205 protein-coding genes, 2 pseudogenes and 1 riboswitch (2 of these 208 cut by a window edge) are annotated in these 230,686 nt (G+C 46.1%); of the genes and pseudogenes, 104 read left to right on the forward strand and 103 right to left on the reverse strand.

Going from position 1 to position 230,686, the window contains the following annotated elements; genetic code table 11:
- The 3 genes from AC51G0_RS19060 to AC51G0_RS19070 form a co-directional block, all read left to right on the forward strand.
- Nucleotides 1-1,678 carry the 3' portion of a hypothetical protein gene (locus AC51G0_RS19060; RefSeq protein ID WP_496303227.1) on the forward strand. Its footprint begins 407 nt before the window's first position, so the window shows 1,678 of its 2,085 coding nt (coding positions 408-2,085); its start codon lies beyond the left edge, outside the window; the stop codon is at nucleotides 1,676-1,678.
- 293 nt (nucleotides 1,679-1,971) lie between these two features.
- Nucleotides 1,972-2,748 carry an SGNH/GDSL hydrolase family protein gene (locus AC51G0_RS19065; RefSeq protein WP_496303228.1) on the forward strand — a complete coding sequence of 259 codons (777 nt, stop codon included), beginning with the start codon at nucleotides 1,972-1,974 and terminating at the stop codon, nucleotides 2,746-2,748.
- A gap of 357 nt (nucleotides 2,749-3,105) precedes the next feature.
- Nucleotides 3,106-3,468 carry a hypothetical protein gene (locus tag AC51G0_RS19070; protein ID WP_496303229.1) on the forward strand — a complete coding sequence of 121 codons (363 nt, stop codon included), beginning with the start codon at nucleotides 3,106-3,108 and terminating at the stop codon, nucleotides 3,466-3,468.
- Between the two features lie 675 nt (nucleotides 3,469-4,143).
- Here the strand turns inward: AC51G0_RS19070 and AC51G0_RS19075 are convergent.
- The 9 genes from AC51G0_RS19075 to AC51G0_RS19115 form a co-directional block, all read right to left on the reverse strand.
- Nucleotides 4,144-4,950 carry an alpha/beta hydrolase gene (locus AC51G0_RS19075; RefSeq protein WP_496303230.1) on the reverse strand — a complete coding sequence of 269 codons (807 nt, stop codon included), beginning with the start codon at nucleotides 4,948-4,950 and terminating at the stop codon, nucleotides 4,144-4,146.
- 243 nt (nucleotides 4,951-5,193) lie between these two features.
- The gene (locus AC51G0_RS19080) at nucleotides 5,194-6,195 is read right to left on the reverse strand and encodes an adenosine deaminase (protein WP_496303231.1); all 1,002 of its coding nucleotides are present in this window, start codon (nucleotides 6,193-6,195) and stop codon (nucleotides 5,194-5,196) included.
- Between the two features lie 80 nt (nucleotides 6,196-6,275).
- A riboswitch (purine riboswitch) is annotated at nucleotides 6,276-6,375 on the reverse strand.
- Nucleotides 6,376-6,557: 182 nt separating this feature from the next.
- A complete protein-coding gene (locus AC51G0_RS19085; protein WP_496303232.1) occupies nucleotides 6,558-7,721 on the reverse strand; it encodes a tetratricopeptide repeat protein in 1,164 nt (387 codons plus the stop codon).
- Nucleotides 7,718-8,332, reverse strand: a complete 615-nt coding sequence (locus AC51G0_RS19090; protein WP_496303233.1) for an energy transducer TonB — start codon at nucleotides 8,330-8,332, stop codon at nucleotides 7,718-7,720. Before AC51G0_RS19090 ends, AC51G0_RS19085 begins: the two co-directional genes overlap by 4 nt.
- Nucleotides 8,332-8,736: an ExbD/TolR family protein gene (locus AC51G0_RS19095; RefSeq protein ID WP_496303234.1), complete on the reverse strand. Its 405-nt coding sequence runs from the start codon at nucleotides 8,734-8,736 to the stop codon at nucleotides 8,332-8,334. Before AC51G0_RS19095 ends, AC51G0_RS19090 begins: the two co-directional genes overlap by 1 nt.
- Entirely contained in the window at nucleotides 8,736-9,218 is a 483-nt protein-coding gene (locus AC51G0_RS19100) for a MotA/TolQ/ExbB proton channel family protein (protein WP_496304149.1), read from the reverse strand. Before AC51G0_RS19100 ends, AC51G0_RS19095 begins: the two co-directional genes overlap by 1 nt.
- Nucleotides 9,219-9,295: 77 nt before the next feature.
- Nucleotides 9,296-10,630, reverse strand: a complete 1,335-nt coding sequence (locus AC51G0_RS19105) for a MotA/TolQ/ExbB proton channel family protein (protein ID WP_496303235.1) — start codon at nucleotides 10,628-10,630, stop codon at nucleotides 9,296-9,298.
- Between the two features lies 1 nt (nucleotide 10,631).
- Nucleotides 10,632-11,396, reverse strand: coding sequence for a DUF3450 domain-containing protein (locus AC51G0_RS19110; protein WP_496303236.1), 765 nt, complete (start codon nucleotides 11,394-11,396; stop codon nucleotides 10,632-10,634).
- A gap of 197 nt (nucleotides 11,397-11,593) precedes the next feature.
- Entirely contained in the window at nucleotides 11,594-13,723 is a 2,130-nt protein-coding gene (locus AC51G0_RS19115; protein WP_496303237.1) for a TonB-dependent siderophore receptor, read from the reverse strand.
- A 307-nt stretch (nucleotides 13,724-14,030) separates the two neighbouring features.
- On the opposite strand from AC51G0_RS19115, the gene AC51G0_RS19120 reads away from it, so the two are divergent.
- Nucleotides 14,031-14,471, forward strand: a complete 441-nt coding sequence (locus AC51G0_RS19120) for a hypothetical protein (RefSeq protein WP_496303238.1) — start codon at nucleotides 14,031-14,033, stop codon at nucleotides 14,469-14,471.
- Nucleotides 14,472-14,538: 67 nt separating this feature from the next.
- Here AC51G0_RS19120 and AC51G0_RS19125 read toward each other — a convergent pair whose 3' ends face one another.
- Nucleotides 14,539-15,918, reverse strand: coding sequence for a histidine kinase sensor domain-containing protein (locus tag AC51G0_RS19125; protein WP_496303239.1), 1,380 nt, complete (start codon nucleotides 15,916-15,918; stop codon nucleotides 14,539-14,541).
- Between the two features lie 293 nt (nucleotides 15,919-16,211).
- Here AC51G0_RS19125 and AC51G0_RS19130 point away from each other — a divergent pair, with 293 nt between their 5' ends.
- The 17 genes from AC51G0_RS19130 to AC51G0_RS19210 all read left to right on the forward strand — a co-directional run bounded on the left by AC51G0_RS19130 (nucleotide 16,212) and on the right by AC51G0_RS19210 (nucleotide 33,116).
- On the forward strand, nucleotides 16,212-16,835 hold the full coding sequence (locus AC51G0_RS19130) for an RNA-binding protein (protein WP_496303240.1): 624 nt from the start codon (nucleotides 16,212-16,214) through the stop codon (nucleotides 16,833-16,835).
- A gap of 272 nt (nucleotides 16,836-17,107) precedes the next feature.
- A complete protein-coding gene (locus AC51G0_RS19135; RefSeq protein ID WP_496303241.1) occupies nucleotides 17,108-17,473 on the forward strand; it encodes an NADH-quinone oxidoreductase subunit A in 366 nt (121 codons plus the stop codon).
- Nucleotides 17,461-17,991 carry an NADH-quinone oxidoreductase subunit B gene (locus AC51G0_RS19140; RefSeq protein ID WP_496303242.1) on the forward strand — a complete coding sequence of 177 codons (531 nt, stop codon included), beginning with the start codon at nucleotides 17,461-17,463 and terminating at the stop codon, nucleotides 17,989-17,991. Before AC51G0_RS19135 ends, AC51G0_RS19140 begins: the two co-directional genes overlap by 13 nt.
- On the forward strand, nucleotides 17,988-18,482 hold the full coding sequence (locus AC51G0_RS19145; RefSeq protein ID WP_496303243.1) for an NADH-quinone oxidoreductase subunit C: 495 nt from the start codon (nucleotides 17,988-17,990) through the stop codon (nucleotides 18,480-18,482). The genes AC51G0_RS19140 and AC51G0_RS19145 overlap by 4 nt, the downstream gene beginning before the upstream one ends.
- Nucleotides 18,483-19,691 carry an NADH dehydrogenase (quinone) subunit D gene (gene nuoD / locus AC51G0_RS19150; RefSeq protein WP_496303244.1) on the forward strand — a complete coding sequence of 403 codons (1,209 nt, stop codon included), beginning with the start codon at nucleotides 18,483-18,485 and terminating at the stop codon, nucleotides 19,689-19,691.
- A 39-nt stretch (nucleotides 19,692-19,730) separates the two neighbouring features.
- A complete protein-coding gene (gene nuoE / locus AC51G0_RS19155) occupies nucleotides 19,731-20,267 on the forward strand; it encodes an NADH-quinone oxidoreductase subunit NuoE (RefSeq protein ID WP_496303245.1) in 537 nt (178 codons plus the stop codon).
- Nucleotides 20,260-21,555, forward strand: coding sequence for an NADH-quinone oxidoreductase subunit NuoF (gene nuoF, locus AC51G0_RS19160; RefSeq protein ID WP_496303246.1), 1,296 nt, complete (start codon nucleotides 20,260-20,262; stop codon nucleotides 21,553-21,555). Before nuoE ends, nuoF begins: the two co-directional genes overlap by 8 nt.
- Nucleotides 21,548-24,067, forward strand: coding sequence for an NADH-quinone oxidoreductase subunit NuoG (gene nuoG, locus AC51G0_RS19165; protein WP_496303247.1), 2,520 nt, complete (start codon nucleotides 21,548-21,550; stop codon nucleotides 24,065-24,067). The genes nuoF and nuoG overlap by 8 nt, the downstream gene beginning before the upstream one ends.
- Before the next feature lie 3 nt (nucleotides 24,068-24,070).
- The gene (gene nuoH / locus AC51G0_RS19170; RefSeq protein WP_496303248.1) at nucleotides 24,071-25,057 is read left to right on the forward strand and encodes an NADH-quinone oxidoreductase subunit NuoH; all 987 of its coding nucleotides are present in this window, start codon (nucleotides 24,071-24,073) and stop codon (nucleotides 25,055-25,057) included.
- A 58-nt stretch (nucleotides 25,058-25,115) separates the two neighbouring features.
- Entirely contained in the window at nucleotides 25,116-25,673 is a 558-nt protein-coding gene (locus tag AC51G0_RS19175) for a 4Fe-4S dicluster domain-containing protein (RefSeq protein WP_496303249.1), read from the forward strand.
- A 66-nt stretch (nucleotides 25,674-25,739) separates the two neighbouring features.
- A complete protein-coding gene (locus AC51G0_RS19180) occupies nucleotides 25,740-26,252 on the forward strand; it encodes an NADH-quinone oxidoreductase subunit J family protein (RefSeq protein WP_496303250.1) in 513 nt (170 codons plus the stop codon).
- Nucleotides 26,253-26,555, forward strand: a complete 303-nt coding sequence (gene nuoK, locus AC51G0_RS19185) for an NADH-quinone oxidoreductase subunit NuoK (RefSeq protein WP_496303251.1) — start codon at nucleotides 26,253-26,255, stop codon at nucleotides 26,553-26,555.
- A 14-nt stretch (nucleotides 26,556-26,569) separates the two neighbouring features.
- On the forward strand, nucleotides 26,570-28,051 hold the full coding sequence (locus AC51G0_RS19190) for a monovalent cation/H+ antiporter subunit D family protein (RefSeq protein ID WP_496303252.1): 1,482 nt from the start codon (nucleotides 26,570-26,572) through the stop codon (nucleotides 28,049-28,051).
- Nucleotides 28,048-28,347 (forward strand): hypothetical protein, encoded by a 300-nt coding sequence (locus AC51G0_RS19195; protein WP_496303253.1) that lies wholly within the window; start codon nucleotides 28,048-28,050, stop codon nucleotides 28,345-28,347. Before AC51G0_RS19190 ends, AC51G0_RS19195 begins: the two co-directional genes overlap by 4 nt.
- Nucleotides 28,340-30,172, forward strand: coding sequence for a Na(+)/H(+) antiporter subunit D (locus tag AC51G0_RS19200; RefSeq protein WP_496303254.1), 1,833 nt, complete (start codon nucleotides 28,340-28,342; stop codon nucleotides 30,170-30,172). Before AC51G0_RS19195 ends, AC51G0_RS19200 begins: the two co-directional genes overlap by 8 nt.
- 12 nt (nucleotides 30,173-30,184) lie before the next feature.
- Nucleotides 30,185-31,678: an NADH-quinone oxidoreductase subunit M gene (locus AC51G0_RS19205; RefSeq protein WP_496303255.1), complete on the forward strand. Its 1,494-nt coding sequence runs from the start codon at nucleotides 30,185-30,187 to the stop codon at nucleotides 31,676-31,678.
- Between the two features lies 1 nt (nucleotide 31,679).
- Complete coding sequence (locus AC51G0_RS19210) at nucleotides 31,680-33,116, forward strand: NADH-quinone oxidoreductase subunit N (RefSeq protein ID WP_496303256.1); 1,437 nt, start codon at nucleotides 31,680-31,682, stop codon at nucleotides 33,114-33,116.
- Between the two features lie 95 nt (nucleotides 33,117-33,211).
- Here AC51G0_RS19210 and AC51G0_RS19215 read toward each other — a convergent pair whose 3' ends face one another.
- Both AC51G0_RS19215 and AC51G0_RS19220 read right to left on the reverse strand, forming a co-directional pair.
- Complete coding sequence (locus tag AC51G0_RS19215; protein WP_496303257.1) at nucleotides 33,212-34,126, reverse strand: L,D-transpeptidase family protein; 915 nt, start codon at nucleotides 34,124-34,126, stop codon at nucleotides 33,212-33,214.
- 245 nt (nucleotides 34,127-34,371) lie between these two features.
- On the reverse strand, nucleotides 34,372-35,496 hold the full coding sequence (locus tag AC51G0_RS19220; protein WP_496303258.1) for an acyl-CoA desaturase: 1,125 nt from the start codon (nucleotides 35,494-35,496) through the stop codon (nucleotides 34,372-34,374).
- A gap of 210 nt (nucleotides 35,497-35,706) precedes the next feature.
- Here AC51G0_RS19220 and AC51G0_RS19225 point away from each other — a divergent pair, with 210 nt between their 5' ends.
- Entirely contained in the window at nucleotides 35,707-36,375 is a 669-nt protein-coding gene (locus AC51G0_RS19225; RefSeq protein WP_496303259.1) for a cupin domain-containing protein, read from the forward strand.
- Here the strand turns inward: AC51G0_RS19225 and AC51G0_RS19230 are convergent.
- Together AC51G0_RS19230 and AC51G0_RS19235 are read right to left on the reverse strand one after the other, a co-directional pair.
- Nucleotides 36,372-36,854, reverse strand: coding sequence for a hypothetical protein (locus AC51G0_RS19230; RefSeq protein WP_496303260.1), 483 nt, complete (start codon nucleotides 36,852-36,854; stop codon nucleotides 36,372-36,374). The genes AC51G0_RS19225 and AC51G0_RS19230 overlap by 4 nt on opposite strands.
- Nucleotides 36,855-36,918: 64 nt before the next feature.
- The gene (locus AC51G0_RS19235) at nucleotides 36,919-37,335 is read right to left on the reverse strand and encodes a hypothetical protein (RefSeq protein ID WP_496303261.1); all 417 of its coding nucleotides are present in this window, start codon (nucleotides 37,333-37,335) and stop codon (nucleotides 36,919-36,921) included.
- 162 nt (nucleotides 37,336-37,497) lie between these two features.
- Between AC51G0_RS19235 and msrP the strand changes: the two genes are divergently transcribed.
- The 9 genes from msrP (at nucleotide 37,498) to AC51G0_RS19280 (ending at nucleotide 48,184) form a co-directional block, all read left to right on the forward strand.
- A complete protein-coding gene (gene msrP / locus AC51G0_RS19240; protein WP_496303262.1) occupies nucleotides 37,498-38,514 on the forward strand; it encodes a protein-methionine-sulfoxide reductase catalytic subunit MsrP in 1,017 nt (338 codons plus the stop codon).
- A gap of 43 nt (nucleotides 38,515-38,557) precedes the next feature.
- Nucleotides 38,558-39,193 (forward strand): protein-methionine-sulfoxide reductase heme-binding subunit MsrQ, encoded by a 636-nt coding sequence (msrQ, locus tag AC51G0_RS19245; protein ID WP_496303263.1) that lies wholly within the window; start codon nucleotides 38,558-38,560, stop codon nucleotides 39,191-39,193.
- A gap of 295 nt (nucleotides 39,194-39,488) precedes the next feature.
- On the forward strand, nucleotides 39,489-40,019 hold the full coding sequence (locus AC51G0_RS19250) for a hypothetical protein (protein ID WP_496303264.1): 531 nt from the start codon (nucleotides 39,489-39,491) through the stop codon (nucleotides 40,017-40,019).
- A 106-nt stretch (nucleotides 40,020-40,125) separates the two neighbouring features.
- Nucleotides 40,126-41,457: an MATE family efflux transporter gene (locus AC51G0_RS19255; protein WP_496303265.1), complete on the forward strand. Its 1,332-nt coding sequence runs from the start codon at nucleotides 40,126-40,128 to the stop codon at nucleotides 41,455-41,457.
- Nucleotides 41,458-41,663: 206 nt separating this feature from the next.
- Entirely contained in the window at nucleotides 41,664-43,070 is a 1,407-nt protein-coding gene (locus tag AC51G0_RS19260) for an amidohydrolase (RefSeq protein ID WP_496303266.1), read from the forward strand.
- A 545-nt stretch (nucleotides 43,071-43,615) separates the two neighbouring features.
- Complete coding sequence (locus AC51G0_RS19265) at nucleotides 43,616-45,616, forward strand: PAS domain-containing sensor histidine kinase (RefSeq protein WP_496303267.1); 2,001 nt, start codon at nucleotides 43,616-43,618, stop codon at nucleotides 45,614-45,616.
- 347 nt (nucleotides 45,617-45,963) lie between these two features.
- The gene (locus AC51G0_RS19270) at nucleotides 45,964-47,100 is read left to right on the forward strand and encodes a hypothetical protein (RefSeq protein ID WP_496303268.1); all 1,137 of its coding nucleotides are present in this window, start codon (nucleotides 45,964-45,966) and stop codon (nucleotides 47,098-47,100) included.
- Between the two features lie 269 nt (nucleotides 47,101-47,369).
- Nucleotides 47,370-47,711, forward strand: a complete 342-nt coding sequence (locus AC51G0_RS19275) for a hypothetical protein (protein ID WP_496303269.1) — start codon at nucleotides 47,370-47,372, stop codon at nucleotides 47,709-47,711.
- A gap of 5 nt (nucleotides 47,712-47,716) precedes the next feature.
- Nucleotides 47,717-48,184, forward strand: a complete 468-nt coding sequence (locus AC51G0_RS19280) for a hypothetical protein (protein WP_496303270.1) — start codon at nucleotides 47,717-47,719, stop codon at nucleotides 48,182-48,184.
- 201 nt (nucleotides 48,185-48,385) lie between these two features.
- On the opposite strand, the gene AC51G0_RS19285 is transcribed toward AC51G0_RS19280, so the two are convergent.
- The 4 genes from AC51G0_RS19285 to AC51G0_RS19300 all read right to left on the reverse strand — a co-directional run bounded on the left by AC51G0_RS19285 (nucleotide 48,386) and on the right by AC51G0_RS19300 (nucleotide 52,394).
- The gene (locus tag AC51G0_RS19285; RefSeq protein ID WP_496303271.1) at nucleotides 48,386-49,078 is read right to left on the reverse strand and encodes a response regulator; all 693 of its coding nucleotides are present in this window, start codon (nucleotides 49,076-49,078) and stop codon (nucleotides 48,386-48,388) included.
- Nucleotides 49,079-49,085: 7 nt separating this feature from the next.
- Nucleotides 49,086-50,618 (reverse strand): ATP-binding protein, encoded by a 1,533-nt coding sequence (locus AC51G0_RS19290; RefSeq protein WP_496303272.1) that lies wholly within the window; start codon nucleotides 50,616-50,618, stop codon nucleotides 49,086-49,088.
- 418 nt (nucleotides 50,619-51,036) lie between these two features.
- Nucleotides 51,037-51,255 carry a hypothetical protein gene (locus AC51G0_RS19295; RefSeq protein WP_496303273.1) on the reverse strand — a complete coding sequence of 73 codons (219 nt, stop codon included), beginning with the start codon at nucleotides 51,253-51,255 and terminating at the stop codon, nucleotides 51,037-51,039.
- Between the two features lie 299 nt (nucleotides 51,256-51,554).
- On the reverse strand, nucleotides 51,555-52,394 hold the full coding sequence (locus AC51G0_RS19300; protein ID WP_496303274.1) for a 2OG-Fe(II) oxygenase family protein: 840 nt from the start codon (nucleotides 52,392-52,394) through the stop codon (nucleotides 51,555-51,557).
- Nucleotides 52,395-53,250: 856 nt separating this feature from the next.
- Between AC51G0_RS19300 and AC51G0_RS19305 the strand changes: the two genes are divergently transcribed.
- Together AC51G0_RS19305 and AC51G0_RS19310 are read left to right on the forward strand one after the other, a co-directional pair.
- Nucleotides 53,251-54,765, forward strand: a complete 1,515-nt coding sequence (locus tag AC51G0_RS19305; protein WP_496303275.1) for a catalase — start codon at nucleotides 53,251-53,253, stop codon at nucleotides 54,763-54,765.
- Between the two features lie 71 nt (nucleotides 54,766-54,836).
- Nucleotides 54,837-55,397: an ankyrin repeat domain-containing protein gene (locus tag AC51G0_RS19310; protein ID WP_496303276.1), complete on the forward strand. Its 561-nt coding sequence runs from the start codon at nucleotides 54,837-54,839 to the stop codon at nucleotides 55,395-55,397.
- Nucleotides 55,398-55,518: 121 nt separating this feature from the next.
- Here the strand turns inward: AC51G0_RS19310 and AC51G0_RS19315 are convergent, their stop codons facing one another.
- The 3 genes from AC51G0_RS19315 to AC51G0_RS19325 all read right to left on the reverse strand — a co-directional run bounded on the left by AC51G0_RS19315 (nucleotide 55,519) and on the right by AC51G0_RS19325 (nucleotide 58,773).
- Nucleotides 55,519-55,971 (reverse strand): NfeD family protein, encoded by a 453-nt coding sequence (locus tag AC51G0_RS19315; RefSeq protein ID WP_496303277.1) that lies wholly within the window; start codon nucleotides 55,969-55,971, stop codon nucleotides 55,519-55,521.
- Entirely contained in the window at nucleotides 55,968-56,912 is a 945-nt protein-coding gene (locus AC51G0_RS19320) for an SPFH domain-containing protein (protein WP_496303278.1), read from the reverse strand. Before AC51G0_RS19320 ends, AC51G0_RS19315 begins: the two co-directional genes overlap by 4 nt.
- Before the next feature lie 397 nt (nucleotides 56,913-57,309).
- A complete protein-coding gene (locus tag AC51G0_RS19325; RefSeq protein ID WP_496303279.1) occupies nucleotides 57,310-58,773 on the reverse strand; it encodes a methyl-accepting chemotaxis protein in 1,464 nt (487 codons plus the stop codon).
- A 614-nt stretch (nucleotides 58,774-59,387) separates the two neighbouring features.
- Between AC51G0_RS19325 and AC51G0_RS19330 the strand changes: the two genes are divergently transcribed.
- From AC51G0_RS19330 to AC51G0_RS19360, 7 genes are all read left to right on the forward strand, one after another.
- Nucleotides 59,388-60,953: a methyl-accepting chemotaxis protein gene (locus AC51G0_RS19330; RefSeq protein ID WP_496303280.1), complete on the forward strand. Its 1,566-nt coding sequence runs from the start codon at nucleotides 59,388-59,390 to the stop codon at nucleotides 60,951-60,953.
- Between the two features lie 165 nt (nucleotides 60,954-61,118).
- On the forward strand, nucleotides 61,119-63,044 hold the full coding sequence (locus AC51G0_RS19335) for a RecQ family ATP-dependent DNA helicase (protein WP_496303281.1): 1,926 nt from the start codon (nucleotides 61,119-61,121) through the stop codon (nucleotides 63,042-63,044).
- Nucleotides 63,045-63,603: 559 nt separating this feature from the next.
- Complete coding sequence (locus AC51G0_RS19340; RefSeq protein WP_496303282.1) at nucleotides 63,604-64,467, forward strand: MIP/aquaporin family protein; 864 nt, start codon at nucleotides 63,604-63,606, stop codon at nucleotides 64,465-64,467.
- A 20-nt stretch (nucleotides 64,468-64,487) separates the two neighbouring features.
- Nucleotides 64,488-65,993 (forward strand): glycerol kinase GlpK, encoded by a 1,506-nt coding sequence (gene glpK, locus AC51G0_RS19345; RefSeq protein ID WP_496303283.1) that lies wholly within the window; start codon nucleotides 64,488-64,490, stop codon nucleotides 65,991-65,993.
- Nucleotides 65,994-66,310: 317 nt separating this feature from the next.
- A complete protein-coding gene (locus AC51G0_RS19350; RefSeq protein ID WP_496303284.1) occupies nucleotides 66,311-66,772 on the forward strand; it encodes a hypothetical protein in 462 nt (153 codons plus the stop codon).
- 61 nt (nucleotides 66,773-66,833) lie between these two features.
- A complete protein-coding gene (locus AC51G0_RS19355; RefSeq protein WP_496303285.1) occupies nucleotides 66,834-67,133 on the forward strand; it encodes a DUF406 family protein in 300 nt (99 codons plus the stop codon).
- Between the two features lie 364 nt (nucleotides 67,134-67,497).
- Nucleotides 67,498-67,662: a hypothetical protein gene (locus tag AC51G0_RS19360; RefSeq protein ID WP_496303286.1), complete on the forward strand. Its 165-nt coding sequence runs from the start codon at nucleotides 67,498-67,500 to the stop codon at nucleotides 67,660-67,662.
- Between the two features lie 130 nt (nucleotides 67,663-67,792).
- Here the strand turns inward: AC51G0_RS19360 and AC51G0_RS19365 are convergent, their stop codons facing one another.
- The 3 genes from AC51G0_RS19365 to AC51G0_RS19375 form a co-directional block, all read right to left on the reverse strand.
- Entirely contained in the window at nucleotides 67,793-68,044 is a 252-nt protein-coding gene (locus AC51G0_RS19365; protein ID WP_496304150.1) for a DUF1496 domain-containing protein, read from the reverse strand.
- Between the two features lie 204 nt (nucleotides 68,045-68,248).
- Nucleotides 68,249-69,304: a DUF2955 domain-containing protein gene (locus tag AC51G0_RS19370; RefSeq protein WP_496303287.1), complete on the reverse strand. Its 1,056-nt coding sequence runs from the start codon at nucleotides 69,302-69,304 to the stop codon at nucleotides 68,249-68,251.
- Nucleotides 69,294-70,352, reverse strand: coding sequence for an HlyD family secretion protein (locus tag AC51G0_RS19375; protein ID WP_496304151.1), 1,059 nt, complete (start codon nucleotides 70,350-70,352; stop codon nucleotides 69,294-69,296). Before AC51G0_RS19375 ends, AC51G0_RS19370 begins: the two co-directional genes overlap by 11 nt.
- A 391-nt stretch (nucleotides 70,353-70,743) precedes the next feature.
- On the opposite strand from AC51G0_RS19375, the gene AC51G0_RS19380 reads away from it, so the two are divergent.
- Entirely contained in the window at nucleotides 70,744-71,262 is a 519-nt protein-coding gene (locus AC51G0_RS19380; protein WP_496303288.1) for a type II secretion system protein, read from the forward strand.
- Nucleotides 71,263-71,447: 185 nt separating this feature from the next.
- On the opposite strand, the gene AC51G0_RS19385 is transcribed toward AC51G0_RS19380, so the two are convergent.
- Entirely contained in the window at nucleotides 71,448-72,662 is a 1,215-nt protein-coding gene (locus AC51G0_RS19385) for a multidrug effflux MFS transporter (RefSeq protein ID WP_496303289.1), read from the reverse strand.
- A gap of 89 nt (nucleotides 72,663-72,751) precedes the next feature.
- On the opposite strand from AC51G0_RS19385, the gene AC51G0_RS19390 reads away from it, so the two are divergent.
- Entirely contained in the window at nucleotides 72,752-73,246 is a 495-nt protein-coding gene (locus AC51G0_RS19390; RefSeq protein WP_496303290.1) for a MarR family winged helix-turn-helix transcriptional regulator, read from the forward strand.
- Between the two features lie 193 nt (nucleotides 73,247-73,439).
- On the opposite strand, the gene AC51G0_RS19395 is transcribed toward AC51G0_RS19390, so the two are convergent.
- A complete protein-coding gene (locus AC51G0_RS19395; RefSeq protein WP_075767195.1) occupies nucleotides 73,440-73,787 on the reverse strand; it encodes a RidA family protein in 348 nt (115 codons plus the stop codon).
- A 290-nt stretch (nucleotides 73,788-74,077) separates the two neighbouring features.
- Between AC51G0_RS19395 and AC51G0_RS19400 the strand changes: the two genes are divergently transcribed.
- From AC51G0_RS19400 to AC51G0_RS19420, 5 genes are all read left to right on the forward strand, one after another.
- Nucleotides 74,078-74,383: a panthothenate synthetase gene (locus tag AC51G0_RS19400; RefSeq protein WP_496303291.1), complete on the forward strand. Its 306-nt coding sequence runs from the start codon at nucleotides 74,078-74,080 to the stop codon at nucleotides 74,381-74,383.
- 275 nt (nucleotides 74,384-74,658) lie between these two features.
- Nucleotides 74,659-75,531: an AraC family transcriptional regulator gene (locus AC51G0_RS19405; protein ID WP_496303292.1), complete on the forward strand. Its 873-nt coding sequence runs from the start codon at nucleotides 74,659-74,661 to the stop codon at nucleotides 75,529-75,531.
- A 182-nt stretch (nucleotides 75,532-75,713) separates the two neighbouring features.
- Entirely contained in the window at nucleotides 75,714-76,490 is a 777-nt protein-coding gene (locus AC51G0_RS19410; protein ID WP_496304152.1) for an AzlC family ABC transporter permease, read from the forward strand.
- Nucleotides 76,487-76,795, forward strand: coding sequence for an AzlD domain-containing protein (locus AC51G0_RS19415; RefSeq protein ID WP_496303293.1), 309 nt, complete (start codon nucleotides 76,487-76,489; stop codon nucleotides 76,793-76,795). Before AC51G0_RS19410 ends, AC51G0_RS19415 begins: the two co-directional genes overlap by 4 nt.
- Nucleotides 76,796-76,876: 81 nt before the next feature.
- Nucleotides 76,877-77,263, forward strand: coding sequence for a carboxymuconolactone decarboxylase family protein (locus AC51G0_RS19420; protein ID WP_496303294.1), 387 nt, complete (start codon nucleotides 76,877-76,879; stop codon nucleotides 77,261-77,263).
- Between the two features lie 87 nt (nucleotides 77,264-77,350).
- On the opposite strand, the pseudogene AC51G0_RS19425 reads toward AC51G0_RS19420, so the two are convergent.
- A pseudogene (locus tag AC51G0_RS19425) lies at nucleotides 77,351-78,422 on the reverse strand (MFS transporter).
- A gap of 136 nt (nucleotides 78,423-78,558) precedes the next feature.
- Between AC51G0_RS19425 and AC51G0_RS19430 the strand changes: the two are divergent.
- Nucleotides 78,559-79,323, forward strand: coding sequence for an AraC family transcriptional regulator (locus AC51G0_RS19430; RefSeq protein WP_496304153.1), 765 nt, complete (start codon nucleotides 78,559-78,561; stop codon nucleotides 79,321-79,323).
- A gap of 151 nt (nucleotides 79,324-79,474) precedes the next feature.
- On the opposite strand, the gene AC51G0_RS19435 is transcribed toward AC51G0_RS19430, so the two are convergent.
- The gene (locus AC51G0_RS19435; RefSeq protein WP_496303295.1) at nucleotides 79,475-80,161 is read right to left on the reverse strand and encodes a GntR family transcriptional regulator; all 687 of its coding nucleotides are present in this window, start codon (nucleotides 80,159-80,161) and stop codon (nucleotides 79,475-79,477) included.
- A 221-nt stretch (nucleotides 80,162-80,382) separates the two neighbouring features.
- Between AC51G0_RS19435 and AC51G0_RS19440 the strand changes: the two genes are divergently transcribed.
- The 6 genes from AC51G0_RS19440 to AC51G0_RS19465 all read left to right on the forward strand — a co-directional run bounded on the left by AC51G0_RS19440 (nucleotide 80,383) and on the right by AC51G0_RS19465 (nucleotide 85,907).
- Nucleotides 80,383-80,727 (forward strand): UxaA family hydrolase, encoded by a 345-nt coding sequence (locus tag AC51G0_RS19440; protein ID WP_496303296.1) that lies wholly within the window; start codon nucleotides 80,383-80,385, stop codon nucleotides 80,725-80,727.
- Nucleotides 80,728-80,730: 3 nt separating this feature from the next.
- Entirely contained in the window at nucleotides 80,731-81,906 is a 1,176-nt protein-coding gene (locus tag AC51G0_RS19445) for a UxaA family hydrolase (RefSeq protein WP_496303297.1), read from the forward strand.
- 14 nt (nucleotides 81,907-81,920) lie between these two features.
- Nucleotides 81,921-83,036: a mandelate racemase/muconate lactonizing enzyme family protein gene (locus AC51G0_RS19450; RefSeq protein WP_496303298.1), complete on the forward strand. Its 1,116-nt coding sequence runs from the start codon at nucleotides 81,921-81,923 to the stop codon at nucleotides 83,034-83,036.
- Between the two features lie 25 nt (nucleotides 83,037-83,061).
- A complete protein-coding gene (locus AC51G0_RS19455; RefSeq protein ID WP_496303299.1) occupies nucleotides 83,062-84,669 on the forward strand; it encodes a BCCT family transporter in 1,608 nt (535 codons plus the stop codon).
- A 234-nt stretch (nucleotides 84,670-84,903) separates the two neighbouring features.
- Complete coding sequence (locus AC51G0_RS19460) at nucleotides 84,904-85,476, forward strand: CDP-alcohol phosphatidyltransferase family protein (RefSeq protein ID WP_496303300.1); 573 nt, start codon at nucleotides 84,904-84,906, stop codon at nucleotides 85,474-85,476.
- Nucleotides 85,477-85,535: 59 nt separating this feature from the next.
- Nucleotides 85,536-85,907, forward strand: a complete 372-nt coding sequence (locus AC51G0_RS19465; RefSeq protein ID WP_496303301.1) for a hypothetical protein — start codon at nucleotides 85,536-85,538, stop codon at nucleotides 85,905-85,907.
- Nucleotides 85,908-85,998: 91 nt separating this feature from the next.
- Here the strand turns inward: AC51G0_RS19465 and AC51G0_RS19470 are convergent, their stop codons facing one another.
- Nucleotides 85,999-86,895, reverse strand: coding sequence for a LysR family transcriptional regulator (locus AC51G0_RS19470; protein ID WP_496303302.1), 897 nt, complete (start codon nucleotides 86,893-86,895; stop codon nucleotides 85,999-86,001).
- Between the two features lie 102 nt (nucleotides 86,896-86,997).
- Here AC51G0_RS19470 and AC51G0_RS19475 point away from each other — a divergent pair, with 102 nt between their 5' ends.
- From AC51G0_RS19475 to AC51G0_RS19485, 3 genes are read left to right on the forward strand one after another with little or no spacing between them, the layout of a single operon-like run.
- Complete coding sequence (locus AC51G0_RS19475) at nucleotides 86,998-87,606, forward strand: short chain dehydrogenase (protein WP_496303303.1); 609 nt, start codon at nucleotides 86,998-87,000, stop codon at nucleotides 87,604-87,606.
- 33 nt (nucleotides 87,607-87,639) lie between these two features.
- Nucleotides 87,640-88,167: a cytochrome b gene (locus AC51G0_RS19480; RefSeq protein WP_496303304.1), complete on the forward strand. Its 528-nt coding sequence runs from the start codon at nucleotides 87,640-87,642 to the stop codon at nucleotides 88,165-88,167.
- 37 nt (nucleotides 88,168-88,204) lie between these two features.
- Nucleotides 88,205-88,777 carry an ester cyclase gene (locus tag AC51G0_RS19485; protein WP_496303305.1) on the forward strand — a complete coding sequence of 191 codons (573 nt, stop codon included), beginning with the start codon at nucleotides 88,205-88,207 and terminating at the stop codon, nucleotides 88,775-88,777.
- 202 nt (nucleotides 88,778-88,979) lie between these two features.
- On the opposite strand, the gene AC51G0_RS19490 is transcribed toward AC51G0_RS19485, so the two are convergent.
- From AC51G0_RS19490 to urtA, 19 genes are all read right to left on the reverse strand, one after another.
- The gene (locus AC51G0_RS19490; RefSeq protein ID WP_496303306.1) at nucleotides 88,980-89,396 is read right to left on the reverse strand and encodes a universal stress protein; all 417 of its coding nucleotides are present in this window, start codon (nucleotides 89,394-89,396) and stop codon (nucleotides 88,980-88,982) included.
- A 448-nt stretch (nucleotides 89,397-89,844) separates the two neighbouring features.
- Nucleotides 89,845-90,723: a DMT family transporter gene (locus AC51G0_RS19495; RefSeq protein WP_496303307.1), complete on the reverse strand. Its 879-nt coding sequence runs from the start codon at nucleotides 90,721-90,723 to the stop codon at nucleotides 89,845-89,847.
- Between the two features lie 298 nt (nucleotides 90,724-91,021).
- On the reverse strand, nucleotides 91,022-92,845 hold the full coding sequence (locus AC51G0_RS19500; protein WP_496303308.1) for a class I poly(R)-hydroxyalkanoic acid synthase: 1,824 nt from the start codon (nucleotides 92,843-92,845) through the stop codon (nucleotides 91,022-91,024).
- A 68-nt stretch (nucleotides 92,846-92,913) separates the two neighbouring features.
- The gene (locus AC51G0_RS19505; protein WP_496303309.1) at nucleotides 92,914-93,264 is read right to left on the reverse strand and encodes a phasin family protein; all 351 of its coding nucleotides are present in this window, start codon (nucleotides 93,262-93,264) and stop codon (nucleotides 92,914-92,916) included.
- Between the two features lie 83 nt (nucleotides 93,265-93,347).
- Complete coding sequence (locus tag AC51G0_RS19510) at nucleotides 93,348-94,556, reverse strand: acetyl-CoA C-acetyltransferase (RefSeq protein ID WP_496303310.1); 1,209 nt, start codon at nucleotides 94,554-94,556, stop codon at nucleotides 93,348-93,350.
- 36 nt (nucleotides 94,557-94,592) lie between these two features.
- Nucleotides 94,593-95,333 carry an SDR family oxidoreductase gene (locus tag AC51G0_RS19515; protein WP_496303311.1) on the reverse strand — a complete coding sequence of 247 codons (741 nt, stop codon included), beginning with the start codon at nucleotides 95,331-95,333 and terminating at the stop codon, nucleotides 94,593-94,595.
- 614 nt (nucleotides 95,334-95,947) lie between these two features.
- On the reverse strand, nucleotides 95,948-96,565 hold the full coding sequence (gene ureG, locus AC51G0_RS19520) for an urease accessory protein UreG (RefSeq protein WP_496303312.1): 618 nt from the start codon (nucleotides 96,563-96,565) through the stop codon (nucleotides 95,948-95,950).
- 10 nt (nucleotides 96,566-96,575) lie between these two features.
- Nucleotides 96,576-97,259 (reverse strand): urease accessory protein UreF, encoded by a 684-nt coding sequence (locus tag AC51G0_RS19525; protein WP_496303313.1) that lies wholly within the window; start codon nucleotides 97,257-97,259, stop codon nucleotides 96,576-96,578.
- An 18-nt stretch (nucleotides 97,260-97,277) separates the two neighbouring features.
- Nucleotides 97,278-97,898 (reverse strand): HupE/UreJ family protein, encoded by a 621-nt coding sequence (locus tag AC51G0_RS19530; protein WP_496303314.1) that lies wholly within the window; start codon nucleotides 97,896-97,898, stop codon nucleotides 97,278-97,280.
- A gap of 68 nt (nucleotides 97,899-97,966) precedes the next feature.
- A complete protein-coding gene (ureE, locus tag AC51G0_RS19535) occupies nucleotides 97,967-98,473 on the reverse strand; it encodes an urease accessory protein UreE (protein ID WP_496303315.1) in 507 nt (168 codons plus the stop codon).
- 9 nt (nucleotides 98,474-98,482) lie between these two features.
- Nucleotides 98,483-100,186, reverse strand: coding sequence for an urease subunit alpha (ureC, locus tag AC51G0_RS19540; RefSeq protein ID WP_496303316.1), 1,704 nt, complete (start codon nucleotides 100,184-100,186; stop codon nucleotides 98,483-98,485).
- Complete coding sequence (locus tag AC51G0_RS19545) at nucleotides 100,187-100,573, reverse strand: urease subunit beta (protein WP_496303317.1); 387 nt, start codon at nucleotides 100,571-100,573, stop codon at nucleotides 100,187-100,189.
- Between the two features lie 8 nt (nucleotides 100,574-100,581).
- The gene (gene ureA / locus AC51G0_RS19550; RefSeq protein ID WP_496303318.1) at nucleotides 100,582-100,884 is read right to left on the reverse strand and encodes an urease subunit gamma; all 303 of its coding nucleotides are present in this window, start codon (nucleotides 100,882-100,884) and stop codon (nucleotides 100,582-100,584) included.
- Nucleotides 100,885-100,916: 32 nt separating this feature from the next.
- Nucleotides 100,917-101,870 carry an urease accessory protein UreD gene (locus AC51G0_RS19555; protein ID WP_496303319.1) on the reverse strand — a complete coding sequence of 318 codons (954 nt, stop codon included), beginning with the start codon at nucleotides 101,868-101,870 and terminating at the stop codon, nucleotides 100,917-100,919.
- Nucleotides 101,867-102,562: an urea ABC transporter ATP-binding subunit UrtE gene (gene urtE / locus AC51G0_RS19560; protein ID WP_496304154.1), complete on the reverse strand. Its 696-nt coding sequence runs from the start codon at nucleotides 102,560-102,562 to the stop codon at nucleotides 101,867-101,869. Before urtE ends, AC51G0_RS19555 begins: the two co-directional genes overlap by 4 nt.
- Nucleotides 102,562-103,464, reverse strand: a complete 903-nt coding sequence (urtD, locus tag AC51G0_RS19565) for an urea ABC transporter ATP-binding protein UrtD (RefSeq protein WP_496303320.1) — start codon at nucleotides 103,462-103,464, stop codon at nucleotides 102,562-102,564. The genes urtE and urtD overlap by 1 nt, the downstream gene beginning before the upstream one ends.
- Nucleotides 103,461-104,570 carry an urea ABC transporter permease subunit UrtC gene (urtC, locus tag AC51G0_RS19570; RefSeq protein WP_496303321.1) on the reverse strand — a complete coding sequence of 370 codons (1,110 nt, stop codon included), beginning with the start codon at nucleotides 104,568-104,570 and terminating at the stop codon, nucleotides 103,461-103,463. Before urtC ends, urtD begins: the two co-directional genes overlap by 4 nt.
- A gap of 3 nt (nucleotides 104,571-104,573) precedes the next feature.
- Nucleotides 104,574-106,268, reverse strand: coding sequence for an urea ABC transporter permease subunit UrtB (urtB, locus tag AC51G0_RS19575; protein ID WP_496303322.1), 1,695 nt, complete (start codon nucleotides 106,266-106,268; stop codon nucleotides 104,574-104,576).
- 99 nt (nucleotides 106,269-106,367) lie between these two features.
- Complete coding sequence (urtA, locus tag AC51G0_RS19580) at nucleotides 106,368-107,654, reverse strand: urea ABC transporter substrate-binding protein (protein WP_496303323.1); 1,287 nt, start codon at nucleotides 107,652-107,654, stop codon at nucleotides 106,368-106,370.
- Nucleotides 107,655-108,089: 435 nt separating this feature from the next.
- Here urtA and AC51G0_RS19585 point away from each other — a divergent pair, with 435 nt between their 5' ends.
- The 7 genes from AC51G0_RS19585 (at nucleotide 108,090) to sstT (ending at nucleotide 116,578) form a co-directional block, all read left to right on the forward strand.
- Nucleotides 108,090-109,046: an AAA family ATPase gene (locus AC51G0_RS19585; RefSeq protein WP_496303324.1), complete on the forward strand. Its 957-nt coding sequence runs from the start codon at nucleotides 108,090-108,092 to the stop codon at nucleotides 109,044-109,046.
- On the forward strand, nucleotides 109,043-109,984 hold the full coding sequence (locus AC51G0_RS19590) for a DUF58 domain-containing protein (RefSeq protein WP_496303325.1): 942 nt from the start codon (nucleotides 109,043-109,045) through the stop codon (nucleotides 109,982-109,984). Before AC51G0_RS19585 ends, AC51G0_RS19590 begins: the two co-directional genes overlap by 4 nt.
- Complete coding sequence (locus AC51G0_RS19595) at nucleotides 109,977-110,504, forward strand: DUF4381 domain-containing protein (RefSeq protein ID WP_496303326.1); 528 nt, start codon at nucleotides 109,977-109,979, stop codon at nucleotides 110,502-110,504. Before AC51G0_RS19590 ends, AC51G0_RS19595 begins: the two co-directional genes overlap by 8 nt.
- Nucleotides 110,497-111,462: a vWA domain-containing protein gene (locus tag AC51G0_RS19600; protein ID WP_496303327.1), complete on the forward strand. Its 966-nt coding sequence runs from the start codon at nucleotides 110,497-110,499 to the stop codon at nucleotides 111,460-111,462. Before AC51G0_RS19595 ends, AC51G0_RS19600 begins: the two co-directional genes overlap by 8 nt.
- Complete coding sequence (locus tag AC51G0_RS19605; RefSeq protein WP_496303328.1) at nucleotides 111,455-113,347, forward strand: vWA domain-containing protein; 1,893 nt, start codon at nucleotides 111,455-111,457, stop codon at nucleotides 113,345-113,347. Before AC51G0_RS19600 ends, AC51G0_RS19605 begins: the two co-directional genes overlap by 8 nt.
- Nucleotides 113,341-115,053, forward strand: coding sequence for a BatD family protein (locus AC51G0_RS19610; RefSeq protein ID WP_496303329.1), 1,713 nt, complete (start codon nucleotides 113,341-113,343; stop codon nucleotides 115,051-115,053). Before AC51G0_RS19605 ends, AC51G0_RS19610 begins: the two co-directional genes overlap by 7 nt.
- 289 nt (nucleotides 115,054-115,342) lie before the next feature.
- Nucleotides 115,343-116,578 carry a serine/threonine transporter SstT gene (gene sstT, locus AC51G0_RS19615; RefSeq protein WP_496303330.1) on the forward strand — a complete coding sequence of 412 codons (1,236 nt, stop codon included), beginning with the start codon at nucleotides 115,343-115,345 and terminating at the stop codon, nucleotides 116,576-116,578.
- A gap of 172 nt (nucleotides 116,579-116,750) precedes the next feature.
- Here sstT and AC51G0_RS19620 read toward each other — a convergent pair whose 3' ends face one another.
- The 5 genes from AC51G0_RS19620 to AC51G0_RS19640 all read right to left on the reverse strand — a co-directional run bounded on the left by AC51G0_RS19620 (nucleotide 116,751) and on the right by AC51G0_RS19640 (nucleotide 119,902).
- The gene (locus AC51G0_RS19620) at nucleotides 116,751-116,942 is read right to left on the reverse strand and encodes a YtxH domain-containing protein (RefSeq protein ID WP_496303331.1); all 192 of its coding nucleotides are present in this window, start codon (nucleotides 116,940-116,942) and stop codon (nucleotides 116,751-116,753) included.
- 324 nt (nucleotides 116,943-117,266) lie between these two features.
- Nucleotides 117,267-117,896, reverse strand: coding sequence for a putative ATP-dependent zinc protease (locus AC51G0_RS19625; protein ID WP_496303332.1), 630 nt, complete (start codon nucleotides 117,894-117,896; stop codon nucleotides 117,267-117,269).
- 65 nt (nucleotides 117,897-117,961) lie between these two features.
- On the reverse strand, nucleotides 117,962-118,855 hold the full coding sequence (locus AC51G0_RS19630; protein ID WP_496303333.1) for a phosphotransferase: 894 nt from the start codon (nucleotides 118,853-118,855) through the stop codon (nucleotides 117,962-117,964).
- A 375-nt stretch (nucleotides 118,856-119,230) separates the two neighbouring features.
- Nucleotides 119,231-119,464, reverse strand: a complete 234-nt coding sequence (locus AC51G0_RS19635) for a DUF3389 domain-containing protein (protein ID WP_496303334.1) — start codon at nucleotides 119,462-119,464, stop codon at nucleotides 119,231-119,233.
- Between the two features lie 9 nt (nucleotides 119,465-119,473).
- Complete coding sequence (locus tag AC51G0_RS19640) at nucleotides 119,474-119,902, reverse strand: hotdog fold thioesterase (protein ID WP_496303335.1); 429 nt, start codon at nucleotides 119,900-119,902, stop codon at nucleotides 119,474-119,476.
- Between the two features lie 129 nt (nucleotides 119,903-120,031).
- Between AC51G0_RS19640 and AC51G0_RS19645 the strand changes: the two genes are divergently transcribed.
- Complete coding sequence (locus AC51G0_RS19645) at nucleotides 120,032-120,823, forward strand: M48 family metallopeptidase (RefSeq protein WP_496303336.1); 792 nt, start codon at nucleotides 120,032-120,034, stop codon at nucleotides 120,821-120,823.
- Between the two features lie 53 nt (nucleotides 120,824-120,876).
- On the opposite strand, the gene AC51G0_RS19650 is transcribed toward AC51G0_RS19645, so the two are convergent.
- From AC51G0_RS19650 to AC51G0_RS19660, 3 genes are all read right to left on the reverse strand, one after another.
- Nucleotides 120,877-121,869, reverse strand: coding sequence for an OmpA family protein (locus AC51G0_RS19650; protein WP_496303337.1), 993 nt, complete (start codon nucleotides 121,867-121,869; stop codon nucleotides 120,877-120,879).
- 248 nt (nucleotides 121,870-122,117) lie between these two features.
- Nucleotides 122,118-122,564 carry a PAS domain-containing protein gene (locus AC51G0_RS19655; RefSeq protein WP_496303338.1) on the reverse strand — a complete coding sequence of 149 codons (447 nt, stop codon included), beginning with the start codon at nucleotides 122,562-122,564 and terminating at the stop codon, nucleotides 122,118-122,120.
- A gap of 2 nt (nucleotides 122,565-122,566) precedes the next feature.
- Nucleotides 122,567-123,571 (reverse strand): response regulator, encoded by a 1,005-nt coding sequence (locus tag AC51G0_RS19660; RefSeq protein WP_496303339.1) that lies wholly within the window; start codon nucleotides 123,569-123,571, stop codon nucleotides 122,567-122,569.
- Between the two features lie 377 nt (nucleotides 123,572-123,948).
- Between AC51G0_RS19660 and AC51G0_RS19665 the strand changes: the two genes are divergently transcribed.
- Nucleotides 123,949-125,448, forward strand: a complete 1,500-nt coding sequence (locus AC51G0_RS19665) for an NAD(P)-binding protein (protein ID WP_496303340.1) — start codon at nucleotides 123,949-123,951, stop codon at nucleotides 125,446-125,448.
- Between the two features lie 45 nt (nucleotides 125,449-125,493).
- Here the strand turns inward: AC51G0_RS19665 and AC51G0_RS19670 are convergent, their stop codons facing one another.
- The 3 genes from AC51G0_RS19670 to AC51G0_RS19680 all read right to left on the reverse strand — a co-directional run bounded on the left by AC51G0_RS19670 (nucleotide 125,494) and on the right by AC51G0_RS19680 (nucleotide 127,751).
- Nucleotides 125,494-125,808: a cupin domain-containing protein gene (locus AC51G0_RS19670; RefSeq protein ID WP_496303341.1), complete on the reverse strand. Its 315-nt coding sequence runs from the start codon at nucleotides 125,806-125,808 to the stop codon at nucleotides 125,494-125,496.
- Nucleotides 125,809-125,880: 72 nt separating this feature from the next.
- Nucleotides 125,881-126,543: a chromosome segregation ATPase gene (locus AC51G0_RS19675; protein WP_496303342.1), complete on the reverse strand. Its 663-nt coding sequence runs from the start codon at nucleotides 126,541-126,543 to the stop codon at nucleotides 125,881-125,883.
- Nucleotides 126,544-126,791: 248 nt separating this feature from the next.
- Nucleotides 126,792-127,751 (reverse strand): PTS sugar transporter subunit IIC, encoded by a 960-nt coding sequence (locus tag AC51G0_RS19680; RefSeq protein WP_496303343.1) that lies wholly within the window; start codon nucleotides 127,749-127,751, stop codon nucleotides 126,792-126,794.
- 412 nt (nucleotides 127,752-128,163) lie between these two features.
- Here AC51G0_RS19680 and AC51G0_RS19685 point away from each other — a divergent pair, with 412 nt between their 5' ends.
- The 4 genes from AC51G0_RS19685 to AC51G0_RS19700 all read left to right on the forward strand — a co-directional run bounded on the left by AC51G0_RS19685 (nucleotide 128,164) and on the right by AC51G0_RS19700 (nucleotide 131,525).
- A complete protein-coding gene (locus AC51G0_RS19685; protein ID WP_496303344.1) occupies nucleotides 128,164-129,069 on the forward strand; it encodes a DNA ligase in 906 nt (301 codons plus the stop codon).
- 122 nt (nucleotides 129,070-129,191) lie between these two features.
- Nucleotides 129,192-129,542: a PepSY domain-containing protein gene (locus AC51G0_RS19690; protein WP_496303345.1), complete on the forward strand. Its 351-nt coding sequence runs from the start codon at nucleotides 129,192-129,194 to the stop codon at nucleotides 129,540-129,542.
- Nucleotides 129,539-130,198 carry a response regulator transcription factor gene (locus AC51G0_RS19695; protein WP_496303346.1) on the forward strand — a complete coding sequence of 220 codons (660 nt, stop codon included), beginning with the start codon at nucleotides 129,539-129,541 and terminating at the stop codon, nucleotides 130,196-130,198. The genes AC51G0_RS19690 and AC51G0_RS19695 overlap by 4 nt, the downstream gene beginning before the upstream one ends.
- Complete coding sequence (locus tag AC51G0_RS19700) at nucleotides 130,188-131,525, forward strand: ATP-binding protein (protein WP_496303347.1); 1,338 nt, start codon at nucleotides 130,188-130,190, stop codon at nucleotides 131,523-131,525. Before AC51G0_RS19695 ends, AC51G0_RS19700 begins: the two co-directional genes overlap by 11 nt.
- 236 nt (nucleotides 131,526-131,761) lie before the next feature.
- Here the strand turns inward: AC51G0_RS19700 and AC51G0_RS19705 are convergent, their stop codons facing one another.
- Nucleotides 131,762-131,998 (reverse strand): hypothetical protein, encoded by a 237-nt coding sequence (locus tag AC51G0_RS19705; protein ID WP_496304155.1) that lies wholly within the window; start codon nucleotides 131,996-131,998, stop codon nucleotides 131,762-131,764.
- 330 nt (nucleotides 131,999-132,328) lie between these two features.
- Between AC51G0_RS19705 and AC51G0_RS19710 the strand changes: the two genes are divergently transcribed.
- The 3 genes from AC51G0_RS19710 to AC51G0_RS19720 all read left to right on the forward strand — a co-directional run bounded on the left by AC51G0_RS19710 (nucleotide 132,329) and on the right by AC51G0_RS19720 (nucleotide 136,085).
- Nucleotides 132,329-133,975, forward strand: a complete 1,647-nt coding sequence (locus tag AC51G0_RS19710) for a P-loop domain-containing protein (protein WP_496303348.1) — start codon at nucleotides 132,329-132,331, stop codon at nucleotides 133,973-133,975.
- Between the two features lie 320 nt (nucleotides 133,976-134,295).
- The gene (locus AC51G0_RS19715; protein ID WP_496304156.1) at nucleotides 134,296-135,210 is read left to right on the forward strand and encodes a lipase family alpha/beta hydrolase; all 915 of its coding nucleotides are present in this window, start codon (nucleotides 134,296-134,298) and stop codon (nucleotides 135,208-135,210) included.
- Between the two features lie 2 nt (nucleotides 135,211-135,212).
- A complete protein-coding gene (locus AC51G0_RS19720; protein WP_496303349.1) occupies nucleotides 135,213-136,085 on the forward strand; it encodes a lipase secretion chaperone in 873 nt (290 codons plus the stop codon).
- 122 nt (nucleotides 136,086-136,207) lie between these two features.
- On the opposite strand, the gene AC51G0_RS19725 is transcribed toward AC51G0_RS19720, so the two are convergent.
- The 4 genes from AC51G0_RS19725 to AC51G0_RS19740 all read right to left on the reverse strand — a co-directional run bounded on the left by AC51G0_RS19725 (nucleotide 136,208) and on the right by AC51G0_RS19740 (nucleotide 144,975).
- The gene (locus tag AC51G0_RS19725) at nucleotides 136,208-137,788 is read right to left on the reverse strand and encodes a methyl-accepting chemotaxis protein (protein ID WP_496303350.1); all 1,581 of its coding nucleotides are present in this window, start codon (nucleotides 137,786-137,788) and stop codon (nucleotides 136,208-136,210) included.
- 255 nt (nucleotides 137,789-138,043) lie between these two features.
- The gene (gene glgB, locus AC51G0_RS19730) at nucleotides 138,044-140,230 is read right to left on the reverse strand and encodes a 1,4-alpha-glucan branching protein GlgB (protein WP_496303351.1); all 2,187 of its coding nucleotides are present in this window, start codon (nucleotides 140,228-140,230) and stop codon (nucleotides 138,044-138,046) included.
- Nucleotides 140,231-140,234: 4 nt separating this feature from the next.
- A complete protein-coding gene (malQ, locus tag AC51G0_RS19735; protein WP_496303352.1) occupies nucleotides 140,235-142,427 on the reverse strand; it encodes a 4-alpha-glucanotransferase in 2,193 nt (730 codons plus the stop codon).
- Nucleotides 142,428-142,515: 88 nt separating this feature from the next.
- A complete protein-coding gene (locus AC51G0_RS19740; protein WP_496303353.1) occupies nucleotides 142,516-144,975 on the reverse strand; it encodes a glycogen/starch/alpha-glucan phosphorylase in 2,460 nt (819 codons plus the stop codon).
- A gap of 485 nt (nucleotides 144,976-145,460) precedes the next feature.
- Between AC51G0_RS19740 and malT the strand changes: the two genes are divergently transcribed.
- From malT to AC51G0_RS19775, 7 genes are all read left to right on the forward strand, one after another.
- Complete coding sequence (gene malT, locus AC51G0_RS19745) at nucleotides 145,461-148,169, forward strand: HTH-type transcriptional regulator MalT (protein WP_496303354.1); 2,709 nt, start codon at nucleotides 145,461-145,463, stop codon at nucleotides 148,167-148,169.
- Between the two features lie 35 nt (nucleotides 148,170-148,204).
- A complete protein-coding gene (locus AC51G0_RS19750; RefSeq protein ID WP_496303355.1) occupies nucleotides 148,205-148,882 on the forward strand; it encodes a DUF4336 domain-containing protein in 678 nt (225 codons plus the stop codon).
- Between the two features lie 181 nt (nucleotides 148,883-149,063).
- Nucleotides 149,064-149,726: an outer membrane beta-barrel protein gene (locus AC51G0_RS19755; protein WP_496303356.1), complete on the forward strand. Its 663-nt coding sequence runs from the start codon at nucleotides 149,064-149,066 to the stop codon at nucleotides 149,724-149,726.
- Nucleotides 149,727-149,902: 176 nt separating this feature from the next.
- The gene (locus AC51G0_RS19760) at nucleotides 149,903-150,175 is read left to right on the forward strand and encodes a D-fructose-6-phosphate amidotransferase (RefSeq protein ID WP_496303357.1); all 273 of its coding nucleotides are present in this window, start codon (nucleotides 149,903-149,905) and stop codon (nucleotides 150,173-150,175) included.
- A 263-nt stretch (nucleotides 150,176-150,438) separates the two neighbouring features.
- Nucleotides 150,439-151,227: an alpha/beta fold hydrolase gene (locus AC51G0_RS19765; protein WP_496303358.1), complete on the forward strand. Its 789-nt coding sequence runs from the start codon at nucleotides 150,439-150,441 to the stop codon at nucleotides 151,225-151,227.
- 127 nt (nucleotides 151,228-151,354) lie between these two features.
- Nucleotides 151,355-152,095: a glycosyltransferase family 2 protein gene (locus tag AC51G0_RS19770; protein WP_496303359.1), complete on the forward strand. Its 741-nt coding sequence runs from the start codon at nucleotides 151,355-151,357 to the stop codon at nucleotides 152,093-152,095.
- Nucleotides 152,089-153,357, forward strand: coding sequence for an LssY C-terminal domain-containing protein (locus AC51G0_RS19775; protein ID WP_496303360.1), 1,269 nt, complete (start codon nucleotides 152,089-152,091; stop codon nucleotides 153,355-153,357). The genes AC51G0_RS19770 and AC51G0_RS19775 overlap by 7 nt, the downstream gene beginning before the upstream one ends.
- 47 nt (nucleotides 153,358-153,404) lie before the next feature.
- Here the strand turns inward: AC51G0_RS19775 and AC51G0_RS19780 are convergent, their stop codons facing one another.
- From AC51G0_RS19780 to AC51G0_RS19800, 5 genes are all read right to left on the reverse strand, one after another.
- Nucleotides 153,405-154,025, reverse strand: coding sequence for a CAP domain-containing protein (locus tag AC51G0_RS19780; protein ID WP_496303361.1), 621 nt, complete (start codon nucleotides 154,023-154,025; stop codon nucleotides 153,405-153,407).
- 507 nt (nucleotides 154,026-154,532) lie between these two features.
- Nucleotides 154,533-155,612 carry a molybdenum ABC transporter ATP-binding protein ModC gene (modC, locus tag AC51G0_RS19785; RefSeq protein ID WP_496303362.1) on the reverse strand — a complete coding sequence of 360 codons (1,080 nt, stop codon included), beginning with the start codon at nucleotides 155,610-155,612 and terminating at the stop codon, nucleotides 154,533-154,535.
- Nucleotides 155,606-156,298 carry a molybdate ABC transporter permease subunit gene (gene modB / locus AC51G0_RS19790; protein WP_496303363.1) on the reverse strand — a complete coding sequence of 231 codons (693 nt, stop codon included), beginning with the start codon at nucleotides 156,296-156,298 and terminating at the stop codon, nucleotides 155,606-155,608. The genes modC and modB overlap by 7 nt, the downstream gene beginning before the upstream one ends.
- Before the next feature lie 2 nt (nucleotides 156,299-156,300).
- Complete coding sequence (modA, locus tag AC51G0_RS19795; RefSeq protein WP_496304157.1) at nucleotides 156,301-157,047, reverse strand: molybdate ABC transporter substrate-binding protein; 747 nt, start codon at nucleotides 157,045-157,047, stop codon at nucleotides 156,301-156,303.
- Nucleotides 157,048-157,571: 524 nt separating this feature from the next.
- On the reverse strand, nucleotides 157,572-159,092 hold the full coding sequence (locus AC51G0_RS19800; protein ID WP_496303364.1) for an ISNCY family transposase: 1,521 nt from the start codon (nucleotides 159,090-159,092) through the stop codon (nucleotides 157,572-157,574).
- A 365-nt stretch (nucleotides 159,093-159,457) separates the two neighbouring features.
- Between AC51G0_RS19800 and AC51G0_RS19805 the strand changes: the two genes are divergently transcribed.
- Nucleotides 159,458-159,829, forward strand: coding sequence for a hypothetical protein (locus tag AC51G0_RS19805; protein WP_496303365.1), 372 nt, complete (start codon nucleotides 159,458-159,460; stop codon nucleotides 159,827-159,829).
- A gap of 77 nt (nucleotides 159,830-159,906) precedes the next feature.
- Here AC51G0_RS19805 and AC51G0_RS19810 read toward each other — a convergent pair whose 3' ends face one another.
- Complete coding sequence (locus tag AC51G0_RS19810) at nucleotides 159,907-160,479, reverse strand: TetR/AcrR family transcriptional regulator (RefSeq protein ID WP_496303366.1); 573 nt, start codon at nucleotides 160,477-160,479, stop codon at nucleotides 159,907-159,909.
- 109 nt (nucleotides 160,480-160,588) lie between these two features.
- Here AC51G0_RS19810 and AC51G0_RS19815 point away from each other — a divergent pair, with 109 nt between their 5' ends.
- From AC51G0_RS19815 to AC51G0_RS19840, 6 genes are all read left to right on the forward strand, one after another.
- Nucleotides 160,589-161,122, forward strand: coding sequence for a dihydrofolate reductase family protein (locus tag AC51G0_RS19815; protein WP_496303367.1), 534 nt, complete (start codon nucleotides 160,589-160,591; stop codon nucleotides 161,120-161,122).
- Between the two features lie 113 nt (nucleotides 161,123-161,235).
- Nucleotides 161,236-162,282: an agmatine deiminase family protein gene (locus AC51G0_RS19820; protein WP_496303368.1), complete on the forward strand. Its 1,047-nt coding sequence runs from the start codon at nucleotides 161,236-161,238 to the stop codon at nucleotides 162,280-162,282.
- A gap of 17 nt (nucleotides 162,283-162,299) precedes the next feature.
- Nucleotides 162,300-162,977 carry a response regulator transcription factor gene (locus AC51G0_RS19825; RefSeq protein WP_496303369.1) on the forward strand — a complete coding sequence of 226 codons (678 nt, stop codon included), beginning with the start codon at nucleotides 162,300-162,302 and terminating at the stop codon, nucleotides 162,975-162,977.
- A complete protein-coding gene (locus tag AC51G0_RS19830; protein WP_496303370.1) occupies nucleotides 162,977-164,230 on the forward strand; it encodes a sensor histidine kinase in 1,254 nt (417 codons plus the stop codon). Before AC51G0_RS19825 ends, AC51G0_RS19830 begins: the two co-directional genes overlap by 1 nt.
- A 238-nt stretch (nucleotides 164,231-164,468) precedes the next feature.
- Nucleotides 164,469-165,926, forward strand: coding sequence for an ISNCY family transposase (locus AC51G0_RS19835; protein WP_496303371.1), 1,458 nt, complete (start codon nucleotides 164,469-164,471; stop codon nucleotides 165,924-165,926).
- 286 nt (nucleotides 165,927-166,212) lie between these two features.
- Nucleotides 166,213-167,067 (forward strand): dienelactone hydrolase family protein, encoded by an 855-nt coding sequence (locus AC51G0_RS19840; RefSeq protein ID WP_496303372.1) that lies wholly within the window; start codon nucleotides 166,213-166,215, stop codon nucleotides 167,065-167,067.
- A gap of 397 nt (nucleotides 167,068-167,464) precedes the next feature.
- Here AC51G0_RS19840 and AC51G0_RS19845 read toward each other — a convergent pair whose 3' ends face one another.
- Nucleotides 167,465-168,622: a cyclic di-GMP phosphodiesterase gene (locus AC51G0_RS19845; RefSeq protein WP_496303373.1), complete on the reverse strand. Its 1,158-nt coding sequence runs from the start codon at nucleotides 168,620-168,622 to the stop codon at nucleotides 167,465-167,467.
- Nucleotides 168,623-169,026: 404 nt separating this feature from the next.
- Here AC51G0_RS19845 and AC51G0_RS19850 point away from each other — a divergent pair, with 404 nt between their 5' ends.
- Complete coding sequence (locus AC51G0_RS19850; protein ID WP_496303374.1) at nucleotides 169,027-170,709, forward strand: RluA family pseudouridine synthase; 1,683 nt, start codon at nucleotides 169,027-169,029, stop codon at nucleotides 170,707-170,709.
- Between the two features lie 87 nt (nucleotides 170,710-170,796).
- Here AC51G0_RS19850 and AC51G0_RS19855 read toward each other — a convergent pair whose 3' ends face one another.
- Entirely contained in the window at nucleotides 170,797-172,200 is a 1,404-nt protein-coding gene (locus AC51G0_RS19855; RefSeq protein WP_496303376.1) for a hypothetical protein, read from the reverse strand.
- A 478-nt stretch (nucleotides 172,201-172,678) separates the two neighbouring features.
- Here AC51G0_RS19855 and AC51G0_RS19860 point away from each other — a divergent pair, with 478 nt between their 5' ends.
- Nucleotides 172,679-173,338, forward strand: coding sequence for a peroxiredoxin (locus AC51G0_RS19860; protein ID WP_496303378.1), 660 nt, complete (start codon nucleotides 172,679-172,681; stop codon nucleotides 173,336-173,338).
- Between the two features lie 58 nt (nucleotides 173,339-173,396).
- Here AC51G0_RS19860 and AC51G0_RS19865 read toward each other — a convergent pair whose 3' ends face one another.
- Complete coding sequence (locus tag AC51G0_RS19865; RefSeq protein ID WP_496303379.1) at nucleotides 173,397-174,692, reverse strand: lipopolysaccharide biosynthesis protein; 1,296 nt, start codon at nucleotides 174,690-174,692, stop codon at nucleotides 173,397-173,399.
- A gap of 257 nt (nucleotides 174,693-174,949) precedes the next feature.
- On the opposite strand from AC51G0_RS19865, the gene AC51G0_RS19870 reads away from it, so the two are divergent.
- Complete coding sequence (locus tag AC51G0_RS19870) at nucleotides 174,950-176,398, forward strand: cytochrome P450 (protein WP_496303380.1); 1,449 nt, start codon at nucleotides 174,950-174,952, stop codon at nucleotides 176,396-176,398.
- Between the two features lie 401 nt (nucleotides 176,399-176,799).
- Here the strand turns inward: AC51G0_RS19870 and AC51G0_RS19875 are convergent, their stop codons facing one another.
- The 4 genes from AC51G0_RS19875 to AC51G0_RS19890 all read right to left on the reverse strand — a co-directional run bounded on the left by AC51G0_RS19875 (nucleotide 176,800) and on the right by AC51G0_RS19890 (nucleotide 180,914).
- Nucleotides 176,800-177,588, reverse strand: coding sequence for a metallophosphoesterase (locus AC51G0_RS19875; protein WP_496303381.1), 789 nt, complete (start codon nucleotides 177,586-177,588; stop codon nucleotides 176,800-176,802).
- 55 nt (nucleotides 177,589-177,643) lie between these two features.
- The gene (locus AC51G0_RS19880; protein WP_496303382.1) at nucleotides 177,644-179,458 is read right to left on the reverse strand and encodes an ABC transporter transmembrane domain-containing protein; all 1,815 of its coding nucleotides are present in this window, start codon (nucleotides 179,456-179,458) and stop codon (nucleotides 177,644-177,646) included.
- Nucleotides 179,459-179,573: 115 nt separating this feature from the next.
- Nucleotides 179,574-180,032 (reverse strand): ferritin-like domain-containing protein, encoded by a 459-nt coding sequence (locus AC51G0_RS19885; protein WP_496303383.1) that lies wholly within the window; start codon nucleotides 180,030-180,032, stop codon nucleotides 179,574-179,576.
- A gap of 132 nt (nucleotides 180,033-180,164) precedes the next feature.
- Complete coding sequence (locus tag AC51G0_RS19890) at nucleotides 180,165-180,914, reverse strand: PHP domain-containing protein (RefSeq protein WP_496303384.1); 750 nt, start codon at nucleotides 180,912-180,914, stop codon at nucleotides 180,165-180,167.
- A 175-nt stretch (nucleotides 180,915-181,089) separates the two neighbouring features.
- On the opposite strand from AC51G0_RS19890, the gene AC51G0_RS19895 reads away from it, so the two are divergent.
- Nucleotides 181,090-183,579 (forward strand): Lon protease family protein, encoded by a 2,490-nt coding sequence (locus AC51G0_RS19895; protein WP_496303385.1) that lies wholly within the window; start codon nucleotides 181,090-181,092, stop codon nucleotides 183,577-183,579.
- 31 nt (nucleotides 183,580-183,610) lie between these two features.
- On the opposite strand, the gene AC51G0_RS19900 is transcribed toward AC51G0_RS19895, so the two are convergent.
- Entirely contained in the window at nucleotides 183,611-186,334 is a 2,724-nt protein-coding gene (locus AC51G0_RS19900; protein ID WP_496303386.1) for a cation-translocating P-type ATPase, read from the reverse strand.
- A gap of 411 nt (nucleotides 186,335-186,745) precedes the next feature.
- Here AC51G0_RS19900 and AC51G0_RS19905 point away from each other — a divergent pair, with 411 nt between their 5' ends.
- Nucleotides 186,746-188,839: a methyl-accepting chemotaxis protein gene (locus AC51G0_RS19905; RefSeq protein ID WP_496303387.1), complete on the forward strand. Its 2,094-nt coding sequence runs from the start codon at nucleotides 186,746-186,748 to the stop codon at nucleotides 188,837-188,839.
- A 308-nt stretch (nucleotides 188,840-189,147) separates the two neighbouring features.
- Complete coding sequence (locus AC51G0_RS19910) at nucleotides 189,148-190,503, forward strand: alpha-amylase family protein (RefSeq protein ID WP_496304158.1); 1,356 nt, start codon at nucleotides 189,148-189,150, stop codon at nucleotides 190,501-190,503.
- Nucleotides 190,504-190,650: 147 nt separating this feature from the next.
- Here AC51G0_RS19910 and AC51G0_RS19915 read toward each other — a convergent pair whose 3' ends face one another.
- The 6 genes and pseudogenes from AC51G0_RS19915 to AC51G0_RS19940 all read right to left on the reverse strand — a co-directional run bounded on the left by AC51G0_RS19915 (nucleotide 190,651) and on the right by AC51G0_RS19940 (nucleotide 199,774).
- On the reverse strand, nucleotides 190,651-192,726 hold the full coding sequence (locus tag AC51G0_RS19915) for a methyl-accepting chemotaxis protein (protein WP_496303388.1): 2,076 nt from the start codon (nucleotides 192,724-192,726) through the stop codon (nucleotides 190,651-190,653).
- Nucleotides 192,727-192,979: 253 nt separating this feature from the next.
- Nucleotides 192,980-193,561, reverse strand: a complete 582-nt coding sequence (locus AC51G0_RS19920) for a PadR family transcriptional regulator (RefSeq protein ID WP_496303389.1) — start codon at nucleotides 193,559-193,561, stop codon at nucleotides 192,980-192,982.
- A 230-nt stretch (nucleotides 193,562-193,791) separates the two neighbouring features.
- A complete protein-coding gene (locus AC51G0_RS19925) occupies nucleotides 193,792-196,974 on the reverse strand; it encodes a cache domain-containing protein (protein WP_496303390.1) in 3,183 nt (1,060 codons plus the stop codon).
- Between the two features lie 101 nt (nucleotides 196,975-197,075).
- Nucleotides 197,076-197,807: a two-component system response regulator TorR gene (gene torR, locus AC51G0_RS19930; RefSeq protein WP_496303391.1), complete on the reverse strand. Its 732-nt coding sequence runs from the start codon at nucleotides 197,805-197,807 to the stop codon at nucleotides 197,076-197,078.
- 479 nt (nucleotides 197,808-198,286) lie between these two features.
- A pseudogene (locus AC51G0_RS19935) lies at nucleotides 198,287-198,448 on the reverse strand (alternative ribosome-rescue factor A); the annotation flags it as partial.
- A gap of 201 nt (nucleotides 198,449-198,649) precedes the next feature.
- The gene (locus AC51G0_RS19940; protein ID WP_496303392.1) at nucleotides 198,650-199,774 is read right to left on the reverse strand and encodes a serine hydrolase domain-containing protein; all 1,125 of its coding nucleotides are present in this window, start codon (nucleotides 199,772-199,774) and stop codon (nucleotides 198,650-198,652) included.
- Nucleotides 199,775-200,303: 529 nt separating this feature from the next.
- Between AC51G0_RS19940 and AC51G0_RS19945 the strand changes: the two genes are divergently transcribed.
- Nucleotides 200,304-200,999, forward strand: coding sequence for a MaoC family dehydratase (locus AC51G0_RS19945; protein WP_496303393.1), 696 nt, complete (start codon nucleotides 200,304-200,306; stop codon nucleotides 200,997-200,999).
- Between the two features lie 78 nt (nucleotides 201,000-201,077).
- Here the strand turns inward: AC51G0_RS19945 and AC51G0_RS19950 are convergent, their stop codons facing one another.
- From AC51G0_RS19950 to AC51G0_RS19960, 3 genes are all read right to left on the reverse strand, one after another.
- Nucleotides 201,078-201,764, reverse strand: coding sequence for a DNA alkylation repair protein (locus AC51G0_RS19950; protein WP_496303394.1), 687 nt, complete (start codon nucleotides 201,762-201,764; stop codon nucleotides 201,078-201,080).
- Nucleotides 201,765-201,883: 119 nt separating this feature from the next.
- Entirely contained in the window at nucleotides 201,884-202,576 is a 693-nt protein-coding gene (locus AC51G0_RS19955) for a cytochrome c (protein ID WP_496303395.1), read from the reverse strand.
- A 306-nt stretch (nucleotides 202,577-202,882) separates the two neighbouring features.
- The gene (locus AC51G0_RS19960; RefSeq protein WP_496304159.1) at nucleotides 202,883-204,289 is read right to left on the reverse strand and encodes a tryptophanase; all 1,407 of its coding nucleotides are present in this window, start codon (nucleotides 204,287-204,289) and stop codon (nucleotides 202,883-202,885) included.
- Nucleotides 204,290-204,658: 369 nt separating this feature from the next.
- On the opposite strand from AC51G0_RS19960, the gene AC51G0_RS19965 reads away from it, so the two are divergent.
- The 5 genes from AC51G0_RS19965 to AC51G0_RS19985 all read left to right on the forward strand — a co-directional run bounded on the left by AC51G0_RS19965 (nucleotide 204,659) and on the right by AC51G0_RS19985 (nucleotide 209,793).
- Nucleotides 204,659-206,026 (forward strand): glutamine synthetase family protein, encoded by a 1,368-nt coding sequence (locus tag AC51G0_RS19965; RefSeq protein WP_496303396.1) that lies wholly within the window; start codon nucleotides 204,659-204,661, stop codon nucleotides 206,024-206,026.
- An 11-nt stretch (nucleotides 206,027-206,037) separates the two neighbouring features.
- On the forward strand, nucleotides 206,038-207,444 hold the full coding sequence (locus AC51G0_RS19970) for an aldehyde dehydrogenase family protein (RefSeq protein WP_496303398.1): 1,407 nt from the start codon (nucleotides 206,038-206,040) through the stop codon (nucleotides 207,442-207,444).
- An 11-nt stretch (nucleotides 207,445-207,455) separates the two neighbouring features.
- Entirely contained in the window at nucleotides 207,456-208,619 is a 1,164-nt protein-coding gene (locus AC51G0_RS19975) for an iron-containing alcohol dehydrogenase (protein WP_496303399.1), read from the forward strand.
- A gap of 11 nt (nucleotides 208,620-208,630) precedes the next feature.
- Nucleotides 208,631-209,359 carry a glutamine amidotransferase-related protein gene (locus AC51G0_RS19980; RefSeq protein ID WP_496303400.1) on the forward strand — a complete coding sequence of 243 codons (729 nt, stop codon included), beginning with the start codon at nucleotides 208,631-208,633 and terminating at the stop codon, nucleotides 209,357-209,359.
- Nucleotides 209,360-209,472: 113 nt separating this feature from the next.
- Nucleotides 209,473-209,793: a DOPA 4,5-dioxygenase family protein gene (locus AC51G0_RS19985; RefSeq protein ID WP_496303401.1), complete on the forward strand. Its 321-nt coding sequence runs from the start codon at nucleotides 209,473-209,475 to the stop codon at nucleotides 209,791-209,793.
- Nucleotides 209,794-209,858: 65 nt separating this feature from the next.
- Here AC51G0_RS19985 and AC51G0_RS19990 read toward each other — a convergent pair whose 3' ends face one another.
- Complete coding sequence (locus AC51G0_RS19990; protein WP_496303402.1) at nucleotides 209,859-210,311, reverse strand: Lrp/AsnC family transcriptional regulator; 453 nt, start codon at nucleotides 210,309-210,311, stop codon at nucleotides 209,859-209,861.
- Nucleotides 210,312-210,468: 157 nt separating this feature from the next.
- Here AC51G0_RS19990 and AC51G0_RS19995 point away from each other — a divergent pair, with 157 nt between their 5' ends.
- Nucleotides 210,469-211,401, forward strand: coding sequence for a DMT family transporter (locus tag AC51G0_RS19995; protein WP_496303403.1), 933 nt, complete (start codon nucleotides 210,469-210,471; stop codon nucleotides 211,399-211,401).
- Between the two features lie 64 nt (nucleotides 211,402-211,465).
- Here the strand turns inward: AC51G0_RS19995 and AC51G0_RS20000 are convergent, their stop codons facing one another.
- Nucleotides 211,466-212,299, reverse strand: coding sequence for a MipA/OmpV family protein (locus AC51G0_RS20000; RefSeq protein WP_496303404.1), 834 nt, complete (start codon nucleotides 212,297-212,299; stop codon nucleotides 211,466-211,468).
- A 359-nt stretch (nucleotides 212,300-212,658) separates the two neighbouring features.
- Between AC51G0_RS20000 and yidA the strand changes: the two genes are divergently transcribed.
- Nucleotides 212,659-213,468 (forward strand): sugar-phosphatase, encoded by an 810-nt coding sequence (gene yidA / locus AC51G0_RS20005; RefSeq protein WP_496303405.1) that lies wholly within the window; start codon nucleotides 212,659-212,661, stop codon nucleotides 213,466-213,468.
- Nucleotides 213,469-213,521: 53 nt separating this feature from the next.
- Here yidA and AC51G0_RS20010 read toward each other — a convergent pair whose 3' ends face one another.
- The 12 genes from AC51G0_RS20010 to AC51G0_RS20065 all read right to left on the reverse strand — a co-directional run bounded on the left by AC51G0_RS20010 (nucleotide 213,522) and on the right by AC51G0_RS20065 (nucleotide 223,905).
- The gene (locus AC51G0_RS20010) at nucleotides 213,522-213,938 is read right to left on the reverse strand and encodes a hypothetical protein (RefSeq protein WP_496303406.1); all 417 of its coding nucleotides are present in this window, start codon (nucleotides 213,936-213,938) and stop codon (nucleotides 213,522-213,524) included.
- A gap of 185 nt (nucleotides 213,939-214,123) precedes the next feature.
- The gene (locus AC51G0_RS20015) at nucleotides 214,124-214,315 is read right to left on the reverse strand and encodes a hypothetical protein (RefSeq protein WP_496303407.1); all 192 of its coding nucleotides are present in this window, start codon (nucleotides 214,313-214,315) and stop codon (nucleotides 214,124-214,126) included.
- Between the two features lie 524 nt (nucleotides 214,316-214,839).
- The gene (locus tag AC51G0_RS20020; RefSeq protein WP_496303408.1) at nucleotides 214,840-215,571 is read right to left on the reverse strand and encodes a hypothetical protein; all 732 of its coding nucleotides are present in this window, start codon (nucleotides 215,569-215,571) and stop codon (nucleotides 214,840-214,842) included.
- A gap of 310 nt (nucleotides 215,572-215,881) precedes the next feature.
- Nucleotides 215,882-216,853: a SphA family protein gene (locus AC51G0_RS20025; RefSeq protein WP_496303409.1), complete on the reverse strand. Its 972-nt coding sequence runs from the start codon at nucleotides 216,851-216,853 to the stop codon at nucleotides 215,882-215,884.
- 221 nt (nucleotides 216,854-217,074) lie between these two features.
- Nucleotides 217,075-217,392, reverse strand: a complete 318-nt coding sequence (locus tag AC51G0_RS20030; RefSeq protein ID WP_496303410.1) for a Rieske (2Fe-2S) protein — start codon at nucleotides 217,390-217,392, stop codon at nucleotides 217,075-217,077.
- Nucleotides 217,393-217,394: 2 nt separating this feature from the next.
- Entirely contained in the window at nucleotides 217,395-217,952 is a 558-nt protein-coding gene (gene sufT / locus AC51G0_RS20035) for a putative Fe-S cluster assembly protein SufT (protein WP_496303411.1), read from the reverse strand.
- A gap of 20 nt (nucleotides 217,953-217,972) precedes the next feature.
- On the reverse strand, nucleotides 217,973-218,434 hold the full coding sequence (gene sufU / locus AC51G0_RS20040; RefSeq protein ID WP_496303412.1) for a Fe-S cluster assembly sulfur transfer protein SufU: 462 nt from the start codon (nucleotides 218,432-218,434) through the stop codon (nucleotides 217,973-217,975).
- Nucleotides 218,435-218,456: 22 nt separating this feature from the next.
- A complete protein-coding gene (locus AC51G0_RS20045; protein ID WP_496303413.1) occupies nucleotides 218,457-219,740 on the reverse strand; it encodes a SufS family cysteine desulfurase in 1,284 nt (427 codons plus the stop codon).
- Nucleotides 219,737-221,131: a Fe-S cluster assembly protein SufD gene (gene sufD / locus AC51G0_RS20050; protein WP_496303414.1), complete on the reverse strand. Its 1,395-nt coding sequence runs from the start codon at nucleotides 221,129-221,131 to the stop codon at nucleotides 219,737-219,739. Before sufD ends, AC51G0_RS20045 begins: the two co-directional genes overlap by 4 nt.
- Before the next feature lie 71 nt (nucleotides 221,132-221,202).
- Nucleotides 221,203-221,943 carry a Fe-S cluster assembly ATPase SufC gene (gene sufC / locus AC51G0_RS20055; protein ID WP_496303415.1) on the reverse strand — a complete coding sequence of 247 codons (741 nt, stop codon included), beginning with the start codon at nucleotides 221,941-221,943 and terminating at the stop codon, nucleotides 221,203-221,205.
- 28 nt (nucleotides 221,944-221,971) lie between these two features.
- Nucleotides 221,972-223,426: a Fe-S cluster assembly protein SufB gene (gene sufB, locus AC51G0_RS20060; RefSeq protein WP_496303416.1), complete on the reverse strand. Its 1,455-nt coding sequence runs from the start codon at nucleotides 223,424-223,426 to the stop codon at nucleotides 221,972-221,974.
- 41 nt (nucleotides 223,427-223,467) lie between these two features.
- A complete protein-coding gene (locus tag AC51G0_RS20065; RefSeq protein WP_496303417.1) occupies nucleotides 223,468-223,905 on the reverse strand; it encodes an SUF system Fe-S cluster assembly regulator in 438 nt (145 codons plus the stop codon).
- A gap of 305 nt (nucleotides 223,906-224,210) precedes the next feature.
- Between AC51G0_RS20065 and AC51G0_RS20070 the strand changes: the two genes are divergently transcribed.
- The 3 genes from AC51G0_RS20070 (at nucleotide 224,211) to dhaL (ending at nucleotide 227,455) form a co-directional block, all read left to right on the forward strand.
- Nucleotides 224,211-225,659 carry a catalase gene (locus tag AC51G0_RS20070; RefSeq protein WP_496303418.1) on the forward strand — a complete coding sequence of 483 codons (1,449 nt, stop codon included), beginning with the start codon at nucleotides 224,211-224,213 and terminating at the stop codon, nucleotides 225,657-225,659.
- Between the two features lie 69 nt (nucleotides 225,660-225,728).
- Complete coding sequence (dhaK, locus tag AC51G0_RS20075; protein WP_496303420.1) at nucleotides 225,729-226,796, forward strand: dihydroxyacetone kinase subunit DhaK; 1,068 nt, start codon at nucleotides 225,729-225,731, stop codon at nucleotides 226,794-226,796.
- 29 nt (nucleotides 226,797-226,825) lie between these two features.
- Entirely contained in the window at nucleotides 226,826-227,455 is a 630-nt protein-coding gene (gene dhaL, locus AC51G0_RS20080) for a dihydroxyacetone kinase subunit DhaL (RefSeq protein ID WP_496303421.1), read from the forward strand.
- Nucleotides 227,456-227,511: 56 nt separating this feature from the next.
- Here dhaL and AC51G0_RS20085 read toward each other — a convergent pair whose 3' ends face one another.
- Nucleotides 227,512-230,088 (reverse strand): LuxQ periplasmic sensor domain-containing protein, encoded by a 2,577-nt coding sequence (locus AC51G0_RS20085; RefSeq protein ID WP_496303422.1) that lies wholly within the window; start codon nucleotides 230,086-230,088, stop codon nucleotides 227,512-227,514.
- Between the two features lie 18 nt (nucleotides 230,089-230,106).
- On the reverse strand, nucleotides 230,107-230,686 hold the 3' portion of the coding sequence (locus AC51G0_RS20090; RefSeq protein ID WP_496303423.1) for an autoinducer 2-binding periplasmic protein LuxP. The gene runs 527 nt beyond the window's last position; the window shows 580 of its 1,107 coding nt (coding positions 528-1,107); the start codon falls outside the window, past its right edge; it ends in the stop codon at nucleotides 230,107-230,109.

Genomic DNA, 230,686 nt, shown 5'->3' on the forward strand with positions numbered 1-230,686 from the left:
AGCCCCAGGGCCGAATAGCCCTTTCGGTGAACTGCAATTTACGTTTAAGCATGCCAGTGGCAGCGATAAAGGTGATTTGAATATTACCGTTCAGGATGGTCAAAATATAATCAGCCTGATCAATACCTTCCAGGAAGGCGGAAATACTATTGAACAGGCTGCAATCGTCCAGATCGACGATGCCCAGGGAACTAGTGGCCGAGGTAAAACACAAGGTATTGACTGGAGCCAGAGCCCCCCAGTACCCATTGAGTACAAACTGGCCTACAACGAAAATTACTATTACAAGCAAGCAGGTAGTAACCCTGAAGTCTGTTTGAGCCGAAATAACCCACGTGAAAATGTCCACAGTTATTCACTATTTAACCTGGCAACTGGTGCGTTAGTCGATATAAAAGCCGGTTTCAACTTTGACTACATTTCCTCACTAAATGGTCAGCCCCAACATGGATTCATTGGAGAATGGGGTTTATGGACTGAAGAAGAGCATCAACCTGGTTATGTTCCACCAACGACCATTACTGACGAAGATGGTATTAACTACTCGGTCATCACTGCCCCTGGCAAGCTTGTTCGTCAGACAAAAGGGCAACGCAGCCTGCAAGATGGCGAGTCCTTTGAGTATTGGAATGGCAGCAGTTCAACGACTATCTACTGGGTTGAAAGTGCCGGTCAGTTCCAGGGCGATAATGGCTCAGGTAGCCCTGATGGTATTGACGCCGGAATTACTCAAAATACGTATTTCTGGTCGCCTTTCCTGCGTCAGAATATCAACTACCTGGGCAACGATGGCGGCGTACACAAGGTCGCTTATACTACCAGTGAAACCGTTCGCGCCAATGATGCAATCTTTAACAGCGGGGCAATTAGCCTGACCTGCTACGGCAGCTGCCCGCAGAGCAACATCAGCCTTAATGATGCAATTAACTGGACCTTTACCCAGCCTTATGAAGACCCGTCTTCGGCAGGTATCACCTATAGCCTAGACCCAACTGACATGACGCTGAAATTGTCAGCTCAGCCTGTAAAGCTAAACTTTACTCGTGACGATATCAGCGATGATCAGGATTTTTGGGGAGCATCAAGCGGCGAGTTTGTCCTCAGTTCAGATGCGGGCTCTGTTACTAGCTGGGATGATCTGAATGGACAGAGCCTGGTTACCTATCGCTGGGAAATGGGTGTTGATAGCTGGAGCCAGCTGACAATGCTGCAAAACCAAGCTGACCAGAGCTTCTATGAGTTCGACAAAGCCGTGAACTTTATTTACACCCACCAAACTGCTAATGATAGAAACGGTGAATCCAATAACGATGGCACTCAAGTAATGCTAGAGTACCATGGCCCAGGCAATATGCATGGTATCCCATGGAATCAAACTGATGGTCAGTGGGACGCTCAGTTCAGCATTGCAGATGGTACTGAAGTCTATACGGACAGTAACGGCAGCCGTTATGTTGTAAAAGCGACAGGTATCGATAAACGCTTTATACCAGCAGCTGGCGGCGCAAGTGACTGCACTAATTCTGGATTAAACTTGAGCGATGCTACTCTGCTGACATTACCAACGGCAACTGATATTCCAACTATCAGCACAACCTGGCAGGACAAAGAGAGTTTAAGCCTTGCAGAAGAACCTTGGGTGATCCACGGAGAAGTACAATCAGCAGCTAGTGAGTAATATAACATTACAAACCTGCAATTAACGCAATAGTCATCAGCCAAAATTCGTGTTGGTTACCAAAGTGGATTTCACGCCACTATGAATAACTAGCACGGGTTTTGGCTCCTGTTCAATCGACACTCTCTCCTCACTTCCTGTGCGAATAACTTGGAAGCCGCTTATGACAATCGTCATTCTCAAGACCGATATAAGGTCCTAAGTAAGCATGCAGGATGTAAGGCTACAACAATAATTTGATCCTATGCTTAATCCAGACATGTCATTGCCTTGGATTTTTATAGGAGAAAAACATGCTCCACCACTTGGTTTTGCTACTGATGGCTCCCGTATTTATAGCTCAAGGGCACTATGTTCGCAGAGTAACCCCCAAGCTCGATGAAGCTTCAGGACCACGCAGTGGTAGCATAGGTCAAGGAAGAGCTCTTCGTATATTGCTGATCGGTGATTCAGCGGCTGCAGGCGTCGGTGCAGAGAGCCAGTCCCAGGCCCTATCTGGCCATCTAGTCAGCGCGCTATGCCATCATTTTCAGTTGGAATGGCAGCTTCTGGCCCAATCGGGCTCGACCACTAAAGATACCCGATACAGGCTAACGCAACAGCCGAAACAAACCTATGACATTGTTATTGTCTCACTCGGTGTTAATGATGTTACCAAGCCCCTAAGCTCATTAAGGTGGATACAGCAACAAAAGGCACTCATCGACCAACTACGCCAACATTTTTCCTGCCAGCAAATCATATTGACTAAAATTCCGCCTATGGAAAAATTCCCAGCCTTACCCCATCCCCTACGCTGGTACTTGGGAAGCAAAGCAAAAGTTTTTAACCGCCAGCTAGCCCGTTGGGCTGCCACTCAAAACGACTGTGAACTCATTGATCTTAACCACCGCTTAAGTCCGGACCAAATGGCAACCGACGGTTTCCATCCTGGCCCAGCTATCTACCAATTTTGGGGGCAAGCCATTGCACAAGTAATTAAAGACCGCTGGAACATAGAGACTAGCAATGACGAAAATACAAAAACAGAACAGCTTGAATATTGCTTGAGAAAATATTTCAGCGACTGACGGCAGTTAAAAGCTACTCTAAATTGACGCAATGCACTCCCGACCTTATACCCAAGCTACCTCAAGATGCTTATTTCAGCGAGAATGACTGGGTTTGTAGGCAAGGCGCTGCTTTGAAAACATAGTCGTTCTACGTTAAAAAGCAGCAACACAGCATACAGGCCCAGTCAACTCGCCCTACGGGAGTGATTTAGCAAGCCCATTTCTGTGTCAAATGATGTTGAAATGGGAAGCCATTCCTGCCGTCATTTTCCTTGAACTGGGAATGCTGTTATCACTCTGAATCCTGCATCTTGAGGTAGTTTGGGTATATAGTTAATAAGTAACTTAACGCAAAGGCCATAGGGGGAAAGAAGTATGTCCTCTCACATTTCATTTTCCAAGCTGGAAAAATCTTATACTCCTGATTTTCGTAATAAAATCAGCACTGCAAGAAGTACCAATGATGTTTACGATGCATTCTGCTATACCGTAGCTTCAATGTTCAACGAAATCACAGAAACCAAAAAATTCAGAGAAAGTGATATTGATTTCTACCCAGAAAGAGAGTGTCACTATGAGCTAGGAGTCAACTTGAAGCGTGAGCCTAGTGTTGTTGAGTGCTTGCATACCTCTGACTTAGGTCGAATCTTGGATGATATGGCGCAAACTGCAACTAACCGGCATACTCACCTTATGAAACACCCAGAAAAGACCAATTCAAAAATTATGCGTCATTAATGTAGCTCCGAGTCGCCGCCAGTAATGGCGACGATTCGACAAATTATCAATGACACTGTATGTCAACAATGCCCTGTAATACGCAATAATGACTCAACCGAAAATGGTTGATTGCTCTTTAGCAATTCATGTATCTAGCGGCTATTCATACTTTTTAGAGTATTCTCTCAGTTTTTAGTCTGTTGCTCCTTTACGATATGCGCAAAGTATCACTTGAAGTTTGGAGTATTTGACTATGTATCAGGGTGATTTCGTTAATGCTATTCAAGACAAAAAGAAAATCCGGTTAACCTATATATCTAAAGAAGACGGCAATAAACTAACCAGAATCTGCGCACCGATGGACTTTGGCCCAAGGCGGTTAGCGCATAATCAGTCAGATCGCTACCATCTATGGGATTTTGAAAGTGACCACAGGCACCATATTCTATCTTTGCTTCCTGAACGCGTTGTAGATATGGAGTTCTTAACCGATGAGTTCACACCAGACGAATTTATATCGTGGCCCACTAACTGGTTCGTCAAGAGAGACTGGGGAAGATATAGCTAGGTGTCTCTTTCTACTTGCCCTATTTGATGCACATTGTGAAAGGTGAGTTCTCCACCTCACCTTTCTATTTCACTCAAACTAATCAATTATCGAGACCTTATCGGCCATCTTTGTGCTTGATAAATTCAAACTAGTGCGACCTCACTTGCGCTAGCCACTGACGACTGGTTATTAGCAATAAATTGATAAATTTCTGTGCGTTGCTTGTAAGAACCATGACCGATTGGATCTTGCTGGTTTGAGCAATTGATCGTCACCACTTTATTTGCCACTTGAGGAATAGGCCCTGTATAACCAAGCGCACGGCTGCATCCAGAGCCATAATAAAATGCATGCTTTAACACTAAATCATTGGTTGATTTGAAAACATAGGTACCATTAGTGTGCTTAACAACATTATAGAAATTATTACCATTTGACAGCTTGTGGTTTTCCACAGCTGGAGCCATTAAGTAAATATTGCGAATACGTTGTTTCTTACTTTTTTTCAACGTAGCCAGAGATAAGAAACAACCCATACTATGCGCAACAATGTCAATAGACTCTACTTTGTCAGATAATGCATTAAGTAATCCGGAAATACGACCGGATAGTTGTCTGGCTCGTTTCCTCGCACCCCAATAACTCAGTGCTTTATTCCCTCCGGGCCAAATATATCCTATGACCTCATCATGGGGTATGTTGTGGTCAATAAACTGGTTGTGAATACGTAGATATGCATCACAAACTTCATGGAAGTTGTTATTGTAACCATGTACCAAAATGACAACATGCTTACCTTTTACCCGGTTCATAAGCATATCAGAGCTAATGCTTAGATTATTAGTAGGCCGTGGATCTGAAAGATTCACAAGTCGAATCTTATCTTGTTTTGATATCACACCTGCTTTGTAAAAATTCTTTCTCGAACTAACAATCGGAATAATACTCATCGTTACCTCCATGTAGGAAAAGTTTTATTTAAACGAATGAATGTAGATACGAAATATACTGTAATGTCGCAAAACACCTTATTTAAACCTAGCTTTAACCTACCAGTATAGATTTGGTAATTTATGGGCTTCAGGATAAACGTATTTTTTGCGATCTAACGCACTGGATATCAATAAAAAAACGAGCCTATGGCCCGTTTGTTTATATTGTTGAATCTCGCTTTTACAGCGAAATTCAAAGCCCTATCGATCCAGATATGCCATCGTCATCTGACTGAGACGGAATTTTTCATCATCCGGGATAAAACTCGCCTCGATAGCATTAAACGTAAACTGAGCCACTTCTTCTTTACTCATAGGGTGTGCCTGGGCTACCGCAAGGAAGTTCGCATTCATATAACCACCAAAATAAGCTGGATCATCTGAGTTCAGTGTTACACAGACCCCTCGACGCAACAGGTCGACAACATTGTGTTGATCCATCTCATCAAAGACTTTGAGTTTGGTATTCGATAACGGACAAACTGTCAGCGGCACTTTATCTTCAATCAACCGCACTACCAGCTCTTCATCTTCAACACAACGTACACCATGATCTATCCGCGCTGTTCCCAACAATTCTAATGCATCATCGATATTCTGAGCAGGGCCTTCTTCACCCGCGTGTGCGACAGTCAAGAAACCTTCTTCTAGTGCTCTTTGGAAAACATTTTCAAATTTCTGTGGTGGATGACCGAGTTCCGATGAATCGAGTCCTACACCAACAATCTTGTCTTTATACGGTAGCGCCTGTTCCAATGTTTCAAAAGCCGATTCTTCATCGAGGTGGCGCAAGAAACACATAATCAGTTGGCTTGATATATCAAGCTCCTGCTTAGCCAACACCAATGCACGATGAATCCCGCTAATAACAGTTTCAAAGCTGATACCACGGCTGGTATGGGTTTGAGGATCGAAGAAAATTTCAGTATGTACAACATTATCTTCTTTGCAACGCTGAAGATATGCCCAGGTTAAATCAAAAAAGTCTTGTTCGTGAATAAGTACGTTCGCACCTTGATAATAAATATCAAGAAAAGACTGCAGGTTATGGAACTGGTACGCATCGCGTACTTCCTGAGGGGAGTTAAAAGGGATTTTTACCTGATTACGTTTAGCAAGCTCAAACATAAGCTCAGGCTCAAGCGAACCTTCAATATGAAGGTGAAGTTCGACTTTGGGTAAACCGCAAATAAATTCTTTCATATCATGCTCTTAATCTGATTGGTTTTCTGATTAATAGCGGTTCTGCTAAGAAGATTGGTTACCTTACAAAGAGAAAAGCTATTAACCACTTAACTCTTCGTAATCAGAATTTTACGGATTCTGGTAGAGACCCCCATACCCTATTAATGGGGTTATACGAAGTTGTGTTGATTAAACTTAGACAGTAAATTCAACAAAAACAACAATGTTAGTCTTTCACAGCTTTGTAAGACTTGCAACTGACGAAGGGCACAATTTCACAAATGCACACCATCACTAACAAAACCTTCTCGAATATGAAAAGGCCTCTTTCGATAAAAAGAGGCCCTTGAGATAAAATTGCAGCTGACACAATAAATTCGCTAACTGCCCATCTTGCGCATTTGGCTCAGATACTTGATCCAGCTTTTCGACGCTGATGTCGACTTGATGTTATTGGCCAGTTTGGCATGAATAATAGCTTGGGCATAGTTTTCGAGCTTGTAATAAGCACGCACTTTTGCCAGCTCTACATCGGCCTTGCGGCCTTTTAACGCCACCTTGTCCAGCTCAGTTAATGCCTGTTGATAATGGCCTTCCTGAAGCAGTAACTGCGCCAAAGGCCAACGGTGCCTGTTATCCAACTTGGCAGCCTGCGACCAAACAGAAATGGCTTTCTCCCATTCCTTAGCCATTTGCCAATACATCGCTTGCGCTGACACCAGCTCGGCATCCGTTTGTGCTTCATCTAGCTGGGCATAAATGATTGCAGCGCGTTCCGGAATACCACGCTGGGCATAGAGCTGTGCTAACGTTTTCAGATCTTGCTGGCTTAATTTGACACCTTGTCGCTTAGCCAGGGCCAGGGTATCCAGAGCACCTTTCGATCGTCCCAGACGCAGCTGGATCCCGGCCATCTGCTGCCACCAAGCCGTTTTATTGGGTTCAAGACCAATCAAGCGCTTAAGCGTAGGTAATGCTCCACTCCACTGCTTAAGCTGAAGCTGGGCACCTAACTTAATCGTAAGCGGCTGCACATCATCGACACGCGATAGCGATTCATAGGTTTTGATAGCTGACAACACCTGATACCACTCACTCACCTGGTAATGAGATTGTGCAATACGAAGCCATAGCTCATCTGCTTTTTGCGTCTCGGGGATTTTCTTAGACAACTGATAATAATGCGGCAGTGCACGTTTAAACTGTTCGTCCGACAGCAAAATATCAGCCAGCATGCGTTGGGTAACCCAAGCCTGTTCGTCTTGCAGCAAGCCGCTATCAACAGCATCCGACAAATTAGCTATCGCTTGCTTGAGATCGCCTTTTTGCCAGTAAAACACGCCCAGCATACGCTTAACAAAGGCCCTGTCATACGCTTTCGACGGTGTCAGCTCAGCCAGTAGCCGAATAGCCTCATCTAGTTTTTCTTCTTGCTGCAGGTTATGGGCCCGTTGCACTTTGCCAGCGGTATACTGGGAAAGTTTGGCATTTACGGGCCCGGCTAGCAATACCAGAGCAAGTGCGAGTACGAATTTCTTCATCATTTATTTAACTTAAACTCGATTAGATAAGTTTGGCCAACTTGCGCAACTGTTTTGCCATCAACTACCTTGGCTTGATATTTAAACTTACGCAACGCACGAATCGCTTCTCTTTCAAATAAACGGCGAGGCTTTGCATCAACCACAGAAATATCTTTCGGGCGACCTTGTTTATCAATCGTAAAAGATAGGAGCACGTAACCTTCAGCACCCTGTTTCTTCGCGCGTGCCGGATAGCGCGGTTGAACACTATACAGAGGCATTGCCTTCTGGTTTACCCCGAAATCTGAAAACTGAGGCACATTGATAGCGAGCCCTGAAACCGCAGTATCCAATGCCAGGTTAGGCATTGTCGGTGCTGCTGTGGTTGCCGTCGTTTGAGATGCCGTTGGCACCGCCTCTGGTGGAGGCTCTGGCGTATCCGGTTTTTCGGGAGCAACTCGCTGGCGACGCTGGGCTTCACGTTCTTGCTCTACCATTACCATGTCAAAGGCAAGCAATTGCTTTTCTTCCGGCACGCGCTGATGACCAGCGTCAACCATCCAGGCCATAAAGGTAAAGAGCCCTAATGCCATTGCCAACGCCACAGGCAAAGCAATGAGTAATCGCAACATCAGCGTTTCTCCGCAGCCAATGCTATATTCTGAACACCTGCCCCTTTCGCGGCATCCATGACTTTAACGACAGTACCATTGTAGGCATGCTCATCAGCCTGGATCACCAGAGACGCTTCCGGTTGCTCCAATAACAAATGCTCAAGCGTTGCCTGAACACGCTCAACATCCACGACACGCTTATCGATATAGATATCATTGGCTGATGTTATGGCTATGAAAATACCTGCATCTTTCTGGCTCACTACATTGCTTGCCTGAGGACGGTTAACTTCAACCCCTGACTCCCGTACAAACGAGCTGGTCACAATGAAGAAGATCAACATGATAAAAACAATATCCAGCATCGATGTCAGATCAACCTGGGCCTCTTCCCGAGCAGAGGACAGACGACTTAGCCTCATCACTGACTCCTTAATAATTTTTCTAATTTTAGTTCACGCAGGTAGCAGGCCTTAGAAAGACGAGCATGAACGAACATACCGGCCAGTGCCGCCACCATACCGGCCATAGTTGGCAAGGTTGCCAGAGAGATCCCTGATGCCATCAGACGGGGCTGGCTGCTACCCTGTGTCGCCATTACATCGAAAACCGAAATCATCCCGGTGACGGTACCAAGCAAGCCCAACATCGGACAAATAGCAACCAACACTTTGATGAGGTTCAGGTTCTGATTCAGGGCAATACGGGCTTCACTCAACCAACCATCACGCAATGCATGGGCATACCAGGACGTCTGATCTTGCCTTGCATGCCACTGTGATAACCAATGGTTCTTTTGCTTTGGGTAAGTGATGAGCAGGTAAAGAACCCGCTCAACCACCAGCAACCAGCTCACTACAACCACAGCAGCCAACCACCATAAGATCTGGCCACCCTGGTTCATAAAGTGCTGTAGTGAATACCACCAGCCCTCGAAGCCCGCAACTTGCAACAGGGGTACTTCAAAAAGACTTGTTCCCATTAGGCTGCGTTTCCTGCTTTCTCTGCTTGTTCCGCCACTAGGCTAATACCCTGTTTTTCAAGAATATTACGAATGTTATCAGCCTGAGTACTCAAAATATTATGTGCCAGCAGTAGTGGCATCGCAGCAATCAGGCCTAGTACCGTGGTCACCAATGCCATTGAAATACCACCAGCCATGACGGTTGGATCGCCGTTGCCAAATTGGGTGATCACCTGGAAAGTTTCGATCATTCCCGTCACCGTACCCAACAGACCGAGCATTGGCGCCAATGCCGCCAGCAACTTCAGCATCGACAGGCCTTTTTCAAGTCCTTGCTGCTCGTCTACAATGGCCTCCAGCAGACGAAGCTCCAGTGCTTCCACCGAGCGATTCTGCTCTTTGCTATAAACGCCAAGCACTCGGCCAAGCGGATTATTGCCAGGCTGAGACGGATTCTTTAGCTGCGACTTAATTTGCTGGCGGATCACGAGCAATTTTGCCCCGCGGAACAGCGCAATAATGGCACCAACCGCCAACAGGCCAAGAATGATCTTGCCGACGACACCACCATGCTCGATACGATCTTTTAGCTCGGGTGAATTCGCCAGCTGCTCAAGCATAATGCCGCGGGACGGATCGACTACGGCTGCTTGCAGGCCAGATTGCACCAATGCATCTAGGGATGAGTAGACAGGGCCATTTTCAGGCTGTTTCAGATAAGACTTGGCGACCTGGCGCTTGCCATCCCATGCCAGGTAACCTTGCTCGCCAATCAAACCAATACTGCCCAACCGGTAGGCATGAACAACAGACTGGTAGCCTTCACCGTTAATATACGGCACCGACACATCGCGAAGTTCAGCACTCGCCACGATCTGATCCGTCATCCCTTTCCACAAGCCATGCAGTTGCGTCATTGACGGCAAGGCCTTGGCATCAACAATTTGCTCGACAACAGTTTTATATTCTTTGCGATCGGCACCAGTGACCGAGAAGGCCATCTCTGCATCGAGATCTTTGGCTGTTTGGCGTACAACCCCAAACAGCTCACCCAAGCTGCCTGTTTCTAGACGTAATTGCTCTTCCAGTTTTGCCAGCTTGTTTTCATTGCTACTAAACGTCGAACTAAGCTGCTCGGTTTCTCGCTGCAATTGGCCACGCTGGGCAATCAATGCGTCTAGCTGCGCTTTGGCTTGCTTTTCTGTTAACTTAAACCCGGCTTCTCGCTGAGCATTATGGGCTTTTTGAACCTGCTGCTCTTGTTGTGTTTTCTCAACCAATGAGGTGTTTGCAGATACTGCAAATGGAAGGCTGAACAAGCATAGCGCTGTTGCTAACGTTTTGATTTTCATGTTACTTACTCTCCACGTTAACAGATACAGGCAATGTAATTAAACTCGGTGCCGCTTGTTTAGACGCAATGGCAAATGCCTTGTCAATGTCAGTTGAAAACTGAGAATCAAGGTTCTGCCAGTTGTCCTGGTTATCATTCCAGGCCCAATAGCGCTTACCGTCCAGGCTACGAGCAACCAATGAAATTCGGCCTAGGTATAGCAAATCCGCTTCGATAGTTTCCTGTTCAGAAAGTGCCACCTGACCTTGGAAAATACCTAGCTTGGTGCCGTAATCCATTTCTATCTGGTAGGCCTCAAGAATGCGACGGTATTTTTCGGCATCGCTAATATCCGCCTGAGCCATCATCGATTCAAGCTTAGCTATACGGGCCAAGCGCTGTTCATAACGGATTGGCTTGTCGTTGGAAACCATTGTTTTCAAGCCATCAATCATGTTGTACATCAAAGGTACTACACCCTGCCTAGTATCTTTGATGCCATCAATCTGCTCGTTAAGACTGTTAGCTTCCGCATTTTGACTATCGACCAAACGAGCCAGGTGATCGCGATACACCGCCAGGTTTTTCACTTCTTCCTGCAGCTGTTCAATTTCAGCAGCCATCGACAAGGTAGCTTCGGCACTTTTGTCAATTTTCTTCTGGCTTTGTGCCGATGCTGTATTGATCTTGCTCTCAATCGCACGAGCATTATCGAGATTATCGGCATTTACACCTGCGCTAAGGCCGATCATTATCAGCGCGAGGCTAGTTTTTTTTACGTTCATCTGGTAGTTAATTTCTTCTGAGAATGCACTAAAATAAAAAATTCATTCCATGAATTTTACAGATATTAAAAACAAATAAGCCCGGCACTGCCGGGGAAGAAATTCAATTTTAATTGAAAATGAATCTCATTTAAACATCTTGCATTTCAAATACAACGAAAGGGAGAAGCTTTCACTTCCCCCTAAGGCTCATATCATTAGTAGCGGAACTGTAGTGTTGCCATGTAGTTACGGCCTTCGCCGATAACAACGCTAGTCTCGTCACCACCCTCTAGGTAGTCAGTATCAAACACATTCTCCACATTGAAGCGTGCAATAATATCTAGGTTTTGATCATACTTCACCGTGTGCGAAATACCCATATCTACGCGAGTATAAGCATCTTTCTTGAAGCTGTTTGAATCGTCACCATAACGCTCACCGATATACGTCATACCCAGGTTCGCATTAGTATTATTGGCAAATGTGTATCGAGACCATACTGTTGCACCAAGCTCTGGCACATCAGCAGGACGGTTGCCCGCATACTTTTCATGGTTTGCATACTCTGCGTCCAGGTACGTCGCATTACCATGTAGAGAGAAATTCTCTGTTACATAACCTTGCATAGCAAGCTCTGCACCGCGGTGAACCTGCTCGCCGCCTTGTGTTTTTGTGTACTCATCACCTGATTTTACATCCAAAGCAACATCTTCAAGCGTAATATCGAAAATCGCACCAGTCACAAACAATTGGTTATCAAATAGTTCCCACTTCGTACCGACTTCATACTGCTTACCACGTCGAGGCTTAAGGTGCTCCCCCTCATTGGTGTACTGTCTGCTGCTCGAATTAATGACCTCGCCCTGAGGCTCAAAGCTCTCGGAGTAAGAGGCATAAATAGAACCGTTAGACTCAGGGTGGTAGATCACAGCAAACTTCGGTGTTACCGCGTCTTCGACCAAGTCTTTACCTTTGGTCGTTTCACGATCGTATCGTACGCCAGCAAGTGCCTGCCACTGGTCGTTGAATGTCACCATGTCCTGCAGGTAAATACCGTAAGAGTCACGCTCAGTCGGTGTTTTGTTGGTGCTATTTGAGTAATCTAAACCTTCCGGTTTAGCCAACGGCTGGCCAACGGTACCTGTGTAGTAATCACAAACAGTCTTGCCGTTTACTTTGTTACACTCACCTTTGTCAGAGTCTGTCTTGCCTAGATAGTAGTAACCTAGCCAGTTGGCACCAACCAATAACTGGTGATCAACACCGACAGCAGTAAATTCACCGACAAAATCTAGATACGCGGTATCAAACTGCCAATCATCCAGGCGATCATAGCCTTGGTACAGGAATTCACCGGTTTCCGGATTATATGAATCTGGCTGGGAAAAACTTTCCGTATCGTGACGCAAAAAGTTCTGGTGGTTATAGCTTGCCGCTAAACGCCATATATCAGTTAGCTGGGCGTTTACATCGATACCGTAGTTTTCAACGTTATTCTCAATCTGTGACCACTGCGCATCCCAAATGTGCTTATCGCCAAGAACAACTTCGCCGTCCTTTACATAGGCACCGGAATCAACACTACCCTTATCACGGGTCTTATCGTAATGAACAGAGACCGTTACATCCTCTGTTACATCGTAATCAACAAATAGGCCACCGACAAAACGCTCGGTTGAAGGTGTACTACCGTCGGTATATTCACGCCACGAGTCATAACTATGCTTTGAGACAATCGCACGCGCACGAAGCGTTTGCGCTTCATTCAATGAACCGCTGACATCGACAACAGTTCGGGATTCATTATCAGAGCCAATATCCTGGCTAACATTGACCTGCGTATCGTAAGTTGGCTTCTTGGAAACCATGTTAATCAAACCGCCAGGGCCTGACTTACCATAAAGAAGGCCGGCTGGGCCTTTCAGCACTTCAACACGCTCAAGCAATTCAACCGGTTGACGGTAGTGGGACCAGTGCTGCTTGCCATCACGTAGGAAAGCACTACCACTACCTAGCGAAAAACCACGCAGGGAGTAAGAAACACGGTTACGTGTTTTGTCACCAACGGCAACGCTTGAATCGTTTCGTAATACTTCGTCCAGCGAGCTCGCACGCTGCTCGTCGATCAGCTGCTCATCGATAATAGATACCTGGCCTGCCGTCTCAAGCTGAGTCGCTTCAATACGCATTGCGGTGGTATTGGTATCCGCCTTGTAACCATAGTCGCGGCCGGTGACAACCATATGCTCATCAACATCGGTTGCCTGAGTATGAGTTTGGGCTTGTACAACAGGCGCCGCAAGAATGGCACCAATCAATAAAGTCAGCTGACTTTTAGAAAACATATTCCGTTACTCCAAATAAAATGAGTTACCCTGCCTTTTTCATTTGTTTTGATTATCCAAAGGCTTAACAAGTACCCACACACGCCCTAACGGCGCTACTGCTTAATTCGGAGGAGAATATAAGTGATAACTATTACCATTTGCAGTTAATTTACATTCTTTGCATTCGTAAAGTAATGTCAATTGTTGTCATCAAACACCTTGGCCATTTCGCTGCATGCCGTAAGGGAATATCGCACCCGGAGTGATATTTACCCAATACATGGGTATAATGCCTCTGTTTTTATTGATTTACGCGGTATAAGAAGTGACTGAAGTAAACCTAGACGCAGTACGTCGCCAACTGACAGAACTAAACTACAAAGCAGATAACATTCGAATTGTTACCGTATCAGCGATGGATGACGAGCTACTGGAAAGCTGCACCACCACTGAAGGCGAGTGTTTCTATAACAGCTATATGAATGTCATCTATGGCAAAGGTGAGCGTTATGTTTTAGGTTACCGCTGTGCTGACCCTATTGTTGATCACGCGATTATTCGCAAAGGTGATAAATATTTTGACCCTACGCTTCAGGCTGAAGGTGACTTTACATCATATCAATACGCCATTCTGACAGAATTTACCGTATTCGATATGATGAAGCATGCTAAATCCAACAAGGATTTTCCGCCTGATGTCGACTACCTTCTGAGCAAGGCAAACAAGTTCAAGAACATTATTGACGTCGAAAAAGCACGCAAGTAACTTTTTGGTCAGAGGTATCATCAGCCTACCTATCTAATGCGATAAGTAGGCTGGTATTTCTCACCATTCAAGCGGCACGAAACAACAAACCAATTCGTAACCCGCCTTCCGGCCGATTTTCAGCCCTGACATGACCTTTCATTACTGCCATCGACTCTTTAACAATTGCAAGGCCCAGACCATAGCCACCAGACTGCTTATCTCTTGCCGCTTCCAAGCGTGTGAAGGGGGCAAAGATATACTTTAGGTGCTGTTCAGGGATCCCTATCCCATCATCTTCTACCACCAGCTGTACCCAGCCATTAGCATTACTCACCGATAAGGAAATAACGGCTTGCTCTCCGGCATACTTGATTGCATTTCCCAATAGATTCTTGATCACCCGAAGCAGTAACCGATTATCGGCCATAGCCATCATCGTCGAGCTATCCGACTCGCATTTCAGTGCCTGTTCAGGCCTTAGGCTGTCCTGTAGCTCCAACACGAGGTGTTGGCACACAGTTTCCAGCTGGACTGGCACCAGGTTAACTGAATAGTTGGCATTTTCTAACTGGCTGAACTCCAATATTTCAGTCACCAACCCATTCATTTCATCTGATTCCCGCTCTAGGCGATCTAGCAGGTGCTGACTATCTTCAGGAATTCTTCTGCGTAATAAGTGCAATGCCAGGCTGTGTCGCGCCAGTGGTGTTTTTAGCTCATGAGAGACATCTCGGATCAGCTGTTTCTGTCGTTGGGCTAAACCGTGAATACGGTGGGTCATATGATCAAAAGAATTCGCCAACTGCTCAAACTCCGTCACACTGTCACCTACCTCCTGACTAACACGGACACTAAAATCCCCTTCTGCAAGTCGGTAGCTGGCATTTTGAAGCTTATCCAAAGGCCGTTGTAAATAACGGGCAAGTAGTAGAGAAAACACACTCAAAATTAAAATAGCGATGGCAATCTGGATCAGGGTGAAATAATACGGGAAATGGCGTGCCGGATGATATTCATGGGGAAACTGGATGACTAGCTCATGCCCGGTACTCAGCGGGATTGAGATAACAGGCTGATTGACCCGGTTCTCGAACGTAGTATCCAGCTTACGAATAAAATTGAGTTTAAATTCAAAGTGGGGGTGCATATCTCGCCCACTGATCGTGTGGTGTTCTTGATCCAATACAAACAGGTAGTAATGCTGCCCTCTCTCCCAATCAGCCAATTCATCCATATCCCCCTCTTCAATCATCACTTCAGCCTGATCCGCAAGCTCAAGCATTTCATTTTGAATTTTCTCCGGCACATGGAGCAATGCCCTGACTAACGCAACCTCAGCTATATTTTGCAAAACCAGGATCAAGGTCAAAATCACGGCAAAGTAAGAAAACAGGCGAAATGCCAGACCGTCACGATCTCCCAGAAAGAACAGTGACCGGATTTTAGAAAGGCGAATAGATATCATTCGATTTAGCAGGCAAGAAAAAAAGACGCATACTCTACCACACCTTCGAGAAGCATGGTCAATTTATCGTCATTCTAAGTGTCAGTTACGCATCAACTTTTTTCGCATTACACGTTGAATTCGTGTACCAGTTCATAAATTTGACGATTAGTAGCACCCTTTTGCAATTATTAAGTGGTAGACAATGCCAAGTGTGGCATATATTGCAATAGGATCGTCATTACTGTGCGTTACCATACAAGAATAATAACCATATGCTTATCTCTTATAGGGATAGCAAGGATAAGTAGCTAATGAGAATCATCTTTTTCTTTTTTACCAGCATGCTATTACTTGGCTGCAGTTCAGGGGTTTCTGTTTCAATCCCAGACAAGTATGGCAATGCAACCGAGTACAATACTGGCTATTTGGCTGGCAGTCTAAGTGCTACCACCGTCTGGCCTTCTTCTGGTGAAGGGCTAGCAACTACCCTATACATGCGTCAAAAAGGCCATGACGAAGTGATTACCCTGGTAAATAACAATGTTGATTCTGATTTCATAACAGAAACATTGAAGGGACAGCTTTTTTCTTTGCCATTACCTGCTGGCGAGTATGAGCTCTATTGCGTTGGCTTCAAAGGGAGCAATGGCAGGAAAACAATCACATCAAAGTCTAGAGATAACCTTGGCTTAACGTTTGAAATTGTGCCTGGAGAAGTCACTTACATCGGACAATTTATCACATCGAGCCTGGTGGCAAAAAGTAAGCTATGGAACATAGAATATCCAAGCGGTTACGGCTTCATCACTTATAGTAATGCCAATGAGCGTGATAAAGCCTTGCTCTATGAACGTCACCCGGATCTGACTGATCTTGCTTTTACACCACAGCAACTGACCGAAATGAACACCCGTCTAATTTCGACTAAACCGTAACTTTGACTACAAGAAGGTGAGGTGTTTCGGCCTCACCTCCTATCCAAGCGCCCCATCTCAATAGTCTGCATACACAACTTCAATGACGTCCCTTTTCTTTCCCATCAGCAATCACTGTTAATAACAATTCCCTGATAACCTGAATCAATCGAAGGGGGAGTCTCAATATAGCGTCAGCTTTTGAGCGAAAGATAATGACTATACTCAAAACATAAGGAGGTTGCGCGTTCAGGGCGGCGAGCATGTTGTGAAACAGGTTTAGCGAGGGAGAAATGATGTTGTTAGATTACCTTCCGGTGTTGCTAATGACGGGGGTTGTCTCCCTATTGGCACTGCTGATACTCACACTTTCGTCATTGATCCGGCCGCATAATCCCTACCCGACCAAAAATCAGCCCTACGAATGTGGCGTAGCACCAATAGGCGATGCATCTATCGGTCAGTTCAAGGTGCACTACTTTGTTATCGGCATCCTCTTCATCATTTTTGATGTCGAGACGCTCTTTCTGTTTCCATGGGCCGTTGTGCTCAAGAGCATCGGTCTATTTGGGTACATCGAGATGCTGATTTTCCTCTTCGTACTGCTGGTCGGTTTTATCTACGCTTGGGCTAAAGGGGCATTAGAATGGGAGTCTTAGACAATCGCTTTCCTAACAACCTGCTGTTTACCTCGGTTGATAATATCATTAACTGGAGCCGCAGCTCTGCGCTATGGCCGGAGATGTTCGGTATCGCCTGCTGCGCCATCGAAATGATTGCAACAGGCTGCTCCCGCTATGATTTAGATCGCTTCGGCGTGGTGTTCAGGCCGTCACCACGCCAGTCAGATGTGATGATCGTTGCAGGCACCGTCAATAAGAAATTCGCCCCGATCATCAAACTTCTGTATGACCAGATGCCCGAGCCTCGCTGGGTTATTGCCATGGGCTCCTGCGCAATCTCAGGCGGTGTCTACAACAACTATGCGGTGGTACAAGGCGTTGAGCGACTCATCCCCGTGGACGTTTATGTCCCTGGCTGCCCGCCCCGGCCAGAAGCCCTGATGCAGGGTATTGTGATGTTGCAGGAAAAAATCAAGCAAGGCCGGGTATTGCGCCGGTTTGATCCGGAAACGGGTAAAGATATTACGGATCAACCAGGGTTAAAGCCATCATGAACCGCCCCCTCGACCTGACTGAACTTGCCGTTGACGGGATAGAACTCGATACCAGCTGCCGTGATATGCCGACGCTGGTGGTCCCTGCCGAAAAGCTAATTAGCTTATGTCAGCAACTTAAACAGAAGCCCAAATATAAGTTCAACTTTCTTTCGGACATCGGAGGCGTTGACTATCTAACCCGAATTCCACGGTTCGAAATGGTCTATCACCTGTTCTCAATTGAACTAAACCATCGCCTTCGGCTCAAGTGCCCGTTAGCAGAAGGAACAAGTATCCCTTCGGTATGCAAAATCTGGAGCTGTGCCGACTGGCATGAGCGTGAAGCCTTCGACATGTTCGGCATTGAGTTTTCCGACCACCCAGATCTGAAGCGAATTTACATGGCTGATGACTTTAAGGGGTATCCACTGCGAAAAGATTTTCCCGTCCGAGGCTACCGGGATGATTTGAACCCCTTTGGCGATCCGCCGCCGGAAGGAGATAGCTAATTGACCGCAGTCACCCAACTTAATACCGATGATGACGGACTCACTAAAGATCTGTTACTAAACCTCGGGCCACAGCATCCGAGCACCCACGGCGTACTCCGGATCCTACTGGAGATGGAGGGTGAGCGGATTGTGAAAGCGGATCCCATCATCGGCTATCTTCACCGTGCCTTTGAGAAAATGGCAGAAGTATCCACCTACACCCAAACCATCCCCCTCACCGACAGACTCGATTACTTATGCCAAGCCTCAAATAACCTTGGATTTGTCAGGGCGGTTGAGAGTTTGCTAGACATTGAAGCCCCCGAGCGCGCCCAGTACATTCGGGTATTAATGGCTGAACTGTCACGCATTTCCGGCCACCTTCTGATCACCGGGGCACTGCCGATGGACTTAGGGGCAATGACAGCCCTGCTCTATACCATGCGCGAGCGGGAAATGGTCATGGATCTTATGGAGATGGTCTCTGGTAGCCGGATGATGAGCAGCTACTGCCGTATTGGCGGCGTGCGGGAAGACCTACCTGAAGGCTTTACCGAAAGAACCGCAGAATTTTGCAAGATCTTCAGCAAGCGGATCACTGACTACGAGCAACTACTGAGCAACAATCGGATGTTCGGTAAACGAACCAAGGGGATCGGGGTCATTAGTGGTGAAGACGCTATTGACTGGGGCTTGAGTGGCCCTTGTTTACGCGCCTCCGGGGTTGACTGGGACATCCGCAGGGACAAACCCTACGAAATCTACGACAGGCTGAACTTTGACGTCATTGTCAGCCAAAACGGCGACTGCTATGACCGCTGGTGGTGCCGAATGGAGGAAATGAAACAGAGCCTGAGTATGGTTGCGCAATGCCTGGAGCAGATGCCCGAAGGCCCGTTTCAGGTTGACGCACCGGAGATCGCCTTTCCGAGCGACAAAGTCGAAGTCAAAAAATCCATGGAAGCCTTGATCCATCAATTTAAGCTGGCAGCCCACGGTATCGAAGTGCCCAAGGGAGAATGGTATGAAGCAATAGAAGCCCCCAAAGGTGAACTGGGGTACTACATTATCAGTGACGGCAGCGCATTACCCGTTCGGGTCAAGGTCAGGGCCCCTTCTTTTGTCAATCTTCAGGCGATGCAGCCTATGTGCAAAAACTGCTATCTGGCCGATCTGATAGCGATTGTCGGCAGCCTTGATCCTGTGATGGCCGAGGTAGACAAATAGCACCAAGCCAAGTGATACAGATATTTAGGGGTGGTTAGTATGAGCAATGAACAACTTAAACGCGACATTGAGCAAATATGTCGCATCTACCCCATGCGCCGTTCGGCCCTGATGCCGGCCCTGCATCTGGCACAACAACAGTACGGTTATTTGAGTGTCCAGGCGATGCAAGAAGTGGCAGATATTCTTGAGTTACCTCCGGTTCAGGTCTATGAGGTTGCCAGCTTTTACAGCCTCTATTACACCCGGCCAATCGGCAGTTGCCATTTGCAACTCTGTACCAATGTCTCTTGCATGCTTGCCAATGCCGAAAAACTACTGGCTCTAATAAAGCAACAGCTTGCCATTGAGGAAAATCAAACGACTCATGACGGCCGCTTTACCCTTTCAGCCGTCGAGTGCCTAGGTGCCTGTGATAAGGCCCCCGTTCTACAAATTAACAATGAGCCCTATATTGAACACCTAACAGAATCCCAACTTAGCCAGTTGCTCGATAAGCTTGTACAACAAGTCAGTCCACCAGCAGATTGGAACCAACCTGCAACTGATATGATCATTAAGGTGCGTAATGTTTGAACCGGTACTATTAAAAAATGCCGCTCTCGGCAATGCATGGCAGCTTGATGTGTATCAGGCCAATGGCGGTTACGATGCCTGGCGCCAAGTACTAACCAGTTACAAACCTGCTGATGTCATCGGCCAGGTCAAAGCTTCCAACTTACGCGGACGCGGTGGGGCTGGCTTTCCGACGGGATTAAAGTGGTCATTCATACCCGTCGATAGTCCCAGCAAGCGTTATCTGTGCTGCAATGCCGACGAAGGCGAACCCGGTACCTTCAAAGATAAGCTATTGATGGAGCAGGATCCGCATCAGCTGCTTGAAGGCATGGCTATCGCGGCCTACGCCATCGGTGCTCACCGTGCCTACATCTACCTCAGGTACGAATTCCGCCTCGCCCTCGAGCGGCTCCAGCAAGCGATAGACTCAGCCAGAGCACATGGGCTACTGGGGCAGAACATTCTTGGTTCTGGCTTCGATCTTGAGATCTATATCCACCGTAATGCAGGAGCCTATATTTGTGGCGAAGAGACAGCGTTATTACAATCGCTTGAAGGCTATCGTGGTGAGCCCAGGCTCAAACCACCGTTTCCGGCGATAAGAGGCTATTGTGCCAGCCCGACTGTGGTCAACAATGTCGAAACCCTCGCCTGTGTCCCCCATATCATTACCAAAGGTGCCGACTGGTTTGCTGCCATCGGCCCTGAGAAAAGCCCCGGCCCCAAACTGTACTGCTTAAGCGGCCAAATCAACAAGCCAGGCCTGTATGAGCTACCAATGGGGATTTCCCTTCGGGAGCTGGTTGAAAGCCACGGCGGTGGCTGTCATAGCGGACGCACGCTAAAGGCCGTGATCCCGGGAGGGGTTTCAGCACCCATGCTGCCAGCCGACCAGCTTGATATCGACATGGATTTTGAAAGCCTCGCCGCGGCTGGCTCTATGCTGGGATCGGCAGGAGTGATTGTCATGGATGACACCGCTTCTATTGTGGAAGTGGTTAAGCGGACAATGGAATTTTTTAGCCATGAATCATGCGGCAAGTGCTCCCCCTGCCGTGAAGGCACATTGTGGGTGGTAAAGATCTTACGCCGCTTCACGGCTGGCACTGCCACTTATGACGATCTGACCCAGCTCCATACCCTTTGCACAGACATAGCAGGCAATTCATTCTGTGCCCTGGCTGACGGGGCTGTAATGGCTTTAAGAGCCGGATTAACACACTTTGAACCGGAGTTTACCCAGCTGATCAAAGAAGCCAATCCCCGTGCTACCCTTAATCAGGAGGGCAGCTCTGATCATGATTAAAGTTACCATCAACGGTGTCTGTCACGAGTTTGCACCAGGGATAACTATTCTGGAGGCAGCACGGCAACTTAACCTCAACATTCCGACCTTTTGCAACCACCAGCTGCTCAAGCCTGTTGCTTCATGCCGCGTCTGTTTAGTAGAAATCAAGGGGATCCCTCGACTGCAACCTTCCTGCGCAACCCTAATCAGCGAAGGCATGGTGGTAAACACCGACGGCAACCGAGCAACACAGGCGCGGCAATCGACAATCAAGCTATTGCTGTCCAACCATCCGCTTGATTGCCCTATTTGCGACAAAGGGGGTGAGTGCGAGCTGCAAGACACTGTGTTAGACCATGGTCCGAGAGTCAGTTATTTTGAGGAGGACAAACGCGTTTTCAGCGATAAAGATCCGATCCTCAACAAAGTTATCGTTGCCAACTCAAATCGCTGTATCCAATGCCAGCGCTGCGTACGTGTGTGTGATGAAGTTGTCGGTGCCAGTGCCATCGGGGTGATCGGGCGTGGGGCCAACTGCCTCGAAACCGGTTTTAACAACAACCTAAACAGCTGCGATCACTGCGGAAACTGCATTGAAGTCTGCCCCGTAGGGGCACTGATGAGGGTGGAATACCGCTACAAAGCCAGACCTTGGGATCTGAAAACAACTGATACACTTTGCCCACACTGCGGCACCGGCTGCCAAATCAGTGCCGAAACCAGAAACAATCAGCTGGTCAGGGTAAAGGCGAAGCCAACCAGTGCGGTTAACCAAGAGCTACTGTGTGTCAAAGGCCGGTTCGGGATCGACTTTGTTGACCAAACAGAGCGTATCAAACACCCCATGGTACGAAAAAACAACCAGTTGCAACCTGTCTCCTGGAACGAGGCGCAGGACTACCTCAAACAGAAACTACAATTGCTGGTGTCGCAAGGTGCCAGTACGACTGGCATTATCTCAGCCCGCATGACCAATGAAGTACTGTTTCAGTTTCACCAGCTATTCAGGACCGTTTTTACCAGCGGCCAAGTATACTGTGGCAATGATATGTACCAACCAGACTTTCACCTCGGCCAACAACAAGCAATAAAAAGGCTTATCAGCCAAGAATACACAAACCAACCTGTCTCCGAGCTCTTTAACAGCGATTGCGTCTTTGTTTTAGGTTGTAACATCGGCGAGCAAAACCCGGTGTCTGAATACCTGCTAAGAGGCGCGTTTAATCAACAACCATTTACTCTGCTGCTTGCTTCTGTTCGCCAAAGCCGGCTAGATTTACAGGCCAGTACTTTCTTGCGCTATCAACCGGGCCAAGAGTTACCATTACTGCAGAGTTTAATTAAGCAGCTAGTCACAGAGCATGCTGGTAGCAAAGAGGTGGAGAGCCCGGAGGAAGCAGAACCGCAGTTACTGGCTGATACTGATCACAAGCTGCAGCAAATGGCAGTTAAACTAGCGTCGGCCAAGACAATCAGCCTACTTATCGGCTCCGATCTACTTACAGGGGAAAATGCCTCGGCTGTCCCTAGCACTCTCATACAGCTGCTTGAGACTTTTAAACAGACTAAACAACAAGTGCAACTGCAGTTCCTGTTCCAGCATTGCAACCAGCTAGGTGCGCTTGATATCGCCTCAACTTGGCCAATGCCAAAACAGCCAATGATGCAGTCACTGGCTTCTCCCGGCATTTTGTATATTGTCGATCAGGACGTACCGCTACTTGCCGAAGATACGACGAACATTCAAGAAGATACAAGCTCTCGATGTCCGCAGCCTGAGTTGATGATTTACCAAGGTGCGTTCGTCAAACAAGCCATGCAACGTGCCGATGTAGTGTTGCCGGGGCTGAGCTTTGCAGAAACCGACGGTTCCTTTACCAATAACGAAGGCCGGGTACAAAGAGTAAGGGCCTTCTATCCGCCAAACGCTGATGCCAAATATGACAGCGATATCTTCTCCCTAATAGCCCAATGCCTGGAAAGGAAACTGGAACCCTCTACCCCACAAACAATCTTTGACAGCCTGAGTGCCCAGCTCCCGACGTATCATGGCCTGAGCTGGCAAGCACTGGAAAATAACCTCGCGTTTCGTAATACAGCATCTGTTGATCGGGCACAGAAAGAGCAGCTAGCACAAGAAACGGCAATGCGCGAAACCATAGCTGGATCTGGAGATAAACTGCAGTTTTCACTACTGGCCGCCACCAGCCTGTACCATAGCAAAGATCCCATTGCCAGCTCTCCCCAGCTTGATGACATTGAACCTAATACCTGGATCGAAATAAGCCAGCAAGATGCCGATATGCTGGATGTGGGCAGCAATGACCAACTGTTAGTTCGCTACCAAGCCAACAACATTAGCCAGAGTGCAGCATCACAACAAAACCAGCAGCTCATACTGCCAATCCATATTTCCCGCCGGGCGATAAATAATATTCTGATAGTGAGCGGCGATCTGAGCAAAATGCCAAAGATCCTGAGCCAACAGCCAACTCCAATTCCCTGCCAAGTCAGCACCTATAAGGAATAATGCATGGAGATGGTCATCGTTTTTCTGATACTGCTGGCCAAAGTTATTTTCCTGACCTTAATCTTGTTTATCTTGCCTATTCCTCTCACCTGGATGGAGCGCAAGGTGGCCGGGCATATTCAGCAGCGGCTCGGCCCAATGCGTACTGGTTGGCACGGCTTATTGCAACCGGTCGCCGATGGTATCAAACTGCTTACCAAGGAAGACATTATTCCGGACCAGGCAGATCGCCTGCTCTTTAAGCTCGCCCCGTTTCTCTCTCTGGCACCACCGTTTGCCGTATTTGTCGCTATTCCTTTTGGTGAGCCGATTGAAATTTTCGGCACCCAGGTCAACCTCTACTTATCTGATATGAATGTCGGTCTGCTCTATATTCTCGGGGTCGGCGGCCTGGAAATATATGGCGTTATTTTTGGTGGCTGGGCATCGAACAACAAATATGCCCTCTTGGGCAGTTTCAGAACCTGTGCCCAGCTGATCAGTTATGCCGTCCCTATGGGGTTTGCGGTGATCGGGGTGATCATGCTGGCCGAATCAATGAACCTCAGTCAAATCGTGGTGGCCCAGGCAGATCTCTGGAACGTTGTTATGCAGCCGATCGGGTTTATCGTGTTCTTCATTGCCGGATTGGCCGAGGCTCAGCGTATTCCCTTCGACTTGGCTGAGGCCGAAGGCGATCTGGTGGCGGGTTACCATACCGAATACAGCGGGATGCGTTTTGCGCTCTTTATGACCAGCGAATATGTAGTAATGCTCACCATCTCGGTCTTGTGCGTGATCCTTTTCTTCGGCGGCTGGAACGGGATCTGGCTGCCACTTCCCCCCATTGTATGGTTCCTGCTAAAAGTTTTCTTCTTCGTCTACCTGTTTATGTGGATCCGGTTTACCTTTCCCCGTTATCGCTACGATCAGCTGATGAGCATCGGCTGGAAGTTTCTTCTACCGCTCTCACTTCTGAATATCATGATTACTGGGCTGTTTTTCACCTAAGTGACAAACATATCAACTAGACTAAGGGTAACAAGCACTGGATCCCGGAGCTGTCAGCGTGAACATTAAGCACTTGTTGGGTTGGACTCTGTTTACCGACATTAGGGACGGACTGCGCCTGACCCTACGCTATATGTTCTCCAAAGGGGTAACGATGCAATACCCGGATAAGGAGAAATGGGTCCCCTATCCAAGACACAGGGGCCACCCTTATTTGCGCAAAGATAACCAAGGCACTATCAAGTGCGTCGGTTGTGAACTGTGTGCCAACATCTGCCCTAGCGAATGCATCACGGTGATCCCTTACGAAGACAGTGAAGGAAAACGCCGACCGAAAGTATTCGAGCTCGATAGCCGCCGTTGCATGTATTGCGGCCTTTGTGAAGATGTGTGCCCGGAAGAAGCCATTGCCCTTGGCAGCCATCTCGAATACTCCACCTATGACAGCCAAGATATGGTGCTCAATAAAGAACAACTACTTAATCTGCCGGGTAAAAATGAACAGGGAGGCGTTGTTGTACCAGCCGAATTAAAACCCGGCGCCCAAGTGATAACTAAACCACAAGAAGGTAAGCAACAAGGTAAAGACTGGTGGCAAAATATTCGCCATCACTAGTAATGAAAATGTAAACCGACTCCCCTGACAACAGCTTCATTTGAAGCGAAGAATAAGAGAGAACAAATGCCGGGAATAGAGACGTTTTTCTTTTTACTGTTTGCTACATTGGCTGTCATCTTCGCAGTCATGGTTGTTATGGCCAAGAACCCTGTCCATGCAGCCCTTTCGCTGATGGCGTGCTTTGTTCAGATTGCCGCCCTATACATTCTACTGCGCTCCCCTTTTATTGCTGCCATCCAAATCTTTGTCTACGTCGGTACCATCATGGTGTTATTCGTTTTTGTGATGATGATGCTCGATATCCGCAAGGCCAGCAGCGAGCCCTACCTTCCGGCCAACCTGTTGCTCATGATCCTCGTTCCCCTGCTGCTTGGCGTTTTATTACTTATCGGCCTTAATCTTAGCGACAGTTTCGAATCAATCACCCAGGCAAGCCAAATTGAGCTTGAGAGCACAACATCGGAACTTGGCCAAACGCTGTTTAATGAGTATTTACTGCCGTTTGAAGTCGTCTCAGTGATCCTTTTGGTGGCACTCATCGGTGCCATTTTAATGGCCCAAAAAGGAAAACGATAAATGGTGCCGCTATCTTGGTACCTCACCCTCAGCGCGCTGATATTTATCATTGGTCTTTGCGGCGTATTGTTACGTCGTAACATACTTATTATTCTGATGAGCCTGGAATTGATGCTCAACGCGGTGATCCTCAACTTCGTTGCTTTCTCATTTTATTTACAAGATTTGAGAGGGCAGATCATGGCTATATTTATAATCGCTATCACTGCTGCTGAAGTGGCTGTTGCCCTGGCGATAGTGATCGCAATGACTCGCAACCGGGCGACCTTGCGGGTTGACGATATAAATTCGATGAAAGGCTGACCAAGGTTCAAACTATGGCTCCAGGTGTATCAATCATACCCTTAATCACTGTCTTGGTGCCCCTAGCAGCGGCACTGGTCATCGTTGCCTGCCATAAGTACCCCAAAATCAAAAATTACGTTTCTATCCTGGCCGCCTGCAGCAACTTCATTTTAGTGATCTCACTGGCCCCTACTATATTGCAGGGAGGTACTGTTCAATTACAGCTTTTCACCGTACTGCCCGGCATTGATTTTGCCTTTCATGTCGACTCACTAGGTATGATCTTCGCGACAGTCTCCTCCCTGTTGTGGATCGCTGCTGCCATCTATTCTGTCGGCTATATGAACAGCCTCAATGAAAAATCTCAGAGCCGGTTCTTCGCCTGTTTCGCCACCAGCCTTGCTGCTGCCGTCGGTGGGGCTTTTTCCGCCAACCTATTTACCCTAGTGGTATTTTACGAAGTGCTAAGCCTCGTTACCTATCCGCTTGTCTATCACAAAGAAAATACAGACTCCTGGCAAGGCAGCAAAAAGTACCTGGTCTACTTGGTGGGTGCTTCGAAAACATTCCTGCTCGCCGCACTGGCATTAACCTTCGCCACCACAGGAGGACTGAGTTTTTCGGCCGGAGGCATTTTTGATGGTATTAATACCAGCCCCTTGCTGCTGACTATCATCTACTGCTGTTTTCTCGCCGGATTTGCCAAGGCCGCGATTATGCCGCTTCATATCTGGTTACCGTCAGCCATGGTCGCTCCAACCCCAGTCAGTGCTCTACTCCATGCGGTCGCTGTGGTGAAAATGGGGGTATTTTGTATATTGCGGGTGGTGTTTGATGTCTTTGGTCAGGAGACGATGCATCGGCTTGACTTAGGGATTGCTACCGCGTACCTGGTCTCCTTTACCATCATCATGGCTTCTGTCTACGCCTTGACCCAAGATGATCTCAAGGCACGACTAGCTTACTCAACCGTCAGCCAGCTCTCCTACATTATTCTGGGTGCTGTGCTGCTGACACCGGGAGCAACCATAGGTGGATTGCTTCACATCGCCAGCCACGGGGTATCCAAAATTACCCTGTTTTTCTGTGCCGGGTCGATTTATTGCGCAGCAAGAAAGACTAAAATCAGCGAGTTGACTGGTATTGGCAGGCAGCTCCCCTGGACCATGGCGGCATTTTTTATTGCCTCTTTGGGTATGATCGGTATCCCGCCCGCTTCCGGGTTTATCAGCAAATGGTATTTACTGACAGGGGCGATAGAAGCCGATCAACTTTTTTTTCTCTGGATCTTGCTGATCAGTTCAATACTGAACGCCGCCTACTTTCTACCGATCAGCTATAAGGCTTTTTTTGAGCCGCCCCCAAGCCAAACGTCCGGTATCAACGGCGGGGCATCAAGCATAAAAGAAATCCCCTTGGTAACCGTCCCTCTGGTTGCTACCGCCCTATTGTCACTCCTGCTTGGGGTTTATCCGCAGTACTTTCTAACACTGGCTCAGGGAGTAGTAAGATGATTAAACGATCGCTTTGCATCAAGCTACTCTTGCTCGCAGGCGTGTTAGTCGTTATCGCCGATCTTATTGCTCCCCGCCCTCATCTCTACTTTATTTGGGATAACATTCCCGCCTGGTCAGCCCTGTACGGTTTTATCTCCTGTGTGGTCATTATCTTTGCCTCTAAGTTTCTAGGGCATCGTGGCGGCCTGATGCGAAAGACAAACTACTATCAGCAAAACCCAAAGAGCCCAAAAGGTAAGGAAATACAACAGCCACCTACGCCAGAAAAGCAGCAAAGGGGGCACAATGACTAGCTGGTTTCACCCCGGCGTTATTTTCCTTCTAGCTGCCGCCCTGCTTCCGCTTGTCGGGCTACTAACCCCGGACAGCATTCAGTTGCAGGAAAAACCATCAAGGGTTCAAAGGGTCAAACAGCTGATCCTGATAGCAGCCCCGATACTGGCAATTATTAGTACCTTAACCATGACCAGCGGCCAATATTGGCAATTTGATTTTATTGGCATTCCGGTGATTATGGGCGAGGTTGACAAGCTCAGCCTTGTCTTTAGTTACGTATTCACCCTAATGGCGCTAATCGGTGCGGTCTATTCCCTACATGTAACCAACACCGCAGAACACAGCGCTGCCTTTGTCTACGTAGGCAGCGCCCTTGGGGTCGTATTTGCCGGGGATTACCTGTCACTGTTCGTCTTCTGGGAACTGATGGCGTTTGCCTCAGCCTATCTGGTGTTTGCTTCGGGCAATGCACAATCCACCGCGGCAGGCCATCGCTATCTACTGGTGCATATTAGCGGTGGAGTCTGCCTGCTCGGTGGGATTTTGCTCCATTACCTTGAAACTGGCTCGATGTTATTTGGTGTCATTGAGCAAAACGACACTCTGGCGTTTTACCTTATCATGACAGGCTTTATCCTTAATGCCGCCGTACCGCCGCTCAATGCCTGGCTAACCGACGCCTACCCTGAGGCAACAATCACTGGTGCTGTGTATATGTGCGCCTTTACAACCAAGACCGCTATCTATGTATTATTAAGGGGCTTTCCTGGCACTGATATCCTGATCTGGCTGGGTGCTATAATGGCCATTTACGGTGTGGTCTATGCGGTATTGGAAAATGACTGCCGACGTTTGCTGGCCTACCACATTGTAAGCCAGGTGGGATATATGGTTGCTGCTGTCGGTATGGGCAGCCAGTTAGCTATTAACGGTGCCGCCGCCCATGCCTTTGCCCATATTCTGTATAAGGGGCTGCTGTTTATGGGAGCCGGAGCCGTTATCTATATGACGGGAAGGCGCAAACTCACCGAGCTGGGTGGGCTGTACAAAACCATGCCCATTACGCTATGCCTGTATATGATCGGCGCACTGTCAATTTCCGCCTTCCCCCTATTTAGCGGCTTTGTCAGTAAATCTCTGGTCATCGCTGCCGCCGAGCAGGATCATAGAGCCATTGTTACTCTGATGCTTATATTGGCCTCATCTGGCACCTTCCTGCATACCGGCCTGAAGCTGCCTTATTATATGTTTTATGGTAAAGACAGTGGCATCAAAGCAAATGTTCTTAAAGATAGTGCTCTAAAAAGCGGGGAACCACCACTCAATATGCTCATTGCAATGGCAATCGCCGCCATTGCCTGTATTGCGATCGGTATCTTCCCTGGCATGCTCTACCAGCTACTGCCTTACCCGGTTGACTTTGAGCCCTACTCGGCAGCTCACATCACTTCCACCTTGAGTATTTTGATCTTTACCGCTCTCGGTTTCGCGCTCTTTCTTAAACACCTGGATCCGGAAGATACTATTAGCCTCGATACTGACTGGTTTTATCGAAAAGGAGCAGCCGCTTTTATGTGGGTTGCTCATCATCCGGTAAGTCGCTATGAACAGTGGATGAGTGGATTAAGCCTGAGTTTACTAACAAAAGCCCGGCAAATGGCAACGCTTGGGTTACAGCTGGATAAAAGGGTTATTGATGCCGCCGTCAATGGAATCGCCAATAAAACCCGCAGCTGTGGTCAGAAACTGCGGCAATTGCAATCCGGTATTATCAGTCACTACGCACTGGCAATGATTGCCGGCCTGGTGGCAAGCCTGCTTCTCTTCAGTTGGGCGGGGTAATTGATGGAGATAGTGAACTTACCTATTTTAAGCCTGTTAATTGCACTTCCACTGGTGGGGGGCTTGTCACTCGCCTTCACTTCTAGCCCTGTTACCGTGCGTTGGCTCACCCTCTGTTTTGTTACGCTAGATCTACTGCTGGCGGCACTGCTTTTCTGGCTATTTGATAGTGACAACCCCCAGTTTCAATTTAGAGAAGCCGTTACTTGGGTCCCCGCTCTTAATATTTATTACAAACTGGGGGTCGATGGTTTTAGTATTTTGTTTGTGTTCCTGACAGCCTTGGTCGGCTGGGTCTGCGTTATAGCGTCCTGGCGGGCGATCCAGCAACGAGTGAAACAGTTTATGGCCTGCTTGTTGGTGATGCAGGCACTAATGCTTGGTGTATTCTGCGCTCTGGATCTTTTTCTGTTTTATATCTTCTGGGAAGCCATGCTGATCCCGATGTATCTGATCATCGGGATCTGGGGCGGGGACAACCGCTTCTATGCCACAGTAAAATTCTTCCTCTACACCTTAGCAGGCAGTGTCTTTTTCCTCGTTGGCGTTATTGTGATCTACTTTGCCGGGGGCAATAGCTTTGATATTCAGAGCCTGTCTCAGCAAAGTTATAGTTTCGATCTCCAACGCTGGCTGTTTATCGCCTTCTTTGTCGGGTTTGCCGTAAAAGTGCCGATGTTCCCGTTTCATACCTGGCTACCCGACGCCCACGTTGAAGCACCAACTGCCGGGAGTATTATTCTTGCCGGTGTATTGCTAAAAATGGGGGCTTACGGCTTCATCCGTTTTTCCCTGCCCATGTTGCCCGACGCCAGCCACTTTTTTGCCCCAATGATGGCGTTGTTATCGGTAATTGCCATCATCTACGGCGGTCTGCTCGCACTGGCCCAGGATGATCTGAAAAAACTGGTCGCCTATTCCAGTATCAGTCATATGGGATTTGTCACCCTGGGGTTGTTTATGCTTAACGCTCAAGGGATAAAGGGCGCAGTGTTACAGATGTTCAATCACGGTATTGTCACCAGCGCCCTGTTCTTGATGGTTGGCCTGATCTACGAAAGGACCCATTCACGATCAATCGCCTTTTACGGTGGCCTGATGAAGCTAATACCGATGTATACCGTTTGTTTCGCTATTTTTGTCCTGGCATCAATGGCCTTGCCCGGGACCAATTCCTTTATCGGGGAACTTTTTGTCCTGGCGGGCGCATTCAGCACAATGCCTGCATATGGAGCTCTGGCAATTATCGGCGCTGCCCTGAGCGCTATCTACCTTCTGAGCATGTACAAGCGCATTGCACTGGGGCCGGCCGACAACCCCAAGCTCCAGCCTATCAATGATATCAACCTAAGAGAATTCAGCGCTATTGCCTCGTTATTAGTCTTTGTATTCTGGATAGGTTTGCATCCCCTTCCCTTTGTAGGGCTGATGGATGCCAGTGTCGAAGAACTATTAAGGCAGATAGCACCAATGACCCCCTCCTCTTTAACAAGCCAAAGAGGTTAACATGGACGTCAATGCGATATTTCAATCCGTCTATGCCAGCAGTGCCGAAATCATCCTGCTGCTGGCAATCTGCGGCTTGTTGCTGGCACCTCTTGTCAGCCCGAAAGTCAGCTGTGAGCTTGTCGCCTATCTCTCTATCTTGGCTATTATTCTGGCCGCGGTAGCCAATATTTATGCACCACAAAATACCGCCACCTACAATGATATGTTCATTCTCGACCCGAGTGCGCTTTTCTTTAAATTCTTGTTCTACCTGACCACAGTTCTGGTGATCCTGCTCTCCATCGATTACCTCAGGCAAAAACAACTCTGGCAGAGTGAATATTATATATTCCTACTATTTACCTTATGCGGCATGATGTTAATGGTGTCTGGCACTGATCTGCTCTCAGTTTATGTTGGTATCGAGCTGGTCGCACTGGCTACTTATATTCTGAGCGGATTTTTACGGCAAGAGACAAACTCAACAGAAGCGGCACTCAAGTATGTCATCCTTGGAGCACTGTCCTCAGCCATTCTCCTCTATGGGATCTCCCTATTTTATGGCCTTTCGGGCACCACCCAGCTGCAACAGATCTCCACGGCTTTATCAACGACAGATACCAGGGATCCGGCAGTGTTGCTGGCGATAACCTTTGTACTAGCTGGTTTTGGTTTCAAAATTGCCGCAGTACCATTTCATATGTGGCAGCCGGACGTCTATCAGGGTGCACCAACGCCGATCACCGCATTTTTATCTGTCGGCCCCAAAATTGCCGGATTTGCAGTCCTGCTTAGGGTATTTATGGGCAGTTTTGCCGAGCAGCAAGTAGTTTGGGGCCAGCTGCTTACAGTGATCGCGGTTGCGACGATGGCAACTGGCAGCCTAGTCGCTCTAGTTCAAACCAATATAAAAAGGCTGCTGGCTTACTCAAGCATCGGTCACGTCGGCTTTATTTTACTTGGCTTTTTAACCTCACCTTCAAATGGCTTCAGTGTCGTCATGTTCTACCTTGTGGTTTATGCCTTTATGAACCTAGGTGCTTTCGCTGTCATTATCGCCCTATACTCTCGTAACAAAGCAAACGAAGAACTCAATGACTACAGCGGCCTGGCCAAAAGCCACCCCTGGCTGGCTACGGCTATGGCACTGTTTTTGTTTTCTCTGGCGGGGATCCCTCCCACCGCTGGTTTTTTTGCCAAGTTCAATATCATTATGGCTTTGCTCAGCCAGCAACAAACAGTACTGGCTATATTGGCCGTCATATTCAGCGTGATTTCTGCCTACTACTATATTCGGGTTGTATTACTCATATTTATGAAGCCAGCTCAGTACCCGTTCGCTCCCGTACTGTCCATTCCGGTGCTGCTAGTACTCACCACAACTGCCACCGTTACCCTCGGATTTGGACTATTTCCCTCGCTTCTTATTGATATCATCCAGCTCTCGACTCCCTAACCCATTTCAACTTCAGACAGGCGAGTCTGCACAAAAAAAGCGAGAGCCAAGGCTCTCGCTTTTTCCCAACACTCAGAGGATAGTGTGGATTGGTATTAAATATCCCGCTTCAGCTCTTGAGGAATACCCGTTTGCAAAACTAGCGCAGAACTCAAACGGTTTTCAGCATCAGAGTCATCTTCCACAGCAGCCTTTAATGATTTAGTGGCTTTCACTGGTTTATGCGTACCGACTTGCTTTTCAGAGCGAGACAAAGGTTGGTGAACTTCAACATATACCGAACCATCTGGCTCTACCGTTTGTTTAAGCGGCTGGTTGATCACGCGAACTGTGGTGCCAGTTGGAACTTGCGAAAACAGCCACTCAATATCCCATGGGTTCATTCGAATACAGCCTGAGCTCACCCGCATTCCAATTCCAAAGTCTTTATTGGTACCATGGATAAGGTACTGTCCTTTGCCATAGGCAAGACGCATTGCATACTCACCCAGCGGGTTTTCTGGTCCTGCAGGGACTACCGCAGGTAACTCGACATCATGCTTCTCGCGGTACTCTTTACGAATATTAGCCGTTGGGGTCCAGGTTGGATCTTCAATCTTCTGGCTGACTGAGGTGGTCATTTTGGGTGTTTCACGTCCAACCCGACCGATACCTATAGGGAAAACATGCATCCGATCGGCATCATCTGCAGGGAAATAATACAAACGTAGCTCCGCCAAGTTAATGACTATCCCCTCACGCTTTACATCCGGTAAAATTAGCTGAGTAGGGATCGTCAACAATGAACCCGGCGTCGGTAAAAAAGGGTCAACACCCTTGTTCGCTTCCATCATAGCCAGGAAGCCAACATCGTATCGATTAGCAATATCAGCCAGGCTTTCACCTTTGTTAACCTGATAATACTCCATTGTCCCTACCAGCTTGCTCTCGACATCTGGCTTCTGATATTCAATGGCGTTGACCGCCACTGACACCAGACAAGTTAGTGATAAAAGTAATGAGCGAAACACAAAAACGCCTCCATTTAAAGTACTACTAAGTATGGCAAACATGGGAATTTCATTATTTTTCTACTGTTCTATTCTCATGAATAAGACAATAAATCTTCTCTCAGCAACAGAGGTCCCAATACATAGGGACTGATTTTACCAGCCAAACCTGAACGCTTCGTCATCATTACGTCAAAAAAAGGGCGAGGTAGTAAGCTACCTCGCCCTTTATCACCATCAATTGTCAGCTATATCACTTCTAGCTGTCAGGCGTACTGCGCTGTCACCATTTTCCATGACTTGCGTTGCTCATCCAGCAAACGCTTCATATCGGCATACTGCTGAACAAACTCAAAACTTTCATAATGCTTCACCAAGCGTTTCTTCTTAAGATCTATCATTCGCTTCTGTGCTGAGTAGTAATCCGAGATCTTCACCATCAGGGCTTCATACTCTTCTTCAAGCCGCTCTAGGCACACGGTACTGTTTGGTGTCGCAGCCAGCTTAGCCTGTAGACGTTTGAGCACCATTGTTGCTCGGGCTTTCTCAATTCGATCTTCTGGGCAGGTGCGCAAGTTCTTGGCAAATCCCAACCACGAACAAGATTTGATCAGCCATTTAGTTGGATCGAACTGCCACCAGCGAATACCATTTCGGTAGTCATTTTCGAAAATATGGTGATAGTTGTGATAACCCTCACCAAACGTCAAAAACGCTAGAAAGCCGTTATCGCGGGCAGTGTTTTTATCCGTATAAGGCTGGCTGCCCCAGATATGGGCAAGAGAGTTAATAAAGAACGTTGTATGGTGGCTTAATACCAAACGGACAACACCCACGAGCAACAATGCTCCCCAGATATCACCGTGGATCATGCCAAAAATCAGTGGAAAACCAAAGTTAGTGGCGAGCGCCAACGACACATAATGCTTATGTTGCCACATGACGATTTTATCTTTCTGAAGATCACGACAGTTTGAATAATCGCTATAACGGCTCGCCTGATGCTCTCTTAACATCCAGCCGATATGGCTATAGAAAAAGCCCATTTTGGCGGAATAAGGGTCTTTATCGTTGTTATCAACATGACGATGGTGGACGCGGTGGTCAGATGACCAGTGCAAAATACTATTCTGTAATGCAAAAGCACCGCCAATGGCAAAAATAAAGCGCATAACAGCATTGGCTTCATAAGCTTTGTGTGACCACAAGCGGTGGTAGCCTGCAGTGATCGACATTCCGCAATAGCTGAACGCCACTAGCAGCATTGCTATCTGGGCCCAGTCAAAACCTACGTAATAGGCATAAATGGGGGTACCTAATGCCGCAATTGCAAATGTCACTGTAAAAATAACAACATTTAGCCAAATGATGGGTGGTCTATTGGTCGTCATCCTATAACCTTAATAACTATTCAGCGTACAAGTGTTCGCTAGAATAATCAGCCACTCCCACAAGGTCAACGATAAATTGCGAGTTTTGTAAACAAACGTTACAAGTGTAATACTTCGACATAACCAGTTGTTACAACATCACATCATATTCACTCCGGTAAGCTGCGGTTGATATACACTAACAGTGAGCTGCTCTTAGAGATAAAAAGTATGAACCCATTATCTTCATTCAATATGGATCGACACCAACGAGTGGTGATTAATACCGCTAGCGAACCTTGGTTGGCTTCACCATCTACCGGTGTATGGCGTATTCCATTAGAGCGTGAAGCTGCAGAAAGCGGCCAGGTTACAAGCCTTGTTCGCTACGATCCAAACACTCATTTCTCTGCCCACTTCCACCCCAATGGCGAAGAAATTTTTGTCATTGACGGTATCTTCCAAGACGAACATGGGAGCTACCCTGCAGGCACCTACATCCGTAACCCGCCAGGATCGTTTCACTCCCCCGGGAGTGACAGTGGCTGCCTGCTATATGTCAAACTCAATATGTTCCCGGAAAACGATGATGAGGTGTTTCGCCTTGATACCCATAATGCGGCTTGGCAGCCCGGTATCGATAGCAGGCTATCGACTCTGCCTTTGCATGGCTGTGGCAGAGAACAAACGGTGATGTTGAAATGGCAACCCGACGCTGTATTCCCCCTTCACCAGCATGATGGCGGTGAGGAAGTCTTTATACTGTCAGGTGATTTTCATGATGAAATGGGCCGGTATGAGCAAGGTGCCTGGATCCGTAATCCTGCAGGAAGTACACACCAACCTGCAACCACGAATGGCTGCCTGATGTTAATGAAAACCGGGCACTTACCTGCTTAAACTGAAAACTCGATACCGACTGCTATGAACCTTGAATCGGTATTCTGATACCCAATGCTACTCTGCTGATAGTAATCTGCAGGCATGCGGTCGTGCAAACCGGCCGCTTTGAGCCGTTGGAATTCTTCCCGCGTAAGAATGGCGTAATCAAGGTAGGTATCGAGCAAATGTTTAATGGCGTCGAGGCTTAGTTCATCATCCCTCACCAGGGCTTTGAGCTTGCCAGTCAGTACTGATAACGGAAGTCGAAGCTCTCGCACCAGTTGTTTACGGTTTTTAACCTGGCAGGCAGCCGTAGTTCGGATACTATAGTTGAAAATTTGTTCCCAATCGGCCTTTCCCTGTCGGGTAACCAATTGGTGTCGGTAGCAATAGTAACCTTCAAAATACTGCCTGAGATAGTGAAACCGCTCTGCGTACACTTCCAGATAGATATGCTGAAGCTCGAGGTTGGCGTGAAATTCGTGTAAACCACTCATAATCGATACACTATTGGAAAAAACGTGCAGGGTTATAACACAGACAAACCAACAAGCCCATCATCTATAAATTAAACCTAACACCGACAGCCCCTTCCAGCTCTGTACTGGATTCATTCTGCAAGTACATCGTCATCCCACCCTCGGCATAGAAGTGAAAAGTCTTAAAAGGGATGACCAAGCCGGCACCTGCTCTTGGTCCCCACACATGCTCGCTATCATCCACCCACTGGATCCCGGTAAAGGTATAAAACGGTGAATACAGTGTGCCCCTGCTCAGATCGCTGACATTCCATATCGCATCTGCTGTTAAGCTGAATGTGTTTAATCCTACGGAAAATTGAAAGTCATCGCGGTATTGAACAGTTAAGCCGGAGGTTGGGCTACCCAGATATACCCCTGCAGTTAATGGTGTGCCTGCGGCTGATACCTTCATTGATAACGCCAATATTGAAGAGGCCAAGATCGCTCTTTTGTACATTCCTAATCCCTGAATGAAGCTATTTTACTTACTAACGCGCGAAACATACCTGCTTTATCACTAAAATCAAAGAATAATGTGATGAAATTTATTGTTAGATCACCAGGTCTAGTTATGCATCAGTCAGTTATTACTCAAACCGAACCCGGTTAAAGGAAGACTATGCTTATTAAAAAAACGCCCAGTTGGGCACTCAAGGAAAGCGATGCAACACCGGAATCGGTTTACCATCAGCGCCGTGATATTTTAAAAAAACTCGGCATTACCTTAGTCGGTCTGCCTATCGCGTCGCAGGCTAATGCTGGTCTGTTTGATGCCTTTACTGGCAAGGATAAACAAACAGTAAAAGATAACCGCCGCCAGCTTGTAACTAAACCGTCCCCGTATTCAGACAGCACGCTTTCCCTTACTCCAGAAACCAAGATACTCCAGTACAATAATTTCTATGAGTTTGGTACTGACAAATCTGATCCTGCCGCTCGAGCAGCCAATTTCCAGACCAACCCGTGGACAGTACAGATTGATGGGTTAGTACACCGCCCTATCACCTTCGGCTACGAGGATATTTTCAGTAAATTCACCCTTGAGGAAAGGATCTACCGGTTGCGCTGTGTCGAAGCCTGGTCAATGAACATTCCATGGATTGGATTTCCGCTGGCTGAGCTCATCAAAAAAGCCAATCCGATGAGCAAAGCAAAATATGTCGCATTTGAAACTTTGTATGATCCTAAACGCATGCCGGGGCAAGCATCCCGACGACTCGGCGGTGGTATTGACTACCCCTATGTTGAAGGACTTCGCATAGATGAGGCCATGAACCCGCTCGCACTCATTTCAGTGGGGCTCTATGGCAAAACATTGGCTCCCCAGAATGGTGCGCCACTGCGCCTGGTCGTACCATGGAAATATGGCTTTAAGAGTATCAAATCAATTGTTCGAATCACCCTTACGGACAAAGAGCCGCCAACAACCTGGAACCGCCTTGCGCCCCATGAGTACGGTTTCTATGCCAATGTAAACCCACAAGTCGACCATCCTCGCTGGAGCCAGGCCAGTGAACGATTTATAGGTGAAGGTAGCCTGTTTAGCAGCCGCCGTCAGCCAACAAAAATGTTCAACGGCTACGCCAATGAGGTTGCCAGCTTGTACAAAGGGATGAACCTGAGGAAACAGTTTTGAGGAAGCAGTTATTAAGAAAGCCGTTTTTGAGGGAGCGTAGCTAATGAAGATCACGTCTCAGCATATCACGGGGCTTAAAGTCATCATTCACCTGGTCACTTTAAGCTTCCTGGCTTTTATGATTTATCAGACCCTGACTGGCGGGCTCGGTGCCGATCCTGTCGAGGGGCTTAGCCACTTCACGGGCAAGGCGGCACTCAATACCCTGATGATCACCTTGCTGATCTCTCCGATCGCCCGTCGTTTTAAACTAGGGGCACTGATCAAAGTCCGCCGTCTGATTGGTCTGTACAGCTTTTTCTGGGCAGCCATACACCTGTTGGTGTATCTGGCTCTGGATCTCAACTTCGACGGCTCTTTGCTGGCGAGCGAAATTGCCTCACGTCCCTATCTAACCTTGGGTGCTATCAGCTGGTTGATCCTGTTTGCCTTGGCGATAACCTCAACGCAAAGTATGCAGCGACGACTCGGGCCACGTTGGCAAAAGCTACATAATTGGGTGTATCTCGCGTTGTTACTGGCACCTATCCATTACTACTGGTCGGTAAAATCAGGTATTGCCGAGCCTGTACTGTATATTCTGGCTGCGCTGATATTACTGGCTTGTCGCCACAAGACATTTAAGCGTTGGCTACCAGTATTCCAACTCTTCAACCGCTCCCCAACAACACGCTCTTAGTGTCAATCATGTCATTACGATCAAAGAAGTTGCTTGTAAGCACCTTCTTTGATCACTAAATGCTTGAAAAATCATAAGGCAAAGCACTTTTTTCTGATACGATGGGTTTCTGTAGTAATAAAATATCGTCAGCCTGAATTCATTAACTATCACCGTATCAGGTCGAGTCGATTGTATTGTGTTATGGGGCTTAGCGTTCTTGGTCAGTGATCTTCTTTCAGTCAGTATCCACAAATTCAAAGCTGACTGCCTGCAACTTTGTGAACAGCATTATCCGACGGTGCACAACCGGGGAATGAGTGGAACCCACTTGGGCAAGGCCTTATGCCGCCGAGTATTATCGACACTAAAACAAGCTGACATCCCCGCGACACTGCATCAATGCCATCACGATGATACGCTTGAGCAGCCAATTTTCCGTATTGATACGCCAGATTTTACCTTGTGGATCATTGCACATCGCCTGGTCAGCGCCAACCTCGCCCGACGTGATGCCCTCGTGCAATCCGTAAACACCACTTGTCAGCAAGTCGAGCAAGGAAAGCAGCATCATTTGCTGATTGTTTCCGATCATTGGTTTGACCGTAGTAAAGCAAGCAAAGAAATTCCTGCTTGGTGGCTAGGACAACTACCGAAAAATACAAACGATTACCTCTCAGATGGTATCCGCTTGCAGGAATGCACCAATACCTTGCCAAAGTGTCTACAGCACAAGTACAACTTATCCGATGGACAACATCAGATCCACCACCCGCTCAAGCGCCATGGCAATGATAAGACCGTACACAAATATGTACTTCTCACGGCTTACTATCAAATGCAATAACAGGCAATAACAGACAATAAAGTGATCACTTCGATAACCCTTGCAGTACATCATCCTTTACTATAGCGGCACGCTCATTGGCCCGTTTTATAGAATAAGAAGTTACATGACAGCATCCAGTACGGCTTCACACCTATCACTACGGAATGATTCAATCTTCCGCCTGTTCATTCGCTATACCATGCCTACCATTGCTGCCATGTTGGTCACTGGGATCTATGTGGCCATTGACGGCATGTTTGTCGGCCATTTCATCGGCGAAAATGGCCTAGCCGGTATCATGCTAGGTTACCCTCTAGGTTCGATTCTCTATGCTGTTGGTGCATTGATTGGCATGGGGGCATCGGCGTTAGTCTCCATTCGACTTGGCGAAGGCCGTACCAACAAGGCGCGAACGATCGTCGGCAACGCCCTGTCCCTCAGCCTGGTTACTGCGCTGGTGGTCTGTAGCTTAGGGATTGCCTATAGCGAGGCAATATTAATCTGGCTGGGGGCGGAAGGAGAAATCCTGCAGATGGCCTCTGACTATCTGTTTTGGTACTTCGCCTTAGGCGTTTTCCCCGTTATTTCAATGGCCTTCTCATCGCTGTTGCGTAATGACGGCCAGCCAAACCGGGTAACGCTGATCATGATTTTCGGCGGCGTACTCAATGTCGTGCTCGACTGGCTGTTTATTGTGGTCTTCCCGTTTGAGCTCACAGGTGCAGCTATTGCGACCATGCTCTCCCAGGCTGCAACCTGTCTGCTATGTTTGCAGCACTTCTTCGGCCCTAAAACCGATCTACGTATTCACTGGGATACGCTCAAGCTAAAGTGGGATACGGTAACTCAAATCTTCCGCCTGGGGTTTTCCAGCTTATTGATGTACCTCTACCTGTCCGTTGTACTAACCCTGCATAACAAAGCCTTTCTTTGGGTAGGTGATGCCCTTCATGTTGCCGCATATGGTATCGTCAGCTACACCGAAGCTTTTTTCTACCTGACTTTTGAAGGCATCGCATTAGGCATCCAGCCTATTACCAGCTATAACACTGGCGCAGGACAAACCGAGCGCGTCATACGCGCCCGAAACCTGGCTTTTATGGTGACGTTGCTAGTCGCACTCAGCGGTGTTGTTATGTTATACAGCTTCCCGGAGTATGTGGTGTATCTGTTTGCCGGAGACAACCCCACTCTACAGCCAGAGGCCATTAACGGGATGCGACTTTATTTCTGGGGGCTTCCAATGGAAGGGCTATTGCTTGTCGGCGCAACCTACTTTCAGTCCATCAATCGGGCCAAAGAAGCATCAATACTGACTGGTGGCAAACTAATACTCATCACGCTGTTCATCTTTACCCTTGCTGAAGTTGCCGGGGTTAATGGTGTATGGATTGCCTTACCTTTATGCAGCTCAGTCCTCACAACCTGGATGCTTTTTGCATTGCGCCGGGCATAGACAAATACGCACATTCGCGGACAAAACACGCAGTGCAAACGTTTAACAGCGCCTATTGGCGCTGTTTTATTATACAAAACAAAATTGGAACAAGAGCAAAAGAGTGACACTGATCACATTTGTATCGCATATTATGCAATACTGATTTTCAAGGCATGATCAGAGGGTATCATCTGCCTATCGTTATCGTTTTTTGGTAGTCATCGATGTTTAAAAAAACACTTCTTGCCGTTTCCTTGGCAGCAACTTCAATTGCCAGCACTTCTGCTTTCGCTTTGGAAAAAGTAGACCTTCTCATCAAAAATGCAACTGTCCTGACTATGGATCAGGAAAAAACTGTCTTCGACAACGGTCTGGTTGCAGTTAAAGAGAATAAGATCTTCGCCGTCACTGATGGTTCTGACGTGAAAGATTACCTAGCCGCAAAAACGATTGATGCCAATGGCGATATTGTCATGCCGGGACTTATCAATACCCACACCCATGTTTCGATGACGGTTTTCCGCTCAATGGCGGACGATGTACCCGATCGTCTGCACCGCTACATCTTCCCGCTAGAGAAAAAGCTGGTTTCTCGTGACATGGTTCGCATCGGCGCCCAGCTAGGTAACGTTGAAATGCTCAAAGGCGGGGTCACAACCTACGCCGATATGTATTACTTCGAAGATGAAGTTGCCAAGACAGTCGATGAAATTGGTATGCGTGCCGTACTGGGCGAAACGGTTATCAAGTTCCCAGTTGCCGATGCTGCCAATGCCGACGAGGGTATAAAATACGCGGTGAACTTTATTGAACAATATAAAGACCACCCGCGCATTACTCCGGCTTTTGCTCCTCATGCACCATACACCAACACCACAGAAACCCTGCAAAAAATCACTAAGTTATCACTAGAACACGATGTACCTGTGATGATCCACTTGGCTGAATCAGAGCGTGAGAACCAGGTTATTGCTGAACGTAGCGGTGGCAAAACGCCTGTTGGTTACATGGCCGATATCGGCGCACTGACCCCAAATCTTGTTGGTGCCCATGTGATCAACGTTGACGACAATGATATCGCCCTGCTGAAAAAGCACAATGTCGGTATTGCGCACAATATGAGCGCCAACATCAAGTCAGCCAAAGGCGTCTCGCCAGCTCTGAAAATGTTCGATGACGGCCTTCGTATCGGCCTGGGTACAGACGGCCCAATGTCTGGTAATACAATCAGCACCATCGATGAATTTAACCAAGTGGCTAAAGTGCATAAGCTAGTTAACAAAGACCGTGCAGCTATGCCGCCAATGAAAGTGATTGAAATGGCCACCATCGGTGCGGCCCGTGCCCTGCATATGGAAGACACTATCGGCTCGCTAGAAACGGGGAAACTGGCAGACATCATTGTTGTCGATACCACAGCACCAAACATGGTACCGGTTTATAACCCATATTCTGCCTTGGTTTACTCGGCATACGCGACCAACGTCAAACACACTATCGTTGATGGCAAAGTACTGATGAAAGATCGCAACATGCTAACTGTCGACGAAGATGCTATTCGTGAAGAAGCATTGAAATTTGCCGACAAAGTGCGCAAAACTGTTGTTGAAAGTGGTGAAGTCGTTCAATAAGGCTCTACGTTGGACTCAAATTAAAAAAAGGCGAACCTAATGGTTCGCCTTTTTTATTATCAAATATCGCAAAATTTCAGATTAATTTGATATATACGGACTTTTACACGGACTGTCAGCTTGCGAAAAAATACGATGCAATCATCGGTTCAATCGCCACTGTCAATAACAAGTTGCGGGACAAAACCCTGTTAGAATATTTAATTAATTCGATAGAAATGAAATTAACTGAAGTCTCGTACTCTGATTTAATTGAAGTGCTTTTTCAACAAAATGACAAGGAGCATATCCCACTGAGGCTGAGCTAGAAATCATGCGATTAAGAGAGGTTACCGAAAAATAACTCTCAATTTATACTATTACTTGGTTAGTCAATAATGGTAAAAGTAAAAATAGTGCTTGAGTTGATTTATAACGCCATGCAGTGAATATAGAGTCGTTATCTGTATTGCAATAATATTGCGACAAAATTCTAATGTCGTCTACACTTGCGTTAAAGGGCCGCAGTTCTTCCCCCCTCCCTAATCGCTGGAAAGGAAGCCAGTATGCACCAAGCTCTCGACAAGGAAAACAACCGACAAGGATTACCGTCTGCCGGAACGACTCCTAAATACATATCAAATCGGGAAACTAGGACAATAACTAGCTTTCCGATCAAGTGGCTAGCTACTGGATTAACATTCTCAGCCGTTGTATTGTTAGCCATGCTTTGGTCCGCGTACGATTCGTTTCGAAATATCACAACGGAACAACTGCGCAATTTGCGACTTCAGGAGCTAAGTGGGCAAATCATTCACCTGGATGAAGTACTAACTATGTCCGCCCACATGGCGGTCGCTACAGGAGACTTAAAGTGGGAACAGCGTTACCGTCAGGCAGAGCCGCAACTTGAAACGGCTATCAAAACCTCGGTGCAACTTGCGAGCCTGTCCGAAAGTGCTGAGGCGCCCAAACAAACGGACGCTGCCAATCTCAAATTAGTTGACATGGAAAATCAGGCCTTCACGCTGGTCCGAGCCGGACAGGCCGACTTGGCAAATTCGATATTATTTGGCGAAGCATATACAACACAAAAAGAAATCTATGCTGAGGGGATACACTCGCTTGTAAATAATATTCAGGAAGATCTCTCTAAGAACCTGCGCGCCAAACGTAATCAAGCTTTTTTTATTATCAGTGCTACATTATTGTCAATCGTTTTGTTATTTATCACCTGGCTCTTGGTTTGGGGTAAGCTTCACCGTTGGCGTACCGATCAAGCCACCAACGTCGCTGCGCTTGAAAAAGCAGAAAATACGCTCCAAATCTACAATGACGAATTAGAAAAACGCGTAAAGGAACGAACCAAGGAGCTGTCCGACGCGAACATAATCGTTCAGAATAGCCCGACGATCCTTTATCGTCTTCGTGGAGAACCTTCGTTTCCGTTGATGTATATTTCGTCCAATATCGCAAAATACGGTCACGATGCTGCCCAACTTATAGCCTCAAATAACTGGGCGAACGAGATCATCCACCCCGATGATCAGGACAAAGTCGGTACTACAATGGCGCGAACATTGGCGAAGGACGCCCAAGACGACTCAATCGCGTTCCGCCTGTGTACGGGTGATGGTACTTTCCGGTGGGTCGAGACTAGATATATACTTATTCGCAACAAAAAGGGAAGACTAATAGAGATCGAAGGGATCATCTTTGACATCACTGAACGCACGTTAGCTGAAAGAAAATTACGAGACTATAACAGTAAGCTCGTATCAAGTAACAGAGCGTTGAAAATTGCTCAAGAGCAGTTGATCCATTCAGCCAAAATGGCTTCAATCGGTCAAATCACTGCAGGCTTAGCGCATGAAATAAATCAGCCTCTTGGTGCTATTCATCTTAACACTGAATTAATTCATACAATTGCCAATGAAGAAAACTATATACAAAAGGATGAATTGACACCGATTTATAACAAAATACACCATCAAATAACCAGAATTAATAAACTCATTCAGCACATGAGAATCTTTTGTCGAGACGGTAAACTCTTAGAATTAGAAGAAACAGATATTAGAAGTTTAATTGATGATTCTCTGGTTTTGTTTTTACAACGCTTTCAGTTGAATAATATACAACTAGTGAAAGAGTTCACATCAGATATACCTGAGATTGAATGTAACAAAATTAATATAGAGCAAGTATTGACAAACTTATTAATGAATGCAGAGCATGCTCTGGCCTATTCTGTTAGAAAAGCAATCATATTACGAGTTTATGTCAAAGAGAACTGTGTTGTTGTCGAGGTTGAAGATAATGGGAGCGGAATTTCCAAAGAAAACCTGAATAAAATATTTGATCCTTTCTTTACGACGAAAAAGACAGGAGAGGGAACCGGACTTGGCATGTCTATCAGTTATGGCATTATCCAGTCCCATAATGGCAATTTAACAGTAAAAAGTGAAGTCGGCAAAGGAACCACCTTTACGCTTTCGCTGCCAATTAAACAGGGCCAGATAGTCAAATTAGACGAACCAGCAAGCCTGCAAGGAATAAGCAGGTGAAAGTGATATGGGTAGATGATGATCAAGATTTCAATGATGCGATATACCAAGACCTTACCAGAAAAGGATTTGAAGTCCACGCCGCCTTCGACGGGATACAAGGCTTACAAAAATTGGCACCACTTCCTGTAATCCCGGATGTGTGCATAAGCCGGTACGGATAAATCCAGCTGATAGTAGTGATAGTGCAACATCGCTATCACCACCAGACGCCAATAACGCTCTACCATCTTCTTTTTGAGCTGGCAGCCTGATGGAAACTAATCCAGAATAAATAGTCTGGATACCCCTTAGGAATAGATGTGAGGACTTGATACAGAAAGATTCTCTCTAGGTCTTGTAGTTGTATGAATAGAAAACTATCCATAACCTCATTCTTCTTATTGGCTCTTTTTATCTTAGGGGCCTGTAGTTCCATTCCAAAGCCACTTGTGGATAGTCCGCTTTTCGGTGAGCATGTGTTCACTACAGTTGATTCAGAGATTGCTCGTTACTATCTTGAGAGTTACCTGCAAGGAAGGATCAGTAACCGGGAAGTGGATGAAAGAATTTCCAGCCTTTACAAACAATACAGGAACGCCATACCATCGCGCGAAGAGCTGAAAGAAATCTCTCAAGAGTATTCCGTCGACTTCGCCTCTCTATTCTTTGCTGATCTTCTTTTAAAGAATGAATGTAACGATAATCTAAATAAATCATTTATGTTCCATCTAGAAAGCCCAACTACTGCTGGTTTAAATATTTCTGCATATCAGTTGCTTTTTGTACCAGGCTGGGACTACGCAGAGAGTGGACATTTAACCGGTGCGGATTTCGAAAAACCACGAGCACTGGCCACTAAGCTAGGAATTGAAAATTATTTAGTTGAGCTGCCACCGACAGGTTCTGTAGAACAAAATGCAGAGTTCCTAGCAAGAGAAATTATAAATCACAATCGCGCAGGGAAAGGAATAATTCTTGCCGGTGCGAGTTCGGCTGGCCCCGCCATTCATCTCGCTCTTGGTGAGTTGCTTGGCGAAAAAGAGAGAGAATCCGTGAAGGCTTGGCTTAATCTCGGTGGAATACTACAAGGTAGCCCTCTTATTGACTACTTCCAAAGGTGGCCTCAACGCTGGATTTTTAATATTGCAGTTAGGGACAAAGGTTGGGATAAAGAGGCCATTTTAAGTATGGGGACGAACCTTAGCAGAAGCCGTTTCTCTCGCCTAAAAATAGAACCCGACCTTTTAATCATTAACTACTTGGGTATTCCTCTGTCAGGGCAACTTAGCAAATACTCTAAAGAGAAATACCCATTGTTGAAGCCAGAGGGGCCCAATGATGGGCTTACTTTGCTTACCGATGCGATTGCACCAAATAGCATGACGATTGTTGCTCTAGGTAGCGATCACTATTTCGCTGAAGACCCTGAAATAGATAATAAAACAGTCGCTCTAATGGCACTAATAATTACATACTTAGATAAAGGCATAACAAGCTGCTAGGTGTAGACGATCTCTACATTAAACAATCAATTCATGAAGGAAAATCTCTCCCGCACCAGGCCTTTTCGTTCAGATTGGTTTAATGTCGATGGGATGTTTTTTGAACAACATCACAGAACGCACGCTCGAGATCGAGCATTATATCACCATCAAATGCTCGAACGAACACAAAACAGAAGAAAGGTCATTTTTACCATTACTATGATGAAGCACAGAAGTTGTAAATGTTTAATCTCTTCAAGCCAATTTTAAATCATTGGACTACACATATGAATGTTATAAAAGTTGTAAACAATATAGCAAGGATAATGCTTCTTGGTGGAATATTAATCTCAATACATTTCTACCATAACCCTAAAATGGTGATGATAAGCTCTCTAACATCGTTAATTGGAATATTGGTATTGAAAGTAATGAGTATCACGCTTAATCGTGACTTATTGGTTCTAGAGATTGCTGAGTCAACTGAGCGCTCATTTCTAATGGAAATTAAGAAGCGCGTTGAAAATGGAAAACCATTCGATGATGAACTCATCAACCTATGTGGAAATGCCACCAATGAGGCAGAAACCAAATATAAAGCTATTCATAAATTAAATAGATCTGTTTAAACCGCTTGTCGCAAGAATCTGGTCTAAATTTAGGCTCTCTCTTTACTTTTGGTCACCACTTGGCGCTGTTTAATACAATTTTAGGTAGTTATGAGGTTGAAATGGATTATCAAAAGTTCCAAGATTTAATTAAAAATGCATTATCTGATGGTGATACATTTCATTATCCAGGTGGTGGCACGTCGAAAGTGAAGAAAGTATTAACCTATAAAGTTGGTTATAAAAGATCTACGTCGACAATATACCTTTCTATACCAGATATGTTTTCTACCTTTACTGAATTTTCAGGCTCGAGTATCACAACCAATGACTTAAAACGATTTATGCCGGAAGTTTATGATTCAAAAGCTCTACCTGCGGGGCATTCATGTAATTGCACTTTTTTCTTTATGGTTATGAATAGTGTTGGTTTGGCGGAAAAAATTATGGGTAAAGGTGTAAGAGGGAATCCTTTTGGTATAATGCTTAAGTAATGAGTTTCATCGAAGAATTAAACAGGAGAGGCATACTTAAGAAACCATCGATCCTGTTAATTACACCACAGAGCAACCCCAAGCCAAATTCAGCGCCTATAAAATCATCATTGACGATTGGGTCAGTTCGACAACCTTTTAGGGCTATCGAACTGGGAACAACTTTTCGCGCTTGCTGCCTTTTTTGTATTTACCTCAAGCCTAATACTCAAGCTTATACCCGGCGCCATACACAGAATGAATCAGCTCGTGATCGGGCTGAACCTCGGTAAACTTCTTTCGCAATTTCTTGATATGGCTATCGATAGTACGCTCGCTGACAATCCTGTTGTCCCGGTAGATGGCTTCCATCAGCTGCGCTCTGGAATACACCCGCCCCGGCGAGGCGGCTAGAATATCTAGCATGGCAAATTCAACGGCCGTTAAGTCAAGATCGCACCCTTTTAGCTGTGCTTTAAAACGCGACTTATCCAGCTGTAACACAGCATCCTGCTGGGAAGAAGCTGAGTCTGGCTGAAAGTTATCTGGAATAACGGCATGTCGCCGCAAAACAGCCTTCACCCGGGCGACAACCTCACGCAAACTACAAGGCTTACAGATATAGTCATCGGCACCAATCTCGAGCCCAATTAGCCTATCTATTTCATCCACTTTCGCGGTTACCATGATTATCGGCACATTAGAGAATGTTCTAATTTCCCGACATATCGCAACACCATCTTTACCCGGCAGCATGCAATCTAGCAAAACTAGTGCTGGTTCATTTGCCCTTACCCAGTCAACAACCTGCAAGCCTTCATGCAATGCACTTGTCTGATATCCAGATGCCTTTAGGTAATCTTCTGTCAATGCGGCCAGCTGCACTTCATCTTCGACAACTAAAATATGTTCCATCACACTTTTACTCCCAAGTGATCACGACTTTCATACTCACCCCACCCAGCGTTGAATGCGATGCTGACAGTGTCATGCCGTGCGCCTCAGCGATGCTATGACAAATAGACAAACCCAACCCTGCCCCTCCGGTTGTATTTCGATGTCGAGACGGGTCAACACGATAGAGCCGCTCAAATACCTGCTCCAGATCGCTGTCAGACAAGCCAGGGGATGAATCATTAAACTCTATAACTAACTTATTATCTTTCGTAGCAGCACATACGACTTCAAGTTCGCCGCCAATGTCTGTGTATTTCAATGAATTCTTCAGTAAATTCGAAAATAGCTGTTGGATCCGGATCTGATCCAGGTTCAGTGTCAGCGCTTTCATCTTCCGGCAATCACCATCGAAAATCAGTGCTAAGTTCAACTCTTTCTCATCAAAGGCATCACGATACAAGTCGACACATTGCTCAAGCAGGGCAACTGGCGACGCTTTGTATTTGCTATAGCTCAGCGCACCGATATCACTCATTGACAACTCATAGAGATCATTGACCAAGTGTGATAAATGAGTCACGTTATGATGTAGCGACTTAATCGTAGAATCGCTGTTTTCTCGCACACCATCCTGCACCGCTTCAACTTCAGCCTGCATAATAGCAAGTGGGTTACGCAGCTCATGTGATATATCCGCAATCCACTGCTGGCGCGCTTGTTGATTACGCTCCAACACGCTAGCCAAATGGTTAATATCACTCGCAAGTTGCCCCAGCTCATCTTTGCGCTCGATCGTCACCCGGGTACCGTAAGTGCCCTGAGCCAACTGCCTCACTCCATTATTGAACACTTCGATGGTCTTTATCAGTGAACTGGCCCAAGGGTAGGCAACAGCCAATGTAATACCGCAGGAAATAGCCCATATCCAGAGCAAGCTGTAGTTGAACTCTTCGACAAATTGGACTTCTGTCGCCTCCACTAAACTTTTCTGTGGAATATGACCCAAATAGGCAATGAGCTTGTCTTGGTGATAAATAGGATACAACACTTCATCGGGATGATGAGGGGGACCGATTATCCGGTTTTTATCTGCATCCAATAGCATTACACGATGCTCAAACTCCATCTGGCTACCACCAGCGCGCCCGGGAGGCCCAGGAGGTCTTGGCGGTGGAAAGTCCTGGCCAGAAAGATCACCAGGAGGACCAGGCCTAAACTCTCCATCTTGAAAACGGGGAGGCGGCGGACGGCGTTCACCAAATCCTGGTGGCCCAGGCCGACCAGGCCTTTCATTCTGCTCAAAACTATACTCAGACACCGGGCGGTCCCACTGTTCGGAGCCTTCAGGGTAAGTCGAGTTAACCAGGCTTGGCCACCAGCGATGAGGGTTGCTTCCGTTTTCTAAATAACCCGGTAAGTTCTGCTCTAGCAACACTGTGAGCTGCTCTACCCTAGCCTGCTCTTCGCTGTTTACATAGCGAAGAAAGCCCTTGTCCATGGTGACCTTGGTCAATAGTATTAGCGTGACAGAGCCAATTAAAGTAGTGGCCACTATCATGACGATCGCCTTAAACCGTATATGGCTTTGCGCACCGCTTGCCAATTTTCGTAATATCGCTTCCATTCTATTGATGATAAACCCCATCCTAACCAACAAACCACCGGCTCCAGCAAGGAGACTAGTATAAAGCCAAATCACCGCAAAGAAGACATATAATAAAGAGGTTCAGCTGGCAGCTACCTCGCTAATAGTAAATAAAATATGTTCGCTTTTTCCTCTTTTGGGACTTGATCCCATCTTGGATAGCGACATAAAGCAATGCCATAAAGCTAACAGCAAAAGTTACCGTCAGGATAATTTCGTCTAAAAACCAAGAGGATAGCAGGCAAACCAAAGATAATAGCAAGGCAAAGTACTTAGGCATCATCTCATCCTTACGAAAGTTTGAGTTCAAGCAATCAGGCCAAATTGCAACCTAGCGCATACTGTTATTCTGTTGGGAAAAGAAATTTTCATAAAGCGTTCTTTTTCTATTTGGCTTCTCATAGTAATTCTTTGATGTAGCATCTAGAATAAATGCAACTATCACTAAAAAAAAACCAAATACGGCATAAATAATCATCCATATGTCTTCTAGCCTTACCGCCAGATAGATGTTGAAAAAAGCTACTGCAATTGCAATATACTTAGTCATTGTGCTTCCTTACCAACAGGCTTCGCCTGCTCTTATTTAGTTAGTTGAAAATATCCAAGTAACTTACAGCAGATCATATTTCTAGGTTGCTACCTTAAAAGCCGCTAGAAATCGATTCTATTACTCATATGAACAACACTGTCATTGTGTTATCGATTGGCTGTTATATTAAGAAGAAAGTGAGGATGAATTAGGGATGAAATGTGCAATAAAAATGGAAATAGAGTAAAAATTTACGGTTATGGCCACAAAAAAACGCCAGCCCTAATGGCTGGCGTTTTCTCAACAACAGGAATAACTTAAATCACGCCCAGCTCACGCAGGCGCTCCATCAGGTAGCTGTTTGCCGTATGGCGCTCTGACAGAACCACTTCCGGTTTCGGGTGCAGAAACAGCGGCAGCGAGATACGAGCCTTTGTCTTATCAGCACCTTCAGGGTTAATCACACGGTGGGTTGTAGAAGGGAAATAACCCCCTGACGCTTCCTGCAGCATGTCTCCGATATTGATGATCAGGTTGCCGAAGTCACAAGGCACATCCAGCCAGTCACCTTCTTTGCTCTTCACCTGTAGTCCAGGCTCATTTGCCGCCGGCAAAACAGTTAGCAGGTTGATATCTTCATGTGCGCCGGCACGGATAGCCCCCAGCTCTTCATCACCTTTTAGCGGCGGGTAATGCAGTACACGTAACAGAGTTTGGGAGCTGCCATCAATCATGCTTGAAAGCGACTGTGAATAGAGTTTGGAAACATCTGCCGGTGAGTGCTTTTCTACCCATGAAAGCAACTCTGATGCTAACTTGTTCGCTTCTTCGTAGTAATTCTGAAGCTCGGCTTTCAGTGCTTCAGGGCACTGGCCCCACGGGTAATAGTGGAAATATTCCTTGATGTCTTTTTTGGTATGACCCTTAGCGACTTCAGATACTTCTGATGGGAAGAAACCATCTTGGGTCTCAACGTTAAAGCGGAAGTTACCCTTCTCATCGCTGTTGAAAAACTCGCTCCAGTTTTCATAAATTGAGCTAACCAATTTCTGCTGGATCGGGTGGTTTTTCAGGACACCAAAACCGGTATTGCGCAGTGACTCGACAAATAATTCTTCGGCGTTTTCTGCGGTATAATCGACTGCTTCCAATTTCATAGTACTTCTTCTTTGACTGACTGGTTGTTATTGACTGAAACTTTCTTCTGATCGATTTTCATGGGCATGACATGAACACTTCGTGGACATATCATGAACAATGAAATCGTTATTATTAGAGCGGATTTTATGGGTTACGGGGGCCTGTAACAAGATCGAAACATAACATATGTGGAAACACTCAGTTTACAACAGGAAACAATGAATCGATTGCCCAACCGTTTGCGCGCCATTTCATACAGGTGTAGTTTTGAGCTTTAGTAGACTGAAGCATTTTCCGATCTCTTGATACTGGATAGCCTATAGAGTAGATGCATATTAATTCTTGCAACGATAAAAGCCTTATTGGACAAATTACCAATATGATGTCATGTTCAGAAATTTCGGTTTTGACTAATTTCATTATCTAGATAATGGAAATCTAGCTTTCTTATTTATCAATCACACAAATTTTATTTTTAGGCACTGCTTACACTCCTGACTCTTTATCAATAAATAATCTAAACTGAATGCATAACAAATCAAACCAATTCTTTTGGAATATAAAACTTCTGCTAACAGGTTGATTAAACACAGTACAAAACATTGTTCAGTTATAAAAAACATATCGATAGACGAGCTATAAGTTGACTAAATAAAATCATTAACAGGAGATGAAAAGTCAACCGTTACGATTAAAACAGACACTAACTGCAACTATTTCCAGCGCTCCAGTTATTAATATTACCCGATATTATGCTTAACCGACCTTAATAGCTTATGACTATTGAATCTATAGATATCACCTATTTTATTAATTACCCTTCAGAATATAGAGTGCCCCCGAAACACGTTAATTCTAACAGGTAATAATAGAATGAAATTTAAACAAAAATTCTTGGTAGTCGCTCTTAGCATGGCAACGGCTTTTAACATCAATGCCGAAACTCTAACTCGCGATAATGGTGCAGCTGTCGGGGATAACCAAAACTCTATCACCGCGGGCAGTCAAGGCAGTGTTTTATTAGAAGATGTACAACTTATTCAAAAACTACAGCGCTTTGCCCGCGAACGTATTCCTGAGCGGGTTGTACATGCACGAGGCACTGGCGCACATGGTACCTTTGTTGCCACTACGGATTTCAGCAACATCACAAGTGCTGATCCTTTTGTGAGCAAAGGAAAAGAAACACCTGTTTTTGTTCGTTTTTCATCTGTTGTCCATGGTAAAGGCAGCCCTGAAACGCTGCGTGATCCACGAGGTTTTGCAACTAAATTCTATACCGCTGAAGGTAACTGGGATCTAGTGGGTAATAATTTACCGGTATTCTTTATTCGTGATGCAATTAAGTTCCCGGATATGGTGCACTCATTGAAACCATCACCTGTAAGAAACATTCAAGATCCGAACCGTTTCTTTGACTTTTTCTCTCATGAACCTGGCGCTACTCACATGCTGACTTGGGTGTACAGTGACCATGGTACACCTGCCAGCTACCGCGAGATGGATGGTTTTGGTGTTCATGCTTATAAAATGATCAACGACAAAGGTGAAGTGAACTACGTTAAGTTCCACTGGAAGAGCCGTCAAGGTATTGAGAACCTCGACAGCAATCAGCTTGCTGAGGTTCAATCTAAAGACTTCCAGCACATGACAAGAGATCTGTATGACAACATTGCTATGGGTAACTTCCCTCAGTGGGATCTATACATTAAAGTCATGAAACCAAGTGACTTAAATAACCACGACTACAACCCGCTTGATGCAACTAAAATATGGTCTGATATCAGCGAAACCAAAGTGGGGACGATGACACTAAACCGCATGCCTGATAACTTCTTCCAGGAAAGCGAACAAGTTGCAATGGCCCCTGCTAACTTGATCCCTGGCATCGAACCATCTGAAGATAGATTGCTACAGGGACGGGTATTCTCTTATGCCGATACTCAAATGTACCGTCTAGGTGCCAACCACCAGCAATTACCAATTAACCAACCAAAAATCAAAGTGGTTAATTACAACCAAGACGGTACTGCTAACTATGGTAATACTCGCTCTGATATAAACTATCAACCAAGTCACGATCTTGTGTCAGAAGATAGCAAAGCACGACATAGTAATACGAAATTAACAGGTACAGTCCAGCAGGCAAGTATTGATAAACAGTTGAACTTCGCCCAGGCAGGTGAACTATACCGTAGCTTTACCAAGAGTGAGCAGAACAACTTAATTTCTAATTTAGCTGGAGATCTAGGTGCAGTAAAAGATGTAAAAACTAAACATAAGATCCTCAGCTTTACTTATAAAGCAGATAAGGATTATGGCACCCGCCTTACTAAAGCGGTTAACGGTGATATTGATGAAGTAAAGCGTATTGCAGCCACTCACTAAACTTACCTGATAATAAATAAAACTAATGCGATAGTTCTTCTATCGCATTAGTTCATATTAAGGTTCTTCAGATGTCAATTGTTATTAAGAAATTTATCCAACCTCTAGCTATTGTATCCATGGCCTTGGCTTTACTATTACCTAAAGCCAATGCTAGTACTCATACAATTGAAACAGCTGAGCATAATTCACAAAATGAGATAAGGGCTTATTTCCATGCTGCTGCTCGCACTAGCGAAATTGAAGTATTAGAAGCCTTTTTGACGGCAGGAATGCCAATAGAAGCAAAAAATCAGAAAGGTTATACCGCATTAATGATTGCCAGTTACAACGGCAGATTAAATGCCGTTAATAAGCTCTTAGAATATGGCGCAAATGCCTGTGCACAGGACAACAAAGGTAATACCGCTTTAATGGCCGCAATTTTTAAGGGCGAATTAAAAATTGCCCACCTGTTGCTAAATACCGATTGCGATACTAATCAGCAAAATAATGCTGGCCAAACTGCCTTAATGTACTCAACCTTATTTGGCCGTACTGAGCTAACACAATTGCTGATTTCACGAGGTGCAGAGCTTACTCTTGAAGATAAAAGCGGTAACTCGGCACAAAGAATTAAATCTCAGCAATAATCTATCTGACAAAGTAGCTTTTGCTTTGTTATGGTCCCTAGTCAAGTAGTGCTATTACATACCTTCCATTACAGAAAAAAAAGAGCCATGCTACGCACGGCTCTTCTCTCAATAGACACTGCTATTTTTTCGCCCGGATCACCAAGGTTATTCCTTCCACCGCCACGACTTCTACTAGCGTGCCAGCTTCAATAGGCTGCTCTGTTTTTGCCAACCACGAGGTATCTCCCAGCTTAATACGTCCCTGTGCGACAGGTAGGGCCTGATCCAATATGCATGTTTGTCCTATCATTTGCTCTGTTCGCTGATTGAGCGTTCTATCTTGATCATCAACACGATCTCTCTTGTGCTGATACCGCCACCAAAGCCAGGTAGCAAAAAGCGAGAACACCGCGAAGGTCAGCCATTGCAAAGACCAGCTCATCGGTATAACCGACAATATCGCCCCAACGAGTAACGCCGATACGCCCAGCCAGAGCAGATACCCGGCAGTACCCAATAGTTCAAGTAGCAATAGCGCAAGACCTAACGCTATCCAATTCCAGAAATTCATTTGCTCTAGCAGTGTTATCATACCTTTGTTCCTTTACTTACCGATTCACCCTGCTTGGACTGGCTAAGTAGCTCTGCAATACCTGCAACCGATCCCATCAGGCCCGTCGCTTCAAGTGGTAACATTATAATTTTACCATTTTCGGCCTGACCTATCGATTTGAGCGCGTCGGTATAGCCTTGTGCAATAAAATAATTGACAGCCTGTACGTCACCTTGGGCAATTGCATCCGATACCATAGTGGTTGCACGCGCCTCAGCTTCAGCTGCACGTTCACGGGCTTCTGCCTGAAGAATTGCAGCCTGCTTATCCCCTTCTGCACGTAAGATCTCCGACTGTTTATGGCCTTCGGCACGTAGGATCTCAGCCTGTCGTACACCTTCGGCCTCTAAAACCTCGGCTCGTTTGTTACGCTCGGCTTTCATTTGTGCGTTCATTGCCGCTGTCAAATCTGCTGGCGGCTGAACATCACGAATCTCTATACGGGTAACTTTCACTCCCCATGGATTGGTCGCCTGATCGACAATCGTCAGTAACTGACTATTAATCCTGTCACGCTGTGACAGCATTTCATCAAGCTCCATCGAACCTAGCACGGTACGGATATTGGTCAGGGTAAGGTTGCGGATCGCATGCTCAAGGTCATTAACCTCGTAGGCTGCTTTCGCAGCATCAACAACCTGAACGAAACAGACCGCATCAATCATGACATTGGCATTATCACGTGAAATAACTTCCTGCGCCGGAACATCAAGCACCCTCTCCATCATATTAATTTTATTACCAATACGATCAATAAAAGGCACGATAAGATTTAATCCGGGCCGGAGTGTCTTGGTATAGCGACCAAACCGCTCTACGGTCCACTCATTGCCCTGAGCAACTGTTTTTACCCCGGAGGCAATAAACACAATTGCAACAACAATAAAGACTCCAACTGTTACTAACGTATCGTATGGCATTACTTGCTCCTTAACAAACACCGTTCATTAACTAGGAGAATACCTTAACCTATTGAATATTCATACTGTCTAATATTGACTTAGCTCGAGATAAGGTGACATTTAACATACAACAAGACCTAGTTTCAGTTCCTACTATGAAACAAACAAAGAACCTTAAATACCCTAATAAAAAAACATCCGCTATTGCGGATGCTTTAGCTTACTTCTTAAAAGCTTAGGTTCTGAACTGGCCAATCAATCGCTCCAACGCTTTACATTGCTTGGCCAAGGATTCAAAGGCTTGTTCAGCCGTTTGAACCTTGCAGACCATTTCCTGACTTTGACCTGCAATTTTCTGAACATTGCTATTGATATCTTCACTAACCTGGCTTTGCTGTGCCGCAGCCGCCGCTATCTATAAGTTCATTTCACTAATGATGTTAATTGAATGGCTAATGGTATCTATCGACTCGTTGGCAGTATTAGCATGCTCAACAGTACTTGTGCCGCTTTCACGGCTACTATCCATTGCTTGTACCGCTTCACGGGCACCTTGCTGGAGCCGCTCAATCATAACTTGGATCTCGCCAGTGCTATCTTGAGTTTTACTCGCCAGCGTGCGGACTTCATCAGCTACAACCGCAAAGCCTCTTCCTTGTTCACCAGCACGTGCGGCTTCAATCGCAGCATTCAATGCAAGCAAATTAGTTTGATCCGCAATACCTCGAATTACATCTAGTATGGAAACGATATTGCCAACATCACGCTCAAGGTGACTAATCACAACACTTGATGATTCAATCTCGTCTGCCAGCTGATGGATAGACAACACAGCACTCGCCAATATCCCCTTGGCTGTTTCTGATTCCGAGCTAGCATTTTTGCTTGCCTGGGCAGCTTCATTGGCATGTTGGCTAACATTATCACTAGTGGCACTCATTTCATGAACAGCCGTTGCAACGTGCGAGCTCTCCTCTTGCTGGCTCGTTGCATTAACCAACACTCCCTCTGTCTCTTTCTGTATTTGCTGTGTTTCAACTTGCACGGCTTCCATTGTCAACGCAACTTCTGCTACCGTTCGGTGAATCTTAGAGACAAACTCATTAAATGATCTAGCTAGCTGACCAATTTCATCATTGCTTTCAACCACTATTCGCTGGGTAAGATCGCCTTCTCCTGTTGCTATATCATCCATTGCTCTCGACAAGCGTTTTAACGGAGCTATAAGTAATCCCGACATCAACCAGGCAATCAACAGAGAAGCAATAATCGCAACAACAATGCCCACTTCAAGAATAACAGTTGCCTGTTGCACCTCTTCATCAACTTGAGCCTTCAACGTGTTCTGTGCCAGTTGTATTTCTCTTCTAAGATCAAGGAACAAACTTCGTAATTTTTCAAAGTCCCGATCCATCTGCACACGATTATTCTGATAATAAATGGTGGCATAATCCGGGTGTTCGACGATCGTTTGATAATGGCTAACCCAATTTAGGTATGCAGCCTCCAAATTTTGTAATCTCTGCTTGTTGCCTTTATCAATAAAACCAATATCAATTAAGCGCTTTGCTGAAAGCAATCGAGGTAATACCTTCGTTGCATTATCTTGGAATTCATCCTGATGATAACGAAGCTGATCCGGTTTACCGTCTGCAAGAATGACTCCCTGACCAGCCGTAATAACTTGGTAAATATCACGGTACCCATCTTCTAGTTGTTCCAAAACAGGTTGCATTTCATCAGTAAGGATCGCCCCTACCCTAGCCTGATCTTTTGAAACGATGGCAATAAGAGCAAACAGCGCCGTGAACAAACAAATCACGAATACAATAGGAACGACAAATTTCAACCGAAACGATATATTTTTTAACCACAACATTTTATTTTCCCTGAGCATATTAATGCTGTAAAAATAAGAGACACAATAACGATTATAACCATCACCGCTAGCCACATAACACGCAACACCATGATTAATATACTTAAATTGAATTACGGCGACTTATTTTAGATGATAAATTAAATATTGAGCCAATAATGACTCATAGTAAAAACTCATATTTAACGAAGTGAAACCTTATTTATCTCATCGCAACACATCAATAAGCTAGACACTAATAACGACCAATCTAACCTGATCAGTACTATCGCAAAAAAGATCGAAGTGGATATAACCTAGAGCATAAAAAGAGCGCTCTAATTATTGAGCGTAAAACAAGCAAATCTCCATTAACAGCAAATAATCGTCACCAAGACGTCAAATCACTGACACATTCAATAAAATTCATTATTTATCAAAAGATTAAGTTGGTGACTAATTCTTTTAACCAAACAACTTTGCGGGCCATTAATTGCTCAAAAGCTGTCATAATTAACACTATCAATCAAAAAGCCATTAATATATTGATATGCAATATCATAATGTGCTTTCATTAGCCGATTTTATAACAAGGTACCTCTAAATAAGTACCGACCATTTCAGGCTCAATTAGAATGTCAGCAAGCAACATTTTTTCAAATCCCAATGAAATTACCTTTCCTGAAGGCGAACAACTTGTCTCTACTACCAACTTAAAAGGTGTGATCACCTACTGTAACCCCTCTTTTTGCCGGGTTGCAGGCTACAGTGAACATGAGCTAATCGGCCAGAACCACAATATTATCCGTCACCCTGATATGCCTAAAGCAGCGTTCGCCGATTTATGGGCCTGTTTACGTGATGGCAAAGCGTGGCGTGGTATTGTTAAAAACCAAGCTAAGAGTGGTGGCTATTACTGGGTCGATGCCTATGTCACGCCAATTTATGAAAATGGGCAAATCACTGGCTATCAATCAGTTCGCGTTAAACCTAAATCACAATGGGTTCAAGTTGCTACCAAAGCCTATCAGCAGCTGTTGAAAGCTGAGCAACGTGGGCGAAAAGCGGCTTTTTCTCTTCCTGGCAGCCTTAAATATTGTGCATTGGCAGCTGCATGCGCATTACCAGCCGCGACAAGCTTGCTTAATGATGGTATCAACCTACAAAACGCACTTATGCTTGCGCCATTGGCTGTTATCGGGCTCCTGTTCCGACAGGAGCTATTTGATACCCCGCTACGCCTTAAAGAATTACAGCAACGCTATGACAGTATCAGCCGACTCATTTTTTCTGGCAGTGATAAGTTCTCTGTTGCTGATTACCGACTAAAAATGGCCTCAGCGCGTATTCGTACCGTATTAGGAAGAATGACTGATTCAGCAGCACCTCTTCATGATCTTGCGGATCAGCTTAGTGATTCAGCCAACCGGGTTAACCAAGCCATTTCAACCCAGAACAGCAATATTCACCGCGTCGCTAACGCGATGAACGATATCGCTGATTCAGCGCGCTCTGTCGCCTCGCACGCCGGTGACAGCGACACACTATTAGGTGAAACCCGTACTCATTGCGATCAAACCCGAGTACAGCTGGACTCAACTCAAAGCAGCCTACAGACCTTATCGGCACAAGCTGAACAAGCTACAGCTGCAACCCACCAGCTAAGTAGTGAAGCCAGCAATGTCAGTACCGTGATGTCGGAAATCAGTGGCATTGCCGATCAAACAAACCTACTGGCACTCAACGCAGCCATCGAGGCCGCCCGCGCAGGTGAGCACGGACGCGGTTTTGCGGTTGTCGCTGACGAGGTACGTGCCCTGTCATCACGAACCCAAACGGCAACAGAACAAATCCAATCTAGCATCGAGCAAATGATGGCAACGATTAACGACTGGCAGTCGCTGATTGAAAACAACCGAGATAAAACCAACGAGTGCGTCGACATTGCAGCCAAAGGAGCTGAATGCCTAGAGCTGGTTGAAGAAAAAATGCAGGCAATCAATCAACTTGTCGGCCAGGTATCATCATCGGCCTCAGAACAAGAGCGCTTATCTGAGCAAACGAGCCAACATATCCATGCGATTGCTGAAGCCTCCCAGCAAAACCTCAATGAAGTCGAACAAGTAGAACAAAGCAGTACCGTACTTAAAAACAAAGTCGATGACTTTCACCACCTTGCAGCACGTTTCGAAGAGAAGTAGCTAACTCTGCTGCCATAACGCAATTCAACACGTTGTGGCAGCAACGCTTTTCAAGTCAGTTAGATCCCCCGCCACTAATTCAAATTTTTTGTATCGCTCAGCTACAGTCCCGCTCTCAGGTACGCTATTATCGCTGTTCAATTATGCTAAGAGTTATCTTTATTCATGTACCAGCAAACACTGAAAAACTACTTTGGCTTCGACAGCCTTCGTCCGGGACAAGAAGAAGTCATCACCCAAATATTACAGGGTGAATCGGCTTGTGCTATTTTCCCGACAGGGTCTGGAAAATCATTATGTTATCAGTTACCTGCTATCCAGCTACCTCATCTGACACTGGTTATTTCACCATTGCTGGCACTGATGAAAGATCAGCTCGATTTTCTTCATAGCAAAAACATTCCCGCCGCTTCAATTGACTCAAGCCAGAGCTGGGACGAAAGCCAGCAAGTCATGCAGGGTGTGAGAAACAGTGAAATCAAAGTTCTGATGATTTCGGTTGAAAGGCTCAACAACGAACGTTTCCGCCAATTTATCTCACAGGTGCCGATTTCATTACTGGTTGTCGATGAGGCTCACTGTATCTCGGAATGGGGACATAACTTCCGCCCGGACTACCTCAAGCTGCCCAATCACCGTCAATGGTTGAATATCCCTCAGGTACTGTTGCTCACCGCTACCGCAACTCCGGCTGTTATTGAAGATATGAGCCAGAAATTTGCCATTGATGAGAGCAATATTGTTGTTACCGGTTTCTATCGTCACAACCTCGATCTTACCATCGCCCCAACAGCAGAAGACGATAAACAGCACACCTTGTTGAACCAACTAGAACAAGCTCCTGAGCAACCAACTATTGTTTATGTCACCTTGCAGAAAACCGCCGAACACTTAGCCAACTGGCTAAACCAGCAGGGATACCGTACTCAGGCCTATCACGCTGGTATGGATTCAGAACAAAGACAGCAAATCCAGCAGGCTTTCATGTCTGGCAAGCATCACTGCATCATTGCGACAATCGCCTTTGGAATGGGGATCGACAAAGCCAATATTCGCCGGGTCGTTCACTATGATTTACCGAAATCGATTGAAAACTATAGCCAGGAGATTGGCCGAGCCGGACGTGACGGACAAGCTTCGCAGTGCACCGTTCTCGCCAACAAATCAGGGCTGAATGTCCTTGAGAACTTTGTCTACGGTGATACGCCTGATCAGGCCGCAATTGAATCGGTTCTGACTCAAATCCAAGCCAGCCCAGGCCAATGGGAAGTGATGTTATCTCGCCTGTCCAAAGACAGTAACATTCGCCTTTTGCCACTAAAAACCCTGCTCGTCTATCTGGAAATGCACCAGATCATCGAGCCTCAGTACACTTATTTTGCCGATTACCGTTTCAAGCTGCTCATGGATCAACAATCGATCATTGGGCAGTTTCAAGGCGAGCGCCAACAGTTTGTCAATCAGATATTTGCCTGCTCCCCCAAAGCGCGGACCTGGCACACCGTTGATTTTGATGCGCTATGGCAAAGCAGCCAGACAGAGCGCAAACGGGTAGTTGCTGCTATCGATTACTTCAGTGAAAAAGGCTGGATCGAGCTTGAAAGCAAGCAGATGACAGATGTGTACCGAGTGCAGAACCCGCACTTCAATATTCAAGAGCAGGCTGCAAGCCTCTATGAGCTGTTCCAGAAGAAAGAGAACAGCGAGATTGAACGTATTACCCGTATGCTGAGTTTCTTCGAGAGCAGCCAGTGCCTAAGCCATATCCTGGCAAGCTACTTTGCGGATACTAAAGCACCGGAACAATGCGGGCACTGCTCTGTCTGCCGCGGCCATATTGCTGCTCTACCGGGCAATACACAGTTGCCTGACATTTCTGATAATGCGCTTAAAGCCTGGTGTGATCCATTCATCTCGGCATGCCCTGCACAACCCTCCGCGGCAGCAGTGACCCGTTTCTTATGCGGAATGACCTCACCTTTGAATACTAAGGTAAAAGCCCGCCAGATGACTGGGTTTGCCAAGCTTGAGTCCTACCCTTTCCAGCAGACCCAAACTCTGGTAGCAGGCATTTACCCCTATTTGGCGTGAGCCTTTCTTGTTAGTTGTTAACTATTTGGCCGAGCCTGAAAATCAGGTTCGGCCAGAAGCTCGCCACTAACATCAATACCAACCCCTATCGAAAGCTGAAAAGAACACTTAGCATCTATGGATGTAACCTCAACGCCACGATTTCCTTCCCCCTCATCCCAACGCACTAATGTTCGTTATCGAGCGCAATTCTAAAACAGATATAAATGTTCGTTATGAGCGAAACCTACAGTTTCTCTGCGGCACACATATCTTACAGACTAATGGCGATGTTTACGCCTATTTTTCAAAACTATACGCTAAATAATGAGAGAGCATAAAGCAAACATCTGCCGAGCTATTTTTTTGTTAAAATTGATAACCCTTTAGTGGTGACGAGCCACCATTAAAATGCTCGAGTGAGCGATCTCCATCACATATTTTGCTCCAATTCGAAAATAACCATGTCGACTTATGTACATTTCATCTTGTTCTGGCTTATATTCCGTTACACAGATGTTACACAGAAACATCTGAACAACAAGCAAGGACGAATATACGTCAATGAAGAGGAACTCTTATGAGTAATCAAGATAGAAAAACACTTACCGGAGAATGCATCGCAGAATTTATTGGTACGGGATTACTGATATTTTTTGGTGTTGGATGCGTCGCAGCCCTGGTACTGGCAGGCGCCAACTTCGGACAATGGGAAATCAGCATTACGTGGGGCTTAGGTGTCACTATAGCTATCTACTGTACAGCAGGTGTATCAGGTGCACACATTAACCCGGCCGTGACGATTGCCCTGGCTTTATTCCATGGTTTCGACAAACGCAAGGTTGCCCCTTACATTGCTGCACAGTTGTTAGGCGCATTTAGCTCGGCAGCTTTAGTTTACTTCCTATATAGCAACCTATTTACTGAATACGAAGCAACTAACCAAATTATTCGTGGTACCGAAGCCAGCCTGGCTACCGCTGGGATCTTCTCAACCTACCCCCATTCTGCTTTGTCATTCAGTGGTGCTTTTGCCGTCGAAGTTGTTATCACAGCTGTGCTGATGTTCGCCATTCTTGGTATTACTGATGAGAAAAATGGCACACCCCGTGGCGCCATGGGGCCTTTGCTAATCGGCATCCTAATTGCTGTTATTGGCGGCTCGCTTGGTCCACTAACCGGTTTTGCCATGAACCCGGCACGTGACTTCGGTCCTAAATTCTTTGCCTTCCTAGCGGGTTGGGGAGATGTCGCCCTGACAGGTGGTAAAGACATTCCATACTTTATTGTTCCTATCTTTGCTCCAATCATTGGTGCTTCATTCGGTGCCTGGCTATATCCAAAAGCAATCGCACTTTATCTGCCGCAAGCAGACAACACTGACACAGAGCAAGCTCAATACAACGCTGAAACAAATAACGCAGAAATTGCTGACAAAGCATAATTGTAGAAAAGGAAATCACTATGACCACCGAGAAAAAATACATTGTCGCTCTTGACCAGGGAACAACTAGCTCACGTGCCGTTATCCTCGATCACGATGCCAACATCGTCAGCTCTGCACAACGTGAATTTACCCAGATTTATCCTCATGCTGGCTGGGTTGAGCATGATCCGCTAGAAATTTATGCGACACAAAGCTCAACGCTTGTTGAAGCGTTGGCCAAAGCCGAGATCAGCACTGATGAAGTTGCAGCAATCGGCATTACCAATCAGCGTGAGACAACCGTTGTCTGGGAGAAGGCAACCGGAAAACCCGTTTACAACGCTATTGTATGGCAGTGCCGTCGAACAGCCGAGATTTGTGAAGAATTGAAATCTCGCGGCCTTGAAGACTACGTTAAAGAAAATACTGGCTTAGTGTTGGACCCTTATTTCTCGGGTACAAAAGTAAAATGGATCTTAGACAATGTAGAAGGCGCTAGAGAAAAAGCGGAAGCTGGCGAGCTACTATTCGGAACAGTGGATACCTGGCTGACCTGGAAGATGACCCAAGGTAAAGTGCATGTTACTGACTATACCAATGCATCTCGCACAATGCTGTTCAATATCAATACGCTGGAGTGGGACGAAAAACTACTATCAGAATTTGATATCCCACTGAGCATGATGCCTTCAGTGAAGAAATCATCTGAAGTTTATGGCATGGCAAACCTTGGTGGTAAAGGCGGAACCCGTATCCCTATTGCTGGTATTGCCGGGGATCAGCAGGCTGCACTGTTTGGCCAGATGTGTGTGAACGAAGGTGAAGCCAAAAACACCTATGGCACTGGCTGTTTCTTGCTGATGAATACTGGCAATTCTAAAGTAACATCTTCCAACGGCCTTCTGACAACCCTGGCTTGTGGCCCAGACGGTGATGTCAGCTATGCACTAGAAGGTGCTGTATTTATGGCAGGTGCTTCTATCCAGTGGCTACGTGATGAGCTAAAGCTGATCACCGATGCCAGCGATACTGAATACTTTGCTGAAAAAGTCGCCACATCTAACGGTGCTTATGTGGTTCCAGCCTTCACCGGCCTTGGTGCTCCTTATTGGGATGCCTATGCTCGCGGAACCATTGTTGGCCTTACTCGTGGTGTAAATGCCAACCACATCATCCGAGCAACCCTTGAGAGTATTGCTTATCAGACGCGTGATGTACTTGATGCAATGCAGGCTGACTCTGGTATTCATCTAGATAGCCTGAAGGTTGACGGTGGTGCTGTTGCCAACAACTTCTTGATGCAATTCCAAGCTGATTTGCTTGATACCGAAGTTCATCGCCCGGTAGTGACAGAAGTTACTGCATTAGGTGCAGCATACCTGGCAGGCCTCGCAGTTGGATTCTGGGATGATTTGAACGAGGTAAAAGAAAAAGCACAATTAGACCGACTATTCATTCCAGATGGTGACCAAGAGAAAAGAGAGCGCCGATATTCTGGTTGGAAGCGCGCAGTAGCAAGCTCTAGAGGTTGGATCGAACACTAATTCAGGCTTCACACACTAATAGCCCATCACGTTTGTGATGGGCTATTTTGATCTTAGTAAAAGTGACGTTTAGCATAAAAAATCGTAATTTTTTCATGTACTAACATAGGTACAGAAAGAGTTGTAATAATTCTTACCTCTTCTCGAGGCAGATTATAAATAATAGTAATACGCCACATACGCTTTCAGGTGAAATAACAACATGGTCGCACTATCAGCACAGCTCTATTGCCCTTCTCCGATACCAGAACCAAAATGGCTTTGATACTGGAGTAACTTCCAATGTTACCCTCGCCTGCCCTCATAAAGGAGCCAATATGAACAAGGGAATGGTATTGATAGTTGTAGCTGTGCTTGCTCTGATCATCTTCCAGCTCGGTGGCGTAAAAAACCAAACAACAAACACAAAGGACACTTTCCCTAAACTACCGGCAGAACCCGGCTTTGTCGTTTCTCAGGCTTTCGACGGCCAATGGGTGGGAGAACGATTTGATACAAGTGGCGACAAAATTTGTAGCCCAACGGCAATTACTGGTGTGGTAAAGGCTGGCAAGGCTTCATTGAAGTTAAAATACAACTCAACACTCCTTGAAGGATGGATTGCCGAAAACGGTGATTTGGTGCTGTATGCCAACAATTACCGCTGGGACTACCGTTTTGTCGGCAAGGCAAATCAACACACAATCGAAGGTAAGTGGCATCTACCCAATGGCCCCTGTTATGGTACCTGGTATGTAAAACGTCATGCTACAAACAAACTTTTTACTATTAATAAATAGCGATCTTGGTCACGAAGTTTTAAAATACCCTCATAATATCAATGGGGATAAAGAGAAAGTCATGTCAAACGAAGATCTAGAGTACCAAGCATGTGAAGCCTGTGGTGTATCTGCGGAGATGGGTTTTATCATCAAAGAAGGTGATGATGTCGCTGAAGTACAAATCTATGCCAACGGTAAAGACGCGCTTGAAACCGAATTGGAGAACTACCTGGCTCTAGCAAACGAAGTCAATGCCAACTACAAGCATGAAGTGACGCCACTGACTGAAGACAGCCAGGAATTAGTTGCACGTATCCAGTTTGAATGCAGTGCTGAAAAACTGATTTTTGAACTGAAAAGCCGCTCAATTGCAAAATAGTGGTTGATGGAACACCGCGCTTAAGCAGTCGCTTTGTTTGCCTAAGTTGATGTAATTTCCATACAAAATACTAAATTTCAGACAAAAGCCAATTCCCCTATGGAATTGGCTTTTTTTATTGCCATAACAAACTATATTTACATCTGGCATAGTGAATTGCCGTCAATCAAGGATGATTAACCAGTTAACTGGTCTGACATGCAAAGTAATTCTTTTGTAACTAGTATTAATTATGCGCACATGGATGCTTAATGCGCATTAATTACTGGTAATACTGTTCATTTTGTATGAAAATAACAGCATATTATGAATCACAAGGCACATGTCATTGCTTTCAATGTCATGAAAGAAAAGGAATCGTTCGATGAATAGTAATAAAGCAAAAGTGATTGCAAACTGGAAGCCAAGCAACTCTCGTGAGTCAGCAGCAATGAAAGAGTTGCTGATGCAGGAGATGGGAGCGACTACAGAGCATCATAAAGGCGGTACAGGTAAGCTAGCGCCAAATTCAGGCCGTATGGTTCGTTAATATAAATAGTCCCTTAATATAACAGCTATCCCCCTGCTGTTATTAAAGCGCAGTGTTAGCAATGACACTGCGCTTTTTGTATTCAATTCATCCAGAACGTTATGAAATAATACCAATCGGGGTAAGTATTTTATTGCTCCTGCTTACCGACTTTGTGCCATTTTAGGCGGCCATTGGATTCAAAGTCATTTTCTGGTTTGCACTCCAGCACGATACTATCAACGACTAGCACAGCACCAAGTGAATAGTCTCTTCCGTCATATAAGCACATTCGTTGGTTCAATGTCCGGGGTTGTATCGTGATTTCGGGGTTATGCTTGATCGTTGCTTCTTTGGTCGAAGCACCTACCGAAAATGCAACAACCATCAATAATGGTATCATCACACATGTTTGGCACCTTGTGTTTAAGATTCTCATCAGCACCTCCTATGCCAATTGCAATAGTCGACCTTGTTCAAAGATACTTAATATATTGCTACAAGGCGACATGGGTAGATATTAAGTTAATTACACATTTTGAAAATAATCGTCTTTCTGGGGCTAGATAGAAAGAGAGCACTCGCCGCTATTTACTTTGTTTTCTTTTTACTTTGTTGCCTTGGAAGTTTGCAGAGGCTGGTAATACTTATGCCATAGATCAACTAAAACTGAAGCCAGTATCATGTAAGCCGAGGCTAAAACAATTTGTCCGATCCGACCATAGAAGCTGACCTCGATTAATTTACTATCTGACGATATCGTCCCCCCCAACACCACCAGCATCGCCGACATCACACCAGCCCAAATCGGTGCTTTTTCTGGTTGCTGGTAAATTTTTGCGCCGATCACAAGGCTAACTAATGTCACCAAGGCCAGCAGGAAGAGAAATTCAGGTGTAGTGACCAACAGCTCATACATAATCAAAGCAAGTAATCCCCCTAGCCCATTAGTCAAAAGTAAAAAGACACTGATCTTAATGCTTTTGACCGCTGTTATTTGCAACGACAAGATACCAATAAAAACCATCGTCAGAATGGCGCCGTTTATCTGGAAATAATAAAAATAAACGATAATAGGATACGCAACAATAAGGGCTTTAAAAGCATCTATAGCCCTGTGCTGCCTAGTTAGTTGCGGTGGCGGATCAACTGATACAGCCTGCTGCTTATCCTCCGGTAGTAACCAATGAAGAATAACAAAACCAATAACAGCCAAGACCCCCGAAACAATCAAACCAACGCCAACATAAATTGCCAATCCTGAGTGCGTGATCCCCAGATAGGGCAATAACATCACGGCAATCATCAGGATTGTGGCAAAGAAGTTCCAATAGGGATCAAGAAACAAATAATAAGCATAAAACATCAATAAGCCGACCAGCAGCAATAAAATCAGAGGATAGTTCGTTACCCCCATACTCACACTCAACCCTACTAACACGGTCAGCACCATCGCAAGGAGCAATTGCTGAAATCTCTCACGGCTTGATACCGGATAATCAACAAGAAACTTAGCTAAAAACACTGGGAAAACAAACGAAAGCCCCCAGCCAATACCAAATGCCAGCCCGCACGCAATCACTATACCCAATACATAGCGGCTAACCCGGCGATAATAATGTCGCTGATCTATCTCGCTAATTGCTGTCCCGTTATCTAACATAGGACAGCCAGCTCATCAAACGGATCCAGACCCGGCCAAATATATTCAATACCGAGCTGTCCTGGGTATACACGATTACATCGGCCTGACCACCAACCCGGCGAAAGCCACGGGCAGTATCATCATCGAACTGTATCGCAACCGGAAAACGCTGAGTCTGCCGCAACCAACCTGTCTGAGGTGTCACTAATGCTAACTGGCCTGCCTGTTCACTCTGCCCCCAACTGATCCCCCAATCAATACTGGCAACTTTCCCTTTAAACACCCGGCCTGGCGCAAAATCGAGTACGATCTCAACTTCATCGCCGACAATCATGTTGCCTAGGCTATTTTCACGAAAATAGGCATCAATCCAGACGTCTTCGCCAGAAACAAAGGTCAATAACGGCTGGCCCGAGCGAGCGTAAAAGCCTTCATCCAGCCTGAAGTTGGATACCCCACCGATTGCCGGTGCCCGTAATACCGTTCGCTCAAGATCTATCTGTGCTTTTTGCAACTTAAGCAACGCAGACTTCACGGCACTGTTTTCTTTTCCCGTTGAACCTAGCTGCTTTTTGGCCTGTTCAAGATTTGCCTGTGCCGTTTCAACCTGGGCTTTGGCACTTGCAAGGGCGGCTCGCGTTTTATCAGCCTCGGCCTTTGGCACAATACCTTTTTTCGCCATTGCCAATATACGCGATGCCTGGGTACGAATATGCGCCTGGTTCGCCAATGCATCCGATAACTTGGCCTGAGCAGAGGCGACAGATGCCGTTTGTACCCCGACGCTCTGTCCGGCTTTCACCAAGCCTTGTTCTGCCTCCTGCACAGCTAGCTGATAATCTGCCGGATCAATCCGGACCAAAGGAGCACCTAGCTGTACGATATCATTAGGCTCCACCATCACATCCACAACACGCCCGGAAACCAATGGAGTAATAGGGATCACATACCCCCTGACCCTGGCCATGTCTGTTGACGGAATAAAGCGATCAGCCAACACGTAGAACACAAACAAGCCAATACAGACTAACAGCACCATGAAAGTGAATTTCTTTACCTTATCCATAGGTGGCTTATCTTTTTTCGGCTTCTCTACACGTTCCTTTTTTACTCGTTTTGGTTTTCCCGCTTTGGGGGCAATTCGCTCGCCGGGTTCAGCCTGAACATTCGGCATGTTCTCTTCTGACATACTATGGCTCCGCTACTCGGTTATCGCCTCATACTCAGTTGAGGTTCAATTCGCTCGCTATTAAGAATAGCCATATCAGCCGTTCAACATGCTTTAACAAAGAGAAACGCACCAAATGTTACAGCGTTACGTCACAACGTTCGTTATTACAGGCACCAAGTCACACAGCAGTAACGCAATCATAAATTTCAAATTTGATTGTTAACTTCATTTCATATCGCAATTAGACTTCACCGACACAATAAAACAGCATTCAAAATGAGAGTTTATGGAACATATAACTAAAACTAAGGGGTTCACCCTATTGGAAATGATCATCGTTATTGTTGTTCTAGGAATTTTGTCCGTTACAGCCGCACCACGATTAATGAGCACCTCAAGTGATGCAAAAATTGCAAGCCTCGAAGGGTTTATCGGTGCTTTCAGAACTGCAGAAAGTATTGTTGAAGGCAAGCTTGCAATGGAAGGCAAGAGTATGAAGTCTCAACAAGTCGTATCAACCGAGGATGGGATTGAAGCGCAGTTCGGCTCTATTGTGCTGAGTTATGAAAACCTAACACGGGCTATGGACGTCGATGGCTACCGTATTGCTACCTGTAAGAACCATCAGCAAATGTTTATTGTGCCTAGCACTTATAAACAGGTACCAACCGGAGGAGACTCCATCTCCGATTGCGTGAAAGCTCTTTATACTCAATGTTATGTTTCCCTGTATGACACCCAACAACCTGGTGGACAGGATGATGAAAGAGAATTCGCATTAAGTACCAAATTTGCTGGTTGTTAATGGCTATTGCCTGTTGAAACCAAAATATCAGGCCCGATCTATTGAGCCTGATAAATAATGAGTAATTATCTACGCAACAATTACTTTTCTACTGCAATCACTGAGGTTTCAACCTGCACAGGTACCTGAACAGCTTCCTGAACAGCTTCCTGAACAGCTTCTACCTCTTTTCGTACCATGGTGCCTTACTTGGGCTGGTGTTCAACCGTAGAGGAAGCCCCATCAGTGCTGTTATCCGGTTCAGACCGTGAACTCAGAAATGCCCCTGTCAGTGCAATCAGTGTCGAGAGCAGCATCGCTAAGACCATTGGCCAAATCGTATCTGTACTTAACATAGCGGCTAACGCACTTACTGCCGCACCAATCCCATACTGAACGGCCCCAAGCAGTGCTGATGCAACCCCAGCATTGTTACCAAAATAGCGCATAAAGCAGGCGCTAGAGTTAGACATAATACCGCCATTGGCTGCAATAGAGATCACAAACCCAACGACAGCAAACCAAAGGTTCTCAGGGGCAATGATCATTGAGCTTACCAGTATCAGCCCGCCAATCACCTGCATACCAAGAAAAGCTTTTAGCAAGCTAGATGGCTCATAGGCACGCAATAATAGGCTATTTACACGGTTAACAATCACAATACCAATGACATTGGCAATGAATAGCCCGGAAAAGAGCTCCACGGTTACTCCGAAATGTTCGATATAGGCAAATGGCGCGTTGGTAATAAAGGTCATCAATACGGCATACCCAAAGGCCTGAGCAAACAAATAGCCAAGCGCACGGTGCTCTTTGATTACCGAAATATATCCACCTGCCGCTTTCGGCTTGCTAGCTTTTTCTTCTTTAGGCATAACAACAGCAGCACCGAGGGCAACAATGACAGCTACGACACTTAGCATGATAAAGATCCAGTGCCAGCTAAGTGTTTTCAATATCACCGTCCCGACAGTTGGCGCTATGGAGGGAGCCAACATCATAATCAATGCAACCAGAGAAAATAACCGGGCCGCTTCTTTTCCTTCTGCATTATCACGAATGGTCGCAGGCACGCCAACAACTGCTATCCCGCCGCCAATAGACTGAATAACACGCCAAGCCCATAACATTTCCATAGACTCAGCAGTGGCCAGCAGCAAGCTACCTATCGAAAAAATCAGCAAGCCAACAACCATTATCGGCCTACGACCAAACCGATCAGATAGTGGCCCTCCAAATAGCTGGCCAACCGCCAAACCCAGCACATAGATACTGACTGTCACAGCCACCATCGACGTTTCTATATTTAAGTCAGCCGCCATCACAGGTATAGCCGGCAAGTAGCTATCGATCGCAAAGGGAGACATCGCAAAAACGGCAGCGAGCAAAATGATCAACGATGTTGACATTTTTTTGTTCATAAACACCTCTTATTTATCTTTCTAGAAAGATACTAGCTGGCATTTATCTTTCCAGCAAGATATATTTAGGTGGTCATTTGGAGGAAAAGATGATGATAAAACAAGAAACTGTCGCTAACATTTTGAAAAAAGTCGAACAAAACTGGCCGCAATCCGCTGAAAAATGTTCTCCAGCAATCCTCCGGATACACCGTATCCACGATTATCATCAACATGATCTAATCAAGATACTCGATGAATATGATCTCCAACGAGCAGATTTCAGCGTGCTGGCAGCACTTCGTCGGCAAGGAGAACCCTGCTGTTTGTCCCCTACCGAGCTCTATCGTTCTATGCTATTTAGCTCCGGGGGATTAACGAAAGTTCTCTGTCGTGTCACAACGTTAGGGCTCATAGAACGTATTGATAACCCAGAGGACAAGCGCAGTAAATTAGTCAGACTAACAGAACCAGGCAAAGTACTGATTGATGAAATTATTCAAAAGTTACATAACCATGAACAAGAAATCATAGCTGTGCTATCTGAACAAGAACAACGACAGCTCAATGCGCTGTTAGAAAAGCTTCTTACCGCCAGAGAGTAACGTTTATTGGGAGAATATCGTAGCGCAGGGGACTGATAGCCCTCTTCAGGAAAGGTCTAAATAGCTTTAATTTGAATATCATCAAACTGGTAGCCGTTGCTGGCTGCGAAACCTTTTCGAGGCTAACCAGTATAATAAATCAGGCCCGAAAAAATCAGGCCTGATAACCTGTAAACATCATCTTAAATGACGCTTACTTTTCTGCCGCAACCACAGAAATTTCAACTAGCAAAGCATCACGTGCCATGCTTGCTTCAACACATGCACGAGCCGGCGCATGGCCTTCAGGAACCCAGTTGTCCCATACTTCATTCATTTCAGCGAAGTCTTTCATATCTTTGATGTAGATAGTGGCTGAAAGCATATGCTCTTTGTCACTACCAGCCTGTTCAAGCAAGGCTTCTACTTTATCCAGCATGGTTGCCGTTTGTTCTTTGATGCCTTGTGTTGCATCAGCACACACTTGACCGCAAAGGTAAATTGTACCGTTGTGCTTAACAATACGGCTCATGCGTTGCTTGGTTTCCAGACGTTCGATCATACTATCGCCTTTTTCATTATAAGGAATACAGCCCAAGGTATGGGCGAAAAGAAGGTCCATTTTAGCCCTAAACCCACCGAGTTGAAACTATCAGAACCAGGCTCATGCCCAATAAATTGAAGTGGTTAGCGTTTATGCAAAATCTATCAACCCAGCAGTATTAATCAATATCAATTCATACCGCGGACATGCGAATCCAGGTGGGGAAATTAAGGCTCTCCAACGCAAATTAAAGGCTAAAATCAACTAAGACCAACAAAGCTGTTCACTTTCGTTGCGAGCATAAGACCATGAAAATGTTATTAGATGTAAACTTCCCTCACGAACCTTTCAACACGCTGGTAAAAGAGGGAAAAATTGAAGAGGTTATGAACCGGATCCTCGAGGAGGTAAAGCCTGAAAACTGCTATTTCATCGAGCAACACGGAAAACGGAATGCAGTGCTGGTTCTCGACATCGATCACTCTTCGCAAATCCCCAGCTACGCCGAGCCATTCTTTCTGATCTTTAATGCCGATTGCCGTTTTCGAATTGCCATGACACCTGATGATCTGGGCGCTTCTGGTTTAAACGAATTGGGCAAGAAGTGGCTCTAATTACAAAAAACCAACGCAATCATTGGTGATTATATCCATGAAGAATGGACCCTCTCTCCTTTCGTGACTTCAAATAAGCCATATTGAAGTTTGTCGCATCAGTGAAAAGAGAAGAGGGTCGCGTAAAAACATTAACAGTTGATATTCGAACATCAACTCAACAGTTCTTCATGCATGTTCTGGCATAGCAATATAGCAATTTTGTACAAACACATCATGCACCTCTTCGTTATACTCACTGACTGTACGACGCAGACGTTGAAGAGAAGCAAGCGATGGAGAAAGCAAGCAAAGTGGATTCGCAAAAGAAAAAGTCATCTTCGACAGAGCGAGCAACATACAGCATTGCCGATGAACTTGGTGGTATTGATTTGCTTGATGCCGACTACCACCGCCAGAACTTCTCGCGCCACAGTCACGAAGGCTACACAATAGGAGTCATAGAAAATGGTGCCCAGCAGTTTTATCGCACTGGCGGTAACCATGTTGCACCGCAAGGCAGTATCATCCTAGTAAATGCCGATGAGGTACACAGCGGCCATTCCGCCACTGAAGGTGGCTGGTCCTATAAGGCGATGTATCCCCTACCCGATCAATTTGAAACGATTAGCCATGAGTTGGCTTACGGCTTATCCGGCAACGGGGCGCCATACTTTCCATCTCCCGTCGTTTATGATCCCGAGCTTGCCTGCCAACTGCGATTGGTATTTGAAACGCTGGACAAATCGACCAACCGCCTGCTTAGGGAAACCCTGCTTTACGGGGTGCTCACCAAGCTTATGTGCAAACATGGAAAGAGGCCCACCTCACCTCAAGACGTTTCAAAGGCACAGCGTCAGCTAAAACTGGTCAAAGAGTTTCTGGATGATTTTCCGAGCGCTGATATTTCACTACAAGAGCTAGCTAATCTGGCCTCATTCAGCCCTTACCATTTAGTGAGAGCTTTTCAGAAAGAATACGGATTTCCGCCACACGCCTATCAAATTCAGGCACGTTTGCGCCTCGCTAAAAGGCTTATCAGGCAAGGGCATACCGTCTCTGACGCTGCACAAGAGGCAGGGTTCCACGACCAAAGCCATCTCCACCGTCACTTCAAAAAAGCCATGGGCATCACCCCCGGGCAATTTGCCAAGCAAGTTACACGCTGAGGATACTGGTCATACTAACGGCTCCAACTATTGAGCAATATCGTACAAGTTTGTATCGTGGTTAGTTCTTAAAGTGAAAAGTATCACTGATAATAATGAAAAAACACACTATGCAAACATCCATCACAACCGATACCAATGACGGGGTTTCTCCTAATGGGACAGACACCTCGACACATAACATGACAGATACAAGTAGCCAGCAGCAGACATCACAGGAAAAGCGTTCTTTATTCAAACAAGGAGCGCTAGCGGTCACCCCGCTCTGTGTTGCAGTGATCCCTTGGGGATTGTTGGCTGGATCTTTCGCCATTGATATCGGCCTTGACCCTTTTCAGAGCCAGGCGCTCTCTGCCATTGTATTTGCCGGCTCAGCCCAGCTTGTTGCGACGGGATTACTGAAAGTCGGCGCAGGCTTGGCGACAATCTTGATGACTACCCTGTTCATTACCTCGCGCCATTTGCTATACAGCATCACCATGCGCGATAAGATCAGTCCGCTACCGTTAAAATGGCGGATCGGCTTGGGCTTTTTGCTCACCGATGAACTCTTCGCGCTATGTGGCCATCAGTCACCAAAAAAGTTCAACCGCTGGTATGCACTGGGGGCAGGTTTGTGGTTCTACATCTGCTGGAATCTAGCCACCTTCGCAGGCATTGTCGCGGGCAAGTTCATTCCCAACCTAGACAGCCTTGGGTTAGATTTCGCCATTGCAGCCACCTTCATTGCCCTTGTCGTACCTACGGTCAAAAATGCATCGGTATTGGTCTCAGTTGTCGTCGCCATGCTCCTTTCTGTTGTACTGCAGGCCTATAACGTAGAAGGCGGCTTAATGCTGGCAAGCCTTGCTGCGATGGTCGCTGGATACAGTTATGACAAATACTGCGTCAGCAACACTTATCAAAAAGGCACACATCACAAAGCTACACACCCGAACAATAAAGGAGAAGACGCATGATATGGCTTACTATTCTGGCAATGACCTTGCTCGTTTTCTCCAGCCGCTACTTGTTCCTGGAGCCAAAGCTTCCCCTGCGACTCAATGCCCAGGCACAAAAGCTACTTAGCTATTCTAGCCCCGCGGTACTCACGGCTATTTGGGCACCTATCGTGTTTTTGCCAGAAGGCAGGCTTGCACTCTCCTGGCATAACCCCTACCTGGTTGCAGCCCTTGTGGCCGTTTTATTGGCCTGGAAACTGAAAAATGTCTTGCTCACAGCCGTTATTAGCATGACCGTGTTTTTCCTGCTTTCGGCATTTTAATGAAGCGCAACTTTTCATTGGCTCCTTAAATGAATGATGATATTTTTCAAGGAAATACAACTGTACCAACATGGTTTTGAAATGAGTGATAGATACGAAAAAGGCTTAAACAAGCTTAATGAACTCGATGCCAATGCAGCGGAAGGTTTGATTGAAAGTTTCAGTGAAATCTGTCCGGATCTGGCAAAGTACACGATTGAGTATCCGTTTGGCGATGTCTTACAGCGAGATGGGCTCGATTTTAAGACCCGTGAACTAGCGACAATTGCCGCACTAACCGCCTTGGGAAATTGCCAGCCACAGCTAAAAGGGCACATTAGCGGCGCCTTAAACTTAGGCTGTACTCCTAAGGAAATCACTGAAGTGATTCTCCAAATGTCTGTCTATGCTGGCTTCCCTGCCGCTATCAACGGAATGACAGCCGCAAAAGAAGTCTTTGAGTCTCGCGATATCATTGCAAAGAAATAAGCTCGGTTCACAATACAATCAGCCTGTTGAAATATAGTGAGTTATTTACTGATTTCAACAGGCTGAAAGGAATAGGTTCACATAGAGTTAACGAGCAATGCTGGCTCTCACTGTCAACAATGCAACCGCTGCACAAGTTACTAATACAGCCCCTAGGTTTTGTACAGATCCTGCCACCGCAAGCCCCCCACCTATCATCAAGTAGTACAGCAGTCCAAAAATCGCACCCGCACTACCAGCCTGAGAGCGATAGTTAACCAGCGCCTGACTCAGAATATTAGGGATGCCGATACCAAAGCTCACCACAACAAGCACCATCGGAAGTAAGAAACAAAGTGAATCCTGTAACAGCAGAACACCAATGGCGCCCAACAAACCAAGGATACTCGCGATGAGCAATAATTTTTGCGTTGTGAAACCATGCTGCACAAGTCGTTTGTTTAACAAACTGCCAGCAAATGTACCAACGGCAAGAATAATACCGCTTCGACCAAACTGAATAGAGCTATAGCCTAGCTGCTCAAACAAAAATGGGCCTTGTAAATAATAGGAAAACAGCAAGATATTAAAAGCCGCGACCAACAGTGCGTTGCTCCATATCTCTCGATCCCTAATCATCTGTATAAACAAGTCGAATAATGCTGAAGGCTGGGTACTCTCCGGCATTGTTTCAGGGAGTGTTACTGTGCTGATACTCAGCAATACCAATGCCAACCCACTAAGCGTGACAAATACGTAAGAGTGCCCGCCCCACTCCCATATACGAGAACACCTTACTTAACCCTGCGCCGTCATAACTGTCGCGTAACATGGTTTGTGTAATGACAGAGCCAACAGCAACGCCAAAGGCACTCAGCCCTCTTGCAATCATCAGCGCCTCAAAACTTGTGGCGACTACTGCAGCTGCTGCACTGGCCGCATATACCGACAGCCCAAGTAACATCGTCTTTCGCCGTCCAAGCCTGTCAGCAACCACGCCCCAAACAATGACGCCTAGTGCAAAGGCCAAGAAGTAGATCGACAAGGTTTGGCTCGCGGCTTTAACACTCACGTCAAATTGTGCGGCAATGTGCGGCAACACAGGGCTGTAGATGGTCTCAACGATCTGCGGGAACATCATCAACACCACCATTAAACCAATCGATGGTTTTGTTTTCATTTCGTAAACCTCTTATTTCTCTAGCAAAGCTCTTATCTTTCGAGCAAATCTTTTATCTTCGAAAAGACGGCTAGTTTACGGAATCATGATGTGGTCAAATAACATAACTAGAACAATAAATATCAAGATTAGAACAATGGCCGTCATCAACGAGCACACCGTATTCAATGTCGATGAAATGGAAAACTCCGTCATCGGTATTGCCGCGCAGATCGGAAAACACGATTCAGGCCTGCATCAGCATAATAAAGGGCAGCTGTTGTATGCACCAAAAGGCTGTATGAGTATTTCGCTCAATGGCGTGAGATGTGTTTTGCCCCCTACACGTGCAGCCTGGATCCCAGCCAATACCCCTCATTACGCCCGGATGACAAATGTTGTCGAATATCGATCACTCTATTTTGATCAAACCCTAAGCAAATATTTGCCTTCATCATTAAAAGTCATAGAAGTGAACCCACTGCTTAAGGCGCTTATTGAACGAATGGCTTTTTGGGAATGGGATAAGCCGCAAGCCGAACAGAAAAACACCTACGCCTTATTCTTGGAAGAGCTAGCCATAGCGAAGGAAGAATTGCTGCAACTCCCCATACCAACAGACCGACGTTTAGAAAAATGGCTAATACAGCTCAATTCCCCTGATTATATTGCTCCGCCACTCAATCAATTAAGCCTGTCGGTAGGCGCAAGCAGTAAAACCATCAGCCGCATATTTAGCAAAGAAACAGGAATGGCTTATCAAGCATGGCGGCAGCAATGGCGACTATTGAAATCGATTGAGTTATTGTCTGAAGGATTACAGGTGAATGATGTTGCCTATCGGTTAGCATTTTCAAGTGATAGTGCATTTGTCAGCTTCTTCAAGCAGCAAACAGGAACTACACCATTTCAATACCTTTAATTTGAACAATTTTCACGAAGTTAGAATAATAGAAGTATGGATTCCGCCCCTATAATGGGGCGATAGTTTTCATAGGAAAATACGAATATTGATTGCAATCATCTCACCCGATAACTCTAGTGCCTTAAGTTATCGGGATAATATTGCTACTTCAAGACTCGTCTTGCTGCTCAGAATATCTTTTTAAATGCTGCTCTCTATACTTATGTCCGATCACCGAGTAAACAGTAATATTCTCCTCGGCAAGTTTTAAGGCTTTGGCACTGTCTCCCTCACAAATAGCATCAACCAAAGGAACATGGCTAAGTGCGCTCTCTTCAGGATCGTAGCTCGCGTGATCGATGTTAAAGTAAATCAGCATTTGGTTAGCGACATTACGGTAGATCTGATGCAGACGCATATTGCCACTTAGCTCGATAATTAACGTATGCAACTCCAGTTCAAGCTTACTGATTTGCAAACATGTCACGCCTTCACTGCGGCCAACTTGCAGATAATAATCCATCAAATCACGAAGTCGAATTTTACCTTCTTCGGAAATATGCTCAGCCGCCAGCCAAGCAGACCGCGTTTCCAGAGCGAGACGCAAGTGGTACAGCTCCCATAGGTCATTTTCAGTAATATTAATGACCTGCCAGCCGACATAGGGCTTCTGGACCACCAAACCTTCGTGAGCCAAAGTATTGAGCGCCATCCGCACTGTACTGCGTGATAGCTCCAAATCTTTCGCCAGCGAACTCTCCACCAGCTTTTCACCCATTCCGTATTTTCCACTGAGGATCAATTCACGCAAATAGCCTGCGGCTTGTTCCTCTAAGCTCTGTTTTACGATTTTCATTATCTTTCCATACATCTACAGATAGCGGAATACCGCAGTTGCCTTAATTCTACCGGATTAGTCAACAATTCGCATAATCAATAAAACGTGACGATTGTCAGATAATCATACAAAAAATGAATAAATAAAACAAAAGGTGATTTGCATCTCATTTATTTTGAAATTACTCATTAATATTGCCAACTGTCGATTGTCCGACAATCAACAATCTATGAGGATTTATGGACGTACCTTTGAACAAGGCAATTTTGCTTTCCCCAAGTGACAACGTGGCGACCTTGCTCGCTGATGTCGAAAAGGGGCAGCAAATTGAAATTATTGATGATGCCAACCAGGCACAGGGCACCGTCGTCTGCAAACAAGCCATCACATTCGGCAATAAAGTCGCGATAGACGTAATTTCGGCGCAAGAAGCGATTCACAAAGCGGGCTATGCCATTGGCGTCGCCATCAAAGCAATACCAGTCGGTGAACTGGTACACGTACAGAACGTACGCAGTACCCGGGTCGATATACCAGAGCCCATCATCAAGCAAATCATTAAACAAATGCAGATCGAGGAGTAGCGAATGCAGTTTTTCTCAGGCTTTCGTCGTCCCGACGGCCGCGCGGGGATTCGAAATCATGTTCTTATCCTGGCAATTGATGAGTGTGCAGAGGGCATTGCCCGTGCAATTAGCCAGAAAGTACCCGGCACCGTCGTCGTTACCAACTACAACACCTGCATGTACGGCGGCAATGAAGAGCTTGTCGGTACTATGGTTGGCGCCGCCCTGAACCCCAATGTGGCCGGTGCCCTGCTACTGAACATGGGATGCGGAAGTATCGACCCGGCCATTTTGGCCGACCCGATCCGCAGCGCAGGTAAACCGGTACAGACATTGTCGATCATCAAGTCTCGCGGAACGCGCAGTACCATCAAAATGGGCACCGAGCTGGCAAAAGAGCTGACAGCGTATGCAAACCAAATCCAGCCCGAGCCTATTCCGCTCAGCGAGCTGGTTGTTGGCATTAAGTGCGGTGGATCCGATACCAGTTCAGGTATCGCCTCCAACCCTTCAGTAGGCCGCACCGCTGATCTGCTGGTAGATAAAGGCGCCACCTGCATTGCCGGTGAGCTTATCGAACTTGTGGGCTGTGAAGATATCCTGCGCGAACGTGCTGTCACCCCAGAAGTCGCGAACAAAATAGATCGCCTCATCAATGAAGAAGAAAAACGCTGGCACATCGAAGGCACCAATGTCGAGACCATGAGTATCGGAAACAGTGTCGGCGGCCTTACCACGCTTGAAGAAAAAGCACTTGGCGCACTGCACAAAACAGGAACCCGCCCGATCCAGGATGTACTTAGGATCAACGCAAAAATGACCGAACGTCCGAGTGAACCGGGCATGTATCTGTCCGAGACTACGCACCTTTGTGGCGGCTCAGGTATGCATTTCGCCTCGCTTGGCGCCCAGGTGATCCTGTGGACCACAGGCGGTGCCGGATTCAACAACCCTATAGTGCCAGTGATCAGAATCAGCGGTAATGCTGCACAAATTACCGAGGACATTGATGTCGATGTCAGCGGGATCATGAGCGGTACCGACAGCATCCATTCCAGTGCCGGCCGGATCCTGAGCACATTGGAGAAGGTCGTTCAGGGTGAATCAACCGCCATTGAAGATATCGGCTTCGCCTACTGCACGCTGTACCAAAAAGATCAGCGTTTAGAAAAGCTTATTTGTATCGAACCACAATAATTAAGGACTGGGCAGTGCGTATTACAGATATAGAAGTTATTTGCTTAAGAGTACCTGAGCCTGATCAGCCCTGCGAGTGGGGTGAAGATGCCGTCATCGTCAAAGTCCATACCGATGCAGGCGTTACCGGGATCGGAGAAGCGGACAGCTCTCCTGCTGTCGTCAAGGCATGCATTGAAACACCACACTCAAACCTATATTGCTACGGTTTGCGTGAATTGCTAATTGGCGAGAACCCACTAGAAATCGAACGCTTGTGGAACAAAATGTACTGGGCATCCAACTACATGGGCCGCCGCGGTGCAGGGATCCATGCCATCAGTGCAATCGATATTGCCCTGTGGGACATTGCAGGCCAGTTTTATGGCGTTCCGGTTCATACGCTGCTGGGCGGAAAATATCGCGATCAGATCCGCGCCTACGGTACCTTTATTCCTGACAGCCAGCCGGAGAAAAACCGCGACATCGCCCTGAGCCTTGTTCGACAAGGCTTCACCAGTATTAAATTCGGTGGCGGTGTATTCGGCGATGATCCTGAAACTGATTACCAAATTGTCCGCCACGTGCGCGAAGCCGTTGGCGACGAGATAGAAGTACAGATAGATCTGGCTTCCAAGTGGCGCACTACCGGCCATGCCGCCCAGATGTGCAAACGCCTGGAGCCATTTAACTTGAACTGGGTCGAAGAGCCCGTTCTGGCAGATGACATGATCGGCTACTCAAGGCTGTCTCGCCAGATCCAACCCAAGCTAGCTGGCGGAGAATCACTCACGACCCGCTATGAATTTAAGACCTTCCTAGAACAATCTGAAGTCGACATCATCCAGCCTGATATCACCCGCTGCGGAGGTATCACCGAGATGAAAAAGATTTACGATCTTGCCCAGTTACACGGTACCCAACTCGTCCCCCATGGGTTCAGTACCGGCATCTTGCTCGCGGCTTCAGTCCACTTTTTAGCCGCCTGCGAGCACGGCACGCTTATGGAATATTCCCAAAGCAGCAGTCCTTTATTTACCGATCTCGTCAGCAACCGACTGCCATTTTCACAGGGCTATGTACCTGTACCGGATTCACCGGGACTTGGTATCGAGCTGAGTGAAGACGTGATCAATAAATATCGAATATAAGAAACGTGTAGAAGGATTTTTAGTTATGAACATTGAACGTAAAATAGACAAACCGTTAATGGCAATAAGCCTGTCGGTTATTCTCTTTGTTGTTGTTGGCCTGACACTATTTCCAGAACAAGGAAATGCGATAGCCAGCCAATTATTTAGTACCCTGACAAATCAGTTTGGTGAGGTTTTCCTTTTCTTTGGCTTTTTTAGTGTCATTTTTCTCGCCAAAATTGCTTTCGGAAAATATGGTGAGATCCAGCTCGGCGACAACAAGCCAGAATATTCCCAGTTTACCTATCTGGCAATGATGGTTTGTGCCGGACTGGGCTCGGCAACCGTATATTGGGCATTTGTCGAATGGGGTTACTACTACATGACACCTCCATTTGACGTAGAACCTTATTCACCAATGGCCGCAGAATGGGCGACTAGCTACAACATGTTCCACTGGGGAATTTCCGCCTGGTCGTTGTATTGTATTGCCTCGCTACCGGTCGCCTACTCTTTCCATGTGAAGAAAAACCCGCAGCTTAAGCTCAGTGCGGTGTGCGAAAGCATTATGGGCCGCTTTTACAACCCGGTTATCGGCAAGGTTATTGATACCATTTTCATCTTCAGCTGCGTTGGTGCCATGGGGATCACTCTGGGTCTGAGTGTACCGATGGTTACAGAAGGCATTGCCTATTTGCTCGGTGTTGAAAACAGCTTTGCGATGAACGTCGGACTCATGCTGTTCATCACCGCCCTATTCTCTGTCAGCTCTTACGTCGGCATTGAAAAAGGGATGGCAAAACTGAGCGATATGAACACCAAGCTCGCAGTTATCTTCGTTCTGCTCATTCTGATCGTGGGTCCAACCTCTTTCATCATCAACCAGATGACCAATGGTTACGGCCTGATGCTGCAAAACTTCATCCGCATGAGTCTGTGGACTGATCCAGTTGAAGGCGGCTCGTTCCCGACATCATGGACTGTCTTCTACTGGGCATACTGGATGACTTATGTGCCGTTCATGGCTCTGTTTGTAACCAAGGTTTCAAAAGGCCGTAAATTAAAAGAAGTGATCGGCAGCATGGTAGTTGGCGGCAGTGCCGGTTGCTTCATCTTCTTTGGTGTTCTGGGCAGCTTCAGCATGAACGTACACCTGACTGAAATTATTGACGTTACCCGCTCTATCACCGAAAACGGGGGTTCTGCTACAGTAATAGCTGTGCTAAACACCTTACCGGCAAGTTCACTGTTCATCATTATCTTTGCTGTGATGTCTACATTATTCCTGGCAACCACACTTGATTCAGCATCGTTTACGCTGGCCGCAACTGCTGCGAACCAGCTTGATGAGAACGCCAATCCACCGACATCACTTCGCTTGTTCTGGTGTTTGATCCTTGCCGCAGTGCCTCTGACAATGATGTTCATTGATGCGCCGCTTAATACAGTACAAACACTGGCGATTGTGACCTCGTTGCCCCTGATGGTGGTGATTTTCATCATGCTTTACGGTTTCAATAAATGGCTTAAAGAAGACTTCGGTGGTGAAGTTGTTGTCGAAAAAAATAAGGAACCAACCAGTAACACAGCAACAAGCCCAGATTACAACGAAACAGCTGCTTATCTGTCTCCATCTGCTAACGAGAGTTAATTAGCCTCTTAAGTAAGCGAATACAGCCATAAAGAAGAAACGTAGCAACATCGCTACAATCAAAAAATCCTCCGTCAGCAGCGGAGGATTTTTATTTAAATCTCAAAATGTTGCTTGCTGTTTCACGTCCTGAAGCCATACCTCAAGGCCAGTTCTATTTCTCAATTACAAAAGTAGAATATCCCAATTAGGTTTACACTGGTGTAAGAGGCAACAGCAGCGGAAAAACCTATTATGGCTAGTAGTGTAATCAAGCAAGTCCCTAATATCTTGACGACATTACGCCTGATTTTAGCGGTGCCTATCTGTATGCTGATCCTAGAAAAAAGCTACGCAACCGTCTTGTGGATTGCCTTGATTGCCGGGCTCAGTGATGCTGTCGACGGGTGGTTGGCACGTAAACTGGATGCCGTAAGTCGCTATGGAGCCATCGCCGATCCACTTTCCGATAAGGCGCTGCTACTTAGCGCTTATATCGCTTTTGTGGTAGTGGGATTACTCCCCTGGTGGGTGGCTGTGATAATCGTAACGAGGGACGTGGTTATTATGACTGGTGCTCTCGCCTATCACTGGCGGTTCGGACGTTATGAGGTAGCACCGAGTTTCTGGGGTAAAGCCAGCACCTGTGTACAAATTGTCTATGCGTTACTGCTGTTAACCCATCAAGTTTACCCAATACTCCCCCAGTATATTTTCCAAGTCGGTTTATGGTTACTGATTGTAATGGTCTGTGTCAGTGGCGGGCACTATATCTACATCTGGGGTAAAAAAGCGCTGGCCATAGAAAAGAAACAAGCCAACAGCTAACGGGCAATGCATGCGATGGGCGTATGGTTGCGACGTCATATTGAAATAGGCAATTAATTATGACCGAATTAATCATACTATTTGGAACTCTGATTCTCTTAGTCGGAATCATCATTGCGATTCAACCGAAAGTTATCATCGGCTTCCTGAGGAAACGTCTCGGAAACCTTAAGCTTCACATATTTGCGGTTGTTATCAGGCTTATTCTTGGCTTTATGCTAATCGCCCAATCTGACGAATCGAAGTATCCGCTTATCATTGAGATCATTGGCTGGTTGTCTCTTATCGCCGCTTTCACTCTAGCCGCTATAGGACGTCGAAGTTTCCATCGGCTAATGACATGGGCTTTGTCTCTAGCCAAACCTTATGGTCGTATTGGCGGCGCTTTCGCAGGGGCATTTGGCGCTTTTCTTATTTACGCTTTCATTTAGTCATCCATTGCACGCATTGGCTCAAAGGGCTGCGAGTTGTTCCCCCTATCCCATACTATTATGCATCTCCCGGAAACTTCGATCCTTATAATCAGTACTTATTATCTGATAACTGGGAAACAAAATAATCAACAACAGCTTTAATGGCAGGGTTACTGGTACCTTTTTGATGATAAAGCAAATGCAGGCAAAAGTTACTCAACGCGTATTCAGGTAATAGCTCGATCAGCTTGCCGTTAGAAATGCTGTCATCAACAAAAAATGCCGGAAGCTGCGCAACCCCCACCCCGTCTTCGCATAGCTGCTTAATACTCATACCTGAGTTTGTGTAGATTGAACCATCAACCGCTACGGATATTTGTTCATTGCTGGTATTTTTAAACCGCCAACGCCTTGGCGTATCCAGCCCACCTTCGACAAGACAATGATGTTTTGCCAACGCCTTAGGAGAAGACGGCACGCCGCATCTCGCCACATAGTTTGGGCTTGCCACCACAACCAGCGATGTATCTGACAATCGGCGAGAGATAAAACTGGAATCGAACATTTGCGATGCCCGCATAGCAACATCAAAACCCTCATCGATCATATTTTCGAAGTCATCGCTAAGCACAAGGTGTAATTTGATCAGGGGAAATAGCCGATGAAAGTCGGCAATGTGGGGTACCAGCAATTTCTGGCCAAGATAGATGGGGGCCGTTATTTTCACAACACCCTGAACCGCTTCCTCACCTTCATCCGTATGAACTTCCAGCTCATTCACTCTACTTAGGATCTCTCTAAACTGCCCTAACTGCCCATACCCATCTTGCGTTAAGCGCATATTTCGAGTTGAACGATAGACTAGCTTGCGCCCTAACCAAGCCTCCAGTTCAGTCAGATTCTTGCTGACCACTGAGTTCACTACACCTAATTTTCGTGCCGCCGCAGACATCGATCCCTGGTCGGCGATTTCCACAAAGATCGCCATTGCTTTGAGCTTATCCATAATTCGCAATTTAGAAAAAATTATTTCACATTTAACTGTATTCTGGAAAATAAGTAAACCACATACACTCTCCTTATCGAAGACAACGACAAGGTGAAAATCATGAAAATTGCAGTATTTGGCGCATCCGGGAAAATCGGCGGTAAAGTCGTCGAGCAGTTAGCAACTCGCCATGAAGTGATAAGAATTGGCTCCCGCGCAGGTGACATTGTTGCCGACTATACCGACGCACAAAAAGTCCAATCAGTATTTGAACAGCTTGGTGAACTTGATGCTGCTGTGGTTGCCGTAGGAGGTGACAGCGTTTTCAAGCCCTATCATCAACTGACTGATGAAGACTTTCTGTATGGTGCAGAGCGCAAGCTGGTAGCCCAGTTCCGAATTGTTCGTTTTGCAGAAAAACACCTAAAGCCAAACGGCTCAGTCACCTTGACCAGTGGTTTCCTTAGCCACTACCCCAACGCTTACAGTATCGCCACCGGCCCATTCAATGCTGCTATCGACTCGTTTGTTCAGCACACCGCACCGTTATTAGAGCGCGGCTTGCGAATAAATGTGGTTAGCCCAGCCCCAGTAGTGGAGCCTGAGCGAACAGGCAAAGGCCTCGTCAGTGCCGAGCAGGTTGCTAATTACTATGTAGAGTCCGTAGAAGGCAGCGCTTCGGGAAACGTCTTCCGAGCCTGGGGTGGACTACCGGCCCCTGTTAAATAGCCCTTTTTTAATTAACTTCAGCAGGATCAGCTAATGAAATATCCCATTTCGATCAGAGCCATTCACTGGTTAAGTGCCGCATTAATTATCGGCCTCCTTATATTGGGCATCTATATGACCCCCTTCGATATGAGCAATATCGAGCTTTCAGAGTCATTATATTTTTGGCATAAATCATTTGGCATTTTGTCCTTTCTGTTTGTTGTGATTCGGATCATTAACAAGCGACGCCAAACATTGCCTGATTTACCTAAAGGCATGCCAAAGCATGAAAAGCTAGCAGCTAAATTCGCCCATACCGCCCTGTACCTATTAATGATACTTGTACCAATCCTAGGTTATGTACAGTCAAGCGCTTATGAATTCAGCAGTGGTGTGCACTTCTTCGGCATCGATTTACCGGAGTTAATCCCGAATAACAAATCCATCTTTGAGATCACCAATACTCTGCATAAATGGGCCTCTTATGCATTCATTGCAGTACTGGCAGCACATATAGCTGGGGCTATCAAGCACAGGCTATTTGACAAAGAGAATGACGTCCTCAACCGAATTCTTTAAGCGGAAAATTAAACTTTAGCTGGAAGTGGAGAAAACCATGAATACACTCTTCAAACATATTGCTATTGCCTCTATCACACTGGGGCTGACAGTAAGCACAGCCTCGGCATCTGAAAATGTTGCTGAGCTAAAGGCAAAAATTGTCGATCTACAGTCACAAATTGATGCCCATAATGCAGAAAGAGCCCAAACGGCCAAATACCTTGAGATTTTTGATGAGCTGGATTTAGTTGCCTTTAATCATCGAGATATGGAACGGATCGGTGAGATACATGCTGACAATGTCATCGTCCATAATCCAGATGGAACGCAGACCTCACCATTTACACCACATTCTGAAGAGTTGCAGTTCCTGTTCGACGTCTTTGATTTCAAAGTCACTGATCATATTGTCGGCTTTGGGCATGGAGAGTGGACTGCAGGTATCAGTATCTCAGAAGGGAAGTGGGTTAAGCCGCTAACATTGCCAGACGGCACGGTTAAACAACCAACGGGCCAAAAAGTACAAATCAAGATTGCTACCATCGCAAGATGGGAAGACGGCCGAATCGCAGAAGAGTATTTGTTCTGGGATAACGCAGACTGGAACAAGCAGATTGGTTTGGAGTAACACCAGATCTTTATCTAACAACCAGGCCGTGTAGCAATACCCGGCCTTCATTTCATGTAAACTTGAGCCTGCCCAATTAAAGCAACATCCTAATATGTCTGCCCATGTTCTCGGGAGTTGTTAAGAAGCTAGCTGCAAACCACCCAGCCCGAACACCTACAGTAGTGTGTCCAGCAGTGCCTATCCCTCAGCTAACCCAATTCTATGCCCGCACTAATAAAACCGATATTTTTGCATGAGCTGCAATGTAATTGCCATTATTACCAAAAATATAATCGCTGGCATCAGGGAGATGAGTGGCCATAACGACAAGATCCGCATCTAACTCATCAATAGACTCCAACAACTTATCATCCAGGTCGGCGGTAGGATCAACACTAAAGATGGGGTGGCTTTCCATATGAATGGAATGTAGCCTACTTTGCTCTTCAGCAAAATGGTCAAGTTTCGACGTAAATTCTTTTGGATTCCGCGAAATTTCCGTTGGAGCCGCCAGTGAAACACCGACGAATACCACTTCTGAACCATGAGATTTGGCAAGTTTTCCGACAATATTCAATGTCCTTGCTAATTTTTCCTCATGCTTTAAGTCTACGGGTACCATGATTTTGTTAAACATAATCAACTCCTCTACCTATTACCTGCTCAACAATGGGTAAATTTACGGGGTTACTACACAGTTTAACGTATGTCACGCAATGTTTTTTAGAACGACTTTTAGAACAGAGTTGAAATAGAGAACGGCACCGGAGCTGCCCCTATAATTACGGGAGATGCTTCTACGGCATATGAGATGTAATCATGGCCGTCGAAATTATCATGAGAATCAGTTCACAAAGTTCTGATCTATTTTTGGCGGTCAGCCCCCTTCCCTATAAAGTCAATGTAGTGATTGACCTAAAAGGAATTTCTTATGGTAAGGCTACAGAGATGTCCAGTTTGCGGCTCTTGTGAGTTCCTGATCATGGGTTCAACCGGATTTAGGATATGTCTCTGTGGTGTTGCTTCTTTTGAGGCGATAAGCAGAGCCGAAGCCCTGCTCTCATGTTCACCGATAAAATCAAACCTTAAGCCGCCTTCAACTTCACCATGATCTTCGCTCCACCCCGATAAAACAGCAACGCCATCAATATCAAGGTACAACCCAGCACCTTATTTATCGGCATCTGTTCACCATACCAAATAATGCTCAATACCACTGTCCATACCGGCTCCAGCACCATGATAATGGCGGCATTAGCTGCTGTACTGTGCCTCTGCCCTGTCGTTTGCATCACGTAGCGCAGGCTAGTGGCTATTACCACGCTCATGGCAAACCAGCCCCAGATATTAATGCCAATTTCCTGCGGCCAGGTTTCAAAGCTTAACGAAGCGACAAGGCCCATGGAACCTGTGACAAATAGTTGGATACAGGTCAACAACAGCGGTGGAATACGCTGGGCACAACGGCTATTGAAGTTGAAATGTAATGCCAGCATTAGAGCAGCCAATCCAAACCAAACCTGACTAGCAGACTGTTGCCAGCCTCCGCCGAGCGACAGCATCATCAGGCCACCGAAAGCGAGCGGCAGGGAAAACCAGAACATCCGTGGCGGTCGTTGCCTAAACAGTGGCCAAGCCACCAGCGGGACGAATAGCATGGAAAGGCTCATGATAAACGCGCCTTCCCCCAGGGTATCACTGATAGACACCGCATAGATCCACAGTAGCAGCGCACTACCCAGCAGGCAGCCGACACCCAATGCTCGTACCAGATCACTACGGTTGATCTTTCTCAATGTCGAATAACAAAAAGGCAGCAAGAATATTGATGCCAGCACGAAGCGAGTACCGACAAAACCAAACGGCGGCAGGCCTTGAATGGCTTCTTTCGAGAATATCCATCCGGCAGCCGCTAACATGGTGGTAGCGACAAGTATTAGATCAGCACGACGCTCTAAGGTCATAATATCCCTGAGATTTAGAAGGTGAAGGCAAAGATAACAGGCTGGTCATTCTATCGCCAAAGTGAATAACAAGTAAGAGAAAAACCAATTTTTGACAACTTTTTATTCAGGCTTACAGTTAACCTGATATAACTATTTAATTTCTCGACACATCTAGCTAAATGCAGGCTCTCGAAGAATACTTCAGTGCCCCTATTCCGACACAGTAACCGCCGCTGGCACCAACATCAGCCTACGCACGGAACAAAAAAAAGCCAGCGGATTATCCGCTGGCTTTAGCTCTTCAAAGCTTGGTTAATTACGATGCTTCTTGGCTATCAATCTGCTGATGTTTCTCAACGGCATTCGACACCTCAATAGGAAGTGTCTGCAGCACATAGTTACCAGGCGCAGGGGCAAGCGCAGGATAATTATTATTACCTGCATTACGTGCCTCCACTTGCTCAACAGACTCAAAGTCAGCCAACCAGCCATTCCAGTGATTCCACCAAGACCCATCTTGACGCTTAGCAGTCTCTAGCCATACATCAGCATCTGCCACCTTCTTGCTGTTGGTCCAGAAGCCGTATTTGTTCTTGGTAGGATGGTTCACAATTCCTGCAATATGACCAGACTCACCCAGAACAAACGTTGATTTACCACTTAGCAGCTGTGCTCCGCGGAACGTCCCCTGCCAAAGCGCAATATGATCTTCCTGGGTCGAGATAAAGTAGGTTGGCACCTTGATCTTAGCCAGATCAATATACACTCCGCCGACTTTATATCCTTTCGGATCCTTGAGCTTGTTTTCCAGGTAGAACTGACGCAATAGGGTACTGTGGCAAGCTACCGCAACATTGGTACTATCACCATTCCAGTAGAGTAAGTCGAAGTCAATCGGGCTATTACCCTTCAGGTAGTTGTTGATGTAGTAGTTCCAGTACAGGCTGTTTTCACGCAACAAACTGAATGTCACACTCAATGAGCGCCCGTCCATATAGCCGTTCGCTTCATTTTGCGCTTCAATCGCAGAGACGATCGGGTCGTTGACATACGCACCAATTTCACCTGGTTGCGAGAAATCCAGCAATGTCGTGAAGAAAGAGGCTGACTTGATCCGATTCCGCATACGCTTAGCTGAATAATAGGCCAACGCAACGGCCAACAGAGTACCGCCGATGCAGTAACCTGCAGCGTTAATTTGCTTTTCGCCGGTAATGTCTTCAACGGCTTCGACCGCCTTCACCACACCATCGAGCACATAGTTGTCAAAATCAACATCGACCATGCTGGCATCTGGGTTGCGCCAGGACATCATAAACACCGTATGCCCCTGCTCCACCAACCAACGCACCATCGAGTTCTTCTCGCGAAGATCCAAGATGTAGTACTTGTTGATAAACGGTGGGACAACAAGAAGCGGTGTTGCATTCACTTTTTCCGTCAGCGGCTTGTATTGAATTAGTTCAAACAAGTCATTTTTGAAAACAACATCACCTGCAGTATTAGCTACATTCTCACCAAGCTGAAAGGCATTGTCGTTCGTCATTCGGATCTTCAAGACGTCAGCACTGGCCTGCATATCTTCCTGAAGCAACTCCATTCCTCTAACGAGGTTTTCACCGTTAGTTTCAACCGTTAGCTTTGCCAGCTCTGGGTTGGTTGTAATGAAGTTGGTCGGAGACAGAGCGTTTATCGCCTGACGAGAAAAGAAACCTAGGCGCTCTTTGGCTTTTTCATCCAGCCCTTCAATCGAGTCGATGGTTTCTTTCATCGTATTGCTAAACAGCAAATAGGACTGCTTAATATAATTATAAAACGCTTCATTGTCCCAAGCAGGATCGCTGAAGCGCTTGTCATCTTTTTCGGGCTGAACAAGATCGGATTTATCACCAGTTTTCATGGTGACGTTCTGCCAGATCTTCATTTGGTTTTCCCACCACTCCATCTGCACTTTGGCTAAAACGGCTGGCTGCGCTGATGCTTTTTCAATTAACTCAGCAGTATCATCCAAGTTAATTTCATTGAGCGCTTTATTAAGGGGAGTATTTATGGCTGCCTTGCCGGAATCGAGCTCTTTCCACCATACCTGGTTCATATCCTGGAGCTTGGCAAAGTAGTCCGTAAAGAAGTTATAGTTCATTACAATGACCTCTGTATCTGGACTAAAAAAGCCGCCCACAGGAAGGGGCGGCTGAGTGGTCATTTCGCTTATACTGCTGGCGTAGCTTGCTTTACATTTTCAGCAACTAGCTCTTCAACTTCAGTCTTGAATGACTGAGCAACAGCATTGAATTTGTTGCTATCGTCGATTAACTGCTGAGAAAGCTTAGTTAGCGTTTCAAGCTGCTGGCTATTGAATGCAGCGAAAGACTGCACGTCTTTAACTTCGCTAACAGCTTTCAGCTGAGAAAGACCTAGGTCGCTGTACGCGCGAACTGCAGCTAGCTGAAGCTCAGTTAGCTCTTCAACATTCTTAGTAAATAGCTTGTTGAATTTTACGTATGGTGCTAGTGATTTTTCAGTCTGCTCAGAGAAAGATTTAAACATTTCCGTATACATAGCTTTTTCCTTCGATTAAAAAAGTAATGAGTGAAGTACCTGGGCCATGACATGTATCCAGGTACAATCTAAAACACTTATAATTAAACGCTCTTCAGTACGACTGCCGTACCCATACCACCACCGACACAAAGCGTAGCAAGGCCATGCTCTGTACCACGACGGCGCATTTCATGAAGAAGGCTTACGATAATACGGTTGCCCGATGCACCCAGAGGGTGGCCCAGCGCAATCGCACCACCATTAACATTTGAACGCTCAGCTAAATCTTCAACCTGAGTATCCAGTTCGTCGGCTAGTTCGTGCAGCACACCCAGTGCCTGACCAGCAAACGCTTCATTGAATTCAAATAAACCGACATCGCTGATTTTCAGCTCTGCTTTGTCCAACGCTTTCACAACCGCTGGTACTGGACCAAGGCCCATAATTTCCGGAGCAATACCTGCCTGAGCATAACTTTCAATTTCAGCCAGTGGTGTTAGGCCGTATTTTTCAACCGCAGCTTCAGAGGCGACAATGATGGCACTTGCACCATCGTTAATGCCCGATGCATTACCCGCCGTTACCGAACCGCCTTCTTTCTTGAAAGCTGGGCGTAGCTTAGCCAAGCCTTCGATACTTGCATCGGCTTTAGGGTATTCATCCGTATCAACGATATTCGTCTTGCGGCGAACGGTCACTTCTACCGGCGCAATTTCATCAGCAAATTTGCCCTGCTCAATTGCTGCAACGGCTTTCTGCTGGCTTGCCAAGGCGAAGTTATCTTGCTGTTCACGGTTAAGGCCGACTTTCGCCACCACATTTTCAGCCGTCACACCCATGTGGTAATTGTTAAAGACATCCGTCAAACCATCTGCAATCAACAGATCGGCCATTTCAAGGTTGCCCATTTTCTGGCCGTCACGCACTTTCGATGACACGCAGAATGGAATTTGTGACATGTTTTCAGCACCAGCAGCGACAACCAAATCGGCATCACCTGCTTTGATGTGCGATGCTGCATCCATCACGGCTTTCATACCACTACCACAAACCATGTTCAGGCTGTAGGCAGGAACTTCCTGAGGAATATCGGCATAAAGCGCCGCCTGACGTCCAGGTCCCATCCCCTGACCAGCGCCGATGACATTACCGAGAATAACTTCGTCAAGGTTAGCCGGATCAACATTGGCTTCTTTGAGTGCAGCTTTGATTGCAACCGCAGCCAAGTTAGCGGCAGAAACAGATTTCAGCGCACCATTAAAGCTACCAAGGGGAGTACGTTTTGCTGCAACAATAAATACTTTAGTCATTTTTTAGCATCCTTTCTAAATAATCTAAACCAGCAATTAGTGCATGTATAAACCGCCATTCACAGACAATGTTTCACCTGTAATATACGCTGCGGCATCACTTGCCAGGAAAGTTACCGCTGCAGCCACTTCGCTAGGTGCAGCAAGACGCCTCATTGGAATTTCAGCTTTAATAGAATCTAGTACTTCAGGCTTAATGGCTTCAACCATAGGAGTCCCTGTATATCCAGGGGCGATTGCGTTAACAGTAACACCTGAACGCGCACCTTCAGCCGCTAGCGCCTTGGTGAAACCAATCATGCCAGCCTTAGCTGCAGAATAATTTGTCTGACCAAATTGTCCTTTCAGGCCATTAACTGAAGAGATGTTGATAATACGGGCATTTCCGTGTTCACACATTGAAGCAAACAAAGGATGTGTCACGTTATACAAACTATTTAAATTTGTTGTGATCACTTCGTTCCATTGTTCTGCAGTCATTCGCTTGAATGTAGTATCACGTGTGATCCCTGCATTATTAACTAGCACATCAATGTTGCCTTCTTCGCTCAACAATGTTGCAAGCGACTCTTCGCAGTACGCCGTATCCTTAACATCTAACGGGTAAATCCTAACCTGTTCTTCTGAATAATTATTCTCTTTAAACCACTCTTTTGCTTTCGCTTCCCCATTCGGAGAGTACGTTGCAATAACACGATAGCCCGCTTCAACTAAAGCGTTTGTAATCGAAGAACCAATACCACCTTTCGCACCAGTTACTAATGCTTTTTTGCTCATTACAGAAGACTCCATTCCATCATTGATGATGCTTTACCACCTTGAAAATTAAGGAATTTACTTTATCCATTTATTTATCAAGGCCACTAACCAACCTAACTGATCACTCAGTTTTATTTCCTAATCTTTTTTGCATCGTAGCGATCAAATAAGTCATTTCCATGACTTTCGCATTTCATAAATATTATAAGAACACACGCACATAGTAATATCAACACACTGCATCAATGGTCGTACCAATATTCCTGCATAGAATCACACTTGTTCGATGTAACCATTTCAGTAGCAAATGTTATCGTTATATTACATACCCAATGCATTATTGGTGCCAGTTAGAGGAATAACCCGGAGTATTGATGCAATAAGGGAAATATGTAACAAGCACAATGTAAATAGTGAATTATTGCATTGAAGAAGTGCATAACTACACAGCAATGAACCAAATAGAATGGAAGTTATTGGAAGGAATTAAATGATATTTGTTACCAATTTAATTGGTAATTTAGTAAGTAAGCTTATCATTTCCCCGTAATTTATTTTTAAAATCTATTATTAACAAAAAGGCTTGGGAGAATTCCCCAGCCTTTTCTACTGTTTTTTCTTAATTATTAAAATTAACTATCAAGCATTCCTTGAGTCACCACGAAGTCGATAATGTCGGGTAACCCCTTTCCCTCTTTTAAATTAGTAAAAACGTAAGGCTTATTAGGACGCATTCGTTTCGTGTCTTGGTCCATTATTTCCAATGAAGCACCAACATAAGGGGCAAGATCTATCTTATTTATCACCAATAAATCCGACCGAGTGATCCCTGGCCCACCTTTTCTCGGGATCTTTTCCCCTTCAGCAACATCGATAACATAAATAGTCAAATCAGCCAGCTCCGGGCTGAAGGTAGCACTCAGGTTATCACCACCACTTTCGATAAAGACCACGTCAAGATTTTTATGCCTCGCAGCCAGCTCTTCGACCGCGGCCAAGTTCATCGATGCATCTTCACGTATCGCTGTATGCGGGCACCCTCCTGTCTCTACACCAATTATTCGGTCAGCTTCCAGAGCTTGAGCTCGAGTCAGGATCTTGGCATCTTCCTGGGTATAGATATCATTGGTGACAACGGCAATGTTGTATTGATCTCGAATCGTTTTACACAGCACTTCCAATAGCGCTGTTTTGCCCGACCCTACCGGGCCGCCAACACCAATCCGTAATGGTGATTTGTATTCTGTCATGGTTATTTCCTTAAGATCGGTAAAGTCTGGTGTATTGGGTCTCATGCCGACTGCTAGCAATAGCTTGCGCTGGCGTAAAGCTACCTATTTCGTGGTCTTCAACTGTGCTTGCAGCAAGCAGGGCATCAGGTAACTGCTGCGACAATGAGAGTAATATTTGTTGCCCTGCAGTCTGCCCCAACGGGATCAGCTTCACCCCGGCCATCGTCGCGTTTTCAAGCCAACTCCAAAGATAGCCAGCACTCAGCGTTTCAGCGTTGATCCCCCAGTGAATGGCAGCCAATGAAAACCCCGCCAGCTGGTTAGCTTCAGCGTAAGCCATAGATGAGGGCGTAAATTGCTCATCCAGCTGCTTGAGCAACCTCGCTGTTGCTTTTCCTCGCTGTCGCTCTTCCAAACGCAATTCTTTGGTTTCCCGGCATGCATACAACCACTGATTCCAATGGTTCACAGTAGGCATATCCTGTCGTTCAAACGCCAGATACAGACGAGACAATATCGGTAACTCTAACGTCACCAAGCTATGGTGAAGCACATCAGCCAACCAGCCCTGCAAGCTTTCCTGGTTGGTTACCCATCCTTTCTCAATTGCCCACTCCAGCCCCTGTGAATAGGTAAATGCACCAATAGGCAAAGAGGGGCTCATGAGCTGATAAAGGCGAAAATCCGGTAACACGTTTCTGGAATTGGCCATAATCACCTACCGTGGTTGTTAACTAGCAACAGCAAGCATCACACCACTTACAGCCAGCAGTGCACTTTGCCACTTAGGGCTTACCAATTGCCCCAGTTGGTAACCGACAGTGCTAAGCAAACCAGCCCCAACGACCATTCCTGGCGCAAAAGCGATTAAGCTGGCGGCTGGAGCCTCTAAACCATGTGCCCAGCCGTGGAACATCACCATCATTACGGCGAATACTGACATCACTACCGATAAGGTTTTTCCACCAGCTTGGTACCGACTGTAAACCGCCACTGCAGCAATAAACACTGAAGCCAGAGTCATCGTCTCAATGCCTGTGGCAAAGCCCGACAGCGAACCAAACCCCAGACCAAGCAACATACTGAGCAAAGCGGCTAACATTATGCGAAATTGCTGGTGCCGCTGTTTATATTGCGCGGCAATAAATCCTACGCCAATCAGCATCACCAGATGGTCGAGCCCGGTAAGCGGATGGGTAATGCCGGAGAAGAAGGAAGAGAGCAGCCCGCTATCAACATAACTATGGCCACTGTGTGCCATCGCCGAGCTGGAAGCTAACACTGCCACCAATGCAATGCCGCGCCCCGTGAATGTTGCCAATGTTGAGCGGTTCATATTCGATTTAGCCATACAATTTTCCCTTGAATTATCGTTGTTGAGCTTCATGCCCTATTTCATCTTTGATGGTTAGTGACTGTTCAGTGACTGTGGTGACTATGACCATGTGAATGACTGTGCCCTTGGACAATCCCGTCTGAGTGTCCTCCACTTGTTCCTCCATATGCGCCGGCCTCGGGTTCAAAAGGGGCCATTTCCGATGTCACCTCAACGCCAAGCCCTGCTACCATTTCATCAAGTACATGGTCATGCTGGTAGCGCACCCAGTTTGGCTCGATCTGCAGGGGAACATGACGGTTGCCCAGGTGGTAACAAACCCGCGCCATGAGGTGCGGATCCGAACAGTAGACAGTTGACACATCCTCATCCGCGGCCAAAATCTTGACCAGTACATCCTGCTCGCTTCGCAACATATCACCGTTGCGCAGGATCTTACCTCGCGGCAAGAACAACCCGGCCTCTCTGCCATCATCCAAGGTGACTTTCAATCGGCTCTTTATGCGTGAATCAATCGGCAAACTAAGCGTTGCATCACTCGTCAATGATGCTGATTCCAGTGCCGTCAAAATCTGAGTTAATACAATCATCACTGATCCTCAAAATAAGAAATAACGCTGCGCCATCGGCAACACGTCTGCGGGTTCGCAAATCAGCAATTCACCATCCGCACGTACTTGATATGTCTGTGAATCAACTTCAATATTGGGTTGCCAGTCATTCAGCACCATATCGGCCTTGCTAATATTACGGCAGCCTTTCACAACACCGATCAAGCTTTGCAAACCAAGCTGTTCACCAATTCCTGCCGATTTAGCCTGTCCCGAAACAAACAGCATCGAGGTATTCTGGTTGGCTTTGCCATAACTGCCGAACATCGAACGATAGTGAACAGGCTGCGGCGTCGGGATTGAGGCATTTGGATCCCCCATTGGCGCTGCGGCAATCATCCCGCCTTTAATAATCGTGCTTGGCTTAACCCCAAAGAAAGCCGGTTTCCAAAGCACCAGATCCGCCAGCTTACCGACTTCAACCGATCCAACTTCATGGCTGATCCCATGGGTAATCGCCGGATTGATAGTGTATTTAGCGACATATCGTTTCAGGCGGTAGTTATCACTGTAACTCGAGTCCTGCGGCAAGCTGCCACGTTGCACTTTCATCTTGTGCGCGGTCTGCCAGGTGCGTGTGATCACTTCCCCAACCCGCCCCATCGCCTGAGAGTCAGAAGCAATCATCGAGAATGCGCCCAAGTCATGAAGAATATCTTCGGCAGCAATGGTTTCCCGGCGGATCCGAGATTCGGCAAACGCGACATCTTCGGCAATGGAAGGAGAAAGGTGATGACAGACCATCAGCATATCCAAATGCTCATCGACAGTATTGACCGTATAGGGACGTGTCGGATTGGTAGATGATGGCAGTACATTCGATTCACCACAGGCGCGGATAATATCCGGCGCATGGCCCCCCCCTGCCCCTTCGGTATGGTAGGTGTGGATCACCCGCTCACCGATAGCAGCCAACGTTGACTCAACAAAACCTGACTCATTAAGCGTGTCGGTATGAATAGCCACCTGGACATCGGTGTCATCAGCAACCGTCATGCAGTTATCAATCGATGCGGGTGTAGTTCCCCAGTCTTCATGCAGTTTAAGGCCGATTGCACCGGCCTCGACCTGCTCATGCAGCGCTTCTGGCAGGCTGGCATTTCCTTTGCCAAGAAGGCCAAAGTTCATCGGAAAAGTATCCAGAGCTTCCAGCATTCGGTGGATGTTCCACGGCCCCGGCGTACAGGTTGTTGCATTCGTTCCCGTTGCCGGGCCGGTACCACCGCCGAGCATAGTGGTGATCCCTGAGCACAGGGCTTCTTCGATTTGCTGCGGACAGATAAAGTGAATATGGGAATCAATGCCACCAGCGGTCAGAATCGAGCCCTCGCCAGCTAAAATTTCAGTGCCCGGTCCAATCACAATATCCACACCAGACTGCACATCCGGATTGCCCGCCTTGCCAATGGCGCTTATCCGACCATCTTTGATGGCTACATCGGCCTTGACGATACCCCAATGGTCAAGGATCACGGCATTGGTGATCACCAAATCAGGGGTGAAAGCTGATGGCAGCTGGCTTTGCCCCATGCCGTCACGGATCACCTTACCGCCACCAAACTTCACTTCATCGCCGTAACGGGTATAGTCTTTCTCAACTTCCAGCCATAACTCTGTGTCTGCCAATCGCAACCGATCACCCACTGTCGGGCCAAACATTTCACCATAGGCTTGCCTTGATATCGTTGCCATTTATTTCTCCGCCTCCCTGCTGTCAGGGCCAATTAAAAGAGCGGCCTGAGCAACTGATCCCATGACTTTGCCCTGAAACCCGTAGATAGTCTGGGTGCCGCCAAAGCTCACTAATTCCACCGTCCGTGCTTGCCCGGGTTCAAACCGGGTTGCCGTTCCTGCTGCTATATTGAGCCGATAACCCAGCGTTGCCTCCCGCTCAAATTCCAATGCTTCATTGGCTTCAAAGAAATGATAGTGGGAGCCAATTTGAATTGGGCGATCCCCCAGATTTGAAACAGAGACCGATAACACCGGCTTGCCAGCATTGAGTTCGATATCACCCTCGGCACATTGGAGTTCGCCGGGAACAAAAGCTACGGAGTTTGTTAATGGATTTTCTGACATCACTCACCTCATACAATCGGATCGTGGACGGTAACCAGCTTGGTACCATCGGGGAATGTCGCTTCAACCTGAACGTCATGGACCATCGCAGGTACGCCTTCCATTACCTCATCAGCAGACAAAATAGTCCGACCAAAATCCATCAGCTCGGCGACCGTACGTCCCTCCCTTGCACCTTCCATGATCGCCGCACTGATCAATGCCACCGATTCTGGATAGTTCAGTTTCAGGCCTTTATCACGACGTCGTTCGGCCAACAACGCTGCGGTAAAAATTAACAACTTGTCCTTTTCTCTGGGCGTTAACTCCATCTATTCCTCCAGCAATCTTCTATGGGTTGGGCTTAAGTCGCCCAAATCCTGGGGGCACGGGGTGTACAACTTGACCTGGATTGCCTGACTGACAGCCAGACTTGGGTAAACAGTGCCATCATCGGCTCTGTACCGCTGCCCATTGCCCTTACCACCATCACCCGGTGATCTTCACTGATATCCGTAACTTCAGTGACACCTGCTACAACCTTGTTTTCTAATAAGTATTCCTGATAGTCATTTAGCAAGGTCTGTACCATGTTAAGCAATGACTCGTCAGACTCGGTCACTATCATGGTGCCCAACATCGAATTCTCCCGCAGGCCTGCACTTTGTTGGTGCTGATCGCCCCCTTGTACATTCAATTGCTCGGCTAAAATCAACTCATTACCAATCCGAAGCTGGGTACAACCAACGACACTCCCACCACTGAAGCCCTCTTTTAGTGCAGGACGACCAAAACAGTGCATTTCCCAGCCTATAAACCGCCCTCCGGGTTCAATGTCGATCTCGGTATCCATCCTGACTTTGGCTTCTGGAAAATAGATGTTTTCCTGCGGCAACCACTCCAACTGCGCGCCCTTCTTGACCGTGAGTTGCTGTCGCTGGGAGGCGTATTTTCCTGCAGAGCGGTAAAACTTAGTTGCCCCGGGCGTTGTTATCAGCGCCTTGGATCGACTTTCAGAACAAGCGGAAATCGAGAGCTTGTCACCCCCAACGACGCCGCCGGGAGGATGAAGCAGATAGGTATGGCAAATGTCACCTTCCGGGTAGAGCGGACGCTGGACGGCAAGCGGGCCTAACTGCTTACGATGCTTTAGTACGGTTCTGGTAGAACTGAATGAAAAACCAAGTTCCAGCTTCGCCCGCCACCCTTGCTGAGATTCCAGCTCACACGGCATCGGCTTTGGCGTAATCGCCACAATTTTGTCTGTTAAAGCTTGCTGGTATGCACTCGATGAAGTGTTTTCATGGATCGCCGTCATACTGTCAGGTACTCCTTGATCAATTGTTCATTGAGATGCTTCATTTCACCTTTTGCGACCGCTCGCCCCCGATCAAGCAGACAAAAGTTATCACCCACTTTGCGGGCAAAAGGTAACTTCTGTTCAACCAACAAAACGGTTAATCCCAACTCACGGTTAAGCTTGCGAATAATATCGCCGATTTCCTGCACAATATTGGGCTGGATCCCCTCTGTCGGCTCATCCAGGATCAGCAGGCTGGGATTAACGACCAGCGCCCGTGCAATAGCCAGCTGCTGTTGCTGGCCACCACTCAAATCACCACCACGTCGATATAGCATCTCTTTTAATACCGGAAATAGCTCATAAATGAAGTCGGGGATCTTACGATCACCCTTGGCACGGATAGGCAACCCAATCTGAAGATTTTCTTCAACGCTCAGCAAAGCAAAGATCTGACGTCCCTGCGGCACATACCCAACACCATGACGGGGGCGGCTTTCTGCAGAGAGCCCGCTGATGTCTTTGCCTTTCAGTACAATCTCGCCACTTTCAATCGGCAATAGCCCCATCACACACTGCAATAAGGTGGTTTTTCCTACCCCGTTGCGCCCCATCAACACCGTACATTGACCTTCGGGGATGCTGATATCCAGGTCCCATAAGGTATGGCTTTCGCCATAGAATTGGTTCAGCCGTTTGATTTCTAGCATCATGATTCTCCCAGATAGACTTCTTTGACCCGTGGATCAGACTGAATGTCACTCATCGATCCTTCAGCCAGTACATGTCCCTGGTGCAGCACTGTCACCGTGCTGGCAATCGAGCGTACGAAATCCATATCATGTTCAACGACTACCACAGAGTGCTCACCAGCCAGTGACCTAAGCAACTCGGCTGTTCGATCCATTTCCTGATGGGTCATACCCGCCACCGGTTCATCCACCAGCAGCAACTTTGGTTTTTGCATCAGCAGCATGCCAATTTCCAACCATTGCTTCTGGCCATGTGACAAGTTGCCTGCCGATAAATCCACATGATGCTGGAGGCCAATCAGGGTTAATACCCTATTGAGCTCATCCCGCTGTTCTCCATTTAGTCGAGCACGAAACACGCCCCAAACACTGCGCTCACCAGCCATTGCAAGCTCCAGGTTGTGCCACACTGACAAGCATTCAAATACTGTTGGCTTTTGAAACTTCCGGCCGATACCTGCATTGGCAATTTCGGCTTCATCCATCTTTAGCAGATTGATATTTGAGCCGAGCCATATCTGGCCTTCGTCAGGCTGGGTCTTGCCGGTAATGATGTCCATCATGGTGGTTTTACCGGCGCCATTCGGGCCGATGATGCAACGCAATTCACCTTCTTTGATATACAAGTTCAAATCATTGATCGCCTTAAAGCCGTCAAATGACTTGGTTACCCCTTCGAGATACAGCAAGATGTTGTGGCGAGTATCAAGCAAAGGGTGGTGTTGTGGTTTAAGGAAATCAAAGACCTGATCCCGGCGAACAAAATTTTCAACCGATTTACGAAACTGCGCCGGCAACAATTTATTTTGCTCAGTTTGAGACAGTTTCTCCGGTGATAACTGTTGAGGAATAGTCGTCATAATGCAGCCTCCTTCCGGGAAGCCTTACGAAATAAATGATCAGAGAAGAAACCGGTGATCCCTTTAGGAAGAAAAAGCGTCGCCAGCACGAACAGGCTACCCAGCGCGAATAACCAGACTTCCGGAAATTCGATGGTGAACCAGCTCTTGGCGTAGTTAATGAGCAGCGCACCGACAATGGCTCCAAACAAGGTTGCCCGGCCGCCGAGTGCTACCCAGACAACTATTTCAATAGAGTTCAGCGGCGCAAATTCGCCCGGATTAATAATACCGACCTGAGGGACATATAACGCTCCGGCAATACCCGCTAGCACGGCAGATAGAATAAAAATCCACAGTTTGAACTGATCAACGTTATAGCCAATAAAACGCACCCGTGACTCGGCATCCCGTGTCGCGACCGCTATCTTGCCCAAACGGCTGGAAATAACCGCTCGGCAAATCAAGTACCCTGCAATAAGTGCAACGACTGATGCAACAAACAAGGCAATCCGCGTACTGCCCGATTGCAGGCTAAAGCCAAGGATATCTTTAAAGTCAGTCAGACCGTTGTTGCCACCAAATCCCATTTCATTGCGAAAGAAGGCCAGCATCAGGGCAAATGTCAGCGCTTGAGTCATGATCGACAAATACACGCCTGATACCCGGGAGCGAAAAGCCAGGTATCCAAATATCCATGCCAGCACACCCGGTACCAATACCACCATCAGGCAGGCAAACCAGAACATATCAAAGCCATGCCAGAACCATGGCAACTCTTTCCAGTTAAGGAACACCATGAAATCTGGCAGAACCGGATCACCATATACACCACGATCGCCAATCTGGCGCATTAAATACATGCCCATGGCATAGCCACCCAGTGCAAAAAAGGCACCGTGACCAAGACTCAAAATTCCGAGGTACCCCCAGACCAGATCGACGGCCAGTGCCAGCAAGGCATAAGTCAGGTATTTGCCCAGCAAGGTAATGGTATAAGTCTCGATATGAAGGAAGTGTCCTTGCGGCACCATAATATTGAGAGCCGGGATGGCAAACCCCACAACCAGCAACAAGCTCAGTAATAGCTGGCCGCCACGGTCGTCCTTTAAAATTGTTTTTAGCATGTATTATCCCTCCACCGCTCGGCCACGCTGAGGGAACAAGCCCCGAGGTCGCTTCTGAATGAACAAAATGATGAAGACCAGCACCAGTATTTTAGCGAGTACCGCGCCAGCCCAAGGCTCCAGTACCTTACTGAAAATACCTAGGCTCAAGCCTGCAACCAAGGTGCCCCATAAATTGCCGACGCCACCGAATACCACCACCATGAACGAGTCAATGATGTAGCTCTGCCCCATGTTGGGCCCGACATTGGTCAATTGAGAAAGTGCAACACCAGCCACCCCGGCAACCCCTGAGCCCAAACCAAACGTCATTGCATCGACCCATTCTGAACGGACCCCCATAGCCCGTGCCATTGCACGGTTTTGCGAGACAGCGCGGACCTGAAGTCCAAGAGGCGTTTTCTTGAGCACGAAAACCAAAGCAACAAACACCAGCAAACAGAAAAAGATGATATAGAGGCGGTTATAGGTGAGAGAGAGCATTGGATTGATCTCCAGCATGCCGCTCATCCAGTCAGGCGTGGACACGGAACGGTTTAACGGAGAGAAGATACTACGCACCGCCTGTTGCAGAATCAGGCTAATACCAAATGTTGCCAGCAGGGTTTCCAGCGGCCTGCCGTACAAAAAGCGGATCACACCACGTTCAATCACGACACCGACCAAGCCTGCCACAATGAATGCTGCAGGGATCGAGAGGATCAGTGATAAGCCGATATTGTCCGGCATCAGCTGCTGCATCACGTAAGTCGTATAGGCACCCAGCATGATCAACTCGCCGTGAGCCATGTTGATCACCCCCATCACACCAAAGGTGATCGCCAAGCCAATCCCGGCCAGCACCAGTACAGAGCCCAGACTTAAGCCAAAATATAGGGTCTCTACCGTGCCATACACGCGCTGACTTTGCTGATACGAATCAATAGCTCGTTCAATCCCAGCGATAAACTCGGTATCGCCATTGTCTTTGGCCATTTCCAGATCAAGCGCTTGATTCATGGCACGAAAAGCAACCGGCTCTAAAGAATGGCTCAGAAGTGATAGCGCAGCCTCACGAACCTCAACAGTTTCCGACGTGATATTAGCGGTGGCCAACACCAGCCCCAACACCTCTTTTACCGCTTTTGAGGGCTCATTCTTATAGGCATTCAAAACAAGAGACTGGACACTGTCTGTCGTATTGCCCAACAGACTCTTGGCGGCCTGTAGCCTTAAAGCCTCGCTGTCAGCATTCAAATCTAACTGGGCAATGCCAAGGCGAATTGACGTACGCAGCCGATTGTTCAACGTCACTTTCTTGAAGTCGCGCTTATTGCTGATCAGCAGTTCATCTGCTTGATCCAGAGCCAAACCACCAACAATCGATCGCGCTGGCATATTCTTAGCCAGTTCAGGGATCAAAAACAGCTGCTTACTCTTGCGTTGGAAGTAAATTTGACCATCAAGCAACCCCGTCAAAATTAACTTAACCGCGGGATGATTGGATTCAACCAGCCATTCAACGGCTTGTTGTTTTTTCTTAAAGTTACGTTGTGACAACTGTGTCTCGACATCAGAATAGGATGAAACACCATTACTGCCTGATGCTGCTATGGAAACGGAGGTAAAAAAGAATAAAACTAGCCCCAGCACAATGGCAGAAATTAGTTTGTATAAATGCGTCACCCTATCCGGTAAACGCCATCTGTTTATAGTCATAATAGTGGTACTCATCCAGGAAACCGGTTAAACACGTCTCTGCACTTGCCTGAGCACAAGTGCAGAGCTTTTACAGTTCTACTGTTTCAAACCGGTTTACTATTTCGAGCCAGCACACTTGCCAGTCACGACATTGAAGCTTCCGCACTCAAGCGGTTTGAGCCAGCTCGCATAGAGATCTTTTGAGCCAGGAAGGAAATTTGACCAGGCATCACCTGCGACAACACCCGTAGTTTCCCATACCACTTCAAACTGGCCGTCATCCTGGATCTCGCCCAGCAGCACAGGTTTGGTAATATGGTGATTTGGCATCATAGTCGCATAGCCACCAGACAGATTCGGAACAGTAATACCAATAATGGCTTGCTGAATGGCCTCAGATTCAGTCGTACCAGCCTTCTCAGCAGCTTCTACCCACATATTGAAGCCAATGTAGCTGGCCTCCATCGGATCGTTCGATACCCGTCCATCGTCTTTAATGAACTTCTGCCACTTCTCGACAAATTCAGCATTTTCATCGGTATCGACACTCATGAAATAGTTCCATGCCGCCAGGTGGCCAACCAAGGGAGAGGTATCCATTCCAGAGAGCTCTTCTTCACCCACAGAGAAAGCAACCACTGGAATGTCTTCAGCAGACACCCCCTGGGCTCCTAGCTCTTTATAAAATGGGACATTGGCATCACCGTTAATAGTTGAAACCACGGCTGTTTTCTTGCCTTGAGCACCGAATTTTTTGATATCAGAAACAATGGATTGCCAGTCAGAGTGGCCAAAAGGGGTGTAGTTAATCATGATGTCTCGCTTGGCGATACCTTTCGATACCAGGTAGGCTTCAAGGATTTTATTGGTGGTTCGAGGATAGACATAGTCAGTTCCTGCCAGTACCCAGCGCTCGACCTCCAACTCATTCATCAAATAATCAACAGCAGGGATCGCCTGCTGATTTGGCGCAGCACCGGTATAGAAGACATTCTTTGAAGACTCTTCACCTTCATATTGCACCGGATAGAACAGCAGGCTATTAAGCTCTTCGAATACCGGTAGCATCGACTTGCGCGAAACCGATGTCCAGCCACCAAAAACCACATCCACTTTTTCTTTTTCGATCAGTTCACGGGCTTTCTCAGCAAACAGCGGCCAATTTGATGCAGGATCGACGACAACGGCTTCCAGCTTTTTACCCAGTACACCGCCTTTTTGGTTCTGCTCTTCAACCAGCATCAAAATGGTATCTTTCAATGTGGTTTCACTGATAGCCATGGTGCCGGAAAGGGAATGCAGCACCCCAACCTTAATAGTGTCTTGTGCCGCCACCGCATTAAATGACAAGGCTAGTGATACAGCAATTCCAGCAAATGTACTCTTAAACATCTTGGTTGACATATTGAATAGCTCCTTGGTGAATAATCATTCAACTAGGAGCAAGCATCAGGCCAGAATGGGAACAGTTTTTAACCAACCACAAAAAACACTTAAAAACAACAACTTATAACCATTATCATTTTCGTTGGATGCATTTTGGTGCAGTGATAACAAGTCAATATGGTGCAGCGTTAATAATCTGATGCACCATGTTGGGACGTCTATACCACTCCAACTCAATACTGTGCAGCGCCTTTCATTGTTGAAGGTATTAAATTGTAACTCTATGAATACACTATAATTCACATCAGTATGCCAAGACGGTTCCCAGCTCTAATTGGCTGTACAATGAATAATCAAACAATTGCGCAATCTGAACTAAACCACTTTTATTTAGTCAGACAATGCATTATTTATTATTTGACTGTTTGTTTTTTTAAAGGACATAACCAATCTATGTTAACGTCGACTTTCCAACGCCTTAAGACTTACCTGGACAGCCAGGTTATTGGTCAGCCTGATCTTGTTAAACAGTTACTAATCGCCCTGCTTGCCGATGGCCATATATTGGTTGAAGGACCACCGGGACTAGCCAAAACCCGCGCAGTAAAAGTATTGTCTGACTGTATTGAAGGCAGTTTCCACAGAATTCAGTTCACTCCCGATCTGCTTCCGGCCGATCTTACCGGTACTGATATCTTCCGCCCCGAAACGGGCGAATTTACCTTCCAACCTGGCCCGATATTCAACGCCTTGGTGCTTGCCGATGAGATCAACCGGGCTCCGGCCAAAGTTCAGGCAGCGATGCTTGAAGCAATGGCAGAAAAACAAATCACAGCAGGTCGGGAAACTTACTCTCTGCCAGAGCTGTTTTTAGTGATGGCAACGCAGAACCCTATCGAGCAGGAAGGGACCTACCCGCTACCTGAAGCCCAGCTGGACCGTTTCCTGCTGCAGCTTAACGTCGATTATCCCGATGCAGCCAGTGAGCTGGAAATTTTGCGTCTTAACCGCGGAGAAGCAATGGGCATCGACAAAGCGGAGCCTGTGCAAATCAGCCAGCGTGAAATTTTCTCGGCTCGCCAAGAAGTGTTGAACATCCATATGGCCGAGGAAGTCGAGCACTATATCATTCGCCTAACCATGGCCACCCGTCAGCCTGAGCGATACAGTGACGAGCTTGCTAGCTGGTTACAGCTGGGAGTAAGTCCACGTGCAACATTGGCCCTGGATCGCTGTGCCCGCGCCCATGCCTGGCTCAGTGGCCGCGATTTCGTCACCCCCGAAGATGTCCAGCAAATGGCCTACCCGGTATTGCGCCACCGCCTGCTGCTCAGCTATGAAGCGCAGGCTGAAGGCATTGCTGCCGATACCATTGTCAGCCAGCTTATCGCACAGGTAGCCTGCGCATGACCGAGACATCCATGACACCATCCCTACCTTCACACAGTGATGGGGTTAACCTGTGTCTGGCTGAATTGCTGCAATACAAAAACCAGTCTGTTCGTTGGCTGCCTCCTGCACAAAGTGTGTGGTCACAACTGAATGGGCAGCATATGAGCCGGAAGAAAGGCCGGGGGATGAATTTTTCGGAAGTTCGCCCCTACCAAGCAGGCGATGACATTCGTGCCATCGACTGGCGGGTGACAGCAAGAACAGGAAAAACCCACACTAAGCTATTTACCGAAGAACGCGAACAACCCGTGATGCTATTGGTTGATCTCAGCGCGAGCATGAAGTTTGGTTCTCAATTGTTACTAAAGTCGGTTCAAGCTGCCCATTTTGCCAGCCTGCTCAGCTGGCTGGCTGTCAGCGAGCAAGACCGGATCGGAGCAATCATCTATACCGGAACCAAACTGGTTGAATGCAAACCAACAGCCCGCCAGCAAGGTCCGCTTCGGGTTATCAATGCGCTGATTGATGCCCACCAAAATAACGATATAGAGCAACAACCGTTGTCTTTTTCTGCGGCCTTGAAACACCTACACCACTTGTGCCCCAAAGGTAGCGAGATTGCCATTCTCAGTGACTTCTATCAGCTCAAAGAGAGTGACAAACGCCGTTTAAGCCAACTTCGCCAGCATAACCGTATCCAGTTTGTCCAAGTCCACGATCCGCTTGAGCAGGGACACACCACCTTCAAAGGCACGGAGCATGTCGCTGATAGCAAGCAATCAGTTTGGCTGGATTTCTCAGCCAAGAAAACCCGAGAAAAGTTGAGCGAGCAGTACCTCGGCCATCAGCAGTTCATCCGCGATATGGCATTGAGTTTAGCGATCCCGCTTCATCAGGTATCTGCAGCGCTGCCACTGATGCAGCAGCTAGGTAGACAGGAGAAACGTCATGGCTGATCAAATAACGCCTAGTGATATTGCAGCATCACTGCCGCTTGCTGATGTCCACCTGCCGCCCGTTCCTGGCTTCTGGCCACTATCCTGGGGGTGGTGGCTATGTATTATAGCCACCGTCGTTGGCTTGTTTTTTTTGGTGTTCAAGCTCAGGCAGCACCTAAAACAACAGAAAGCGCGTAAGGAAGCCCTGCAACAGCTAAAAAGCCTTAATAACCCAGTACGGCTAAGCGAGATCAACCTCCTGCTGCGCCAAACGGCCATGACTTATTATTCCCGTCAGCAGGTTGCGAGCCTGACTGGCAAGCAGTGGCTCTCATTTCTTGATAACCAACTTGCAGAGAAACACCGTGGTTTTGTTGCCCTCTCAGATGACTGGCAGCAAGGGCTGTTTTCTGCTAGGGGATTAGATCAATTTGCATTTAACGAATGCTACCAGCAGGCAACATTGTGGTTGAAAAAAGCTCAGCTGCCAGCCTATGGTCAGCACCAACCATCCGCTGCGGAGGCCTCTGATGTTTGAGTTCTCGTGGCTTTGGGCATGGGTACTATTACCTCTGCCATTGTTCATCTATCGATTTTCCAAACCCGCCGTACAACCTGTGGCGATTCGTTTGCCTAAGCTTCCCGAGGGTATTGGACAGCAGCAACCAGACACCCGGTGGCGCAAGGTTATTATGGCCCTCGCATGGTGTTGCCTGTTAGGTGCCCTGGCACGGCCTATTTGGTATGGCGATCCTATCGAGATCAACCCAGAACACCGGGACATGTTGCTGGCTGTCGATCTATCAGGATCCATGTCGATCGAGGACATGGTGACATCCAGTGGTGATAATATTGATCGTCTTACCGCGGTTAAAGGGGTACTCAATGACTTCATCGGCAAGCGGAAAGGTGACCGCCTCGGCCTGGTGTTATTTGCCAATCACGCCTACTTGCAAACCCCGCTAACGTTCGACCGGAACACCGTTCAGGAGCAGCTCGGTCGCACCGTGCTCGGCCTGATCGGCCAAAGTACGGCGATTGGTGAAGGGCTCGGTATTGCCACCAAAACCTTTATTGACAGTGAAGCGCCGCAACGGGTGATCATTTTGCTCAGTGACGGGGCCAACACTGCCGGTGTGATTGATCCGAAAGAAGCCGCAGAGCTGGCAGCGAGAAGTAACGTCACCATCTATACCGTCGGTGTCGGTGCCGAAGAGATGCTCCAACGCACTTTCTTCTCGACCCGTACCGTTAACCCCTCTCAGGATTTGGACGAGAAAATGCTGACTGATATTGCCAACATGACTGGCGGTCAGTACTTCCGGGCCCGAAATCCGCAAGAGCTTGAAACTATTTACCAGTTAATCGATCAAATGGAACCTATTAATACGGCTCAGCAGACCTGGCGTCCCCGACAGGAGCTATTTCGTTACCCACTGGCAATCGCCCTGTGTCTTTCTCTGATCATTGCAATACTGAGGAGGCGTCATGGCTGATTTTACCTTTCTTCACCCTGCATGGTTTCTTGCCCTGCTTCCGCTAGGCCTATTGCTGCCTTGGTTAAAGGGAAAACAAAATACCAGTGGTCTAATTGCCCCCCACCTCGCCGAGAAACTGGGGTTAGGCCAACAACAGACCTCTACGGGTTTTATCCCTGTGTTGGGGTTCAGCTGGCTGTTAGCCGTTATTGCCCTGGCTGGTCCCAGCTGGGAAAAAACCAGCTTACCGGCCTACAGTATCTCGGGGGCCCGTGTTCTGGTTATGGACATGTCTCGCTCGATGTATGCGACAGATATTACCCCAAACCGCCTAACCCAGGCTCGCTACAAAGCGCTGGATATGTTACCTGGCTGGAAAGAAGGCAGTACCGGGCTGGTCACCTACGCTGCTGATGGGTATGTTGTCAGCCCGCTCACTCAAGATAGCAGTACGTTATCGAGCCTGATCCCCCACCTTTCTCCGGAAATTATGCCTCTCCAGGGCAGCAACGCAACTGCGGGGGTTCAGGAAGCCATCAACTTACTCAAGCAGGCCGGCCACCAGCAGGGAGACATCATTCTGATCACCGACGGTTTGACTGACAAAGAGTCATCAAACACCAGTGCATTATTAAGTGACACCAAATACCGACTCTCAATTCTTGCAGTCGGTACCCGGCAAGGAGCCCCGGTGAGAATGCCCGATGGCAGGCTGCTGACCAACAGCAAGGGAAAAACCGTCGTCGCCAAAGTTGATCTCGACGCTCTGTTGCCTCTGGTTAAGCAAACTGGTGGGCAACTACAGCTATCTCAAGCCACTAACCGTGATGTTGATAGCCTAGTGGCTGCAACGGCAAAACCCTTGGAGGATGCCAGTAAAGATAAGGAAAAAGAGCTGGAAGAGCGAGTTAACAATGGTTTCTGGCTGCTTATTCCGCTGGTGATATTGTCGATGTTTGGCTTTCGCCGTGGCGTTGTTATCACGGCTATGCTGGTGTTGATGCCCGTCGATCCTGCCTTCGCCTCACCTTGGAAGAACCAGGAACAGCTGGCATATGAGGCCTTTCAGCAAGAGAACTATGAGTCAGCCGCCGAGCAGTTTTCCACGCCTAACTGGAAAGGGGTTGCCCAGTATAAAGCGGGCAATTACCAGCAGGCTATTAAAACACTGCAGTCCCTTGACGATCTAACCTCCCGCTATAACCTTGGTAATGCCTACGCCCGAGCGGGTGAGTTTGAAAAAGCGATCGATAGCTATCAATCCGTACTCGATGAAGATACCCATCATACGGATGCCAAAAAGAACCTAGAGTTAGTGAAACAGGCTCTTGAACAGCAGCAACAGCAACAGCAACCTGATGACAACAAAGACTCCAGCCAAGAGCAATCTTCAGACGAGCAGCAAAATAGTCAACAGTCAGATAATCAGCAGAATCAGCAGAATCAGCAGAATCAGCAGAATCAGCAGAATCAGCAGAATCAGCAGAATCAGCAGAATCAGCAGAATGATGACAGCGAGAGCAAGGACTCACAACAGCCAAGCAAAAGTGAGCAAGCTAATAAGCAACAATCGCAAAATGCTCAAAATGACCAGAACCAGCCAGACCAGCAGCCCGCCTCACCGGAGCAACAAGATCAGAGCTTGGAGCCTGAAAAACAACCAGATGAAACTCAACAAACGAAAGCAGGTCAGCAACAGCAAGAAACACAAGATAACGAGGAGCCCCAGCAAAGTGCACAGTCGCATAGTGCCCAAGAGCCGCAAAGCTCACTGTCGGCCAGCGACCCGGTACTAAAAAAACTGGAGCAAGTACCTGATGATACCAGTGCATTGATCCGTGCCCAACTGATGCTTCAGGCTCGTCAGAAACAAGCTCCCCAAGCGACTGAAAATTCATGGTAATACTTAAAATGGATATGATGAAGAACACTCCCACTCCCCGTTCCGGCTCGAATAGCCGTATGACACGGCTTATCTGGAGCCTATTGGCCATGTTGGCGCTCATGCAGCCTTCATTTGCCAGTGCGGCACAGGCCGTCGCCACAGTCTCTAAAAACATTGTCGCCGTGAATGAAGTTTTCCAGCTAACGATTGCTATTGATGACAACGTAAATACCAGTGCGTTGGACTTATCCCCGCTTGAAGACCATTTTAGTTATGGTCGGCCAAGCGTTAGCAGTGGCACAACGATGATCAATGGTGTGGTCACCCGCAGTACCGAATGGAAAATCGCCCTAGCCGCAAAAGAAGTCGGTGAATTTACCATCCCGAGCTTTCGCATCGGTGCCACGACATCCGATCCTATCAAGATCACCTCACTGAAAAGCAGCAATGCCAACAACCAGAACTCGAACCAACCCGATATCAAAGTCGATTACGATATCGATAAAGACCAACTGTATGTGGGTGAGAGCATCCGCTATACGGTACGGATCCGTATTGGTGAGCAGATGAGTCAGGCAACCTTAGTGGCTCCATCGGGTGATGGCCTGGAAGTAAAACAAATCGGGGATGATCGCCAGGCAGAGCCGGTATTAAATGGCCGCCGTTACCTGGTTATTACCCGTGACTACCAAATTACGGCCAGCAAAGCAGGTACAATTCTACTGCGTGGTGCCGAGTTCAGGGGCAATGTAGTCAAAAGTGGCCGTGGATTTGGCTCCACCCTGCGGATCCCGGTAGCAAAACAAACTGAAAGCCTTAACCTGGATATCAAAGATAAACCTTCCAGCTACAAAGGCCTTTGGATTCCCACCCAAGACTTACAGCTGGAACAGCAGTGGCAACCGGATAGCCAAGAGATCCGAGTAGGAGATCCACTAACCCGCACTATCACTCTGCGCATTAAGAATGCAGAGCAAAGCAGTATGCCTAACCTGGAATTGCAGTACCCTGACAAGGTGAAAGTCTATAATGAAAAGCCGGTGTACAGCACTGTCAATGGCTACACCGTCATGACATTCAAGCAAGTGCTCCTACCGCGGGAAAAAGGCGACCTTAACTTGCCTGCGCTATCAATCAACTGGTGGAACACCGATACCAGTCAACAGGAGACCAGTCATATCGATGGACTAGAGGTAACTGTACTGCCTGGCGATAACATCAATAACAGTATTAACCTGCCGTTGCTCTCTGAGCCAACATCAGCCCCAGACAAGACAGAGAGCTCTGGGGCCGCCAACATACAAGTCGTAACTGATTCAGGGTGGTGGCCGTGGCTAACGGCTCTATTTGCTGGATTGTGGATACTCACGACAGTGTTATGGCTAAAAGCCCGTGCGCCTCAACAGCTAGCAAGCAATAGCGAGTTGCAAAAAACCAAAGTGACACCTTTGATGGGGATGAAACAGGCAGTCAAAAACAAACAACCGATCCAGGTACAGGCTTATTATCAGCGGTGGTCACAGAGTAACCCTGACCATCCCCAGCAAGAGCAACTGTACCAGGCAGTTAACGCGATGATGGCTGCGCATTTTGGTAAGCAACCTGAAAAGTGGGATAACACCGACCTACTACAACTGCTTCAGTCTATTAGCCAAGCTGGAAAGCATACGGGAAAAAGAGGTGCTAAATTATCGGCTCTGGCCCCCCTGGTTCCTGAAAAATGACCTAGACCTATTTACATAACCAATACATCAATGAAGGAAGGTCGCAGCTAATGCGAGCTTCCTTTTTTAACATTTCCCATCGTTGTCAAAACCATTTGTTAACGTATTTTTTCACTCAAATCCTGTATTGAAAGTGATATATAGCACTAGGCAAAAAAAATGTTAATAGTGCGTTAACCGAAAGTTTGTGAAAAGAAAGGTGGAAAAATATCGTATTTCCTGTTAAAAAATGTTTCGGAAGCAAGATATAATCCTTCCAGACATATAATAAAATTATGCAGGATGTACTATGAATCAATCACAGCCCTTTTTAGCCCGAGTCGCGAGTGGGAGTCTGGTTATCCAGATCCTCATCGGTATCGTCGCCGGTATCCTTATCGCATCCGTTTCTCCTGAGTCTGCTGTTAAAGTTGGCTTCCTTGGAGGACTGTTCGTCAGTGCACTGAAAGCAGTTGCACCTATTCTTGTCTTCATCTTGGTTGCATCATCGATTGCAAACCAGAAGAAAGGCGCCCACACCAACATGCGACCAATCATCATTCTGTACCTATTTGGTACACTGATGGCCGCACTAACCGCTGTTACCATGAGTTTTCTTTTCCCGACCACTCTAACTCTGGTAGCAAGTGCAACAGGTGCTACTCCACCTGAAGGCATCACTGAAGTTTTGAATACGCTGCTATTTAAAATTGTTGATAACCCTGTAAATGCACTGATGACAGGTAACTTCATCGGTATTCTTGCCTGGGCTATCGCTCTTGGCTTTGCTCTACACCAGGCAAGCGATGCGACTAAGCAAGTTTTCCATGATGTTTCAAATGGCATCACGCTGATTGTTCGCTTCGTGATCCGCCTAGCTCCAATCGGTATCTTTGGCCTTGTTGCCAACACATTTGCCGAGACTGGTTTTGCCGCGATTGCAAGCTATGGCCACCTACTGGGTGTACTACTTGGCTCAATGCTAATCATTGCCTTGGTTGTCAACCCACTGATTGTTTTCTACAAAACAAAAGAAAACCCATACCCGCTGGTACTTCGCTGTATTCGTGAAAGTGGTATTACGGCATTCTTCACGCGTAGTTCAGCAGCTAACATCCCAGTAAACATGCAATTATGTAAAAACTTAGACCTGCATGAAGATACTTACTCTGTATCGATTCCTCTGGGCGCAACCATTAACATGGCTGGTGCCGCGATTACTATCACGGTTCTAACACTAGCAGCTGTACACACTATGGGTGTTCAGGTTGATGTTGCGACAGCTGTACTGCTAAGTGTTGTTGCTGCGGTATCGGCATGTGGTGCATCGGGTGTTGCTGGTGGTTCTCTACTATTGATCCCACTGGCTTGTAGCCTGTTTGGTATTCCGAATGATGTGGCGATGCAGGTTGTTGCTGTTGGCTTCATTATCGGTGTTATCCAGGATTCTGCTGAAACAGCACTGAACAGTTCAACAGACGTTATCTTTACAGCTGCTGCATGTAAGGCTGTAGAAGCAAAGGAAGCTGCAACTGAAACAGCGTAGTCTTAATCTGTCATTTTCTTGATAGATACAGAAAAGGCAGCCAACTGGCTGCCTTTTTTTAATTATTTCGTGTTAATACCTAACCTATAATCCCCAACAAGAAAGCCGGACCACGACCAACCTTCTCTGTCAAAATTTGAGGCTTATACCAATCTGGATAAGTAGATTGGTATTATTTGTTAAGGTCTTCAAGTTGCTCAGTCAGCTCGCCAGCTTTATCAGAAACCTGATCTTTTGCAGCTTCAAACATGTCCTGGACTTCTTCCGCCGGACGGGAATTAACGACATCTTCAATCTGATCTTTGTAGGTCACACCAATATAAATACCGATACCAACTAGCGCTAACATAATATATTTCAACATATATTTTCTCTTTTATTCGAGTTATACCAAGTACAACGATTATACACAGCAGTCGATTACTTTGCTTGAACACGACCATAAAAAACAGCCTCTTCAGAGGCTAACGCCATTCACTTAAAGTGAGCGACATTTTTATATCTGGCATATCGTTGTGGCCTTGGTTTCCAGTTGTTGATGACATCGAGAGCTTGAGAAACGTGCAAAAAAACCGAGTGTATGAATACACTCGGATTTTGACATCCTAAGAGGATCGTTCAACCGATCATTTCTGTCTTAACTGATCGGTATTACAGTATTACCGCCTTTTTAATATTTCCAGCGAGTCTACTTAGATTTAGGCTGAACATACTTACGATTGCCGTCAACGATGGCGACATCACGAATAAAATTAATACCGAGCACTATGCCCTTGCCTGCCGTAAGTGCAAACTCTGTCAGCTCATTAAGTTCGCCAAGCTTAGCTCGCAACTTAACCACAGCCTGACGTTCTTTACTGCCATTTTTACCTTTCAACCAGCGCTCCACTGGCAGCTCAACGGATTGCCCACTGGTCTTAAATTTGATCCAGTCACTCCCGTCTCTTTCAAACTCCTGGATGTCTGAGACACCTATGGTAGAAAGTTTCACATCTGAGTCTACTTTCACTCTGACATGCAGCTTGGCAGGGTCTAACCAAACCCACTCTTCAGCACCCAGAATCAGCTTGCCGTCCTGGGTTTTGGTTACTACCGGAACAGGCTCCGGTTTAGGTTCGGGTTTTGGCTCCGGTTTCACTTCCGGCTCAGGTTGTGGAAACGGTATAACCTCTGGCTCTATGGGTTCTGATACTATCGGCTCGCCAGGCCTCACATCTCCACCAATATCCGGCTCAGGTTTTGGTTCTGGCTCACGAGTAACTTGCTGTGCGCAGCCAACTAATAAGACCGCCGTAATACAAGCTGCAATTGTTCTCATTCTGTTACACCCTAACACGTTCCAATACCACAATAATATGCTGATAAATCATTCACTAGCAAGTGCTACCTCTGGGCATAGGTCTCGTTAAACTGATTTACCTTAGATAACAGCCACCGTTCGTCATACCAGCCGATATTCCGGCTGTGCTTGGCATCATCCCATAAACTAAGGAACCAGCGCCTAAACTCAAAGCCATCAGCGAGAGTCACTTTTTCCTGGTAACGTTCGACTAACTTCAAGTCAGGCCGTACATCATAAAGATGGAAAAGATCAAATTCACGGTGTTTAAAACCAACATCACACGGATCAAGAATAGCAGCGACTTTAAACGTTCTCGGGTTGAAGAGTACATTGCCGACATGGCAGTCATCATGTATTAGCGATGAATTCGTGTTTATCGGAGACAGGATTTCTTCTTTTTTCTCCCACATAGATACATAAGCATCTTTTAGCTTCGACGAAAAAGGCGAGCAGTCACTTAGCACATAGCGTAATACCGGCTCCATCCAACTTTCAAATGCCTTGATCTGACATTGTTCGAACTTATCTTCACCAATCTCAAAACCTTGCTCTGATTGGTGCTCATGAAGTGCCAACAACAAATCGGTATAATTTTCACGAAAACGTTCTAATGCCAAAGGTTCGTTAGGTAACTCATAGGCAGGCAAGCCATCTAACCACTCTAGCACTAAATAATCATGCCCATCTTCCCGACCAAAGAATAAGACTTCAGGTACAGAACAATCAAACTTATTAGCTAAACGAGATAACCCCCTAATTTCTTTGGCCAACCGGCCAATCTCTCTGGAGAACTTTACAACAACCTTTCCTTTCGGTGATGCTGCAAATACAACCCAACCATAAAATGATTCCTGAATATGACACAGTTCAGGTCGCTGGCCATACATAGTCTGATAGGCAATTTCAGCTATTTGCTTGAGCCGAGGTTGATTCATTAACACCCCTTTTGTTTTTGTAGAAACTGGATTTACCCAGCCCCGTATTCCTTGTGCAAATACAATTTCGACAGTTACTAGATTTAGCCTTATCTATCACAACTAGAGTGCAACAAACGGCACATTGTCGCTAGAGATTTGGGTCAAAATAGTAAATTATGAGTACATTCTCTCACTAAAATGTATATATCAATTTCAACAAGTACAAAAAACGCACGTTTAAATAAAGGTGAGGGTTTATTGTGAAAAGAATTTAGAAAGTGGCTAATTGCTAACCCCCCATCACAACTTGCTTTAAAGACATTTGGTATTCACTACAAGCATGAGAGGAGGGCAAGAATAAATAAGAGAGATGCTGCGAAAATGCACAGCACCCTATTGTTGAATCGCAATACCGATAGCTTCGGCAAGCTGATTCAATTGTTCTTCATTATCTAGACGGACTGACCAGTTAACACCACTTCCCGTTGCTGTCACCACATTAGCCCCTCCAATTAAAGTCACGTCATCAACCTGTGACTGTAATGAGGCACGGGCATTGCCATCGAGACGAACAACAAGCTCATGCTGGTTGGCAATAATACGGCCTTCTGAAAATACTAAGTTCATCGATTATTCTTAATTCTTTTTATGCTTCATTACTGCCATTGTCAGGCGACTTGTGCACACCAAACGCCCACGTTCTTCGGTGATTTCTATCTGCCAAACCTGTGTTGTGGCGCCTAGGTGAACAGGCTTCGCAGTCCCTTTGACAAGGCCGCTCCGAACTGCCCTAACATGGTTCGCATTGATATCAAGCCCAACACAATACTTGCCTTCATTAACACACATGTTAGCCGCCAGCGAGCCTAGCGTTTCAGCCAATACGACGGATGCGCCGCCATGGAGCATTCCTAATGGCTGGTGAGTTCTGCCATCAACTGGCATCATTGCACTCAGGCTATTATCGTCAAAGTCACAGTACTCAATACCCAGATGCTCGACCAGTGTGTCCACAGACGTCTGGTTCAAGCTATCCAACGTAAAAGCTTTCTTCCAAATACTCATGAAGTTACCCTTAGTTCGCAATAAAGAAAGAATAACACTCCCGCCTCTGCTCTACTACAAACAATGTCCCTGCCGTAGTATGATCGAACCATTAGTATTTCCTATAATTGAATGGAAGGAGTCATTCAAATGAATCACTTTCAACCTTTACTTACCACTGCACTTTTCGCATCGGTCATAACGCTAACAGCCTGTTCTAGTTCGCCAACAGGTCGCCAGCAAGTACTGCTTTTTTCTAATCAGGATATGTCTCGGCTTGGCGCCCAATCTTTCGAGCAATTGAAAGAGCAAGAAACAATCAACCGCGACCACAAAACCAACCAGTATGTTCAATGTGTCACCAATGCACTCACCACGAAACTAGGCCCAAGTAGCGGTTTCGGCCAATGGGAAGTAGTGGTTTTTGATAGTGAACAAGTCAATGCTTTCGCTCTGCCTGGGGGCAAAATTGGCGTGTATACCGGATTACTCGATGTGGCAACAAACCAAGATCAGCTTGCAACAGTAATTGGTCATGAAATCGGCCACGTGATGGCCCAGCATAGTAATGAACGCCTGTCACGCAGCCAGCTGGCTGATGTCGGCCTACAACTTTCGAGCATGGCGATAAGCGGCACCGATTACCACGATGCCGCCATGGCAGGACTCGGCCTCGGTGTACAATATGGGGTTCTGATGCCCTATGGCCGCGCGCAGGAGTCGGAATCAGACATCATTGGCTTACGTCTGATGGCTGAGGCAGGCTTTAATCCGAATGAAAGTGTCAGCTTGTGGAAGAATATGGCCAAAGCATCCGGTGGTGGCCAGCCTCCAGAGCTTCTATCTACTCACCCATCCCACTCAACACGTATTGATGATCTGAGAGCTGAAATAAGCCGCCTTCCGAGTTACAACACCAGTCGGCCTGAATGCCGGATCTAAGTGCATTCTGCTAAAAAAAGCGCCCAACGGCGCTTTTTTTCGCTCAATGCATGCTATTTTGTTAGCTCAAAGCCAGGTGTATAGACTTCTACACGACGGTTTTTAGCTCGACCGGCTTCGGTATCATTGGGGGCAAGAGGCTCAGTTTCACCTCGACCCTGTGCAATAACGCGGCTTTTATTGATACCAAAATGTGCCCCTAAATAGCCTGCCACCATAGCAGCACGCTCTTCTGACAACTTCTGGTTATAGTCTTCAGCTCCTCGGCTATCGGTATGGCCAACAACATACAATTTGGTCTCTGGGTACTCCACCAATCGTTGAGCAATCGGCTGAACCAATTCAATATCTGATTGGGATAAGGTATTACTATCAAAAGCAAACGGCAGATTCACACTAAGTGCTTTCACTTTCATGACTTCTGGTTCAACAGGCACGGGATCGGGCATAGGTTCAGGCTCAGGTTCGATAATCGCTACCGGAGCCGGGGCGCCCCAATAGTACACCAAGCTAAAGCCATAGAAGTGAATATCACTCTCGCCAGGCTTACTGCCTCCTACCTGGTTATAATACTGGTATTCAATACGGGTAGATAAATCATCATTGAAAAAGTATTCTGCACCCACACCCGCCGTTGGAGCAAGGCCGTTATCATCTTGGTTATTCACCTCATTATCGGCATCAAATATATAGCCGCCAAGCTTACCAAACACATCCAATTCTCGTGTGGCCGACCACGTGAATTTACCAACCAGATCTAACCCGTGGACCTCAAAACCACTATTGCCATTTTTGAAGTCAGCCTGGCCCAAATAGGTATACCCACCCTCGACACCAAGCCAAGAGTTATAGTTGTAGCCGATAAAAGCACCGCCACCCCAGTCATCACGCTCAAAGTTGCTTTCCGCGCCGTCTAAAGCACCATCAAAACTATCGTAGTTTGTACCACCAATACGTGCACCTACATACCATGGGTTATCTGTTGCAGCATGAACAACTCCCGAGATTAATAATGCTAATGGAAGAATTTTGTAAATTTTTGTCATATCTAGATATCCCTATTATTTGTTCTTTTTTGCCACTACCACTTTATTGTTTAGAACTGAATGTGACTTTTTACAAGGGATATACAACTAAAGGCTGAGAAAACTCTCCTATATATCAACAAAAAAGAAAGGGGTACTGATTAAATTGATAGGAAAGGTTAACGCTAAGGCACCTATTAACTATCATTGAATAAAAACCAGTTTAAGAGGAATAAAAAAGCTCATACCAATGAGCTTTTTTGTGGTAATCATTTATCTGTAATACGCCCTTCAGCTAATGCTTCGGCCGTTGCGTCTTCAACCGCCATAAAAAGGTAATCAACATCCCCTTTAGGTGATGTCATCGGATTCAAAGTGACATTCTGATACATGAAAGGGGCTTGCTGAGTAATCGGTCTGACATTGCGGCACTTAAACAAATAAGGGCGTTGACGCCAGATCAAGAAGCTTCGGCAACCCAATTCAAAAACTGGTTTTGATTTTGCGGTAAACCACTCAGACGGGATCTCAGGGAAAACCTCAAATAGGTTCTTGCCAATCGTCTCATGAGCCTGTTTTCCGCTATGGTGGATCATAAAGCCATTCCAGACATGGATGGTAAAGTCTTTATCAAGTACAACAAGGCCAACATCGACATGCTGCACCATATCAACCATCCAGTGAAATTGTTCAAATTCAGCAGGTAAAGAAAACATGCTTAGTCCTCATCCATCAAGTATGACAATTTGTTATCGAGCAAAGGTAGTGACTCGTCTACAAACATCAGTAATAAATCACATTTGATTTCTGTGTCCTCAATGCCGTAGCTCACTTCAAATGTCATGGTCCTACGCCAGTTACCTTCTGTTTGCTCAATCATGTTCTCGATCGGCATATGCTGGCCTAGCAAAACCGGATGACTTTGGAAGAATTTGACTTCAGCCTGCTGCCCTAACCCCTTAAGAAAAGAGCCAACAAGAATATTGCTGACATCCATCAGCAACTCTAGTTCTGAATCACACTCTGTTTCTACCGGGTATTTCATCATTGCCATGAGATCCTTCACACTAGAATCACTGAGCAGTACCAATGCTTCACCAGCAATGCCTTCCCCGCTGAAGCCTTGGCAGATCCCGGACATTGCACTATTGCTGGCAAGGTGTCGCATGGTCATATGAAGTTCACTCACTTCAAAGACATTCACATTCGGTAGAGGTAAATTGACGAAAACGTCAAAGTGACGTGCCAGCGAATCGGCTGCCCGGCCAATAGCGACATTAGCCACCTCTAGGTAGACATCACGGCGACGAAGCGCCGGTGTGGTGACTCGCTGGATAACCGTATCTAATTCTACCGGTTCAGCTGGGATCAACGCTTTGAGCAGCGTTTTTAAGTGGGCTTTATCAACAGGTTTCTTTAAGAAATCTATCGCCCCAAGAGCTTTTACGCGTGCCTGTGCCTGTGGCTGGATATCGCCCGACACCACAATAACGTTTATTTCTATCCCTTGTTGGTTGATAGCCTCTAATGTCTGGTACCCGTCCATTTCTGGCATCGTAAGATCCAAGAACATTAGGGCAAACTTTTCTTTCTTAAGGTGCTGTAATGCTTCCAATCCATTAACAGCAAAAGTGACTTCAGCATTCAGTGAACTAGGTAAAGCCCGTGCCATTTGCTTTCGAGCTAATGCCGAGTCATCACAAATCAAAATTGAAGTAGCCATGCGAGCTCCTTGGCGCTTCTTATCTGTCGGAGCGCTGCTATTATTCTTTTGAAATTAAACTTTCATCGCGATAATAACAGTAGAAGCCACACGGGTCTGCCGAAATATGCTGCCAGCACTTATTCCTACTATCATTAGGCACCGATATCACCTTGTGACAACGTCACTAAGCTAGAACAACGCTTGTTAGCATCTGCCTCTATGGGATCACTGTTCTCTTTTCTTATGGCAACAAAATTTACATTTACAATGTAAATATAAAGTTTAAAACCATTAATTTGTTATCCCACACACGGTAAGTGTTTAAAACGTGATCGAGGCAAAGTAGAATGCTAACCATTATCACGGTATGACTTAAAGCGGCTTATCAGCAAAATATGAATGTTAATGGTTCCCACGATACTGACAGTCAACAACCTTTCAAGGTCGGTATTGTCGGTGGTGGTATAGCTGGATCAACGATAGCTCTCCGTTTAGCGGAGCTTGGTATCCAAGTAGAATTATTTGAAGAAGGTGCCAGCCTGGTTAACGGCCCACCCATTTGCCATTTACATGCAGGTGGGAACCTATACCGCGAGATTTCTGATCAACAGTGCCTGACCCTACTCGAAGAGTCGATCAATACACTTCGGGTATTCCCCCACACCGCCAACAACCGGCCAACCGTTATTGCCGTGCCTGAGCGCGATCCCGGTGAGCCTGAAGCACTTTTCTCTCGCCTGACATTACTGCAAGATACTTATCGTGCACTCATCAAAAACGATGAGCAGAATCTGATGCTCGGAGACCCCGAGCACTACTATAAACTCTATTACCGGGAAGAGCTGGAGCGACTGGCTACTTGCTCGATCCCCTCTGAGCCTGCCTCACTCGATGACTGGATGATCCCAGTTGCCAAAAACTTGAATTTAAATGAATTTAAGTTTCCGCTTATTTTGGTACAGGAGTATGGGCTGAGTGTATTCCGCCTAGCGGCTACTGCCAATTTAGCCCTTGAACAATTGCCTTCATGCAATGTAAATACAAGAGCTAAAGTTATCGACATTCAACAAAATGCCGATAACCACATTTGGTCAGTTTCTTATCAGCTGCATGATGAAACGCTTAACGATCATATCACTCATTCCGTTGATGTTGATTACCTGATCAATGCCTGCGGCTACCGTACGGGAACACTCGATGACATGGCCAACCTGCCCCGCCAGCGAATGGTAGAATTCAAAGCTGCCTATGTTACCCACTGGGCGGAATGCGAAGGTACCTGGCCTGAAGTCATCTTCCATGGTGAGCGTGGTACGCCTAATGGGATGGCCCAACTGACCCCTTACCCTGACGGATTTTTTCAGCTCCACGGCATGACAGAGGACATCACTCTGTTTAGGAGCGGCCTTGCCTGCAGTACAGCTAAAAGTGCCCAACCCGAGCTAGGTCAATCATTCATTCAAAAACTCAAGCACGGCTGGAAAAACACCGACATTGATACCCGGACAGACAGAGCTATTCAACATATGGCCCAGTTCGTACCGGCATATCACTCTGCCAGTGTCGGTGGAAAACCGTTATTCGGGGCACAGCAAATCCCTGGAGGCGATCCCTCCCTCAGGGCGGCTGATATCTCTTTCGCTGGAAAACGCTATGCCCGTACTGAAATTGTCAAAGCATCTTCTGCACTTTCTGCTGCTGATGGCGTTGTCCAAGAGTTGCTAAAAGAAGGCCTGCTGATGGCTTCCGATGGTTTAAGTCAACCTCTGGAACAGCTACTCCCGGTTACATCGGGACTAAATCAAGACGCTGTCCTCACCAAGGCCGAGAAACTGGCATCTGAAAGGGATTACCCACCAGCCCTTGCACGTTTAGTCCGGTTTGAAATGCGTTAGCGTTAATAATATAAGTACACAATAACGGCTTATTACAATGAGCCGTTATTGATAAAACACCGCCAGCCAGACAGTCTCTTGGTCTGGAGCCGTCCATAAAACTTGATGGCGTTGATGAGCGAGAATATTGAGGTAGTCACCTTCTTTCAAATGTACTTCATGGTTATTCTCTTCAAACCGTATTCTGGCTTCCCCTTTTAGTACTAGAACCCATTCATGCTCATCTTGATCGTACCACTCATCCGCAGGTGTCGTATGGCCTTTGGAGATAATTCGCTCTATACGGACCGTCGATGTCTTGACGATGTCTTCAAATACTTCTGCAGGCAACTCGGCAGGTATATTCTCCAATAAATTCATATCCCCTCCTTGTAAGAATAAAAAAGGCGGGTATTACCCCGCCTCTGCAATGCACCGTTCAATTAAAGCTGATTATTTTTTTGGCAAGTTAATCTCAATTTTTTTGTTCAGTGTTTCCAGTTCAGTTCTGAGTGCTGTCAATTGTGCCTCTTCCTCGGCGACAGCTGTCATCTTGGCATCATACTTGTCACAATCTGCCTGGGAGACCCAATTCCAGCTGGTACCTGACTTGAACTCGTCACAAGCCTGCTTAAAATCTTTTGCCACCCGCTTGGCTTTCTTGACATCAGCTTCCGCCTGAGCAACCTGTTTTTGCAGCAACAGCTGCTGCTGGTAAAGCTCTTTTGAATGGGTCAACACCACTTGCTGCTTTTCCGCAGTTGTTTCCAGCTCAACGACTTTTGTATCCAGCTTCTTCTTGGTCACCGTCAGCTTTTTCTGCTGCTGCTTCAACTGGGCTAGCTGCTTCTCAAAATCAACTTTCTGTTGCTCAAGCTCAGCTTGTTTCTGAGCCAATTGCTCGAAAGCATCTTCAAGCTCTAGTGCCTTTTGGGTTTCAAAGGCTTCGAAACTCTCCTGAATAGCCTGCCGCTTTTCATCCAGCAGGGCATTTTTTTGTAATAGCAGTTCATACTCTTCTTGGCTGGGGCCGGGATTACGATTCCACACGGCTGAAGCTAAAATGCTTCCCAGCACAAAACCAACCACGAGTGAAACTTTCCAAGATGACATCATACTTATTGAACCCACTTTCCAGACTGTGGCCCAGCACCACTATAAATTCCTCACCACGACGAGGGGGAATACAATACCGGGCACCAACGATAGTTGAATAATATCAGCTAGATAATCTCTTTGTGTCATGTTTATATCAAAATCGATGTAAAACTAGGTAAAAGCCTAGTGCAGCATCACATAAACTACATGTGTAAAAAAGGAGCAAACATGTTCGCTCCTTTTTGATCTACTGTTTCTACCGCTCTCTATTTGGATGTCAGGTTCAAGGTTAAATCACCCGGCTTAATCCATCCTATTTTTCGCATGGCTTCAGCGATTACAAAAGTCAAAATAGCAGGCAGTACAAGGTGCATAAGTAAAACCGACGTATAGATCTCGCCACTCTCCCACCCAGCTGCATCTAAAGCGATAAACGACTGGATCTGCCCCACAAACCCCGATGTTCCCATTCCCGCCCCCAGAGGGGTATTTTCCATCGCAAACACCATTGTGGCGACCGGGCCTAGAATTGCAGAGCTCAGAATTGGCGGCAGCCAAATCTTATGGTTCCTGACAATATTTGGCATTTGCAACATAGAGGTTCCCAATCCTTGGGCCACTACACCAGCCCAGCGGTTTTCACGAAACCCCATTACCGCAAACCCCACCATCTGTGCGCAACACCCGACAGTGGCGGCACCAGCAGCCAGACCATTTAGGCTCAGCATAATTGCAATAGCCGCGCTGCTGATCGGCAGGGTCAATGCCATCCCCATCAATACGGCAACAATCATACCCATCAACAGAGGCTGTAGTTGCGTGGCATACATAATAATATCCCCCAGCGCAGTCATTAGCGCGCCGACCTGGGGACCAACAAGGCTGCCAACGGCAACACCAACAATGACTGTCACTGCCGGTGTTAGTAAGATGTCGACCTTCGTTTCATTGGCAACCAGTTTGCCACACTCCGTTGCCGCTACAGAGGCTATAAAAGCCCCAACAGGTCCGCCTAATGCAGCACCAGCTGCTCCTGCGGTTGTTGCAGAGAACAACACGAGAGGTGGCGCTTTCAGAGCATAGGCTATAGCAACACCAATTGCCGGGCCGGTCATCTGTTTGGCGATGGGCCATAGCGTCTCGGAAAAGAGCGGAATACCAAGCTTCATTCCCAGCGTATTCAAAATTGAGCCGATCAATAAAGAGGAAAATAATCCCAGTGCCATATAACTCATGGCATGAACGAAATATGTCCGGGCAGAAAAGTTTATGTTCTTTCGATGTAAAAAGTCACCGAACTTATTTTGTGCTAGCTGCATTGTAATACGTCACTGTATAAAAAAACTGTTTGGTCGATGTAAGCAAAAAATCAAAGTCGCTGATTCTACATCACTACACTCAAGCGAGCCATATTCAACCCCGGAGCAACTCTTGTTTTGGCAATAATATTGACAACATGCCTAGTGGACATCGCTCGCATTTCTTTTCATCACACTTTACCGGCAATAGCACCAGTTCAAGCGCACAGCACATATTCAGCAATATACCCAAGACAAATATTTACTCATTCATTCAACAACCATAACGTCAAACTTCAGATGCTGTTCAGTGAACCCGCCACACCATGGAGTCATTACAATGAAAATACCCTTTCCTACAACTGGGTCCTCTAGCCTATCTCGGCTGGCTGCTGCCATAACCCTTATACTCAGCCCTTTCCACCTAGAGGCAGAAAGTGCACCGGACATCATGAAAGCCCGAAGCTACAATGCGGAGATATTTTCAGAAACAGTAGCAACCCAAGACACAGTCAGTGCTTTTTTTGTCAGTGAAAAACTAGATGGTATACGTGCTTTCTGGACCGGAAAGCAATTAGTGACCCGCTCAGGAACAATTATTCACGCGCCAGCCTGGTTTAGCGCCTCATTGCCCAGCCACATCCCGCTGGATGGTGAACTGTGGGCGGGCCGAGATTCATTTCAGCAAGTCGCTACCACTGTGTTAGATAAAGCCCCCAATGATGCGCAATGGAAGCAGATAAAATTCATGGTGTTTGACCTACCTGCAAGTTCCGATCGTTTCGAACAGCGCCTGAAACAACTTACCAGTGTCATTACCGATATTGACCAGCCTCATATTCAAGCCATTCCGCATTTTTCTTACCAAAGCCAGACGGCGCTGAATAGTAAACTTGAACAAGTCACCCAAGCTAAAGGGGAAGGGTTGATGCTGCACCATAAAAACAACCTCTATCATCAAGGACGCTCTGATAAATTGCTCAAAATGAAACACCACCAAGATGCAGAAGCCGTGGTTATTGGGTATGAAGAAGGAAACGGGAAATACAGCAGAAAAATGGGGGCTATTTGGGTACTGACAGCAGACAACATTAAGTTCAAAATCGGTTCAGGCTTCACCGATGAAGAACGTGAACGTCCTCCCCTGCTGGGCTCAATCATCCAGTACCGCTACAACGGCTATACCAGCACGGGGCTCCCTCGTTTTGCCCGTTATTTGAGAACCCGGCCGACTCCCGAACTGTGATTATGGACTAGGATATACAAACACCTATCACCAGTGATATTACCCTGTTAGCGGCTGATATAAGAATAGATTTACAGAGATATTCATACTCGGTTCAATTAACTTCGGTTACAATCTATTTCATGAATATCAATAAACGATTACTCACAGCACTTTGCATGATTTCCTTATTAGCGCCAGTGGCTAACGCTGCCCCGACGCTAGAAATCGATGAAGATCATGACGATGTTATGGAAGCCGTTCAACAGGGGCTGATCCAGCCTTTTTCGGCCCTCAAGGCGACTGTCAGCAAACAACTTCACGGCCGGATAATAAAAGTTGAGCTGGAAGAAGATGATGATGTCTGGATTTATGAATTAAAGCTCATCGACCCCAACAACAATATTGTCAAAGTTGAATACGAAGCAAAAACGCTTTCTATTATCGAAATTAAAGGCCGTGGCCTGGAAAATATCATCAAGGTATCCGAATGAAAATACTTGTCGTAGAAGATGAAATCACCCTAGGCGAACAAATTGTCAGTGGCCTGGAGCATAGTGGTTGGGTCGCCGAGCTGTCTACCGATGGTATTGATGCGCTCTATCGAGCAACCTCTGAGCCTTGGGATGCTATCGTGCTTGATCTTGGCCTGCCAAAGCTCGATGGATTGACAGTATTAAAAGGGATCAGGGACGAAAATGTCAGTAGCCCTGTCGTTATCCTCAGCGCGCGAAATGAACTCACCCAACGAGTTGAGGGCCTGAATGCCGGAGCCGATGATTATCTGACCAAACCTTTCCAGATGGTAGAACTTGTTGCCCGCTTGCGTGCTCAGCTACGTCGTTCAACCGGCAATGCATCCCCGATTATTCAGGCCAGTGGCTTAAGCCTGGATACCCGCACCTCTAAAGTACTGTATCAAGGCGAAGCGATCGATTTAACCGCCTTAGAGTTTAAAGTACTGTCTTATATGATGCACAATTCTGACAAGGTGATTTCTCGCTCTGAGTTGGTCGAGCACATTTATAAACAGGACTTCGACCGAGATTCAAACACGATTGAAGTGTTCATCGGACGTATACGCCGTAAAATCGGTGGTGATGTGATTAAGACCGTTCGGGGGCTTGGATACCGCATCAATGCAGATTAACGCTCGTCACAAAAGCCTGCCAAGCCTACGCAGCCGCCTACTACTGGCTGCAACGGTATGGTTAATGGCGATCACACTCGCAGCTGGTTACTTGGTACCTAGCTTTATTAAAAGCTACCTCATTGACCAAGAAAAACAGCAGCTCTATCTCTATCTCGATGAGCTGACCGCGCTCGCCGATGTGGATCCTACCGGCAGGCTGTCACTGCCAAGTAAACTGTCTAATCCAAGGTTTCAATCACCGTACAGCGGCCTTTACTGGGCACTGACGGTCAATGACACCCAGATACGCTCCCGTTCACTGTGGGATACTAAAATTACAGGAAATGAGAAAGAGGGTTATCTTGGCCCTGACGAGCAATCCCTGCTCGTGGTTAAACGAAAATTCCTGCTACCTGAAATTGACGAGCCGGTAGAACTTGCCATCGCCGCTAACCAAGACAAATTAATGGCGACCTTACGGCAGCTAACCCATGGTTTATGGCTTATATTGCTCACAATGGCCGTTGGAATATTAGCCCTGACCTGGCTACAAGTCAGCTGGTCACTCTGGCCGTTGAAGAAGTTACAGCAAAACCTGAAAAACGTCCGTAACGGGAATTCAACCGAACTCACCGGCTTTTATCCAGCCGAAGTCAGGCCGGTAATTGATGACTTAAACGCACTCCTTTTCCATTACCAAGAGCTGTTAGAAAGAGCAAGAAACCATGCAGGGAACCTTTCTCACGCGCTAAAAACACCCATCGCGGTGTTAAATAATGAAGTCGCCCTATTGGATAACGACGCGCAGCACAAACTGTCTCCCCCGCTGCAGCAACTGCAACAGCACATCGATTACCATCTTGGTCGGGCCAGAATGGCAGGAGCAGCAAATATTCTGGCAGCAAAAACAGCACCATCAACACGTGTTGATGCGATTTCTCTGGCTATGGACAAAGTCTATGCACAGCGTAATGTCGTTTTAGTCAATGAGCTCGATAGCGATCTCAATGTCGCTGTCGAAAAGCGCGATCTCGATGAAATCATCGGTAACCTGATCGAAAACAGCTATAAATGGTCAAACAGCTTAATTCGGGTTCACCAAACAGACGGTACGGATCAGCAAGTTACTATTATTATTGAAGATGATGGCCCCGGTATTGATGCTAGTGAATATTCATCGGTACTAAAACGAGGTGTTCGCCTCGATGAAACCACGCCTGGCACAGGCCTTGGCCTCAACATAGTGAGTGAGCTGGCACACAGCTATAGGGGTAGCCTAACGCTCAGCGATAGCTCTCTGGGTGGCCTAAAAGCCGAGTTAGTATTGCCTCTACCTCGAAACTAAGTTCAGCAGACGCATTGAATGTGAAAAATGCAGCATAGTGCTGCATTTTTTACGCTTGCAATTGAGATGATTATTATACCAATCAGGATAAGTTAATGTTCAGATAATTGCGCAGGAAAAGTCACCTAAGACAAGGAAGAATTTGTAGTAACTAGTGGCTCTAATTACAAAAAATCTAACGCAGTAATAGGTGGCTTTAACCAGTAAGAATGATCAAGTACTTATGCTGATTGGTATTACACTGGCCAGAAAATCAGGTTTACAACACGAACGATAACCCCTACCACGAAGCAGCTCACCCCTAGGCGATACCACTTATACTCTGCGGTATCCATACCGACCCGCTTATAAAACATTTTAACGACACCCGACCAGTCGCTAGTTCGCTTACCATATTGCATAACACTCTTGGTAATGAGCAACAACCCAGACACAATCAATATCATTTCGGCAAAATTCATTGTGGTTTCCAGCATGACTTCTCCTTTCCTAGCTGTCATCCATCTATTACCAACATAGCGGATCAACCAAATTACACAATTAGACCAAAGTGGAAAGCAATGTGCTTATCTACCTCGATACTGTCACAGACTCCCCCTTCAGATTAGAGCAACCTTGTGGCTGATGGTATTGGTGTATTATTTAGGATGGACGATATAAAAGTGAATGCGGTGGCAGACAAGTGCCAATAGTTTTTATCAATAAGCGATAGCTGGCTGAAAATACAGATAAGTGTACCGATTAGTAGGCCTTTCGTGTAGAATCCAGCCCCCGGAATTATCAACGTACGATATCGAGGCGATATGCAATTACTCGAAGCCAAATTACATAAAATTGACCGTCATAATTACCGCAGCTACTCAAGCCTGCGTGGAGAATATCAATTCGTTGACTTCGACTTTTTTATCGATACAACACAGGCTGATCCCTATGCGCCAGCCTCACGTGTTCGTGCTCGCCGAAAGTGGTCATTAACTGATCTTGAATGGTTGAAAGAACAATCTGCAGATTATCAGCGTGCTGCACGTGACTTTATTGCCCGCCAATTTGCTGATCTGGCTCAGCAAATCAACGAAATTCAAATTGACCGTCCGGGCCAAGCTGTTCTCGACCGTACAGCAGTCGTCTTCGATGATGAGGCTATCGAGCTTCGATTCCGGGTTAACCTGCCAGCTGATGGCCGAACCATTATCGCCAAAAAGACAGCAAACCTGCTGACTTTTACCATGCCTAAAATCATCCGCCGCGCAACCATTGCCCGTGAGCTGCCGCTGGATGAAATGAAACGCCACTGTGAAACAGTTGAAGATCAAGTCTCGCTTCGCCGCCAGCTAAAAGAAAAAGGCCTTATGGCTTTCGTTGCTGACGAGAGTACTCTGCCTCGCCTGGCTGGTAACAGTGACTTGCCGATGGCTGATGCCGTACCGTTTGTTAGTCCGGAAAGCCTGGCTGTCATTTTAAATGCCCCTCACAAAGGGACACTACGCGGCATGGGGGTTCCTTTGGGGATCACAATGATCGTTGGTGGTGGTTTCCATGGTAAATCAACCCTACTCAATGCCATAGAAAACTCAGTCTATGATCATATTCCAGGCGATGGCCGCGAATATATTGTAACGGACGATACAGCATCAAAAATTCGCGCAGAAGATGGCCGCTGCGTTCACAATGTTGATCTCACGCCATACATCAGCAACCTGCCTATGGGCAAAGACACCAGTACTTTCAGCACACAAAATGCATCTGGCTCTACTTCTCAGGCATCTTGGCTGCAAGAGTCAATCGAATCAGGCGCAAAAGCGTTGCTGATTGACGAAGATACCTCAGCGTCAAACTTCATGATCCGTGACGAACGCATGCAGTCCCTGATCGCCAAAAGCGACGAGCCTATTACCCCGCTTGTCGATCGTATCTCACTGCTTCGCGATCAGCTAAACATCTCTGTACTACTGGTTATGGGTGGCTCTGGAGATTATCTGGATGTCGCTGATACTGTCATTCAAATGCACAACTACGAAGCTGTCGATGTAACAGCCAAAGCACGTGAAGTGGTTGCGTCTCACCCGACGCGCCGTCAACTTGAAGGCTCTGAAGAAATCCGTCGTCCCCGTACCCGCAAGGTTAACCGTACTGCCCTGCAAACCATGCTGGAAGACGGTAAATTCCGAATTCAGGTAAAAGATAAATCATCGCTACGCTTCGGCCGCGAATTTATCGATTTGCAAGCACTAGAGCAAGTTGCCGACTCGAGCCAGCTTCATGCTGTTGGGTGGCTTTGGTTCCAGCTAGCACAGGGCAAAGGCTGGGAAAATAACCCAAGCAAGGCGTTCCACCAGATGCTACACGATGACTGGTTCCGTATGATGCCTAACTATGGTGACCTGGCCAAGCCACGTGTGGTTGAAGTAATGGCCGTGCTTAACCGTATGCGAGCTGCTGAATTTAAGTAACACTGCATTATAAATAGTCATTATCCGAAGGCGACCCTATTTGCGGTCGCTTTTTTTTTGCTATGTTCGCATTATTCGGACGCTCGAATCTCTCCACATACCCCTCCTAAAGTGTTTATTAACGATAACTATACGGAACTTATCACCCAAAAAACTCAACAACCTGTTCCTTTGGTGTTGAATTTCGCTCGAATAACCAGTCACCGATCACAATTACATCAGTTGTCCAAATAAGTACTTTTCTACGTACTAGGATTATTTTGCTCATCGGAGGTCTAACAAGGAGAGTAAAATTGAAACGTCTCACTACCCTACTTTTAATTTGCATCATTTCATTTGCCAGCCAAGCCAGTACTACAGCTTCTGGCGTCAGCCAAAAAGGCTATACAGAAACTAAGTATCCAATTGTTTTAGTCCATGGATTATTCGGTTTTGATTCGCTGGCCGGTATTGATTACTTCTACGGTATTACGCAGGCTCTGAGCAAAAGCGGTGCAACCGTTTATGTTGCCCAAATATCTGCCACTAACAGTACCGAATTACGTGGCGAGCAATTGCTTGCCCAGGTTCAAGAAGTGCTCGCTGTCACTGGCGCCGAGAAAGTGAACCTTATTGGCCATAGTCATGGCGGACCTACAGCCCGTTATGTTGCCTCTGTTGCTCCAGAGCTCGTTGCATCCGTAACAAGTATCGGCGGGGTAAATAAAGGTTCCCGCGTCGCTGATATTGTACGTGGTACCGTTCCTGAAGGTTCACTGCCTGAAGGCATCGCGGTTACACTCGCAGAAGGACTCGTGACGCTTATCAACCTCCTGTCAGGTGGCAGCGATCTGCCGCAAGATCCGCTAGCCTCTCTGGCAGCCCTAACAACCGAAGGTTCACTGGCATTTAATCAAAAGTACCCAGAAGGTGTGCCCAGCTCGGCATGTGGAGAAGGTGACTATATCGCCGAGAATGGTGTTTATTACTACTCATGGACTGGCACCAGAAACTTTACCAATGCTTTGGATCCGACGGATGCCGCTATTGTCGTTCTAGGCCTGGCATTTGATGAAGAAAATGATGGTCTCGTCGGCCAGTGCAGTACTCATCTGGGCAAAGTTATCCGCGATGACTATAAGATGAATCACCTTGATGAGATCAACGGGTTATTAGGTATCACCCACCTGTTCGAAACCGCCCCGACCACGCTGTATCGCCAGCACGCTAACCGTCTGCAGCTACAAGGATTGTAAGTATGAAAAAGACCGCACTCGCTCTATTCTGTGTCGTTGTGGCTGCTGGTGCGGTCTATTACAACCATACATCAACCTCCGATGACCCTATAATCCAGGTTGCCTCGCAACAAGATACTCGCGTTGATACTGAATCGTCTCGTGACACATTTGAGTATTTTCTATCCAGTCTTGGTGAGGCTGATCTCAACACTCTCAAGGATAATTTTTATACCTATAACAGCGAGCAAGCCAACGCTTACCAGATCGACAAAGGCTTATTTCAACGCTTTATTAACTATAAGGCGGCCCTGCAAGATTTAGAACCAGCCACTATTGAAAGGCTCGATCTAGAGGCGATGCAACAGCTTAGTGATCAACTTATCACACTACAATTCCACTTTTTTACACCACAAGAACAACAGCAGTTATTTGCCGAAGAAAACCAGCTACGGAACTTGGCACTAAAACAGCTAGAACTCAAGCAGCAAACAATAAGTGACGAAGATTTCCTTAACTTATGGCAGCAAGAGATCGGCGAACTTTCCCCAGCTCTACAACAAAGCTACCGTAATGCCAGCTTGCTCACACAGCTCCAGCGTACCAAATCAATGGATGAGCAAGATCGCTACCTAGAGCAGCAGGCACTGGTTGGAACAGAAGCAGCCAATAGGCTTGAGGCCCTTGCCAAAGAACGAACAGAATTCCAAAAAACGATGGATCAATATTTTGAGCAACGTATGGCAATACAGTCAAATACGAGCCTAAGCAGTGAGGAGCAAGACTATGCAATACGCGAGTTGCGAAATATTACCTTCTCTTCAAACCAACTTCGCCGCGTTAAAGCTTTAGAAGTAATTCATCGTACGCAAGTTACAAGCAGCGAGAGCGGGTAGCAATACAATCTATCATTACAACAAATACTGAAAGTGCTATGTAGAGTGAACTGTCTGGAAAGCAATAGATAAAAAAACAGCGGGTAGTAAACACTACCCGCTGATTATATCGTGATCCTATTTTAGGCCCGCTTGAACTGAACCATCAGACGCTGCAGACCTTCCAAACGATCTACCAACATACGAGTACTTTCAACCGACATGTCACTGGTTTCAGACGTTGCTGAGGTCAATTCGCGAATATGCTCAATGTTTCTAGCAATTTCACCACTCACACCAGCCTGCTCTTCTACTGCGGAGGCTATCTGATGGCTACTATCCGTCACCTGATTGAGCATGTCATTAATTTCGTGTAAACGCTCTCCGGTCTCAATGGCCTGCTGGCGACAATGTTCAGACAGCTCACCACCACGCTCAACCGCTTCCACCGCTTGTTTTGCCGTAGCTTGCAGGCGATCAATCATTTGATGGATTTCACCTGTAGATGATTGCGTTTTTTGTGCCAATGAACGCACTTCATCAGCTACCACTGCGAACCCTCGGCCTGCATCACCGGCACGAGCGGCTTCAATCGCAGCATTCAGGGCCAGCAAGTTGGTTTGATCTGCAATCGAACCGATAACATCAAGGATACCCTCAATTTGACGGCTACTTTCAGACAAAGCATTAATAACCTGTTTTGAGTTATCAAGCTCACTATGAAGAGAGAGTACAGACTCAATCGTTGTTTCAACACTGGTTTGACCGCTACCGGCCATTTCCTGAGCCTGGAAAGTCAACGTCGATGCCTGGGCTGCGCTTTCTGCCACTTCCCTCACTGTCGATGACATTTGTCCCATTGCCACACTAACCTGCTCTGTCGCTTCGGCCTGCTGGGATAGGTTGGTTTTGATCTGCTGGGTATTGGCAAACTCATCTTCAGCAGAAATTAGAATATCACCAGAAGTTTCACTTGCCCTACCAACAATCGCTCTAAGTTCAGCCTTCCGCATTCTCAATGCCAGCTCAACGACTGAGAAATCATCTTTCTTGCCAGTATAGATAGGCTCCATGACGGGGTTATCATAGGCTTTTTTAGCCAGCTCTTGCACAGTCGTTAATCGAGACTGGGAATAGGCACTGATCCCTAAACCTGCTAATAGCAGCATCGGTATCAAAACAGAAAACAAAAGAGGGACATCGACAAAAATCTGTACCGCAGATAACAGTAGCGCCAGGAATAATACGCTATTAAGCCATAATCCCTGGCGAAACCTGAACTTTTTATCCGCTGCTGAGCCGCTGTCTAACTCTTTATACGCATCAATGGCCCGTTGTACTTCTTCTTCCTTGGGGCGGCTACGAACAGACTGGTATTCAACAACCTCTCCATTTTCATTAGTGATTGGGGTAACAAAAGCAGATACCCAGTAATAGTCTCCATTCTTACAGCGATTTTTAACAATACCCATCCAGCTTTTGCCAGCGCGGGCATATTGCCATAACTGTTCAAACGCTTTCTTAGGCATATCGCCATGACGTACTAAATTATGAGGCTTACCAACCAGTTCTTCTTCGCTATAGCCAGCAACATCGCAAAAGCTCTGGTTCGCATAGCTAATATGGCTCTGTGGATCGGTCGTAGATATCAAATCTAACGCAGCAGAGTAATCAACCGCCTTACCGCCACGACTTGCTGAGGCTTGGTTTACTGTTCTTGTCATTATTATCTCTATTTTTTATTAGCATTTTTTTTATACAAAGCAATTTTGCTTTTGCCATGAAAAAACCTTGCCATGCCATTGTGACATTAATTCCATTCTAACAACTTGATGTAAATTAATTTGACGCAAAAATGTCAAAAAAAGGACATAACAGCAATAATTTATGTATCTGTTGCACCCTGTATTATTGAAATTTGATATATGACAAAAAAACCCGTGATCTTGATCACGGGTTTTTGTTAGTAGACGAAACTGTTATTTCTTCGAGAATGATAGAAATACAGTCGATAGCGGAGGTAGATCGAGTTTAATTGAGTGCGTTAAACCATGACTTGGCTCATTGGCAGTATGAACAGATTGGGTAACAGGTGCCTGGCTGCCCCAGTACTTTCCATCATCCGAGTTCAATAATAACTGGTACTCACCCGCCTCAGGTACACCTAGGGTATAGCCTTGGCGAGGAATTGGGGTAAAGTTCGAAACAACCAGTACCTTATCACCATTAAGCGCCAATCGCTCATGGGCCAGAATACTCTGCTCGGCATCGTCTTGAACTCGCCACTCAAAGCCTTCCGGTGCACAATCTTGCTCAAACAGTGCTGGGGTGCTGGTATACAGCTTGTTCAGATCACGAACCAGTGCCTGCGTGCCACTATGTCTCGGATATTGTAGCCAATGCCATTCCAGCTGGCCTTCATGAGCCCACTCGGCACTTTGTGCTATCTCGGCTCCCATGAAGTTTAGCTTCTTACCGGGTTGACCATACATGTAACCCATAAATGCGCGCAGGTTGGCAGATTGCTGCCACTCGTCACCCGGCATTTTGTTCAGCAGCGAGCCTTTGCCATACACCACTTCATCATGAGACAAAGACAGAACATAGTTTTCGCTGAAGGCATATACCATCGGGAAGGTAATTGTGTCATGGTGGTATTTACGGTGAACAGGCTCTTCTTTGATATAAGAAAGGCTGTCATGCATCCAGCCCATGTTCCACTTAAATCCGAAACCCAATCCGCCCATATCGGTAGGCTTGGAAACACCAGGATACGCCGTCGACTCTTCAGCAATGGTCATTGCATTAGGGTAATGACGGTAAACCTCCTCGTTCATCCAGCGTAATAGGCTAACCGCATCAAAGTTGACGTTGCCGCCTTCGTGGTTAGGGATCCACTGGTCATGCTCACGTGAATAATCAAGGTAAAGCATTGAAGCGACCGCATCGACGCGCAGGCCATCAATATGATAATGCTCAAACCAGAACAAGGCGTTTGATACGAGGAAACGGCGAACATGATCACGGCCATAATCGTAGATATAGCTTTGCCAGTCCTGGTGCCAGCCACGGCGTGGATCCGGGTCGTGAAACAGTGCAGTACCGTCAAAGTTAGCCAAGCCATGATCATCTGACGGGAAGTGCGCTGGTACCCAGTCAAGTACGACACCTATTTCGGCCTGGTGACACTGGTCAACAAAATACTTGAAATCATCCGGCGTACCGTAACGGCTACTTGGTGCAAACAGGCCAATTGGCTGATAGCCCCATGAACCATAGAACGGATGCTCAGAAATTGGCATCAGCTCAACATGGGTATAGCCCATATCCATCAAGTAAGGGATCAGCTCATCAGCAAGTTCGCGATAAGTGAGGAAATCACCATTTTCCTTGGTGCGCCATGACCCCGCATGCAGCTCATAGAATGAAAGGGCTTGCTGATGTTTGGCAGTCACCGGGCGTGACTGCCACTTACTGTCATTCCACTGATAACGAGACTGATCGTAGATTTTCGAAGCAAAAGACGGATATTGCTCTGAGTAATACCCCCATGGATCAGCCTTATGCGGAAGGCCGTTGCCATCACTGTCTTTTAGCTCAAACTTATACAGTTCATTCTCTTCAAGATCTGGAATAAATAAGCCCCAGAGGCCATTATCCAGTTTCTGAAGCGGGTGACGACGGCCATCCCACGCATTAAACTGACCAACAACACTCACTGCCGACGCGTTAGGGGCGAAAATCAGAAAGCGAACACCTGACACTGGCTTACTGCCTTTGTTCAAGGTGATCAACTGCGCACCCATCTCACTGTGCATGAGAGAAGGTGTAGTTAAGGCTTCGCCTGATGGTAGCAGATTGTGAAACTGGTAAGGGTCGTAGAGAGTTTGCTCGCCTTCCGGCCAGCGAATGTCTAGTTGATAAATAGCAGTGGTAAAGTCCGTATCACCTTCCAGAATGAAGCCGCTATCGGCTTCTCGGGTTAAAGTGAAACGATCACCGTTTTCTGTTACTGCAACAACACTTTCAGCCCCAGGCATCCACACGCGAAGCGCGATACCTTGAGGCTGATACTGAGGGCCTAGAAAAGAAAATGGGTCTGGGAATGCAGCTCTTTCGAGCTGCACATATTCCTTATCACTGCGGGTCACTGTCAGTGTGTCCAACGCATTACTCCTGGTTAGATATTTGTGAAGCTTTCTCTCGTGTTTCAGTCAAACGTCGAGTTAAGTCAACAATATTCTGGCGAGTAAAGATATCGTCTAAGGTAGTAGAAAGCTTACGACGCCAGTTTGGATACTCATCGACGGTTCCTGGAATATTTACTGGCTGGTCCATTTCTAGCCAGTCTTCAAGCTGAAGGCTAAGTAGCGCACTTGAACTTGCAGCCAAGTGCAATTGCATGCCTTCACTCAGGTGCTGATCCATTGGTACATATGCAGCATCTTGCCCAACACCTTCAGGAAGATAACCATGCCAAGCCAAACTATCAAGGATTTTTTGCTTACTTTCAGCTCGGCTGACAAATAGGCCCGCTAACTGTTCTTTATTAGGGTATAAACCAAGCTCTTCGCCCATTTTAAGATCATCACAGTGCCAGAAGCCACGCAGTGTTGGCATGTCATGGGTACACAGTGCAGCCATCGATTGTGCCGGGTAATGTGATGGTGAATAGAAACCACCATCTTCAGCCGTTTCGAAGAAGAAGACCTTGTATGAGTGAATACCCGCTGTAGATAGCTTCTCAACGATCTCGTCAGGGACAGTACCCAAATCTTCACCGATCACGGTGCACTCATAACGATGACTCTCCAGCGCCAGGATAGACATCATGTCTTCTACCGGGTAGTACATGTACGCCCCGTCTTGTGCACCTTCACCCTTAGGGATCCACCATAGGCGTAGCAAGCCTAATACGTGGTCAATACGCAACGCACCGCAACTACGCATGTTAGCGCGAAGCAGCTGAACAAATGGTTCGTAAGCGGTTTCCTTCAGAGCATCAGGATTTAGTGGAGGAAGCCCCCAGTTCTGACCCAAAGGACCGAGAATATCTGGTGGCGCGCCCACGCTAACGTCTTGACATAGGGCACCATGATCTGCCCATGTTTCAGCCCCCGAGTCACAGACACCGACAGCCAGGTCACGGTAAAGACCCATTGCCATGCCTTTCTCTTCGGCCAGTTCATTAACTTCAGCCAGCTGGGTATCAGCCAACCACTGAAGATACATAAACAACTGAACTTTCTTGAAGTTTTTCTTGATAAAAGTCTGTACAGACGGATTATCAAAATGACGGTACTCTTCAGGGAATACCGGCCAGCCCCATACTGAGTCATCTTCTTTCTTCAGTTCAGCATGGAGGGCATCAAACGCTGCCTGATGAAGCAGGCTCTCACCACCCTGTTCAACGAACTCTAGGAACTGTTGGGCACGAGACGTCTTGATGTCTAGGTGACGTTCACAGAAAGTGTCAAACAGCAAAGGTAGTACGGCCATTTTCAGGCAAGATACTTCACTGTAATTAACCCAGTTAGCGTTACGCGCTTCAACCAGGCGCTGCTGGAACTCAGGGCTTCCCACCAGCTGTTGTGCTTCATCACACTGACCAAACTCAGACACTGAGCTCACATCAATGTACATCAGGTTCAGCCAACGACGTGAAGATGGGCTGTATGGGCTTGCACCTTCCGGGTTAGCTGGGAATAAGGAATGAATCGGGTTGAGACCAACAAAATCACCACCGCGAGCAGCAACATCGGCAACCAATTGTTTCAGATCACCGAAATCACCAATCCCCCAGTTGTGATTAGTGCGAATTGAATACAGCTGAACGCTGGTACCCCACAGTTTCTTGTTATCTTGCAGGGCATCCTGCTTGTAACAAGACTGAGGAGTGACGATCAAAGTCATTTCAAACGGAGATTTACGACGCTTGCGGAACACTTCAAGCTTGTGATAACCCCATTCAAGATCATCAGGCAAAGCGAAAACCAATGGGCCACCGCTTGCACGCTCGTCGCTGATCAGCTGAGATTGCAACCAGCCTTCCATGACTTCGCCCTGCTCTGTTTTCAGACGCCAGCTAAAGTCACTGATGCGCGCACTTTGACCAAGGTGCATAGCAATGCGCATTGGCTCACCGCTACGCACTACCTGTACAGGTGCAAGGACATCAGGACGTTGTTTTTTATTTGCTGACTCAAGCAATGCTTCGTCGTTTTTGGTGTCGTAACCAAGCGCTTCCAACAGACGACGGATCGTCTCGTTCTCAACCTTGGCTTCATCTCCCCAAGCACTGACATAGCTATCTGCAATACCTACCATGTCAGCAACTTGTTTTAATACTTGATCGTCTTTCATCGTTTTCTCCGATAGCGGCCTTGCGGCCGCTACGATGTTAGGGTTTTGCTGATATCAATTCAGACTCTAAATCACCAAAGGGGGTGAATTAACGGTTTACTGGTTCTAGCTTCCAGATGTTATTGGCGTAGTCTCGAATACTACGGTCTGAGCTAAACTTGCTCATCAATGCTGTATTTAGAATTGCTTTGCGTGCCCAGTTTTTCTGGTCACGGTATTCAGCATCGATTTTCTCGTGAGTTTTCACGTAGTCGGCAAAGTCAGCCAGTACCAGGTAAGGGTCACCACCGTCCAGCAGGTTATGGCGAATCGCCGCCAGCTGGCCAGGTTTGCCTGGTGTGAACTCATCAGTTTCCAATAGATCCAGTGCTGCGCGCAGTAAGCTATCAGCATGGTAATAACGGTAAGGGTCGTAGCCCTCTTCTTGAAGTTTTTGTACTTCATCAACCAATAGACCGAAGATGAAGATGTTCTCGTCGCCTAATTCTTCGCGCATCTCAACATTCGCACCATCCATCGTACCGATGGTCAGAGCACCGTTCATTGCGAACTTCATGTTACCGGTACCAGATGCTTCTTTACCTGCTGTAGAGATTTGCTCGGATACATCGGCAGCAGGGAACAGGATTTCCGCAAGGCTTACGCGATAGTCAGGAATAAATACAACCTTCAGCTTACCGGCAAGACGAGGGTCATTGTTCACCTTGTCGGCAATTTTGTTAATTGCGAAGATAATGTCTTTTGCAAGCGCATAACCTGGAGCCGCTTTAGCACCAAAGAAGAATACGCGCGGTTGCATATCGAACGTCGGATCATTGATCAGACGGTGGTACATCGACAGAATATGAAGCAAGTTCAGATGCTGACGCTTGTATTCGTGCAGACGTTTAATTTGGATATCAAAGATGGCATTGGTATCTAGCTCGATACCCATGTTTTCTTCAACCCAATTAGCCAAACGTTGTTTGTTCTCTTTCTTCACTGCCATGTAGCGCTTCTGGAACGCTTCATCTTCAGCGAACTTCTCAAGACCGGCAATTTTCTCTAACTTTTTCGGCCAGTCGTTACCCACTTTCTCACTGATAAGTGCAGAAAGACCAGGGTTACAGTATTTGATCCAACGACGTGGGGTTACACCATTCGTTACGTTTTGTAGACGACCTGGGTACAGTTCGTTGAATTCAGGGAACAGGTCGCGTTTAACCAGTTCAGAGTGAAGAGCCGCGACACCGTTAACGGCATACGTACTTACAACACATAGGTTAGCCATGCGAACCATACGTTGCGGGCCTTCCTCAATGATAGATAGCTTGCGCTTCACTTCATTGTTGCCTGGCCATGTCTCTTCTACCAACGTCATGAAGCGGTGGTTAATTTCGAAGATGATTTCCATGTGGCGTGGCAACATCTGAGAAATCAGAGCTTCACTCCACGTTTCCAATGCTTCTGGAAGTAGCGTGTGGTTAGTGTAGGCAAATGTCTTAGAAGAAATTTCCCAAGCCGCATCCCAACCTAGCTTGTATTCGTCAATCAGAATACGCATCAGCTCAGGGATGGCGATAGTTGGGTGAGTATCGTTAAGCTGAATAGTTTCAAGCTTAGCCAAGTCTTCAATCTTGTTACCTGCACCGATATGGCGGCGAAGGATATCAGCAACTGAACATGCACAGTGGAAATACTGCTGCATCAGACGCAGTGCTTTACCTTGGTCATGGTTGTCATTCGGGTAAAGAACCTTAGTAACGTTACCAGCTTCAAGTGCTGAGTACTGAGCGCCAACATAGTCACCGTCGTTGAAACGCGCCAGGTTGAAAGGTGCATTAGAACGGCATTCCCACAAACGCAGCGGGTAAACGCTCTTGTTGTCGTAACCGACAATCGGTAGATCCCAAGCAACACCTTCTACCGTCATGCCCGGTACCCAACGGCGGCATGCATTGCCATTTTCGTCAGTGTACGATTCAACATGACCGTAAAGGCTCACTGTTTGCGAAAGCTCAGGGCGAATCACTTCCCATGGGTAACCTTCAATACCGCGCCATGCATCAGGCGCTTCTACTTGGCGACCTTCAACAAAAGACTGGCGGAACAAACCGTATTCATAGTGCAGGCCGTAACCTACTGCTGGGTATTCTTGTGCCGCTAGTGAGTCCATGAAACATGCAGCCAGACGGCCCAGGCCACCATTACCCAGTGCGGGATCACGTTCTTCTTCAAGTAGATCAGTCAGGTTGTGACCCATCTCTTCCATTGCTGCTGCAACGTCTTCATACAGGCCCATGCTGATCAGGTTGTTACCTGTCAGACGGCCAATTAGGAACTCTAAAGAAAGGTAGTTAACGCTACGCGCTTTCTCTTCTGCTAGTTTTTTTTCTGTTTCTAGCAGGTTGCCGGTGCTGATTTCTGCAAGTGCACGGCCCATCGCCAGGTACCAACTACGTGGTGTGGCAGTTTCTGCTGTATTTGCATACGTCGTTGTTAGGTGTTTTTCTACAGCCGCTTTAAATGCTGTTTTATCAAATTGTTGTGTCTGACCATTTTTAGACATGGTTCAATCTCTCTCTGGGATTATTTCCAACTGGTGACTATGTTGCCTACATTTGTCTGTTAAAACATCCTCCCGGCAAGGGGAGGATTAGGGATGAGTGGGAGGGGCGTAGTTACCCAATCCCCCCCCTTAATGTGACCTCCAGCAAAATTTCGAGGTGTAGACAGCTACCTCAAAATCAAACAATGCAACTTGATTCACAAAAACAGATTAAAACACATGCGCAACAAGGGGCTTATTTTTTGATGAATGTTTCAATATATGTGAAGTGACTCATATTTCTAGGGATGAGAAAGCATAGAATTGCTGCTTTCAGCATTAAGGTGGGTAAAGTTATGGCTCAGATCAAATGTCGCAAAAAAAATATATTGCATGATTTTAATTGCCCCATGACATAAAGCTCACCTAAAACCTGTGTGAAAACGGGGAATTAATACCTAAGAGCTTTCAATGGAACCTGAAACCTTACATAAGATAGCAAGACTATGTGGATACCATCTAAACTGACTCGCCCGGCACGCCTTCACAATGCGATACTTCGTCCTCGCTTGCTGGAAGCACTTGATCAGGCACCTTTTTACCGTCTTGTTCTATTCCGTTCTCCAGCGGGTTACGGCAAAACAACCATGGCTGCACAATGGTTGAATGAACACCCCCATACTGGCTGGTTCAACATCGATGAAAACGACAACGACACATTCCGGTTTGCAAATTACCTGCTGCAATCTATCAATAAGGCTACAGATAATGCCTGCCTGAAAACGCAGGCGATGGCAGAACGCCGACAGTTTGCCTGTATGTCGACACTCTTTAGTGAGTTATTCGGTGAACTTAGCAACTACCATGAACAAACCTACTTGGTATTAGACGATTACCATGTCATCAATAACGATGACATTCATGACGGGATGCGATTCTTCCTGAAGAACATGCCCGATAACCTCACTCTCGTCGTTACCAGCCGTACCCTTCCACCGTTGGGCACAGCCAACCTGCGTGTACGAGATCTATTAATTGAAGTCGACAACGACCTATTGGCATTCGATGAAGAAGAGACCGAGCGTTTCTTTAACAAGCGTGTCACCGACAGTGTTGAATCAGACGTACTCAAGACACTACGAGAGCAAGTAGAAGGCTGGCCATCAGCACTCCAGCTTATCGCCCTTCACGCTCAGCAAAGGCCTAATAACCTGGTCGAATCTGCCGTCTCAATGGCCAGCTTCAATCGTGGCCACCTATGGGATTACTTGGCTGAAGAGGTGTTTGACCAACTCGATCGTGAAACTCAGCAGTTCTTATTGCAATGTTCTGTACTGGATATGTTCAATGCCGAACTGGTTACCGATCTGACAGGACGAAGCGATGCCTTGGCGATGCTAGAGTCGCTTAATCGCTTTGGTTTATTCCTCAATACCTTGGAAGGCGATAACAACTGGTACCGCTTCCATAACCTGTTTGCTGAGTTTCTACGTCACCAACGTTATTCGCAAATTCCTCAACAGCGCTCAGAACTCCACACCCTGGCAGCAAAAGCCTGGCTGAAACAAAATTCGCCCCAACAAGCACTACTGCACGCCCAAAAGAGTGAAGACAAAAGCCTGAGTATCGAAATCCTCTCGGATTATGGCTGGGAAATGTTCCACCACGGCGAGCTTAAGCTACTTGAAGACAGTATCGGCTTACTAGAAAGAGACGAGCTGTTCAACACCCCTCGTCTGGCACTGCTCCGACTTTGGCTAATGCAAAGCCAGCACCGCTATAACGACGTTGGGGAGCTGATTGTTGAGTCAGAAGCAGAAATGCACAAGCACAACATTACTCTTGACGATGCCATCCAAGGTGAGTTTAATGCGCTTCGAGCCCAGGTAGCCATTAACCAAAGCAAGCCTGAAGATGCCCTCATACTGTCTGAACAAGCATTGGGCCAGTTACCTTCAACCACTTATCGTAGCCGAATTGTCGCGACTTCAGTCGTGGGTGAAGTTCATCACTGCCTAGGAAATCTAAGCCGTGCGCTGCCAATGATGCAGCAAACTGAGAAAATGGCACGCCAGTACCATGTATACCATCAAGCTCTGTGGGCGCTATTGCAACAGAGTGAAATTCTGCTAGCACAAGGCTATGTTCAGTCTGCCTATGAGCTGCTGGATCAAGCGTTCAAGTTGGTTAAGGAACAGCATCTGCAGCAAGTTCCCCTGCATGAATTCCTGCTGCGCCTGCGAGCCCAGATCCTCTGGTGTTGGAACCGCCTGGACGAAGCAGAAGAAGCTGCACTGAAAAGCCTTGAAGTACTCGCTCCTTTTGATGAAACCAAGTCACTTCATGCCTATTCAATGCTGGCCAGAATTGCGATTACTCGTGGTGAGCAGGACAAAGCTGCTCGTTACCTCGAGCTCTGCAATAGCATGATGGATAGATCTGATTACCATATCGACTGGCGAGCCAATACGGATTTGGCGAACCTCTTTTACTGGCAAATAAAAGGCGATACAGACAGTATTCAAAGCTGGCTCGACAAAGCCGAAGAGCCTGAAGCCGCATGTAACCACTTCCAGCAGCTGCAATGGCGCAACATTGCACGTGCTTGTTTGAATGTGGGTGAATTGGAACGCTCTCAGGTAATTCTAGATATGCTGCTTGAAAACTGTGATAGGCATAACCTGATCACAGACAAGAACCGTAACCTTGTGGTACAAGCAGTGCTAAGTAAACGTATGGGAGTAAGAGAAAAAGCCCTCGAGCAACTTAAAGAAGCGCTGGTTCTGACCAACAGCACGGGTATGGTTGGGATTTTCTTATGTGATGGTGGTGAAATATGTGACTTATTGCACGAATTGGTTGAAGGGAAAGCCCTCAACGAACTTGAACTGCATCGAGCACGCCAACTTTTACGCGAAATGACCAGTAAAGAACGTAACCGTTCAGTACACTTTGATGAGAGTTTTGTTGAAAAGCTACTCAACCTGCCAGATGTACCCGAATTGATACGAACCAGTCCGCTGACCCAACGTGAATGGCAGGTGCTGGGGCTTATCTATACAGGTTACAGCAATGAACAAATTGCCTCTGAGCTCGATGTCGCATCAACAACGATTAAGACGCATATTCGAAATCTGTACCAGAAGCTGAATATCGCCAATCGCCAGCAGGCCATCGAAACGGCAGAGAACTTACTCAAACTCATGGGCTTCTAACCAAAGCGAAGCTCATCACAGGTTAAGGATGACCTATGATTGAATGGAGCAGCAATCGCATCTGGTACCAGGACATGCCGTTCAAGATGAACGGCATTCCTGTCGGTGCCCGTATGACTGTTATCCGGCTTGATGACAACAAGTTGCTGATACACTCACCTATTCAGCTGACAACACAACTCCAGCTTGAACTCACCAAACTCGGACAAATACACGCCATTGTCACCCCAAACATGAACCATCACCTGTTCCTATCTGAATGGTGGCTGGCTTATCCTGAGGCCTACTTCTTTGCTCCACCCGGGCTGCAAAACAAACGTACTGATCTGGCTTTTGACGACGCCCTAAGTGCGCAAACACCTTCATTATGGCGCCATCAGCTCTACCAGACTCTGCTTCGTGGCAGCGACAGGATGGAAGAAGTCATCTTCTGCGACCCAAATTCGCGAACCCTTATTGTTGGTGATACTCTCGCCTGGCTAAAACCTTCGTCAAATATACTGACTATTGCTCTAGCACTGTTGAATGGCTGCTATTCTGAGCCAGCTATGCCGCTATACTGGCGCCTGACATTTAAAGATAGAACCCGACTTCGCCAGTCTTTACAAGAAATCCTGACCTGGCCATTTGACCGCATTATCCTATCCCATGGCCAAGTGATTACTGAAAATGGAAAAGCACAGTTCCATCATGCGTTTAAATGGATCCTCTAACCCAATCTAACCGCTAACTTTTCCCAATATTTTCCCCTTTCGTGAACTGACATAGCTCAAGCAGCACCAACACAATTAAACGGTGTACACAATGTTATTGCACATTGTTTTTTATTGGCGTATTATCCGGCTAACTTACTCAAAAACAGTCAGATCTGATTAATTTCAGGCACTGAACCAAATGAACAAAATACCTCTGATCACCCTTATTGCCCTATGCTGTAGCCCGCTAGCTGTGCAAGCACAAACAGCGATAAATACCAACGATAGCTTTAGTTACCTATCAGGCGGATTACAGTACACCACCCTACAAAACGAGGTAGTATCATCGGCCTATTCCTATGATGATAGGTACGAGACAAAATCGACTGATTCTCTAGCTGGCATTTATCTTAGAGGAAGCTGGAATTTTGCCAGCAATTTATTTGTCGAACTTCGCTCTGATGTCACTATCAGAGATACTCTGACACTCAGCCATAATATGCTAGGCATTGGCTACTATCAGCCAATATTAGATGGTCTTGCATTTTATGGCCTTGCTGGTGGGGCAAGAACCAAGCTAGAGCGCGAGATTCTCAACAATAATCAAAGCAGGTTAGTAAAGGTCAATCAAAAAGACAGTGGTCTCACTGGTGAGCTAGGTGCACGGGTTACTTTAACGGATGCCTGGAGTATTGAGCCTGCATTGAGAGTCACTCACTATGACCAAACCTTACGTGAAGTCCGCCTGGGCAATATTGTTCAAGTTTCAAAGCAGATGAGTCTTGAACTTAACACCCAACAGCGCTCAGTGGGTGATTACGAAGAAACAAACTATCAAATGGGAGCGAGATACACGTTTTGATCCACTACGATTTTGGTATAGATTCAAATCTATACTCTGCCTTTTTGGCTAGAACTTGTCCAAAATCAATTAACTACTTATTTTAATCAGTGCCTTTTAATTGTATGACATATCTCACGCTTTTGTCGTCTACAGGGAGTATATTCATATCGTAAATCTATATTGAGGCAACGATAATGACTGCATCTAAGCTTTACTTTAGAGATCTACTCGGATTAACTCTGGTTGTTTCAGCTATTCTGGTTATGTTAGGGGGTATCTTTGGCGTTCTGGCTATTCTTAATTACTTTTCCCATGAAGAGGCTTTAGCCAGCACCTATATCCATGAGTCATTACCCCTGTTTATTTTCTTAATCCCCTCTTACCTACTAGGGAGATATATCAATCGCCCGAAGTGGGTATCAGAGATTGAAGCGTACCAGCTTGAAACCGCTAAGAAGAACAGTTAGTAAGCGAACAATAGCCACTCCAAGGAGTGGCTATCCCGAAATATCATATCCCCGCTTTAATCAAACACCGACTACCTCATGTCCACACCAGTAAAATCAGTCCAAGCGATTTGCAAGTTTTGCGTACTCATCTGACTTTGATGGAATTTTTAGTAAATGCGACTTACTCTTATCAATCTTGGTACTATAGTAATCGTAACCCATCATATGCCGACGCGGTTAAGGCGGTGTGGTATTCCAACTCACCTTTGACGGAGTAGTCGATGAAGACTCAGAGCCCTTTCCAGGAAGCTGTTCAGGATTCTGATCAAAAACCTATCGTCCTGATACGTGGGTTGCTTCGTGAAAAGCGTCACTGGGGGCTGTTCTATAAACAGTTATGCGAACGATATCCAGCCCGGACAGTTATTTGTCTAGATCTTGCAGGGAACGGTGCCCGCCACCAGGCGGCCTCACCCTCTTCAATCCAAGGAATGGTCAATGACTTGCGGGTGCAATTAAGAATAAAAGAAATCAATCCCTATTCTATTGATATTATTGCTATCTCCATGGGTGGAATGATCGCGATTGAATGGATGACTCGCTACCCAAATGAAATCCACTCTGCGGTGCTTATCAATACCAGTGTACGCCCGTGTTCACCTCTCTATCACCGATTAAACTGGCGGCAATATCTAACCATTATCAATATCCTTCGTACCACTCCTGAGAACAAAGAAGCGTTAATCATGGCGCTAACGTCCAATCATCAATACCAGCATCAACATACACTTGATGAATGGATCACATGGCGAAAGCAATATCCTGTCAGCACACGCAATGCCCTTGTTCAGCTTCAGGCAGCCGCTCGATATCGAGTTCGTTATTCGCCCACCAAACCCGTTCTTTTAATTGCATCAGAACAAGATAAACTAGTTAATGTCACCTGCAGTAAGATGTTAGCTTCACGCTGGCAGCTACCGCTATTCCTCCATCCAAGCGCTGGCCATGATCTTCCTCTTGATGATCCGGATTGGCTCTGTGATCAGATCCATAATTTCTATCAACGTTAACTCTTCTTCGAACGCTCGCTCCCCGCTGGATGAACATAAGATGAATTAGCGCCTCACCTTCAATTCAGTCACATCCCTGCATACTTCCCTCAACAGTAAAAGCCAGTTAAATCTTTGAGAGGTCAGTATGAATCCTATTAGCATTGTAGTAATTACCCTAAATGAAGAAAAACGTATCGGGCGCTTGCTTGAAGATCTGAGTAAGCAAAGCCACCGTAACTTTGAAGTTATCGTGGTTGACTCCAACAGTGATGACAATACCTACGAAGTTGCTCAGGGGTTTGAAAAAGCACTACCCGCTCTGTCTGTCCACAAAATGGAAGCGAGAGGAACCAGTCTTGGCCGAAATACTGGCGCCAAGCTCGCGTCCCATGAACGTATTCTGTTCCTCGATGCCGATGTCCGCCTAGAGCCAACTTTCCTGACCAACGCACTCCACCAGCTTGAAAAACGCAAGCTGGAAGTTGCAGGCGTCTATATGAGTGCAGAGGAATTATCCATTGGTTATCGTCTCGGTTACGGCGCATTCAATGCTGGATTATTTCTCACTTCATTCTTCTTCCCTACAGCCGTAGGTGCCTGCCTGTTCTCAACCAAACGGGCTCATGAAGAAATAAACGGGTTTGATGAGAGCATTGTACTCTGTGAAGACTGTGATTATGTTCGCAGGGCATCTGAAACTTGGCGTTACCGCATGCTCCCTACCAGCTTCTGGTTTGATCCGCGCCGACTAGAGCAGGACGGCTTCTTCAACATGGGACTCACTTACCTCAAAGCCAACGTTCGCCGTTTTTTCTTCGGAGAAATGCGCAACAATGAGATGGAATACAAATTTGATCACTACAAGGATGTTGATAGCAAATGCTAGATGCAAGCTGGTGGTGGTTCTTCGGAGGCAGCCTGCTTGACGCACTGATAGGGCCCAACCTGTTTTTCCCAGGAGAGCCCTTTCTGCTGGCTGCTGGCTATCTGCTAAGCAGCGGCCCGGTATACGGTGTGATGTCAGTCATCGCTGGTGGCTTCATTGGTGATCAGGTCAGCTATTTCATTGGACGTCGATATGGTAAAGACGGGCGACGCTGGCTCAGCCAGCGCATTCCCAAAACCCGGCGTCCTATTGCCAGAGCAAGGCTAGTACTGAGGCAGCGCGGCCCCCTGGTCGTCGCTATCGCCCGCTTGCTAGGGCCCGTTGCGTGGATAATGCCCTTCCTTGCAGGCAGCTATGTATTGCCCTGGTTGGCCTTCACTATGTATTCGTTAATCGGGCTGTTTATTGGCGTAGGGCAATTCGTACTCGCAGGCTATTTGCTCGCGCAAGGTATCGAATCGCTACCCGAGCTAAGCACTTTTTCTCTCTTCTTCAAAGAACATGGCCTGCTGGTTGTTGCTACCTTGACAGCTTTGATGATCAGCCTGTTTCTATACCGCACGAGAAGCTGGAAGAAGTGGCTAAGCATCATTTTCTGCTGGCTCGTCATCATGGGAGGCGTTAATTATTTTCACTTCTTCGTCAGTAATGCCTATGCATTTGAAACTAAAGAAATAGACAATGCCAAAATATCGCTGCAAGACCTTAATTATACCGTCTACCCCGGCCTGGCTCCCGTCTATCAGGCACAACCGATTAATACCATTGTTATAGGCCATTCGCCTCAAGAATTAATGGATGATCTTGGTTGGGTTGAGAATAAGACATTCTCACGAGATGAAGTCACGTTTCGAGGTTACTTGGGGCTACTTGCCAAGGAGCTACCACCAATTTCAGATTTATACTGGAACCGTCAACCCCAATGGTTTGCCTATCAGGTTGCCGGAGATCTTGTTAACAGGAAGCACATAAGATGGTGGTATGCCGGTAAAGAAGCACAATCTGGACAAAATATATGGGTAGGTTCGGTCAGTTATGACAACGACTTAAAGTTGGCACACTACAAAGGGATCATTACTATTTTGCATGCCATTGACCCTGATATCGATATAGAAAGAGATAAACTTGCCGTCAGTGCGGAAAAGTCAGACTGGGCTGTGCGCTATCAATCGCTTGGCAGTCCAGTAGCATATTCAAAAAGCCGCCACTATTTTAGTGACGGCCAAGTAGCAATACTCTCAAAAGACAAGAGCAAGCAATAAAGTCATTCGCCGCTAATACAGATATGTATCAGCGGCGAAAATCCGTATTAACGCGGACGAGCAAATACCTGAGTCCAGTAGATGCCGTATTGTGCACTGGAGTTAGTCACTGATGATGCACCCATTTGGGTGTAGTTAGCGCTCATGATGTTTACACAGTGGCCTGGGCTGTTTAGCCAGCTGGTCATCACAGAATCCAGTGTTTGCTGACCCGCGGCAATATTCTCACCCACAGAGCTCCAGCTATAACCTTGATCCGACACACGATCGCTAGGCTGATCGCCGTTTAGCCCAGTGTGGCTGAAAAAGTTGTAGTTTGCCATATTGCTCGAATGAACAAATGCAGCCTGCTCAAGGCTATAATCCCAAGTTAGAGCAGGAACTGCTGGCATCATCTGCCCACCACAATCACGTGCTTCTGCACGAGCGGCATTTACTGCTGCTAGCATCTGCTCGGCAAAGTCACCGCCTGGTGCTGGAGCCGGAGCCGGATCATTACCACCGGGATTGGAATCTGCACCACCACTACCGCCATCACCACCTGGAATTACTGACCCGCTACCAGAATTAGAACCTCCGTCAGACACGGCACTGTCTTCAGAACTTCCGCCAGAACCACAGCCTGTAACTAGTAGTGTTGAAAGAATTAATAGTGATAATGTTCGCATGGGTACATCCAGTATATATATTATTGAATTTGTGATTTCAAAATAGACTTATATAGTATCCGAACAGCAAAAAAGTATATTAAGAAAACAAAGATATGTTTCTAAGCCAATTCCTGATCAGCCTTAATGTGGGAAACAATATACTGACTCAACGCTGAACAGTTCAATATGCAACGGTTATTTTTCACACATCCTGACACACTTTTGACAAATAATACAAAGTGAAAACACCGTTCAAACACAGAATTAATCCTTTGTAATCAACAATATAAAGATAATCCAATCAAGCTTCGTCAAATGTATGCTAATTACTACACCAGCATCCAGATAACCAATGCCATTTAAGTTATCTATTGTAAAAACATAGCTACAACAAAAAATACTTATCCAAATTTATTATTATTTTGATAAAAATCAAACCACAAATAAATACTAGCATTAACTTTATTGCTGGTATTTATTTGTGGTTTGTTGAGTACAAATGCCATTAATTGGCCATGAATACACCTAGGCCAAATCATCTTGTGTGACACTCACACCTTTGATTTGTGCAAAGACCTCATCTCCCACCGTTAGGTTAAGCTCATCGGCCGCCCATAACGTCAGGTTAGCCCAAAGTTGCGCCTCACCAACACGAAGCCTTACCGCCACTTTCTCTTCGTCATTGGCCGAAAGGATCTTATCAATCCTTGCCTGCAGAATATTTCGAATACTGGTCTGTTCCGGTTTAGCCTTAGTAATCGACACATCGTTCGAGTGGATCCGTACCCTCACCCACTCACCACGTTGTCGATTGAGTTTACTCACCCATAGACAAGCATTGTGATTAAGCATTACCTGGGTCAAAGCATAGTTCGGATGAGTATGATTTACCCGTGCACTGATCAGTGAACTTTGCTCTTTGGGCGGCAACCACGGGCGCATTTCCGGAGAGCCCCAGACACTATTTACATTCCCGGCTACAACCACCTTTCCCTTGTTGATCATCACCATATGATCAGCCAAGCGTAAAATCTCATCAAGGCTATGTGTAACATAAAGAATCGGGGTATTTACCTGTTTGGCCAGTCTCTCCAAATAAGGCATCAGCTCCTGTTTGCGCGGTAAATCGAGCGAGGCCAGCGGCTCATCCATTAACAGCATATCCGGCTTAGTTAACAGAGCCCGACCGATGGCCACACGCTGTTTCTCTCCACCAGATAAAGAAGATGGATAACGCTGCAATAGTGGCTTTATTCCTAGCAACTTAACAACATCATCAAAATGTGCCTGATCTTTCTCACGGCAACCGTAAGTCAGATTACCGGCCACGGTATAATGTGGAAACAACCGGGCATCTTGAAATACATACCCGATCCGCCGCTTTTCTGGCGGTAAAGAGAGCCCTTTTGCGCTATCGCACAATACATGCCCTCCCAACTTGATAGAGCCAGAATCTGGCTTGCTCAAACCACTCAACACATTAATCAGTGATGTTTTGCCGGTACCGGAACGACCAAAGATTGCGGTGATCCCTTGCATCGGCAGTTCCACCTTGATATCCAGCTCAAGGTTTCCCAGTACTTTTTGTACATCTATAGCTAACATTGTGTTTCCAGACGCTTACGAGCCATACGAGACAGCCATTCTGATACCAGTAAAGATGCCAGTGCGATTACAATGGCGATGATACATAGACGGGCAGCTTCACTTTCTGCGCCCGGTGTTTCAATAAACGAAAACATTGCCAACGGTATGGTTTGAGTTTCACCCGGTATATTCGACACAAATGTAATAGTGGCACCAAACTCACCCAGAGCCCGGGCAAACGCCAAAATAGTACCCGTCAAAATACCCGGCAGGGTCAGCGGTAAGGTAATAGTGAAGAACACCTTCCATGGACTTGCCCCCAATGTACGGGCGGCTTGCTCTAATTTATAATCGACACTTTCCAAGGCCAGCCGAATCGAGCGTACCATCAGAGGGAACGAAACCACGGCAACCGCAATCACTGCGCCCCGCCAACTGAAACTGAACGTTAACCCGAACCAGTCATAAAGGGCTTTGCCTATCACCCCCTGCCGCCCCATCAGCGTCAGCAGCAAGTAACCAATAACGACAGGCGGAAGAACCAGTGGCAAGTGTACGATGCCATCTAAGATGGCTTTTCCGTAGAACTGGCAGCGAGCCAGCAGCCAAGCACACAAAATACCCAATGGTAGGCTTACCAGCACTGCCACTCCCGAAATTTTCAAACTAAGCAGCAGAGCCTGCAACTCGTATTCAGTTAGCACGCTTAGTTAACTCCAAAGCCGTATTTCTCAAAGATCTCGCGCGCTTGTTCTGATTGTAGAAAATCGTAAAAAGCAATAACTTTCTCGCCGGACTTATCTTTTACTATTGCAACAGGATATGCAATTGCCGCATGGCTGGTATCTGGCAGCTCGGCAACAACTTTCACCTTATTGGAAACCAAGGCATCCGTCTTATACACGATCCCAAGCAATGCCTCCTGTTTTTCCACTAACAATAGTGCCGAGCGAACATTATTTGCTGGTGCCAGCAATGGTGATGCCTTCTGCCACAAGCCAACGTTTTCCAACGACTCCTTGGCGTAGATTCCGGCTGGTACATGCTTAGGATCACCGGTAGCCAAACGCGTACCATCTAGCGCCTTGGCTAAATCCCATGAGGCACTCAGTTCGATTTGATCTGCCGGATAAGAGTCAGGAGCAACCAACACCAAGCTGTTTTTCAGCAAGCTTTTGCGCGATTGCGGTTCAATAGCCTGTTGCTTCTCGACATAATCCATCCACTTCTCATTGGCAGACAAGTAAATATCGGCTGGAGCCCCCTGTGCAATCTGCCTGGCAAGTGCCGCGGAAGAGGCAAATGAAAGTGTCGACTGAGTTCCCGTTTTTTCCTTGTACACCGCTGCCACTTCATTCATCGCATTGGTTAGCGACGACGCTGCAAAAACAGTCACTTTATCAGCAGCATACGCAGATCTTGCCGCCCCGATAAAACAACATGCAGCCGCCATATACAATGCAACACGCTTCGCCATACCTCACCTCTATTCTCAGCGAACTCAACACCGTTATATAGTAAGGTATATATCGATTAGTGAAAACAGCTCTTTGTCACATTTATTTTGGGAAATAAGGCAATAAGCCGGAAATGCCCAAAGAAGAGCGGAAGGATCTCTAGATATCCAGAGCACCAAATCGAGGTTGTTATACTTGAAAATCAACATGTTATGCTCGTTATAATTGACACTCTCTACATATAACGAAAAGTGGCTTTTTACTTATGACTTAAAGAGATGGAGTCTGGAAGATTTTTCAAGTATGTGAGGTTGACTAACAGTTACATTGCCACCTAAAAAGTACTTCCGGAGAAAACACTCAAGACCATGAACATTCGTTGCTAGCAACTCGACTCCCTACTGAGATTGTGAAGACATCATTAGCCTGGCATGTGTCATTACTGAGGGAACATGACGGGATAAATACCAACCGATTCTGTCATGCTCTTATATTCTAGTTCTCATGTTGCTTACTCGCCTCACACTTCGATATTCATTGATTGAGAGCGCTTGATTCTGAGCTCTCTGGTATTGAGTTGCTCTCTCTTCCAGATATTTTGGATAGTGCTAATGCTCACCGTGATATTTTGCTGTTTGAGCACCTTCATCAGTTGTATCGATGTCCCATGAGGGTTCAACAATGTCAGCTCGATAATCTTATCCTCAGTTCCCTCCGATATACGGTTTTTACTGCGTTTCAATGGCTTATTGATCCTCTTCAGACCGATTGGCCCTTGCTCTTCCATAATTTGTTGATAGGTATAAAGCGTTTGGCGGGAACAGCCGAGGATACGGGCTGCTTTAGATACGCTGCCGAGTTGCTCAACAAGCTCTAACGCTTCTATTTTCCGTTGAACCTCTTTGCCATATTCATGACATTTTCTAGGTTCTACTAACTCTGTGATATCAAGCCGACGGTGACCAAAATAGGCGGAGAATGTGCCGTCAAACTGGCATCGGATCTCTACTTTCTGATTTTCGATTGAGTAGCGGATGGGCGAGTCAATGACGTACATTTTGCTATCAAAGCTAAACGTATGATCACGCCGTATCGTCCGATACTCTTTCTGCACACAGATGGTGTTGAGGTCTAAATCAGGTGGCAAGCTCTTAAAGGCAGAGCGTGCACTTTTGGCCTGAACCATGATGTTTTTCACCCAATACTTGGGGATGAACTCTTCTTGTAAATAGCGGTTCGCGCTCTCCATATCCGTGATGTTGTGCAATCGTAACTCTGGTACAAGCCTATCTTGGAAGGTATCGAATGAGCGTTCTATGCGGCCCTTTCCTTGCGGTGAATTAGCAAAGATAATCTCAATTCCGAGCTCTTCACAGGCTCGCTGCATTTGGGAGAAGTTACTGCGTTTCGGGCCTCCAAAGATACCCGCTCTGTCCACGTAAAGTGTTTTGAATACACCGCGTTTTTCGACGTAAGCTCTCATCACTTTCATGCAGCCCTCGGTTGTTTCTGAGGGAAAAAACTGAGCATGAATATCACTGGTGGCGTCATCAATGATGGCAATCAAGCAAGATTTCTCATCACCAAACCAGCGATGAGGGCTGCCATCCATTTGAAGCATTAAACCTGGCAACTCCATACGCTCTCGATACTTTCTTACTCGACTTCTTCGTCGCTTCGCACGTTTAACATGATGGATATCGTGTGCCCAAGATCGCAAGGTTTCGCGCTTTATGGCGGTCCCTTCATTCTTCTCAAGAAGCTCGGAGAGGTGTTGCAGATTAAAATCGAAGTATTTGGTTTGAATGAGGCTTTGCACCTCTTTTTTGAGCGACTCTGGGGTTTTATTTACAGGAGCACGACCTTTGTTACCATGAATAACGAATCGAATGCCTTCTTTGCGATAACGACTTAAATAACGTTCAACCGTTCTCCGTGATTTGCTCAGCAAGGTAACGGCACTATTGATACTGATTCTTCCATCGATGACCTTACTAATAACATCGACGGTGAACTGGGATTTTGAATCCATGTAGAACATCCTTAGCACCTTCTAAAGCTCCATTGATTACTTTAAAAGGTACGCTAATTTAGCTCCGTCAAATTCCCTCGGTAGTTAACGTAATGACAAAGTCGCTTGGTAATTAAGGTACGACAGAATCGCTTGGTGATCACACAAGCAGCCATGCTCCCGCAGACTCGATGCTGAGCATAAACTAGTTAGAGTACTATCTCTAGTGTGGCCCTTTAAGGTTAAGAAAAATATGCTGGGTTGATTACATAACAGGAGATCACACAATGGCCAGTGCATTACCTCACATTAATGCTAAAGTTGATGCCGAAACATGCGCTAGAGCGTAAACTTGAGCCAGTGATAAAATCCCAGCTAGAGCAAGAGAATCAATAATGACTCATGAAACTAAAACAATGGAAGTGCCTGTAGCTATCGCCGATAGAGTGCAGGCTTTGATTGATGGCTATAAAGCCAAAGAGAAGTTCAATGCTGAGCGTAAGGTGGTAGTGAACAACTTACTTTCCATGGATAACCTTGGTTGTGAAATGGCTGTTTATAGTTTGCCTCAGGGTGAGTTGCTAGACACTCTCAGGTTTGTGTATGAACTATCCGGTACTAACAGCAAGTTCATCAAAAACATACTTACACAGTCCAGAGAGAATCCAAAGAAAGCCTTATCCGATTCCCAGCGATCATCAGCAAAAGGCCTGTTATTTAATCTACTCAATGAGCCTTCAGTCATTTCAGCCATGAAGGAGAGTTAGTAATACCCATCAATAGTTAATGCTCTGTTTGATGGAGTTACTTTCAGGGTTAATCGTATAGATGGACTTTTAGACCTCTAATTGTCCTTCTTTACATTTTCCAGAGCAATACAATACAGATCGAGTGGCCCTTCGACCATGTCTATATTCAGTGTCGATTGGTTGCCACTGCAATTTAATGCAAGTGCAAAGCCATGAAGGTAATCAACCAACAAATCCAATGCCTTCTTGGCTGAACCAGCATCAAGGTTCAACGGCTCTATAACGGTATTGAAGCGTTCAACAAATACTTCAGCAGGACTTATGGAGCTCATTGAGAGAAGCGTTTCCAGTAATCCAGGATAATTGTTTAGTAATGTTAGATAGCTACTACATAACTTGTTTAACTCTAGCTTCCACTTGTCAGTCACTTTAGGTTGATAGATATCTTCTATCAGTGAAGTGGTAATTGCTTCTAATAATGCATTTTTATTACTGAAATAGTGATAAATCGCCATCGCATCAACATTTAGACTAGACGCCAGCTTACGAATGCTTGGTATCTTCCCTTCTTCTCGCATCAAGGTCTTAGCCATATCCATGATAGCTTGCTTACTAAGCTGGCTGCTCGCACCTTTTGGTCGGCCGCGTTTTTTCTCCTTGACAGACATCAAATCCCCTCGCTAGACTGCTTAATAATTTCTACAGTGTAGAATATCTTATACAAAGCTGGGCTAATTGCCAAGTTCAGACGGTCTTTAGCCGGTATTGGAGTCGAAAATGTCAAATAGTGTTTTTATCGCAACAAGTTTAGATGGCTACATTGCCGATAAGAATGGCAGCCTAGATTGGTTGCACGCTATTCCGAATCCTGAGGGTTCTAATCTGGGGTTTGTGGAACATGTTGATCGCATTGATGCATTGGTGATGGGACGAAATACCCTTGAGGTGGTTTTAAGTTTTGATGTGGAGTGGCCATACAGTAAACCTGTCTTTGTACTGAGCAACACACTGACTTCAGTACCTGAAGGCTATGAAGATAAAGTTTTTCTTGTGAGTGGCCCACTCAAAGATGTCGTTAAACAACTCAACGAGAAAGGGTTCAATAACTTATATATCGATGGCGGCGTCACCATTCAGAACTTTCTTAAGGAAGATCTGATCGACGAGATGATTATCACCACCCTCCCCGTACTTCTTGGCGGCGGCTTACCCTTATTTGGTGACTTAGAGGCACCACTCAATTTTAAGCTCGTTAAGAGTGAAACATTTCTAGACGCCATCGTTCAAAATCATTTTGTTCGTGTTCGCTAATTTTTTATCAAACCAGTGATCCATATCGGTTGGATCACTGTCTGTTACCTTCCCGTTACCCAACCTTCCTTAAGCTAGTGCTGTCAATTCAGTGCAATCAAAAGGAAAGGCTTATGTTCAGTTCTTCTCGCAAATTACTCAATATTGTTATGTTATGTGCTTCAGCAGGTTTAGTAGCCTGTTCTACCGACATAATACCAACAGCAACCTCCGAGACCTCAACCAAAACATCAAATGTGCGTGTTCCTGCTGAATGGGAGGCCCAAGCTGCGGTTTGGATGCAATATCCGGATCAATGGGAAGCAGATCTACGTCCGGCATTCGCCCGAATCGTTTCAGTCGTTCAGCAATATCAGCTAGTGCATATGCTAACCCGCAATGAACAGGAAAAAAGCCAGGCTCAACAGCTATTGACCGAACTCGGCGTCACGGATAAGAACATTCAATGGCATGTTGTACCATTCGACAACGCCTGGATGCGTGACAACGGGCCAATTTATGTCACCGACGGTCAGAAAACCTGGATTCAAAACTGGGGCTTTAACGGTTGGGGAGGCAATTTTGGTAGCGATGTTAGCTACACCAATGACAACCTCATCCCTGACTATGTGGCCAAGCAGCTAAATGTCGAGTCTGAACAATATCTTGACTACATACTGGAGAAAGGTAATGTCGAGGTAAATGGTGATGGCGTGCTAGTGATCAACTGGGACTGTCAGGATCAACGCAACCCTGGTATGACACAGCAAGAGCATGAGGCGATCTTAAGAGAAAAGCTTGGAGTACACACTATTGTCTGGGCTTATGGTTATTACCCAGGTGATGGCACAACTGGCCATATTGATGGCACAGCACGATTCATCAATGGCAATACCTTAGCCGTCACTGTTCTTGAAGATACGACAAGAGACGAACAGTTAGTTTCCGATGCAGAAGCTGCCGGACTAAACGTACAGCGTTATGATGGAAACCCTAACTGGCTGATTGGAAATGGGTTTATTGCTGCCATGGCCGATAGTGATGAAGAGTATAATAAAGAGCTGCAAGCTAAGCTTGAATCTTTCTATCCTGATAGAGATGTGTATCTCATCGAGACCTCAACGATTGCGAAGGCAGGTGGCGGTATTCACTGTGTCACCAATGATCAACCACTAATTTAACCTAAAGGAGCCGTTAGATGCAGGTATTGCTTGTCGAAGATGATATGGACTTGGCTGAACTGGTGATCGAATATCTGGAAGCCGAAACCATCGAGTGTGATATCGCCTATAACGGCTCCATGGCCCTCAATCTCCTTGAAGAAAATACTTATCAGGTGATTGTCTCTGATGTGATGATGCCGAAGATGGATGGATTCAGTTTGCTGGATAAGCTGCGCCACAATGGCAACCACACACCATGTCTGTTGCTCACCGCACGGGCTAACCTGGAAGACAAGCTCAAAGGCTTCGACAAAGGCGCAGATGATTATTTGGTTAAGCCTTTTGAGCTGGCCGAGCTTACCGCGAGGATCAAAGTCTTGGCTCATCGAGCCTACCCGCCTGCAGATAACATCAAAATTGCCGACTTGAAGCTAGACCTAGTGGCGCAACAAGCCTACCGAGCAGGTCTGCAGCTCTCATTAAGCGCTGCCGAATGGCGATTACTGGAAATTCTTGTCAAACGTAGCCCATCCGTTGTAGCAAAAATCGATATCGAAGACCATGTCTGGGGCGGTGAGGCTCCATCCAAAGACGCTCTGAAGATGTTGCTCTATCGGTTACGGCAAGTGGTCGACACCCCAGAGCTCAGCCCATTGATCACAACAGTTCGTGGCCGGGGAGTGATGATTGCCGCCCCAGAGGGACAAGCCTGATGTTGCCACGTAGTATAAGCCGCTATATCTCGCTACAAATCACCCTATTGATTTCAATCATCATGCTGGTATTCATTGGCATGACCAATCTGGTCTATGACTGGGGCAACGATGATTCCGTTCATTACTTTATGACACAAGAAGCAGAAAGCTATATCGAACAAAACCTACCAACTAAGCAAAATGCACCGATCGTAATATTTCCGGAATATAACGCCTTACCCAAAGCAATTCAGGACCTATTTGGGGATCCGGCATGGGTAGACGGAGAGCTGTACTTTGAGCACCAGGGTGGTCAATTCATCTACTTGCTGCCTTATTACAACCCTAATACAGATCAGTTTCTATTCGCATTACACATCTACGATGAGTCACTCGATAGCGCCATAATAGGGCTGACAATTGGCGACCTGACTGCCCTATTAGCTTTGGTATTAGCCATTCTGAGCATTGGCGTCATATACAACCTTGGCTGGTCTGTATTAAAGCCAATCAAATCATTACGCGAGTGGAACCGCCATATTGCCTCCAAGGACATCATGCCGACAATCCCAGAGAAATTACCTGACTTTCGCTTTGACGAACTGAATGAAGTTGCCGAGCAGATCCAAAGCTCGCTAACAGAGCTCAATCAACGTAATGAAGAAGAGAAGCACTTTTTACGGGCATTAAGCCACGAACTAAGAACACCTCTGGCGATCACCAAGGCATCATTAGAGCTGATCAACAAAACCGAACAGCCGCTAGCCCCCAAACTTGCCAGTAAACTTAACAAGATTCAGCGAGCGAATACCAATATGTGCGCCACCAGCGAAGCCTTGCTGTGGCTATGGTCTGACGATTTAGCCCAATTTCACACTCAGCCAATCAACCTTGGCGAAGTCATCCAGCAAGAATTAGCAAACAACCACTATTTAGCTGCCAATAGGCAACTGGATGTGAGTGTCTTTGAGCAAGAAGCAATCATTGACGCAAACCCTATTTTGATTCAAATATTGGTGCGCAATCTGATAAGAAATACCCTGCAATACAGCGCGGAAGGCAGAATCAATATCGATTACCAACTGAATACTGGCTTGACGCTCACTAACCCAGTGGTTTCTGAAACTAACACTGTAAATGAGTCCGCTGATTATGGCTACGGCGTAGGGCTATACTTGGTAACAACACTTTGCCAAAAGATGGGGTGGCAGTGTGCGATAAAGCAAGATACTAAACAATTTCAAGTGCGAATAACGAAAATAGGAAGGTAGCGTAGCACTTTTAATCAAAGTGGGTAACTCTCTTCTTTTCAAACTGAAGTGTCAGATCTAGTCGGAACTAATACAGATTAACGTGTGAACACCAAGGGACTTTGTCGTACTTTAACTACCAAGCGATTTTGTCGTTCTGAGTTAATTACCAAGGGAAATTGACGGATCTATTTGATCAGTGATTTTCTGAATACTCCATTGTGCGTATTCAGGGATCGCCAAGGTCGCGCAAGGAAGGATGAGTATTATCAATGCTTCCAAGCTTCTAAATAAATCCCGTCGCACTATTGAACGCTATCTTCAGCAGTATCAGAAAGTCGGAATACAATTCGTTATTCACCGTAACACGGGCAGAACTCCTGCCAATAAAATACCCGATACTCTTAAGAAGCAGGTTCAGTCTCTTATTAAAGAGAAATACTACGACGTGAATTTGCAGCACCTTGCTGAGTTATTAGAAGCACATGAGGGCATCCAGATTAAACGTGAGACCTTGCGGTCTTGGGCACACGATATCCATCATGTGAAGAGGGCTAAGCGTAGGCGCTCTCAAGTACGTAAGAGACGCGAACGAATGGAATCGGCAGGACTGTTATTGCAAATGGATGGTAGTCCACACCGTTGGTTCGGGAACAAAAAGTCTTGTCTAATCGCCATTATTGATGATGCAACCAGTGAAATTCACGCCGAGTTCTTTAAGTCAGAAACGACTGAGGCCTGTCTGAAAGTTATGCGCAACTATATCGAGAAAAAAGGGCTATTTAAGGCTCTGTACGTGGACAAGGCAGGGATATTCGGTGGCCCTAAGCGTTGTAACTTCTCTCATATGCAGAGGGCTTGTGAAGAGCTGGGTATCGAAATCATATTCGCCAACTCACCGCAGGGGAAAGGGCGTGTTGAGCGCTCATTCGATACCTTCCAAGATCGTCTCGTTCCTGAGTTACGCTTGAGAGGCATCTCTGATATGCAATGTGCTAATCAATATCTCCAAGAAGTGTTTATCCCTGAATACTGGCAGAAAACAATCGCTGTTAAGGCCAAGAATATTAAGTCTGAATTTACACCTGTCCCTGCGCATATCAGTCTAGACAATATCTGTGTTCAGAAAGAATATCGGAAAATCCGCCGAGACCATACGTTCAGTTATAGCAATAAGTTTTACTTAATCGACTCGCCACTCAGACACTCTATCGCTAACCAGAAAATAGAAATCCGTAAGCAGTTTGACGGCAGCTTCACGGCCTACTTTGCAGACCGTAAATTAATGGTCTCTGAAGTGGTCGAACCAACCAAACCTTCTATGTATGACCTCGAAATCCAGAGAAAACTTGATGCACTGGAATTAGCAGAAAAACTTGGGAATGTGGCCGAAGCTGCACGACTCAGTGGTTGCTCCCGTGACACGATATACCGACATCGCAAACTGCTTAAAGAAAAAGGCCCTGAGGCTCTCAAACGATCTTATAGCCCAGTTCAACATCACAAGAATCGCACATCTAAGGAGATCGAAGAAATCGTTATCGCCTTTTCACTGGAAAATCCACATCTGGGTCAGGTGCAGGTATCGGCTCAGCTTAGAGAAAAATATCAGATAGAACTGAGTCCAAATGGGGTTCGGTACATCTGGTTACGGGAAAAAATGAATACTAGCGCCTTACGCGTTGAGAAAGCAAAATCATCGCTTGTCGTCACATAGTGTAGGAGAGGATAAAGTCTCACCCTAAGAATTAAAGATTCATACTGAGTAATAAAGAATCATACCAAACTGGCGGTCAACAACTCTCGTGACCGACTTTTCTATCACGGGAAAGTCCCAAAGTGAGTTGCAACCACTATCACCTCTCTACCTCAAAAAAGTTATTGGATTAGGTTTTCATCGGTGTGTTTTAAGAATTCTTCCGAACATGGTCGTTGGTCACAAACTGCGTAAACAGAGATAGTTAGCATTGTAAAAACAACACCTTACCTATATGGCAACTAAAATGGCTGTTATTAAAAATTTCTTTATTGTAGGAGCAGTTTGCTTAACTGTTACTAATAGCGCACTAGCAAACAACTTTGGACAAAGCGTCCAGATACCAATGAAAGAAGAAGGTTTATTATGGAATAGCAACATTAACTTGGAAGCTACCTTGTATAAGCCTGAGGGGGAAGGCCCTTTTCCAACAGTAATTTTTAATCACGGGTCAACTGGCCCTAATGTTATCCCAGAGGATTACACAATTAATCCTTGGGGGTTTGGAGAGTATCTAGTCAAAAAGAATATTGCTCTGTTAATTCCAATGCGGAGAGGTAGAGGCCAATCAGAGGGGAGTTACAAAGAACTTTACACGTGTGATCCTAAAGGGATTGAAGAAGGCTTAGACTATGCAATGCAATCGTTAGATGCATCATATGATTATCTTTTGAATCAGCCGTGGGTAGATAAAGAAAAGGTATTATTAACGGGAAACTCTAGAGGAGGTATTCTCTCTTTAGCTTATGCTTCAGAGCATCCAGACGCCTTTTCAGGTGTTATAAATTTTTCGGGGGGATGGGTCGACGATAGCTGTAATAAAGACAATATCTCCATGAACCTTCCGATATTTGAGAATGCAGGAAACACGTTTAAAGCGCCAGTTTTGTTTATTTATGGCCGCAATGACTCTTATTACTCTGACACAACAATCGAGGCGTTCGCTAGATCGTATGAACAGTCAGGAGGTAACGTAGAATTTAAATTCTATCAACTAGGTAAGAACGTATCAGGACATGATGTGTTCTACAAGTATTGGCACTTATGGACATCTGTAGCAGATAAGTACCTTACTGACATTCAGTTCGATGTTCGCCCTTAGGGATGTACTTCAACAAAGATTCTTTGCTTAACCCAATTACGTCGTTTTAATGACGATGCTAATTCGAGTCAATATGATTATAAGTCAGCCAATCAGGGCTGACTCATTCTTGTCCCGAACCGTGTTATCAAAGTGATTTCGTATGGCACTTTAATACTTAGGAACGCTGTGAATTGACAGAAAAAATGTTCTGAGTATGAGACTTGATTTCTATCTGGTATGAAAATGCCACATCAGCACTAAGCTTCTGCGAGCTCTCAGTATGATTCTTTACTCCTCTCCCACACATAGCGGAGATTATTAGTTGAGTGTTCAATCAGGGAGCTGGTATGCTGGAACGACAAAGTCCCTCGGTAATTAGTCCGTCAGTCTCCCTCGGTAATCACACTAATACAGATTAACGATAAGGAGTAGGATCTATATTTTCCTTTCCCGGACTTAATCCCCGCTCAATGGTTAACTGCTTACTCTCGGCAAGGTTGATCATCTCCACTTCTACATAGTGGCCAAATTTTACTGAATAGAAGCACTTCACAATTGGCTGTAGGATCGATGTTTCATTCGATTCCCACACCAAGCCAGCTCGTCCATCAGATAACTCAACAAGCGAACCTACCGGATAGACGCCTACGTTACGAATAAATTCATTGAGCAAATCACTGTCTAACTGATGAGGCGTCATGGATTTGAGAATTTTAAATGCCGCAGCTGGGCTCATCGATTCTTTGTAGCATCGGGTTGCAGTTAACGCATCATAGATATCGACAATAGTGCTCATACGTCCTACCAATGAGATTTCACCTCCAGCTAACCCCCTTGGGTAGCCGCTTCCATCAAGCTTTTCATGATGCAGAAGGCTCACTTGGCGGCTCATCTCGGAAAGCCCCGGTATGCTATCTAGAATTGGCTCAGAAAGTACTTGGTGCAATTTCATATGCTCAAACTCTTCCGAACTCAACCGAGCCGGCTTATTTAACACTTCAAGCTGTACCTGGGTTTTTCCTACATCATGTAAGAGCCCTCCAATAGCTAACTGCTTTAGCACATGCTGATTTAAACCTAAGTGCCGACCAAAACTCACCATCAGAAAAGCAACATTTAGGGAATGCTCTAATAGGTAGGCATCTTTCTGGCGCAATGAGGCAACACAGTGAATGGCATCTGGATTACAACGAATAGAGTCGACAATACTTTCCGACAGGTCGGCAATGGGTGCGATGTCAATATTCTTGCCTTGGTATAAGCTATCAATGGCTTTACTCAGTAAATCCTTCGACTTTAGTAAGATAGACTCAGCTCGTTTAAGCTCCACAGCCATAGTGGCGCTTTTAGCGGGCTTAGGGATGCGCTTATTGAGATCAGGAACATAATGACTGAGGTCTGACTGATTGAAATCAACCCACACCATTTTTATACCATTGGCTTTAATCTTATAAATCAGGTCATTAGAATGAATTCTGCCCGGCTTATTAACACGTAACCGCCCTTGAGCGTTTTCAAGCTCAACGACAAATAGCCCTTCACAGAGGTGTTCAACTGCAACTTCTTGAATCATAATCGACCACCTTCATCCCTGAATTACCTAATCAATATGTTAGACCAAAGAAATGATTATATGTATTGATTTGCGAAAAGATATATGAAACCAAATGGTAGCTAGCTAAAAATCATACAGATGGCAAGAAGGTGCCAATATAGTGACAATTTTCGTCAATTTGACGACACATAGAAGCATTTTATGGCGACAACAAGCCGCTCGCTTTCAAATTGAATCTCACTGGTTCAAGGCGAGAAAATTTCTGAATGGCTGCAGGATAAACATAGGAGCCAGAACGAAACTAAGAATAATTGACTATCTCTTAGTGATATCTGCATTTTGAAAGGTTAATATTGCCGCCCTTAACTGCCCATAAAGCTACGTGCTTATATGGCTCAACGTTCATCATAATAGATCAGCATATGCACTCCCCGGAACATTGTTTTACCCCATTTAAAGCATCGATTAATGCGTTTACCCTGCCCGAGCGGTTCACTTTCCCCTTCTACTATGAGCCCCACCCGCTCTGCCTATTAGCGGCAGAAGAGCTGCAACACCACCTTGAGACGCAAACCCAGTGGCAGCATAACTTTGGCCTTGGCGGGGATCAAGCAACGGCGATTGGCAAGATGTTTGGTGTATTGCTAGTGCAAAATGCGCAGGGAGAGATTGGCTACTTATCCGCATTTTCTGGAAAAATGGCCGAGAAAAACCTACTGCCAAACTTTGTTCCTCCGGTGTTTGATATGTTGGCGGAAGATAGTTTTTTCCTCGATGAACAATTGGAAATCAATAAGATCAATGGCCAGGTCGAAGAGCTAGAGCGTAATCCGAAGATTTCAGAAGCTGAAATAGAACTGAAAGCGGAGCAAGGTGCGAGCACTGAACAACTTGAAGCACATCGAAACCGAATGATCGAAGGGCGAAAAATCAGAAAAGCACAGCGTGCCGCTGCTGATGCAGAACTCGATCCTACGGAGCTACGGCAGCTAAAAAAACAACTAAGCCGTGAAAGTGTTATCGAGAAGCTTCAGTTGAGAGATTTAAAGCTTCATTGGGAAGAGCGTATTGGTATAGCCCAACAGCGGCTAAATCATCTAACAAGTGAAATCACTGTCTTAAAAGACAAACGCAAAAAGCTATCCGCCGCCTTGCAGAAGAAACTGTTTGAGCAATATCGGTTCTTGAACGTAGACGGCATAGAGAGAGACCTCAACGATCTCTTTGTCGATACCACCCGGCAAGTTCCCCCAGCAGGTGCCGGAGAGTGTGCCGCGCCAAAGTTACTGCAATATGCCTTTAAATGGGGCATGAAACCGCTGGCTATGGCCGAGTTCTGGTGGGGATCTTCGCCAAAATCCGAGATCAGACAGCACAAAAATTTCTATCCGGCCTGCAAAGGCAAATGCCAGCCAATTTTAGAGCATATGCTGGAAGGGATCGAAATGGACGAGAATCCTTTGCTCTCCAACCCTTGCGAAGGAAAAACGGTCGAGATCATATACCAGGATGAAGATATGGCGGTGGTAAACAAGCCGGCAGAATTCCTCTCCGTTCCAGGAAAGACCATTGAAGACTCCGTCTACCTGCGGATGAAACAGCACTTTCCCAAAGCGACAGGCCCACTTATCGTCCATCGGCTCGACATGTCTACCTCTGGCCTGATGGTGATAGCCTTAACCCATAGGGCTAATAAGAGCTTACAGAAGCAGTTCATCCAGCGAACGATTAAAAAGCGTTATGTCGCTTTAGTTGAAGGATTAGTCAAACAAGATAAAGGCTTCATCAGTCTCCCCCTTCGCGGTGACCTAGACGATAGACCTCGTCAGTTGGTCTGCTACCAGCATGGCAAACCCGCAGAAACCACATGGGAAGTGATTGAGCGGAAGAACTCTCAAACTAAGGTGTATTTGTACCCCAAAACAGGCCGGACACACCAACTCCGGGTTCATTGTGCCCATACAGAAGGCTTGCATATGCCTATGGTCGGTGACGATCTCTACGGAGTGAAAGCCGATCGCTTGCATCTGCATGCTGAACTATTAGCGCTTAATCATCCTATCACCAATGAATTAATGCGATTCCAGGTTGAGGCAGAGTTTTAAACGAACCTGACACGACAAATGTTCAACTCTCTGTATTAATAAAGAACCCGCAAATGCGGGTTCAGGTTAAATTGACTTAAACAGCCATTACAGCTTGATTGGTCTAATATTCGATACCCACTGATTTTCACCAAGGTGATAAAGACTATTTAGATCAATCACGCTCTGTGATTCAACATCAATCTTATATACCGTCTGCTTACTCATGGTATAACTATCATCACCGGCTTTAGTATAATAACTATTACCTATCAGCTGGGTTGTAGGCTGCCAAAACAGGGTCTTCATACCAAAATCAGCAACAAGATAATGGATATTTCCACTGGTTACATTACGGATAGCCAGGTAGCGGCCATTGGTTGAGCGACACGTGAAAGCCAACGTTTTCCCTGTGCTATCTATTAACTCTTCAGATTTCAGCTCTTGCGGCGACTGCGAAAATAATGACTCGTCTGAATAATTGTAAATGGAAAATATTATGTCATTAGGAACATTCTTTACTTTACATTCAGATAGCATGCTGTAGCCAGGTTCTCGCTGGATACCTACAGCAGTTTCCTTATCAATTGACTTTTCAAGCACAGCATCTTGGTTTCTATCGACAACCAGCGAAACATAACTATCATCATATGTCTGATAATAGAAATTAAAGTCGATACCAATGCCTATATTCTTGATGGCATCATTTGTAATAACGCTATATTGGTGCTCTGTTAAATAATCAAATAAAAGAAAACGTTGTTCCCGGTCTTCTGTTGACAAAATTTCCGTCGAAACATACTTCCAATCAGTTCTGCCGGTTGAAGCCAGTTTATTAATTTTCGGCTCATTGCTACTTTCATCCAGCTCAAAGCTATACACATCACCATTGCTTGCAATAGCAACAGTCTTGCCTAGTCGATTATGCTCTCGATCCTGATAAGATATATAGCTATCTAGATCAAAATTTACCTCAAGAATACTTCCGTCTTTGTTAACCAGGTACATTGCCTGTTCATTGCTGCCTCCTTCTCGGTATTCACAGGTAGCCTCGTTAAAACTTAATGGCAACCCTTTGACTTTCAGCAGGTATAGCTCATCATAGCCGATTCGCTCCAATTCAAAGTTATCATAATCGGCATCAAGGGTTACTTTTACCGGATTTAGCTTGCAGGTAGATCCCATATTAGCTGGCTCAGCCCTAAGGACAAAGTTAATCAAGTCACCGTTTGCATCAATCAACAGCTTCTGTCTATCATTGTAAACGACGCCAAATTCAAGTGATGAGGTACTCAGCTCTGCAATAGCTTGCTTATAATCTTGAAATGCCTGAGTAAGATCATACTGTACTTCACCGTATTTTACGGTTAAATCAGAGTTTCCGGTTGGAGTCGAACTTGTCCCAGTAGAGCCGGAAGTTGAATCACTACTGCTACCACCGCCACCACATCCAGAAAGGGCCAATGCAACACCAAGCAGTACAGGAGTAACTTTGTTATATAACTTCACCATTTTTAACACTCAACATTTGTACACCGTTCATTATGGCGCGCAAGATAACGCAAAATATACCTACAAGCAATCAACTAGCTAATAATCTCTACTGAAAGTTAACTTTTCATTATTCGACATTTACTCCTATCAATATGTATAACTACTCACCAATAAGCTATTGTTATATATATTCATACGTGTGATGCCTGGACTATATGATCTTCTCACCAGATAATGCAATAACACATATTCCATAGCATGGTAGAAGCTAAAATATCAATAGATACAACAATTGTTAGGCTCTGGAGGCAGCAAAAGCAAAATTACAACTATCGATTGTTTAGCAAAGAATAACAGTCTAAAAAATCTATAAATAATTCAAATAATACCACCTGACTTTCCTTTTAATTAGCTAAACTGCTTCCGACTTGAACTCTAGCAGCTGGGAGCTACATTTAAACAGCAATACCAATAAAGATCTCAACGGAGGCATAGCATGCCATTACGTATTGGAGATGAAGCCCCTGATTTTAAAGCAAATACAACCGAAGGCTCCATCAGTTTTCATGAGTGGATTGGAAACGGCTGGGCAATCTTGTTTTCCCATCCAAAAGACTTTACCCCTGTTTGTACCACTGAGCTGGGTTACCTGGCAGGGCTAAAGGGGGAGTTTGATAAGCGTAACTGCAAGCTTGTCGGACTCAGTATTGACTCTGTTAGCGATCATACCGCTTGGGCTAAAGACATTGAAGAAACCCAGGGGCACGCGCTGAATTATCCGTTAATCGGCGATCCAGAGCTAACCGTGGCCAAGCTCTACGATATGATCCATCCCAACGCCAGCGGGAACGCCAAAGAAAGAACAGCGGCGGATAACGCAACAATTCGTTCGGTATTTATTATTGGCCCCGACAAGCTGATAAAACTGATGCTCACCTACCCCATGAGTACCGGACGTAATTTTGATGAAGTGCTAAGGGTTCTGGATTCGATTCAATTAACCGCCAAGCATAAGGTCGCAACACCGGTAAACTGGAAACAAGGTGAAGATGTGATCATTGTTCCAGCTGTTTCTGATGAAGAAGCCAAACAGAAATTCCCTGACGGATGGGATGCACCTAAACCCTATATCCGTATCGTGCCACAACCTAAATAATTAGTAATACAGAAATGCCGCAGGGAAGCGGCACACGCAATCAATATAACCGCCCCATCTAGGCTGGCACTCTCTGGTGTTTTCGAAGCAAAATCTGATGTTCAGCAAGACTAGAGAGTATGAACATCATCACGTAACCCAATCCGAGAGCAACTATGATGGCGACCACATTCGTGGTAAAGACTGAGAGTAAGTAGTACGCCGCAACCAAAGTTACAATCCCACTCAGGCGAATGATCAAGCTCTGGGTGAACTGACCGTGCGCTTTAATGTATGCTAACTGATAGGCATTGAGCATCATAAATACAAAGAAAATAGAAAAGTGAAACAACACTGGCACCGCACCTCTATATTCTGGCGGGAATACCCACATCACGATGTTCTCGCCCCATAGTAACATCGTTAAGAAAAATACCGTTGCGACCAAGAAGGCCAGCTTAAATATCCAACCTCGTATTGCCCTTATTTGTTCGTGCTGCGCATTGCGGACGCAAACAGCCAGTTCTGGCAACACAAAACGGTAAATAGGAAAAACAAACAGCATTGTCATGTAGGTAAATACCGGGCGGACTATCACTTGAAAATCACCCAGTTCATCAAGACTAAAATGGCTAATAGTGAGCAGTACGGTGATATATATCATCAAGATACTCGCACCAGCTTCCAGCGAGGCGGTGAAGCTCTTTTTTACATAGCTCACGAGCGTTGGGTTCATACTCACCGTAGCCAATGGTCGTGTCGCTATCTCTTTTCGGCGTCGTATGAACATAAAAATTGCCACACCCAATGATGACAGACTCATACTAAAAAATAATGAGGAAAGCGCATCTAACTGTATGAGGTAATAGCACGTTAAGAACAAGACTACGTTACTCAATGGTTCTAGCCAGGTAACTTTGTTCGAAATACTGTAGAGCCGATACATGGCGACTAAGTTGGTAAAATAAACCTTCAGCCCCATGCTAAATATCACCCCAACCAATTGCAGGTAGCTAACATCGATATGCAGTTCATGCTTGATATAGGGAAGCACCAGCCCCCAGGTGATCAGTACCATGGTTATCAGGCTAAAGCGGAATATATTAATAATATCATGGTCGTTTTGGGTTTGGCTGTAACTCACTACCATTGATGAGCGGAAGCCTGTCATCAGGATCAGTGACAATGAGATAATGTCCACCACACTGTTAAACAGTGCCAGCTCTCCTTTAGGCACCCATTGTGCCAGCCAGATTTTGAACAGGAAGCCTACTGAAATACTAGCGAGTGTTGCCCATATGCCGGTAATAAATGCTTTCTTAAGGCGAGGAAGTGCCTCACCGTGAGGCTTGGCCTGGGCTGAATTCTTTTCCATAAAACAGACAACATAAATAACGGTAGCAGCATCTTACTCGATCCATGACGTTAGATCTCATCGAAGTGATAGGCAAAATAGAAAATAAGTCTTCTGTGACTGAATTGGAGCCTCGTTGCCGATGAAAGGATTTTCTACGAATTAGCAGAAATTATCGGCAACATAACTATACTTACCAACTGGTACGATCTGTTTGCAATTTTATTACCCTATTTGTCACCCGACAGAAGCTGGTAATTACAATGGAGAAGACAAGCATGACGGAATCAGTGGTACGGGTAAATCAACTTGAAAAAAGAACACTGGAAGACCTCCCCCAGCCCAAAGGTTGGCCAGTATTAGGCAATTTCCTGCAGGTACATTCTGACAACCTACATCAGGTGCTAGAGCAGTGGGCGACGGAATATGGTGATACTTACAAAATTGATATTGCAGGCATGGTGTATGTGGTGATATCTGATCCTGTGGTTGTTAAAGATATCCTACGGCGGCGTCCAAAATCCTTCAACCGTACTGCTAGCCTGGAGCGGGTATTCAAAGAGCTTGGTATCCACGGTGTACTTTCGTCCAATGGTGAAAACTGGAAGCGGCAGCGCAGGCTAATCATGCCAGCATTCAGTAAAAAAAGCCTGGCATCATTTTTTCCTTTATTGGAGCAAACCACTGAGCGGCTTCGGCTACGCCTTACCCGCAATAGCAAAGACAATACCATTATTGATATTCATGATGACCTTCGTCGCTTTACTGTCGATATCACCACAACCCTAGTATTCGGGCATGATACCCGGCTGCTCGAACAAGACGAAGACGGGTTACAAAAGCACCTGGAAGTGATTTTTCCCCAGTTAAACAGCCGAACCAAAATGCCCTTTCCCTACTGGCAATACATCAAGCTAAAAAAGGACCGAAAGTTAGATCAGGCCTTGGTCGAAGTGGAAAAATATGCCCTCAACATCGTAGAACAAACACGAAGTGAGCTGGTATTAAACCCACAATTGGCTGATGCTCCCGAGACTATATTACAAGCGATGGTCGCAGCATCTGATGATAACAACCGCTTAACTAACGAAGAATTGTTTGCCAATATCCTGACACTGTTATTAGCTGGCGAAGATACCACCTCCAATCTGATTTCCTGGATGCTGTATTTTATTCGCACGATGCCAGATGTTCAGCAAAAGATTGCTGAAGAAGCCGACAGGATCAGTTCGAAGCATAGTGGATCTATTAACGTACAGGGATTGGATGAACTCATATACCTTGAAGCCGTCGCAAGGGAAACACTACGGCTGAAATCCACTGCACCTATGATATCTGCTGAAACCGCCAACCAGCAAACATTGCTCGATGGTACAGAGTTGCCTTCAGGTACCGGGCTATTTTTACTGACACGACTCGGGGGACTTAGCACAGAGCGCTTCCCGGACGCCGATCAATTTAGGCCGGAACGCTGGCTAGAAGAAGCGTTAGCCGCTGAAGCCTGTCCACATAAAGCCAACAGCCATTTTCCCTTCGGTGGTGGCGCACGCCACTGCCCCGGTGAATCTCTGGCCTTTATGGAAGCAAAAATGGTAATCGCCATGATCTGTCAGCACTTCGCTATCTCTCTGCCGGACGCTTCACCCGTAGTAGAAGAGGAGTTCGCCATCACGATGCGACCTAAGAACCTCCAGATTTCTTTGTACCCAAAATCAACGGGAAGATGATCTAAAAAACATTCAACGCCCCAGCAGCACTGGCAGTAACATGGCAGTTCATTCAGCAACAAAAAATGAACTGCCATGCTGGCTTCATTCAATGCATGCTTTCAGGAAACGGCTAACAAGTGTGCCCTATATACCCAAGCTACTTCAAAATGCAGGATTCAGAGTGATATCAGCATGCCCAGTTCAAGGATAATGACGGCAGGAATGGTGGCCCCTTTCTACGTCATTTGACACAGAAACGGGCTTGCTGAATCACTCCCAAAGGGCGAGTTGACTAGGCTGGTATGCTGTGTTGCTGCTTATTAACGTAGAGCCACTATGTCTTCAAATCAGCGCCTTGCCTACCAACCTAGTCATTCTCGCTGAAACGAGCATCTTGAGGTAGTTTGGGTATAGACTCATCAATGAATATCAACAACTTTATCCGGTTCAAAAGCAGGGTTAAGGCTATTAGGCCAATATCCCCTTGGGTTGCACAGCACACGGGTACGATGAATTTGCAAATCAACACTGTGATGAAGGTGGCCATGGAACCAGACTGAGATCTCGTAGCTTGCCATGATATCCTCAAGATCACTTGCATAGGCGGGCGCTAACAAATCAGATCGGCAAATATTACTTCTCGCTACCGTCTTAACGAAGCACCGTGAGCTCGGCGCATGATGGGTAACAATCACGGTTTTTCCGGCATAATCCTTTTCCAGCTCAGTTTCTAAAAACTCTCTGGTGGCCCTGTGAATACCCAATGCATCACAGGCCTTAAATCTCTCATTGGATGGCTCTAAATACACTAACCTGTGATCATTCATGCCGATATCGGCACAACTCATTGATTTAATACGATCGCCATCAAGCAGGTAATCCGTAAACAGTGTTGCTCCGAGAAAGCGTACCTCACCTAGCTCTACTACCTCTTGTTCCAAAAAGTGAACATGCGTCCCTTTCGTAGCATGTCGCCAATTGCGATGACATTGCTGCCACGTTGACATATAGGCTTCGTGGTTGCCAGCAACAACGACTGTCGGTTTATCATGTGTTTCGTCTAATACCCAGTCGATATAGCGTATCTCACTGTTCACGCCAATATCTCCTGCAATGACAATCACATCCGCATCCGTTTTGGGGATTGAGTAATCTGATGGATCTGGCATAAATTCTAAATGCAGATCAGATTGAAACTGAATACGCATGTCCACTCCTTGGCTACCTCAGTATGGATAGCCCTGTGCAATAACTCGCGTTCTCTCACTGCTTAATATCGTTGACCTGCCGACTTCTTTCGGTTTCAGAGGTATCAAATTGCAGCTCACAGAGCCGCTGGTACAATTCAGAGTGCTCCAGTAACTGCGCATGGGTACCACGGGCCAATATTCTTCCCTGATCCAATAATACTATTATGTCAGCATGAATAACGGTAGAAAGCCGGTGCGCAATAATCAATGTCGTACGGTTTTCCATTAACTCGTTCAAGGCAGCCTGGACATGAAACTCACTCTCGGCATCTAAAGCACTAGTAGCTTCGTCCAGAAGCAACACATCAGGATCTTTAAGGATGGCCCGGGCAAGCGCTATACGCTGTTTCTGCCCGCCAGATAAGCGAACACCCTGCTCACCTAAGTAGCTCTTGTACCCTTCAGGTAATTCAAGAATAAACTCATGGGCATGCGCCCGCTTGGCAGCCAAAATCACCTCTTCATCAGAGGCGTCGGGGCGACCATAGCGGATATTGTGCCAAACATCAGAGCTAAACATGGTTGGCTGTTGTTGCACCATGCCCATCTGCTGGCGAAGGTGTTGAGGTTCGAGCTGCTGGATTGGCGCTTCTTTGAATCGGATCTCTCCATGTGATGGGTCATAAAAACGCTGTAGAAGTTCAAACAGCGTGGTTTTCCCGGCGCCCGATGGCCCCACCAGAGCAACAACCTGGCCTTTTTTAATATCAAGGTTGATATCTTTCAACGCAGCACTATTGGGACGTGACGGGTAACTGAAATTTACCTGGTCAAAAGCAATAACAGTATCGGCTGAACCATCGAATTGCACCACCTGCCGCGGCGCTTGAATTGCACTTTCCACCGCCAATAATTCAAACAAACGCTCAGCCGATCCCGAAGCACGCTGTAGCTCACCGTAAACTTCTGAAATCGTCGCTAGAGACATGGCAACCATAACGGCATAAAAAACAAACGCCGCCAACTCCCCTTCACTGATCTTACCGGCCAACACATCCATGCCGCCAACCCACAGCATGATACTAATGGCACCAAACACCAAGAATATGACAGCGGCAATCAAGACTGCCCGCTGCTTTACCCGTTGCCGGGCAACAGCAAAAGCGGTTTCGACTTCAACACTGAAAGCCTCCTTCTCCTGGCTCTCTCGGGTGTAACTTTGAACCACCTTAATGTTCTGGATGATCTCTCCCGCATATGTCCCAACATCGGCAATACTGTCTTGGCTTTTTCTCGCTAGGCGGCGTACCTTGCGACCGTAATAAAGCATTGGCAACAACACGACAGGCACACAAGCCATCACCATCATGGTCAACTTCAAGTTAGTAAGCACCAACATAAGCAAGCCACCAGCTAACATGAGAGCACTGCGTAGTGCCATTGAAAATGAAGAGCCAATGATAGATTGCAGCAAAGTAGTATCCGTCGTCAGTCGAGACATGATCTCACCGCTACGGTTTTCTTCAAAATAGCTTGGGTGAAGCTCGAGCAGGCGGTCAAATACAGCCTTGCGGATATCAGCACAGACCCTCTCCCCCAACCAGGACATGAGATAAAAACGGGTAAAAGTACCGACAGCCAAAATACTGATCATGACCATCATCACACCAATTGCCTGGCCTAGCTGCTCTTTTGACCCTGCAATAAAGCCATTGTCGATGATCATCTTCACACCCTGCCCGATTGACAGGCTGACAACCGCCGTCACTAGCAAAGCCAACAGTGCTGCGACAACCATCGTTTTATATGGCTTTATAAACCTAAGTATTGGCGCCAGTGTATCCAGTGCTTTTTTATGTTGAGTGCTATCACTATTGCCGTGGGACATAACCTACCGTGTTTTTGGCTGCAAAGGTGTAAGATAATACGCCGGAATGGATGAATTAGGAATGGACTGTGACTGGAGCGGTAACAGTGCAGCATCCCTGCTGCTGAGACTCAGCTTAGCTATGAAATGGCTTTACATCTCCTGGCTTTCTGAGCATCTTATCGACGTCATCAAGATGGAGCTCTTCCTGGGATATCATTTCCCTTGCGTACTCCTCCAGCAATACCGATTTGCCTTCAGCTAACTGAAGCAGCTTGTAATACAATGCCAGAGCCGATTTTTCATGTTCCAAGCTTTCCCTAAGTATATCGCCAATATCGTGTTTACGGGTCTCCAGCAGAGGACCAACCTTCAGTGATGGGTGCCCGCCCAGCAAGGTAACCAGCTCACCCGCCTTATGTGCGTGAGCAAGGCCTTCATTAGCATTCCCTTTAAGCCAAGACACAATAGGTATACGATTGTAACCAAATACCATTAGAGAATAATGGGTATAGCGAACCACGCCCGCCAGCTCCACTTCCATAATATTATTCAATAAATCGACTACTTGTTGTTTTTCACTATCATTCATCATCAACCCTTACCTGTCTGCAACAAAGCAACAACCCGTGGCCCGAAGCCACAGCCTAGAGTGAAAGTAACCAGTAACAATTTTAGTCGAGATAAAGAATCGCCGTATTGTAGGCTAAGTTATCGCATTAGCCTCTTAGTGTTTCCTTTTCAGCATATGTATCATGTGCTTATGGGCAAGCGCTGATATCATCGGTAACTTAAACAGATTATTCATCATTTTATGGTGCAGCTTTTCTTCCTTATTAAGAAGACGATAAAATGACAACAGCTCACGGTTGATATGCGCGTCACTACCAAATGTTGCCTCGAGCTGATACGCCCGCCTTATTATCTGAGCATTAATATTCCTATTTTTAGGCAAGGCATGATTATAGGTTTCAATAGCATCGACTTCATTGAGTACATTTTTAATGTAAGGCTTATTTTTCAAATAATTTTTCTGCGCAAGGCCATTGATATGAGGGATCGAGATATAACATTTCCTTTCTGTCAGTAAATCAAGGTAATAATAAATATCCTTATTTGTTCTGGCCATCCTATAGCGGTGTTTGTTCTTTTCAACCTCCCGGGTATAAAACTCTTCAAGATCTTGTATCTTTTTGAAATAAACCAGAATTTCAAAGCCATCATCACACCCCAGCTCGATGCCTGGCACATTATTAATACCGATATCGCAGGCCGCTACTGCCCCCCCAATTTCATTATGATCTGTTATCGAAATCAGGTGTTTTTTATCTTTCAAGAACTCAAGTAAAAAAGGCGGAGTATTAAAGCCGTCTGAAGCGGTAGTATGTAGATGAAAATCTAGATAGATACACTCATCACTTGGCTTAAACTCATAAAAACCCGAAAAAAAATCGGATATTTTATCAAATTCAATCATAACGGCCTCCCTATTAAAGATAGGTGAAATCGCTCTATATTGAAGCGCCTTTTTCAGTTGCCATAAACCTCCAGGATACCCCTTCAACCTCATTAAGATTGGGGTAAATTCAGAAACAAATGCCATTGATTATTATACTTAGCGGTATCACAACAATGACAGGTTGCCCACCGCTATGAAAGATTCCTCGTCAAAAGCCAGTCAACAAAGTAAGGAGGTGGTTTCTGCTCACCATTCGGCTCACTCAAAGCCCGTTTCCAAACCAACAAAACTCAATGCTTCAGAACTCTTTCACTCCTGCGATCCCAGCCAGTTTGATTTTGATACTACCGACGATATAGAGGCGGTAGGGCCCCCTCTAGGACTCGAACGCGCCGTGGAGGCAATCAAACTAGGCATAGGAGTCCCATCAAATGGTTTTAATATTTTTGTAATGGGCTCAGCGGGACTAGGCAAGCATACAATTACACAACAACTTCTGGCACAGCACTGTGATAAAAACAAAGCACTGTCTGACTGGTGCTATGTGAATAACTTCCAAGATGCCAATAAGCCCGTTGCGCTTCAACTGCCTGCTGGTATGGGGCACAGGCTCCAACAAAAAGTACAACAAATGATTGAGGAGCTAAAAACAACCATTCCTTCGTTATTGCAGAATGAAGACTATGTCCACAATACTGAACAACTGCAAAATGAACTTAACGAAAGGGAAATTGAAGCATTTCAATCTATTGAAGATAAAGCAAAAAAACAAGGCTGCATCTTAAAAAGGTCCAAGAATGGTTACCTTATTCACCCCGTTAAAGACGGTAAAGTATTCAGTAAAGAGGATTTCGAAAAACTACCCGCAAAAGAACAGCAAAAGATCGATAAGTCCATCGAAGAGCTACGGCTACTATTAGTCAATCTGCTCAAGCAGGTTCCATTATGGGATCAGGAAATGAGAGATAAAAAAAATCTGTTAGAGCGTGAATTTGTAGCGATTACTCTTGATTACCTTGTCGGGCAACTACCCACAGACTTGATGGCTATCGAGCCCGTCAAGCACTACATTGACAACCTCATGCAGCATGTACTGGCAAATATCCCACTCTTTAACGGTAGCCTCGAAACTGAAGTCAACGAGTATACCGGTCAAAAACTCAGCTTCAGCCCTTTTACCGCTTACGATATAAATATCATTGTCGATAACAGCAAGACAGCTACCTCACCGATCATCTATGAGGACAATCCAACCTACGCCAATCTTATCGGCCGAATTGAGCACAAGGGCGAGCTCGGGACTTTTATCACTAACTTTACCTTAATAAAACCTGGCGCCTTTCATCGAGCCAATGGGGGCTACTTAGTCATCGATGTCCTCCAGTTGCTCAACAAACCCTTCGTTTGGGATGTATTCAAGCGCACATTGCTTTCTAACGAGCTACGTATCCAGCCTCTGGAACAACTACTTAGCGTCAACACAATTGCAAGCTTAGAGCCCGAAGTTATTCCGCTTGATGTTAAGGTCATCCTGGTTGGTGATCGCATGATGTATTACATGCTAAAACAGTACGATCCTGATTTCGGTCAGCTATTTAAGATACAGGCTGACTGTTCGGAAGAGATCAGCAGAACCCCGGAATCCTGCCTGCTCTACTCGCAGTTTATCAAACAGCTGCAAAGTGAAGCACAAACCCGCCCGCTTGATCGCGCCGCCGTCGCAAGGATCATCGAGTTTGCAGCACGGCAGGTTGCGGACGGAGAAAAACTGACCCTCCATCGAGGCGCCATTAGCAGTGTGATAGTCGAAGCTAACTACTGGGCGGCGCAAAATAAGAATGAAGTGATCAATGTTAAGGCCGTTCAACAAGCCATTGATGCCAAACAATTTAGAACCGGTTACCTTAAGGAATGTGTGAATGACAATATTCACCGTGGAATCAACCAAATAGACACCCAAGGCGAAAAAATAGGGCAAGTTAACGGACTCTCGGTAATTAGTGTGGATGAGAATATGTTTGGCCGCCCCTGCCGGATCACTGCAGCGGTGCACCTTGGGCCAAGCAATGTCATGAATATTGAGCGAGAGGTCGACCTGAGTGGCCCTAGCCACTCCAAGGGAGTTATGATTTTAACGGCATTTCTACGCCAGCAATATGAACAAAAACAACCACTATCCTTCTCTGCGACCCTAACATTCGAGCAGTCCTACGGTATGGTTGACGGTGATAGTGCGTCGACTGCAGAGCTATGCGCATTACTGTCAGCTATAGCGCAGGTTCCGCTAAAACAGAACATTGCCATTACCAGTGCTATCGATCAGCACGGTAATATCGAGGCTATCGGCGGAGTTAACGAAAAAATCGAAGGTTTTTATGATATTTGCAATGCGAGTGAATTAACTGGCGAACAGGGTGTGATCATCCCGAAAACCAATATAGTCCACCTGATGGTAAACGAAGAAGTACGCCAAGCGGTTGCTGCAGGACGTTTTCATATTTGGGCTGTCGATCATATCGATCAGGTTATGACCCTACTTACCGGCATTCCTATGGGTAAGCTCAATGCAAAGAAACAATACCCCGCACACAGCATCAACGCCGCGATTATTTCCCGCATCAAACAGATGAACAGAGCCCAAAAATCCTTTCTTAATGGGTCAAATTCAGCAAGGAAAAGATAAGCATAAAAGCAGCGTCACTGTTGTTCATTCATCATTCCCTCCCTTCAGATGGCGGTAGAAATTGACTCTTTGCGCTAACTAATCGACGCCGCCACCATTTATGAAACTCTTCAACCAGGAGTAAGCTACAGGCAATCAGTAATAGCTGACTCCATTGAACAAGTGTAATAGGTTGGATCGCCAAGACATCACTGATCCCCGGCGTGTACATTGCAGCAATATGGACCAGTTGGGCAATCGGTACCGCTAACATTAAAAATGGGTTTGAAAACAGTGATAATGAAAAGAGAGACTGAGTTTCAGAGCGGCTGTTCAGCGCATGAATGTTGCCAAATAAGACCATAAGCATCAGGGTCAGGTTCCTTGCCTGCTCAACGGATTGCCCAGAATCCAAAGCCAAGTAATAGTGAACAAATGCTAGCCCTCCCATTACGGTTCCAGAGATAACGACATGTTCGATGATAATTTTTTCGAAGATAGGCTCGCTGGGATTTCTTGGCTTACTTGTTAACTCATTGCCTTCTTTCGGTTCAAATGCCAGTGCGACATCCTGTAAGCCATTGGCGATTAAGTTCAGCCATAGCAATTGTACTGCAACCATCGGCATCGGCAATCCGGCAACAACTGACAAGAAGAACAACCACAGGGCGGAAAAACCAGTCGCCACCAGCAACGCAATAACCTTGCGTATATTGTTATAAACAACTCTCCCCAGCTCAATGCCGGAAACGATAGAGGAAAAATTGTCATCGGTAATAATCAGATCAGTGGTTTCTTTTGCCACATCCGTGCCACGTTTTCCCATCGCAATACCGGTATTGGCCTGGCGCATTGCCGGGGCATCGTTAACCCCATCGCCGGTAACGGCAACAAAATGGCCTTGGCGCATAAAGCTATCGACAATCTGCTCTTTTTGTTGCGGCTCAATTCGGGCAAAGACCCGGATAGGCCTAATCAGCTCATCAGCATGTTTTGGCCCCTTCGCATTAGCCTGATGGATCATAGTGCCAGTAACAACAGTGTCATACTGGCCACACAAACCAAGCTCCATCGCAATCGACTTTGCTGTTGAAGGGTGATCTCCTGTGATCATCGCCACCTCTATCCCGCCTTCACGACACCGGGTGATCGCATCGAAAGCTTCTTGGCGTACCGGATCAATCATCGCCACCATGCCTAAAAAGTGCATCTGCTCCAACCGCCTGTGGCTATTCTCTATCACTTCTCTCTTTGCCAAGGCAATAACCCGATATCCTTGCTGGGCAATCGATTCAAACTGTTTCTCGATTAGAGGTCGATCAATATCCACCGAGCCATGCAAGGTCTCCATCTTGCTGCACATGCTCAGCATCTTCTCAGGGCTTCCTTTGGCATAAAGCCACGCTGTTTCACCATCAAGGTTCAGGCTGCCGCAATAGGCATTTTCCGGCTCGTAGGGAATGAGCTCTAGCTGGGTTTGCTGCTGCCGTAGCTGGGTAATTGACAGGCCCAGCTTCTTGGCTAGCACCAGGAAAGCAACATCGACAATATCACCGTCAGAAACCCACTCTCCCCCGGCATAACTAAGGTGACTTTCATTGGCCAACACCCCCGCGATACACAACTGCTGCAGGTGCTGTTGCTCTGTACCAGCACAGACTTCACCTCCAGGAGAAATACCTTCGCCTGTAACATGGACAACCTTGTTATCCGGCAAAACCACCTGGCGGATTGTCAGCTCGTTAACCGTTAGCGTGCCCGTTTTATCCGAACAGATAAAAGTACATGAACCGAGAGATTCCACCGCAATCAGCTTACGGATAATCACACTGTTTTTGGCCATTCGCCTCATGCCAATAGCCAATGCAACCGTTAATGCCGCAGGTAAACCTTCAGGGATCACCGAGACCGCCAGACCAATGGTCATTAACAGAATCGCTTCTGTGTCATAACCGCCTTTAAGCAGCATCATGATAGTGAGCGCCAAAATAGCGACAAAAATGCCACCTGCGACCTGGTAGGTAAAATTACGGATGCGGATCATTAACGGCGGCTCAGAGACCCGCTCTTGGGTAACATGGCGAGCAATTCGGCCAATTTCAGTATTGAGTGCCGTGGCAGTGACAACCGCCTGCGCACGACCATGGGTAATGATACTGCCAGCAAAACACTGGTTAATCCGCTCCGACAGTGGTGCCCCTTCCTCCACTTTGGCCTGGTAGTTTTTGCTCACCGCCAGCGATTCGCCCGTCAGCATCGATTCATCTACCGCTAAATTTTGGCTGCTGACCAGGATCACATCGGCAGGAACCTTATCGCCAGAAGATAGCAGCACCAAATCTCCGGGGACTACCTCCTCAACATCAACCGTACGGGGAGTGTTGTCACGAATAACATGGGTTACCCCTTTGACCATGTTACGAAGCGCGGCGGCAGAGCGTTGCGCAGAATATTCCTGCACGGTTCCGATAATGGCATTAAGGATCAATACCACAATAATAAAGACACCACTGGGATTTTGCCCCAGCAGGAATGACACAATTGCAGCAATAAGCAGAATATAAATAAATGGGCTCAAAAACTGGCGAAAAAAAATGTGCACCGAACCCGGCATCGGAGGCTCAGGAAGCAGGTTAACGCCATGTATGCTCAGTAACTCTTCTGCTCTCTTTTGTGTCAGGCCTGCCACGCACCTCTCATCAACAGTGCCAGATGCTGGGGAGTCTTGCCCGGTTCGTGCTAATCGTATTGTTTCTTTCAATGAATCTGACGCCATATGCTTTATCTCACTAAAACAACCCAGCCATTAGATACAAGGTTCTGCTGTGATAAGAATAGACGTAAATCTTGGCAATACCGCTTAATCAATTAGTTACAACAAAGAAGCTGTAGCACACCCCAATCGCCATAAATGATTTTGATAAATTCATTTTATTTCCACAACAAGGTTATCTATATATACCCAAGATAAACTAACCACCATGATATTAATAGATGCTCATTAATCCATACATAGCATTAATATACCCTCACATCCTGTTAATTATTTTTGTATATAATTTAATTCCAGTTTTTTTGTTACGATTTTACCGACAATATTTAATTTTATAAAACACGGTAAGATTAGAAAAGTCTCAGCACAATTAGCAGTAATCATAATAACCATATAAATATACAAGGATTTTTCGTGTTTAATACAATAAGAACACGTATTGCCATCAGCGTTGGTATTGCTATGGCATTTACACTACTCATTGCAATGGGAATGACGACAAGAGCGTTCACGAATGTCAATCAACAAGTTAGCAACAAAGTTAAAATTCAGTTAAGTGATGCAACAAACCTTAATTTAAAGGCCACTGCATCTGAGCAAGGCAAAACAATCGCTAACCAACTTTTCCCGGTTCTAGCAAACTTAAATCAAGTACGATCCATTATTGAGTTAAGTGGTGAAAGTGAGGCTGGTGCAGGCATCATTGTTAAACAATTTACGGCTGCTTTAGAAGCTCAAGATCGGGCAGTCTTTGCGGGCTACATGGTGTGGGAACAAAAAACATGGCCGAAAGCTTCTGAAATTCATGCTGCTGACGCAATAAATAGTAAAGGCTACCTTGCCCCCTTCTTCTCTCCAAACTCCAACAATAGCTTTGATCCTGTTGCAATGGAAAGCTTTAGCAACACTGCCTTAAATAGCAATGGCGAGCGAACTGATGATTGGCACTTAATGCCATTCGAAACCGGACAAACTTTTGTCATGGAGCCCTACATGTATCCAGTTCGGGGTAAAGAGGAGCTCATCACCACAATCAGCCAGCCGATCAAAGTCAATGGTCAAATTGTTGGTTCGCTGGGTTTTGACTTATCTCTGGCTGAGCTCCAGGGGCAAAGTGAAAATTTCGCTCGTGATTTATTTAATGGTGAAGGAAATATCATCATTTCTTCCTGGCAAGGGGCTGTACTGGCTAATAGTGGTGACCCCACTCAAGTTGGGAGAAAAGTCGCTAGCGAGCTCTCTTCGCAATGGTCTGAGATCCAGTATTTGGCTCGGAGAAATGGCATCGACCTAATCACTATTGGCTCAGATGAATATGCCATTACCTCTGTAGATACCTCCGGTGCGCCATGGATCGTGATGGTTTCCGTACCTAGCCGCAAACTGAGCCAAAGTATTACATCGTTTGAGAATTGGATTAGCGCCCAAAATGATGATGCCATTAAACAAGGTGTGTTGGCTGGCCTAATCGCTGCAGTCCTTGGTATTGCGGCTATCGCTATCATTGCCAACTCACTCGGCAAGGTACTATCTAACCTTGTTGAGCGTTTTAAAGATGTCGCCCAGGGTGATGGTGATCTCACTTACCGAATTGAAGTTAAGGGCAAAGACGAAACAGCCCAATTAGCCCATTGGTTCAATACCTTCTTAATTCGTTTGCAAGAAACGCTATGCACCGTCAAACAGACAGCAGATCAAGTTGACCACAGTGCTCTGGAAGGTAAAGCAAAAGCTGAAGGATCCAAAGAGAAGCTGATTGAGCAGGTCAACGAAGTCAACTCATTGGCTGCGGCGATTAATCAGATGAGTGCTTCCGCACAGGATGTTGCAGGCTCGGCTGTACAGGCAGCAGCGGCTGCGAGCCAGGTCCAATCAAGCAGTATCAGTGGTATGGGGCAAATGGATAATACTGCCACCGCCGTTGGTGATCTGGCAATACGAGTCAATAAAGCCCAGGAGCAAATCCAAAGCCTTGCACAATCAAGCGCCGCCATTCAGGGTATCTTATCTGAGATCGGCGGTATTGCCGATCAAACTAACCTACTTGCGCTCAATGCGGCAATAGAAGCGGCACGAGCAGGTGAAGCCGGCCGTGGGTTTGCAGTTGTTGCCGATGAGGTTCGAAATCTGGCAACCCGTACCCAAACCTCAACGGAAGAGATCCGTTCAATGCTTGGCCGCCTAGAGCAAGATACCCAGTCAATCGTGGTATCAATGCAACATAGCCAGCAACAAGCGATGGACACAAAAGAAGAAACACAAGCCGCCCAACAAGCACTCGCTGAAATCAATGATGCAATTGAAGTGATCAATGATATGAATAATCAGATCGCCTCATCAGCCGAAGAGCAAAGCGCGGTGGCAGAAGAAATAAACCGCAATGTTGTTGTTATTAATGATACCGCAGCCGAAGTAACGGATAGTATGACCTCATCACTCGCCACCAGTGAAGAACTAGCGGATAAAGCCACTGAGCTTCATAAAGAACTGAATAAGTTTAAGACCTAAACTTCCCGGCAGAACCACCCCGCCCCCTTAACTAAAAGCGACCAACACCGGTCGCTTTTTTCTGCCGTAGCCCTACATAACGTTCAGTTATTCACACTATTAACAATATCATCACTACTGTTCGAGATATCACTTCCACAAGAGCAAAAAAGCGCTAACCATTCAGGCGCTTAATAAATAATCTCCCATGTATTCCAATAGCAACTAAGAACAACATTATGTCAAATACAACCACTACATCAAAAAAACTACAGACATCACACAAAACAACAAAAGCATTACTCGTAGGTGCATTGTTAGGTGTGGGAATGGCTGCATCCAATGCGCATGCAGATACCGTTCTTCATGCATTTAACTGGAAATACAGTGACATCACAAGTCAGGCAAAGGAAATTGCACAAGCCGGCTATAAGAAAGTCCTCATTTCACCACCGCTAAAATCAACAGGCGATCAATGGTGGGCACGCTACCAGCCACAGGATATTCGCTTAATCGACTCACCTGTGGGTAATAAAGAAGACTTACAGGCACTGATTGCAGCCCTAAAAGCAGAAGGAGTCGATGTCTACGCAGATATCGTACTCAATCATATGGCCAACGAAAGCTGGAAAAGAAGTGATCTGAATTACCCAGGGAGTGAATTGCTGACCCAGTACAGCCAAAATATGGAATACATGAATAAGCAAAAACTGTTTGGCGACCTCAGTCTTGGACAATTTTCTGCCAACGACTTCCATCCGGCCGGGTGTATCACAGACTGGGGGAACCCTGGACACGTGCAATACTGGCGGCTATGCGGTGGTAACGGCGATACTGGCTTACCGGATCTAGATCCAAATACCTGGGTTGTCGGCCAGCAACGACTTTATTTGCAGGCGCTTAAAGATATGGGGGTCAAAGGCTTCCGTGTTGATGCCGTCAAGCATATGAGTAACTATCAGATCAGCCAAGTATTTACCCCGGAAATCACAGCGGGTATGCATGTCTTTGGCGAAGTGATCACCAGTGGCGGCAAAGGAAGTAACGACTACCATTCGTTCCTGGAACCCTATTTGAACGATACTAACCATAGCGCTTACGACTTCCCTCTATTTGCCTCGATCCGGGCAGCATTTTCCTATAGCGGCAGTATGTCTCAACTTCATGATCCGCAGGCTTACGGACAAGCCTTACCTAATGACCGGGCTATCACCTTTACCATCACTCACGATATTCCGACCAATGATGGTTTCCGTTACCAGATCATGGATCCAACCAACGAAAAGCTGGCTTATGCATACATTCTAGGTAAGGACGGTGGCACTCCGCTTATCTATAGCGACGCGCTGTCAGCTGATGAGGACAAAGATAACGGACGATGGAATAACGTCTGGAACCGCAGTGATATGGTCAGCATGATCAGCTTTCACAATGCGATGCAGGGAAAATCCATGGAGACCCTTTATAGTGATCAGTGTCTGTTGATCTTCAAACGTGATAAACAAGGGCTCGTCGCCATTAATAAGTGTGGTGAAGAGCGTTCTTATACCATCGATACTTATAACGTTGAGTTCAATTGGTATATGCCGTATCAGGACAAGCTGAGCAACCACAGCGAGACCATTACTTCGCGTTACCACACTTTGTCAGTGCCTGCACAGACTGCACGGATGCTTGCTTTGTAATAAAGACAAGCTTTAAGGCTGACGCAACAAAGGGCGATAACTTTTTGTTTCGCCCTTTTTCGTTTCAATCAAAGTTACCCCATGAGATAACCAGCAATATTTACTTTATCCACTCATATTACAATTGAATGATTTTCAAGCCTTGGCCTATTGCAATTTAAATTTGCTGACCAGAGCATTCAGTTGTGCGTTCGCTGCAGCTAAACTTTGCGTGCTGTCCACTGTAGACTGCCCATTTTGGGTCAACTCATAAACCATCTCGCGGATGTTGTTCATATTACGGCTGACTTCTTCAGTTACCGAGCTTTGCTCCTCAGAAGCGGTAGCAATTTGGGTACTAAGGTCGTTGATTTCGACAATAGAGCCAGTCATCAAATCCAAGCTGTTTGATACCCGCCCGGCGTTGTCTGCTGTACGTTCACAACTGGTTTTTGTCACTTCCATTGCAGCAACCGCACTGGAGGCATCTTGACGTAATTTAGTTAGGATTTCATTAATTTCTGCAGTACTGCTTTGGGTACGCGCAGCAAGCGATCGTACTTCATCAGCAACCACGGCAAAACCACGTCCTTGCTCCCCGGCTCGTGCCGCTTCGATTGCGGCATTGAGCGCCAGTAAGTTAGTCTGATCTGCAATTTCTCCAATCACGCCTAACACACTGACAATCTGGAGGGTGTTCTCGTTCATGGTGTTAATACTCGATGACGCAGCATCGACTTCATCCACAAGCTCCCTCATACTGCTTGACGCTTCGAGTACATCTCCTTTTGCCACCAGCGCTTCGTCATTGGCTTTTTGCGTATTAGCGGCTGTCTCGTTGGCACTGTGGGCGACCGTCTCTGCTGTTGAGCTCATTTCTGTAACAGCGGCTACGACTTGATCGGTCTCTGAAGCGTGCTGGATCAGCGCTTGATTGTTTTGCTCTGACTGCTCATCAAGTTGCTTGATACCATCGGTGATATGCGAAGAGGCTTGTGATATATCCAGGATCATGGACTGCAGATAAATGATAAAGTTATTTACCGAGTTACCAATATCACCCAACTCATCGCGAGATGTGATATCTATTCGCGACGTTAAGTCAGCTTCCCCCGTCGATAAGGTATCAATACGTTCTTTGAGAAGCACTAAGCCTTTAATGATCTTATTGATCGACCAGGCAGCTACCAGCAATGCGAAAACCAGCAAAACAATGGCAATAGTGATACTCATGTACACCTTGTCTTCAAAAATCTCGGCTGTTGCTTGCGTCAACCCGTCCTGAATATTTGTTATGTCGCTCGCATAAGTACCCGTTGCAATAGTCCACCCCCATTCTGGATAAACATTCCTGGCATAGACAATTTTTTCCTCTATTTGCTTGGTTGTAGGGTTTTCGTAAGAAATATTAACAAAGGCTTCTGATTGGCCTTTTATACTGTCGGCAACTTTTGTTGTTGTAGACGGAATGATAGTCCCAATAATTTCGGCTTTGGGGTGAGCAAGGATCTTTCCGTCCCTGTCCTGCACCCAAAAGTAGCCATTTTGGCCATATTTCGATGAACTGATGGTATCAATAGCGGCCTCAAGCTCATCCTGTCTGAGCGTACTGATGTACTCCCCTGTCGCAATAACCAGGTTTAATGGCTCGAAGTAGACTGACGCCGAGAGTTTTTCCTCTACTTTCTCGGTTACCGGATTTAAGAAGTGATAGCTGGTAAAGCCAATAGCATTAGCTTTGGCCACCTTGACAATATTCCTTGCGTAATAGTTACCTTTGGTGTCTTTTTTATCATAAGCACTGGTGCCGATAATACTGGCGTTGGCACCATTTGCTTTGTTTATCACCGTGGTGGCATCATACGCAAAAATATATCGCCCATTATCCCACCTATACTCATTGATAAAACTATTAATGCTAATTATCGCCTCAGCGGTAGACGTACTATTGTTATATATCCTTTCAATGGTGCTTCGAAATGTCGAAATATCAGACGACAACTCTGTTTTAATATTTTCTAGTTTGGAGTTCTCATAATAAAAAGAAATAGAACGAGTGACAGTATCAACTTGTCCCTTTAAGCTATCATTCAATAGCTTAGCTACCTTCTCGTTTACATTGCTACTTTCCGTTTCAAGTACTGCCTTTTCAGTATCAATCAGACTTACAATAAAAAAGCTACTCATGATGAGTAATGGAACGCATAACAATGCTGCCAACTTGGTTTTTATGGTTAGATTCATTGGGCTAAACCTTTGGTTGTACTCATGTCTTAAAAAAGTAAATCAAATCATTAATTGTATTGGCAATACAATTACAACTCATGAAGGTTGTTGGAATAATATTATTAATCTCGCAACTGCCAACAACCAAATAAAAATCCCAGCCATTATAAGCAATAAAAATATCACTCTGACCTATTAACAAATATTGAGCCAGCCTATTTAGGCTAACTTTATTTATACTTATTATTCAATAATTTCAGCATATCGCTGGCTATACACAAGGGCTGGCCTCTTTTGCACAACTGCTCTCGGCACTATCGAGTTCTTTCAGCTCAATAAGAACTTCTTCTGCCCAGTTAACCCACGCCTGACGGTTATGCACGCCACGACGCAGTGTCAGGCGGTTAAGGCGAGATTGGCGATCCATGTTCTTGTAGTCGGCGAAGTAAATTTTCTCCAGCTCTTCATAGTTGTTCATTAGGGTATGAGACTCTTGGATCAGTGCCTCAAGCTGTTGCTGCATGGGTTCTGAATTATGAACACTACATACAACGAGTTTGGCTGAGACCTCATCGCGAATTGTTGGATTTCGAGCAGGAGCCTGGAACCATTCAAACAGAGCCTGTCGCCCCAGTTCGGTAATAGTGTAGACTTTACGATCCGGTTTGCCTGTTTGCAGCTCAACCCGGCAGGTTACCAATTCATTGTTGGCCATTCTATTGAGTTCGCGATACACCTGCTGGTGACTCGCTTTCCAAAAATAACCAATGCTGTGTGAAAATTCTTTGGTGATATCGTAGCCGGAAGCGTCACGGTTGCTCAGCACGGTTAAAATCACATTTTGTAGTGACATCTCTTCTATCCTTTTAAAAAATACAACAAAAGTACTGGTTCTTGCAGAAATCTTGGCTAATTGGCCTCTGCAACACCTCACCTGCAATCAGTTGCTCTACAAATGATGCATTTTTTTTAGGAACAAGTATTAAAGAAATGCGTAAAAATATGAACAGATCCCCTTCTTGATATTATTTCTGTGTATTGGCTTTGCTTCGCGACTAAAATTACCCATCAACACTCCCGCGATTACTCCTGCTCAATTGCCTCAAATTCCTCTCTCAGCCTGTCAATAGAAGGAGAATAGACAGCAAATAAAGCCGCCGACAGTCTATTTAATTCCTGCTCATCAGCATCTTGCATACAAGCTATTTCCAGTTCCTCGCATGCTTTACTAAGTGCTATTAAACCTATCGCTCCAGCAGAGCTCTTAAGGCTATGAGCTGGCGCCTCAAGTGCTTTGGCTGATTGCTGAATTTTGATCTCGTTGATTAGGGTAGCCGAGCGTTCGTAAAACATATTCACCATATCACATACCAAGCCATCTCCGAGTATTTGCCTGTCTTCTTCTAACACTGAGTGATCAAATAGAATTGCAATCGGTTCCTTTCCCTCATAGCCGACAGTCTCGTACTTGCAGTATTGACCACTGTAGACATTCGCTATGACTGTTTGCATTTGTTCAAACTGTACCGGTTTACCTAAGAAACCATCGAGGCCAGCCTCAAGGTATGATTCGATGTCTTGCCGGAAAACATGGGCAGAAAAAGCGATAGTAGGTATATAGCGATCCGTTTTTTCTCTCAATTGATGAGTCAGCGTCACGCCGTCAGTGTCCGGTAAATTAATGTCCATTAAGATCATATCGACATGGTGATTATCAATCGCATTTTGTGCCATTTCTCCTGACATGGCCACAACAACTTTATGGCCAAGCTTGTGCAGGAAGCCTTGGGCGACCAATACATTTGTTTCAACATCTTCTACCAGCAGTATATTTAATGATGGGATACTCACTGCAACGCTTTCGTCTGCGGGAGCCAGTTCACACACATCAGCAGCATCCAAGGGTAGCGTAAGAATAAAGCTGCTACCGATATCCGGAGCACTGCGCACCGTCAATTCACCACCAAGCATCTCAGCAAATCTTTTGCTGATAGGTAGACCTAACCCGGTACCGCCTTCAGAGTGAGTCGCCTGCTCAAAAGGCTCAAAAATAATAGCCTGCTTTTCTTTTGGGATCCCCTTACCGGTGTCTAATACCTCAAACGAGAGTAAAAGCCGGTCTTGGGTTAGTTGCTCTTTGATCAGCACATGGAGCGTAATGCTTCCCTGATGGGTAAATTTAATCGCATTACCTATCAAATTTGTGAGAATTTGGATGATCTTATTGGAGTCGCCACGCAAACATATTGGGACATTACCTGCTACCACATAGGTTAGTTTAATGTTCTTTTCTGTGGCCCTGGCTTTAAGCATGTTAACAACATTGGCTACAGTAGACTCTGTATGAAAAGTCGTGTCATTGATATCAAAATGTCCAGCTTCAATTTTTGAATAATCCAAGACATTGTTAAGTACCCCCATCAGAATTTCACCCGATGAAGTGATGGTTTTTGCGTAGCGCTTTTGCTTGTTATCTAAGGTCGTATTTTCAAGGAGGTGTAGCGTCCCCATTATCCCATTCATGGGGGTGCGGATCTCATGGCTCATGTGGGCAAGGAACGTTGATTTAGCCTTGTTAGCCTGCTCAGCCTGTTCTCGGGCTTTAGCATGTTCTTCAACTTCGCTATTGAGTGCATCATTAGCCTCAGTAAGCTGAGCAGTACGATCATCAACCAATTTTTGCAGTTCATTTTGGTGTTCACGTAATGCTAATGCGTTTTTCTTAAATACCGAAATTGCATCCGCAAGATGACCTACCTCCTCGCTGCTCCCCCGCGGTATATCAACAGATAAGTCACCAGCCGCCAGCTTTTTTATTGCCGCTGTCATACTGCCAGATGCTTCAAGTACATCATCTTTCGCCAACAGCACTTTGTGATTGTCTTTGTGGGTGTTATCAGCCATCTCGGTAACACTAGAAGTATCTATACCTCGTGCCGAGTTCATATTTTTAATGGCCACGACGACTTGATCCGTTTCAGCTGATTGCTTGATGCCATCAGTGATATCGGCAGAGGCTTGCGATATTTCCAAGATCATAGATTGCAGATAAATAATGAAATTATTTACCGATTTACCAATGTCGCCCAGCTCATCATTTGAAGTAATATCTAACCGCGAGGTTAAGTCAGCCTCGCCAGTCGATAATGTATCAATACGCTCTTTGAGGATCACTAAACCTTTAACAATCTTATTAATCGACCAGGTAGCAACTAGCAGAGCTATAATCAACAGTGCAGCGGCAGTAGCAATACTCATGTATACCTTGTCATGGAATATTTCTGCTGTAGAACTAGTCAGTCCATCTTGAATGTTCGTGATATCACTCTCATAAGTACCAGTAGCAATGGTCCACCCCCATTCAGGGTAAATACTTCTGGCATAGACAATTTTGTTTTCTGTTTGTTTAGTGGTCGGATTTTCATAAGCAGTTTTAACAAATGCTTCAGACTTTCCTTTGATACTCTTTGCGACTTGCTCTGTTGAGGAAACAACAGTACCGACAATAGCTGCCTTAGGGTGAGCTAGAATTACACCGTTCTTATCCTGCACCCAAAAGTAGCCATTTTGACCATATTTCGATGAACTTATGGTATTAAGTGCAGCTTCAAGTTTATCCTGTCTTAATGTACTGATGTACTCACCCGTCGCAATAACCAGGTTTAGCGGCTTGAAATAAACGGATGCCGTTAATTTTTCTTCAACTTTTTGAGTGACCGGATTTAAAAAGTGGTAACGACTAAAACCAATCGTATTGGTTTTTCCGGCATAAACTATATTTCGTGCATAGTAATTACCCTTAGTATCCTTTTTATTATACGCACTTGTGCCGATAATACTGGGGTTTGCACCGTTAGCCTTATTAACAATCGATGTAGCATCATAAGCAAAAATATATCGCCCGCTATCCCACTGATATTCATTTATAAAAGCATTAATGCTAATTTTCGCATCGCTAGCGGATGTACTGTTTTTATATATACTTTCGATGGTATCTCTAAACGTTACGATATCAGTTGCTAACTCTGCTTTGATATTTTCTAGCTTCGAGTTCTCATAATACCTGGAAATTGAGCGGGTAACCGTATCAACTTGCCCCTTTAAGTTATTGTTCAATAACTTAGCTACTTTCACACTTACATTGTGGCTTTCTACCTCAAGAACAGATTTTTCTGTATTCTTAAGGCTGGTAATAAAAAATCCACTCATTGTAAGCAATGAGGCACACATAATAAGTGAAAGCTTGGCTTTAATTGTTAAATTCATGGGGCTAAACCTTTGGTTACACTGGGCTGGTCACCACAAAGTCAGGCTGTTACCGCCCAACTTGCGCTCTATTCACTACGTTGCAGCCTAAACAGTCATAGCTAAACGACTTCTGGAGCAAACAGATACCCTTCACCGTGTACGGTAATAAAAATCTTGGGGTTTTTGATACTTTCTTCCATCTTGTTTCTCAGTCGGCGGATCAAGACATCAATGGTACGATCGCTCGGTGTATCAACTCGGTGAGAAATCAGATTTAGAAGCCTGTCCCGACCTAAAACTCGGTTGGGGTGGGTAATGAAAGCGACCAACAATTCATACTCAGCTTTGGTTAGCCTAACCATATCAATACCCTTTGACAGCTGACGCTGAGCAACATCAAACTCAAAATCCAGAAACCGGAATCGACTATCATCCTTTTCCAGTTGTGACCAGGCCGCCTCGGCCTGCTCCAAAGCATCCCGGGTTAGCTGGATACGCCAAAGCAAGTTTTTGGCACGTACCAACAGCTCTCGAGGTTCTACAGGCTTGGTTACATAATCATCAGCCCCCATTTCAAGGCCAAGAATCCGGTCGATTGGGTCAGTTCGGCCAGTGACCAAGATAATAGCAATGTCAGATGTGTTTCTCACATCGCGGGTTAGCTTTATTCCATCTTCCCCAGGTAAGTTAATATCCAGCAGGATCAGATCGATTTTCTCACTGTTCAGGATCTCTTTCATCACGACACCGTTATCAGCTTCAAAAACGGTGTGGCCAGCCTGGACGAAATGGCCCTTAATCTTCATCCTAAGGATAGGATCGTCTTCTACAATCAAGGTCTTGTAAGTCATAAGTTCTCAGTATTCAGCCATGTATTGTGGCTAGATGATCATTCCTGGAATGAATTACCTTCATGTATCATATGGCGCACCACTATTATTATGCCAGTATATTACTCATTCGTATCTTATCTGTTGATAATAATCACAAAAGCCCAAAGCCAAGAATTCCAGGTCGCAAATACGCGAACATCTTGCCTATATTTTTATATCAACAAGCCTGATTATATTGGCGTATTTTTACAAATAGGGAGCAGATCGATTAATAATCAACTTGAGCATTTTACACCCAGCAAAAAGGCGGGCATCTCAACAGAGTCGAGATGAACAATTTCATTCGCTGAAATATGGCCGATGAATATCGAGTGTCGCCTCAGGTGAAGTGCAATTCATGGGGTATAAATTCACTCAGTGGCTCAAACATCAGCGCAAAGGTATGGAAGGTAATGCAGAAAAAGAACCCTATGCAATAACAGCAATTATGCAGCTATTGAATAGGACTCTCGTCCTGAATGCTTGTCCTTGCGCTGAAAGCTCCCCTTGCCTTTTTTCGATTTCACAACACGTGTTCTGAATAACTTACTAGTCACCGCAGCTTTCAGGGCATTATCCTGAATCGTTCCACGCCCCAGCTCTGTCTGCTGCTCATTCATATCAGCTGGGTGGGTATTCTCCACCAGCTTTAACTTACGTTTTTTCGCCATCGTTCTATTCCTTACATTAACAATTATTGTTGAGATGATAGTGGCTATATGATTTCTCACAGGTTCAATTTTACTGCTTGAGCACCAAAATTCAAACCCATCAATTAAGCCAGTTTGGTACATCTACTATGGTCTTGTATTTATTGATAATTAGCCACTGTCTTTTTCAAAAAATTTACGATAAAGAGCCAAAAACTCAAGCACAATCTCTCTTGCCACATCTGTTTCACAATTAGTCAAAAAGACCATGCCTGTTTGGGTGAGCGGATTGAACACCATTTCAGTCCGGATGCCTTTTACCCACCCCCCATGATGGACAAAACCTTTGATCCCTCTGTAATCAAAAGTTCGCCAGCCCAAACCGTAATACACATTGCTCAGCTTGGCCCGGTAGCGATACTGGTTCGCCCTGATATGCGGCTTGTGCATCACTTCCAGGGCTGATGAACGCAAAACCGTTGGATTATGACCAAACTGTGCCAACATCCATTTCGCCAGATCCTGCGCACTGGCATTGACGCCGGCAGCGGCGGGAACCTTATAGTAATAAGGTACCGGCTTCACGGCCGCACATCCTGATTTCACTTTGACATGTGGCACCACCCGGTTGGATGCGTTCAGGAATTCGTCATAGCCGTATGAGGCATGCTCCATTTTAAGCGGAATAAATACCTGCTCTTTGACTAGTGTTGAATAGTCAGTCCCCGATGCCAAAGTAAGCATATCAGCACTGAGGTTGTAGATAACGTTTTGGTAGCTATAGCATTTACCGGGGGTACAGACAAATTTGACCCGCTTTAGCATCTGAAGGATACGTGTATATCTGACATTGTCTTCAAGCAAATCTGAATAAGCCTGGGCAACCAGGCCTGTGGTATGGGAAAGGAGGTGCCGTAACGTTAACGTCTTGCCCAGTTCAGGATCACTGAACTCCACGTTCTCGAGATAAGGCACGACGTGGGTATCCCACTCAATCAGGCCTTTATCAACCAAAATCGATGTCGCTGCCGAGGCGAACGTTTTCGATATCGACGCCAAGGGATACACGGTCGCCGAGTTGATCCTTTTACTGCCACCCGCTTTCTTTACCCCATAGCCACGTAACAGTCGAATATTTCCATTGACAATGACGGCCAACGAGGCTCCAGGAAGACCTTGTTTCACAGACTTTTTTACATAGCTATCAAGCGCGAAAACTATCTCATCCTTGGGTGCTGATTGAACAGTACCACCTGAAAGCAATGCAAGGGCGATAGGCAACAGTCTGTACAGCATGAATGACACAGTAACACCAGCCTTATCGAGTTTTCACTAAGGGTAGTGGCTAACAGCAACATTTAATCTTCTCTGTATTGAGAATCAAACTCGATAACAATAAAGTGTCATAAAATAGAACAAAAATGTTCATTTATAAGAAAATAGTTCAAGAAATATACTTAAATTTCCTCTATGATTATTTTATTGGACTCTTTTAACATGATGCATATATTTGCTATCAATTTGGTTAAATTATTTTTTCCGCTTACAAGTGTTCGCTTAAAATAGTATTTCCTGTGTACAAGTGTTCGCTGAAAATAGTGTTTTATTGAGAAATCATGCTCATTGAGTAACTCACGCACGTTTTATTAGATTATTTGCACTAAAGGTGAAATCCGTTTATCACCTTGATATATAATGAAAAACACTCATCCGATGAGCTTTGAAATGAGATCTGGGGCACGAAACCACTTTTATTGTTCGGTATAGCCGTTACAATACCCCCCCTCAGCCAATTCAAGACAAATATTAATAAGGTCACATAGTCATGAATGTAGTCGATTTTTTTAAACAAAAACGTGATGATCTGTCACTACAGCCGTTTGAACTGAAAGACTTCCTATCACCGTCTTTACGTGACTACTGGCTAGAGTTGATAGACAAGGCGAACAATAGCCAGCTCGGTTTGTTAGTTAAAGACCACAAATTGGCATCAAATGATGATGCAGTTGCGCCCGTGACACCCGTTGCTCAGCCAGCTCCTATCATCATGAAGCCTGAAGCTGAAGCGCTAATGAATGAGCTTAACGCGACACTTGGCGAAGTGATCCATGTGGGACAGTGGCTATCTGTCGATCAAAGCCGTATCAATAACTTTGCCGACGTTACCGAAGACCACCAATGGATCCACACAGATCCAGAGCGTGCCGCTAGTGAGTCGCCGTTTAAGACAACGATCGCACATGGTTTTTTAACACTGTCGCTGCTTTCTGTCCTGACCGATAGTGTTGATCCCGACAACCAAAAATTCCCGACAGCGAAGATGACAGTGAACGTCGGCCTGAATCAGGTACGCTTTCCGTATCCGGTTAAAGCAGGAAACCGTGTTCGTGCCAGCACAAAAATTCAATCCGTCACTGCAATCAAGCGAGGTCTTGAGATCGTTCAGGAAATTACGGTTGAGATTGAAGGTGTACGCCGTCCTGGTTGTGTAGCAGAATCAGTGATACGCCTGCACTTCTAAGTGCCATTGCTGAAGCTAACGATCCGAATTTTAAAAGGCCATCTCGTGATGGCCTTTTTCGATTTTGAGCATTGTGCTCTATGCTTTTTCAATCACTTTCAATGCTTCTTTTTGACTCAGCGCCGAAAGCTTATCCGTATACTTTGCTATAAAGCCTGACACATAGTCGGGATCAGTTTTGGAATACTCTCGCAGCACCCAGCCGATTGCTTTTCGAATGAAAAACTCATCTTCGTGGGCCAGCATCAAAATCGTCTCTTCCAACAAAGGTACGTTAGTATCAGCTTTGTGCTTCAAGTGGGCCAATAAGGAGGCACGACGCAGCCACATATTGTCAGATTTACGCCATTCAAGCAGTTTCTGCTCTAGCTCCCGGTGCTCCTTAATCAAAGTACCAATAAGGTTAGATGCTATTTTATCAACAGTATCCCAGTGGTTAGCCCCCAGTAACATCTCTTCATAGATATCGAACGCCTCTCTGGTACGAAAAGCTTTGTAGTACTCGGCAGCATCCATTGCCAGGTATTGTTCTTCTCGATTTTCTCCTGCCCAAAGCCAAAGAACCAAACGGCTATACTCTGTAAATGTACTCACTTTGGTATGCTCTCGAGCTTGCTTAAATATGGCCTGGCGCTCCGGAGCCTTCACCCCATAGAAGGGCTGCTCCGTCTTCATATAAGCCTGCATTGCCTTTGCATCCTCGGGGTTGCCAGCTTCAGCCATGCGCTGCTGCATTAATATCACCATAGGGATGATGAGGGACATAAGGCACTTCCTTTACAACTAACTATTATTATTTTGGTATTTGAACACAGTTCTGATTATCGTAAAACAATTTTCTATAAAGCCTTTATTAATCAATAAGCTCAGCCAATTTTTCGAGGTTATTCCCGTGTTTTCTTGGCCATTTCCCCCTGGAAACCCAAATATTCAATGATGTTGTCTATTTGCCGGAAGCTAAGGTCGGTGTGGTCAGGCATCTGGGTAAACCTAAATTTTGACGGCTGGCGAATATACTCGCGCAACACTTCCTGGCGGCGGTAGGCGAGTATATTCATTGGCGCATTCAAATCAGGTCCAACTTTCCCGCCTTGCTGATCTAATGCATGGCACTTCATGCATCTATCTTTGAACAACTTAAAGCCTTGATATACATTGGTCGTCGTGTTGGCTCCTTGAGGATATAAGGCTGGATATTGATTTTTGAACTCGACCGTATCAACTGCCGCCAACTGATAAGGCCATGGATAGGCTTGTTTTGGTGTCTGCTTGCTGCCTGCCCAAACCAAGTAGAAAGGACCAGGACTAGATTGATTATGCCCTATAAGATCCCAGTCAGGGTTATCTGCATCACGATAAACAATGTAGCCTCCTTTCTCTAACAGCTTGTCAAATGCAGCAACGGCCTGATAGCCATCAAGGGCTACAAATTTAACATCTGTACACAGCTGACTCTCCCAGGCTTTCCCATAAACTAATGCCATAACATCATGCAGTGAAAATGCCAGATAACGCTTGTCTTTATCGTACTGAGGATCGTAAATATCAACCTGATGGGTCGATAATTGCTTCTTCATAGCACCTAATGTAAGTACCTTAACCGTCTCTCCTGCTTGTGAAAAAACAAGCTGTGCGGAATAAACGCTTGCCGACCACATAGATAGCAAACACAAAACGGATAGCCACTTCGTCCCTAAAGCCTTCCCTATCATTTTAGTGCCCTTTTGGTTCTACGATAGCAGCCATAAAAACTACTAATTATTTGATTTACCCTGAATATAGTCAGTAACAAGCAGGCTAGCCTAAGCCTTTCCCACATTGGAATGCATATCACAGGTTTTAAAAAGGGACTTCGTTACCAATACCGCAATATCGTTGAATGGTTAACCATTCGCCACCGGCTTCATAACCGCCATAAAATGCCGTAATACAGGGGGTTCGTACTCGAATGTCAACCCAGATAGGCCACAAGCCTGTTTACTTAAATTAATCAGTGCGTTAGCTACATATTCCATATGATCATTGGTATAAACACGACGGGGAATTGTTAGGCGCATAAATTCTAGCGGCGATGGCTTTTGTTGATTGGTGACAGGGTCACGCCCAGCTAGTAGAGAACCAATTTCAACGGCGCGGATCCCCGCTTCCAAATACAATGCATTACATAAAGCCTGAGCGGGAAACTGTTCAGGGGGAATGTGCGGCAACATCTTTTTTGCATCGACAAAAACGGCATGTCCTCCTGCAGGCAATTGGATTGGTACTCCCCCTTCTTGAAGGCAGCAAGCCAGAAACTCAACTTGTTTTATCCTGTAGGTTAAAAAGTCTTCATCCATCCCTTCATAAAGGCCGATGGCCAATGCTTCCATATCTCTGCCCGCCATCCCTCCATAGGTGATGAAACCTTCCATCGGTACACATCGTGTCTGGACAGACTGAAACAGCATGGGATCATTGCGAATGGCACAGATACCGCCAATATTGACCATTGGGTCTTTCTTAGCTGATAGCGTTAACATATCGGCATACTGATACATCTCTGCCACAATTTGTTTGATCGAAGCCTGTCGATAACCCGCTTCTCGTTGTTTTATAAACCAAGCATTCTCGCAGAACCGTGCCGAATCCATAATTACCGGAATTTGGTGCTGCCGGGCAATCTGGTACACAGACTTTAGGTTCTCCATCGATACCGGCTGGCCCCCGGTGCTGTTGCAAGTGATGGTCATAATGATCCCGGCTATATTAGCCTCACCAAAATGACAAATACTGGCATTCAATTTATGTAGATCGATGTTGCCCTTCCAGTCATACATCAGCTCGGTGTTAAACGCCCGCTCATCAACCAGATTAATCGCTTTTGCCCCACAGAGCTCTGCATGTGCCGCCGTCGTGTCAAAATGATAATTAGATATAAATACCGGTTCTGTACCGCCACGCTCCCGCTGCATTTTTTCAATTAGGCATGGGAATAGTATCTGTTCGGCTCCTCGACCTTGATGGGTTGGTACAAAGTCGCTGTAACCAAAAATATCTTCAACTACAGCTTTAAGGCGGAAGAAACTACGGCTGCCTGCATAGGACTCATCGCCAAGCATTAGCCCCGCCCACTGAGACTCACTCATTGCCCCTGTGCCTGAATCCGTTAACAAATCGATATAGACATCTTCACTATTCAATGCGAACGGATTATAGCCCGCTTGCTTTAACGCTTTTTCCCTATCCGCGAAGGTTGTCATACGAATAGGTTCAACCATTTTGATCCGGAAAGGTTCAGGGATACGCTTCATCATCGCCTCTTCATCCGTTTTCCAGGGTATGTCATATTTTTCAAAGAGAAAGTTGGGTACATTAAACCAATGAGTTAATTAGGAAAATCATTGCGAAGGCGATCGTCTTGATTAAACCAAGCCGTCAAGGAAGGGGGAAGGTAATGTGTCTGTCGAGGTTTCCAATACATGGCTAGCTCCTCACTGCTAACTATAGCGCAATGACTCCTTCCCGTTAGTTGACTAATATTCGCCGCCTTCCTACGTTAAATATATCAGCCACCTATAAAACCTTGCTGGGCAAAGCTAGAAATCAAGGCTTGATTAGCCTGCAAGGTAACAACATCACTTTATTCGGCTGTTCATACACTTAACAGGGATGCCAGCAATATGGAACCGAGAGACGTTAAGACGACCGATGATGCCAAAGCCATTGTCAGTAAAAGGGGGCTCACCCACGTTAAAGTAGGGTTATTCGATAATGATGGCGTCATGCGCGGCAAGTACATGTCGAAAAGCAAATTTTTCTCTTCACTTGACCACGGTTTTGCCTTCTGTGACGTGGTGCTTGGCTGGGATGTCAAAGATCAGTTATATGACAATGCCCATTACACGGGTTGGCATACGGGTTATCCCGATGCTCCAGTTCGTATTATTCCTGGCAGTTGCCGCGATGTGCTTGATGAAGACGACATGTTGTTATTTATTGCTGAGTTTGCTGGTGATGCTGAATCAGTCTGCCCCCGTTCTACGTTAAGAAAAGTCATCAATAGGGCCTCGGATATGGGCTTTCATGCCTTTGCTGCCCTCGAATATGAATTCTTCCTATTTAAGGAAACACCACACTCGGCAAGAGAAAAAGGCTTCCGGAATTTAGAAACCATCACCCCCGACTGGTTTGGCTATTCAATGATCCGCAACTCAACCTATTCCGATTTGTACAAGAGTATTCTCGCCATGGCCGAAACCATGGATTTCCCGATTGAGGGAATACATTCGGAAACAGGGCCTGGTGTCATAGAAGCTGCCATTGCCGTTGATCATGCGGAAGCGGCTGGAGACAAAGCCGCCCTGTTCAAAACCTATATGAAGGTACTGGCTCAGAAAAATGATCTGCTGGCCACCTTCATGGCCAAATGGAGCAACGACTACCCCGGCCAAAGTGGCCATATTCACCTTTCACTGAACAACAAAGATGGCTCATCGGCGTTCTATGAACCTAACCAGGAGCATACAATGAGCCAGCTCCAGCGCCACTTCCTTGCTGGGCAACAGCGCCTGATGCCTGAGCTACTTTGCATGATCGCTCCTTCCGTCAACAGCTATAGCCGAATGATCCCAGGCTTCTGGGCACCGACGGATGCCACCTGGGGGGTGGAGAACCGCACGACTGCCCTGCGGGTAATTCCAGGCTCAGCCAAAAGCCAACGCATTGAATACCGGATTGGCGCGGCAGACGCCAACCCTTATCTTGCCCTTGCGGCGGCACTCGGATCTGGCCTATATGGCATATCCCAGGGTTGGGAGCCACATGATCCGGTTACCGGAAATGCTTACGAACAACCACACCCACCTGAGCTTGAACTGCCCCGTACTCTATGGGATGCCACTCAACGCTTTAAATCTTCACAGGCTGCACGAGAGTTATTTGGCGATGCCTTTGTTGATCACTTTGCAGCATCGAGAGAGTGGGAAGATCGCGAATTTAGAAAACATGTAACTGATTGGGAGCTAAACCGCTACTTTGAAATCATCTGAGGATGGCATGTATGATAGAAACAGATGGAGATAAAACACTTCAGCACACTATCTCCCCCGTAGACGATAGTGTTGTTGTCACCCGAGAGCTAGCCGATCGAGAAGCCATTTTTTGGTGTCAGGAAAGAGCCAATAACGCGCAGGCCAAATGGCGCTCTACTTCTCTTGAACAACGACAGGCACTCTGCAGTAAAGCTATTGATATATTGCTATCTAGCAAGTGTATCATCGCCAGTGAAATTAGCTGGATGATGGGAAGGCCAATTCGCTATAGCGGTAGCGAACTCTCGGGAGTAGAAGAACGAGCACGCTATATGATTAGCGCTAGCAAGGAGGCACTGGCTCCGATAACCCTGCCCGACAAACCGGGATTTACGCGGTACATCAAGCGAGAGCCACTTGGCACCATTTTAGTGATCGCCCCCTGGAACTACCCTTACCTTACCGCCATCAATTCCATTATCCCTGCTCTACTAGCAGGCAACACTGTGATCCTTAAACATTCGGCTCAAACCCCGCTGTGTGCAGAGCGGCTACAGGAGGCCTTCGACAAGGCAGGATTACCCAAAGGGGTGTTTCAACACCTTCATCTCAGCCATGAAAGCACTGAGCGATTGATTGCCAGCGAACAAATCCAGCATGTGGTATTCACCGGTTCCGTTGCAGGTGGGAAGATGGTTGAGAAGGCGGCCGCCGGGCATTTTCATAGTATTGGCCTTGAACTTGGAGGCAAAGACCCGGCCTATATTCGTGCTGATGCCAAACTCGATGATGCCGTTGAAGCGGTTGTCGAGGGTGCCCTTTTTAACTCGGGCCAGTCATGTTGTGGCATTGAGCGAGTGTATGTCGATAACAGCATTCATGAGGAGTTTGTCTCCCGGGCGACCAAGCTAATCAATGCCTATCAGCTCGGTTTTCCGCTCGAAGACGACACCACCCTGGGGCCTTTGGTTAGCACCGATGCAGCTAACTCTGTTCGCGAGCAAATTGCACAAGCCATTGAGATGGGTGCAGTTGCTCATATCAATGAGGCCGATTTTCCTTTCAGCCAACAAGGCTCTCCCTACCTGGCTCCCCAACTATTAACCAATGTCACCCACCAAATGCGGATTATGGCAGAAGAAACATTCGGGCCAGTTCTTGCCGTGCAAGAGGTTTATTCTGATGAGGAAGCCGTCGCTTTAATGAATGACAGCCTGTTTGGGCTAACAGCGAGTATCTTTACCCAAGACACTAACAAGGCCATCGAGCTAGGTGAGCAGCTTGAAACCGGGACATTCTTTGTCAACCGCTGTGACTACCTGGATCCTGCCCTCGCATGGACGGGAGTGAAGCAGTCTGGGCGAGGCTATGCCCTGTCAAAATTAGGCTTTGAAACCCTAACCCGTCCTAAATCTTTCCATATCAAACATCTTTAGGAGCGACAGGTATGCATCTTATGGCGCACTGGCATTATCCTTCAGCCATCACCGTCGGTGAAAATTGTGCTGACAAACTGGGGGAATATTGTACAAAAATAGGCATTAGCAAACCCCTGCTGGTCACCGACCCCGGTTTGGCCGATAGTAAGATGGTACGAAACGCCCTGGCTGCCTGCAGAGTGTCTGGCCAGGCTATTCGTCTGTTTAGCGATATCCAAAGCAACCCGACAGGCAGTAATATCGATTCAGGGATCAAGCATTACCTTGAAGGAGGCCACGACGGGCTCATTGCTTTCGGTGGCGGTTCAAGCATTGATGCCGCCAAAGCCATTGCCCTGGCGGCAAGGCAATCGCATTCGCTATGGGAATTTGAAGACAAAGGAGATAACTGGAAGCTGGCCGATCCTGATTTGATCGCACCTGTCATTGCCATTCCCACAACTGCCGGAACAGGTTCAGAAGTTGGCAGGGCCTCTGTCATTACCGATGAGGCCAGCGAGATCAAAAGGATTATTTTCCATCCTAAAATGATGCCTGCACAAGTGTTGCTGGATCCAACTCTAACTACCGAACTTCCCCCCGCATTAACAGCGGCAACAGGAATGGATGCCCTCTCCCATAGCCTGGAAGCATTTTGCTCTCCTTCTTACCATCCGATGGCCGATGCGATTTCCCTCGAAGCCATGCGGATGATCATGCACTACCTTCCTGTTGCCTTTCTTGACGGCCCAAACATTCAGGCTCGCACCCAAATGCTTGTCGCATCAACAATGGGGGCTACCGCTTTTCAGAAAGGGCTGGGAGGCATGCATGCTATCGCTCATTCATTAGGTGCAGTTTACAACCATCACCATGGGCTGCTAAATGCCATCCTGATGCCGTATGTACTCGCAGCCAACCAACCGAAGATCAATGAGAAGATGGCACGCCTCGGCCGATACCTCGCCCTTTCGCAACCGGACTTTGATGGTGTTATGGCGTGGGTACTTTCGATGCGCAAAGAGCTAAACATTCCGCATTCGTTGGCCGAGATCGGTATCGACAGCCAGCAGGCACAACGTATAGGAACAATGGCCGAATCTGATCCGTCAGCATCAGGCAACCCTATACCGTTCACCGCTGCGCAGTATGCAGAGATCTTTAGCCATGCCGTCAACGGCAAACTGCAATAAGCGAGGTCAGCATGATATTGGGCGTTCTACTTTGTGATGATGTTAGGCCTGAGTTACAGCCAAAGCACGGTAATTATCCGGCTATGTTCAGTGATTTGTTTGGACATGTCGATCCCAGTGTAAGACTCAACTTTTACCGGGTAATTGACGGCCAGTACCCAGAAGCACTAGATGAATGCGATGCCTATATCAGCTCAGGCAGCAAATTTGGCGTCAACGACGAAATCAAATGGGTGAGCGTTTTTGAATCTTTTGTCCACCAACTCTATCAGCAGCATATTCCCTTCATCGGGATTTGCTTTGGCCATCAGATGATTGCCAGAGCGCTTGGTGGTGAGGTTTGTCGATCAGATAAGGGCTGGGGAATTGGTGCTGCCAATGTTAGGTTCAATCACGAAGAAGTGAATCAACACGGTTGGCTCACCGAACCTCAAGGTAGTTATTCCCTGCTCGTTAGCCATCAAGATCAAATTATGGAACCACCGGAGGACACCATTGTACTGGCTGGCAGTGAATTTTGCCCCTACGCCATGATCCAGGTTGGCAGCCATTTCCTCGGTATTCAGGGGCATCCTGAATTTACTCCGGCATACTCAAATGATCTCATTCATCTTCGTCGTGACAGTTATCCAGCAACAACAGTCAACACGGCACTGAGTTCGTTGGAGCAAACAACCGATCATCTTTGTGTTGCTCAATGGATCTTAAATTTCATCAAGCTACGCCATATCAACGTGTAACCCTCGATTTCTACCCTAGTCGTTCAATATATTTGAACGACTCTTTCGGCTCTTTCCTGTGGTGATACTTCGGCTGTTTTATACACTATAAGGAAGATAACAAAGGAGCTGATATGTATCACGCACATGTTTATTTTGAGCTTTCACAACAATCAGTTGCTGAAAAAGTTCACCAACAGATCGCCACTGAAAGAAAAGATATCACCGCCATATTCCCCCTAGTAACCAGAAAGGTGGGCCCACACGACAAACCGATGTTTGAAGTGCATTTCAATAACAACCGCAATGGTTTTATCGACTGGCTTGAACAGCACCGTGCCGGACTATCCGTGCTCATTCATCCTGTTACCGGTCATGATCTCGCCGATCATACCAGCAACGCAGAGTGGCTCGGGGAACCACTTGTATTGCATACGAAAATGTTCGGGCGGTGATAAATGTAGGTGTTCCGCAGGATTGGGCCACCTATATATTGGCTATAGCAAGTTCAATGACTAACTCACTCCATCGGTAGCGGCGTGCCCTGCTTCACCGGGCGGATAGCTAGGTTTGTATTGATATCTTTCACCATGCTCAGAGTCTGTAGTTTACGCATGAAGGCTTCGTAATGCTGCAGGTCTTTGCTGACGACTTCTAATAGGTAATCATATGATCCTGAAATAACATGGCAGCTTATCACTTCTGTCATGCAATCAACGGCATTTTCAAACTCACTGATCGCCTGGTCGCGATGATTACTCAGGCTGACATTAACAAAAAATGTCATCATCAGCCCCATCTTTTGGCGGTTCAGTTTCACCTGGTATCCGGCAATCACACCTTCAGATTCAAGTTTTTTAATCCGTCGGGCACAGGGGGAAACAGATAGGCCAACAACATCGGCAATCTCTGCCGTAGTCTTGCGGACATCACTTTGTAACTCGGCCAAGATCTGTTTGTCTTTCCTATCCATCCCACTCCCCACCTAATCATTGGTAAAAATCATCAATAGATAACGATTTATTAGCTATTTTAATCACTATTAGTATCAATAATTACCACTTTTGCCAACTATCACTCTCAATAGTTATCCATAATTTCATCTCTACCTAATACAATCGGGATGGACGATGGAACGTTTTGCGAAAAAGGAAAGAATGTTGGGGCTACTTGCCATGTTGGCAACCTTGCTGATATGGGCCAGCTTTTTTATCTCGCTAAGAGCATCTGGGCAGTCACCGCTCACTGTCGGAGATATTGCATTATTGCGCTTTTTACCTGCAGCTCTGGTATTCGGCCTATTAAGTTTGCCTAAGGCACAACAGATCCAAGCAACACCTAAGCGCTACCTGTTCGCCATTGCCTTTGGTGCCGGGCTGCCTTTCTTTCTATTAGCCGCCAACGGATTACGCTTGGCGCCCGTCGCCGATGGAGCCTCACTGATCCCGGGGATCCTCCCCCTCTTTGTGTCATCCATCGCGGCATTTTGCTATCGCGAGAAAATATCCAACGTCAGGAAATTTGGTATTGGGTTGATCTTTATTGGGATTGGGTTGTTTGTAGCCCACTCTTTGCTTAGTGGCCAGCATCATATTGCACAGGGACACGGACTCTTATTAGCCGCCAGTTTCAGTTGGGCCTGGTATACCATTGGAATGCGAGTGAGTGGCCTCTCTCCCATCGCTGGAGGCGCAATATTGGCGATCACAGCCTGCTTATTGTTACCTGTTTTCTACCTAGCAGGGTGGATCGAGTTTAACTTATTGGCTGCACCCGCCAGTGATGTCGTATTCCACCTCGTGATTCAAGGGGTTGCAGCCGGGATCATTGCCAACTTCACTTATGGGTTTGCCATTTCCAGGCTTGGGGCTGAGATGAGTGCCGCTTTGGGATCGTTCACTCCTGTTGTCGCCGCCTTGCTCGCTGTTGCTGTGTTTGGCGAATCACTCACTCTCATCACCGTATTAGCGATGGGATTGATCGTGTTAGGTGCACTCTCTGCCAGTGAACTTATTAAAATAAAAACGGTGACTATAAATCGCCTTGCTAAGCTCAATAGCTAGTAAGTAAAGATGGTCAGTGTGCTATTTCCATTACGCTGACCAACCAACAACCCTTCCATATCACTTAAAACACATACGATATACCAACAGAACCTAAGCTAGTGACTGAACCAGCAATGATCGGGCTATTTTCTATATCGCCTTGCAAGTTGGTATATCGAACACTCGCGGTTAACCTCAAACTCTTTGAGATAAACATATACCCGCTCAAACCTACAAAATACTGGCCGTCCCAATCAGCATCAAATTCATCAAGACCTGATCGAATAGATTCTGTTTTTGAAACGCCGTACAGATGATTGTTAATTCTATCGCTATTATATGAGTAGCCTATTTGCGGAGTGATGCCGAAACGGTTCATTCTGATTGGTAACCTCCAAGATGCTTCAGCATACAAACCATTATGCTTACTGCCTAAGTCAGTTCCCCCGCCCACCTCAAAAATACCAACCTGCGTTAACATCTGATAGCTTACACCGCCAAGTATTGATGCTTCCCGCTCATCCAACAGCTGGATTTGCGCATCATCGGAATCAGATGGCTTCAATGTTCTAGGATCATAGACAAGCCTGAAAATGACATTTGTTGTTGTGCCTACTGGGTATAGCCTTACTCCAGCAGAAAGGCCACGTAAGAAAACATGTTCACCTTCATATCCAACGGCTGGGATCACCACTACATTCGCATCTGTATCCCTATAAATCTCAGGAGAATATGAGGCAATAGCACCCAATGATCCTTGACCCGCTACGGCAGTATGACAAATTAACAACAACGTTGTGATTAGCACCCTTTTTATCGCGTTACAGAATGCAGCCAAATGACTATTTGCAACGCTGTTAAGTCTGTTTTCTCTCACAACCAACGTTATATCATTTAGATTAGTTATTGCTTTCATGTTTCTTTTTATATCTCCCTGATCAACTGAATATCGCTGGTAGAAAGCTGATATCTAAGAATCACGTTCATATGTTTATTGCCAAATTACAATAAATGCGAATAGTATACGGTATAATGACTAAATAAAAGGCGAGCTAATCGCCTCTGAATATCACGCACTATACCGTCATTGAGACGGTAAATCTATCCTCTTTTATAATAGCCTTCGCAAATAGGCACAAATCCATGCACCTAATGAGCTTGATAGAAATCAAACCACAGTGAGTCGTCGCAGTTTCGCAATCCTTTTGTGTCGAGTTGATCACAAAAATTGATTATCATGCACATTCTAAAATTTTTTGAATGTGGATACACAACATGTACAAACTGGTTGCACTCGATATGGACGGCACCCTGCTTAACTCGCAGAAAGAAATTTCTATGCGCACCAAGCAGGCAATCAACGACGCTAGAGAACAAGGCGTCCATGTCGTATTGGCTTCAGGCCGACCACTAGAAGGAATGGCTGACTACCTGGCTCAACTAGGCATGACAAGTGACGATGACTATGTGCTTAGCTACAACGCATCACTCGTCCAGCGAGTTCAAAGCAAGCAAGTGATTCGAAAGCTAATCATGCAAGGAAGCGATGCAAAGAACATTGCCAGCCTTGCCCATGATTTTGGCGTTCATGTCCATGCTTTTTCACCAGCTCGTGGCCTGATCACGCCGGAAAACAATCCTTACACCCAGCATGAATCGGCTATCAATGGTGTGGATATTACTGAGATTGATTTTGCTGAACTCGACAACAATGAAGAGATCATCAAAGTGATGATGGTTGCTGAACCAGAGGTTTTATCAGCGGCTATTGCTCAATTGCCAGCCTCTCTTTATGAGCAGTACACCATTGTGCAAAGTGCGCCATTCTTCCTTGAGTTACTTAACCCAAGCAGTAACAAGGGCGCTGGTGTCGCTATGTTAGCTGAACATCTCGATATAGATGCCAGTGAAGTGATTTGCATGGGAGATGCTGGCAATGATCATCATATGATCAAGTATGCGGGACTCGGCGTCGCAATGGGTAATGCGACTGACGATACCAAAGCGCTGGCCAACCACATCACCGATAGCAATGACAATGATGGTGTTGCTAAAGTAATTGAAGAATTCATTCTGAACAAATAACCGTTAAGCAGTCTGACAAAAAGCCGATCTCGATGATCGGCTTTTTGATACACCTAAGTTCCAAATTCGTTGGTATGATCAATTAGAAAACTTAACTCATCTTCTGAGCTGACTTTGAGCGAAATCATCTTATTTGCATCAATTGTCTTGTCGATTTTATCTGATATGAATTTGGCTAACGCTTCTGAATTAACCTCTCCATCACTATCTTTAAGCATATTCAGCTCATCCTCATCCAAGTTCAGTGCTGTTCCTGGTAAGTAAATCGTCCCATAATACAAGTCGACACCAAACGCGATTAGTCCCGGAACAACGAATAGCAACAAGCCAACCGCATCTAAAACAGCAATAGCGGGATCTAGATTTCCACCTCTTTGTCCCTTTCTCTCAGGATGCAAGACTAATCCACAACCGGATAGCTGAATAGTCAGGATAACAGTAAAAATAACAGCTAACGCTTTATTCCTCATGTGACCTCCCTGTCCTACTAGGATCTTAGTTTGGTATTAAGTATGGCTAAAAACCGCAGTCTTGCAGAGGCATTTGCTAAAAAAGATAACTAAGACAGGTATTTATAGTAAGTTGAAAAAGGAATGCTTTGGTGCGGGTAAGAAACAGGGGGATATCCCCCTGCAGTATTTAAGAAACAGCTAAATCACAACAAGCCTTCAACACGCGCCTGATGCAAGACAATAGGGTCAACTGCGGCATATGCGGCATCCCACAAAGCACCGATATACATCCTTTCTTTCCCTTTTGCCTGACGCTCCAGTTGATCTAGCTTGCGTAGCTCCTCCAATGTTAACGGCTGTGTAAACAGTGCTTTAGCCTTTTCAAGTTTTTCCATGTGCCTATCTCCAGCAATATCAAATTGAGAAACTGGCTGGGCTATACCAGGTAGCTGGCCGATTTGATATCACAGATGCGACACCGCTAAAGATCAGATTGTAAGAATGAAGCTCTAACCTGTAGTTACAATTGCACTTAACTTGTTTGCTCACTATGAAGTTAAGTTATTTTTTATGCGCAAGACATGACCTAACTCAAGCCTCAATTGCTGAAATGTTATTCATGGGCGTAAATGTGAAGTATGTGGAAAAGGTAGCGGTTAGCACATCGTTTAATAGCTGTTATAAGGTTGTTACATACAAGCCTCCGGCTATACCGGAGGTCGATTTTAGTTGACCACTTCAAACCAACTCTTCAAGTGGAAGTGGTATTATTTATTAGTCAGGTTTGTGGCGATTCGGATCTTGCAACTTTGAGCAAACTAATGCTGATCATGGACAACACGAAAACGGAACGGCAGTACATTCTCCAGTAGAGCGAAGGCAAAGTGCCTTCGCTCTTTTGAATCCCCCATCTGGATAATTACTTTTCTAACTGCTTGTTGATCAGCCGAGTTCGCTCATTAGTCGCGCGGTTACGGATCTCATGCATCACAAATGTCTGAGCATCACGCGTCCAGGCCTGACCTGACTCAGGATCATAGTCATGGGGTAATGCGATACCCTCTGGAGCATAGGCATCGATACCAGCATCACGCGAGGTACTGATGGTGCGTAAGCTATGCTCATAGAAGCCAACAACTACCGTTTTTCCTAGCTTATCAACACCACCAGCTTGTTTAACCACTTCATCGGCAACACCAATTGTACTCAGATAAACAATCGTGCCATCAGCTCCAATTTTCGGGTTGATTGATGTTAGATACTCAGGTGCAATGCGATCGCCAATTGACTGAGCTATTTCCCACTGGGCATAAACAGGTTTACCCGTTTTTTTGTGGATATCTACCACAACATCAGCCAGTGCCTCATTCATCGGGCCGGGCTCCTGGTTACCATTCGACGCCACTCGGTTACCAAACGCATAAGCCAGAATGCTATCCGCTTGTTCAAGTGGCAATGGTTCACCTTGCCAAGTTAAAATTTCATTCATCAAAAACTCAGCAGTATGCGCTGCAACTTCTTTATTTTGAAGTTGCTCTGTTAGTTTCGCTTCAATCGCATCCTGTAGCTGCTCGTCTGTAATGCTGTCAGATGTTGCAAATGCTGGTGAGCAAGCCATCGCGGCCATGAGTACTAGAGACTTAAGTTTCATGCTTTTCAAAATCATACCTTTAAAATATTACAACATTTCAAAAAACTAGCTGCTGCAAACATAGCCTAAAGGAATATGGATGTGGGTAATATCTATCCAGTTCTTAGAGCAAAGTTCAGAATTGACGATAATTGATATAGCATTAATAACTTTTACATTATATGGCCTGATTGTTGAATGGCTACGACATTAATTTCTCATTAAAAACATCAACTTACTTACAAATCATTCATGGAATTATGAAACTTGGATAAAGGTTGCAGGTAACACATCACCACTGTTTTTTCTTAGATAAAGCTGCCTGCAACCTTTAATACTTTGCGCTTATTTTGAACGAGAGGGTGTCGCCTTCATAACGTCGCTTTGTCTCGAATTCATGTAACCATTTCAGCTCAGCAATAATTTCAGTGTTCACCCATTTTACCCGATAGCTCATAATCGGCCCAGCACCTACGGCCTGGCTTTTAAAACCACCCAACACCGCGCCTTCCCCCTGATCGCCAGTGAGCTGTTGATACCAGTAGCCACTCACTCCAATACCGGTAAACCCGCCAAAAAAAATAACGTTCTGGACGAAAGTCGACTCAACATGAGCTTGAATACCCGTCTGATAATGGGTGTCGCTATTTTCAGTATTGAAATCAATTCCACCAAATACCGAGAATTCACGACCAATTGCCGGCTCAATATTAATAAGTGCGACAGCCGGGCTAAAGGTCCAATAATTTTTACCTGTATTTGCCAAACGGCCCACCTCATAACTACCTGTTGGTGCATAAATAGCGAAGCGGTAATCTCCCCTCCAGTTTCGGTCAATAGTGTGAGACAACATTAGCGGACGCAAAATTAAATCACCAACACCGCTTTCTTTGGCTGACTTTCGCGATACCTGACGGCGGCTAAACCGATCATCGACGATACTGGCGGAAATTTTCACTGAAATATGGGGGATCGTCATACTCATTGCGTATAACCAACCTTCAGCAGGCTCCCACCCCTGATTCCAAATCAAGTCTAGTGCTAACTCTTTTGTATCGATATTAATGTCTGTCGTCATGAGCCCGGCTATAGGTACTATTGTTCCACCCAACTCCCCTTCATAATTATTTAAAGCCAAACGAACGACAACGGCTTCATCTGGTGGTGTCATATCAATCGCTGACGCCAGAGAGCCCGGTAAATAATGGCCACTTGCTCCCTCTTCTGCACAGGCAGCACCAATAATACTCGCTAGACAAATAACGATAATTAAAATGCAGCACCTCATTGAAGATATTTTCATACCGCACCCAATATCATCAAATAGTCACTTCCTACTCCATTCAGGCTCTTTATATAAAAAAAGCTTAGACAAATAACGCCTGAAAACAGCTGAAAATAAAAGAAAAGTGCAGGATTATTACTGATAAGAAAAATAGATGAGAATGAGAGAGAATCATGTCTAGGTATTAAGATGAGATAGTGCCAACAACAAAACAGAAGTTACCATGTAACGTGAAGCACCTATTGTGGTTCATCAAAAACTTGTATTCTGCCGTCGACCACTCTAACCGGGTAGCTATCTATATCTTCAAACGCCGGAGCACATAGTACCTCACCGCTTTTTAGGCAGAAGCGTGCACCGTGACGAGGACAGATTATTTCATCACCGTCTATTTCACCGTCACTTAAATCGCCGCCATCATGGCTACAGGCATTTTCAACTACAAAGAATTTACCATCAATATTCACCAATAAAAGCTCCACATCCTCCAATTCAACCAAAGCATGTTTTCCCTTTGGTAGGTCCTGAGTAGACATTACATCAATCCATTCAGCCATAACTAAAGCATCCCCAACTGTAATTTAGCGGCATCAGACATCATCTCGCGGCTCCAGGGCGGATCATAAACTACCTTTACATCAACAAGGTCAACGCCTGGCACGGTAAGTATTTTCTGCTGTATATCTTCAGCAAGTACTTGCCCCATGCCACACCCGGCAGCGGTCAGTGTCATCGTAATTCGGATCATTTGGCGACCATCAATCAATTTGCTGCAACTTAAGTGATAAATCAGCCCCAAATCAACAATATTAACCGGGATCTCAGGGTCATAGCAGGTTCTAAGTTGATCTTTAACCTGCTCGAGATCCACATCAAAACGTGTATTGCTCTCTGTTGCCGTGGGCCGGGCTGCCAGAGGCTGCTTTTTCCCCAGTGCATCGGCATCAGTGCCAGCTATACGTAATAACTGCCCATGGTCATTAACGGTAAATGTATCGCCCAGGGCTTGGGTGATCAGCACTTCACAACCTTCAGGCAAAGTGACCGGGACACCGGAAGGAATGGCGATGGCACTGCAATCACGTAATACCGTCACAGCTTCAAGTGCTTTATTCATAGCTCCATCTTCCTTCATTCTCATTCAGTTGAAACAGCTTGGGAATTACTATGAGGCTCTAGCCCAGCTTTAAGAGTGTGCCAAGCCAAAGTGGCACATTTTATTCGGCTGGGGAACTCCCTCACCCCCCCTAACACAGACAGTTTGCCTAAGCACTCCGGTAGTGACAGCGATGGTTCGGATTCTGTTATAAATTGATGAAAATCTTGAAAGAGCTTCTCAGCCTGAGCTAGAGTTTTGCCTTTTAACTGCTCTGTCATCAAAGAAGCGGAAGCTACGGAAATCGCACAGCCAGTACCTTCAAAGCTAACATCTACGACTTTGTCATTTTCTACCCTGAGATAGAGCATGAGTCGGTCGCCACACAAAGGGTTATAACCTTCCTGACAATGAGTGTAATTGCCAAGCTTCTGAAAATTCCGAGGGTGCCGGCCATGATCGATGATCAATTCCTGATATAGCTCGCGTAGTTCATCGTTCATAGTCACCATCCCAAATAAGTCGTTACCCAAAGATAGCCTGCACTTCTTTCATCCCCAGCATCAGACGATCCACATCTTCTTCGTTATTGTAGAAAGCCAAAGAGGCCCTGGCAGTAGCTGGCACCCCGAAGCGATCCATCAGCGGCATGGCACAATGGTGTCCAGCCCGAATGGCTACCCCTTCACGATCTAAAATTGAGCTAATGTCATGGGGATGAGCGGTATCAAGTACAAAGGAGATAATGCTAGCCTTGTGCTTGGCTGTACCAACAATACACAGCCCCTTAACTGATTCCAACGCCTGGGTTGCATAATCAAGTAACCTCAGCTCACGCCGAGCAATATTATCCAAACCGATGTTTCTAACATAATCGAGTGCCGCGCCTAGACCTATCGCACCGGCAATATTCGGCGTGCCGGCTTCAAATTTATAGGGTAAGACGTTAAACCGGGTTTTATCAAAACTAACCTGACTAATCATATCGCCCCCACCTTGGTAGGGAGGCATCACTTCCAGCAACGCTTGTTTGCCATATAACACCCCAATACCTGTCGGGCCATAGACTTTATGACCGGAGAATGCGTAGAAGTCACAATCCAATGCCTGCACGTCTACCGTTAGATGCGGAGCTGCTTGGGCACCATCAAGCAATACGGGAATACCCTGAGCGTGAGCCATGGAAATTATTTCCTGTACTGGCGGAATACTACCGAGCGCATTAGACATATGAGTGATAGCAACCAGCTTGGTTCGGCTGCTCAATAGCTGGCGATAGTCATCGAGTTGAATTTCTCCTGAATCGGTAATGGGGATCACTTTTAACCGGGCACCCGTTTGCTCACACACAATTTGCCAAGGGACAATATTCGAGTGGTGCTCCATAGCACTGATCAGGATTTCATCGCCAGCCGTTAACCGGGGACGGGCAAAACTCTGTGCCACCAGGTTGATCGCCTCAGTGGTACCACGGACAAACACAATCTCTTCGCGCAGGGCAGCGTGCAAAAAGCCTTGAACCTTGTCTCGACTCGCTTCGTAAGCTTGGGTCGCTCTTTCACTTAAGGCATACACCCCGCGGTGGACATTGGCATTATCCTGACGGTAATAATGCTCAATCGTTTCAATCACTACATTGGGCTTTTGCGTGGTAGCGGCATTATCCAGGTAGACCAGAGGCTTATCGTATACCTGCTGCTTGAGCAACGGGAAGTCATTGCGCACCGCTTGCCAGTCAATCTGTTCAACTGAGGCCGGAGTGGTAAAGGATAATTGATCGTTGTTCGGCAGTGAACAGCTTATGGTCATGATCTCTGCTCCTTTCCCTGTGAAGGCGGAGTACTACCGATCAAGGCGTTCAGTTTAGCCTGTACCGGGGGCTGAAGAAATCGCTGAACAGCTAACGGTTCAATCGATTGCAGTATTTCGCTGATAAAGGCCGAGATCAAAAGGGTCTGTGCATCTTCCGGTGAGATGCCACGCGAACGCAAATAAAACAATGCCGCGGGATCTAATTGGCCCACTGTCGCTCCGTGGCTACACTTCACATCATCGGCATAAATTTGCAGTTCTGGCTTAGTATCCACTTCGGCTTTTGCCGAGAGCAGCAGGTTTTTATTGATCAACTGAGCATCGCTATGCTGGGCGTCAGGGTGGACGACGACCATTCCGTTAAACACCGCCCGTGCGCGATCCTGTATCACCCCTTTGTAAAGCTCCTGGCTACGGCAACCCGGCTTGAAATGATCAATCTGGGTGTGATAGTCCACATGCTGCTTGCCACCAATACAGTAAGCCCCGTATAAGCGGCACTCGGCCCCTTCATCGGTCAGTTTGATACAGATATCATTTCTGGTCAGGCTAGCACCTAGCGATAAATTATGGCTGCAAAATGAACTGTCGCGCTGTTGCTCAACATGTAATCCGGCAATATGGCTGGTGTTCACCGGCTCTGATTGCAACTTGTAGTGCTGCATCCGAGCTTGAGGCCCAAGAGCTATCTCAGTCAGCGAATTGGTAAACAGATGGTTGTCACTTTGATCTTGTTCATTATTGGCTAGACTTTCACTTCCTAGGTAATGCTCAATGACTGTGACCTCAGCCTGCTCCCCCACCACCAACAGTAAGCGAGGAGAACTAACCACTGGCCTATCGGTTGCTGTGCTGCAAAACAGGCAGTGGATCGGCGCTTGGATTTTGGCTCTTTCCGCTACCCTTATAAATACACCATCAGCCATATACATGGCGTTAAGGGCGGCAAAGGGATGGCCTTTATCTTCTGCTATTGTTCCCAGTGTTGAAGACAGCAGCTCCGGATATTGGAGTAGCCCCTGGGCAAGGTTACATAAGACAAGCCCCTGAGATAAGGCCCCGAGATTGGAAAGCACTGGCTCAAATTTACCGTTAATGAATACCAGCCGAAGACTGTCGGGACAGACAGGAATATCGTTAGGCTGAATGGGAGCGGTAGAACGGGCAAGTTGCTCGACGCGGTTAAATTCAAGCTGTTCAATCTGACTAAGGGCGGTGTACTTCCAGTTTTCCACCCGAGAACCAGGAAGCCCCTGGGTTGCAAAGCTTTCTAGGGCATCGTCCTGCAACTGCTTCAGCCAGGCTAGCTGTTGAGCGGTATCTGGCTGCCCGAAAATCAATCCTCGGTGTTGAATATAAGCATTACAGAAACGTTCGCTGGCATTCATCGCCGCCTCCACCTTATCCCGATTGGTATTACGTCTTAATTTACCTTTAGTCTTTCACCTGAATTCGTTTCTTAAGCGACCCACTCTCCGTAGCCCTTCTCTTCCAGTTCGAGCGCCAATTCCGGCCCTGCTGAGCGGACAATTTTTCCGTCCATCAATACATGGACAAAGTCTGGTTTAATAAAGTTCAGCAGTCGCTGATAGTGGGTAACCAAAATGATTGCCCGCTCCTTATTGCGAAAAGAATTAACACCCTCCGCAATAATCTTCAGGGCATCAATATCCAGTCCAGAGTCGGTTTCATCAAGGATCGCCAGTTTGGGCTCTAGCACCAGCAATTGCAAAATTTCATTGTGTTTTTTCTCGCCGCCAGAAAATCCTTCATTAACAGCTCGATAAAGCAAACTTTCCTCCATACCTACTTGGGCAACTTTCGCTTTAACCTGCTGTAAAAAATCTACAGCATCCAGCTCATCAAGTTGATGATACTTACGTTTGCTATTGAGCGCCGTTTTCAGGAACTGAATATTACTCACTCCCGGGATCTCGGTTGGGTACTGAAACGCCATAAACAGCCCCTCGCAGGCTCGTTGATCAGGCGATAGCGTCATTAAGTCCCGGCCATCAAATAGCATCTCACCTTCTGTCACGGTATAGTTTTCATCTCCGGCCAAGGCATTCGCCAGGGTGCTTTTTCCTGAACCGTTCGGCCCCATAATGGCGTGTACTTCACCGGAGTTAACTGTCAGATTCAAGCCCTTGAGGATAGCTTTACCATCAACGCTGACATGTAGATCATTGATCAGCAACATGCTGTACTTTCTCCACTATTAATCGTATTTAACCGACGCAGCCTTCAAGGCTGACTTCCATCAACGCCTGGGCTTCCACCGCAAATTCCATTGGTAGCTTACGAAACACGTCTTTACAAAAACCATTGATGATCATTGACACAGCCGCCTCTGGTGCGATCCCGCGCTGGAGGCAGTAGAACAACTGCTCATCGCTAATTTTTGAGGTTGTAGCCTCATGCTCTACCTTGGCTGAAGGGTGCTTGACCTCGATATATGGAAAAGTATGTGCGCTGCACTTATCCCCTAACAGCAAGGAGTCACACTGACTATAGTTGCGTGCATTAACGGCTTTCGGGCTTACGTGCACCAGTCCACGATACGCATTGGATCCGCGACCAGCGGAAATCCCCTTAGAGATAATCGTACTTGAGGTGTTTTTACCAATATGCGTCATCTTGGTGCCGGTATCGGCCTGTTGACAGTTATTGGTTAGAGCCACTGAATAAAACTCACCGCTAGAATGGTCACCCTGCAGGATCACACTGGGGTATTTCCAGGTAATGGCAGATCCGGTTTCAACCTGGGTCCAAGATATCTTGGCGTGTTGGCCCCGGCACAAGCCGCGTTTGGTCACGAAGTTATAGATCCCGCCTTTTCCGTCCTTGTCGCCCGGGTACCAATTTTGCACTGTGGAATATTTGATTTCTGCCCTGTTCAAAGCGATCAGCTCTACCACCGCAGCATGAAGCTGGTGCTCATCGCGCATCGGTGCAGTACAGCCCTCCAGGTAGCTGACATAACTGTCATCCTCGGCGATGATCAGGGTGCGCTCAAATTGTCCGGTATTGGCCGCATTGATACGGAAATAAGTCGATAGCTCCATTGGGCAGCGCACGCCTTTAGGGATATAGCAAAAGGAGCCGTCGCTGAAAACGGCTGCATTTAATGCGGCATAGAAGTTATCAGTATAAGGTACGACAGTGCCTAAATATTTCTGGATCAGTTCAGAGTGATTTTGTACTGCTTCAGAAAAAGAGCAGAAAATAATCCCGACATCGGCAAGTTTTTCCTTAAAGGTGGTTGCAACAGAAATACTGTCGAACACGGCATCAACCGCCCCTTTAACGCCAGCAAGCTGAGCCTGTTCATGAAGTGGAATTCCCAGTTTTTCATAGGTTTGCAACAGCTTAGGATCAACATCCTCCAAGCTTTGCGGCCCACTGGCGGCCGATCTCGGCGCAGCGTAATAAATCATGCTGTCATAATCGATGGGTGGGTAATACAATTTTGACCAGGTAGGGACTTTCAAGGTCAGCCAATGATGATAGGCCCGCAAGCGCCATTCCAGCATAAACTCCGGCTCGTTTTTTTTAGCCGAAATACAGCGTATCACCTCTTCGCTCAACCCGGGCTCAAGGCGGTCTTCGTCGAGTTCGGTGACAAAACCGTGAGGATATTCGTCACTGACAAAATGGTCTAAATTTTGTGTTCGAGTTGCCATTACGACCCCTCCTCATTACCTTTACATCACCTATCGACTTGTTATGATTCTGTCAGCCTCAGAGGCTCTGTTTTTGCTTCATGAGACAGCATATCCTGCAAAGTAACCTGAGCCAGGCTATCGTAGATCACCCGATTGATGCCAAGCCAATGGTCGCGAATTTCACAGTGTTTTTCTATCTGGCACAAATCCTTTTTCACCGAACATTCTGTTACGGCAATCCGGCCTTCCAGCGCATTAACGATTTGAGCCAGGGTGATCTGCTGGGCTGGGTATGCAAGTCGATAACCGCCGTTTTTTCCGCGAGTGGACAGTACCAAGCCATTGCTGTGCAGTATCTTTAATAGCTTGCTCACCGTAGTGGGTGGCAAATAGATGGCACGGGATAAGCAGGTAGTGCTAAAAACTTGTTCAGGGTGGCGCGCCATATAGCTCAGCAGCACGGAGCCATAATCTGTTAATTTGCTAACACGCAACATAAGCAAACTCTCACTCGATATAGGACTATTATAGTCCTATTTACAGAACTCCATTCTGCCGCTATTAAGACTATTTCTGTATAAAGGTGATTTGTTTATATCTGTAATAATGCAAGCCACAAGAATAGTGAATACTAACAAACAAATAGACTTCGCCAATAGATACACATACTCCATCCAAATAACCGAGAATACAAACACCTAGCCATTGAACGGTTTTACTTATTAATACAATAGAAACAACTCATTTTACCAATTAATGGGACAGGCCTAACCTTAACTCAGACCCCAAAAGGAGCTGTCCCATGACGAATAAAACACTGACTCAAGCAAATGGTTCTCCTGTTGTTGATAACGACAACAGCCTAACAGCAGGGCCTAGAGGCCCGGTTTTACTGCAAGATACCTGGCTTGTGGAAAAGCTGGCTCACTTTGACCGAGAGCGTATCCCTGAGCGAGTTGTACACGCCAAAGGCTCTGCAGCATTCGGTACATTCACCGTTACCCATGACATAACCCAATATACCAAAGCCGATATTTTTTCTGATATCGGTAAACAAACCGATGTATTGCTGCGTTTCTCGACGGTTGCCGGAGAGAAAGGTGCCGCTGATGCAGAACGAGATGTGCGAGGCTTCGCACTCAAATTCTATACCAATGAAGGCAACTGGGATCTCGTTGGCAACAACACCCCGGTTTTCTTTATTCGTGATCCGCTGAAGTTTCCAGATTTCATCCATACCCAGAAACGCAATCCGAAAACGAACCTTCGAAGCGCGACAGCAGCCTGGGACTTTTGGTCCCGCCATCCAGAATCACTTCACCAGGTTATGATCCTGTTTAGCGACCGAGGTATACCAACAGATTACCGCCACATCAATGGCTACGGCAGCCATACCTTCAGCTTCATTAATAACAACAACGAGCGTTTTTACGTTAAGTTTCATTTCAAAACCCAGCAAGGTCACCAGTATTATACCGATGAGGAAGCTAGCGGTATTGTCGGCAAAAGCCGGGAGTCTTCACAGGTCGACCTGTTCATGAGTATCGAGGAAGGCCAATTTCCTCGCTGGGATGTCAAAGTCCAAATCATGACCGAAAAGCAAGCCAACGAGTACTCGATACACCCGTTTGATCTCACCAAAGTCTGGCCTCATGGTGACTTCCCGTTGATCGATGTTGGCGTTCTCGAGCTCAATCGAAATCCGGACAACTACTTTGCTGAGGTAGAGCAAGCTGCCTTTACCCCTGCCAACATCGTTCCGGGGATTGGTTACTCGCCAGATCGTATGCTGCAAGGCCGCCTGTTTTCCTATGGCGATACCCAGCGCTACCGCCTGGGCGTTAACCACGGGCAGCTTCCGGTGAACAGGCCTAAATCCTCAGTCAATACCACCCACCGTGACGGTAGCATGCGTACCGATGATAACGGCGGTGAGAACCTTAACTATGCACCGAATCATCACGATAGCTATACCCCGAGCCAAGATGCAGAGCCTGCGCTGGCACTGGAACGAGAAGCCCTACACTTCAACTTCAGGGACTACGATGATGACTACTACACCCAGCCGGGTAACCTGTTCCGTCTGATGAATACCAGCCAACAACAGCGACTCATCGGCAATGTTATTGCCTCAATGAGTGACGTTGAGAGTGACCAGATCAAACAGCAACAAGTTCTCCATTTCTATCAGGCTGACAAAGAGCTAGGTAAGGCACTAGCAAAAGGGCTCGATATTAAAATTGAGCCTTAGACGGTAAAGCAATTTAGCAGTGGTCTACTAACATAAACAGACAGATACCCCCGATAGAAAGGCTCCGTTATGAAGAAGATGATCAATCACGTTGATAACGTGGTCAAAGAGCAGCTGGAAGGCATTGCCAAAGCGCACCCTGAACTGACGGTGAATTTTGACCCATGCTATATTTACCGAGCTTCTCAGGGGCGCCCGAAGGTTGCTCTAATATCGGGGGGAGGAAGCGGTCACGAACCGATGCACGGAGGTTTTGTTGGCCAGGGCATGCTGGATGCCGCCTGCCCTGGCGAAGTTTTCACCTCGCCAACCCCAGATCAAATGTATGCATGCGGCCAGCAGGTAGACCGCGGCGAAGGGGTACTATTTTTGGTGAAGAACTACACCGGTGATGTCATGAATTTTGAGACAGCCGTAGAGCTGCTCCACGGTGATGGCATTAAAGTTCAGGCCGCCCTGATTGACGATGATGTTGCGGTGAAAGATAGCCTCTACACCGCCGGGCGCCGGGGAGTCGCAGCAACAGTACTGGCTGAGAAGATACTCGGTGCTGCCACAGAGATAGGATTTACCCTAGAGCAGTGCGGTGAACTGGCCAAACGAATTGCTAATCAGGGGCGCTCTATCGGCATTGCCTTGTCGGCATGTACTGTGCCCGCAGCCGGAAAGCCAGGCTTTGAGCTGGCTGATAACGAGATGGAATTTGGCGTCGGTATTCACGGAGAACCCGGTATAAAACGTGCCCCGTTTAGCGACAGTGACACGACAACCACTGCAATGATGGCGCACTTGCTGGACAACAGCAGTTACCAGCGTACGGTTCGTCGCTGGGACAATGGCAAAGCTGAATGGCTTGAAGAAAGCTGGACGACAACTCCGCTAGAGCAAGGCGATAAAGTTATTGTGTTGATCAACAGCTTGGGTGGCACACCGCTGTCTGAATTGTACTGTGTCTACCGCAAAGTCGCCGAGCTTCTCGATCATCATGGCATCAGCATCGAACGCAACCTGATCGGCGCTTATTGCACATCACTCGATATGCAAGGCGTCTCTATCACCCTGCTAAAAGTTGATGACGAAATGCTGCAGCTGTGGGATCAACCAGTAAACACCCCAGCCCTGCGTTGGGGTTGTTAATTCAGCCAACATAAAGAGAGGCGCCCAGCATGACACTGATATCGAAACAACAGATCATTAAATGGCTGGAAAATGCTGCCGCCACTTTTGAAGAACAACAGGAATACCTGACAGAACTTGATCGACAGATTGGCGATGCCGATCACGGGCTCAATATGAATCGGGGCTTTCGTAAGGTTATGGAAAAACTGCCTGAAATTGCCGATAAAGATATCGGTACTATTATGAAGGCAACTGGTATGACATTGCTGTCGAGTATCGGTGGAGCCAGCGGCCCGCTGTATGGCACCTTTTTTATCCGTGCTGCTACCAGTGTGACAGCGAAAGAAGAGGTAAATCTGCCAGACCTAGTAAAGATGCTGCAAGACGGCCTAGATGGGGTCCAACAACGGGGTAAAGCCGTAGCGGGCGATAAAACGATGGTTGACACCTGGCTCGCCGTTATGGGCAGCCTGAATCAAAATCAGGACAAGTCGCTGGATAGTGCGCTCAAACAGGCATTAGAGGCCAGCGAGCAAGGAATGAAAAATACAATTGATATGCTGGCTAGAAAAGGACGCGCCAGCTATCTTGGAGAGCGTTCGATTGGTCACCAGGATCCAGGCGCGACGTCATCGAATTTATTGTTTGAGGCGCTCTGCAAGGCAGTTAGATCCTAAAAGTAAATTGGCCAAACTCAACCTGATACCAGCTTAGTCTAATCATGTCATCTCTATCAACAACACCCTGCTTGCTGATATTGACGTTTAAGCAAACCTTCATGGTATTGCTGCAGGGCTTGTAAAAGAGACAGCTCCTTTAGTGGTTTACTCAACACTGCGTCAGCACCGGCAGCAATGAAATCATCATGGGTCTGCTGGAAAGCATCAGCCGTACAGGCAAAGATAACAGTATCTCGGTTTAAGTCATGGCGGATCAATTTCGTCGCTTCAATACCATTCATCACTGGCATATGGTTATCCATAAGGATCAGGTCATAATCTCGCTGTTTTACCATCTCGACTGCCTGTTGTCCGTTTTGAACGCATTGAACATGATGGCCTTGTTTTTCACAAAAAACTTTCGCAATCAAAGCATTAACTTTATTATCTTCCACGATTAAAACATCGAGCCCTTCTACCTTTACAGTGTTCAGGCTATCACTCAGCGCTGGCTTTACTGCCACCTGCCATTTTTCCAGAGTTAACTGCACCCCAAAAACAGTCCCCTTCCCAATCGTACTTTCTACGGATATCTCTCCATCCAAAAGTTCAACCAGTTTCTTAACAATAGACAACCCTAACCCGGAGCCACCATACCCTCGGGTAGTCGAACTTTCAGCCTGAACAAAGGGTTCAAATAATTTGTCAATCCGCTCTTTTCGTATACCGATCCCCGTATCAGAAACAATCAGCCGTAAGTTAACCTTTTTGTCATTTTCGGCCATTAATTCGACTGTCAATTTTATCGTGCCAGAATGAGTAAACTTCACGGCATTACTCAATAAATTAAGCAGAATCTGACGAATTCTAACATCATCGGCGAACAGGCGAAGTGATGCATCAAGCGGGTTGCAAACCTCAAGTGTTAACCCTTTCTGATGACACAAAGGTTGATAAATCTCAGAAGTTGAACGGATTAAATCCTCTAGCCGAAAGTCAATTTTATTTAGCTCTAGCTTACCCTGTTCAATTTTTGAAAAATCAAGAATATCATTAAGTAACGTCAATAAGTGGTTACCACTATCGTAAAGCACTTTCATCTGTTGCTGCTGCTCATGCTCCGTCAGTGTTTTCTGGATGATTTGTGCCATCCCTAAAATACCATTGAGCGGCGTGCGTATTTCATGGCTCATGGTAGCCAAAAACGCGGATTTTACCCTGTTAGCCTCTTCCGCTGACAGGCGAGCATTATAGCTGTCTTTCTCGGCTTGTTTTATCAATGTGATATCAAGCCCTTGGGCAATAACGGCATTGGTCTTACCGTTGACGATAATCGGTGCCATGTTCCATATAAATGAACGTCCTTGCATTGTATTAAGAACAATATCCTCAACGATATTGCCGGCAACAGCTTGCTGTAAATACACGGTGGCATCGCGTTCAAATTGTTCAAAATAACTTAGGAAATGAGACTTCTTAATATTAAAACCGAGGCATTTCTTTGCGGCCGGATTAATTTGTTTAAGCGTTAAATCGGCGTCCCATACAACAATGGGGGAAAACGCAAAGTTAAATAAATCATCTAAGGAACGTTCTTTCTCGGTAAGTTGAACTAGGGTTTCCTCAAAAGCTTTGCCAATACGGTTGAACTCACTGATTTTACCAAGATTATAAGGTTGGAGTTTGCTTTTCTGGGCAGCATTTCGCGCATAGTTAACCAACTGCTTTAGTGGTAGGAAAGTGCTTTGACGGAAAGAATAAACGGACAAAATGGCCAAGATTATAATCAGTACGGCCCCAATCAGTGCACTTTGCAAATATTGATTTTTTAACGTAACTATATTGTTGTTTTTGTGTAGGGTAACAAAAGAAATACCACTTAACTCATCTTCAACCTTAAGCGAGGTTTGATGCAATAAAAAGTTTTCAGATGCTTCTAGCTCAGATTGGGTAATATAACGGTTCAAGGTTAAATAATTGGGATCGTCCGGCCAGGCCGATGAGGCTAAGATCTGCCCATTATAGGTGATCATCAAAGCTTGGCTGCCACTGGCCTCTTGCATCATTTGCATCAGTGAGGCGTTATCATTCAGTACCACGGCAACGTACAGTGTCCCCTCAACTTTACCCGATCCGGCAGAGATAATAGGCGCCTTACGGAGCAGTATCTGGCTCTCACCCAATACGGTGGTTACAGACCGAAGATTCCAGTCGTATGCCGTTAAGCGTTCGGCAATCAGTTGGGTTAACTCAGGAACATCCAGCCCGAAATAAAGGCTATTACTGTCATTCCAGATCACTGTGTGACCACTGACTATAAATCGAAAGTCGGGGCTACTTTCAGGGGTGTTTGCATCAAGACCAAGAAAGTAATTGTCTAATACTCGCTCATCCTTTTTATCAAGGAACTGCTGAATTGCTGACTCAACAATACTGCTATCCTGGCCATAACGTAGCGCGGCAAGCTTAAAGTCTAAGACAGCATGTAACACTTTATCAATTTGCTCAAAACTGCGCTGGGTTTCCCGTTTTACAGCCTGGTAACCAGACTGGAAATTTAGCACCATCAAAGCAACGAAGACCACGGTGAAGCTAACCAGTAATAGCCTTAAGATAATCTGAGACAGCGGTTTTTCTTTTTGTTTTATCATCAATATCGCCTTATCTCGTTATTGGCCGGAATAACGAAAAGCACGGTGTTTTAAAGCAGTTACTTGTTCTTTGCTGCTCCCCTTGGTCACCAGCACCAACTCCCCAGAATAGACCAGTGGCACAGGTTTGCTTTGCAGATCAAGCTTAATTGCCTCAGCCATTGCGACACCAGTATCATCGTTCATTCGCATGACGGTTACATCTAAGTCACCTTTTTCAATGGCTTCAAGCTCAGCAGAGCCGCCCCCCCAGCCATTCACTTGTATCTTATTTTGCAATCCCATCTGTTTTATCGCATCAACGGCCCCAAGGGCAACATCGGTTGCACAAGCATAAAAAAAATCTAAATTAGGGTTTTCCTTCAATGCCAGCATGGCTGCTTGATAGGCTGATTCACGGTTCGCTTTTGTGTAGTACGAGGTTCTAAGTTTAATGGCTTCGGTACTTTGCATCGCATCAATGAAGGTGTCACCCCGAGCAGCACTTACGTAGCCCTTAGAAAAATACAACATGCCATACTCAGCACGCCGTGGGAACGCTGCTTTATAATAGTTCGCTAACATCCGGCTGCCTGTCGCGTGATCAAAACCAACATAA

It is taken from the genome of Photobacterium sp. HL06, from assembly GCF_059552575.1.

Excerpts from the sequence above, each read along its gene's own strand:
- AC51G0_RS19065 (WP_496303228.1), top strand. The coding sequence starts at position 1,972 with ATGCTCCACCACTTGGTTTTGCTACTGATGGCTCCCGTATTTATAGCT.
- AC51G0_RS19070 (WP_496303229.1), top strand. The coding sequence starts at position 3,106 with ATGTCCTCTCACATTTCATTTTCCAAGCTGGAAAAATCTTATACTCCT.
- AC51G0_RS19075 (WP_496303230.1), bottom strand. The coding sequence starts at position 4,950 with ATGAGTATTATTCCGATTGTTAGTTCGAGAAAGAATTTTTACAAAGCA.
- AC51G0_RS19080 (WP_496303231.1), bottom strand. The coding sequence starts at position 6,195 with ATGAAAGAATTTATTTGCGGTTTACCCAAAGTCGAACTTCACCTTCAT.
- AC51G0_RS19085 (WP_496303232.1), bottom strand. The coding sequence starts at position 7,721 with ATGATGAAGAAATTCGTACTCGCACTTGCTCTGGTATTGCTAGCCGGG.
- AC51G0_RS19090 (WP_496303233.1), bottom strand. The coding sequence starts at position 8,332 with ATGTTGCGATTACTCATTGCTTTGCCTGTGGCGTTGGCAATGGCATTA.
- AC51G0_RS19095 (WP_496303234.1), bottom strand. The coding sequence starts at position 8,736 with ATGAGGCTAAGTCGTCTGTCCTCTGCTCGGGAAGAGGCCCAGGTTGAT.
- AC51G0_RS19100 (WP_496304149.1), bottom strand. The coding sequence starts at position 9,218 with ATGAACCAGGGTGGCCAGATCTTATGGTGGTTGGCTGCTGTGGTTGTA.
- AC51G0_RS19105 (WP_496303235.1), bottom strand. The coding sequence starts at position 10,630 with ATGAAAATCAAAACGTTAGCAACAGCGCTATGCTTGTTCAGCCTTCCA.
- AC51G0_RS19110 (WP_496303236.1), bottom strand. The coding sequence starts at position 11,396 with ATGAACGTAAAAAAAACTAGCCTCGCGCTGATAATGATCGGCCTTAGC.
- AC51G0_RS19115 (WP_496303237.1), bottom strand. The coding sequence starts at position 13,723 with ATGTTTTCTAAAAGTCAGCTGACTTTATTGATTGGTGCCATTCTTGCG.
- AC51G0_RS19125 (WP_496303239.1), bottom strand. The coding sequence starts at position 15,918 with ATGATATCTATTCGCCTTTCTAAAATCCGGTCACTGTTCTTTCTGGGA.
- AC51G0_RS19130 (WP_496303240.1), top strand. The coding sequence starts at position 16,212 with ATGAGAATCATCTTTTTCTTTTTTACCAGCATGCTATTACTTGGCTGC.
- AC51G0_RS19135 (WP_496303241.1), top strand. The coding sequence starts at position 17,108 with ATGATGTTGTTAGATTACCTTCCGGTGTTGCTAATGACGGGGGTTGTC.
- AC51G0_RS19140 (WP_496303242.1), top strand. The coding sequence starts at position 17,461 with ATGGGAGTCTTAGACAATCGCTTTCCTAACAACCTGCTGTTTACCTCG.
- AC51G0_RS19145 (WP_496303243.1), top strand. The coding sequence starts at position 17,988 with ATGAACCGCCCCCTCGACCTGACTGAACTTGCCGTTGACGGGATAGAA.
- nuoE (WP_496303245.1), top strand. The coding sequence starts at position 19,731 with ATGAGCAATGAACAACTTAAACGCGACATTGAGCAAATATGTCGCATC.
- nuoF (WP_496303246.1), top strand. The coding sequence starts at position 20,260 with ATGTTTGAACCGGTACTATTAAAAAATGCCGCTCTCGGCAATGCATGG.
- nuoG (WP_496303247.1), top strand. The coding sequence starts at position 21,548 with ATGATTAAAGTTACCATCAACGGTGTCTGTCACGAGTTTGCACCAGGG.
- nuoH (WP_496303248.1), top strand. The coding sequence starts at position 24,071 with ATGGAGATGGTCATCGTTTTTCTGATACTGCTGGCCAAAGTTATTTTC.
- AC51G0_RS19180 (WP_496303250.1), top strand. The coding sequence starts at position 25,740 with ATGCCGGGAATAGAGACGTTTTTCTTTTTACTGTTTGCTACATTGGCT.
- nuoK (WP_496303251.1), top strand. The coding sequence starts at position 26,253 with ATGGTGCCGCTATCTTGGTACCTCACCCTCAGCGCGCTGATATTTATC.
- AC51G0_RS19190 (WP_496303252.1), top strand. The coding sequence starts at position 26,570 with ATGGCTCCAGGTGTATCAATCATACCCTTAATCACTGTCTTGGTGCCC.
- AC51G0_RS19195 (WP_496303253.1), top strand. The coding sequence starts at position 28,048 with ATGATTAAACGATCGCTTTGCATCAAGCTACTCTTGCTCGCAGGCGTG.
- AC51G0_RS19200 (WP_496303254.1), top strand. The coding sequence starts at position 28,340 with ATGACTAGCTGGTTTCACCCCGGCGTTATTTTCCTTCTAGCTGCCGCC.
- AC51G0_RS19210 (WP_496303256.1), top strand. The coding sequence starts at position 31,680 with ATGGACGTCAATGCGATATTTCAATCCGTCTATGCCAGCAGTGCCGAA.
- AC51G0_RS19220 (WP_496303258.1), bottom strand. The coding sequence starts at position 35,496 with ATGACGACCAATAGACCACCCATCATTTGGCTAAATGTTGTTATTTTT.
- AC51G0_RS19225 (WP_496303259.1), top strand. The coding sequence starts at position 35,707 with ATGAACCCATTATCTTCATTCAATATGGATCGACACCAACGAGTGGTG.
- AC51G0_RS19230 (WP_496303260.1), bottom strand. The coding sequence starts at position 36,854 with ATGAGTGGTTTACACGAATTTCACGCCAACCTCGAGCTTCAGCATATC.
- AC51G0_RS19235 (WP_496303261.1), bottom strand. The coding sequence starts at position 37,335 with ATGTACAAAAGAGCGATCTTGGCCTCTTCAATATTGGCGTTATCAATG.
- msrP (WP_496303262.1), top strand. The coding sequence starts at position 37,498 with ATGCTTATTAAAAAAACGCCCAGTTGGGCACTCAAGGAAAGCGATGCA.
- msrQ (WP_496303263.1), top strand. The coding sequence starts at position 38,558 with ATGAAGATCACGTCTCAGCATATCACGGGGCTTAAAGTCATCATTCAC.
- AC51G0_RS19250 (WP_496303264.1), top strand. The coding sequence starts at position 39,489 with ATGAGTGGAACCCACTTGGGCAAGGCCTTATGCCGCCGAGTATTATCG.
- AC51G0_RS19255 (WP_496303265.1), top strand. The coding sequence starts at position 40,126 with ATGACAGCATCCAGTACGGCTTCACACCTATCACTACGGAATGATTCA.
- AC51G0_RS19260 (WP_496303266.1), top strand. The coding sequence starts at position 41,664 with ATGTTTAAAAAAACACTTCTTGCCGTTTCCTTGGCAGCAACTTCAATT.
- AC51G0_RS19265 (WP_496303267.1), top strand. The coding sequence starts at position 43,616 with ATGCACCAAGCTCTCGACAAGGAAAACAACCGACAAGGATTACCGTCT.
- AC51G0_RS19270 (WP_496303268.1), top strand. The coding sequence starts at position 45,964 with ATGAATAGAAAACTATCCATAACCTCATTCTTCTTATTGGCTCTTTTT.
- AC51G0_RS19275 (WP_496303269.1), top strand. The coding sequence starts at position 47,370 with ATGAATGTTATAAAAGTTGTAAACAATATAGCAAGGATAATGCTTCTT.
- AC51G0_RS19285 (WP_496303271.1), bottom strand. The coding sequence starts at position 49,078 with ATGGAACATATTTTAGTTGTCGAAGATGAAGTGCAGCTGGCCGCATTG.
- AC51G0_RS19290 (WP_496303272.1), bottom strand. The coding sequence starts at position 50,618 with ATGATAGTGGCCACTACTTTAATTGGCTCTGTCACGCTAATACTATTG.
- AC51G0_RS19295 (WP_496303273.1), bottom strand. The coding sequence starts at position 51,255 with ATGACTAAGTATATTGCAATTGCAGTAGCTTTTTTCAACATCTATCTG.
- AC51G0_RS19300 (WP_496303274.1), bottom strand. The coding sequence starts at position 52,394 with ATGAAATTGGAAGCAGTCGATTATACCGCAGAAAACGCCGAAGAATTA.
- AC51G0_RS19305 (WP_496303275.1), top strand. The coding sequence starts at position 53,251 with ATGAAATTTAAACAAAAATTCTTGGTAGTCGCTCTTAGCATGGCAACG.
- AC51G0_RS19310 (WP_496303276.1), top strand. The coding sequence starts at position 54,837 with ATGTCAATTGTTATTAAGAAATTTATCCAACCTCTAGCTATTGTATCC.
- AC51G0_RS19315 (WP_496303277.1), bottom strand. The coding sequence starts at position 55,971 with ATGATAACACTGCTAGAGCAAATGAATTTCTGGAATTGGATAGCGTTA.
- AC51G0_RS19320 (WP_496303278.1), bottom strand. The coding sequence starts at position 56,912 with ATGCCATACGATACGTTAGTAACAGTTGGAGTCTTTATTGTTGTTGCA.
- AC51G0_RS19325 (WP_496303279.1), bottom strand. The coding sequence starts at position 58,773 with ATGTTGTGGTTAAAAAATATATCGTTTCGGTTGAAATTTGTCGTTCCT.
- AC51G0_RS19330 (WP_496303280.1), top strand. The coding sequence starts at position 59,388 with ATGTCAGCAAGCAACATTTTTTCAAATCCCAATGAAATTACCTTTCCT.
- AC51G0_RS19335 (WP_496303281.1), top strand. The coding sequence starts at position 61,119 with ATGTACCAGCAAACACTGAAAAACTACTTTGGCTTCGACAGCCTTCGT.
- AC51G0_RS19340 (WP_496303282.1), top strand. The coding sequence starts at position 63,604 with ATGAGTAATCAAGATAGAAAAACACTTACCGGAGAATGCATCGCAGAA.
- glpK (WP_496303283.1), top strand. The coding sequence starts at position 64,488 with ATGACCACCGAGAAAAAATACATTGTCGCTCTTGACCAGGGAACAACT.
- AC51G0_RS19350 (WP_496303284.1), top strand. The coding sequence starts at position 66,311 with ATGAACAAGGGAATGGTATTGATAGTTGTAGCTGTGCTTGCTCTGATC.
- AC51G0_RS19355 (WP_496303285.1), top strand. The coding sequence starts at position 66,834 with ATGTCAAACGAAGATCTAGAGTACCAAGCATGTGAAGCCTGTGGTGTA.
- AC51G0_RS19360 (WP_496303286.1), top strand. The coding sequence starts at position 67,498 with ATGAATAGTAATAAAGCAAAAGTGATTGCAAACTGGAAGCCAAGCAAC.
- AC51G0_RS19365 (WP_496304150.1), bottom strand. The coding sequence starts at position 68,044 with ATGATACCATTATTGATGGTTGTTGCATTTTCGGTAGGTGCTTCGACC.
- AC51G0_RS19370 (WP_496303287.1), bottom strand. The coding sequence starts at position 69,304 with ATGTTAGATAACGGGACAGCAATTAGCGAGATAGATCAGCGACATTAT.
- AC51G0_RS19375 (WP_496304151.1), bottom strand. The coding sequence starts at position 70,352 with ATGGATAAGGTAAAGAAATTCACTTTCATGGTGCTGTTAGTCTGTATT.
- AC51G0_RS19380 (WP_496303288.1), top strand. The coding sequence starts at position 70,744 with ATGGAACATATAACTAAAACTAAGGGGTTCACCCTATTGGAAATGATC.
- AC51G0_RS19385 (WP_496303289.1), bottom strand. The coding sequence starts at position 72,662 with ATGAACAAAAAAATGTCAACATCGTTGATCATTTTGCTCGCTGCCGTT.
- AC51G0_RS19390 (WP_496303290.1), top strand. The coding sequence starts at position 72,752 with ATGATGATAAAACAAGAAACTGTCGCTAACATTTTGAAAAAAGTCGAA.
- AC51G0_RS19395 (WP_075767195.1), bottom strand. The coding sequence starts at position 73,787 with ATGATCGAACGTCTGGAAACCAAGCAACGCATGAGCCGTATTGTTAAG.
- AC51G0_RS19400 (WP_496303291.1), top strand. The coding sequence starts at position 74,078 with ATGAAAATGTTATTAGATGTAAACTTCCCTCACGAACCTTTCAACACG.
- AC51G0_RS19405 (WP_496303292.1), top strand. The coding sequence starts at position 74,659 with ATGGAGAAAGCAAGCAAAGTGGATTCGCAAAAGAAAAAGTCATCTTCG.
- AC51G0_RS19410 (WP_496304152.1), top strand. The coding sequence starts at position 75,714 with ATGACAGATACAAGTAGCCAGCAGCAGACATCACAGGAAAAGCGTTCT.
- AC51G0_RS19415 (WP_496303293.1), top strand. The coding sequence starts at position 76,487 with ATGATATGGCTTACTATTCTGGCAATGACCTTGCTCGTTTTCTCCAGC.
- AC51G0_RS19420 (WP_496303294.1), top strand. The coding sequence starts at position 76,877 with ATGAGTGATAGATACGAAAAAGGCTTAAACAAGCTTAATGAACTCGAT.
- AC51G0_RS19430 (WP_496304153.1), top strand. The coding sequence starts at position 78,559 with ATGGCCGTCATCAACGAGCACACCGTATTCAATGTCGATGAAATGGAA.
- AC51G0_RS19435 (WP_496303295.1), bottom strand. The coding sequence starts at position 80,161 with ATGAAAATCGTAAAACAGAGCTTAGAGGAACAAGCCGCAGGCTATTTG.
- AC51G0_RS19440 (WP_496303296.1), top strand. The coding sequence starts at position 80,383 with ATGGACGTACCTTTGAACAAGGCAATTTTGCTTTCCCCAAGTGACAAC.
- AC51G0_RS19445 (WP_496303297.1), top strand. The coding sequence starts at position 80,731 with ATGCAGTTTTTCTCAGGCTTTCGTCGTCCCGACGGCCGCGCGGGGATT.
- AC51G0_RS19455 (WP_496303299.1), top strand. The coding sequence starts at position 83,062 with ATGAACATTGAACGTAAAATAGACAAACCGTTAATGGCAATAAGCCTG.
- AC51G0_RS19460 (WP_496303300.1), top strand. The coding sequence starts at position 84,904 with ATGGCTAGTAGTGTAATCAAGCAAGTCCCTAATATCTTGACGACATTA.
- AC51G0_RS19465 (WP_496303301.1), top strand. The coding sequence starts at position 85,536 with ATGACCGAATTAATCATACTATTTGGAACTCTGATTCTCTTAGTCGGA.
- AC51G0_RS19470 (WP_496303302.1), bottom strand. The coding sequence starts at position 86,895 with ATGGATAAGCTCAAAGCAATGGCGATCTTTGTGGAAATCGCCGACCAG.
- AC51G0_RS19475 (WP_496303303.1), top strand. The coding sequence starts at position 86,998 with ATGAAAATTGCAGTATTTGGCGCATCCGGGAAAATCGGCGGTAAAGTC.
- AC51G0_RS19480 (WP_496303304.1), top strand. The coding sequence starts at position 87,640 with ATGAAATATCCCATTTCGATCAGAGCCATTCACTGGTTAAGTGCCGCA.
- AC51G0_RS19485 (WP_496303305.1), top strand. The coding sequence starts at position 88,205 with ATGAATACACTCTTCAAACATATTGCTATTGCCTCTATCACACTGGGG.
- AC51G0_RS19490 (WP_496303306.1), bottom strand. The coding sequence starts at position 89,396 with ATGTTTAACAAAATCATGGTACCCGTAGACTTAAAGCATGAGGAAAAA.
- AC51G0_RS19495 (WP_496303307.1), bottom strand. The coding sequence starts at position 90,723 with ATGACCTTAGAGCGTCGTGCTGATCTAATACTTGTCGCTACCACCATG.
- AC51G0_RS19500 (WP_496303308.1), bottom strand. The coding sequence starts at position 92,845 with ATGAACTATAACTTCTTTACGGACTACTTTGCCAAGCTCCAGGATATG.
- AC51G0_RS19505 (WP_496303309.1), bottom strand. The coding sequence starts at position 93,264 with ATGTATACGGAAATGTTTAAATCTTTCTCTGAGCAGACTGAAAAATCA.
- AC51G0_RS19510 (WP_496303310.1), bottom strand. The coding sequence starts at position 94,556 with ATGACTAAAGTATTTATTGTTGCAGCAAAACGTACTCCCCTTGGTAGC.
- AC51G0_RS19515 (WP_496303311.1), bottom strand. The coding sequence starts at position 95,333 with ATGAGCAAAAAAGCATTAGTAACTGGTGCGAAAGGTGGTATTGGTTCT.
- ureG (WP_496303312.1), bottom strand. The coding sequence starts at position 96,565 with ATGACAGAATACAAATCACCATTACGGATTGGTGTTGGCGGCCCGGTA.
- AC51G0_RS19525 (WP_496303313.1), bottom strand. The coding sequence starts at position 97,259 with ATGGCCAATTCCAGAAACGTGTTACCGGATTTTCGCCTTTATCAGCTC.
- AC51G0_RS19530 (WP_496303314.1), bottom strand. The coding sequence starts at position 97,898 with ATGGCTAAATCGAATATGAACCGCTCAACATTGGCAACATTCACGGGG.
- ureE (WP_496303315.1), bottom strand. The coding sequence starts at position 98,473 with ATGATTGTATTAACTCAGATTTTGACGGCACTGGAATCAGCATCATTG.
- ureC (WP_496303316.1), bottom strand. The coding sequence starts at position 100,186 with ATGGCAACGATATCAAGGCAAGCCTATGGTGAAATGTTTGGCCCGACA.
- AC51G0_RS19545 (WP_496303317.1), bottom strand. The coding sequence starts at position 100,573 with ATGTCAGAAAATCCATTAACAAACTCCGTAGCTTTTGTTCCCGGCGAA.
- ureA (WP_496303318.1), bottom strand. The coding sequence starts at position 100,884 with ATGGAGTTAACGCCCAGAGAAAAGGACAAGTTGTTAATTTTTACCGCA.
- AC51G0_RS19555 (WP_496303319.1), bottom strand. The coding sequence starts at position 101,870 with ATGACGGCGATCCATGAAAACACTTCATCGAGTGCATACCAGCAAGCT.
- urtE (WP_496304154.1), bottom strand. The coding sequence starts at position 102,562 with ATGCTAGAAATCAAACGGCTGAACCAATTCTATGGCGAAAGCCATACC.
- urtD (WP_496303320.1), bottom strand. The coding sequence starts at position 103,464 with ATGACGACTATTCCTCAACAGTTATCACCGGAGAAACTGTCTCAAACT.
- urtC (WP_496303321.1), bottom strand. The coding sequence starts at position 104,570 with ATGCTAAAAACAATTTTAAAGGACGACCGTGGCGGCCAGCTATTACTG.
- urtB (WP_496303322.1), bottom strand. The coding sequence starts at position 106,268 with ATGACTATAAACAGATGGCGTTTACCGGATAGGGTGACGCATTTATAC.
- urtA (WP_496303323.1), bottom strand. The coding sequence starts at position 107,654 with ATGTCAACCAAGATGTTTAAGAGTACATTTGCTGGAATTGCTGTATCA.
- AC51G0_RS19585 (WP_496303324.1), top strand. The coding sequence starts at position 108,090 with ATGTTAACGTCGACTTTCCAACGCCTTAAGACTTACCTGGACAGCCAG.
- AC51G0_RS19590 (WP_496303325.1), top strand. The coding sequence starts at position 109,043 with ATGACCGAGACATCCATGACACCATCCCTACCTTCACACAGTGATGGG.
- AC51G0_RS19595 (WP_496303326.1), top strand. The coding sequence starts at position 109,977 with ATGGCTGATCAAATAACGCCTAGTGATATTGCAGCATCACTGCCGCTT.
- AC51G0_RS19600 (WP_496303327.1), top strand. The coding sequence starts at position 110,497 with ATGTTTGAGTTCTCGTGGCTTTGGGCATGGGTACTATTACCTCTGCCA.
- AC51G0_RS19605 (WP_496303328.1), top strand. The coding sequence starts at position 111,455 with ATGGCTGATTTTACCTTTCTTCACCCTGCATGGTTTCTTGCCCTGCTT.
- AC51G0_RS19610 (WP_496303329.1), top strand. The coding sequence starts at position 113,341 with ATGGTAATACTTAAAATGGATATGATGAAGAACACTCCCACTCCCCGT.
- sstT (WP_496303330.1), top strand. The coding sequence starts at position 115,343 with ATGAATCAATCACAGCCCTTTTTAGCCCGAGTCGCGAGTGGGAGTCTG.
- AC51G0_RS19620 (WP_496303331.1), bottom strand. The coding sequence starts at position 116,942 with ATGTTGAAATATATTATGTTAGCGCTAGTTGGTATCGGTATTTATATT.
- AC51G0_RS19625 (WP_496303332.1), bottom strand. The coding sequence starts at position 117,896 with ATGAGAACAATTGCAGCTTGTATTACGGCGGTCTTATTAGTTGGCTGC.
- AC51G0_RS19630 (WP_496303333.1), bottom strand. The coding sequence starts at position 118,855 with ATGAATCAACCTCGGCTCAAGCAAATAGCTGAAATTGCCTATCAGACT.
- AC51G0_RS19635 (WP_496303334.1), bottom strand. The coding sequence starts at position 119,464 with ATGAACTTAGTATTTTCAGAAGGCCGTATTATTGCCAACCAGCATGAG.
- AC51G0_RS19640 (WP_496303335.1), bottom strand. The coding sequence starts at position 119,902 with ATGAGTATTTGGAAGAAAGCTTTTACGTTGGATAGCTTGAACCAGACG.
- AC51G0_RS19645 (WP_496303336.1), top strand. The coding sequence starts at position 120,032 with ATGAATCACTTTCAACCTTTACTTACCACTGCACTTTTCGCATCGGTC.
- AC51G0_RS19650 (WP_496303337.1), bottom strand. The coding sequence starts at position 121,869 with ATGACAAAAATTTACAAAATTCTTCCATTAGCATTATTAATCTCGGGA.
- AC51G0_RS19655 (WP_496303338.1), bottom strand. The coding sequence starts at position 122,564 with ATGTTTTCTTTACCTGCTGAATTTGAACAATTTCACTGGATGGTTGAT.
- AC51G0_RS19660 (WP_496303339.1), bottom strand. The coding sequence starts at position 123,571 with ATGGCTACTTCAATTTTGATTTGTGATGACTCGGCATTAGCTCGAAAG.
- AC51G0_RS19665 (WP_496303340.1), top strand. The coding sequence starts at position 123,949 with ATGAATGTTAATGGTTCCCACGATACTGACAGTCAACAACCTTTCAAG.
- AC51G0_RS19670 (WP_496303341.1), bottom strand. The coding sequence starts at position 125,808 with ATGAATTTATTGGAGAATATACCTGCCGAGTTGCCTGCAGAAGTATTT.
- AC51G0_RS19675 (WP_496303342.1), bottom strand. The coding sequence starts at position 126,543 with ATGATGTCATCTTGGAAAGTTTCACTCGTGGTTGGTTTTGTGCTGGGA.
- AC51G0_RS19680 (WP_496303343.1), bottom strand. The coding sequence starts at position 127,751 with ATGGCACTGGGATTATTTTCCTCTTTATTGATCGGCTCAATTTTGAAT.
- AC51G0_RS19685 (WP_496303344.1), top strand. The coding sequence starts at position 128,164 with ATGAAAATACCCTTTCCTACAACTGGGTCCTCTAGCCTATCTCGGCTG.
- AC51G0_RS19690 (WP_496303345.1), top strand. The coding sequence starts at position 129,192 with ATGAATATCAATAAACGATTACTCACAGCACTTTGCATGATTTCCTTA.
- AC51G0_RS19695 (WP_496303346.1), top strand. The coding sequence starts at position 129,539 with ATGAAAATACTTGTCGTAGAAGATGAAATCACCCTAGGCGAACAAATT.
- AC51G0_RS19700 (WP_496303347.1), top strand. The coding sequence starts at position 130,188 with ATGCAGATTAACGCTCGTCACAAAAGCCTGCCAAGCCTACGCAGCCGC.
- AC51G0_RS19710 (WP_496303348.1), top strand. The coding sequence starts at position 132,329 with ATGCAATTACTCGAAGCCAAATTACATAAAATTGACCGTCATAATTAC.
- AC51G0_RS19720 (WP_496303349.1), top strand. The coding sequence starts at position 135,213 with ATGAAAAAGACCGCACTCGCTCTATTCTGTGTCGTTGTGGCTGCTGGT.
- AC51G0_RS19725 (WP_496303350.1), bottom strand. The coding sequence starts at position 137,788 with ATGACAAGAACAGTAAACCAAGCCTCAGCAAGTCGTGGCGGTAAGGCG.
- malQ (WP_496303352.1), bottom strand. The coding sequence starts at position 142,427 with ATGAAAGACGATCAAGTATTAAAACAAGTTGCTGACATGGTAGGTATT.
- AC51G0_RS19740 (WP_496303353.1), bottom strand. The coding sequence starts at position 144,975 with ATGTCTAAAAATGGTCAGACACAACAATTTGATAAAACAGCATTTAAA.
- malT (WP_496303354.1), top strand. The coding sequence starts at position 145,461 with ATGTGGATACCATCTAAACTGACTCGCCCGGCACGCCTTCACAATGCG.
- AC51G0_RS19750 (WP_496303355.1), top strand. The coding sequence starts at position 148,205 with ATGATTGAATGGAGCAGCAATCGCATCTGGTACCAGGACATGCCGTTC.
- AC51G0_RS19755 (WP_496303356.1), top strand. The coding sequence starts at position 149,064 with ATGAACAAAATACCTCTGATCACCCTTATTGCCCTATGCTGTAGCCCG.
- AC51G0_RS19760 (WP_496303357.1), top strand. The coding sequence starts at position 149,903 with ATGACTGCATCTAAGCTTTACTTTAGAGATCTACTCGGATTAACTCTG.
- AC51G0_RS19765 (WP_496303358.1), top strand. The coding sequence starts at position 150,439 with ATGAAGACTCAGAGCCCTTTCCAGGAAGCTGTTCAGGATTCTGATCAA.
- AC51G0_RS19770 (WP_496303359.1), top strand. The coding sequence starts at position 151,355 with ATGAATCCTATTAGCATTGTAGTAATTACCCTAAATGAAGAAAAACGT.
- AC51G0_RS19775 (WP_496303360.1), top strand. The coding sequence starts at position 152,089 with ATGCTAGATGCAAGCTGGTGGTGGTTCTTCGGAGGCAGCCTGCTTGAC.
- AC51G0_RS19780 (WP_496303361.1), bottom strand. The coding sequence starts at position 154,025 with ATGCGAACATTATCACTATTAATTCTTTCAACACTACTAGTTACAGGC.
- modC (WP_496303362.1), bottom strand. The coding sequence starts at position 155,612 with ATGTTAGCTATAGATGTACAAAAAGTACTGGGAAACCTTGAGCTGGAT.
- modA (WP_496304157.1), bottom strand. The coding sequence starts at position 157,047 with ATGGCGGCTGCATGTTGTTTTATCGGGGCGGCAAGATCTGCGTATGCT.
- AC51G0_RS19800 (WP_496303364.1), bottom strand. The coding sequence starts at position 159,092 with ATGTTCTACATGGATTCAAAATCCCAGTTCACCGTCGATGTTATTAGT.
- AC51G0_RS19805 (WP_496303365.1), top strand. The coding sequence starts at position 159,458 with ATGACTCATGAAACTAAAACAATGGAAGTGCCTGTAGCTATCGCCGAT.
- AC51G0_RS19810 (WP_496303366.1), bottom strand. The coding sequence starts at position 160,479 with ATGTCTGTCAAGGAGAAAAAACGCGGCCGACCAAAAGGTGCGAGCAGC.
- AC51G0_RS19815 (WP_496303367.1), top strand. The coding sequence starts at position 160,589 with ATGTCAAATAGTGTTTTTATCGCAACAAGTTTAGATGGCTACATTGCC.
- AC51G0_RS19820 (WP_496303368.1), top strand. The coding sequence starts at position 161,236 with ATGTTCAGTTCTTCTCGCAAATTACTCAATATTGTTATGTTATGTGCT.
- AC51G0_RS19825 (WP_496303369.1), top strand. The coding sequence starts at position 162,300 with ATGCAGGTATTGCTTGTCGAAGATGATATGGACTTGGCTGAACTGGTG.
- AC51G0_RS19830 (WP_496303370.1), top strand. The coding sequence starts at position 162,977 with ATGTTGCCACGTAGTATAAGCCGCTATATCTCGCTACAAATCACCCTA.
- AC51G0_RS19835 (WP_496303371.1), top strand. The coding sequence starts at position 164,469 with ATGAGTATTATCAATGCTTCCAAGCTTCTAAATAAATCCCGTCGCACT.
- AC51G0_RS19840 (WP_496303372.1), top strand. The coding sequence starts at position 166,213 with ATGGCTGTTATTAAAAATTTCTTTATTGTAGGAGCAGTTTGCTTAACT.
- AC51G0_RS19845 (WP_496303373.1), bottom strand. The coding sequence starts at position 168,622 with ATGATTCAAGAAGTTGCAGTTGAACACCTCTGTGAAGGGCTATTTGTC.
- AC51G0_RS19850 (WP_496303374.1), top strand. The coding sequence starts at position 169,027 with ATGCACTCCCCGGAACATTGTTTTACCCCATTTAAAGCATCGATTAAT.
- AC51G0_RS19855 (WP_496303376.1), bottom strand. The coding sequence starts at position 172,200 with ATGGTGAAGTTATATAACAAAGTTACTCCTGTACTGCTTGGTGTTGCA.
- AC51G0_RS19860 (WP_496303378.1), top strand. The coding sequence starts at position 172,679 with ATGCCATTACGTATTGGAGATGAAGCCCCTGATTTTAAAGCAAATACA.
- AC51G0_RS19865 (WP_496303379.1), bottom strand. The coding sequence starts at position 174,692 with ATGGAAAAGAATTCAGCCCAGGCCAAGCCTCACGGTGAGGCACTTCCT.
- AC51G0_RS19870 (WP_496303380.1), top strand. The coding sequence starts at position 174,950 with ATGACGGAATCAGTGGTACGGGTAAATCAACTTGAAAAAAGAACACTG.
- AC51G0_RS19875 (WP_496303381.1), bottom strand. The coding sequence starts at position 177,588 with ATGCGTATTCAGTTTCAATCTGATCTGCATTTAGAATTTATGCCAGAT.
- AC51G0_RS19880 (WP_496303382.1), bottom strand. The coding sequence starts at position 179,458 with ATGTCCCACGGCAATAGTGATAGCACTCAACATAAAAAAGCACTGGAT.
- AC51G0_RS19885 (WP_496303383.1), bottom strand. The coding sequence starts at position 180,032 with ATGATGAATGATAGTGAAAAACAACAAGTAGTCGATTTATTGAATAAT.
- AC51G0_RS19890 (WP_496303384.1), bottom strand. The coding sequence starts at position 180,914 with ATGATTGAATTTGATAAAATATCCGATTTTTTTTCGGGTTTTTATGAG.
- AC51G0_RS19895 (WP_496303385.1), top strand. The coding sequence starts at position 181,090 with ATGAAAGATTCCTCGTCAAAAGCCAGTCAACAAAGTAAGGAGGTGGTT.
- AC51G0_RS19900 (WP_496303386.1), bottom strand. The coding sequence starts at position 186,334 with ATGGCGTCAGATTCATTGAAAGAAACAATACGATTAGCACGAACCGGG.
- AC51G0_RS19910 (WP_496304158.1), top strand. The coding sequence starts at position 189,148 with ATGGCTGCATCCAATGCGCATGCAGATACCGTTCTTCATGCATTTAAC.
- AC51G0_RS19915 (WP_496303388.1), bottom strand. The coding sequence starts at position 192,726 with ATGAATCTAACCATAAAAACCAAGTTGGCAGCATTGTTATGCGTTCCA.
- AC51G0_RS19920 (WP_496303389.1), bottom strand. The coding sequence starts at position 193,561 with ATGTCACTACAAAATGTGATTTTAACCGTGCTGAGCAACCGTGACGCT.
- AC51G0_RS19925 (WP_496303390.1), bottom strand. The coding sequence starts at position 196,974 with ATGAATTTAACAATTAAAGCCAAGCTTTCACTTATTATGTGTGCCTCA.
- torR (WP_496303391.1), bottom strand. The coding sequence starts at position 197,807 with ATGACTTACAAGACCTTGATTGTAGAAGACGATCCTATCCTTAGGATG.
- AC51G0_RS19940 (WP_496303392.1), bottom strand. The coding sequence starts at position 199,774 with ATGCTGTACAGACTGTTGCCTATCGCCCTTGCATTGCTTTCAGGTGGT.
- AC51G0_RS19945 (WP_496303393.1), top strand. The coding sequence starts at position 200,304 with ATGAATGTAGTCGATTTTTTTAAACAAAAACGTGATGATCTGTCACTA.
- AC51G0_RS19950 (WP_496303394.1), bottom strand. The coding sequence starts at position 201,764 with ATGTCCCTCATCATCCCTATGGTGATATTAATGCAGCAGCGCATGGCT.
- AC51G0_RS19955 (WP_496303395.1), bottom strand. The coding sequence starts at position 202,576 with ATGAAGAAGCAATTATCGACCCATCAGGTTGATATTTACGATCCTCAG.
- AC51G0_RS19960 (WP_496304159.1), bottom strand. The coding sequence starts at position 204,289 with ATGAAGCGTATCCCTGAACCTTTCCGGATCAAAATGGTTGAACCTATT.
- AC51G0_RS19965 (WP_496303396.1), top strand. The coding sequence starts at position 204,659 with ATGGAACCGAGAGACGTTAAGACGACCGATGATGCCAAAGCCATTGTC.
- AC51G0_RS19970 (WP_496303398.1), top strand. The coding sequence starts at position 206,038 with ATGATAGAAACAGATGGAGATAAAACACTTCAGCACACTATCTCCCCC.
- AC51G0_RS19975 (WP_496303399.1), top strand. The coding sequence starts at position 207,456 with ATGCATCTTATGGCGCACTGGCATTATCCTTCAGCCATCACCGTCGGT.
- AC51G0_RS19980 (WP_496303400.1), top strand. The coding sequence starts at position 208,631 with ATGATATTGGGCGTTCTACTTTGTGATGATGTTAGGCCTGAGTTACAG.
- AC51G0_RS19985 (WP_496303401.1), top strand. The coding sequence starts at position 209,473 with ATGTATCACGCACATGTTTATTTTGAGCTTTCACAACAATCAGTTGCT.
- AC51G0_RS19990 (WP_496303402.1), bottom strand. The coding sequence starts at position 210,311 with ATGGATAGGAAAGACAAACAGATCTTGGCCGAGTTACAAAGTGATGTC.
- AC51G0_RS19995 (WP_496303403.1), top strand. The coding sequence starts at position 210,469 with ATGGAACGTTTTGCGAAAAAGGAAAGAATGTTGGGGCTACTTGCCATG.
- AC51G0_RS20000 (WP_496303404.1), bottom strand. The coding sequence starts at position 212,299 with ATGAAAGCAATAACTAATCTAAATGATATAACGTTGGTTGTGAGAGAA.
- yidA (WP_496303405.1), top strand. The coding sequence starts at position 212,659 with ATGTACAAACTGGTTGCACTCGATATGGACGGCACCCTGCTTAACTCG.
- AC51G0_RS20010 (WP_496303406.1), bottom strand. The coding sequence starts at position 213,938 with ATGAGGAATAAAGCGTTAGCTGTTATTTTTACTGTTATCCTGACTATT.
- AC51G0_RS20015 (WP_496303407.1), bottom strand. The coding sequence starts at position 214,315 with ATGGAAAAACTTGAAAAGGCTAAAGCACTGTTTACACAGCCGTTAACA.
- AC51G0_RS20020 (WP_496303408.1), bottom strand. The coding sequence starts at position 215,571 with ATGAAACTTAAGTCTCTAGTACTCATGGCCGCGATGGCTTGCTCACCA.
- AC51G0_RS20025 (WP_496303409.1), bottom strand. The coding sequence starts at position 216,853 with ATGAAAATATCTTCAATGAGGTGCTGCATTTTAATTATCGTTATTTGT.
- AC51G0_RS20030 (WP_496303410.1), bottom strand. The coding sequence starts at position 217,392 with ATGGCTGAATGGATTGATGTAATGTCTACTCAGGACCTACCAAAGGGA.
- sufT (WP_496303411.1), bottom strand. The coding sequence starts at position 217,952 with ATGAATAAAGCACTTGAAGCTGTGACGGTATTACGTGATTGCAGTGCC.
- sufU (WP_496303412.1), bottom strand. The coding sequence starts at position 218,434 with ATGAACGATGAACTACGCGAGCTATATCAGGAATTGATCATCGATCAT.
- AC51G0_RS20045 (WP_496303413.1), bottom strand. The coding sequence starts at position 219,740 with ATGACCATAAGCTGTTCACTGCCGAACAACGATCAATTATCCTTTACC.
- sufD (WP_496303414.1), bottom strand. The coding sequence starts at position 221,131 with ATGAATGCCAGCGAACGTTTCTGTAATGCTTATATTCAACACCGAGGA.
- sufC (WP_496303415.1), bottom strand. The coding sequence starts at position 221,943 with ATGTTGCTGATCAATGATCTACATGTCAGCGTTGATGGTAAAGCTATC.
- sufB (WP_496303416.1), bottom strand. The coding sequence starts at position 223,426 with ATGGCAACTCGAACACAAAATTTAGACCATTTTGTCAGTGACGAATAT.
- AC51G0_RS20065 (WP_496303417.1), bottom strand. The coding sequence starts at position 223,905 with ATGTTGCGTGTTAGCAAATTAACAGATTATGGCTCCGTGCTGCTGAGC.
- AC51G0_RS20070 (WP_496303418.1), top strand. The coding sequence starts at position 224,211 with ATGACGAATAAAACACTGACTCAAGCAAATGGTTCTCCTGTTGTTGAT.
- dhaK (WP_496303420.1), top strand. The coding sequence starts at position 225,729 with ATGAAGAAGATGATCAATCACGTTGATAACGTGGTCAAAGAGCAGCTG.
- dhaL (WP_496303421.1), top strand. The coding sequence starts at position 226,826 with ATGACACTGATATCGAAACAACAGATCATTAAATGGCTGGAAAATGCT.
- AC51G0_RS20085 (WP_496303422.1), bottom strand. The coding sequence starts at position 230,088 with ATGATAAAACAAAAAGAAAAACCGCTGTCTCAGATTATCTTAAGGCTA.